This window comes from Paraburkholderia acidisoli (genome assembly GCF_009789675.1).
GTDB classification, from domain to species: Bacteria; Pseudomonadota; Gammaproteobacteria; order Burkholderiales; family Burkholderiaceae; genus Paraburkholderia; species Paraburkholderia acidisoli.
The window spans coordinates 1,089,571-1,320,256 of record NZ_CP046913.1 but is presented as its reverse complement, the minus strand read 5'-3'; the positions used below and the strand labels follow the sequence as shown (position 1 = coordinate 1,320,256).

Here is a 230,686-nt window from a genome sequence, read left to right as displayed (position 1 = left end):
CGAACCTGCTGGCGATCCTCGGCATCTTCGGCGGCAATCGTAACTAAAGCTTGCGCCGGGCGCCGAACGCCAACCCGGCGTTCAGCGCACGCCCCAAAGCAAAAAGCCCATGACCTGCGTCATGGGTTTTTTTTCGTCCGCCGATCGGGCACGCGGTGCGCGTGGCGCTCAGAGCAGGATCCAGTCGAAACCGTCTTCCTGCGTCGCCACCGCGATTTCCGTGATCGCATTGCCGAGCACGCCGGCCATCGCCTCGCGCGCGAGTTCGGGCGTGTTGTTCTGCTGGCTCAGATGCGCAGCCACCAGATGCCGCAGCTTCGTACGATCGAGCCCTTCGAGAATGTCCGCCGCCGCGCCGTTGTTCAGATGCCCGTGCGAACCGCCGATACGCGCCTTGAGCGACGGCGGATAGCGGCTCGCCGCCAGCATCGCCAGATCGTGATTGCATTCGAGCACGAGCGCGTCGCAGCCGCCCAGCACGGTGCCGATGTGGGGCGTGGATTCGCCGACGTCGGTCAGCACGCCCAGCCGGCTCGCGCCGTCGCTGAACACGTACTGCAAGGGCTCGCGGGCGTCGTGCGGCACGGTGTACGGCAGCACGCCCAACGCACCGATTTCCACCGTTTCGTCGCCCCACAGCACGTGGAGATCGACGCCGGCGTCGTCGGCGCCCACGGCTTGCGCCGTGCCCCAGCTCATATAGAGCGGAATGGACCAGCGGCGCGCCAGCGTGAGCGCGCTGCCGATGTGGTCGCTATGTTCGTGGGTGATGAGAATCGCGCTGAGGGAGTCGGCGGCGAGACCCGCGCGCGCGAGGCGCCGCTCGACTTCCTTCGCTGAGAAACCGCAGTCGAGCAGCACGCGCGTGAGCGTCGCGCCGCCGTCTGCTTCTACGACCAGTGCGTTGCCTTCGCTGCCGCTGCCGAGGCTCGCGAATCGCACGGCGTTAGTTCAACTGCGCGTGGAGCGCCGAAACGATACGCTGCGCGTCCGACGACGTGTCGATCTGACCGTTCTGGTTGACCACCGCCACCTGCGTCTGCGCATTGCTCGTCGAACGCACCGCGACGAGGAATTCCGGGCCCTGCTCGTTGGTCGCCTTCTTCGGGTTGTAGAAGAGCTTGCCGAGCAGGCCGTCGCCCTTCAGTTCCTTCATCGAGTCGGCGTAACGCACGTAGTAGATGCCCTTCTGGCGATCGCGGTTGTCGACCGTGAAGTTGGTGCGATCGAGCGCGAGACCGACACGCAGCCAGGCGGTATCGAACGCTTCCGGCAGATCGAGCGTCGTGCCGTCCGGACCCGCGGCGACCTTGGCGGCCGACGACGACGGACGGGCGTCCGTCAGCAGTTGCTTCGACTGCGCGTCGGTCAGGCCGAACTTCTGCATGATCTTCGAGAGGAACGCGGCTTCGAGCGCCGGGTCGCGCGGACGCTCGACCCACTTCGAACCGGTCTTGTCCTGGCCCGTGAGCACTTCTTCCATCGCGCTATGCGTGACGGAGATGTCGGTCTGGCCGTCCGGGCCGCGCGAAACCAGCGTGCGGAAGCGGTCGCGCGTACCCGACGAGTACGCGAAGTCGATCACGCGGCCAATCGTGCGGCGGAACCAGTCGTCCGGAATGTTGGCGCGGTTTTCGGCCCAGTTCGTCGTCATGATGCCGGTTTCCGGCGAGTCGGTCGCGAGCGTGAAGCCGTTGCTCGTCCAGAATTCCTGGAGTTGCGGCCAGACGTCGGCGGGCACGCGGCCGTCGATCACGAGCCAGCGGCGGTCGCCGTCACGCTCGACGTGCATACCGAGCGGATCTTGCGTGTTCGGCACGCCCAGCGTGGCGTTGCCGGCGGCCGTGACGGTGCGCTGCGTGGCGCCGCCGAGCGTGGCCGTGGGCGGCGGCGCGACATACTTCTGGTCGCCGGGCGCCGACGACAGATCCTGCGGCACCGCGAGCGGCGGCGCGCTCGGCGTGTCCTTGTAGTTGACGCGATCCGACGCGAACATGTCGTTCAGCGACTCGCAGCCTGCGAGCGAGCCAAGTGCGAGCGCCAGCACCGCCATGCGGGTTGCGTGGAGGGAAAGAGCGGAACGTTTCATGTGGACCTTCGTGATACGGGAACGCTAAGCCTAGATCTGCCAGAAGTCTGTCGGTGGTCTGTCAGCGGTTGGGCGATGGCGGCAGCGGTTAAAAAAACGGACGGCGGCTGAAGGATCAGCCCGCCAAACCGGCTTCGCGCAGCGCGGCGCGCACCACGTCGTGATAGCGCGCGTCGAGCGGCGTCAGCGGCAAACGAATGCCACCCTCGATGCGGCCGAGTTCCTGCAGCGCCCACTTCACCGGAATCGGGTTCGATTCGATGAACAGGTTCTTGTGGAGCGCGAGCAGCTTGAGATGGATCTCGCGCGCCGTTTTCGCGTCGCCTGCGAGCGCCGCCTTGCAGAGGTCGCTCATCTGGCGCGGCGCGACGTTCGCGGTCACCGAAATATTGCCGTGGCCGCCGAGCAGCATGAGCGCGATCGCGGTGGGATCGTCGCCGCTGAAGATCTTGAAGCCTTCCGGCGCGTGCTTGATGAGGTGCGCGGCGCGGTCGATGTTGCCCGTGGCTTCCTTCACGCCCACGATGCCCGGCACGCCCGCGAGACGCAGGATGGTCTCGTTGGTCATATCGGCGACTGTGCGGCCCGGCACGTTGTACAGAATCACGGGCAGGTCCACGTCTTCCGCGATTTTCGCGAAATGACGGTACATGCCTTCCTGGGTCGGCTTGTTGTAATAGGGCACGACCTGCAGGGACGCCTGCGCGCCCACGCTCTTCGCGTGCTTCGTGAGTTCGATGGCTTCCGCCGTGGAATTGCCGCCCGCACCGGCGATGATCGGCAAACGGCCCGCGGCCTGCTCCACCGCGGTCTTCACCATCAGGATGTGTTCTTCGACGTCGAGCGTGGCGGACTCGCCGCTCGTGCCGACCACGACGATCGCATCCGTCCCTTCCGCGACGTGCCAGTCGATCAGTTTGCGAAATGCCGGCAGATCGAGACTGCCGTCTTCGTGCATGGGGGTGACGATCGCGGGAATACTGCCGCGCAGCGTGATGCCGTCCTGAGTGCCGTTAGCCATGAAACGCCAGAAAATGAGTCGGTTAAACCGCGATTGTAGCGGATTAGCCGGTCAGATCGTAACGCGCCAGGGGTAGGACCTGAGTACCCGTTACGTTACCGGCTCTTTCGCCGCCGCCTTCGGTCAATTTTTCCCGGACCGCGCAGATGCGCTGAATATACGCCTCACGCGGTTGCGGGAGAAATCCGTCCTGATAGGCAATCACGCGCAGCGCGGGCGTACAGACCGCCAGCAATTCGCCGGGCGCCAGCAAGAACGCCGGATTCGACGGTTTGCCCACGCTTTCGTTGCCTTGCGCGAAGGTTTCGTAGATGAGCACGCCGCCGGGCGCGAGCGCGTCGATCAGGCGCGGCATGAGCGGCCGATGCAGATAATTCGTGACGACGACGGCCGCGAATCGCGCATCGGCGGCGAGCGGCCAGGGCGCGCCTTCCAGATCGCATTCGAGCGGCGCGATGTTCGGCACTTCGCGCAAGCTCGCCAGCGCGGCCACGTCGCGATCGAGCGCCGCCACCGGATGCCCGCGCTCCGCCAGCCAGCGCGCGTGGCGCCCCGAACCGCACGCGACGTCGAGCACCGTGCCGCCGGGCGCGATCAGGTGCGCCCAGCGGCGCACCCATTTCGACGGCTCGGCCATGCCGGCATGCGTGGACGTCGTCATGCGTTCGGTCATGCGCGATCAGTTGTACGAAAGGCCCATCGCCTCGCGCACGTCGCGCATGGTTTCGGTCGCGTACTTGCGTGCGCGATCGCAACCGTCCGCAACGATCGCGCGCAGCAGCGACGGATCGTCCATGTACTTCTGCGCGCGTTCGAGCATCGGCTGCTGTTCGCGCAGGATGCCTTCGATGACCGGCTGCTTGCATTCCAGACAGCCGATGCCCGCCGAGCGGCAGCCCTTCTGCACCCACTCGTGCGTCTGTTCGTCGGTGTAGACCTGATGCAACTGCCACACCGGGCACTTGTCCGGGTCGCCCGGATCGGTGCGGCGCACGCGCGCCGGGTCGGTCGGCATCGTGCGGACCTTCTTTTCGATCGATTGCGCGTCTTCGCGCAGCGCGATCGTGTTGCCGTACGACTTCGACATCTTCTGGCCGTCGAGACCCGGCATGCGCGACGCTTCCGTCAGGAGCACCTGCGGCTCCGGCAGGATGATCTTGCGCGAGCCTTCGAGATAGCCGAACAGGCGCTCGCGGTCGCTCATCGACAGGCTTTGCGACTCCGACAACATCGCGCGCGCCTGTTCGAGCGCCTCGTCGTTACCTTCCTGCTGATACGCGTTGCGCAGCTCGTGATAGAGCTTCGAGCGCTTGCCGCCGAGCTTCTTCGCGGCTTCGTTGGCCTTTTCCTCGAAGCCCGGTTCGCGGCCGTACATGTAGTTGAAGCGGCGCGCCATTTCGCGCGCCATTTCCACGTGCGGCACCTGATCTTCGCCAACCGGCACGAGCGAGGCGCGGTACAGCAGAATGTCCGCCGCCATCAGCACGGGGTAGCCGAGGAAGCCGTAGGTGCCGAGGTCCTTGTCGCGCAGCTTCTCGATCTGCTCCTTGTACGTGGGCACGCGCTCGAGCCAACTGAGCGGCGTGCTCATACCGAGCAGGAGCGCGAGTTCGGCGTGTTCGGGCACGCGACTCTGGATGAACAGCGTGGCCTGGTTCGGGTCGATGCCCGACGCGAGCCAGTCGATCAGCACGTCCCAGACGTTCTTCTCGATGACATCCGGCGTTTCGTAGTGCGTGGTGAGCGCATGCCAGTCGACCACGCAGAAGAAGCACGGATACTCGGATTGCAGGCGCACCCAGTTTTTCAGCACGCCGTGATAGTGGCCGAGGTGCAGCGACCCGGTGGGCCGCATGCCGGAGAAGATACGGTCTGGGAACATGATGTTATGGAAAGAGCGACTTATGAAAAAAGCGACACAAGGGGGGTGAGAATGGCCGTCACCGCGTCGTAACCTAGACTCACGAGCGGACGCAGCCAGAATCGCGTGAAGACCCCCGTCATGAGCAGGACCATCACGATGATGAAACCATAGGGCTCGAGACGCGACAGCGCAATGCTGGCGCGGGTGGGCAGCAGCGCCGCGAGCACGCGGCCGCCGTCGAGCGGCGGCAACGGAAAGAGGTTCAGCACGCCCAGCACGAGATTCACGCCCACGCCAGCCGCGGCCATGCGCGTGAAGAACGGTTCGTCGATGCCGAGCACCGCCAGCGCCACGCCGAACACGCCCCACACGAGCGCCTGCACGAAGTTGCAGGCCGGGCCCGCCGCCGCGACCCACAGCGTGCCCCAGCGCGGATCGCGCAGGTTGCCGAAGGCGATCGGCACGGGCTTCGCATAGCCGAACACGAACGCGCCGCTGGTCAGGAAATAGAGCACGAGCGGCATCGCGATCGTGCCGATCGGGTCGATATGGCGCATCGGGTTGAAGGACACGCGGCCGAGCACATAGGCCGTGTTGTCACCGAGCAGGCGCGCAACGTAACCGTGCGCGGCTTCGTGCAACGTGATCGCGAAGATCACGGGCAACGCGTAGACGACGATCGTCTGAATGAGATTGGCTTCCATGGCGGGGGCTATTGTATCAATGCGCTACCGGTATTTCGCCCGCGCGCTGTTTCACGGCGCCGCGCGGCGCCTGATTGCGGTTCGGCCGCCGGATCTGCGGCGCGGTGCTTCATGCTTCTTCCGCGGTCAAACCGAACGGCGCCAGCGCGCCCCGCCCCGCGCGCACGAGCACCGGCTCCTCGCCCGTGAGGTCGATGACCGTCGACGGTTCGCACGGGCACGCGCCGCCGTCGATCACGAGATCGACCTGTTTTTCGAGGCGTTCGCGAATCTCCTCGGGGTCGTTGAGCGGTTCGGTGTCGGGCGGCAGGATCAGCGTGGAGGCGAGCAGCGGCTCGCCCAGTTCTTCGAGTATCGCGAGCGGGATCGGATGGCCCGGCACGCGCAGCCCGATCGTCTTGCGCGACGGATGCGAGAGGCGGCGCGGCACTTCCTTGGTCGCGACCAGCACGAACACATACGGCCCCGGCGTCACCGACTTGATGAGCCGGTACTGGCGATTGTCGACCATCGCGAAGTTCGCGAGTTCGGACAGGTCGCGCACCATCAGCGAAAGCAGCGCCTTTTCGTCGAGCCCGCGAATGCGGCGCAAACGCTCGGCGGCGCTTTTATCGTCGATGCGCGCGGCGAGTGCATAGCTCGAATCGGTCGGCAGCGCGATCACGCCGCCGTCGCGAACGATCTCGACGGCCTGTTTGACGAGGCGCGGTTGCGGGTTGTCGGGGTGAAGCCGAAAGAACTGGGACATGGCAGTAATCAGCTGACGAATGGGTACGAACGGTGCGAATGAGCGCGAGCGGTGCGAAGCGCGATGCGAAACGGTACGACGCACGACAACCGGACGGGAAACCGGACAAAACGCGGGACGAAAAGCGCGAGACGCATGCGAACCGGGACGAATGCTCCGCGCCCGGCGCGATCCAGGACGATACGCGAACATCGCAAACGGCGTGCGCCGTATCAACGTCGAAATCGGCAACCTGCAAACGCGTGCGAGAGGTACGACGGCGAGCGATAACGGCCGGCGAAGGTCAAACCCGCGCGCGGCCTACAGCCATCGCTCCCAAACGGGCTTGAGATCGGACGGCAGCGGCGGCAACGTGCCCGGCGCGATGCTGTCCGGGCCCGGCGCGTGGAAGTCCGAGCCGCGCGACGCCTCGAAGCCGAAGCGGCGCGCGACGGCCGCGTACTCGCCGTACTGGTCGGGCGTGTGGCTGCCCGTGACGACTTCGATGGCCTTGCCGCCGAGGTCGATGAATTCGCCGAAGAACGTGTCGAATTCGAGTTGCGTGTAGGCGTAGCGGCCCGGATGCGCGACGATCGCCTCGCCGCCCGCGGTTTTGATCCACGAGATCGCGTCCGCGAGCTTGGCCCAGCGGTGCGAGATGTAGCCCGCCTTGCCGTCGCCGAGCCAGCGGGAAAACGCGTCCTGCGTGTCTTTCGCGCGGCCCGACTCCACCAGAAAGCGCGCGAAGTGCGTGCGCGAGATCAGGTCGGGGTTCGAGACGTACTCGAGCGCGCCCGTGTAGGCGTCGGGAATGCCGAGTTCCTCGAGACGTTCGCCGATCGCTTCCGCGCGGGCGGCGCGGCCATTGCGCGTGCGCGCCAGACCGTCGGCGAGCGCCGCGCAGTCGGGATCGACGTTGAGGCCGACGATGTGCACCGTGCGCGACGCCCACGTGACCGAAATCTCGACGCCGCTCACGTAGCGCATGCCGAGCGCCTCGGCGGTCGCGCGCGCTTCGCGCTGGCCGCCCAGTTCGTCGTGATCGGTGAGCGCCCACAGCCCCACCCCGCCCTGTTTCGCGAGCTGCGCGACGGCAGCCGGCGCGAGCTGGCCGTCGGAGATGGTGGAATGGCAGTGGAGATCGGCGTTCATTGCGGGCGTCTGGGAAGTAAGCGTCCATTTTACTGCAACGCGGCGCGGCCGTTTGACCGGGCCGAGCCCGCCGCCCCACGTCCCGCGTGCGGAAGTCAGGCGCAGAACGCCTCGATCAACTGCGCGATTTCCTCGGGCTGATCGTGATGCACCATGTGCCCCGCGCCTTCGACCACGCGCTCGCGCCAGTCGGGGAACGCCTCGAAGCGCCGCTTGAACTCGCCGACAGGCACCGCGCCCGCCAGCCGCGCGAGCGTTTCCGAGCCGGCCGCCTCCACGTGCAGCACTTTCGCGCGCACCTGCGACCAGATCGCCATGACCTCGTCGGCCTGATAGAGCAAGGGTCCGCGCATCTTGTGCGCGGGATCGGCGAGCAGCACATAACCGCCCTCTGCCGCCGGTTTCGACCAATGCCCGGCGAGAAAGCGCGCACGCGGTTCGATCAGGCGCGGATTGGTCTTCACGAGGCGCGCGGCGACGGCTTCGAGCGACAGATACGGGCGCAACTGCGGCGGCGAACGCAGTTCGTCGAGCCAGCCGGCCACGCGGCGCGGCGCCTGCTGGGCCGTGGTCGCGGGCATGCCGAAGCCTTCGAGATCGACCACCCGGCGCACCCGCTCGGGCCGCACGCCCGCGTAGAGACACACGATATTCGCGCCGAGACTGTGGCCGACGAGATCGACTTCGCCCTCGGGCGCGTAATGCGCGAGCAGCGCGTCGAGATCGGCGAGATAGTCGTGGAACAGGTAGTGGCTCGCGCGCCCTTGCGCGACGGGCCAGTCGGAGAGCCCGAAGCCGCGCAGATCGGGGGCGATCACCTGCCAGCGGTCGCCGAGCGCATCGACGACGAACTGAAACGACGCCGCCACGTCCATCCAGCCGTGCAGCATGAAGAGCGCGGGGGCATCGGGCGCGCCCCAGCGGCGCACGTGCACACGGACGCCGTTGACGTCGACGAATTCGGATCGGGAAAGGTTCATGTGCGCTGCCGCAAAAAAGAATGATCGTTCGATTATAGGAGCAAGTGACGGCCGATGCGCGGCGAATCGCGACGATGCGCAGCGGGATTGGCCGATTCGTGCCGATTCGTGCCGATTAAGTAGCGATGGCGTGGCGACCGGCCGACGGCATGTTCATAAGCGCATGCGCCCGCGGCGACTCGACGCGCCACGCAACTCAGCGCTCAGCGCGATCTTCCGACGGCGCCCCCGCTGCCTTTGCCTCTGCCGCGTCCTGCGCGGCGAGCGCGCTCAACTCCGCTTCGTCGAAGCCCGCCGAACGGCGCGCCTCGAAGTTGAATGGCCCGCGCAGGCGCGGCGCGTGGTACTGCTCGGCGAGCGCGAGCCACGTGGCGTGCGGGTCCACGCCACGCGCATCGCACAGATGGCGGAACCAGTGATTGCCGATGCGCACGTGCCCCACTTCGTCGCGCAGGATGATGTCGAGAATCGCCGCCGAGGCGTTATCGCCGGCCTGCTCGAGGCGCGCGCGGATTGGCGGCGAGGCGTCGAGCCCGCGCGCTTCGAGCACGCGCGGCACGAGCGCCATGCGGGCGAGCACGTCGGCGCTGGTGCGCTCGCACATCTCCCAGAGGCCGTTGTGCGCCGGAAAATCGCCGTAAGCCTGGCCATAGTCGGCGAGGCGCGCGACCAGCAGCGAAAAGTGATACGCCTCCTCCGCCGCGACCTTGAGCCAGTCGGCGTAAAAGGCGTCGGGCATGCCGGGAAAGCGCCAGACCGCGTCGAGCGCGAGATTGATCGCGTTGAACTCGATATGCGCGAGCGCGTGCAGCAGCACGACACGCCCTTGCGGCGTGCTCATGGCGCGGCGCTTCAACTCGCGCGGCTCGACCAGCGGCGGACGCGCCGGGCGCCCCGGCAGCCCTTCGGGCGCGGCCAGGGCGCGCGCGGGCTGCCAGTCCGGCGCGGCATGCTGGGCGAGCGCGTACAACGCGCGCACGGCCTCGGCCTTGGCGCGCGGGTCCTGCTCGCGCAGGGCGTCGAGCGCGGCGGCGCGCCAGCCGGAGGCGGGGGAAACCGCGGGAGAGACGGCGACTGGTGTCGCTTGAGGAACCGGAATCATCGGGACATCGTCGGAAAAAAGCGCAATGGCCAGGCCGCTGCGTGCGTTGGCACCCGGCGAACCAGGCAGGCAACCGTTTACAATACGCGATTCACCTGCTGCACGGGGCCGCGCTCGCCGGGCACGCCCGCGACTTCGGAGCTTCGGGCACCGTGCAGCAGCCGCCCTCGCAGGAACCATCCGCAGGACAAGGAGACGCAATACCGTGGCCATCTACAAGCTTGGCGAAGCTGCCCCGACCATTCACGAAAGCGTGTTCGTCGCCGACAGCGCGACCATCATCGGCAAGGTCGAACTGGCCGAGGAATCGAGCGTCTGGTTCGGCGCGACGCTGCGCGGCGACAACGAGCCGATCCGCATCGGCGCGCGCAGCAATGTCCAGGAAGGCGCGGTTTTGCACACCGACCCCGGCTGCCCGCTCACGGTCGAGGAAAACGTCACGATCGGCCACCAGGCCATGCTGCACGGCTGCACCGTCAAGGCGGGCGCGCTGATCGGGATTCAGGCGGTGGTCTTGAATGGCGCGGTGATCGGCCGCAACTGTCTGGTTGGCGCGGGCGCGGTGGTCACCGAAGGCAAGGTGTTCCCCGACAACTCGCTGATTCTCGGCGCGCCGGCCAAGGTCGTGCGCGAGCTGACCGAGGCCGACATCGCCAATCTCAAACGCAATGCCGACGGTTATGCGGAACGTCGCGAATATTTCAAGGCGCAGCTCGTGCGCATCGGTTGATCGGTTCCGGGGCCTGAAGCCCTCGCCGAAAGCCGCGCGGGCCGCGCCGCCAGGATCGAAATGAAGGAAAAGATTGTGAACGACCAGCTGCAAAAATTCATGTTCAGCGCCGCGCCGGTGCGCGGCGAGATCGTCTCGCTCACCGACACGTGGCAGGAAGTGCTCACGCGCCGCCAGTATCCGCTACCCGTGCGGCAGGTGCTTGGCGAGATGATGGCCGCGTGCTCGCTGCTGTCCGCGAACCTCAAGTTCGACGGCACGCTGATCATGCAGATCTTCGGCGACGGCCCGGTCAGGATGCTGGTCGTGCAGTGCGGCTCGGATCTGTCGATGCGCGGGACCGCGCGGCTCGCAGAGGAATACACGGGCGACAACCCGCTCGCGATCGCCGACGACCTGAACTTCGCCGAGCTCGTGAACCCGAGCGGCAACGGCCGCTGCGTGATCACGCTCGACCCGGCGAGCAAGCAGCCCGGTCAGCAGCCGTATCAGGGCATCGTGCCGCTCAACGGCGAGGACGGCCCGCTCAAGTCGATCGCGGCGGTGCTCGAGCATTACATGCATCACTCCGAACAACTCGACACGCGCATGTGGCTTGCCGCGAACGACGAGCGCGCGGTCGGCATGCTGCTGCAAAAGCTGCCCGGCGACGGCGGTATCGTGCCGCATCAAGGCGAACACGACACCGACACGTGGGAACGCGTGTGCACGCTCGGCGGCACCCTCACGCGCGAGGAAATGCTCGAACAGGATTCGGCCACGCTGTTCCGCCGTCTGTTCTGGCAAGAGAACGTGCGCCACTTCGATCCGGCCACGCCGCGCTTCCAGTGCACGTGCTCGCGCGAGAAGGTCGGCGCGATGCTCAAGATGCTCGGCCGCGACGAAGTCGACAGCGTGATCGAGGAACGCGGTCACGTGGAAATTCACTGCGACTACTGCAATCAGCGCTACGAATTCGACCCGGTCGATGTGGCGCAACTTTTCGCGGCGAACGCGCTCTCAGAAGGTGTCAGCCCGGCGCAGGAACGGCGTCACTGAGTTGGAGCACTGAGTTGCGTCACTCGTACGCGCCGCTCGGGAAGGCGCCTGCCGGGCACACAACGATCGCGCTACGAGGGAGAACAAGATGAAACCCAACCAATGTCACGCCATCGCCTCGCGCGAACGCGCGCCGCGCACGGCCTCGTGGCATGCCGCGGCGCGCGGCGCGGGCGTGCTGGTGGCTGCCGTGTTCGTCGCGGGTTGCACGATGGACCCGCCGGGTCCGTCACCCATCTACAGCCGCCTGCCGCCCAACCAGCCGGGCGCGGCCACCACCGCCACGGCGCCCGCGCTCACGCCCGAACAACGCGCGCGCTATGACGCGATCGACCGTCAGGTGCTCGCCGATCAAGACCAGGCCATCGCCACCGAGGCCGCCGCGCAGGCGTGGTCGCGCGCCTATGCGCCGCCCGTGACCGTGTACGGCGGCTATTCCAGCGGCGGCTGGGGCAGCGGCTGGGGCACGGGCGTCGGTTACGGCTATCCCGGTTGGGGTTGGGGCTGGTAAGGACGTTTCGCCATCAGGCGCGAGGCGTGCCGATTCTGGCGCGGAAAACAAAAAAGCGCGGCTCGCTGCCGCGCTTTTTTCATGGTCGATGCGAAACCCGCGCTCTCGCGGTCGCACCGGACGTTCAGCCCGCCTTCTTCTTCGTTTCCTTGCCGTGCCCGTGCTTCTTCTCCGGCACGCGCGACACCGGGTTCGGCACCACGCGCACCGGCGCCGCCGACATCTCGCCGCGCGTCGACGTGTTCGACGATACGCTCGGCGCGGGTGCCGGCTGGTTCGGCGAAACGAACTGCACGAACACCTCGCCGTCCTTCACCATGCCCATCTCGTAGCGCGCGCGTTCTTCGACGGCCGAGGTGCCGTTCTGCAAATCCTGCACCTCGCCCGCGATGCGCTCGTTACGCAGCTTTTCGTCGTCGTTCTGCTTTTGCTGCTGCGCGAGCTGCTGTTGCAGTTCGTGCACGCGCAGCCAACCCCCATGGCCCCACCAGAGCGGATACTGGATCAGCACGAGCAGGATGATCAGGACGACAGTGACAAGCCGCATGAAAGGTGCCGGATAAATACACGCCGCCCTGCGCTAAAACGCAGGGCGGCGGTGAACAAGAACGAAGTGGGACAGCAAGGCTGCTGCCGGCGTCGGATCCGCTTAACGGAGGTTATAGAACGCCGACTTGCCCGGATAGCTGGCGATATCACCGAGGTCTTCCTCGATACGCAGCAGCTGGTTGTACTTCGAGATGCGGTCGCTGCGCGAGAGCGAACCGGTCTTGATCTGACCGGCGTTCAGGCCGACGGCGATGTCCGCGATCGTCGAGTCTTCGGTTTCGCCCGAGCGGTGCGAGATCACGGCCGTGTAGCCCGCGCGCTTGGCCATTTCGATGGCGGCGAAGGTTTCCGTCAGCGTGCCGATCTGGTTGATCTTGATGAGGATCGAGTTGGCGATGCCCTTCTCGATGCCTTCCTTCAGGATGCGCGTGTTGGTGACGAACAGGTCGTCGCCCACGAGCTGGATCTTCTTGCCGAGTTTTTCCGTGAGCAGCTTCCAGCCGGCCCAGTCCGACTCGTGCATGCCGTCTTCGATCGAGACGATCGGGAACTTGTCGCACAGCGTCGCGAGGTAGTCGGCGAATTCCGACGACGACAGTTGCAGGCCTTCGCCCGCGAGCTGGTACTTGCCGTCGTGGTAGAACTCGCTCGCCGCGCAGTCGAGCGCGAGCAGCACGTCTTCACCGGCGCGATAGCCGGCTTTCTCGATGGCTTGCAGGATCGTCGAAAGGCATTCGTCGTTGCTGCCGAAGTTCGGCGCGAAACCGCCTTCGTCGCCCACGGCCGTGCTCATGCCGCGATCCGAGAGGATCTTCTTGAGCGCGTGGAAAATTTCCGCGCCGCAACGCAGCGCTTCGCGGAACGTCGGCTGGCTCACCGGCACGATCATGAATTCCTGGATGTCCAGGCTGTTGTTCGCGTGCGCGCCGCCGTTGACGATGTTCATCATCGGCACGGGCAGTTGCATCGCGCCCGAACCGCCGAAGTAGCGGTACAGCGGCAGGCCGGCTTCTTCAGCGGCGGCCTTCGCGACGGCCATCGAGACGGCCAGCATCGCGTTCGCGCCGAGACGCGACTTGTTGTCGGTGCCGTCGAGCTCGAGCAGGGTCTTGTCGAGGAAGGCTTGTTCCGACGCGTCGAGGCCCATGATCGCCTCGGAGATTTCGGTGTTGATGTGCTCGACGGCTTTGAGCACGCCCTTGCCGTTGTAGCGGCCGGCTTCGCCGTCGCGCAGTTCGATCGCTTCGCGCGAGCCCGTGGACGCGCCCGACGGCACGGCCGCGCGGCCCATCGTGCCCGACTCGAGCAGCACGTCGCATTCGACGGTGGGATTGCCGCGCGAATCCAGGATCTCGCGACCGATGATATCTACGATTGCACTCATGGTTTCCTCAGGAAATGACAGTAATTCTTGCGCGACCGGCGCCGCCTGCCCTGCTGCCCGCCTCGCCCCTTGTCCGGCGCTGAGCGGCCGGTCACGCGCGGGCTGAGATGTCGTCGCCTGCAACGCGTGGCGCGCAGGGAACGGAAAGCGCGGTCGTCGGGTTCATGTCGCAGCGCGCCGGGCTGCCGTTCGACGGCTACCCACGCGCTGCCACGCTGCCTTCTACATCATGCGCGGCGTGCAAGTCATGGTACGCACGGGACGATGCCGCTTCGTGACATCGGTGCGCGTGACGCGCGGACTTGCCCGGGAGTTGCCCACCACCGCGCGGCTCCTCCATCGCGCCGCCCGTGCAACCGAAGCGGCGCGTACTGCATGGGTACTACCCAGGGTACAACCAGGATGACAGCTTCAGTTGAAGTCGTTCTCGAGGAACGGCGTGCGCTTGACCGCCTGGTCGAGCGTCACGAGCGTTTCGAGCAGATCCGCCATGCGGCCGAGCGGCACCGCGTTCGGACCGTCGGATTTCGCTTCCGCGGGGTTCGGGTGCGTCTCCATGAAGAGACCCGAAACGCCCGTGGCCACGGCCGCGCGCGCGAGCACCGGCACGAATTCGCGCTGGCCGCCCGAGCTGGTGCCCTGCCCGCCCGGCAACTGCACCGAGTGGGTCGCGTCGAACACGACCGGCGCGGCGGTCTCGCGCATGATGGCGAGCGAGCGCATGTCCGAAACCAGGTTGTTGTAGCCGAACGAGACGCCGCGCTCGCACGCCATGAAGCGGTCTTCGGAAAGACCCGCTTCACGCGCCGCGTTGCGCGCCTTGTCGATCACATTCTTCATGTCGTGCGGCGCGAGGAACTGGCCTTTCTTGATGTTCACCGGCTTGCCCGAACGCGCGCAAGCGTGGATGAAGTCGGTCTGACGGCACAGGAACGCGGGCGTTTGCAGCACGTCCACAACCGCCGCGACCGGTTCGATCTCTTCTTCCGTGTGCACGTCGGTGAGCACGGGCAGGCCGAGCTGACGCTTCACTTCCGAAAGAATGCGCAGACCTTCGTCCATGCCCGGACCGCGGAACGACTTGCCGCTCGAACGGTTCGCCTTGTCGAACGACGACTTGTAGATGAACGGAATGCCGAGCTTCGACGTGATCTCTTTGAGACGGCCGGCGACGTCGATCGTCATTTGCTCCGACTCGACGACGCAGGTGCCCGCGATCAGGAAGAACGGCTTGTCGAGACCAATCTCGAAACCGCACAGGTTCATGCTTTCTCCTCGGCGCGCGACTGCTGGTGCGCGAGCGCCGCTTCGACATACGCCTTGAAGAGCGGATGGCCGTCACGCGGCGTGGACGTGAATTCCGGGTGGAACTGCACGCCGACGAACCACGGGTGCATCTCGCGCGGCAGTTCCATCATTTCCGGCAGGTCTTCGCTCGGGGTACGGGCGCTGATGATAAGGCCGCCCGCTTCGAGCTTGGGCACGTAGCCGTTATTGACTTCATAACGGTGACGGTGACGCTCGTTCACATCCTTGCCGTAGATTTCCGATGCGAGCGTGCCGGGCTTGATCGGGCAGCGCTGCGAACCGAGCCGCATCGTGCCGCCGAGGTCCGAATCTTCGCTGCGCTTTTCGACCTTGCCTTCGCGGTCGGCCCATTCGGTGATGAGCGCGACCACGCGGTCGGGCGTGTCCGGATCGAATTCCGTGCTGTTCGCGTGCTTCAGGCCCACCACGTCGCGCGCGAATTCGATCACCGCGAGCTGCATGCCGAGGCAGATGCCGAGATACGGCACCTTCGCTTCGCGAGCGTACTGGATGGCCTTGATCTTGCCTTCGGTGCCGCGACGGCCGAAACCGCCCGGCACGAGAATCGCGTCGAGATGCTTGAGGCTGTCCACGCCCTGTTCGTCGATCTGCTCCGAATCGAGATACTCGATGTTGACCTTGGTCGACGTCTTGATCGACGCATGGCGCAGCGCTTCGATGAGCGACTTGTACGACTCGGTCAGGTCGACGTACTTGCCGACCATGCCGATGGTGACTTCGTGCTCCGGATGCTCGAGCTTCTCGACCATTTGCGACCACACGGTCAGGTCGGCCGGCTTGGCGGAGAGCTTCAGCTCGTCGCAGACGATCGAGTCGAGACCCTGATCGTGCAGCATTTGCGGAATCTTGTAGATGCTGTCGGCGTCCCACACCGAAATGACGGCGTCTTCGGGGACGTTCGAGAACATCGAGATCTTGGCGCGCTCGTCGTCGGGAATGCGACGGTCGGCGCGGCACAGCAGCACGTTCGGATAGATACCGATTTCGCGCAGCTTCTGCACGCTGTGCTGCGTGGGCTTGGTCTTGAGTTCGCCCGCCGTGGCGATGAACGGCACCAGCGTGAGGTGCACGAAGCACGCGCTGTTGCGGCCGAGGCGCAGGCTCATCTGACGCGCGGCTTCGAGGAACGGCAGCGATTCGATGTCACCCACCGTACCGCCCACTTCGACGATCGCCACGTCGGGCTCGCCGCAGGTGGCCGAGGCCGCGCCACGCTCGACGAACGCCTGGATTTCGTTCGTGATGTGCGGAATGACCTGCACGGTCTTGCCCAGATAGTCGCCGCGGCGTTCCTTGCGGATCACCGATTCGTAGATCTGGCCCGTGGTGAAGTTGTTGGCCTTGCGCATCTTCGTGGAGATGAAGCGCTCATAGTGGCCGAGGTCGAGGTCGGTTTCCGCTCCGTCTTCCGTTACGAACACTTCGCCGTGTTGAAACGGGCTCATCGTGCCGGGGTCGACGTTGATGTAGGGATCGAGCTTGAGGAGGGTGACTTTGAGACCGCGCGATTCGAGGATCGCGGCGAGGGAGGCGGCGGCAATACCCTTGCCGAGGGAGGAAACTACGCCGCCGGTGACGAAAACATATTTGGTCATCGCTGAATGCTCGCGGGAAAAACGGATTATACCTGAAAGCAAGGGCTAACCCTGAATTTTGCTCGCGCGTTGCGCGAGGTGCGATGGCGCTTGACTTCGGTCCTGCGATACCGGCAGGAGGCGCTCATCGAGCCGCGTGGCGGCGGCTCGCAGCGCGTGCGGGGCGGGCGATCCGGTCACGCTCGAGCCGCCCTTCTGGCCCGATGCCGGCCAGACGCTGGCCAGACGAATGACGCGACGGGATAGCGAGATTCGGAGCGATCAACGGGCGCCGCGCTCAGGCGCCGTTTTCCATTGCGTAAAGCAGGCGTTGCACGGCGCGCGCGGTGTCGATGGGCCGCTCCATCGGATAGAGATGGCTGCCTTCCATCCACTCGAAACGCTCGCCCGCGATCCGCCGCGTGGCGTCGAGACCGACCTGACGCACTTCGCGCGAGCGCGTGCCCGCGATGAAGCTCACCGGCACCGGCGCCCCGTGCACGAGACGCGCGCCCAACGTGTGCGGCAACGTGCGATAGATCTGATATTCGATCTGCCGATCGAACGCGAGCGTGCGCGTGCCGTCGGGCGAAGTTTGCGGCATGCCGAAGTCGATATAGTCGGACAACACGCGCTCGTCCCAGCGCGCGAACGCGGGCTTCGAGTGAAAGTGGCGCCATGCCTCGTCGCGGCTCGACCAGCTCGTGCGGCGCTTGCGCGTGGCGGCGGCCGGCGAGAGCCGTTCGTCCAGCCCAGTCCATTGCGTCATGCGCAGCAGGCTGCTGCGCCAGCCCGCGATCACGGGCGAGTCGAGCATCACCACGCCCCGCACCCATTGCGGCTTCCTGAGCGCCGCCATCAGCGAAAGATAGCCGCCGAGCGAATGCCCGACGAGCCACACCGGTTCTTCATAGCGGCGGCCGATATCGTCGATGAGCTGTTCGACCAGATGCGGCCAGTCGCGCGTGACCGGGAAGCGCGCGTCGTGCCCGATGCGCTCGATATGGCGCAGCTCGTAGGTGTCGCCGAGTTCCGCGAAGAAGGTCCGGTACGTGGACGCCGGAAAGCCGTTCGCGTGCGAGAAGTGAATGACGTTTTTCAAGGGCGCGCTGTCTCTCTGTTTTTGCGTTGTGTTTTTCGCGTTGGGCGGGGGCGTGAGCTTTTTCTCTGCCGATGCCGCGAGTCGATCACCGCCGTGCCACACGTTAATCGACATCAATCCGCATCAATTGACGTCGGGCGCGCGCGGATCCATCCAGTAGCGCCGCGCGTGCTCGCGAAAGCGTTCCACGCCGATCGCTCCCGCCCGCGCCTCGATACGCACGGCGCCATCCGTGTCGCTGCGCGCCAGCACGATGTGGCGCGCGGCATAACGCGCGTACACGCCCGGATTCGGGTGATGAAATCGATTGAGGAAGCCTACCTGAAATACGGCGACCAGCGGCCAAACGGAATCGAGGAACGGTTCAGTCGACGAGGTGCGGCTGCCGTGGTGCGGCACGATTAGGACCTGCGCGCGCAGCCGTTCGGGTGCGCGCGCGAGCAGCGTGCGCTCGACGTTCGCTTCGATGTCGGCGGCGATCAGCGCCGTGACGGGTTCGCCTGCCGGTTCGCCTGCGGGTTCGTCACCGCGCGCGTCCGGCCCATCCGGCAATTCCGCCGCGCTCGTCACGCGCAGCACGCAGCAATGCCCGTTCGGCTTGCCCGCGAGCGGTCCCGGATCGGGCCAGAGCACCTCGAAACCCACGCCGTCCCATTGCCAGCGCTGCCCCGCCGCGCATTGCACGCGCCGCGCGCCCTGCTCTTGCGCCTTCGCCCACAACGGATGGGCACGCGCGATGCCCGCCACAAAGGTGTCCACGCGAATCGCATCGAGCACGGCCGGCGCGCCGCCCGAATGATCGGAGTCGTCGTGGCTGATCATCAGCGTGTCGAGCCGTTGCACGCCATGCGCCTGCAAATACGGCACGACGATGCGCTCGCCCGCGTGGGTGGACTCGGGACCGGGTCCCGCGTCGAACAGCAGCGTGTGGTGCGCCGTCTCGACCAGCACCGAGGTGCCCTGCCCGATGTCGAGCGCCGTGAGCCGGAACGCGCCCGGCGGCGGGCCGCCCGGCGCGGGGATCACGAGCGGAAGCCATGTGAAAGGGGCGAGCCAGCGCAGCGGCCAGCCGCGCGGCGCGAGCAACCAGGCCACGCCCACCGCCGCGCAGACGAGCGGCCACGCGCCCGGTTGCGGCAAGCGCAGCACGGCGCCCGGCAGGTCGGCGAAGGCGCCGAGCGCCTGCATCATCACGCTGATGAAACGATGCGCGGCGTGCAGCGCGTACGCGTCGAGCGGCGCGGGCAAGGCGGCGCTCGTCAGGACCGTGGGCGTGACGAGCATGCTCACCCACGGAATCGCGAAGGCGTTCGCGAATGGGCCGATCAGCGGAATCTGGCCGAACCAGTACGCCGTGAGCGGGGCGAGCGCGACGGTCACGGCCCATTGGACGCGGGCGCTGTCCGCCACGCGCGCGCGCCAGCGTTGCGCACCGGCGCGCCAACCACCGCGGGGCGCGAAGACCGCGCGCAATCGTTCACGCAGGCCGCGCGGTTCGCGCACTGCCCGGGAAACGGACGCCGTGGCGTCGTCCTTGTCGCGCATCGGGTTCGCGAAGTCCTCGTCCGGCATCCGGTCGGGCGCGTCGCGACGGACGCGCGGCACGCCCGTCGCCGCATAGAGGATCGCCGCGACGGCGCCGAACGAGAGCCAGAAACCGGCGGCCGTGACCGCCCACGGATCGCGCAGCAGCACGAGCCCGAGCGCCCACGCGAGAATGGTCGCGCGATCGATCGCGCGACCCGCGAACAGCGCGAGCGCCGCCACCGCCAGCATGCCGAGCGCGCGCTGCACCGGCACGTTGAATCCCGCCAGCGCCGCGTAGAGCGCCGCCGCGACGAGCGCGCCCGCGAGCGCGACCCGTTGCGCCGGGAGGAACAGCGGCGCGGGCACGCCGCGCCAGCGCGCACGCCGCCAGAGTGCGCCCGCGGCCCAGCCCGCGAGTCCCGCGACGAAGGCCAGATGCAGCCCGGAAATCGCCACCAGATGACTCGTGCCCGTGTTGCGCATGAGCCGCCAGTCCGCGTCGCTCACGGCGTCCTGCGCGCCCGTGGCGAGCGCGATCACGATGCCGCGATGCGGCGCCTGCCCCAGCACCGCGTCGATCCGCGCCCGCAGCGCCGCGCGCCGCCGTTCGATGCGCACGCCGAAGCCGCCCGCATCGGGGGCGAGTCGCGTGGCGTGTTGGGGATCGCTGATGTAACCGGTCGCGCGCACCCCACGCGCGAGCAGCGCGGCTTCGCTGTCGCGCAAACCGAAATTGCCGTTGCCGTGCGGCCGCTTGAGCCGCACCGTCAAGCGCCAGCGCGCGCCGGGCACGAGCGGCGGCAACGGCGCGTCGCGCGGCACCCACGACAACTGGATTAAATGCGGCAAAGGCGTTGCCGCACCGCGACCGCCCCACGATTCGACGTGAAAGAGAAAGCTCGCGCCGCCTTCGGCGTCGTTCTTACCATCGTTCTTACTGTAGGCAGGCAGGCTTGCGATATAGCCCGTGACATCGACATCGCGCGTTTGCCACGCAACCGGCAGCGCTTCGGCGAGACGGATCTCGGCGCGCCAGGCGGCATAGCCGAAACCCGCGCAGGCGGCCGCGAGCCAGACCGCCGCCCAGCCGCTCGCGACACGCCAACGCGCGCCGCTGGCTTTGAAACGCGTGGAGAGATTCGCAGCGGTATCGGCGGCTACGTCGTCGGAGCCATCGCCGCGATCGTCGAGCAACGCGCCGCGCAATGCAAGCGCGGCCCACGCCATCGCCAGCACGCCGGCGAAGCCCAGCGCCAGCCAACAACGCCAGCCCGGCAACGCCGCCTGTTGCTGCAACACGATCACGCCCAGCGCAAACCCGCACCACACCGCCCGCATTCCGCCTCCTTCGCATGAGGCAGCACTGCACCGCCTTGTCGACGATTATGCGGAGGAAAGCGCCAGCCGCGGCAGCGCGGCCGCAGCGTTAGCCGTTGTGCCAAGGGCGAGTTCCTCGGGCCTCAAGCCGCGCAAGCCCGCGAGCACGGCGCCGATGCGCGGCACCTGATCCGGCGTATTGCGCTCGCGATAAAGCCAGGACGGCGCGATGTCGGGCGCGTCGGTTTCCATCACGATCGCCTCGAGCGGCAGTTGCTCGGCGAGACGACGGATCTGCAGCGAGCGCTCGAAGGTCGTGTTGCCGCCGAAACCCAGATGCATGCCGTGCTCGATGAACGCGCGCGCCTGCTGAAAGCTGCCGTTGAACGCGTGCGCGATGCCGGTCTTCACGCCGTTGCGGCGCAAGCCCGCGAGCACGCGATCCTGCGACTTGCGCACGTGACAAATGGCAGGCAGATCGAACTCGCGCGCGAGCCGCAATTGGGCTTCGTAGAAGTGCTCTTGACGTGCCGCGTCGAGGCCCGGCACGAAATAGTCGAGGCCGATTTCGCCGATGCCGATGAAGCGCGGGTCGTCGAGACTCGCCGCGATTTCCGCGCGCAGCACGTCAATGTCCTCGTCGCGGGCGTGCGGCGTGTAGAGCGGATGAATGCCGAGCGCGTACACGGCGCCCGTGGTGCGATGCGCGAGCGCACGCACGGTCGCGAAGTTCTCGCGCGCCACGGCCGGAATCACGATGCGCGACACGCCTGCCGCCAGCGCCGCAGCCGCGACCGCGTCGCGGTCCGCGTCGAATTCGCCGGCGTCGAGATGACAGTGCGTGTCGATCCACATGATTCGCGTGGCCTCGTCGAGCGTCCTCAGTCCTGCGCCTGGAACGGCACGACCGGCTCTTCATGCACCGTGCCGTCGCGCAAACGCACGATACGGTCGCAGCGCGCCGCGAGTTCGGTGTCGTGCGTGACGATCACGAAGCTCGTTTCGAACTGGTCGGAGAGTTCGAGCATCAGGTTGAAGACGTTGTCGGCGGTGCTGCCGTCGAGATTGCCCGTGGGTTCGTCGGCGAGCACGCAGGCCGGCTTCGTCACGAGCGCGCGCGCAATGGCCACGCGCTGACGCTCGCCGCCCGACAATTCGCCCGGACGGTGCCGCGCGCGATGCGCAAGACCCACGCGATCGAGAATGGCGAGCGCTTCCGCGCGCGCCGCTTCCTGCGGCATGCGGCGAATGCGCAGCGGCATCGCCACGTTGTCGAGCGCCGAGAATTCCGGCAGCAAATGATGGAACTGGTAGACGAAGCCCAGCGCGCGGTTGCGCAGGTCGTTGCGCTCGCGCTCGGAGAGTTCGGTGAACGGCTTGCCGAGCAGCGAGACCTTGCCCGCGCCGGGTTCGTCGAGACCGCCCAGCACGTGCAGCAACGTGCTCTTGCCCGAGCCCGACGCGCCCACGATAGCGAGTTTCTCGCCGCGCTTCACCTTGAGTTCGGTGTCGTGCAGCACCTGCACGGAGAGCGTGCCCTGGCCGAAGACCTTGGAGATGCCGTGCGCTTCGAGCACGTAAGGATGATCGCTGGACATAAGCTGATTCGATTGACGGTCATTCATAACGCAGCGCCTCCGCCGGACGCACCTTGGCCGCGCGCCAGCTCGGATACAGCGTGGCGAGCGCGGACAGCACGAAGGCGATCAGGCCGATACGGATCACGTCGCCGGGCACGAGTTCGGAAGGCAGCTCGCTGATGAAGTAGACCGAAGGCGGCAGGAACTGCACGCCGAGCAGGTGTTCGATCATCGGCACGAGCCACGGAATGCTCCACGCGATCAGGCAGCCGAGCGCGACGCCGATCGCCGTGCCCACGAAGCCGATCGTCACGCCCTGCACCACGAAGATCTTCATGATCGAGCCGGGCTGCGCGCCGAGCGTGCGCAGGATCGCGATGTCGGCCTGCTTGTTGGTGACAGTCATCACCAGCGACGAAACCAGGTTGAACGCCGCGACCGCGATGATGAGCGTGAGGATGATGAACATCATGCGCTTTTCGATCTGCACGGCCGAGAACCAGGTCTTGTTCTGCTGCGTCCAGTCGCGAATATAGAGGTCGCCCGAGAGCGTGTGCACGAGTTGCCGCGCCACGGCGGGCGCCTTCTGCATGTCCTTGAGCCGCAAGCGCACGCCGCTCGGCGCGCCGAGCCGGTACAGCACTTCGGCGTCGCGGATGTTGGTGAGCGCGAGCGTGCTGTCGTACTCGTAATGGCCCGATTCGAACACACCCACCACGGTGAACTGCTTCAGGCGCGGCAACATGCCGGCCGGCGTGATCGAGCCTTCGGGCGCGACCAGCGTGACCTTGTCGCCCACCGTCACACCGAGATTGATGGCGAGGTCGCCACCGAGCACGATGCCGAAGCTGCCCGGCGTGAGATTGTTGAGGCTGCCCGCCTTCATCTCCTTGCCGATGTCCGACACCTGCGGCTCTTCCGAGGGCTCGACGCCGCGCAACTGCACGCCGTTCACGCTGTCGCCGCGCGTGAGCAGCGCCTGGGCGTCCACGTAGGGTGCCGCGCCGATCACCTCGGGGTTGGTCTTGGCTTCCTTCGCGGTGAGCTGCCAGTCGGGCATGGTGCCCGTGGGCGAGAAAACTTCGATGTGCGCGAGCACCGAGAGCATGCGGTCGCGCACATCGCGCTGGAAGCCGTTCATCACCGAGAGCACGACGATCAGCGCCGCGACGCCGAGCGCGATGCCCGACATCGAGATGAGCGCGATGAACGAGATGAAACCGTTGCCGGTCGTGCGCTTGCCGGCGCGCGTGTAGCGCCAGCCTATCTGCCATTCGTAGGGAAGTTTCAAGCGAATCCTTTATGCGTCTTCGTGGCGGCCCGGCGGCCCGGCGCTCCGGCGGTCCGGCGGTCCGGCGCTGCTCGCGCTAACTGTCTGCGCTCACTGCGCGATTGGCGTGTGTCGCAGGGCGGCGCCGGGTGCGAACTGCGGCGTCGCCTGAGCGAATATCGTGCCGGGTCCGGTGTCGATCAAGCGCGAAGTTTGCCACACTGTCGGCGCTAGACGGACTTTCGCACGGTTTTCCGTGTTCCGCCGGGGTCTCGCGGGCGTGCCGTCGGGCGCGCCGGTTGGCCGCAGGTGGTGCGTCGATACTGCGCGCCGCCCGTCGCGGCAGCGGCGCGCCCTACGCTTCGAGCGGGATGACGCCGACAAAGTGCCCGTCCGCGCGCGGCTCCGGTCACGCCGCCGCGGCTGAATCACCTCGACCCGCGCGCCGCGGACCGCGCCCGCGAGCCACGTGCGCCGAAGTACAATGCGCTCCATGCCCGCCGACCGACTTCATCTTCTCGTCCCCTTCGCCTTGCCGCCCGCGGCCATCGCCTCCACGGCGCTTTCGGGCCTCGACTATCCGGCCCTCGCGAAACTCGCGGCGCGCGCCACGCTCGGCGAACAGGTGATCGGCGAAGACTTCCAGCGCACGCTGCCGCACGAGCGCTGGGTCGCCCGGCAGTTCGGCGTGCTGGCGGCCAGCGCCGGTGCGAACGCCGCCGGGGCCGCGCCGGACGAAGCGCCGCTCGCGCCCTACATGCTGCTCGCCGACGGCGGCGCGCCCGGCGACGCCACGTGGGCCTGCATCCAGCCCGTGCACGTGCGCATCGCGCATGACCATCTCGTGCTGATCGATCCGGCCGCGCTCGAACTCACCGATAGCGACGCCGCCACGCTCTACGAGGTGGCCCGGCCGCTGATCGAAGAACTGGGCGTGCGCATCGTCGCGCCCGCGCCGCAGCGCTGGTATGTCTCGAGCGAGCAGTTCGGCACGCTCGCGGGCGCGTCGCCGTTGCGCGCAAGCGGGCGCAACATCGAAATCTGGCTGCCGCACGAAGCGCAGTCGGGCCAGCGCTCGCGCCCGTGGATGAAGGTGCAGAACGAGGTGCAGATGGCCTGGTTCGAGCATGCCGTGAACGAAGCGCGCGAGGCGCGCGGCTTGCCCGCCGTCAACTCGATCTGGTTTCACGCCCAGGGCGCGTTGCGCGCCGTCGCGAGCCCGTTCGCCCGGGTGCGCTCGGACGCCGCCGCCACGCGCGGCCTCGCGCTCGCCGCGAAAGCCGAGGTCGGCCCCGCGCCCGCCACGTTCCAGGCGTTCGCCAACGCCGCCACGACCACGGCGGGCGCCGCCCTCGTCGAACTCGATCCGTTTTCGGCCGCGTTCATCCAGCAGGACTGGGGCCGCTGGAACGCGGCCTTCGCGCAGCTCGAGCAGGACTGGTTCTCGCCCGCGCTCGCGGCGCTCGAAGCGGGCGCGCTCGGCGCGCTCGATCTCACGCTATGCGGCGACACGGGCTCGGTCACGCTGTCCGTCACGCGCGGCGATCTGCGCAAGTTCTGGCGCCGCCGCCCGTTCGCGTCGCTGTTCATCGAATAAGCCCATCCGCATGACTTCTCTCTTAAGCCGTTCAGCATGACCCGAATCGTCACCCGCGCCTGCTCCCCCGCCGACACCGAAGCGCTCGTGCGCCACGGCCTGCATCCCGTGCTCGCCCGCCTGTACGCCTCGCGCGGCGTCTGCGAACCGGTCGAAATCGAAACCGGCCTCGCCCGCCTGATCCCGCCCGCGAGCATGAAGGGACTCGAAGACGCCGCCGTGCTGCTCGCCGACGCCCTCGAAGCGGACTGCCGCATGCTGGTGGTCGCCGACTACGACTGCGACGGCGCGACCGCCTGCGCCGTGGCCGTGCGCGGCCTGCGCATGTTCGGCGCGCAGATCGACTATCTCGTGCCCAACCGCTTCGAGTACGGCTACGGCCTCACGCCCGAAATCGTCGCGCTCGCCGCGCAGCGCAAAGGCGGGCCGCCCGACGTGCTGATCACCGTCGATAACGGCATCGCCAGCGTGGAAGGCGTCGAAGCCGCCAACGAACTCGGCATCGAAGTGCTCGTGACCGACCACCACCTGCCCGGCGACACGCTGCCCGACGCGCGCGCCATCGTCAATCCGAACCAGCCGGGCTGCGAGTTCCCGAGCAAGTGCATCGCGGGCGTGGGCGTGATGTTCTACACGCTGCTCGCGCTGCGCGCCGAGTTGCGCCAGCGCGGCGCGTTCGCCGACGGCAAGCCCGAACCGCGCCTGGACGGCCTGCTCGACCTGGTCGCGCTCGGCACCGTGGCCGACGTCGTGAAGCTCGACGGCAATAACCGCGTGCTCGTCGCGCAAGGCTTGCAGCGCATTCGTAACGGCCGCATGCAACCGGGTATCGCCGCGCTGTTTCGCGCCGCGGCGCGCGAGGCGAAAAGCGCGTCGGGATTCGATCTCGGCTTCGCGCTCGGGCCGCGCCTGAACGCGGCAGGCCGGCTCTCGGACATGTCGCTCGGGATCGAATGCCTGACCACCGACGACGTGGGCCGCGCGTGGGAACTCGCGCAGCAGCTCGACGGCATGAACCGCGAGCGCCGCGAAATCGAGGCGGGCATGCAGCAGCAGGCGCTGGCCGATCTCGCCGATGTCGACCCGCAAGGCAAGGCCACGCTCACGCTCTTCAACGAAGGCTGGCATCAGGGCGTGATCGGGATCGTCGCGGGACGGCTCAAGGAACGCTTCCATCGCCCCTCCTTCACGTTCGCGCCCGCCGACGACGACGGCGAACTCGTGAAAGGCTCGGGCCGCTCGATCCCCGGTTTCCATCTGCGCGACGCCGTCGACCTGATCTCGAAGCGCGAGCCGGGTCTCATCCACAAGTTCGGCGGCCACGCCATGGCCGCGGGCATGACGATCGCCGCCGCCGACGTGCCGCGCTTCGCCGAAGCCTTCGAGCGCGTGGGCCGCGAGTGGCTCACCGAAGAAGCGCTCGCCCGCACCGTGGAAACCGACGGCGATCTCGAAGACGCCTATTTCACGCCCGATTTCGTCGAAATGCTCGACGCGGCCGTGTGGGGCCAGGGCTTCCCGGCGCCGGTGTTCGCGGGCGAATTCGAGGTGGCCTCGCAGGCGCTCGTCAAGGACAAACACCTGAAACTCCAACTGCTGCGCGGCCGCCAGCGCTTCAACGCGATCTGGTTCAATCACACCGAGTCGCTGCCGCAGCACACCACCATCGCGTACCGCCTCGTGCGCGACACGTGGAACGGCGTGTCGCGCGTGCAGCTCGTCGTGGAGCACGCGGCGCTCTGAGCGCGCGCGTCGTGCGCCGGCACACGCGGCGCGCGATCCGGCGCGGCGCGGCGTCAGGACGGCCGTCGCACCCTTCAGGCGGGGCCGATCGGCTATAATTGCGTGTTTTACACGCCGGATCACGACACAAATGGAAGCGGAACGTCTCAACGCGATCGAAGCCCTTTTGGCGGACCTGCGCTCACGCGCGGGCGAGCTACGGGGGTATCTTTGACTACGACGTAAAAGCCCGACGGCTCGTCGAAGTCAACAGCGAACTCGAAGACCCTAACGTCTGGAACGACTCCAAACACGCCCAGGGTCTCGGCAAGGAAAAGAAGCTGCTCGAAGGCGTCGTGCACGTGCTCGACGGCATCGAGAACGACACGCGCGACACCCTGGATCTCTTCGAGATGGCGCGCGAGGAAGGCGACGAAGACACGCTCGTCTCCATCGAAGCCGACGCCCAGGAGATCGAGAAGCGCGTCGCCGACGTCGAATTCCGCCGCATGTTCGCGAATCCGGCCGACCCGAACAACGCGTTCATCGACATCCAGGCGGGCGCGGGCGGCACCGAGGCCTGCGACTGGGCGTCGATGCTGCTGCGCCAGTACGTGCGCTACTGCGAGCGCAAGGGCTTCAAGACCGAAGTGCTCGAAGAGTCCGAAGGCGACGTGGCCGGCATCAAGAGCGCGACCATCAAGGTCGAAGGCGAATACGCCTACGGCTTCCTGCGCACGGAAACCGGCATTCACCGCCTCGTGCGCAAGTCGCCGTTCGACTCGTCGGGTGGCCGCCACACGTCGTTCTCGTCGGTGTTCGTGTATCCGGAAATCGACGACTCGTTCGAGATCGAGGTCAACCCCGCCGATCTGCGTATCGACACGTACCGCGCTTCGGGCGCGGGCGGTCAGCACATCAACAAGACCGACTCCGCCGTGCGTATCACGCACGTGCCGTCGGGCATCGTCGTGCAGTGCCAGAACGACCGCTCGCAGCACCGCAACCGCGCCGAAGCCATGGCCATGCTGAAGTCGCGCCTGTACGAAGCCGAAATGCGCAAGCGCCAGTCGGAACAGGACAAGCTCGAAGCGGGCAAGTCGGACGTGGGCTGGGGTCACCAGATCCGCTCCTACGTGCTCGACAACAGCCGCATCAAGGACTTGCGCACCAACGTCGAAATCAGCAACACGAAGGCCGTGCTCGACGGCGATCTCGACGCGTTCATCAGCGCGAGTCTGAAGCAAGGCGTGTAACGCCACCCGGGCGGCCGCGCGCCGCCCGCTTCCGCGCGTGTCCCGGCCCATTGCGGCGAGACCGCGCGGCAACCGAAGTCCGCATTCCGCGCGCACCGCGCGCCGCGCCCGCCTCGCTTCGTCTGGCTCTGCTCCACCCGCCAGGAAGCCGCCGGCCGCGATCCAACCCGCGAAACAAGAACACCGAGCCATCATGACCGAATCGACCCAGCCGAACGCGCCCAGCACCGCGCCCGAGATCGACGACAACCAGATCATCGCCGAGCGCCGCGAAAAGCTGCGCGCGCTGCGCGAGGCAGGCGTCGCGTATCCGAACGACTTCCGCCCGACGCACCACGCCGCCGACCTGCAACGCGACTACGCCGAGACCGACAAGGACGCGCTCGAAGCGAAGCCGCTCGAAGTCGCCATTGCCGGCCGCATGATGCTCAAGCGCGTGATGGGCAAGGCGAGCTTCGCCACGGTGCGCGACGGCTCGGGCCAGATCCAGTTCTTCATCACGCCCGCCGACGCGGGCGAGACGACCTACGACGCGTTCAAGAAGTGGGACCTGGGCGACATCGTCGCCGCGAAGGGCGTGCTGTTTCGCACCAACAAGGGCGAACTGTCGGTGCGCGTGACCGAACTGCGCCTGCTCTCGAAGGCGCTGCGCCCGCTGCCGGACAAGTTCCACGGTCTCGCCGACCAGGAAACGCGTTATCGCCAGCGCTACGTCGACCTGATCGTCACGCCCGAAGCGCGCAAGACCTTCCAGGCGCGCACGGCCGCGATCTCCTCCGTGCGCCGCTTCATGTCGGACGCGAACTTCATGGAAGTCGAAACGCCGATGCTGCACCCCATTCCGGGCGGCGCGGCGGCCAAGCCGTTCGTCACGCATCACAACGCGCTCGACATGCAGATGTACATGCGCATCGCGCCCGAGCTGTATCTCAAGCGCCTGATCGTCGGCGGCTTCGAGCGCGTGTTCGAAATCAACCGGAATTTCCGTAACGAAGGCGTGTCGCCGCGTCACAATCCGGAATTCACGATGATGGAGTTCTACGCCGCGTACACCGATTACGCCTGGCTCATGGACTTCACCGAGCAACTGATCCGCCAGGCCGCCATCGACGCGAGCGGCAGCGCCGTGCTCACGTATCAGGGCCGCGAACTCGATCTGTCGAAGCCGTTCCATCGCCTGACGATCGTCCAGGCCATCCAGAAGTACGCGCCGCAGTACACGACCGAGCAACTCGCCGATGCCGCGTTCCTGCGCACCGAGCTGAAGAAGTTCGGCGTGGACGCGAACCAGCCGCAGTTCCTCAACGCGGGCGTGGGCTCGCTGCAACTCGCCCTCTTCGAGGAAACCGCCGAGTCGCAACTGTGGGAGCCGACCTACATCATCGATTACCCGGTCGAAGTCTCGCCGCTCGCGCGCGCGTCGGACACGGCGCCCGGTATTACCGAGCGCTTCGAGCTGTTCATCACGGGCCGCGAGATCGCCAACGGCTTCTCGGAGTTGAACGATCCGGAAGATCAGGCCGCGCGCTTCAAGAAGCAGGTCGAGCAAAAAGACGCCGGCGACGAAGAAGCGATGTTCTACGACGCCGACTATATTCGCGCGCTCGAATACGGCATGCCCCCGACGGGCGGCTGCGGTATCGGCATCGACCGTCTGATCATGCTGCTCACCGACAGCGCAAGCATCCGCGACGTGATTCTCTTCCCGCATCTGCGTCGCGAAGACTAAGCTTCACGCCCTGCGCGAGATCGTTCGCGCGATGAAAAAGGCGCATGCGGCCCCGGCCCATGCGCCTTTTTTGCGTCTGGGCGATCCGCTTTGCGTGCACAGAAAGTTAGCGAATTTGTAACGTTCGGTAAAAGCTGCCGGTGTGCGACGCGCGCCAAACGGGTACGCGGATTGCGACAGCGTGGAAAACCGCGCCGTGCAATGCTGCGCAACGATCAAGCTCTTTTTCGCGGCGACGGTGGCCGGCGCAAGGTTACATCTTGAAACGCCGGGGAATCCGGATTGGCTCACACTCGATCCCACCCAAGTGCCAACTCTGCAAAAGACGGAGCTTGTTATGAACACACCTGAAACCACGCAAAAACGTCGTCTTCATCCGCTCATCGCCACGGCGGCGGGCGCCGTTATCGTCGCGAGTCTGGCTGCCACCGCGGCGATCACCGGCGTCTTCCCGCACGCTTCGAGCCAGTCGGAGCAAACCGCGCAAGTGCAAACCGGCCAGACAATGGCCGGTGCGAGCACGCCGGGCGGCGTCGTCGATTCGACGCAACCGAACGCCTCGGCGCAACCGTACACGCAGAACGCACCCGCGCAACCGACGGCCGCCCAGGCCGCCGCCGCGCAACAATACGCTCAGCAGCAACAGCAACAGCAACAACAGCAGCCGCCTGCGCAACAGCAGCAGTACGCGCAGGAACCGCAACCGCAGCAGGCCGCGTGCAGCACGTGCGGCACGGTGGTCGCGGTCTCGGCGGTCAAGCATGAAGGTCACGGTACCGGGATCGGCGCGGTGGGCGGCGCGGTGGCCGGCGGCGTAGTGGGCAACCAGTTCGGCGGCGGCGGCGGCCGCACCGCTATGACGCTGCTCGGCGCGCTCGGCGGCGGTCTGGCCGGCAACTCGGTCGAAAAGCACCTGCGCAGCACCACGAGTTACTCGGTGCGCGTGCATATGGAGAATGGCAAGACGCGTTATTTCACCTATCGTGAACCGCCGCCGTTCCAGCAAGGCCAGCACGTGCGGATCGAGAACGGTACGCTCGTAGCGGCCTGATTGATTCGACCGAAGCCCTGCCCCACGGCATGGTGAAAAGAAAAAAGGCGATTCGCAGTCAAGCGAATCGCCTTTTTCACGTCCGGCGCGCGAACTCGTATGAAGTTGGCGCGCAGCGGCAATTCAGGGGATCAATACTCCGCTTCGGAGATCCACGCCGCCTGAATCGCTTCGAGGATCTTCTCGTTCGAACGATCGGGCGCGTCGTCGAAACCTTCCAGTTCCGTGATCCAGCGATGCAGATCGGTGAAGCGCACGTATTGCGGATCGACCTCCGGATGGGTGTCGGTCAAGGCGATCGCGATGTCCTGCGTATCCGTCCATTTCATGGCTGCGCGCTCCTCTCAGTGGCTCAGTGGTTTTCCTTCGCGTGGTTGATCGAGTAACGCGGAATCTCGACCACCAGATCGTCGTTCTCGGGCACGAGGGCCTGGCACGACAGCCGCGACGTGGGCTCGAGGCCCCACGCCTTGTCCAGCAGATCGTCTTCGTCTTCTTCCGAAGGCGTGAGCGCATTGAAGCCCTCGCGCACGATCACGTGACAGGTCGTGCAGGCGCACGACTTTTCGCAAGCGTGCTCGATTTCGATGCCGTGTTCCAGCAGCGCATCGCACACGCTCTCACCCGGCTTGGCGTCGATGACCGCGCCTTCGGGGCACAGTTCGACATGGGGCAGCACCACGATTTGAGGCATTGTGATTTCCGTATCCAATAACTTTCATACCGGGCGCATGCCCCGCCGGTGGCGGCGGCATGCGCTCCATTCTACTGGCGTCGCGCGCTTTGCTGCATCGGGAAAGCACGCACGTGCTTGCCGGCTCCAGCCACGCTCGCGACGCGTCATCCGGTGGCGCGTGGTATCGCGCTCTGCTACTGCTCGAGCGCGCACGCAACCGGCATCAGCCGATTTCGTCGAGCTTCTTGCCCGCGAGCGCGCGCTTGATGCCCTTGTCCATGCGGCGCGCGGCGAACTCGTCGGTGCCTTCGGAAAGGGTCTTGGTCGCGGCTTCGATCGCTTCCGTGTCTTCGCTTTGCGCGACCTTCGCCAGTTCGGCAAGCAGCGTTTCGAGTTGCGCGCGTTCGGTGTCGTCGAGCAGTTCGCCGTCGGCGGCGAACGCGGCCTGAGTCGCTTCGATCAGGCGCTGCGCTTCCACCTGCGCCTCGCGCAACGCGCGCGCGCGCATGTCGACTTCGGCGGTCTTGAAGCTGTCTTCGAGCATGCGCGCGACGTCGTCGTCGGCAAGACCATACGACGGCTTCACGACCACGGAGGCTTCCACGCCCGACAACTGCTCGCGCGCGAAGACGGACAGCAGCCCGTCGGCGTCGACCTGATACGTCACGCGGATACGCGCCGCGCCCGCGGCCATCGGCGGAATGCCGCGCAGCTCGAAACGCGCCAGCGAGCGGCAGTCGGCGACGAGTTCGCGCTCGCCCTGCACCACGTGGATCGCCATGGCCGTCTGGCCGTCCTTGAAGGTCGTGAAGTCCTGCGCACGCGCCACGGGAATGGTCGAATTGCGCGGGATGATCTTCTCGACGAGGCCGCCCATGGTTTCCACGCCAAGCGACAGCGGGATCACGTCGAGCAGCAGCCAGTCGTCTTCGCCGCCGCGGTTGCCCGCCAGCAGATCGGCCTGGATCGCCGCGCCGAGCGCGACCACCTGGTCGGGGTCCAGATTCGTGAGCGGCGCCTGGCCGAAGAACTGTTCCACCGCGCGGCGCACCACGGGCATGCGCGTCGCGCCGCCCACCAGCACCACGCCCTTCACTTCCTTCGCGGTGACCTTCGCGTCGCGCAGCGCCTTTTTCGTGGGCGTGAGCGTGCGCTGCACGAGCGCTTGCGTGAGCGCCTCGAAACGCGATTCGTCGAGCGTGAGCGCGATCGGCGCGCCGTTCGAGAGCGTCACCTCGATACGCGCTTGCGGCGCCGAGGAAAGCGCTTCCTTCGCGTCGCGGGCGTGATCGAGCAACAGGCGCACGTCTTCGGGCGCGAGCGCCGCGCGCGCGAGGTTCGCCTGCTCGAGCACGTAGTCGAACACCGCGTGGTCGAAGTCGTCGCCGCCGAGCGCCGAGTCGCCGCCCGCCGCGAGCACTTCGAACACGCCCTTCGTGAGCTTCAGAATCGACAGGTCGAACGTGCCGCCGCCGAGGTCGTAGACCGCGTAGAGGCCTTCGGCGCCGTTGTCGAGGCCGTAGGCGATCGCGGCCGCCGTGGGCTCGTTCAACAGACGCAGCACGTTGAGACCGGCAAGGCGCGCGGCGTCCTTGGTCGCCTGGCGCTGCGCTTCGTCGAAATAAGCCGGCACCGTGATGACCGCACCGACGAGATCGTCGCCGAGCGTGTCTTCCGCGCGGTAACGCAGCGTGGCGAGAATTTCGGCCGAGACTTCGACCGGGCTTTTCACGCCGTCGATCGTCTGGATCTGCACCATGCCCGGCGCATCGACGAAAACGTAGGGCGCGTTGGCCGCCCCTTCCACTTCCGCCTTGCCGCGACCCATGAAGCGCTTGACCGAGACGATCGTGTTACGCGGGTCGGTGGCCGCTTCCGCCTTCGCCGCGCGGCCGATGCGCCGGCCGCCGTTCGCGAGATAGCGCACGACCGAGGGCAGCAGCACGTCGCCGTTTTCGTCGGGCAGCACGTCGGGCACGCCGTTGCGCACCGCGGCGACCAGCGAATTCGTGGTGCCGAGGTCGATGCCGACCGCGAGTCGCCGCTGATGCGGCGCCGGCGCCATGCCGGGTTCGGAAATTTGCAGTAAGGCCATCTGTCTGATCTGCTTGTTAACTGTGGGCGTTGCGCCCGTAACCACGGTATCGACGGATCCATTCCAGGCGTGAACCCGCCTTGCGTATCAGCCTTCGAGGCGCTCGATCTGCGTGTCGATGTCGCTCGCCACGCGCTCGATGAACATGAGCTGGCGCACGGCTTCCGCCGCGGGCTGGTTCGAGCCGCTGCCGAGCAGCGCCGCGAGCTTCGTGAAGCGCACGCGCTCGTCGTCGCGCAACTCGTTCGCCAGCGCGTCGAGCGCATCGACGTTCTTCGCGCCCACGGCATCTTCGATCGACTCGCGCCACTCCATCTGCTGCATGAGGAACGCCGGTTCCATCGCCGTATTGTTTTCGGCGCCGACGTCGATGCCGCGCAGATGCAGCAGATACTTCGCGCGCTTGAGCGGATCGCGCAGCGTCTGATACGCCTCGTTCGTGCGCGTCGCCCATTGCATCGCGATGCGCTTTTGCGCGTCGCCAGCCGCCGCGAAGCGGTCCGGGTGCACCTGCGCCTGCACGGTGCGATACGCGTGATCGAGCGCATTGGCGTCGACCTCGAACTGCTCGGGCAGGCCGAACAGCACGAAATGGCTGTCGGACAGCGAACCGGACGGCGCGGCGGGCGTGGAAGGCGTGCTCATGGAATGAATGGGGTCTCGGGGACTTCCGTTAGCCCGTCTTGCGGGGCCATCAAAATCAAAAAGGCGGCACAGGCCGCCTTTTCACCGCTCAACGCGGGATCAAACGCGGAAGGACTCGCCGCAGCCGCACTCGTCCTTCACATTCGGGTTGTTGAAGCGGAAGCCTTCGTTCAGGCCTTCGCGCACGAAGTCGAGCTGCGTGCCGTCGATATACGCGAGGCTCTTCGGGTCCACCACGACCTTCACGCCGTGGCTCTCGAACACGTTGTCCTCGGGCGCGAGGTCATCGACGTACTCGAGCTTGTACGCGAGGCCCGAGCAGCCCGTCGTGCGCACGCCAAGGCGCAGACCCACGCCCTTGCCGCGACGGACCAGGTACTTCTGCACGTGCTGTGCCGCTTTTTCAGTCAACGTAATTGCCATAGCGTCTTCGCCGCGCTCCGCCGCCCGAGACGGGCACTCGCCCGTATCTCGCGCCGCGGCGCAACCCTGCTGCATCCCAAATCGTTAATCCCGCGGCACCGCCTCTAAGCGGCGCCGTCCTACGCAAGTTCGTCTCGAACCGCGTTCGAGTTAAACCGCGTCGGCCTTCGCTTCCGTCGTGTGACGCTGACGATAGTCGGCGACCGCTGCCTTGATCGCGTCTTCCGCGAGGATCGAGCAGTGGATCTTCACCGGCGGCAGCGCCAGTTCTTCGGCGATCTGCGTGTTCTTGATGTCGAGCGCCTGATCGAGCGTCTTGCCCTTGACCCATTCGGTCACGAGCGAGCTCGACGCGATGGCCGAACCGCAACCGTAGGTCTTGAACTTCGCGTCTTCAATCACGCCGTCCGCGCCCACGCGAATCTGCAGCTTCATCACGTCGCCGCAGGCCGGTGCGCCGACCATGCCGGTGCCAACGGTGTCGTCGTCCTTCGAGAACGAACCGACGTTACGCGGGTTTTCGTAGTGGTCCAGAACCTTGTCGCTATATGCCATGATCACACTCCTTCAATTCGTGGCCGCGCTGCACTGCATTGGCGCTGCGGCCGGGTCGATGTTCGCTGCGTTTGCTGCTTACGTCCGTCGCTGCGCGGGGCTTAGTGCGCCGCCCACTGGATGGTCGACAGGTCGATACCGTCCTGATGCATCTCCCACAGCGGCGACAGTTCGCGCAGCTTGGCGATCTTCGTCTTCAGCAGGTTGATGACGTAATCCACGTCCTGCTCCGTCGTGAAACGGCCCACCGTGAAGCGGATCGAGCTGTGCGCCAGTTCGTCGTTGCGGCCGAGCGCGCGCAGCACGTACGACGGTTCCAGCGAAGCCGACGTACACGCCGAACCCGACGACACCGCCACGTCCTTCACCGCCATGATCAGCGACTCGCCCTCGACGAAGTTGAAGCTGATGTTCAGGTTGTGCGGCACGCGCTTTTCCATGTCGCCGTTCACGTAGGTCTCTTCGATTTCCGAGAGGCCCTTGAGCAGACGGTCGCGCAGCATGCGCACGCGCTCGTTTTCCGTGGCCATTTCTTCACGGGCGATACGGAACGCCTCGCCCATGCCGACGATCTGGTGCGTGGCCAGCGTGCCCGAACGCATACCGCGCTCGTGACCGCCGCCGTGCATCTGCGCTTCGATCCGCACACGCGGCTTGCGACGCACGTACAGCGCGCCGATGCCCTTCGGACCATAGGTCTTGTGCGCCGAGAACGACATCAGGTCGACCTTGAGCTTTTGCAGGTCGATGGGCGCCTTGCCCGTCGATTGCGCGGCGTCGACGTGAAACACGATGCCCTTCTCGCGGCAGATTTCACCGATCGTCTCGATGTCCTGAATCACGCCGATCTCGTTGTTCACGTGCATGACGGAAACGAGGATCGTGTCCGGGCGGATCGCCGCCTTGAACGCTTCGAGGTCGATCAGACCGTCGTCCTTCACGTTCAGATACGTGACTTCGTAGCCTTCGCGCTCGAGCTCGCGGCAGGTATCGAGCACGGCCTTGTGCTCGGTCTTCACCGTGATGATGTGCTTGCCCTTGCTCTTGTAGAAGTGCGCCGCACCCTTGATCGCGAGGTTGTCTGATTCGGTCGCGCCGGAGGTCCAGATGATTTCGCGCGGATCGGCGTTGACGAGCGCCGCGACGTTCTCGCGCGCTTCCTCGACGGCACGTTCCGCGTCCCAGCCGTAGGCGTGGCTGCGCGACGCCGGATTGCCGAACTGCTCGCGCAGATACGGAATCATCTTGTCCACCACGCGCGGGTCGACGGGCGTCGTCGCGCTGTAATCCATGTAAATGGGCAGGTGGGGAATGTCGTTATTCATCTATCGCTCCGAAAATCTGTGTGCTGCGCTGTACTGTGTCTTGTGCGTCTGCCGCGGCTCGCCGGCCCCTGCCCGTTCTTACGAACTCGCCATGTTGAAGATCGAGTTCGGCCCGAGCGGCACCGGGCGAACCGGCTCGACCGCGGGCGACTCGGCGCGGCGATCGCGCAGGACGGTGGGCGCTGCGCCTTCGCGGGCACGCTGCTTGTCCACCAGATCCTTGAGCGACACCGAGTCGAGGTACTCGACCATCTTCTGGTTCAACGTCGACCAGAGCTCGTGCGTCATGCAGTGACCGTCGTGCTGCTTGGTGCCTTCGCAGGCGCCCTTGCCGCCGCACTGCGTGGCGTCCAGCGGCTCGTCCACGGCGATGATGATGTCCGCCACCGTGACGTCCTCGGCGCGACGCGCGAGGTTATAGCCGCCGCCCGGCCCGCGGACCGATTCGACGATTTCATGACGGCGCAGCTTGCCGAACAGTTGTTCGAGGTACGACAGCGAAATATGCTGGCGCTGGCTGATACCCGCAAGCGTCACCGGGCCCTGCTCCTGGCGCAGGGCCAGGTCGATCATCGCCGTAACGGCGAAACGGCCTTTCGTGGTGAGTCTCATGATGTAGGGGAACCGCAATTCTCGACAATTTTCGTCAAGTATAAATACATGACTAGTTTAGTCAAGTATCCGCGCCGCGAACCGGGTTATTAGGCAGCCTGCGAATAGCAAAAATGACGCAAAACGCTCCTGTCCGGCTGGAACGCTCACGCCCTTTATTTCGAAAACGACATCACCCCAATAATTGGGGTCGCAACGCGGCGAGCAACCCGGCGCACGCCGCCTCACATTGATCGAGTACCGCCTCGAAGCCTTCGGCGCCTCCGAAATACGGATCGACGACCACTCGGCCGGCCGTTTCGGGCGCGAATTCCATCAGCAGCCGAATCTTGTCGCGCTCCGCGGCAGGCGCCACCGCGTGCAACGCCGTGACATTGGCGTCGTCCATCGCAACGATCAGATCGAAGCGGCGAAAGTCGTCGGCGTTGATCTGACGCGCACGCAGAGATGCGAGGTCGTAACCGCGCTGGCCGCCTGCGCGCTGGGCGCGTTCGTCGGGCGCTTCACCCACGTGCCAGTTGCCCGTGCCCGCCGAATCGACCGAGACCTGCGTGCTCAAGCCTGCTTCGTCGACGAGACGACGCATCACGGCCTCCGCCGTGGGCGAGCGGCAGATGTTGCCGAGACAAACGAAGCAGACGGAAACCTTTTTCATCGATGCACAACGAAAAACGGACTGGAGCGCGCGAAGGCCAATCTCAAATTATACAAAGGGAGCGATGAGCGCGCTTGGCTGCCAATCCGTGCTGGCTACCGAACGGTCGCGATCCGGCCGCGGTTTTACTGGGTTACTGGGTTCGCGACCCGCGGTGCCATCGGCAAACGCTCCTGACGGCATGACTGCGCCGCCGCTCCACCGCTACTTATTAGATGGCGTTCGACTGCGGCAAGCGAGCGACGACGCCATTCATCGCTTTGACAGGCGTTTGACCTTCGCTGCCGACAAGGCCGTACGACACCGCGCGGGCCAGTTCGGCCGTGAGTTGATCGGCGGCGAGCGGCATTTGCTGCTCGGCCGTATTCCACGCATGCACCCATGCGATTGCCGCGAGCGGCACGATCAGCGCCAGCGGCCAGTACACCGTTATTTTCTTTTTCATGATGCGACTCTCTCGACTGTAGAGCGACGTGTATGGACACACTATCGCCAGTCAGAATGATATAGAGAGTCGCAATCAGGAAAAACCCGCCCTGAACGAACACACTGTTGTCTCAGATTAAACAGTGCGCGGATTTTCCTGGACGCGAGCGTGGCGCTAGCCCATCCCGCGGTTACGCGCGGTGGCGTCGAGGTGAGTTTGCCGCGCTGCATACAACTCGCGGAACGTGCGCCCAACCGGCGCCGGCATGTCGCGACCTTCGGTCCAGCCGCGCGCGAACGGCAATTTGCGAATGACGCGCCCCTGCCGCCCCATGCGTTCGAGCACGCGCACGCCGAGTTTGGTCAACAAGGCGTAGGCGGTGGGATGCAGCGCGAACCAGCCCCACGCCGCCAGCGCCGCACGTTCGCGCCACGGCCGCAGATGGCGCTCCACCTGCTTCTCGCGCAGCTTGCGCAGCAGGTCGGACAGCGGGATGCCGACCGGGCAGACGCTGTTGCATTCGCCGCAGAGCGTGGCCGCTTGCGGCAGGTCGAGCGTTTTTTCGAGCCCGACGTAACTCGGCGTGAGCACCGAGCCCATCGGCCCCGGATACACCCAGCCGTATGCGTGGCCACCGACCTTCTGATACACGGGACAGTGATTCATGCACGCGCCACACCGGATGCAGCGCAGCATGTCCTGGAATTCGCCGCCGATCAGACCGGTGCGTCCGCCATCCACGAGCACGACGTACATATGCTCGGGGCCGTCCTGATCCTCGGCGCCGCGCGGACCGGTCAGCATCGAAAAATAGTTGGACGTAGCCTGCCCCGTGGCCGATCGCGGCAACAGACGCATGGCCGTGGCGAGATCCTCCAGCGTGGGCAGCACTTTTTCGATGCCGGTGACCGCCACATGCACGCGCGGCATGACCGTGCACATGCCTTCGTTGCCCTCGTTCGTGACCAGCACGACCGAGCCCGTTTCCGCGACGAGGAAGTTGCCGCCCGTCACGCCCATGTCCGCCGAAAGGAAATGCGGCCGCAAGACTTCGCGCGCCTCGCGCGTCATGTCGGGGATTTCGGTCAGGCGCGGCTTGGCGTGGGTTTTCGCGAACAGATCGGCGATCTCGTCTTTGTCCTTGTGGACGACGGGCGCGATGATGTGGCTCGGCGGCTCGTTGTCGTTGATCTGGAGGATGTATTCGCCCAGATCCGTCTCGATCGACTGCACGCCCATTTCCGCGAGCACGGTATTGAGCTTCATCTCCTCGGAGACCATCGACTTGGTCTTGATGACCTTGCGCACGTCGTGCTTGCGCGCGATGTCACCGACGAGCTTCGCGGCGTCGCGCGCGCTTTCGGCATAGAGCACCGTCACGCCGCGCCGCGTGGCCTCGGTCTCGAACTGCTCGAGCCACACGTCGAGATTGTCGAGCGCGCGATTGCGGCGCGCCTTGAGCGCCGCGCGCGTGGCCGGAAAGTCGATGGCGTGAATGGCCTCGGCCCGCGCCGAAACGAACTTGGTCGAGAGCTTCTTGAGGTTGTGCTGCAAACGCTCGTCGGCGAGTTTCTGGCCGGCGCGCGCCTTGAACTGCATCGATTGGACTTGCATGGCTTGAGCGAGTTGGGCGAGTTCGTGGCAGGTTCGTGCGAGGGGTATCGATTGGCGCAGCGACGGTTCAGACGTCGCCCGCTAGCACCTGCGCGATGTGGAAGACGCGCGTGGCGGTGTCGCCGGTGCGCCGCAGGCGGCCTTCGATATTCAGCATGCAGCCGAGGTCGCCGAGCACGACGGTGCCGGTTCCGCTCGCCTGCACGTTCACGCATTTCTCGTCGGCGATGGCGGTGGAGATCGCGCCGTACTTCACCGCGAACGTGCCGCCAAAGCCGCAGCAATGCTCGCAGTCCTTCATCTCCTGCACTTCGATGCCGCGTTGCGCAAGCAGCGCGCGCGGCTGCGCCTTCACGCCGAGTTCGCGCAGCCCCGAGCACGAGTCGTGATACGTGACCGGACCGTTGAAGTCGCCGGCCGGCAAGCTGACCTTCGCGACGTTCACGAGGAAATCGGTCAACTCGTACACACGCTCGCGCAGCTTGCCGTAACGCGCCATGAGTTCGGGGTCGTCGCGAAACAGGTCGCCGTAGTGCACGCGAATCATGCCGCCGCACGACCCCGACGGCACCACGACGTAGTCGAATTGCTCGAATTCGCGCAGCGTCTTTTCGGCCAGGTCGCGCGCGAGCGGACGCTCGCCGGAGTTGTAGGCCGGCTGCCCGCAGCACGTCTGGGCCGGCGGCACGACGACGTCATAGCCCGCCTCTTCGAGCAACTTCAGCGTCGAAAAGCCAATCTCGGGGCGCATCGTGTCGATCAGGCACGTGACGAACAAACCGACTCGCATGGGGACTCCTTGTAAAAACCGTGCCCGATTATCCGCTGTTTCGCCGTGACCTCCAACGCGGGTCTGCCCCGTTCGACCGGCTCGACCGCGCGTTTCAGTCATGCCGCAGTGCAGCGCCGGGACCCGACCGAGCGCTTTCTTTTTTCACAATACGATATACAATGGGTTTCCGCCTCACGCGTCCAACGAATCTGAACCCATGAGCGACATCCATCCAGAGCCGAAGACCTCGATCCAGGTGATCGAGCGCATGATGCGCCTGCTGGACGCGCTCGCCGATCACAGCGACCCCGTCAGCCTCAAGGAATTGGCGCAGCGCACCGAACTGCACCCTTCCACCGCGCACCGTATCCTCAACGACATGGTGAGTTGCCGCCTGGTCGATCGCTCCGACCCCGGCACTTACCGGCTCGGCATGCGCCTGCTCGAACTCGGCAATCTCGTCAAAGCACGGCTTTCGGTTCGCGATGCCGCGCTCACGCCCATGCGCGAACTCCACCGCCTGACCGGCCAAACCGTCAATCTTTCGGTGCGCCAGGGCGACGAGATCGTATATATCGAGCGCGCTTATTCGGAGCGCTCGGGCATGCAGGTGGTACGCGCCATTGGCGGCCGGGCACCGCTGCATCTGACTTCGGTCGGCAAGCTCTTTCTCGCCGCCGACGAAGCGAATCGCGTGCGCGCCTACGCCACACGAACCGGTCTTTCCGGCCATACGCGCAACAGCATTACGGATCTCACGCGCCTCGAACGCGAACTCGCGCACGTGCGCCAGCAATATTGCGCGCGCGACAACGAGGAACTCGAACTGGGCGTGCGCTGCATCGCAGCCGGCATTTACGACGATACCGGCAAGCTCGTGGCAGGTCTTTCGCTTTCCGCGCCCGCCGACCGCTTGCAGGATTCATGGCTCAATCAGCTCAGCAAAACGGCGCTCACGATTTCCGAGTCGCTCGGCTATCACGCCGAACCTGCCGAAGGCATCGTGCAACCGGCTTAGCCCCTGGCGCAATCTCATTCACGCAGTCACAAAGTCACAACGCGCGGAGCTTCGTCTCCGCTTTTTTTATGGGCCACGTGCCTCCCGGCACGGCTTTGCTTGCGGCGAATCAGGCGAGCAGCGCTTCGAGCTTGCCGTTGATCTTCGCGTCGATGTCGCGCGCGCCTCTCGCGAGATTCACCTGCTTCGCCGTACGCGCTATATCAAGCAAAGCCGTGTCGATGCTGTAGCCGTCGCGGCCTTTCAGCCATGCGAGTATGTCGCTCAAATGCCAGAGCGACGGATTGCCCTCGTGAACCGGCTGAGGAAACTCCGCCACGTGCCCGAGCATCAGCTTGCGCAGATTCTGGCGCGACATACCCGTGAGATCCGCCGCGTCGGTCAGGCCGACGAAGTCGGGCGCGGCTTCCACGAGTTGCGCCGTAGGCACCGCCTGCTTCACGTCGTGCAGCGCCGAATACACCGCGGCCCAGGCGCTCGTGCCTTCGCGAGCGAACGTCAACGCAATGCGCCCCGGCACGCCCACGCCGATCGTGGCGTCGTCGCAGCCGGCTTCGGCCAGGCGCTCCACGAGCGCCTCGTGGTCGGCATCTTCCGGCGCGAGCTGGTATTTGAGAGTGAATACATAGTCCATGCGTTACTCCGGCGCTTCAGCGGCCTTAGGAGCGGCCCGGGAAGCGGCCACTGCGTTGATACGGTGCGCGGTGCAGTTCTCGACCACGCGCTTGAGCACCCACGCGTGATGACCGGCATTGCGCGGCGTGCTCCAGATACTCATGATGCAGAACTCTCCGCAACGACACGCGGCTTCGTTGTACGGGCAGTACAGCCTTCCCCACGCATGGCCGCTGCCTTTGGCTGGCCGAACGAGCCAGCCGTTTTGTTCGGCCCAGACCAGTGCGGCCTCGACCTCTTTCTTCGGATGCGTTCGTCTCATCGACAGACCCAGTGTAGGTAGCGCAATTGAGGTTGTCAATTGACAACCATCAAGGCGAAGCTTCGTTACGCGCCGTCGCGAACATTGCCGTTGCGCGACGCGACCAGACACCGGGCGATATTGCAGGGACATCGAGCCAGGACACAGTCAGCCGATCGGCGTAAGACGCATCCCAAAAGCAAAACGCCCCGCAGTTGCGGGGCGTTGCAGCGTCGTTGCCGAAACCGGCACAACGAAAGCGTGAGGCGCGCGGCTCAGGTGCCCGCGCCGCCCGCGTCTGCGCTCGTGATACGCGGCTGCTGGTCCGCGCCGCCGTTGTCGAGCCACGTGCGCACACGCGTTGCGTCGGCGAAACGCGAGTACTTGCCGCTCGAATCGAGCAGCACCATGATCACCGGGCGGTTGTGGATCGTGGTCTGCATGACGAGGCATTCACCGGCTTCGTTGATGAAGCCCGTCTTCTGCAGGCCGATGTCCCACGACGGATTGCGGATCAGCGCGTTCGTGCTGTTGTAGGCGAGATTGCGCTTGCCCGTGTACACGTCGTAGCTGTGATCGGTCGAGAACTGGCGGATCATCGGATATTGATACGCCGCGTTCACCATCTTCACGAGGTCACGCGCGCTCGAAACGTTGTGGCTCGTGAGACCCGTGGAATTCTCGAAATGCGTGTCGGTCATGCCGAGCTGCTTCGCCTTCGCGTTCATCGCCGCGATGAACGCCGGACGGCCGCCCGGGTAGTAACGCGAGAGCGCCGCCGCCGCGCGGTTTTCCGAAGCCATCAGCGCGATGTGCAGCATGTCTTCACGCGACAGCACCGAACCCACCGAAAGGCGCGAGCCCGTGTTCTTCTCGTAGTCGCGGTCTTCGTCCGTGACTTCGATCTGCTCCGTGAGCGGTTCCTTCGAATCGAGCACGACCATGGCGGTCATGAGCTTCGAGATCGAGGCGATCGGCACCACGGCGCGCGAGTTCTTGTCGAACAGCGGCTCGAGCGAATTCTGGTCGACCACGTAGGCCACGCCAGAACGCAGCATCAACGTGTCCGGCGTTTCATGCAGGCCGAAAGCCTGACCGACGGTCGGCTGACGCGGCTCGAACGCCACGCGGCGCACCGCCGTGTGATGGCGGCCGTTCATGGTGTAGGAAACGCGATGCTTCTTCGCGACCGGGCGTGCATCGTCGTCTTTGGCGGCGACGGTGCGGGCAGCGCCTTTTCGGGCGGCCTTGGCCTCGGAAGCGCTAGCCTTCGCAACTTTTTTGGTGGCCTTCTTCGCTTTGGCCGTCTTGGCCGTAGCGGTTTGCGACGCAGCAAATGCGCCTTCGGGCACCACAAATGTCGCACTGATTGCCACGGACACAGCGACCGACAGCGCGGTGCTGACGACCGACGTCGGCATCAGTTTGAACGACAGGAGCTTGTCGAATTTCATTGGTGTTCTTGATGGAGCGGCGGGATCGTTCGCCAAGTGTAGTAAAACCACGAAAATTTCGCAAATTGAAGCACTTATCGGCGCTCATTAAACCGAAGTCTGACCTTCGATTGAGCAAGCCAATGTACTTCCCGCATTTGATGGAGACAGACAATCGAAAAGTCGAGTCCCCTACTGCGACGCCGCTAACCGCCAACTCATGCAATGCGCGTAGCGCCTTTGCTTGTTTACGGCTTTCGTCGTACAGAACTTGAAGTGAGGGGAAATACCGGTGCGATTGTCCGATCGCCAGTGCCGCCGTGCCGCGCGACGCGCGTTCGACAGCTTTGGATCCTTAACGTTCCATGTAGGAATCTGGTAGACGCGCTCAGGGAAATCCTGCACACATCTTCGTTCGATCCAGCGCGCATCTTGCCAGAAGCCGCGCTGGCGTGCTTGAGCGGGGTACAGTCGGCTGGGATCCGACAGGCTGTCGGCCCCATCCGCCAAGCCTCTGGCGCGATTGTCGCGGTTATGAGATGCGCGAAGCATAAGTGTTTGTTTAATAATAAATTATCGACATTGTGCAACGCATCAAAATTCCTTGACTTTCTCGCCTGGCATCCTAAAATCGAGGTCAATGTTGCGACGCACAAAGCACGCACAGAGCACCCGCGCCTTGCCACCTACTCCAGGCGACCCACGAAGGCCGCCAACCATCCAGGAGCGTAAACATGAGTCTGCTGACCCCTGAGCAATTCGCCGCCGCCCAGAAAGCCAACCTCGAAACGCTGTTCGGTCTCACGAGCAAGGCGTTCGAAGGTGTGGAAAAACTCGTCGAGTTGAATCTTCAGGCCGTCCGCTCGAATCTGGCGGAATCGCAGGAACACGCCCAGCGCGCGCTGTCGGTGAAGGACGCGCAGGAATTGCTGGCGCTGCAATCGAGCTACGCCCAACCGCTGACGGAAAAGCTGCTGTCGTACGGCCGTCACGTGTACGAAATCACCTCGGCCACGCAAGCCGAGTTCGCCAAGGTTGCCGAAGCGCATTACGAAGAGCAGAACCGCAAGGTGCAGTCGCTCGTCGACAACGTCGCGAAGAACGCGCCGGCCGGTTCGGAAACCGCGGTTGCCGTGATCAAGTCGGCGATCAACGCCGCGAACACGACGTACGAAACGGTTCACAAGGCCACCAAGCAAGCCGTGGAAATGGCCGAAAGCAACTTCAACGCCGCCACGGCCGCCGCCAGCAAGGCCGCCGCGCAAGCGTCGCGCTCGGCCGCCGCTTCGGCCGCTGCTGCGAAGAAGCCGGTCTAAGCTGTTCCCTGGCCGCATCAAGTTGCAAACGGAGCGCGTTGAAATCACCACGCGTTCCGCGCCGGATCTGACGCTCCGGCGGGCCGTTCGAAGTCACGGTTCGGCACGCCGCTTGCCCGGTCACCGGTGACCGGGAATTTTTTTGAGCGCGGGCACGCGGCGCATTCTGCATCGCCCAAACACAAACGGCGCACTCCTCGCGGAGCGCGCCGTTTTTCATGCGCGCGCCTTTCAGCACGCGGCAAGGTTGATTACTTCTTCTTTTGCGGCGGCAGGTCCGTGCAGACGCCTTCGTACAGCTCGGCGGCCATCCCCACCGATTCGCCCAGCGTCGGGTGCGGGTGAATCGTCTTGCCGATGTCGGTCGCGTCCGCGCCCATCTCGACCGCGAGGCACACTTCGCTGATCAGATCGCCGGCGTTCAGACCCACAATGCCGCCGCCGATCACGCGATGCGTCTCTTCGTCGAAGATCAGCTTGGTGAAGCCTTCGTCGCGGCCGTTCGCGATCGCGCGGCCCGAAGCGGCCCACGGGAACACGGCCTTGCCGTACTTGATGCCTTCGGCCTTGCACTGCTCTTCGGTCTTGCCGGCCCAGGCCACTTCCGGATCGGTGTAGGCCACCGAGGGAATCTGCAGCGCGTCGAAGTAGGCCTTCTCGCCATGCGCCGCTTCCGCCGCCACGTGGCCTTCGTGCACGGCCTTGTGCGCGAGCATCGGCTGACCGACCACATCACCGATCGCGAAGATGTGCGGCACGTTGGTACGCAGTTGCTTGTCGACTTCGATGAAGCCGCGATCCGTGACCGCCACGCCCGCTTTATCGGCACCGATCTTCTTGCCGTTGGGCGAGCGGCCCACGGCGACCAGCACGAGGTCGTAGCGCTGCGGTTCGGCCGGGGCCTTCTCGCCTTCGAACGTGACGTAGATGCCGTCGTCCTTCGCTTCCGCCTTCGTCGTCTTGGTCTTGAGCATGACGTTCGCGAAGCGCTTCGCGTTGAACTTCTCCCAGACCTTCACGAGATCGCGGTCCGCGCCGGCCATCAGGCCGTCGAGCATTTCGACCACGTCGATCTGCGCGCCGAGCGTGGAGTAGACCGTGGCCATTTCCAGACCGATGATGCCGCCGCCGATCACGAGCATCTTCTGCGGCAGTTGACGCAGTTCGAGCGCGCCCGTCGAGTCGATCACGCGCGGATCTTCCGGCATGAACGGCAGCTTCACAGCCTGCGAACCCGCGGCGATGATCGCCTGCTTGAACTTGACGATCTTCTTGCCGTTCTCGCCCGCCACTTCCATGTGGTGCGGATCGAGGAACGAACCCACGCCCGTGACCACTTCGACCTTGCGCGCCTTGGCCATGCCGGCGAGACCGCCGGTGAGCTTCTTGACGACGCCCGACTTGAAGTCGCGCAGCTTGTCGAGGTCGATCTGCGGCTTGCCGAACGAGATGCCGTGCGATTCGAGCGCGGCGGCTTCGTCGATCACGAGCGCCGTGTGCAGCAGCGCCTTCGACGGAATGCAGCCCACGTTCAGACACACGCCGCCGAGCGTCGAATAACGCTCGACCAGCACGGTCTTCATGCCGAGGTCGGCGCTGCGGAACGCCGCCGAATAGCCGCCGGGGCCCGCGCCGAGCACGAGCATGTCGCACTCGACGTCGGCGTTGCCGCTGAAGCTGCCGGCCTGCGGCGCAGGTGCGGCGGCCTTCGGTGCTTCGACAGCCTTCGGTGCTTCCGCAGCCTCGGGCGCTTCCGCCTTCGGAGCCGGCGCGGCCGCGCCTTCCGACACCTCGACGATCGCGACCACGGTGCCTTGCGACGCCTTGTCGCCGGCCTTGATCTTCACTTCCTTCACGGTGCCCGCGACTTCGCTGGGCACTTCCATCGTGGCCTTGTCCGACTCGAGCGAGAGCAGCGACTGCTCCTTCTCGATCACGTCGCCCGGCTTGATGTTGACTTCGATGACGTCGATGTCCTTGAAGTCGCCGATGTCCGGCACTTTCACTTCGACGAGACTCATGGTGTCCCCTTCTGGATGACCGGCCGCGCCCGCCGCGGCGCGCACGTCAGCGACGTGCGGCGCGGCGGCGCGTGCCGGTCAAAGCGGTTTTACAGAATCACGCGGCGGAAATCGCCGAGGATCGAGCCGAGGTAGGCGTTGAAGCGCGCGGCAGCGGCGCCGTCGATCACGCGGTGGTCGTACGACAGCGACAGCGGCAGCGTGAGGCGCGGCACGAACTGCTTGCCGTCCCACACGGGCTTCATGGCGCTCTTCGAGAGGCCGAGGATCGCCACTTCCGGCGCGTTGATGATCGGCGTGAAATGCGTGCCGCCGATCCCGCCGAGCGACGAGATCGAGAAGCAGCCGCCTTGCATCTGGTCCGGCTTGAGCTTGCCTTCGCGCGCGAGCTTCGACAGCTCCGTCATTTCCCTGGCGATGTCGACGAGACCCTTCTTGTCCGCGTCGCGGATCACCGGAACGACGAGACCGTTCGGCGTGTCGGCGGCAAAACCGATGTGGAAGTACTGCTTGAAGACGAGATTGTCGCCGTCGAGGCTCGCGTTGAACGCCGGGAACTTCTTCAGCGCGGCAACCACGGCCTTGATGACGAACGCCAGCATCGTGAACTTCACGCCCGCCTTCTCGTTTTCCTTGTTCAGCTGCACGCGCAGCGCTTCGAGGTCGGTGATGTCCGCTTCGTCGTTGTTCGTGACGTGCGGGATCATGACCCAGTTGCGATGCAGGTTCGCGCCCGAGATCTTCTTGATGCGCGAGAGCGGCTGCGTGTCGATCGGGCCGAACTTCGTGAAGTCGACCTTCGGCCACGGCAGCAGGTTCAGACCCGCGCCGCCAGCGGCCGGTGCCGCGGCCGCGCCCGCCGGTGCGGCGAGCTGACCCGTCATCACGCCCTTGACGAACGCCGTGACGTCGTCCTGCGTAATGCGACCCTTCGGACCCGTGCCGGTGACACGCGCGACATCCACGCCCAGATCGCGGGCGAACTTGCGCACCGAAGGCGAAGCGTGGCTCGGACGGCGTGCGCCGCCTTCGCCGGCCGGAATCGCCGGTGCCTGCGCGAGCGCCGAAGGCGCGGCGGGAGCCGGCTTGGCCGGCGCGGCCGGGGCGTCCGACGGCTGTTCGGCCGGCGCCTTCGCAGCCGGAGCGGCGGCCGCAGGCGCGGCGCCTTCCGCTTCGACGACGACGATTTCCGTGCCTTCCGAGACGTTGTCGCCGACCTTGACCTTGATTTCCTTGACGACGCCGGCCACCGGGCTCGGCACGTCCATCGTGGCCTTGTCCGACTCGAGCGTGACGAGCGACTGCTCCTTCTCCACGCGGTCGCCGACCTTCACGTTGACTTCGATGACGGGCACGTCTTTGTAGTCGCCGATATCCGGGACCTTGACGCTCTGCGCGCCGCCGCTCGCGGCGGGGGCGGCAGCCGGCGCGGGCGCCGCCGCTTGCGCGGGCGCGGCAGCCGGTGCGGCCTTCTCTTCCTTCGCGGCCGGTGCGGCGGCCGGCGCAGCGGCGCCGCCTTCCAGCACGAGGACGAGCACGCCTTCCGAGACGTTGTCGCCGACCTTGACCTTCACTTCCTTGACCGTGCCCGACGCGGGGCTCGGCACGTCCATCGTCGCCTTATCGGATTCCAGCGTGATGAGGGACTGTTCTTTTTCGACGGTATCGCCCGCCTTCACCAGCACCTCGATCACAGGGATGTCCTTGTAATCGCCGATGTCCGGCACCTTGACTTCGATCGCTTGACTCATTGTTTTGTCTCCGGGGCCGCATACGACGCGCCTCCCCGCTTCGGGGAGGCGCGCATGCCATGCACAGGGGGTGATGGGTTAGACGGTCATCGGGTTGGGTTTCGACGGATCGAGGTTGTACTTGGCGATGGCTTCACCCACCACCTTGCGCTCGATCTTGCCTTCGTCCGCGAGCGCGTTGAGCGCCGCAACCGTCGTCCAGTAACGATCGACTTCGAAGAAGTGACGCAGCTTTTCACGCGTGTCCGAACGGCCGAAACCGTCGGTGCCGAGGACCACGAACTTGCGCGGCACGAGGCCACGGATCTGGTCGACGAGCGCGCGCACGTAGTCGGTCGAGGCGATGACCGGACCTTCCGTGCCCTTGAGCAGCTTCTCGACGTGCGATTCGCGGCGCGGCTCGCTCGGGTGCAGCAGGTTCCAGCGCTCGATTTCGTGGCCTTCGCGGGCCAGTTCCGTGAAGCTCGGCACGCTCCAGAGGTCGGCTTCGACGCCCCAGTCGTTCTTGAGCAGGTCGGCGGCGGCGATCACTTCGTTGAAGATCGTGCCGGCGCCCAGCAGTTGAACGCGCGGGCCCTTGGCCTTGGCGTCGCCCTTGCGGAACGCGTACATGCCCTTGATGATGTCGGCCGCGACGTGCTCGCCCTGCGGAATCGCCGGGTGCTCGTAGTTCTCGTTCATCACCGTGAGGTAATAGAACACGTCTTCCTGGTCTTGCACCATGCGGCGCAGACCGTCCTGCATGATGACGGCGAGTTCGTAACCGAACGTCGGGTCGTAGCTCACGCAGTTCGGCACCGAGGCCGCCCACAGGAGCGAGTGGCCGTCTTCGTGCTGCAGACCTTCGCCGTTCAGCGTCGTACGGCCGGCCGTGCCGCCCAGCAGGAAGCCGCGCGAGCGCATGTCGCCGGCGGCCCACACGAGGTCGCCGATACGCTGCATGCCGAACATCGAATAGAAGATGTAGAACGGGATCATCGTCTCGCCGTGCGTCGAGTACGACGTGGCGGCTGCGATCCAGTCCGACATGCCGCCGGCTTCGTTGATGCCTTCCTGCAGGATCTGACCGGTTTCCGATTCCTTGTAGAACATCAGCTGGTCGGAATCTTCCGGCACGTACTTCTGGCCTTGCTGATTCCAGATACCGATCTGGCGGAACAGACCTTCCATGCCGAAGGTACGCGACTCGTCCGGCACGATCGGCACGACGCGCTTGCCGAGCGCCTTGTCCTTCAACAGGATGTTGAGGATCCGCACGAACGCCATGGTCGTGGAAATCTCGCGGCCTTCGCCCGTGCCCTTGAGCAGCGGCTCGAACACCTCGAGCGCCGGCACCGGCAGCGACTCCGCCTTCTGGCGGCGCGCGGGCAGGTAACCGCCGAGGTCCATGCGCTTCTGGCGCATGTATTCGAGTTCCTTCGAGCCTTCTTCGAACGTGAGGTACGGCACGTCGACGATCTGCTCGTCCGTGATCGGCAGACGGAACTGGTCGCGGAACTTCTTGAGCTGATCCACCTGCATCTTCTTCTGCTGGTGGGTGATGTTCATGGCCTGGCCGGCTTCGCCCATGCCATAGCCCTTGATCGTCTTCGCGAGAATGACGGTCGGCTGGCCCTTCGAGTTGGTCGCTTCCTGGAACGCCGCGTAGATCTTGTGCGGGTCGTGGCCGCCGCGGTTCAGATTCCAGATGTCGTCGTCGGACCAGTCGGCGACCAGCGCCTTCAGTTCCGGCGTGTTGAAGAAGTGCTCGCGCACGTAGGCGCCCGACTCCGACTTGTACGTCTGGTATTCGCCGTCGACCACTTCCATCATCCGGCGCATCAGCGCGCCCGACTTGTCGCGTGCGAACAGGGCGTCCCAGCGGCTGCCCCAGATGACCTTGATGACGTTCCAGCCGGCGCCGCGGAACTCGCTTTCGAGTTCCTGGATGATCTTGCCGTTACCGCGCACCGGGCCGTCGAGACGCTGCAGGTTGCAGTTGATGACGAACACGAGGTTGTCCAGACGCTCGCGGCCGGCCATGCCGATCGCGCCGAGCGATTCCGGTTCGTCGGTTTCGCCGTCGCCGAGGAAGGCCCAGACCTTGCGGCCTTCGGTCTTCACGATGCCGCGCGCCTGCATGTACTTCATGAAGCGCGCCTGATAGATCGCCATGATCGGGCCGAGGCCCATCGAGACGGTCGGGAATTGCCAGAAGTCCGGCATCAGCCACGGATGCGGATACGACGAGATGCCCTCGCCGCCCACTTCCTGACGGAAGTTGTCGAGCTGCTTCTCGGTCAGGCGGCCGAGCAGGAACGCGCGCGAGTAGACGCCCGGCGACGAGTGGCCCTGCACGAACACGAGGTCGCCGCCATGCTCGGCGGAGGGCGCGTGCCAGAAGTGGTTGTAGCCGACGTCATAGAGCGTGGCCGCCGACGCGAACGAAGCAATGTGGCCGCCGACGTTGGTGTGCTTGCCCGCGCGCAGGACCATGGCCATGGCGTTCCAGCGCGTGTACGAGCGAATGCGGTGTTCGATGTCCTGGTCGCCGGGGTTTCTGGCCTGATTGGCGACGGGGATCGTGTTGATGTACGGCGTGTTCGCCGAGAACGGCAGATGCTCGCCATGCACACGGGCGAACTCGATCTGCTTCTCGATCAGGTAGTGGGCGCGGTCGGGGCCGACCGTCGAAATGACGCCGTCGAGCGCCTCGAGCCATTCGGCGGTTTCCTGAGGATCCTCGTCCTTGTCGGCGGCAACGTACTTGAGGACTTCGTCGGGTACAGCGGACATGCTCGTCTCCTGGATGTAGGGGAACGCTGTTGATCGGACCATGCGGGCGGCGGCGCTCAGGGCGCAACCTTGGCCGACCGCAGCAGCTTCGGGCGATTGTAATGACCCCCCTTGGCATCGCGCAACAAAATTTTCGAATAGCGAGATGCGATTTTATAATGTGAAAAATTGCTGCAGTGCACGCTGAATAGTTCGCGCCGCTTGCGCGATAACGGCCAGTTTGCGCCGGTTTATCGGCGATTTACTGCTTTTTTCGCGGCTTTTCCGTGTCTGACGCTGAGCTACAATCCTTGCCATGTTGACCGAACGGCTTTTCGCACGCTCGGCGAGGCCCCCCGGAACGCCGGGCGAGTCGTCGCCGTCCCGCTGGCACCACGGACCCTGGTGGTCGAACTCCTATTTGCTGACGCCGCTCCTGTCGATCCTGGTGTTCCTGGTCGTCATGAGCCTGATCCTGTGGAGCCTGAACCGCCGCGAACAGCAGCAGCAGGAAGACACGCTCTACCGCAACGTCGCGTGGGCCCAGCAGCAGATCCGCCTTTCCATGACGGGCGCGCAAGAGCAGCTCCAGGCGCTCTCGCGCGACCTCGTGGCCGGCCACAACGACCCGCAATATTTCCAGACGTCCACCACGGACATCATGCAGGGTCACCCCGAGATCCTGTATCTGAACTGGTACACGAGCCAGGATCAGCCGCGCTGGCCCAACACGGCCATGCCGATGTTCGGCCAGCGGCTCGCCAAGCCCAACGACGAGCAGATGGACGACGCCGTGAAGGCCGCCTTCGCGGAAGCCCGCTCGACGCGCCGCCAGGTCTATTCGCCGCTCATTTACGACGACGTCGGCAACGGCTACATCACCTTGCAGACGCCTGTATACCGCGACCGCGAATTTCTCGGCTCGATCGCGGCCGTGTTCTCGGTCGAAGGCATCCTGAAGCACGACATCCCGCCCGAGCTGTCGGCCAAGTACAAGATTTCGATTCTCGACGCGAACAACCGCGAGCTGTCCACCACCTCCACACGGCCGCGCCTGCCGCGCGACGTCTACTACGACCTGCCGCTCGACCCGCCGGGCCAGGGCGTCTCGGTGCGCGTGTATTCGTATCCGCAGATGACCAACTTCACGAACAACACGCTCGTGTGGCTGGTCGCGGGGCTCTCGTGCTTCGTGCTGTGGAGCCTGTGGAGTTTGTGGAAGCACACGCGCCAGCGCTTCGAGGCGCAGCAGGCGCTCTACGCCGAGGCGTTCTTCCGCCGGGCGATGGAAAATTCGGTCCTGATCGGCATGCGCGTGCTGGACATGCACGGCCGCATCACGCACGTGAACCCGGCCTTCTGCCGCATGACCGGCTGGGACGAGGCCGATCTGGTCGGCAAGACCGCGCCGTTCCCGTACTGGCCGCGCGACGCCTACCCGGAAATGCAGCGCCAGCTCGACATGACGCTGCGCGGCAAGGCGCCCTCCTCGGGCTTCGAGCTGCGCGTGCGCCGCAAGGACGCCTCGCAGTTCCACGCGCGGCTCTACGTTTCGCCGCTCATCGACAGTTCGGGCCGCCAGACCGGCTGGATGTCGTCGATGACCGACATCACGGAGCCCAAGCGCGCGCGTGAGGAACTCGCCGCGGCGCACGAACGCTTCACCACGGTGCTCGAAAGCCTCGACGCCGCCGTGTCCGTGCTCGCCGCCGACGAAGCCGAGCTGCTGTTCGCCAACCGCTACTATCGCCATCTGTTCGGCATTCGCCCGGACGGCCATCTGGAACTCGCGGGCGGCGGCGGCTTCGACTCGGCGAGCGCCTCGTCGGACTCCATCGACATGGTCGACGCCTTCGCGGGCCTGCCCGCCGCCGCGCTCACGGAAAGCACGGCGGACGCGCAGGAAATCTACGTCGAAAGCATTCAGAAGTGGTTCGAAGTGCGCCGCCAGTACATTCAGTGGGTGGACGGCCATCTCGCGCAGATGCAGATCGCGACCGACATCACCACGCGCAAGCAAGCGCAGGAACTGGCGCGCCAGCAGGACGAGAAGCTGCAGTTCACGAGCCGCCTGATGACGATGGGCGAAATGGCCTCGTCGCTGGCGCACGAACTGAACCAGCCGCTCGCCGCGATCAACAACTACGCGTCGGGCACGGTGGCGCTGGTGAAATCGGGCCGCGGCGCGCCTGAAAACCTGCTCCCCGCGCTCGAAAAAACCGCGCAGCAGGCCGTGCGCGCCGGCATGATCATCAAGCGCATCCGCGAATTCGTGAAGCGCTCCGAACCCAAGCGCCAGGCCGCGCGTGTCGCCGACATCGTGGCCGACGCGGTGGGCCTCGCCGAGATCGAAGCGCGCAAGCGCCGCATCCGCATCGTGACCGACATGCGCTCGCGCCTGCCCGTGATCTACGTCGATCCGGTGCTGATCGAGCAGGTGCTCGTCAATCTGCTCAAGAACGCCGCCGAAGCCATGGCCGAGGCGCGCCCGAATCTGGCCGATGCGGCCGTCGATCCGGTCATCCGCGTGATCGTGAAGCGCGACGGCGGCAACGTGTGCATCAGCGTGGTCGATCAGGGCCCGGGCGTGGACGAAGCCACGGCCGAGCGCCTGTTCGAGCCGTTTTACAGCACCAAGTCGGACGGCATGGGCATGGGCCTGAACATCTGCCGCTCCATCATCGAATCGCATCGAGGACGTCTCTGGGTGGTCAACAACGTCGAAGCCGACGGCCACATCAGCGGCGCCACGTTCCATTGCAGTCTGCCGATCGGCGAATCGGACACGCCTTCGCGCTCGTCCGCCGAGTCGACCCCACAAACCGTTACGGGAGAGCCATGAACAGCCCAGTCACCACCCAGGAAACCGTCTTTGTCGTTGATGATGACGAGGCCGTACGAGACTCGCTGCGTTGGCTCCTCGAAGCGAACGGCTACCGCGTGCAGTGCTTTGTCAGCGCGGAGGAGTTCCTCGAGGGTTACCAGCCGGCGCAACAGGCCGGGCAGATCGCCTGCCTGATTCTGGACGTGCGCATGTCGGGCATGAGCGGCCTCGAACTGCAGGAGCGCCTGCTCGCCGAAAACGCTTCGCTGCCGACCATCTTCGTGACGGGCCACGGCGACGTGCCGATGGCGGTCTCGACGATGAAGAAAGGCGCGATGGACTTCATCGAAAAGCCGTTCGACGAAGCCGAACTGCGCAAGCTCGTCGAACGCATGCTCGACAAGGCGCGCAACGAAAGCAGCAACGTGCAGCAGCAGCGCGCGGCCGCCGAGCGCCTCGGCAAGCTCACGGCGCGCGAACACCAGGTGCTCGAACGCATCATCGCGGGCCGCCTGAACAAGCAGATCGCCGACGATCTCGGCATCAGCATCAAGACGGTGGAGGCGCACCGCGCCAACATCATGGAAAAGCTCAACGTCAACACGGTCGCCGACCTGCTGCGTCTCGCGCTCTCCAACAAGCCGCAACAGGCGCAGCAGCAATAAGCCGCGCCTTGCGTTCGCGCGCCCTGCACGGCGCGCGAACGACGGAGGCGGCGCGTGGCCTTCGTGCGCGCGCCGCTTCGGTGTCCGGTTCCCTTTCTCCGCTTCAAATCCCTGCTTCAAATCCCCGCTTCAAATCCTTGCTTCATCCCCCTTCCGCGCGTCCGTTCGTTCCCGTTTTTCGCTTTACCCGCATCTCAGACGCGTCTCACACGCGTCTCACACGCTTTCCGCACGCGTGACCGACCGATCGCAGCCGCTTCACACCCCCTTCCCCTTCGCGCAAAAGCCCTTGCGCCGCGCGGGTATAATGTCGGCCTTCGCGACGGCGTCTCGTCCCGAGCGCGCCGAGCCTCGCCATCGCCCGCATTCGTCTTCCACTCTCGATCTCGACCGACCATGACTGCCACCCTCATCGACGGCCTCGCCCTCTCAAAGAAACTGCGCGCCGACGTCGCCACGCGCGCCGCCGCCCTCACCGCACGCGGCCATCAGCCGGGCCTCGCGGTCGTGCTGGTCGGCGACAACCCGGCGAGCGAGGTCTACGTGCGCAACAAGATCAAGGCGTGCGAGGACAACGGCCTGCATTCTTCGTACGACCGCTATCCCGCGACGCTCTCCGAAGCCGATCTGCTCGCGCGCATCGACGCCCTGAACAACGATCCGAAGATCCACGGCATCCTCGTGCAACTGCCGCTGCCGAAGCACATCGACAGCCACAAGGTGATCGAGGCGATCGCGCCCGAGAAGGACGTGGACGGTTTTCACGTGGCCAACGCGGGCGCGCTCATGACGGGCCAGCCGCTGTTCCGCCCGTGCACGCCCTACGGCGTCATGAAGATGTTCGAGGAGTACCAGATCCCGCTCGAGGGCGCGAACGCCGTGGTGATCGGCCGCTCGAACATCGTCGGCAAGCCAATGGCGCTGCTGCTGCTCGAAAAGGGCGCCACGGTCACCATTTGCCACAGCAAGACGCGCGACCTCGCGAAGCACACGCGCGACGCGGACATCGTGGTGGCCGCCGTCGGCAAGCGCAACGTGCTGACGGCCGACATGGTCAAGCCGGGCGTGACGGTGATCGACGTGGGCATGAACCGCGACGACAACGGCAAACTCTGCGGCGACGTCGATTTCGCGGGCCTGCAGAATGTGGCCGGCTACATCACGCCGGTGCCGGGCGGCGTGGGTCCGATGACCATCACCATGCTGCTCGTGAACACGATCGAAGCCGCCGAGCGCGCCGCGAACGCGGCCTGAGCACGCCAGGCGCCATCGCGTCACGCATCTTGAAGCACCGCCGGAAGCGGCCCCTTCGCGGGCCGCTTTTTCTTTGCGGGCGCCGTTTCGCCACGCGCGCGCGACATCTGTTAATTTGCTCGGATGACCTGGCGGCGCGTCGCGGCCACGCGCGATGCAACCCGCGCTTGGAATCCGCACTTCCGCCCCAATAACCGTTCTATCGACACAGACCCGGCGCGCGCGCCGCCGCGCCGCCGCTACCCGACTCAACCGCGACAGACAGGAACAGGACGCATCATGGCTACTTCGAATTCCGACAATCCGCTCCTCGACTTCAGCGGCCTGCCGCGCTTCGGCGAGATTCGCCCCGAGCACGTCACGCCCGCACTCGACGTGCTGCTCGCGAACGCCAAAGGCGCCGTCGAGCGCGCTGCCGCGCCCATCACGCCCGCGCAATGGGACGACGTGGTCGAGCCGGTCGAGCGCGTGACCGAGCCGCTTTCGCGCGCCTGGGGCGTGATCGGCCATCTGAACGCCGTCGCCGACACGCCGGAACTGCGCGCCGTGTATGGCGAAAACCTGCCGCGCGTGACCGAATTCTGGTCGAGCGTCGGCCAGAATCTCGAGCTGTTCAAGAAGTACAAGGCCATCACCAGTCACAACTCGTTCGAACTGCTTTCGGGCGAGCGCAAGAAGATTCTCGACAACGCCGTGCGCGATTTTCGCCTCTCCGGCGCGGAACTGCCCGAAGACCAGAAGCCGCGTTTCGCCGAGTTGCAGGAACGCCAGGCCGCGCTCTCGAAGGCCTTCTCCGACCACGTGCTCGACGCCACCAACGGCTACGCGTTATACGCCACGAGCGAGGCCGAACTCGCGGGCCTGCCCGAAGACGTGATCGCCGGCGCGCGTGAAGCCGCCGAACGCGAGAACAAGGAAGGCTACAAGTTCACGCTGCACTTCCCTTCGTATTTCCCGGTGCTCCAGTATTCGGAAAACCGTGCGATGCGCGAGACGATGTATCGCGCCTATGTCACGCGCGCCTCGGAACTCGGGGCCGTGTACGGCGGCGGCAAGGCCGAATGGGACAACACGGCTATCGTCGAGGAACAGCTGAAGCTGCGCGCCGAAGAAGCGAAGATGCTCGGCTACAACAACTTCGCCGAAGTCTCCCTCACGCCGAAGATGGCCGAGTCGCCCGCGCAGGTCATGAGCTTTCTCGAAGACCTCGCCACGCGCGCGCGTCCGCATGCCGAGAAAGACTGGGAGGAACTGCGCGAATTCGCCGCGAGCGAGCTGGGCCTCACGCAAATGGAACCGTGGGACGTGGCCTTCGCGGCCGAGCGTCTGCGCCAGAACCGCTACTCGTTCTCCGAGAACGAAGTGAAGCAGTACTTCCCGGAAGACTTCGTGCTCAAGGGCCTCTTCAAGGTCACGGAAACACTGTTCGGCGTGCGTATTCGCGACGACAACGCGCCGGTCTGGAACGATAGCGTGCGCTTCTTCCGCGTCGAGAACACCGACGGCACCCTCGTCGCCCAGTTCTATCTCGACCTCTACGCGCGCGAAGGCAAGCGCGGCGGCGCGTGGATGGACGACGCCCGGTCGCGCCGCAAGCTCGACGCCAACGGCGTGCAAACACCGGTCGCGTATCTCACCTGCAACTTCTCCGCGCCCGTGGGCGGCCGCCCGGCCTGCTTCACGCACGACGAAGTCATCACGCTGTTCCACGAGTTCGGCCACGGTCTGCATCACATGCTCACGCGCGTCGACGAACTCTCGGTGTCGGGCATCAACGGCGTGGAATGGGACGCGGTCGAACTGCCCTCGCAGTTCATGGAGAACTTCTGCTGGGAGTGGGACGTGCTCACGGAAATGACCTCGCACGTGGAAACCGCCAAGCCGCTGCCGCGCGAACTGTTCGACAAGATGCTGGCCGCGAAGAACTTCCAGAGCGGTCTGGGCACGCTGCGCCAGATCGTGTTCTCAATGTTCGACATGGCGCTGCACGTCGACTTCGACGCCTCGCAGGGCAAGACCGTGAACGAGCTGGCGCGCGAGATGAACGAGCGTTATCACGTGATTCCGCAAGCGGCGTTCTCGCGTTGGCCGAACACGTTCAGCCACATCTTCGCGGGCGGCTACGCGGCGGGCTACTACAGCTACAAGTGGGCCGAAGTGCTTTCCGCCGACGCTTACGCGGCCTTCGAAGAAGCCGCCCAGGCCGCGAAATCGAGCGTCCTCGACGCGGCCACGGGCACGCGCTACCGCAAGGAGATTCTCGAAGTGGGCGGCAGCCGGCCGGCCATGGAATCGTTCAAGGCGTTCCGCGGCCGCGAGCCCAGCATCGACGCGCTGCTGCGTCACAACGGCATGGAACAGCCGCCCGCGCAGCACTAAGCGCTGGCTGTTTGAATCGCCCGAGCATCGCCCAGGCGTCTCGCCGATGAAAACCGCGCACTCCGGTGCGCGGTTTTTTATTGCGCGCGAGCCTCAGCGATGCAGCTTGAAATCGACGCTCCCGGGCCGCCCTTCGAGCGCGAGCGACGCGCGCTGCGCCGGTTGCCGGCTCACGATCTTGCCACGGCTCACCACGGCAAGGCGCGCGGCGCGCAAACGAATCGCCTCGATGGGATCGCGCGCGTCCAGCACGACGAGATTCGCGGCGCAGCCCGGCGCGATGCCATAGCCTTCGAGGCCGAGAATGCTCGCGGGATTGACTGTCACCGCGTCGAAGCAGGCGCGCGAAGCGTCCACGCCCGTCATCTGCGCGACGTGCAGGCCCATGTGGGCGACTTCGAGCATGTCGCCGGAGCCGAAGCTGTACCACGGGTCCATCACGCAGTCGTGGCCGAACGCGACCGTCACGCCCGCCGCCATCAACTCGGGCACGCGCGTCATGCCGCGCCGCTTCGGATAGGTATCGGCGCGACCTTGCAGCGTGATGTTGATGAGCGGATTCGCGATCGCCGCCACCCCCGACTCGCGCATCAGCGGAATCAGCTTGCTCACGTAATAGTTGTCCATCGAATGCATGGACGTGAGATGCGAACCGGTGACGCGGCCCAGCAAACCGAGCCGGTGCGTTTCGGCCGCGAGCGTTTCGATATGACGCGAGAGCGGATCGTCGGATTCGTCGCAATGCATGTCCACGCGCAAGCCCTTCTTCGCGGCGAATTCGCAGAGCAGGCGCACCGACGCCGCGCCCTCGGCCATGCTGCGCTCGAAGTGCGGAATGCCACCCACCACCTCCACGCCCAGCGCGATCGCGCGTTTGAGATTGTCGAACGCGCCGGGACTGCGCAGCACCCCGTCCTGCGGAAACGCCACGAGTTGCAGATCGAGATACGGCGCGACGCGGCGCTTCACTTCGAGCAGCGCCTCGACCGCGAGCAGGCGCGGATCGCAGACATCGACATGCGAACGAATCGCGAGCAGCCCGCGCGCGACGGCCCAGTCGCAGTACTGAAGCGCGCGCTCGACCAGCGCTTCCTGCGTGAGATCCGGCTTCAGTTCGCCCCACAGCGCAATGCCCTCGAGCAGCGTGCCCGACGCGTTCACGCGCGGCAGGCCGTACGACAGCGTGGCGTCCATGTGGAAATGCGCGTCGACGAAGGGCGCGCTCACGAGTGCGCCAGCCGCGTCGATTTCCTCGCGCGCCGTGGCCGTGAGATGCGCTTCGATCGCCGCGATGCGCCCCGCCGCGATGCCGATATCGACCGTGGCGTGCCCGGCGGGATGCGCATGCGCGAGCACGGCGTGGCGAATGATGAGATCCATCTGCGGCTCCTTGATCGTGTGGGCTTCTACCGGCGATTCTATCGGCGCCAGAAATGCGGCACCGTTTTCGAGGCAACTGTCCGCCACGCGACCCACGACCGTATCGCGGCCGCGCGCGGCGACTGTACCGGTACGGCACGCGCGACGCGCCTATACTCGTGCGCTAACCTGCGAACTTTCGCACTATCGAAGCGAGGCGTTGCAATGAAAACGATCGGCGTGATCGGCGGCATGAGTTGGGAATCGTCGGCCGAGTATTACCGGCTGCTGAACCGCTACGCGAAAGCCCGGCTAGGCGGCCACCACAACGCGCGCAGCCTGATGGCAACGGTGGATTTCGCCGAAGTCGAAGCGCTCCAGCGCGCGGGCGACTGGGACGCGCTCGGCGCGCAGATGGCGCAGGCCGCGCAACATCTCGAGCGCGGCGGCGCGGACATCGTGCTGCTCGCGACCAACACGATGCACCGCGTGTGCGGCGCGATCGAAGCGACGATCGGCGTGCCCTTCCTCCACATCGCCGATCCAACCGGACGCGCGCTGCGCGCCGCCGGCGTCACGCGCGCGGGGCTGCTGGGCACGCGCTACACGATGGAGCAGGACTTCTACGTGGGGCGGTTGCGCGACGTGCACGGCATCGAAGCGATCGTGCCCGACGACGCGGGCCGCGCGGACGTGCATCGCATCATTTACGACGAGCTGTGCCACGGCAAGGTGGCCGAGGAATCGCGGCGCGTGTATCAGCGCGTGATCGACGATCTCAAGGCGCGGGGAGCGCAGGCGGTGATTCTCGGGTGCACGGAGATCACGCTGCTGATCGGCAAGGAGGATTCGGCGCTGCCCGTGTTCGACACGACCGCGCTGCATGCCCAGGCGGCGGTGGATTGGGCGATTGGGGCTACTTGATCACTCTGCTGTGCGGAATCACGCGGGGATCGTCGCACAGGGACGCGCAACTTCCTTGGCAGATCGGGGTAAGTTCGACCACAACTTGCTGAATATCGACGCGACCATCGGCATGCTTTACAACCATCGCGTCCGTGAAAGTCTTCTTGTCGATCAAGATATTTTCGTTCTTGATCCCGAGCTGGTTCAAGTAGGCTTTCACCGTGTTTGCTCGCTCTTCCTTGAGTCGATCGAGATTACGCTCTTTCACATAAGCGCCCGCGATAACCACGGCCTGAATTCGCACGTCGGGCCATTGTCTCGCCTCCAGGACGGCATTGGCGATAGCGACTCTGTCCGCATTGGCCAGTTCAACCGTATTGAACGGGAATTGCACATCGGCTTCTTCACTGATCGTACAAGCACAAGCTGCAGCGGGGAAAACACCTGACAATGCCGATACTACAACAAGAGCGATAAATCGAATATTTCCATTCAAATTCATTGGATCACGATCCTGTCGAAGGTTGCAATGTAGCCCGTTAGGCTATCTGCGTTACGAATCGCCCGGTCGGGATTTTGCATCGCAAAAATTCGCATACCCATTTCGGTATCGCCGTAAGCAATATCTTCTGAATTAAATGTATCGGTATAGTGAGTACACTCGTGAATCAAAACTTTTACCTTTGCCGCATGAAACAGTTCGCCGAGTGAATCACTACAAAATTTCGAGTATATTGCAATAACCCGATTCGCGGAGTCGGGTTTGCAGACTCCCGCATGATTCGAGCCATTGTCCGGCACGACAGCGCATGTCAGGTTTCTGTTTAGCCCACTATCCCAGCGGACTATCTTTTCTGGCACCAACTCCTGCACGGCGGCTAGCAACCGCGGTAGCCCTCCAGCCAAAATTCCCCGAATTTCCTGGTCCGCACGACCGAAGTAAATTTTCGCACGAGTCTGTTCGCCGATATCCCACCGGGAAAACGCAACTATGCGATCTTTTATCAGGGAAATCGCTGCGTCCCGTGCTCGCACCACAGCTTCAGTGAATTGCCGATTGGACATATTCGGACAAATCGGCGTAGTGTTAATGACGACGTCGACACAGGAGTCACTATCGGTATTTGTGCATGCGGCATCGTGCACGGTCACCCATTCGGAATTCTCATTCATCTTCCGCCCTCTGATTCACGCGCAATCGACCAGTCGTTGAACGCCTGGAACGCGATGCCCAGATTTGCGCAGTAGAGACACCGCCTGTTTACGCGAACGATCATTTTTGAAGTAACACATCGAGCCGAAGATCTCGACGCCCTTCTGTGGCAATACGTTGCGTGCGTCCGTTTGCATCGGTCGTTCCAACCGCCACGATATTTACGCCTGCGTACACGCGATAACGGACGTTGCGAAGTACGACACCGTTATCATCGATGAGCCTGAATTGCTCGTTGTAGACAGCATTGACCGCGTGTGAGCCTGATTTACCGTCCGCGCCGCTGTTCACCGTCTCGTCAAGCCCAAACTCATGCCACGCACTGTCTTGCGATGCGAGACATAAGGGCGGTGGACTACAGCGGCAAAGGCAGATATCGCCGTCTAGCGCCTGCTGCCTTCCCGTCATCGTCGCATTGCGATGCGGGCCTTTCGCGCCAATCACTCCCCTGGAATGGCAAGCGGGACACCAGATTCCTGCTCCGATAAAAGTAATAGGCGTACCGTGATGCGTGCAATTGTCGATACCTTCGAGCACGTGGCCATCCGCCGTGGTTTTGTCTCCCGCCCTCAGCAAATACCGCCTCAAGAGACACACTCGAGTGGTTTTGACTTTTCGAACATTTCATCGCCCTTCCGCAAGTGATCGGGAGGGTCATACTCGCGCGGTACCTGAGTCGAGCGATATCGGAGCGGTCTGAATTCTGCAGGTAAAGACGAGCGCTCAATTCGCTACGCATTGGGGCGCATTGCTAGCTCGAACGCGGCTCCATAGCGGTACGCTGACCGCGCACGAATAAAGGCAGAAGGAGGATTGGCGTTCGAGGTAGAACGCTGTGAACAAAGGACACCGGACAGAAAACAAAAAACCCGCTCAAGGCGGGCTTTAGTTTCAGGACATAACGAATCGCCCTGATGTTTCCAACGGATAGCTCTTGGTTGCGGGGGTAGGATTTGAACCTACGACCTTCGGGTTATGAGCCCGACGAGCTGCCAGACTGCTCCACCCCGCGTCCGTCAGAGAAAAGAATTATAGGGTGTATCGAGCGTTCCGTCAAACATCTTTTTCACACGGCTGAAATATCGTTCGCCGCGGCGCATTTTTGCTCGCTTGCACAGCCGCGCGATTCTTCAGGATAACCAGGCAATCCTAGGCATCCGGCGACGCATCCGACACCAGCGGCCCCACCTCCGCGGCCCACGCCAGCCACGACTCCTGCGTGCGTATGCCCGCCTTGAGAATCGCGTACTGCAACGCTTGCCCGCGAGACAGCACCGCCGCGCCAAAATCGCGCTGCTCGATCTCCCGATACACCGCCAGCCGCGCGCGATTCTCGCGGACGAGCCGCGCCAGTTGTTCGGCAAGCCCCAGCGGCCCGATGACCGCATCCGCGCGCAGCTTGAGCAGAAACACATTGCGCTCGTTCGGCCCGAGCGGCGTCTCGCGCACCCAGCGCGCCACTTCGTCGCGTCCCACTGGCAGCACGGCGTACACCTTCTTGCGCGACGCGGCGGCGTCGTCCATCACCGAAACCCAACCGGCCGCCACCATCCGGCCCAGTTCGCGATAGATCTGCTGATGCGTCGCCTGCCAGAAATAGCCGATCGCGCGATCGAAGCGGCGCGCGAGGTCGTAGCCCGACGAGGGCTTTTCCAGCAAGGCGATGAGGATGGCGTGCGGCGTCGACATGCGGCGATTCTAAACCACGCCAGAACCGATACCGCCCCGCTTACCCTCCGCCACGCCGAGTCGGCCCACTATGCAACCAGTTGCATAGCGACGACGCCTTTGCTATTTTTCATAGCAGACAAGACACACGACGGCGGTCCCACCATGCCGTTGCCTCAACCAAGGAGATACGCATGTCCCTGCCCGCCGTGCTGCGCCGCGGCCTGTCGATTCCGGTCGTCGGCTCGCCGCTCTTCATCATTTCCAACCCCGATCTCGTGATCGCCCAGTGCAAGGCCGGCGTGATCGGCTCGTTTCCGGCGCTCAACGCACGGCCCGAAGCCTTGCTCGGCGAATGGCTCGACCGCATCACGACCGAACTCGCCGAGCACGACGCGAAGCACCCCGACAAACCCGCCGCGCCGTTCGCCGTCAACCAGATCGTGCACAAGTCGAACGATCGTCTCGAGCACGATCTCGGCGTCTGCGCGCAGTACAAGGTGCCCATCGTCATCACGTCGCTGGGCGCGCGCGAAGAGGTCAATCGCGCCGTTCACGCGTGGGGCGGTATCGTGCTGCACGACATCATCAACAACACGTTTGCGAAGAAGGCCATCGACAAGGGCGCGGACGGCCTGATCGCCGTCGCCGCTGGCGCGGGCGGCCACGCGGGCACGCTCTCGCCGTTCGCGCTCATTCACGAGATCCGCGAATGGTTCGACGGCCCGCTGCTGCTCTCCGGCGCGATCGGCAACGGCAACGCGATCCTCGCGGCGCAGGCGGCGGGCGCGGACCTCGCGTATGTCGGCTCGGCATTCATCGCCACGCACGAAGCGAACGCCGCCGACACCTACAAGCAGATGATCGTGGATGGCAGCGCGGGCGATATCGTCTATTCGAATCTCTTCACGGGCGTGCACGGCAACTATCTGCGCGCGAGCATCGTGGCCAGTGGCCTCGACCCGGACGCGCTGCCGCACGCCGATCCTTCGACGATGAATTTCGGCTCCACCCGCGTGAAGCCGTGGAAGGACATCTGGGGTTCGGGCCAGGGCATCGGCGCGGTGAAGGACATCGTGCCGGCGGCGGAACGGGTTGCGCGTTTGCAGCGCGAATACGAAGCGGCGCGGGCGCGGCTCGGCGTGGCCTCGTCAGCGTTGCCGGTGGAAACCACGGCGGGCTGACGCGCGACCTGAAGCGGACGCCCATGCTCGCGCGCCCGCTTCTTTTCCGGCATCGCCGCGTGGTAGCGCGTTTCGCGTAGCGCGCGCCGAAGCAAGCGATAATGACGCGTTTCGCGCACGCTGCCCCGTCACACGTGCGCGCCCGCATCTCTCGCCTTTCGCGCGACACCACGCTATCGAGCCTCACATGAAAATCGCCACCTGGAACGTCAACTCCCTCAAGGTCCGTTTGCAGCACGTCATCGACTGGCTGAACAGCAGTCAGGTGGACGTGCTCTGCCTTCAGGAACTCAAGCTGACCGACGATAAATTCCCGCGCGCCGAACTCGAAGCGCACGGTTATCGCGCGTGGTTCGCGGGCCAGAAGACGTATAACGGCGTGGGTATTCTCGTGCGCGAAGGCGCGTTCGTGGACGAAGCAACGGTCGTGCGCAACATTCCCGGCTTCGAAGATCCGCAGCAGCGCGTGATCGCCGTCACCGTCGGCGACACGCGCGTGGTGAGCGCGTACTTCCCCAACGGCCAGGCGCCGGGCACGGAAAAATTCGCCTACAAATTGCAGTGGCTCGACGCGATGCATGACTGGCTCGCGCAGGAAATGCAGCGCTATCCGAAGCTCGCCCTGCTCGGCGACTACAACATCGCGCCCGAAGACCGCGACGTGCACGACCCGAAAGCGTGGGAAGGCCAGAACCTCGTTTCGCCCGAAGAACGCGCGCAATTCGAGCGTCTCATCGCGCTCGGTTTCGTCGACGCGTTCCGCCAGTTCGAACAGCCCGAAAAGCTGTTCACGTGGTGGGACTACCGCATGTTCGCGTTCCGGCGCAACGCGGGTCTGCGTATCGACCATATCCTGCTCTCGCCCGCGCTCGCGCCCGATCTCGTGTCGTGCGAAGTCGACAAGGCGCCCCGCAAGTGGGAGCAGCCTTCCGATCACACGCCCGTGATCGCCGATATCAAAACGCCCGCCTGAGCGGGCGCACGCGGCAGGCGCAAGCGGGCGCGTGGAACCGGCGTCACCACGTGCCCGCGAGCGTCGTCCACAGGAAGCGATAAACGAGCGCGTCGTACTGCGCGCGTTCGAGCGAATCGCTGCCCGGCCCGTGACCGCCGTCGGTGTTCTCCAGATACCAGACGTTGGCGTGGCCCTGCTGTTCCATGCGCGCGACCATCTTGCGCGCGTGCGCGGGATGCACGCGGTCGTCGCTGGTCGACGTCGTGAAGAGCGACGGCGGATACGCCACGCCCGCCTGCACGCGCTGATACGGCGAGTACGCCGCGAGCGCGCGCGCTTCCTCGGCGTCTTCCGGGTCGCCGTATTCGTCGATCCACGATGCGCCCGCGTGCAGCAGCGTGTAGCGCTGCATGTCGAGCAGCGGCACTTCGCACACCACGGCGCCGAACAATTCGGGCCGCTGCACCATGCACGCGCCCACCAGCAGGCCGCCGTTGCTGCCGCCCTTGATGCCGAGTTGCGCGGCGCTCGTAAAGCCGTCCGCGGCCAGCCGCTCCGCCACGGCGATGAAGTCGTCGAACGAACGCTGGCGATGCTCGCGCTGCGCCTCCACGTGCCACGCCGTGCCGTACTCGCCGCCGCCGCGAATATGCGCGATCGCGACGATGCCGCCCTGCTCCAGCCAGCCGATACCCGAGCCCACGAGATACTGCGGCGTGAGCGCGATCGCGAAGCCGCCATAGCCCGTGAGCAGACACGGCGACGCCTTGCGCGTGCCCGCTTCGATCGCGGCCTTCGCGCCGATCACCGTGAACGGCACGCGCGTGCCGTCCGCCGAGCGCGCGTGCGCGCGGATCACGGTGAGCGGTCCCGCGTCGAACTGCGTCGGCCAGCGGTCGAGCAATTCCCACTGCTGGAGATCGCTCTGCGCGAGATCGGCGAGCCAGTACTCCGGCGGCAGCAGGTAATCGTCGACATCGACGAACACTTCGTCGTCGAGCGTGTCTTCCACGGGCGACACGTCCACCTGCGAACTCGCGCGCGCGGGAAAGAGCCGCGATTGCCACTGCCACGCGCCATCGGCGAATTGCGGCTGCCACAGCATCGTGCGGCTTTCCACGTCGTCGAGCCACGAGACGATCAAGACGTTTTTCGTATTGGTCCAGTCGCACGCCGACGTCACGGGCGTGGGCGTGAACAGCGTCGTGAATGTGCGATCGCCGGCGAGGAATGCGTCCTCGCGAATCGCCAGCAGCGAGCCGCCCGCATAGGTTTGCTGCGAAACGGTCCAGTCGATGGTCCAGTCGAGCCGCGGTTCGAGCAGGAGCCAGCCATGCCATGCGCCCACGGCCACGTGCGAGGGCACGTCGTACGGCTGCCACGCGCCGTTCGGATCGAGACGATAGGTATAGGAGTCGAAAAAGTCGACGCTGCGCACGATGTCGTGGCGCTGTTCGACCGGATCGTAGTCGCCTTCCACGCTGATATCGTCGAACTCGCCGCTGAACACCACGGGCGCGTCGGCGAGCCGCGTGCCGCGGGTCCAGCGGCGCACCTCGCGCGGATACCCCGAGCGCGTGAGCATCTTCTTGCCGGCCTTGCCGCCCGCATCCCAGCCCACGTAGACGGTATCGCGGTCGATCCACGAGACGATGTGCTTGCCTTCCTTCGCGATCGCGAAGCCGTCGCCGATGAATTCGCGGCGCGTGAGATCGAACTCGCGTACGACCACGGCGTCGGCGCCGCCATCGGAGAGCTGGATCAGCGCGCGGTCACCATCGGGATACAGAATGTCGATGCCCGCGCACACCCACGGCATGCCTTCCTGCTTGCCGAGCGCGTCGAAGTCGATGAGTGTTTCCCACTGCGGCCGGTGCGCGCGCCAGTCGTCCCACAGCGTGCGGCGCCACAGGCCCTTAGGGTTGTCCTCGTCTTCCCAGAGGTCGTAGGCCCATTCGCGCCAACGGCTCGGAATCACGGGCCGCTCGCGCGGCAAATACGCTTGCGCGAGACGCTTTTCGAGCGCCTCGAAGCGCGCGCCGCCCTGCCATGCGGCACGCGTACGCGCGTTCTGCGCCTCGACCCACGCCATCGCGGCGGGATCGTCGAGCACTTCGAGGGAAAGGAACGGATCGGCCTCGGCGGGCCAGGGGGAAGTCACGGGCATGATCGATCGTCGACAGAAGAACAACGTCGATTATGCCTTGTACGCGCCCGGCACCTCGAACCGCGCTTTGCGCGCAAGCTCGCTCGATGCCGGGGTTCGCGACGCGGCCGGGCGCGCCCCGCTTGCGAGGAGCGCCGCCCGAGCCGTCGCGCTCATTCCAGGTTGAGTTCCTGGATCTTGCGCGTGATGGTGTTACGGCCGATGCCGAGACGCTCCGCCGCCTCGACCTTGCGGCCGCGCGTGAAGTCGAGCGCTTCGCGAATCACGGCGGCCTCGAAGCGGCGCGAGAGTTCGTCCATGACGTCGGCGCTGTTCTCGCGCAGCAGCCGCGCGACTTCGGTGCGCAGGCCGCTTTCCCACACGCTCAGCGCGCCCGCCACGCCGTTGCCGGCCTGCGCCGCACCGAAGGCCGCCGCCCCCGCGATCACGCCGCCCGCCGCGCTCACGCCCGGCGGCACGCCCAGCCCGCCGTTGACGCCCGCCGTCACGCCCGCGAGCGGCACGACGCCGTTTGCGGCCGACGATTCGATCAGCGTGGCGGCCTCGCCGACCGCCGCGTGCGCAGGCACGAGATCGGGCGGCAGGTCCTTGATCTCGATGGTCTGCGCGGGCGCCATCACCGTGAGCCAGTTCGCGAGATTTTCGAGCTGACGCACGTTGCCCGGAAACGGCAGCGACGACATGTACACGAGCGCTTCGTCCGACACGCGCTTGGGCTCCACACCCAACTCGCGCGCGCTCTTTTGCAGGAAGTGACGCGTGAGCAGCGGAATGTCCTCGCTGCGTTCGCGCAACGCGGGCAAACGCAGCCGGATCACGTTGAGACGGTGATACAAGTCCTCGCGGAACAAGCCCTGACGCACGCGCGTTTCGAGGTTCTGGTGCGTGGCCGCGATCACGCGCACGTTCGAGCGCAGCGGGTTGTGACCGCCCACGCGATAGAACTGCCCGTCGGAGAGCACGCGCAGCAGGCGCGTTTGCAGATCGAACGGCATGTCGCCGATTTCGTCGAGAAACAATGTGCCGTTCTCGGCTTGCTCGAAGCGGCCTTGACGCATGGCCTGCGCGCCCGTGAACGCGCCGCGCTCGTGACCGAACAGTTCGGATTCCAGAAGATCCTTCGGAATGGCCGCGGTGTTCAGCGCGATGAACGGACCGTTCGCGCGTGGGCTATGTCGGTGCAAAGCGCGCGCGACAAGCTCCTTTCCGGTGCCCGACTCGCCCGTGATGAGCACGGTGGCAGCCGAATGCGAGAGCCGTCCGATGGCGCGGAACATGTCCTGCATCGCGGGCGCCTGCCCCAGCATCTCGGGCGTTTCGGCGGGACGCTCGTCCCACTGCTGCTCGCCGCGCATGCTTTCGTCCACGGCGCGGCGAATCAGCTCGACGGCTTTATCGACGTCGAACGGCTTGGCGAGGTACTCGAACGCGCCGCCCTGAAACGCGGCCACGGCGCTGTCGAGGTCGGAGAACGCCGTCATGATGATGACGGGCAAACCCGGCACGCGTTCGCGCACGGTCTGCAACAGCTCGAGGCCCGAACCGCCCGGCATGCGGATGTCCGAGACGAGCACCTGCGGGCTGTCGTGATCGAGTGCGCTCGCGGCCTCCCGCACGTTCGAAAAGCTGCGGGTGGCGAAGTTTTCGCGGGCGAGTGCTTTTTCGAGCACCCAGCGAATCGATTGGTCGTCGTCTACTATCCAGATCGGCTTCATAAGATCGGTCGAAGTCCTGGTGGCGTGCGTATCGGTAATTCGAAATCAGCTTCAGCCGTCTAACGGCAACAAGATCTGAAACTCGGTTTGGCCCGGCCGGCTATCCACTTCGATCAAACCGTCGTGCTGCTGCACGAAGGTCTGCGCGAGCGTGAGACCGAGACCGCTGCCGTCCTCGCGTCCGGAGACGAGCGGATAGAAGATGCGGTCGCGGATCTCCTCGGGAATGCCGGGTCCGTTGTCCGTGATATGCAAGTCCAATGCCAGCTTGCACAGGCGTTTTGAAATCGTGACCTTGCGCGCGACACGCGTGCGCAATTCGATGCGCGCGTCGCCTTGCGAAATCCGCTCGCGCAAGGCCTGCGCCGCGTTGCGCACGATGTTGAGCAGCGCCTGAATCAGCTGCTCCTTGTCGCCACGCAGATCGGGCACGCTCACGTCGTAGTCGCGCTCGATCGTGAGGCCGCGCGGAAACTCCGCGAGAATCACGGCGCGCACGCGCTCGCAAACCTCGTGGATGTTCACGTCGCCGACGATATGCGGATGCCGGTGCGGCTCCAGCAAGCGGTCGACAAGCGTTTGCAGGCGGTCGGATTCCTTGATGACGACCTGCGTGTACTCGCGCAGCTCGTCGCGTTCGCGCGCGCCCAGCTCGAATTCGAGCAGCTGCGCCGCACCGCGAATGCCGCCGAGCGGGTTCTTGATCTCGTGGGCGAGATTGCGGATCAGATGCTTGTTCACGGCCGTGAGGTCGTGAATGCGCTCCTCGCGGTCGCTACGCAAATGACGCTCGTTCTCGAAGAGTTCGAGCAGCACGTAGTCGGGTGCGGCCTCGAGAAAGCCGACGATCGCGTGCACGTTGAGCGGCTCGCGTCCCGGCCGCTCCAGCGACGCGTCGAGGCGCGTGGCATGAAAGCGGTGCTCGGCGATCGAGGCGATCGTCGAGAGCAGTTCGTCGGCGTTGGTGAAGAGATCGGACCACGCCATCTGCGCGAGTTGCCGGCGCGAGAGTTCGAGCATCGCCTCGGCGGAAGGATTCGCGAAGGCAACGCGCAGCGTGCGCTTGTCGAGCACGAGCACGACGGTCGGCAGCGCCTCGAAGCCGGGCAGCAAGCCCGAGTCGACGAGCGGCGCATGGTCCGAAAGCGGTTCCGCCTGGCCTTTACGAGCCTTGATCAGATTCTTGAGCACCATGTGTCTGGCCAGCTGCCCGGAGGCGCGCCGGCTTCGGTTCGGGTCGTGGAAATCGTGCCGGCGCGAAGGTCCGGCGCGGCGCAACGAAAAAGGGACGGCACCGCCGTCCCTTCGAGACCTTCGTCACAGCATCGTGCGAATCGAACCGGCGCTTCGCTGCCTCGTTGCAAAGGCGAGCCGCGAAGCGCCATCGCCAATTACAGCGAGTAGTACAGTTCGAATTCGACCGGGTGCGTCGTCATGCGAACGCGTTGCAGTTCGCTTTCCTTCAGCGCCAGGTACGCGTCGATCATGCCGTCCGTGAACACGCCACCGCGCGTCAGGAACTCGCGATCCTTGTCGAGTGCTTCGAGTGCCTGGTCGAGGCCCGCGCACACGGTCGGGATCTTTGCATCTTCTTCCGGCGGCAGGTCGTACAGGTTCTTGTCCGCGGCTTCGCCCGGATGGATCTTGTTCTGCACGCCGTCGAGACCCGCCATCATCAGCGCCGAGAAGCACAGGTACGGATTCGCGAGCGGATCCGGGAAGCGCGTTTCGATACGGCGGCCCTTCGGGTTGGACACGTGCGGAATACGGATCGATGCCGAACGGTTGCGTGCCGAGTAGGCCAGCTTGACCGGCGCTTCGAAGTGCGGCACGAGACGCTTGTACGAGTTCGTACCCGGGTTCGTGATGGCGTTCAGCGCGCGAGCGTGCTTGATGATGCCGCCGATGTAGAACAGCGCGAATTCCGACAGGCCGGCGTAGCCGTTGCCCGCGAACAGATTCTGGCCGTCCTTCCAGATCGACTGGTGAACGTGCATGCCCGAACCGTTGTCGCCCACGATCGGCTTCGGCATGAACGTGGCCGTCTTGCCATACGTGTGCGCGACGTTATGGACGATGTACTTCAGTTGCTGCGTCCAGTCGGCGCGCTGCACGAGCGTCGAGAACTTCGTGCCGATTTCGTTCTGGCCTTGGCCCGCGACTTCGTGGTGGTGCACTTCGACCGGAATGCCGATCTGTTCGAGCAACAGACACATTTCCGAACGGATGTCCTGGAACGTGTCGACCGGCGCGACCGGGAAGTAGCCGCCCTTCGTGCCCGGGCGGTGGCCCGTGTTGCCGCCTTCGAATTCCTTGCCCGACGACCACGGGGCTTCTTCCGAGCCAATCTTGACGAACGTGCCCGATTGGTCCGTGTTCCACTGGACCGAGTCGAAAATGAAGAATTCGGGTTCCGGACCGAAGAAGGCGGTGTCGCCGAGGCCCGTGCTCTTCAGGTAGGCTTCCGCGCGCTTCGCGAGCGAGCGCGGATCGCGTTCGTAGCCCTTGCCGTCCGACGGCTCGACCACGTCGCAGGTCAGGACGAGCGTCGATTCTTCGTAGAACGGGTCGATGAAGGCGGTGTTCGCGTCCGGCACGAGCAACATGTCCGAGGCTTCGATGCCCTTCCAGCCGGCGATCGACGAACCGTCAAACGCATGGCCCGACTCGAACTTGTCCTCGTCGAATGCCGACAGCGGCACCGAGACGTGCTGCTCCTTGCCGCGCGTGTCGGTGAAGCGGAAATCGACAAACTTGACGTCTTCGTCCTTGACGAGTTGCATGACGTCGGCCACGGATTTACTCATTACCTTTCTCCTGATTAATGATTTCGGCGAATGCTGCCGCCGTCCCAATCCTTGCGAATCGATCGCGACTACTAAAGCAGCTTCCGTGCCATGCATGCGCCAAGCTGGCGCAAAATCGTTTCGCGACACGCACTTAAACTCGAAAGTCGTGCGTCTCGCGAGGATGGTGCCGCCAGCATGGCGGGTGGCTAGCACCAAAAACGTGCAATCCCGGGTTTGGCGCGCGCCTAAAGCTCGATTATGGTGCATTCGAGCGACTCTGCACCACTGCGATGCATTCGTACTACGCGACGTTGCCCGGGTCGCAGACCGCTAGGGTAGACCCGGCCGCACATCGCGCGCCAGCCCCGCGCGCTAGAATATTCGTTTGGTTCAATGCTTCAGTGCGAAAGAGGAGATCCGCCGTCATGAGTACGCTCGAACAGTTGTACGCCCAGGCCGACAAGCGCCGCGTCGAGAACCAGTTGCCTTACGCGGGCGCGCTGTCGCCCGCCGAGGCGTTCGAACTGCTCCAGCTCGACCCGCGCACGCGTCTCGTCGACGTACGGACGCGCGCGGAACTCGACTGGGTCGGCCGCCCTGTGATCGGCGACGGCCAGTATGCGCATGTCGAGTGGACGCGCTACCCGGGCGGCGTGCCCAACGCCGACTTCCTCGCCCAGCTCAAGACCGCCGTCGAACCCGACGCGCCCGTGCTGTTCCTGTGCCGCAGCGCCGCGCGCTCCAAGCTCGCCGCCGTCGAAGCCGCCAAGGCGGGCTTCACGCACGCCTACGATCTGCTCGAAGGCTTCGAGGGCGACAAGGACGGCCAGGGCCACCGCAAGACCGTCACGGGCTGGTGCTTCCGCGGCCTGCCCTGGATCGGCGCCTGACCTACCGGAACGTTTGCAGAGCATCGGGCGACTTTGAGCGCCGCGTGTGACATCGCGATGATGTGCCTTGCGCGGTGCATCGTCGTGCGCGGTATCGTCGCCAGGCGTCAGCGTCAGCCGGCCCGCGTTATCGAACGACGCTCTGCGCGCTCGAGCACCCTCAAGCGCCCTCGCGCTTCCCGTTGCCGCTGGCCGGCGGCTCCACCACATCGCCGCCCAGTTCGTGCACGCCTTCGCGTAGCTTCACGAAGGCGGCCGCCACGGCTTCGGGCTCGCCCTTCACGCCCAGATCGATATGCCGGCGCGCGTAGATGCCGCCGCGCTCCGCGTCGCCCACGCTCGGCAGGCTGAACACGCGCACGCCCGCGAAATCGCGCTCGATCCGCTCCATCAGCGGCGTGAGCGTGGACTCGGGCAACTCGAACACGAGCAGCGACTTCTCCGCATGCGGCGTCTGGTGGTGCAGATGCGCGTACTTCGTGTCCAGCACCCACTCGATCATGGGCCACGCCATCACCGGAAAGCCCGGCACGAAATGGTGCTCGCGAATCGAAAAGCCCGGAATCTTGTTGTAACCGTTGGGGATGATTTCGCAGCCTTGCGGGAACGTGCCCATTTGAAAGCGATGCAGGTTTTCGGGCGAGTCGAAGTCCACGGGCGCGTCGCCGGTATGCATGTCGCGGATCCGCTCGCTGATCGCCGCCTTCGCCTCGGGATGCAGCGCGAGCGGCACGCCCAGCGCCGCCGCCGCGCACTGGCGCGTGTGGTCGTCCGGCGTCGCGCCGATGCCGCCCGTGGAGAACACGATGTCACCCGAAGCGAACGAACGGCGCAAGGTTTCGGTGATGCGCGCGGGGTCGTCGCCCACGTACTGCGCCCACTCGAGCGTGAGGCCGCGCGCGCCGAGCAGTTCGATGACCTTCGGCAAATGCTTGTCGGTGCGGCGCCCCGAAAGAATCTCGTCGCCGATGATGATGACGCCAAATGCCATGTCTCGCCTCGCTGGAATGTCGTAGTCGTTGAAGAATCAGTGTTCGATACGGGCCACGCTCACGTCGCGTGCTTGCTGGATCTCGCTCGCGCGCATGCGTTGCAGCGCGCGCAGACAGTAGTGTCCGAACCAGAGCGCCGTGAACACCAGAATGAATGCATAGATCCAGATCGTCACCGCGGCGAACACCGGGAAAAACAGCAGCAGCCACGCGGAGACGACCCAGATCGCCGAAGGCAGCGAACTGAGCAAGCCGCTCGCCACGCCGATCACGAGTAGCGGCAGACGGTGGCGGCGCACCAGTTCGCGGCGCTCCGCGAGGCTCGCGTGCAGCGCGAGCGCGTCGTAGGTCATCACGCGATACGTGAGCCAGCCCCACAGCAGCGGCGGGATCAGCGCGAAGAACGGCGGAATTAGCCAGAGCGGCAACGTCACCACCATCACGATCAGGCACACGAGCGTCGTCACGAGCGAATAGCCGACGCTGCCGTACCAGCTGCCGCCGCGGCGCTCTTCGAGCATCGCGTACTGGCGTTTCGAAAGATGGCGGATCACGCGCGGCATCGCGATCGCGACGATCAGCAGCAGCACGGTGATGACGATGAGCGGAATCGTCAGAATGATGACGAGAAACGGCGCGATGGTGGCACGCAGCCAGCCAAAGCCGAACGCGTCGAACAGATGGTAGAGCCACGCCATCGACGACCATTGCGCGAGCGCGCCGCGCACGAGATCGAGCAGCGGCTGCCAGAACACGTAGAGCACACCGCCCCACAGCGCCGCCGCGACCAGAAACGGCACGAGCGTGAGGAACAGCATGGCGGGATGGAACACGCTCGCGAGCGCGCGTCCGAACGAGCGCAGCAGATCATTCATGCGGGCGGAATTCGGCGTAAGAACGGAGAAAAGACACGATGTCGGCGACGAGGGACGTAGTGGGACGGCCTGCGTGGAGTTGCCGTGAGGACGGCCAGTGCGACAGCATAAACCACGGCGGCCCTGGCGAGTAAGTCGGGCGGCTTTCCCGCCCTGGTTCGCGCGAATGCGCGTGGGCGGCGGCCTAGCCGGTCGTGACGTCGTCGCGGGCGTTGCGGTTGGCGTTGTCGCCGCCGTTACCGCCAGCGTTACCACGAAGCACGCCGCGGGAAGGATGGCCGGCAACGGCGGCGCGCGCCCGCTCGTCTGGCCGCTGCAAGCGCCGCGCGATGCGCGCGAACGCGTAGCCGTGCTGCGCCCAGAAGCCTTCGCCGTACTGCGCGCCTTCGAGCTGGTCGCGGATACCGGTGGGCTCGATCGCGCGGTCGAACGACGCGCTGCCGAACAGCATGTCCCACCACGGGAACAGCACGCCGAAGTTGCACCCGTAAGCCGTGCCTTCATGACCGTAGCCGATAGCGTGATGCCGCCGGTGAAAGCGCGGGCTCACGACGAGCCGCTCGCCGAGCCAGCCGAAATGCGCGCGGATGTTGGCATGCTGCACGCTCTGCACGAAATTCGTGAGCGCGACGGCCACCACGAACTGCGCGGGCGGCACGCCGATCGCGAGCGCGATGACGGCGAACATGCACGACTGCATCAGCACGTCGAGCAGATGATTGCGGTTATCGCACCAGAGCGACATCTTGCGCTGGCTGTGATGCACGGCGTGCAGTTCCCACCAGATGCCGAACCGATGCGAGAACCGGTGGTACCAGTAGCCCGCGAAGTCGAGTACCACCACATAGATCGCGAACGCGACCAGCGGCTCGGTGGTCACGCCGGGCCAGAGATTGTCGATGTCGAGCGTCTTGACGCCGAGCAGGCGCAGCGCGCTTTGCGCGCGGTCGAAGAACGGCTGGAGCGTGAAGAAGAACAGCAGGTTGAGAATGCCGAGCCGCGTGACCCAGGTATAGACCGCGTCCACGCCCACGCCCTTGCGATCGCGCCATTGTTCCGCCGGCGCAAGCGCTTCGAGCGGACGCAGCAGCGCATACATCGCCACCACTTCCAGCACGCCGACGATCACCCAGTAGAGCGCGTCGTACGTGTCTTCGTCCACGTCCATCCAGCCAAGCTGGAACAGCAGCGGCTGGATGCCGTTCACGTACAGGAGCGTTTGCAGCCACGACACGAAGTCGTCGGCGTGGGTCGCGAGCAGGTGAAGAAACGAGGACATCGCGCGAAAACTCAAACGAACATCAAAGGAACATCAAAGGAACATCGGGCGACCGTCACGCGCCGTTCGGCGACGCGACCGGCGCGCGGTCGTGGAAGTAGATGCCGTGCGGCGAGCGGCCCACGGCGATCGTCTTGACGAGCTTCCTGGTTTGCATGTCGATCAGGCCAATATGCTTCGCGAAGCGGAAGGTCACCCACAAATAGCGCTTGTCGGCGGTGAGTTCCATGTCGTCGGGTCCGGGCATCAGACCGCTGATCTCGCCCGTCTTTTCGAGCGTTTCTTCGTCGATGATGCTGATGACGTTCGACACGCGGCTCGACACCAGCACGTGCCGGCCGTCCACGAGCGAGCGGAAGTTGTGCGCGGCCTTGCCGACCTGGATCGTCTTGACGATCTTCTGGTTGCGCCAGTCCACCACGGCCACGTAGTCGGCGCCCGTCATGCCGACCAGCAGGTACTTGTCGCCGGGCGTGAGCCACAGACCCGCGGGCGCGGGACCGACCTTCATCTTCCAGAGCACTTTTTGCGTGGGCAGGTCGACGGCGGCAATTTCGCCCGATACCTGCAGCGAGACGAACACGACGCGGCTGTCGTTCGTGAACGCGAGATGGCTCGGCATGGCCGAAAGCGGCATGCGCTTCGCCAGCGTGATGTTGCTGCCGCCCGCGTAGTTGTAGATGTCGAGGCGATCCAGACGCAGGCCCGTGGTCACGAACCACTTGTGGTCGGGCGAAAAACCGAGCTGATACGGGTCTTCGATGTTTTCGACCCAGCGCTGCGGCTTGCCCGTTCTCGGGTCGACGAACAGCAGGTTGTTCGAGACCGAGTTCGCCACGATCAGCGAGCTGTTGTCGGGCGTGGGAAAGAGGTGATGCGGTTCCTTGCCGGTGGGCACGGTGCCGACCACTTCGTACGTTTTATCGTCGATGAGGCTCAGCGTGGCTTCGCCCGAATTGAGCACGATGATGTTGTTCGCGTGCGCAGCAGGCGACGCGAACGACGCCAGCGCGGCAAACGTGGTGCAGGCAAGAGCGAAAACGGCAGCGCGGCTGAAAAGGATCTTGGACATGGAGAATCGTTCCGGAGCAGATTCGCAATTGTAGAACGTCTACCTTCGTGCAAGGTTGACGTAACGCCGCTGAAATGAAAAGGGCGCCGGTTTTGTGGCCCGGCGCCCCGCTTTTCGAACAAATGTTATGTCCCGCTTATGCGGGCCTCGCGAAAATTCGCGCGTTCAGCGCTGCATCGACTCCCACACCTTGTGCAGCCGCTTCACCGAAACCGGCATCGGCGTACGCAGTTCCTGCGCGAAGAGCGAGATGCGCAACTCTTCGAGCAGCCAGCGAAACTCCGACAAGCGCGCATCGAACACGCCGCCGCGCTGCGAGAGCGCCCGCTGATACTGCTGCGCGAGCGGCAGCAGTTCGGCCGCCTGACGCGCGTCGCGGGCGGGATCGGCGCGCAGCTTGTCGATGCGCAGCGCGATGCCCTTCAGGTAGCGCGGGAAATGCACGAGCTGCGCATACGGCGTGGCGAGCACGAAGCGCTTGCCGATCAGCGCATCGAGTTGCGCCTGCATGTCGGCGGCGGGCGCGCCGAACGCCTTGGCGGCCACGAGCTTCTTCGCCACCGAGGCGTATTCGGCCAGAATCTGCCCTACCAGTCGCGCGATTTCCTGCGCGAGCAGCGAAAGCCGCGCGCGCCCTTCGTCCTTGCGCGCGTGGAAGCTCGCGTCGTCGTCGGGCAGCGGGTCTTGCAGGCACGCGCGATCGAGCGCCAGTTCGACGAGCTGATCGCGCAATTCTTCCTGCGTCGCGCGCGCCATGAACTGCATGGCCATTTCGCGCAGGCCCGGCAAGCTCCTCTCCAGGTAGCGGATCGGCTCGCGCAACTGCAACGCGAACAACCGGCGCAAACCCGCGCGATGAATGCGCGCCGCTTCCTCCGGCGAGTCGAACACTTCCACGTCGCAATGCGAACCGCGATCGACGAGCGCCGGATAGCCGTAGAGCGTCTGACCGCCGCGGCGGATTTCGAGCAGCTCCGGCAGTTTGCCGAAGTTCCATGTAGTGAGGTTTTCGTAGAGCGCGGTGTTGGTGCTCGCCGCATTCGCGGCTTGCGCAGCTTCGCTCGCCGTGGGCGTGTGCGGTGCCTGGCCTCTCTTCGACGCGCTCTCGTTTTGCGCGGCGCCACCTGTCGATGCCGATGCCGCCCCGCCCTGCGCATGCGTTTCCAGCGCCGCCAGCGCGGTCGCGCTCGCGAGTTTCTGGAATTGCTGCTGCGCCTGCGCGCCCAGTTCCGAGCGCAACTGCGCGAGATTGCGGCCCATCGCGAGCTGACGCCCGTGCTCGTCGACGACCTTGAAGTTCATGAACAGATGCGCCGGCAGCGTTTCGAGCTTGAAGTCGGCGGTCTTGAGCACGATCTGCTTCTGCTCGCGCACATCGGCAATCAACGCTTCGAGCAAACCGCCCGCGCCGAAACGCTCGCCACCCGCGCGTTCGGCAAAACCCGCCGCATACTCCGGCAGCGGCACGCAATGGCGGCGCAGCTTCTGCGGCAGCGACTTCAGCAGCAGTTGCGCCTTCTCCTTGAGCATGCCCGGCACGAGCCATTCGCAGCGGCGCGCGTCGACCTGATTGAGCGCGTAGAGCGGCACCGCGAGCGTCACGCCGTCACGCGGCGAGCCCGGCTCGAAGTGATACGTGAGCGCCATTGCCGCGCCCGACATCGTCATGCGCTTCGGGAACAGATCCGTGGTGACGCCCGCCGCTTCGTGCCGCATCAGGTCGTCGCGCGAGAGATACAGCAGGCGCAGCTTGTCTTCGGGCTGGCCGCTCTTGCGCACTTCGTCGCGATACCAGCGCTCGAACGACGCGCCCGAATACATGCCCTCGGGAATCGCCTGATCGTAGAAGCCGTAAATCAGCTCGTCGTCGACCAGCACGTCCTGGCGGCGCGACTTGTGCTCGAGCTGCTCGATGTCGGCGAGCAGCTTGCGGTTGTGCGCGAAGAACGCGAGCTTCGTGTCGAACTCGCCCTCCACGAACGCGCCGCGGATGAACAACTCGCGGGCGCGCGCCGGGTCCTGTTTGCCGAACGCCACGCGCCGGCGCTGATACACCGGCAAGCCGTACAGCACGCCGCGCTCGAACGCGCTGACCTGCGCCGCGCGTTTCTCCCAATGCGGCTCCGAAAGCGACGTGCGCAGCAAATGCGCGCCCACTTTTTCGAGCCACTCGGGTTCGATCTTCGCGATACAGCGCGCGTAGAGCCGGCTCGTTTCCACGAGTTCGGCGGCCACGACCCAGCGCCCCGCTTTCTTCACGAGCGCCGAACCGGGCCACAGGTGAAACTTGATGCCGCGCGCGCCGAGATAATGCGGTTCGTCGTCGGCTTTGAGGCCGATATTGCCGAGCAAACCCGTGAGCAGCGCGTGGTGAATCTGCTCGTAAGTCGCGTCGGATTCGTTGATGCGCCAGCCGTGCTCGCGCACCACCGTGAGCAGTTGCGAATGCACGTCGCGCCACTCGCGCAGGCGCAAGTGCGAGAGGAAATTCGCGCGGCACGCGTCCACGAGCTGCTTGTTCGACTTCTTGTGCGCGACCGCGTCCTCGAACCACGCCCAGATCTTGAGCCACTGGAGAAACTCGGAGCGCTCGTCGGCGAAGCGGCGATGCGCCTGGTCGGCCTGCTCCTGCGCCTCGATCGGCCGGTCGCGCGGGTCCTGCACCGAAAGCGCGCTCGCGATGATCAGCACTTCGCGCAGCGCCTGCTGGTCGCGCGCGCCCAGAATCATGCGGCCCACGCGCGGATCGAGCGGCAGGCGCGCGAGTTCGCGGCCGAGCGGCGTGAGGGCGTTGTCGTCGTCGACGGCACCGAGTTCGTTGAGCAGCTGATACCCGTCGGCGATGGCGCGGCCCGGCGGCGGCTCGATGAACGGGAACGTTTCGATCGCCGTGAGATGCAGCGACTTCATGCGCAGAATCACGGCGGCGAGCGACGAGCGCAGGATTTCCGGATCGGAAAACCGCGGCCGCGCGACGAAATCCATCTCTTCATAGAGGCGGATGCAGATCCCGTCGGCGACCCGGCCGCAGCGGCCCGCGCGCTGGTTCGCCGCGGCCTGCGAAATCGACTCGATCTGCAGCTGCTCGACCTTGTTGCGATACGAATAGCGCTTCACGCGCGCGAGGCCGGTGTCGACCACGTAGCGAATGCCGGGCACCGTGAGCGACGTTTCGGCCACGTTGGTCGCGAGCACGATGCGGCGCGCGTTCGACGGCTTGAACACGCGCTCCTGCTCCTGCGCGGAGAGCCGCGCGAACAGCGGCAGGATTTCCGTATGCGGCGGATGGTGCTTGCGCAGTGCCTCGGCCGCGTCGCGAATCTCGCGCTCGCCGGGCAGGAACACCAGCACGTCGCCGGAACCTTCGCGGCAGAGTTCGTCCACCGCGTCGACGATCGCTTCCATCAAGTCGCGATCGCTGTCGCGTTGCGACTTCCTGCCCTCGCGCGGCGCCGTGCCCTGCGCGTTCTTCACCGCCGGGCTGTCTTCCTGCACGGGGCGATAGCGCACCTCGACCGGATACAGCCGCCCGCTCACCTCGATCACGGGCGCGGGTTTTTCGTCGCTACCGAAATGGCGCGCGAAGCGGTCCGCGTCGATGGTCGCCGAGGTCACGATCAGCTTGAGATCGGGCCGGCGCGGCAGGATCTCCTTCAGGTAGCCGAGCAGGAAGTCGATGTTGAGGCTGCGCTCGTGCGCCTCGTCGATGATGATCGTGTCGTAGGCCTTGAGCAGCGGATCGGTTTGCGTCTCCGCGAGCAGAATGCCGTCGGTCATGAGCTTGACCGAGGCGCCCGGCGAGAGATTGTCGTTGAAACGCACCTTGTAGCCGACCACTTCGCCGAACGGTGTCTTCAACTCCTCCGCGATGCGGCGCGCCGTGGCCGACGCCGCGATCCGGCGCGGCTGCGTATGGCCGATCAAGCCGGTGCCGCCCGCGCCAATGCCGCGACCGAGCGCGAGCGCGATCTTCGGCAATTGCGTGGTCTTGCCCGAGCCGGTTTCGCCACTGACGATCACCACCTGGTTCTGCGCGATCGCGCGCGCGATTTCCTCGCGGCGGCCGGAGACCGGCAGCGCTTCGGGGAACGTCACGGGCGGAATCGGGTTCGGCGTGACGGGCGCGCGCGGCGCGCGTTCGCGGCGTGGTTCGCGCGTTTCGCGCGGCGCGGCGTACCCGGCTTCGGGCCGTTGGGTGCGGGTTTCGCGGGGTTCGCGGGGTTCGCGGGTTTCGCGGGTTTCGCGGGTTTCGCGGGTTTCGCGGGGTTCGCGGGGTTCGCGGGGTTCGCGGGGTTCGCGGACGGCTCGTGCACCGTCGCCGTCGCGCGTGGCCTCGTTCGCGGCACGCGGCACCGACTCGCCTTGCGGTTTCGCGGCGCGCGGCGCGTTACCCGCATCGCGCGGTCGGTCTTGCGGCTGGCTTCGTGCTTCGCTGCGTGCTTCGCTGCGTGATTCGCCGCGTGATTCGCTATGGGCTTCGCCTTGCTGCGCGCGCGGCGCGGCGCGGCGCGGCGATTCCGTGCGTTCAGGGCGCGGCGCTCGCGAGTCACGCGAGTCACGCGAATCGTGCGACTTGGGCTCACGGCTCGAGTGCGAATCACTCGACGCATCGGCGGTGTGCCGCGTACGCGGCTGGGCAGGCTGCCCTTTGCCGGGCGTCGCCGTTGCCTCGTGCGTGCGGGCCGGTGTGCCGGTTCGCGTCCCGCCTTGGGCCACGTCGCGAGTCGGCGCCGGCTGCGCCGGGCGAGTTTCGGTTTTCGGCGAGGCGTGCGCAGTCGCGGCTCGAGGCGCCTGCGCCTTAACCGGCGACGATCGCGGCGCAACGGCCGGCGCTTCTTCACGCGTCACCTCGCGCCGGGCCGCGTCACTCGCGTCACGCGGCGCCTGCACCGGCCGATGCGCCGCGCCCCCGCGATCCGCTGCTTGCGGCGCACCCGCGCTCGCCTTCGGTTCGGGCTTCGCCTCCGGCGTCCGCGTCGCGGCGGGCGTCTCGCCAGGCGCCGCTTTGCCGCGCTTGTCCTGCACGCGCGCGCCGCCCAGCGCGCCGCTGCCCATCAGCGCGGCGAGCCGGTCGGTGGACGCGAGCTTCTGTCCGTCGCCGTACTTCTGCGACGCACGCTTTTCCTGCGCGCCGCCGTGCGCCGCGTCTTTGCCTTCCGGGGTGTTGCTGCCCTGCGCCGAGGCAGGTCTTTTGGGTACATTCGACATGGGGGCGCATTATAATCCCGGGCATGAATTCCCAAACCGACCTCGTCCCCGCTCCCGCCGGCGCGCCGGCTCCGTCCAACGCCGCGGAATCCGTTTCCCAGCACGACGCGCAGCATGCGCAATTCGTCGACTGGATGCGATCGGTCGCGCCCTACATTCATGCGTTCCAGGGCAAGACGTTCGTCGTCGGTTTCGGCGGCGAAGTGGTGCATCAGAACCTGCTTAACGCGCTCGTCGCCGACATCGCGCTGCTGCAGGCCATGGGCATCCAGATCGTGCTCGTGCACGGCTCGCGTCCTCAGGTCGAGGAGCAGATGAGCCTGCACGGCGTCGAGTCCGAGTTCTCGCACGGCATGCGCATCACCAATGCCCGCGCGCTCGAATCGGCGAAGGAAGCCGCCGGCGAAGTGCGTCTCGACATCGAGGCCGCGATCAGCCAGGGTCTGCCGAACACGCCCATGGCGCACGCGCACATCAGCGTGGTGTCGGGCAACTTCGTCACCGCGCGCCCGGTCGGCATTCTCGACGGCGTCGACTTCCAGCACACGGGCGTCGTGCGCAAGATCGACGCTGACTCCATCCGCCATTCGCTCGCGAGCCGCAAGCTCGTGCTGCTCTCGCCGCTCGGCTTCTCGCCCACGGGCGAGGCGTTCAATCTGTCGATGGAAGACGTGGCGTCGGCCGCCGCCATCGCGCTGCGCGCCGACAAGATCGTGTTCCTCACGGAAACGCAGGGTCTCATCAACGAAGAAAACGAGCTGATCCGCGAAATGTCGCTCGACGACGCCTACAAGCTGCAGGAAAGCGGCACCGTGCTCGGCGACGCGGGTTTCTATCTGAAGCACTCGATTCGCGCCTGCCGCGGCGGCGTGGGCCGCGCGCACATCATTCCGTATTCGCTCGACGGCGGCCTGCTGCTCGAACTGTTCCTGCACGACGGCGTGGGCACCATGATCTCGTACGAGAATCTGGAGAGCCTGCGCGAAGCCACGCCCGACGACGTCGGCGGCATTCTCACACTGATCGAGCCGCTCGAAACCGACGGCACGCTCGTGCGGCGCGGGCGTCACCAGATCGAACGCGACATCGACCATTTCTCGGTGATCGAGCACGATGGCGTGCTGTTCGGCTGCGCGGCGCTGTACGCGTATTCGCAGGAGCGTATCGGCGAAATGGCGTGCCTCACGGTCTCGCCCGAAGCGCAAGGTTCCGGCGACGGCGAACGCCTCCTGCGCCGCATCGAGCAGCGCGCCCGCGCGCGCGGCCTCACGCGCATTTTCGTGCTCACCACGCGCACGGAGCACTGGTTCCTCAAGCGCGGCTTCGTGAAGGCCAACGTGGACGACCTGCCCGAAGACCGCCGCCGTCTCTACAACTGGCAGCGCAAGTCGCTCGTGCTGATGAAGCAGCTGTGAGCGCCGCGCCCTAACCCACACAAAATCCCATAACCCCCGCTATGGGACGGCAGCCGGCGCGCGAGCGCCCACTGCCGTCGACACAGGAGAAGCACAGCATGGCCCGTATGATCCAATGCGCGAAGCTCGGCAAGGAAGCCGAAGGTCTCGATTTCCCGCCGCTGCCGGGCGAACTCGGCAAGCGCATCTATGAAAGCGTGTCGAAGGAAGCCTGGCAGGGCTGGCTCAAGCAGCAGACCATGCTCATCAACGAAAACCGTCTGAACATGGCCGACCCGCGCGCACGCCAGTACCTCATGAAGCAAACGGAGAAGTACTTCTTCGGCGAAGGCGCCGACCAGGCAACGGGTTTCGTGCCGCCGACGGAAGGCTGAACGCCAGCGAGAGGCGAGGAGATCCTCCCCCCAATCCTGTCGACGTAAAAACCGACTGCAAAAACCGCGCCGTGTGCGCGGTTTTTTTTGCCCCGCGCGCCGGTTTCCAGGCGCCGGAAACGGTTCCATCGAATCGCCGCGATCCCCCGCCAGGCAAGGCCTGGCGCGATCCTCCCGCACCCCGGAGATGGCCCGGTTTGCACGATCTTACGTTATCGTGCTATCATAACGCTTCGTTCAACAGGCATTAGCCATCAATTGCATCCGGTTCGGCGCCCCAAAACGCCTTCCAGCCGAGTGCGCATAACACAGAAGGAACGCTCCGCCACGCGGTGCTTCTTTTTCGTTTCAGCGGCGCTGCTTTATCAGGTACCTGGCACCTCTTGCCGGTCCGGCGTCTACCGTGCCCTGCCCCCCGAACCGGCCACGCAGGCACAACGTTAATTACAACTCGTCCCGAGTGTCGTTTCGCGACACTTCAGCAATGCTTTCGCGCGCCAGGTTTGCGGCCGAGGCTCGTGCAACGTTTGTCCGTTGCGCCAACCCGCCCGCCTTTGCCGCGCGAAATGTCGCCGCTATCGCGAAACGGCACTCTCCGGCAACTGTGGCGAGCTTCGGGGCTCGTCGCTGTCATTGGAGAATTTGACCTTGACTGCGTCCACTTCCGGTACTTCGGCCTCCGCTGCGCGCGGCGCGGCTTCGACCGACCTTTCCCTCGACGACATCACCATCGTCGACAACACGCTGCTCAAACGCGCTGTCGGCGCCATGGCGCTCGGTAACGCCATGGAATGGTTCGACTTCGGCGTGTACAGCTACATCGCCGTCACGCTCGGCCAGGTGTTCTTTCCGTCGAGCAGCCCGTCCGCGCAGCTGATCGCCACCTTTGGCACGTTCGCGGCGGCGTTCCTCGTGCGCCCGATCGGCGGCATGGTGTTCGGCCCGCTCGGCGACCGTATCGGCCGCCAGCGCGTGCTCGCGATGACGATGATCATGATGGCGTGCGGCACCTTCGCCATCGGCCTGATCCCGTCGTACAAGTCGATCGGCATTGCCGCGCCCGTGCTGCTGCTCGCGGCGCGCCTGATCCAGGGCTTCTCGACCGGCGGCGAGTACGGCGGCGCGGCGACCTTCATCGCCGAATTCGCCACCGACAAGCGCCGCGGTTTCATGGGCAGCTTCCTCGAGTTCGGCACGCTGATCGGCTATGTGTTCGGCGCGGGCTCGGTCGCGGTGCTGACCGCCGTGCTCTCGCACGACGCCCTGCTCGACTGGGGCTGGCGCGTGCCGTTCCTCGTGGCGGGTCCGCTGGGTCTCGTCGGCCTCTTCATCCGCATGAAGCTCGAGGAAACGCCCGCGTTCAAGCGCGAAGCCGAGTTGCGCGAAGCCGAAGAACATGCGCGCCCGAAGCTCACGGTCGGCACGCTGCTCACGCAGCATCTGCGTCCGTTCCTGCTGTGCGTGGGTCTCGTGCTGATCTTCAACGTGACCGACTACATGGCGCTCTCGTATCTGCCGAGCTATCTGTCGGCCACGCTGCACTTCAACGAAACGCACGGTCTCTTCCTCGTGCTCGCCGTGATGGTGCTGATGATGCCGATGACGCTCGCGTTCGGCCGCCTGTCCGACGCCATCGGCCGCAAGCCGGTGATGCTCGCGGGCTGCGTGGGTCTGATCGTGCTGTCGATTCCGTCGCTCACGCTCATTCAAACGGGCGCGCTCGTGCCGGTGTTCCTCGGCCTGCTGATCCTGGGCGCGCTGCTCTCGTGCTTCACGGGCGTGATGCCCTCGGCGCTGCCCGCGCTGTTCCCGACCGCGATCCGCTACGGTGCGCTCGCCATTGGCTTCAACGTGTCGGTCTCGCTGTTCGGCGGCACGACGCCGCTGGTGGCCGCGTGGCTCGTCGACCACACGCAGAATCTGATGATGCCCGCGTACTACCTGATGGGCGCGGCCGTGATCGGCATCGTCTCGGTGCTGGCGCTGCATGAAACGGCGCGTCGTCCGCTGCCGGGTTCGGGGCCGAGCGTGAGCACGAAGGCCGAAGCGCATGCGGTATTGCGCGGCGTGCGTCTTGCCCGCGAACTCGACGACGAATACGCGACCGCCAACGCCGTGCGTGCTTGATGGATGACACGCGATAGCGCGAGATAGCGCGAGACAGCGCGTTCGCAGGATTCGCGCAAGAAAAAGGCCAGCTTCGTGCTGGCCTTTTCCTATTTCTGCCGATGAAACCCGCGATGCATTCAGTCGATCAGATTCGCGTGCTCGATCGCGAACTCGCCGTTGGCCTCGATGGTGAGCCTGGCCGCGCTGACCGGCAGCTTGAAGCGGCGCGGCCCCGCGCTACCGGGATTCACGTACACGACGCCCGCGCGCGTCTCCAGCGCAGGCTTGTGCGAATGCCCGCTCACCACGATCGCCACGCGCCCCGCCGCAAGGTCTGCGAGATCGCCAGGCAAGTCGCGCAACTCGTGCACCACGGCCAACCGCACGCCGTTCACCTCGAACGTGGCGAGCAGCGGCAACGCTTCGGCCCAGGCGCCCTGATCGTTGTTGCCGCGCACGACCGTGAGCGGCGCGACGGCGGCGAGCGTGTCGAGCACCGCCTGCTCGCAGATGTCGCCCGCGTGAACGATCGCGTCGCTGCCCGCCACGAAGGCGAGCAATTCGGGGCGCACGAGGTTGTGCGTGTCCGACACGAGCGCGATGCGCTGCGGGCGTCTGGAACTCGATTTCATGCCTGGGCGCCCAGATACACGGCCAGCCACACGGTGGGCACGGCCGGATCCGTCCACGACACGCGGTGGCGGCAATGGGCGGGAATGTGCACGTAGTCGCCCGGCACGAGGCGACGCGACTGCCCCGCGGTATCGGCGGTATCGGCAAACTCGAGCGTCGCTGCGCCGGCGAGCAGCACCACCCATTCCTCGCGCGCGTCGTCGTACCAGAAGCCGGGCGGGCTCGCCTGCCCCGTCGACACGATGCGCTCGATCAGCACGCCCTCGCGCTCGACGAGCGGATCGAAGCGTTCTTCAGGCGCGTCGTGCACGAGGCCTGCGTAGAGATTGCCGTTCGCTGCGGTTGCCATTGCTGTTGCCATTGCTGTCATGGCTCGGTGATGTGAAGCAGGCTTGCCTCGATTTAATCAGGATCGCTTACTTGAGCGGCTTGAGCCCGTCGAGCAAGGTGGGCACGAGTTCGCTCACGGTCGGATGCACGTGCATCGCGTATTGCAGCGTCGTATAGGGCGCGCCGGCCGTCATCGTGTCGATGAAGGTATGTATCGCCTCGTCGCCTTCAATGCCGTAGATCGCCGCGCCGAGGATGCGCTTCGTGTTCGCATCCACGAGCGCTTTCATGAAGCCGTCCGTTTCGCCGCGCTCGCGCGCCCGGCCCACGCGCGACATCGGCATCGTCGCGATCAGTGCGGGCGTGCCGCGTTCGCGCACTTCGCGCTCGCTGAGGCCCACGCGCGCGAGCGGCGGATCGACGAACACAGCGTAAGCGGGAATGCGCGTGTCGGCGCTGCGCGGGATACCGTTGAAGCCGCCGTCCAGCAGGTTGGCCGCGACGATCTGGAAGTCGTCGTAGGACGTGTGCGTGAACGCGCCGCGACCGTTCACGTCGCCGATCGCCCAGATGCCTTCCACGCGCGTGCGCAACTGACCGTCCACGGGAATGTGACCGTGCGCGTCGCGTTCGATACCGGCGGCCTCGAGCCCGAGGTCGTCGGTGTTCGGCACGCGGCCCGTGGCGAACAGCAGATGCGAGACCTCGAGCGCGCCGTCGTCCAGCGCGATGCGCACGCCCGCTTTGCCGTCGAGCGGCGCGACGCCGCGCGGTTCGGCACCCAGGCGGAACACCACGCCTTCGCGCGCGAGCACCTCCTGCACGGCGCGCGCAATATCGTCGTCCTCGCGCGCGAGCACGCGGTTGCCGCGCACGAGCACCGTCACGCGCGCCCCGAAGCGGCGGAACATCTGCGCGAATTCGAGCGCGACGTAACTGCCGCCGACGATCGCGAGATGGTCCGGCACCTGCTCCAGTTCGAGCAGCGTGGAGTTGGTGTCGTAACGAATGGTGTCGAGGCCGGGAATCGACGGAATCTGCGCGCGCGTGCCCGTGTTGACGAAGATTTCGGGTGCTTCGAGGTCGAGCGTGGCGCCGTCGCTCGCGCTCACGCGCACGCTATGCGCGCCCGTGAAGCGCCCGTGGCCCTGAAATACGCTCACGTTCTTCGCGGTGCGCAGCCAGCGCTCGACGCCGTTGCGCGACTCGCCGATGATCCGCTCCTTGCGCGCCTTCACGAAGGCGAGATCGACGCGCACGTCGTTCGCCGTGGCATCGCGAGCAGACGCGCCGATCTGCACCCCGAACTCCGCCGCCCGGCGCGCGACATGCGCAACCCGCGCGCACGCCACATAGGATTTGGTGGGCGTGCAACCCACGTTCACGCAGGTGCCGCCGAACAGCGCGCGCTCGATGATCGCCGTCTTGCGTCCGCTCGCGCCGAGGCGCACCGCGAGCGGCGGTCCGCTCTGGCCCGTGCCAATCACGATGGCGTCGAATCGCTGTGCCATGCCGCTCTCCTGTGCGTGTGCGGGACTGCGCGCCTTCGCCGTTGCGGCGAGGCTCGCGCCATCTTACGCGCGCGGGCGGCGTGCCGCGCGCAACGCGTCGCATTGAACAAACGATAAAGAAACGATCAACAAACGATCAACGAGCAATCAACAAGCCGTCGAACGCGCCAACGCCGCTCGCCCGCACGAAAAGAGCCGCCTCGCATCACGAGGCGGCTCACAGGGTGACGTCGCAACAGCAAACGGGCGGATGCCGCTGCACGTCAGGGGGATCGTCGAACGCAGCGCGTTACCGCGCGCGAGCAGCAATACATTCGGTAGGGTTTTGGGGGGGGGCGAGCGAGAGTCAGCGTGCGTTCAATGCACGCAATCCGTGGCGGCGCATTCGCCCTGGCCCGCGTTCCACAGCGTGCGCGAACGCGTCAATGCCGCACGCGCGCCGCGTGTGGCCATCATCAGCCCGACTTGACCCATGTTGAAGTCGAGCGACACCATCAACTGCATCAGGTCCACCATCGGCAGAACCAGCGCTGGTTGATACAACTGTCGTTCGATAAAGGATTTCATGACCCGCTCCCACTGCGTGCCCGCGTCGCAGCGACACGGGCTCTTTCGATGGATGTGATTCTAGGGAGACGGGACGCAACGATAAATGGGCTATCGGCGAAGTCACTTGTCGCGATTCACAAACAATCGCACGCCATGGCACGAGGCGGGACCGCTCTATCGACGCGATCGATTTCGACAATCGCCGGGTGTATCGGCACAAGGCGTCGGCACAAGGCGTCACCAGGCGATGGCGCGCCAGCCCGGCACGCCAGCGCTCGGACGCAATGGCTCACTCGAGCGGCGTGGCGATGAACTCGGGCAGCGCCTCGGCACGCGCCGAAAGCGCCGCGATTGCCGGATACCGCGCGGCATCCACGCTGCCCGGCAGCATGTGCTGCATGAAGCGCCACGCCACGGCCGCGGTGATGTCGGCCTGCGTGATACGGCCCGCGCACAGCCAGCCGTCGCGGCCCGCAACGAGCGTATCGAGCACGCCCCACGCCGCGTGCATCTGCGCGTGCACGCGCTCGAACCAGGGCTCGTGCTGACGCTCGGCCGGGCGTAGCGCACGCTCGTAGACCTGCTGCACGGTCTTTTCCGTGGCGGCCAGCGCGAAACCGGTCACGCGCAACGCGTAGGTGCGCTCGAGCGTTTCCTCGGGCATGAGCCGCTGCGCGGCGGGCACCTTGCGATCGAGGTAGTCGAGAATCAAGGTCGAGTCGATGAGCTGGGTGCCGTCGCTGTCGATGAACGTCGGGGCCTTCACGACGGGATTGATGCGGGCGAATTCATCGTAGCCGCCGAACACCGAAATGCTGCGGTGTTCGAACTCGAAGCCGAGCACGTGCAGCGAAATCGCGACACGCCGCACGTAAGGGGAATCCATCATGCCGATCAGCTGCATAGGTCACCTCGCAAATTGGGGAGCGGGCGTCGATCTTGCGGGATTGCCATCGGCTTGACAAGCAGCGCCCGGGTTCAGGTTTGCAGCGGACTCTTAAAAGCGTGGCGCGTAGAAATGCGCGTGATTGGCTTCGTCGATCAAACAGGGGCGTACAAGAGCGTTTGCGAACGTTCTGACGGTGCATCCCGCTACGCCAATGCCCTGAAAACTGCGCGTTTTCGCGCAGCGACCGTGTGCCGCGCGCGCAAAAAAAGGCTGGCGACTACAGTCGTTAATTGACGTCTCACCTGATGCGTCGCGCCATTGTTGCGACGCAATGCCTGACGGATTTTCGTGGGGCCGCAACACGGCGCCGCGCTCCACAAGGCGCAGAAGTTCCGCGGGCATGAACAGGATGCCGAAACATCTCGCGGAGTGCATAAAACAAGTGGTTTTACGCGCCGCATGTGTTGCACTGCATCGCCGGGAAACTCCTGGATTCGGACGTCGATCGACTGGGATAGTCTCAATACAAAGGAGACGAAATCATGAGACAAGCATTCAATGTCGGTGTCTGTATCGTCCTCGCACTTCTCCTCGCGAACCGCGCGTTCACACGCGTGCAAGCTCACGAGGCCGGGTCGCTCACCTGCGCGCAAGGTTCCGCGCTCGTGAAAGCCAAAGCGCTACTGCATGGCTTCGGCGAACACGGCGCCAGCGCACAGGGCGAGAGCTTCCTTTCGTCCTGCCTCGTGTCCGGCCAGGGTCAGGTCGGCGACGTGATCGCCCACGACTAAGGTCGTTCAGCGCGTTCTTGTCGTTCGCAAGGCGGCACGCTGCCGGAGGTGGCGTGCGCGTTATCGCCCTGAAGGGTCGCGCAACGCTCGTGAGCCTTGTGAAACGTGGCGCCCGCCAAGGGTTTGAGTTCGGTCGCACCTGATTCTCGAACTGATCTCGCCCCGATAATCGGCGTACGCCCCTTCGGCGCGCTTTCTCCGCGCGCCGTCTCGTTGCATGCGCGACACTCCGCTTGCCAGAATCCCGTTTCTACCGTCGCTCTTGCGGGCTTTTTGCCTGCCTGACGGCGCGTGCGCTCCGCTTTCTTTCGGGTTGCCAATGTCACGCTTTGGCGGCGAGAATGCTCGCGGACCACGGAGAATCTATGAAAGGACACATCCTCCTGCTTGGAGTCAGCATGCTGGCAGCCTGCACGTCGGTGACCGGCATCAATTCGAGACAGGATGGTCATCTCACCGTCACGAGCCGCGCGCGCTGGGACCTCGTTTCATGGAATCGCGTCCGCTCCGCTGGCGTGAGCGAAGCGCAGTCGTACTGCCGCAAGCAACAGAAGCAGATGCATGCCGTGGCCGTTCACAGCACCGGCGTACGCGGCATGACGACACAGACAGTAGAAGTAATCTTCGACTGCATCTGAAATTATTTCCCGCCATTACGACTTCTTTCCGCTCCGTAAGCGGTCACTTCTTCCGCACGCCCCGCCAGCCGGGCTTTTCCGGCCGTTCCCCGCACCGCCAGGTCCTTGATTATCTTGCGATAACGCAACACTATGTTGTCGTTCTCCCTGATACCCAATTCACATAGCCGGGTTACACTGACGAAACATTTTGTTACGTATTGACCTGGTGCGCATCATGTTGACCGCTTTCTTCATTGCCTGCCCCTTCGCAATCGCAGCCTTGTTCGGTTTCGCCAAGCTGATCAATCCGCACACCGGTCGAATCGGCACGCGCTGATCGCTTTCCGTTTCCCTGAACGTCCGGCAGGTTCGCCGGAGCGCGCTCTTTGCCGCGCCGGCCGTCTCGATCGCGCATTTGGCCAGCGCGCCAAACGTTGCCGTCCTTCGTTTTCTCCTTCCCGATCGCCCTTTTCCGCGTGTGTCTTTGCGTGACGAGCCGGGCATTCGCGCGCCCATGAAAAAACCCGCGAAGCGTGACGCTGTCGCGGGTTTGCGCAATCCAGACAATGAAACGCACGAAGCCAGCTTCGCCGATTCACTGAACAACAATGGTGCCGGGGACCGGGCTCGAACCGGCAGGCCGTGAGGCGGCGGATTTTCGTCACACTACGCCTTTCGACGCCGCGTCGCAGCTGCGAGGCTCGCAGGTGACGCGTTCGTGCGCTGGACTATGCCTTCGCCGTTGCCGCTCGCCGCGTTGTACACGCCGCGCGCCGCCTTAGGCGCCCCCCGTCTAGTCTCTACACCTTCCACGCCGCCGCTGTGCGCGACGGCGGGCTTGGCTCGGCGTTGCCTCGGGTTCGACTTGCGCGCCGTGTCGCAAGCCCCAGGGGTTTCGCCGAATTTGAGGGGTTCTGCACCGGCCGTTTCCGGTCGGGCACTCAATATTTTAAGTCCGCTATGTTTACCAATTTCATCACCCCGGCAGGGCGGACGCGATTCTACCATTGCGCACCGCACAGCCAAAGGCCGCGCCACGCGCCGCGTCATCGCGCGGTCATATGCAGTTCCGATAATCCCTGCATCGAAAACGTTTACAACGACGCCGGGGCCGCACACGCATGACGCCAACCATCAAGGATGTCGCCGCACACGCGGGCTTCTCGATCGCCACCGTCTCGCGGGCGATCAACGCGCCGCACACCGTCAATCCGGTCACGCTCGCGCGCGTGCGCGAAGCCATCGACGCGCTCAAGTTCCGCCCCAACCCGCTCGGCCGCCAGTTGCGCGGCGAACGCTCGCGCCTTATCGGCGTGGTGCTGCCCACGCTCGCTAATCCGGTGTTCGCCGAATGTCTGCAGGGTATTGACGATCTCGCTTCGGCGCAGGGCTTTCGTCTCATGCTGATGACGACGCAATACGACGCCGACCGCGAGCGCCATGCGATCGAAACGTTGCGCGCGCAACGGGTGGAAGGCCTGATCCTGACGGTCGCCGACGCGGATACGCATCCGCTGCTCGACGAACTCGACGCCGACGGCCCGCTTTACGTGCTCATGCACAACGACACGAAGCGCCGCCCCTCGGTGTCCGCCGACAACCACCAAGCCGCCTACGACGGCGTGCGCATGCTGATCGCGCATGGCCACCGGCGCATTCTCATGCTGGCCGGCACGCTCGCGGCCTCCGACCGTGCGCGTCAGCGTCACGCCGGTTACGCGCTCGCGATGCAGCAGGCGGGCCTCACGCCCGCGCCCGCGCTGGAAATCGACTTCAACGCCGAAGAACTCGCGCCTGCCGTGCTCGCGCATCTGACCCACGGCCCGCAGCGCCCGACCGCCCTCTTCTGCAGCAACGATCTGCTCGCGATGGTGGTGATGCGCGGCCTGCGCCGTGCGCGCATGCGCGTGCCGCAAGACATGTCGATACTCGGCTTCGACGGCCTCGCCGTGAGCGAACTGCTCGCGCCGCCGCTCGCGAGCATCGGCACGCCCAACGCGGAAATCGGCCGGGCCGCGTGGCAGCGGTTGATGGCGCGCATCGGCGGACATTACGTGGGACCGCTCGCGCACACGCTGCCGCACGATCTGCGCATGGGCGGTACCGTCGCGGCGATCGCGCATGCGCCGCTCGCCGCGCACGGGCGCGACGCGCAGAACGCGGGCAGCGAAACGAGTGGCGGGATGCGTGGCGGATCGAGCGGCAAGGCAGGCGGCCGCAACGTCGACCTCGCCTGAGCGCGCGCCCGCATCGTTCGCATGAGCCGCCTCGACACGTTCGACACGTTCAGCCCACGCCTCCCGTTTCGCTGCGCCTCCGCTTTATCGGCCTGACGACGTACCCAAGCCACGACCGGGCGACCTCACGACGCCGCCCGCCATGCCCCTAACAAGCAGAACGCTTTTCATCCGACCTGGAGACCTGCCGTGATTCGCCGACTCGCCTTCGCCGGCCCGCTCTCGCTGACCCTGCGTGCGTTCGCCGCGCCCGCGCTGCGCGCCGCCAGCGCCGCCGCCCTCGTCGTTGGCAGCTTCGCCGCGCTCCTCGCGCCCGGCAGCGCGCACGCCGACGCCACCGCGATCTGCTACAACTGCCCGCCCGAATGGGCCGACTGGGCCGCGCAGATCAAGGCGATCCAGCAAAAGACCGGCATTCGCGTGCCGTTCGACAACAAGAACTCCGGTCAGGCCATCGCGCAACTGATGGCCGAACAAAAAAGCCCGGTCGCCGATGTCGTGTATCTCGGCGTCTCGTCGGCGTTCCAGGCGAAGGACAAAGGCGTGATCGCGCCGTACAAGCCCGCGCACTGGGACGACATTCCCGCCAACGAGAAGGACCCGCAAGGCTACTGGTTCGCGATCCACTCGGGCACGCTCGGCTTTTTCGTCAACAAGGACGCGCTCGACGGCAAGCCCGTGCCGCGCTCGTGGGCCGACCTGCTCAAGCCCGAGTACAAAGGCATGATCGGCTACCTCGATCCGTCCAGCGCCTTCGTGGGCTATGCAGGCGCCGTGGCCGTGAATCTCGCGCTCGGCGGCACGCTCGACAACTTCCAGCCGGGCCTCGACTGGTTCAGCAAGCTCAAGGCCAACCAGCCGATCGTGCCGAAGCAGACCGCCTATGCGCGCGTGCTCTCGGGCGAAATTCCGATCCTGCTCGACTACGACTTCGACGCCTATCGCGCGAAGTACAAGGACGGCGCGAACGTCGAATTCGTGATTCCGAAGGAAGGCACGATTTCCGTGCCCTACGTGATGAGCCTCGTGAAGAACGCCCCGCACGCCGACAACGGCAAGAAAGTGCTCGATTTCGTGCTCTCCGACGAAGGCCAGAAGCTGTGGGCCAACGCGTATCTGCGCCCGGTGCGCGCGAACACGCTCTCGCCCGAGGCCGCCGCGAAGTTCCTGCCCGCGAGCGAATACGCGCGCGCCAAGCCGGTGGATTTCGGCAAGATGGCCGCGCAGCAACAGCGCTTCGGCGAGCGCTATCTGCAGATCATGCACTGAGCCGTGTTCGCTTCATCGCCCCATCATTTGCCCGATTCATGCACGACCTGACTTTTCCGTTGCGCTGGCGCGTGGCGCTACTCGCGCCCGCGCTCGCCGTGTTTCTCGCCTTCTGGCTGCTGCCGATGGTCACGCTCGTGCAGGTCAGCGCCGACGGCCATTTCCTCGACACGTATCGCGCCCTCCTCACCAACGGCCGCTACATGCGAAGCCTCGTGGCAACCGTCGCGCTGTCGGCGGCCGTGACCGCTGCGACGCTCGTGATCTCGACTATCTGCGGCCTGCTGCTCGCGCGCCGCGCCTTCCCCGGACGCCGCACGCTGCTCGCGCTGCTCACGTTTCCGCTCGCGTTTCCGGGCGTGGTGGTCGGCTTCATGGTCATCATGCTCGCCGGGCGCCAAGGCTTGATCGGCGCGCTCGCGCTGCGCTTCACGGGCGAGCGCTGGGTGTTCGCGTATTCGATGGCGGGCCTCTTCATCGGCTATCTGTACTTTTCGATTCCGCGCGTGATCGTCACGGTGATGGCGGTCGCGGGCCAGCTCGACGCCTCGCTCGAAGAAGCCGCGCGCTCGCTCGGCGCCTCGCCGTGGCGCGTGTTTCGCGACGTGGTGCTGCCCGCGCTCACGCCGGGACTCGTCGCCGCGGGCGCAATCTGCTTCGCGACGGCGATGGGCGCGTTCGGCACCGCCTTCACGCTCGCCACCGACATCGACGTCTTGCCGATGACGATCTACACCGAGTTCACGCTCAACGCGAACATGGTGACGGCGGCCGGTCTCTCGATCGTGCTCGGCGTGGTGACGTGGGCCGTGCTCACGCTCGCGCGCAGCGTGACGGGCTCGGCCGTCGCGGCCACCGCATGAAGTCGCCCATGAAGTCGCCCCTGCATTCGCTGCCCGCTTCCACGCGCTCGCACAACGACGACGCACCCGGCGCGCAACGCACGCCGCGCCGTTTCGCGGTGCCCACCGCCCGCACGTGGATCGCGTGCGGCCAGTGGCTCGTCACGCTCGCCACCTGCGCGTTCCTGATCGTGCCCGTGGTGATGTCGATCGTCGCCGGGCTCACGGTCAACTATTTTCGCGGCGTGGCGAGCGGTCTCACGCTGCGCTGGCTCGACGAAGTCTGGACGCAATATCACGCGAGCGTGTTCCTCTCGCTCGAAGTGGCCGCCGCGACGCTCGCCGTCACCCTGCTCACCGGCGTGCCAGCGGGCTATGCGCTCGCGCGCAGCAAGACGCGTCTGTCGCGCGTGATCGAAGAACTGCTCGTGCTGCCGGTCGCGCTGCCGGGCCTCGCTTCGGCGCTCGCGCTGCTCGTGGTCTACGGCGGCTTCTCCGCGTTTCGCATGAGCGTGGCGTTCATCGTGGTCGGCCACGTGGTGTTCACGCTGCCGTTCATGGTGCGGCCCGTCGCGGCCGTGTGCTCGCAAGCGGATCTGCGCACGCTCGAAGAAGGCGCCGCGAGCCTCGGCGCGAGCTTCTGGCAGCGCTTCGTGACGATCGTGCTGCCCAACGCGCGGCCCGGCATCGTGGCGGGCGCGCTCGCCGTGCTCACGCTCTCGATCGGCGAATTCAACCTCACGTGGATGCTGCACACGCCCGACACGAAAACGCTGCCCGTGGGTCTCGCCGACACCTACGCCTCGCTGCGGCTCGAAGTGGGCAGCGCGTACACGATCCTGTTCTTCCTGATGACCATGCCGCTGCTCGTGGCAATGCAATGGCTCGGCGTGGACGTGCCCGGCGTGGCGGGAAAGCAGCACAAGCGGCAGAAACCGAAGGACACCGTATGAAACTCGAATCGATCCCGATCACGCTCACGCGCTGCGCCAAGACCTTTCACGGAGCGCGCGTGCTCGAAGCGCTCGATCTGACGATCGGCGCGGGAGAAACGCTGGTGCTGCTCGGCCCCTCGGGCTGCGGCAAGACCACCACGCTGCGCATCATCGCCGGTCTGGAGATGCCCGACGCGCACGGCCGGGTGGCGTTCGGCGACGAAGACGTGACCGCGCTGCCCATCGAACGCCGCAAGGTCGGCATGGTGTTCCAGAACTACGCGTTGTTTCCAAACCTCGACGTGCGCGGCAACATCGGCTACGGCCTCAAGATCCAGCGCGTGCCCGCCGCCGAGGCGCGGGCCCGCGTGGACGAACTGCTCGCGATGATGCGCCTCGAAGCGCACGCCGCGAAGCCCATCAGCCAGCTGTCGGGCGGCCAGCGGCAGCGCGTGGCGCTGGCCCGCGCGCTCGCGCCGCGTCCGCGCGTGCTGCTGCTCGACGAACCGCTCACCGCGCTCGACGCGCGCCTGCGCGACACCTTGCGCGCCGAGATGAACACGCTCCTGCGCGAACTGGGCGTGACGACCGTGTACGTCACGCACGATCAGGCCGAGGCGATGGAACTGGGCGACCGCATCGTCGTCATGAGCGCGGGCCGCATCGAGCAGATCGGCACGCCGCGCGAGATCTACTACCAGCCCGCGAGCCGCGCCGTCGCGCAGTTCATCGGCACGCTCAACCGGCTCGCCGGAGAATGGCAGGACGGCATGCTGCGCACGAGCGGCGGCGCAATACGTGTAGAGCGTGCGGCCAGCGCGACGCATGCGGCAAGCACCAACCCATCGGGCGCGGCGGAGCTGTTCTTCCGCCCCGAAGACGCCACGCTCGCCGATCCCGCCGTCGCGCCCTTGCGCGGCGTGATCGAACAGGCCACGTTTCTCGGCGAGCGCACGCGCCTCACGATCGGCGGTGCGGCACCCGATGCGCTTTTCGTCGATGTCGCGGGCCGGATCGAACTGGCTCGCGGCACGCCTGTCGGTATCGCGATCGCCCCGGAAGCATTGATCGCGCTCGCGTAATTTCTACACAGTGGAGAATTCCATGTTGCTCGTCCAGATCAGCGACCTGCACATCAAGCAACCCGGCGCGCTCGCCTACCGTCGCGTCGATACGGCGGCGAGCCTCGCGCGCACCATCGCGCGCCTGAACGCCCTCGCGCCGCGCCCCGACGCCGTGCTGATGACCGGCGATCTCGTCGACCGCGGCACGGTCGAGGAGTATCGACATCTGAAAACCTTGCTCGACACGCTCGAGATTCCCTACTGGCTGCTGATCGGCAATCACGACGCGCGCGAGCCGCTGCGCGAAGTCTTCGCCGATCGCCCCGAACTGCGCGAAGGCGGCGACTTCATTCAGTACGCCGTCGACCTCGGGCCGCTGCGCGTGATCGCGCTCGATTCGATGCAGCCGGGCCAGAGCGCCGGCACGCTCTGCGAGGCGCGTCTCGCGTGGCTCGCAGAGCAGCTCGACGCCGCGCGCGAGTTGCCCGTGATCGTCGCGCTTCATCATCCGCCGTTCGATTGCGGCATCGCGCACATGGACGCGATTCGTCTCGAGCCGCGCGCCGCCGAGCAACTCGAAGCGCTGATCGCGCGCCACCCGAACGTGGAGCGCGTGCTGTGCGGCCACGTGCACCGGCCGATGTTCGTGCGCTTCGGCGGCACCATTGCCGCGGCCGTGCCCGCGCCCGCGCACCAGGTCACGCTCGATCTGGCGCCCGACGCGCCTTCGACCTTCACGCTCGAACCGGCCGCTTACGCGATCCATCGCTACGAGGCGCGCGGCGGGCTCGTCACGCACCACGGCTACGTGGACGCGTTCGACGGTCCTTACCCGTTTCACGATATGTCCGGCGAACTGATCGCCTGATTCCCGCTTCCCGTACCCCGCACCCGGTCGCGGCGGCGGCGCGCGCCTGCGCGCCGCGCCGCCAGCGCCATCAGCACGATTGCGCGCGCTCCGGTATGATCGGCACGCTCCAAGCCAGCCGACGCATGCCGGGCGCCGCCCGCCTCACATCATGTCCCACACCGATTCCGCAACCGCCGGCGAGAGCCGCTCGTTGCGCGGCCTTTTGCTCCTGCTCGCGACCATCGCGGGCGTGACGGTCGCGAACATTTATTTCAACCAGCCGCTGCTCGACGATTTTCGTCAAAGCTTTCCGTCCGGGGCCGCGTGGATCGGCGCGGTGCCCGCGGCAACGCAACTCGGTTACGCGCTCGGCATGCTGCTGCTCGCCCCGCTCGGCGACCGCTACGACCGCCGCCGCATCATCCTGCTGCAGATCGCGCTCGTGTGCGTCGCGCTGCTCGTCGCGGCCACGGCGCCCACGCTCGTCGTGCTGATCGCCGCAAGTCTCGCCATCGGCGTGCTGGCCACCATCGCGCAACAGGCCGTGCCGTTCGCCGCCGAACTCGCGCCGCCCGAAGGCCGCGGCCATGCGGTCGGCACCGTCATGAGCGGCCTGCTGCTCGGCATCCTGCTCGCGCGCACGGCGGCCGGTTTCATCGGCCAGTACTTCGGCTGGCGCGCGGTGTTCGGCGCGTCGATCGTCGCGCTGCTCGTGCTCGCCGTCGTCATCGTCAAAAAGCTGCCGAAAAGCCAGCCGACCTCGACGCTCGGCTACGGCAAGCTGATCGGCTCGATGTGGCATCTCGCGGTCGAGCTGAAAGGCCTGCGCGAAGCGTCGGCAACGGGCGCCTGTCTGTTCGCGGCATTCAGCCTGTTCTGGCCGGTGCTCACGTTCCTGCTCGCGGGCGAGCCATTCCATTTCGGTCCGCAGGCCGCCGGGCTGTTCGGCATCGTGGGCGCAGCGGGCGCGCTGGCCGCGCCGTGGGCCGGCCGTTCCGCCGACAAGCGCGGGCCGCGCGCCGTCATCACGCTCTCGCTCGCGTTGCTCGCGCTGGCGTTCGTGATCTTCGCGTTTTCGGGGAAAAGTCTCGTCGGTCTCGTGATCGGCGTGATCGTGCTCGACGTGGGCGTGCAGGCCGCGCAGATCTCGAACCAGTCGCGCATTTACGCCCTGCGGCCCGAGGCGCGCAGCCGCGTGAATACGGTCTACATGGTCTGCTATTTCATTGGCGGCGCGACGGGCTCGGCCGTGGGCGCGATCACGTGGCACGCGTTCGGCTGGGTGGGCGCGTGCGTCGCGGGCCTGGCCTTCACGGCGCTCGCGGGCTGGATCCACTATGCAACGCGCCCGCGCGAAGGCGCGGGCGCTCAGGCTTCGTCGGCGCAATAAACGCCTGCGGGCTTGATCTGGCGATGCGCGCCGGGCGACCGGCGCGTCTCTCGCTCGACGTCTTCCGCTTATTTGTCGAGCAGGTCGCTCATGTCGTCGGCGTGTTCTTCTTCCACCGCCAGAATCTCTTCGAAGATACGGCGCGTGGTCGTGTCGCCTTCGCCGAGATACTGGATGATCGAGCGATAGCTCTCAATGGCGATGCGCTCGGCGATCAGGTTCTCGCGGATCATGTCTTCGAGATTCTTGCCTTCCTTGTATTCGGAATGCGAGCGTTCCACGAGGTGCGCCGGCGAGAAGTCGGGCTCGCCGCCGAGCTGGACGATACGCGCCGCGAGCATGTCGGCGTGCTGTTGTTCTTCGTTCGCGTGCTCGAGAAATTCTTGCGCCACCGCTTCGGACTCAATGCCCTTCGCCATGAAATAGTGGCGCTTGTAGCGCAGCACGCACACGAGTTCCGTGGCGAGCGAATCGTTGAGCAGCTTCAGCACGGTCTTGCGATCCGCACCGTAGTTTTCGGTGACGGGGCCTTGCTCGAGATTGCGGCGCGCTTCCTCGCGCACGCGCTTGAGGTTGAATTCATACGAAGCGTGGGTAGTAGTCGACATCTCACTCTCCTTCGAACGTTGGTGCCTTGTGGGTTGGCGTTGGCGTGAATCCGGTCAATCTGGCCACAACTCGCCGTCCGCACTCGCGCATACCGTGCAAAAGCTGCACATGGCTGCACGTAATGCGGCGCGCCGGTTTGCATCGTTGATGGGCAGGCGCGTGGCGGTCGGGATTCGATCCGCGAACGTACTGCAAGCTCGCCCGCACACCGACAAAACCCGACGGGACCGCTTCACGCCGACATTCGCCTAGCGCAAACGCCGCTCCCGAGCCGGTTTTTCGCGCCGGAAACGGGTCGGCGGCACCCTGAAAAAAGTACCGAATCTTTCAGGCACGCCCCGTGCGCAAGGAGAGTTCCCTAGACACCGTGGAGGATCTCCTCATGAAGCGCCTGATTGCACTCTTTCTCGTTACCGCATCGATCGCTGGCCTGGCCGCCTGCAATACGATTGCGGGCGCCGGCGAGGACGTTTCCGCTGGCGGCCACGCCGTCACGAACTCCGCCGAAAAGGCGAAGTAATCGGGCTGACGACGGTGTTGGCGCCGGTGGGCCCGTGCACGCCGTTGTAATGTGCGTATCGAGGACGAAAACCGGCTGGATGTGAACGAAGTCTGCGAACGGCCGCGCCGCGAATCCATCGCGGCGCGGCCGTGCGTTTATTGGCGGGAGTAGAAGGCTGTTCGAGGCTGCCCGCGTGATCGCGATGCGTTGGCCGGCGAGGGCGCCAAAGCGACACCCACGCCGGTAATCAAGCGGCGCGGCGCCGGTCGTCGAAGATGAACGACAAGCCGACACTGCCCAAAATCAGCACGGTCGCGATGACCGTGGCATGCGTGATCGGCTCGCCGAGGAATAGCGCGCCCAGCGCGACGGCCACAACCGGATTCACGTACATGCAGCTGCTCGCCACGAGCGGGCTCGTATGGCGAATGAGATAGCCATACGCGACATACGCGGCCATCGTGCCGATCAACATGAGGTAGAGAAACGCGGCCACGGGCAAAAAATGCAGCTCGCCCATACGCTCACCGCTGACCCACGCGACGAGCGTCGAAATCGCGCCGCCCAGGCCGATCTGCAAGGCCGTGGCGATGAACAGATCCTTCGGCAGCGCGAGCCGCCCGGCCAGATGCGCGCCCACCGCCCAGAACAGCGCGCCGCACAGAATCGCGAGACAGCCGCCCGGCGTACCCGAGGCGCCCCCGCCGCGACTCAGGATCGCAATGCCCACGAGCCCGAGCGCGATCGCGCCCCACTCGGCTTTCGCGACGCGGCGCCCCGAGAGCGCGGCGATCAACGTGGCGAACAGCGGCACCGTGGCGACCATCACGGCCGCCGTACCCGTGCCTACGGTACGCATGCCGTACGCGAGCATGCCACTCGACAAGCCCACCAGCATCGTGCCGACCACGCCCGCGTTGCGCACCTCGACGAGCGTTGGCATCACAGGCCGCCGGCGCAGCGCGAACACGAACAAACCGATGCCCGCGAGCAGGTTGCGCAGGCCCGAGAGCAGCAGCGGCGGAAACGATTCGAGCGCCACGTGCACGCCCAGATAGGTCGAGCCCCAGACGAAATAGACGACGGCCAGCGCCAGCGCGACCTGACCGCCGCGCGTTTGCGGCAGCCGCAGCGAGCGCGCGAAGCGCCATAGCGCCGTGGCGAAGCGCAGCGCGCCAGCAGCAAGCGTGCGCGTGGTGGAGCGAAGCGGCGTCGTCATGACGCGAAACCGGGAAGACGGATGGCGCGCGGACATCCCGGCGTGAGTGCGGCGGCGGGACGAGTGAAGCTCGACGACATGGTGCGGAGGCGAAAAAGGCGCTGAGGACGCGGGAGACGCTGAAGAAAACGGAGCATGAAACGATGACTACGCGCGACCCGAAAAGTGCCTGCGATAGTGATGCAGACTCCTTCACACCGACTCGTTGAGACAAGTTCGTTCAGACCGATCCAGGCCCTGCGCGCCACGCATTATGCAGCATCGCATGGCGTTGCGGCCGCTTTCGAAAGGCTTTATGCGCAACAGTTGCAGGCGCGCAAAACGCGGTCGCTCCGCAGCCTGGACGGCGTGCTGTTTTCTTCTGTCGACAGGAAAAAATCGCGCGGGCTCCGATCTTGCGCTAGCTTATCGAGATCGTGCTAGCATCAACAATTCTTTCGATTCACTTTCATATTTTTACGGGCCGAGCCTGACCGTTATGGTCGGCTCGGCCCAAAATCGTCTCCATGCACACGTTAGCTTCACGCCCCGATTCCGCCCTGCCGCCGTGCGCTTCGCACGGTGCGCTGGCGCGCGCGCGCGGCGTAACGTCGTGCAAGCCGCCTGGCGGCCCGCTTCATAGCCCGCCTGGCAAATCGCGTGGGTACGCCGTCCCAGCCGTCGCGCGACATCCTTTCGCGAACCCGGCTGCGCACTTCCGCCATTCGCCCACGACCCCGCGCGCCCCGCTCCACGCCGCCCGGCGTCCGCACTGAACGCTTCCTTCGCTGCACCGGAGCCGTTTCGTCGGGCTCCGGGCCGATCCATCACGTCTCGTTAGCCGCGCTGTGCCGCCGCTGAAACTCGAACCGCACCATCGATCCCGATAACCCGATCGATACACCGCTCCGCTCGCCGGAAGGAGAACCGCCATGTCGTCCCGAAAAATCCGCTACCTCACCGAACTCGATCTCGCGCGCCTCGAAAAAAGCGCCGCGGAACCCGGCGCCGCCGCGCGCCAAACCATGCTCGACGAATTCCTGGAACGCGCCGAGATCGTCGAGCCGCGCGATGTCGGCGCGAACATCGTCACGATGAACTCGCAGGTCACGCTCGTGAACGATCAGGGCGAGCCGTTCACCTACACGGTCGTGTATCCGCAAGGCGCGAATGTCGAGCAAGGCCGCCTCAACGTGTTTTCGCCCGCGGGCCTCGCGCTGCTGGGCGCCAAACGCGGCGACACGGTGCGCTTCATGCCGCCGAGCGGCGCGGTGGAAACGCTCAAGATCGAGCGCATCCTGTTCCAGCCCGAAGCCGCCGACGACTTCTCGCTGTAAGCGCCCGCGAGCCATGCCGGGCACACGGCGCGCGCAAAGGCACTTGCCAGATCGTCGCAGCGCGGTGTATCGTCTGGCCTTGCTTACGCGGGGGTCCTGCGTCATGCGCCGCACTGAACGAAAGTCGTGCAGCGTATTGCGCGGGTGAGAAATACCCTTTGAACCTGATCTGGATAATGCCAGCGCAGGGAAGCGTCCGGACTTCGCAGCCTCATTCGCACGTCATCCTTCATCGCGAAGTCCGTCCACGTTCCGTCTCGTCTCCTGCTAAGCCTCGTTCCCACTTTGCTTTGCATGGAGAGACAGGCATGAACGCCAACCCCAAATTCATTTCCGCCAACGCGCACGTCGACGAAGCCGCCATCGCGCCGCTGCCCAATTCGCGCAAGATCTACGTGAGCGGCTCGCAGCCCGACATCCGCGTGCCCATGCGCGAGATCACGCAATCGGACACGCCCACGGGCTTCGGCGGCGAGAAGAATCCGCCGATCTACGTCTACGATACGTCGGGCCCGTACACGGACCCGGAAGCGCAGATCGACATTCGCGCGGGTCTGCCCGCAGTGCGTCAGGCGTGGATCGAAAAGCGCGGCGACACCGAAGCGCTGCCGGGCCTCTCCTCCGACTACGGCCGCGAGCGCGCCGCCGACCCGGCCACGGCCGAGTTGCGTTTCCCCGGCCTGCATCGCACGCCGCGCCGCGCGCAACGCGGCAAGAACGTCACGCAGATGCACTACGCGCGTCAGGGCATCATCACGCCCGAGATGGAATACATCGCGATTCGCGAGAACCAGCGCCGCGCCGAATACCTCGAAAGCCTCAAGACCAGCGGCCCGAACGGCGCGAAGCTCGCCGCCATGATGGGCCGCCAGCATCCGGGCCAGGCGTTCGGCGCCGCGGCCTTCGGCAAGGATGCGCTCAAGGAAATCACGCCCGAATTCGTGCGCGAGGAAGTCGCGCGCGGCCGCGCGATCATTCCTGCGAACATCAACCACCCGGAAAGCGAGCCGATGATCATCGGCCGCAACTTCCTCGTGAAGATCAACGCGAACATCGGCAATTCGGCGGTGACGTCGTCGATCGGCGAGGAAGTCGACAAGATGACGTGGGCGATCCGCTGGGGCGGCGACACCGTCATGGATCTCTCCACCGGCAAGCACATCCACGAAACGCGCGAGTGGATCCTGCGCAACTCGCCGGTGCCGATCGGCACGGTGCCGATCTATCAGGCGCTCGAAAAGGTCAACGGCAAGGCCGAAGACCTCACGTGGGAAATGTTCCGCGACACGCTCATCGAACAGGCCGAGCAAGGCGTGGACTACTTCACGATCCACGCGGGCGTGCGCCTGCAATACGTGCCGCTCACGGCCAACCGCATGACCGGCATCGTGTCGCGCGGCGGTTCGATCATGGCCAAGTGGTGCCTCGCCCATCACAAGGAATCCTTCATTTACGAGCATTTCGAAGAGATCTGCGAAATCATGAAGGAATACGACGTGAGCTTTTCGCTGGGCGACGGCCTGCGCCCCGGCTCGATCTACGACGCCAACGACGAAGCGCAACTCGGCGAACTGAAGACGCTCGGCGAACTCACGCAGATCGCGTGGAAGCACGACGTGCAGGTGATGATCGAAGGCCCGGGCCACGTGCCGATGCAGCTCATCAAGGAGAACATGGACCTGCAACTGGAATGGTGCGACGAAGCGCCGTTCTACACGCTCGGACCGCTCACCACCGACATCGCGCCGGGCTACGACCACATCACCTCGGGTATCGGCGCGGCCATGATCGGCTGGTTCGGCACCGCGATGCTCTGCTATGTCACGCCGAAGGAACACCTGGGCTTGCCGAACAAGGACGACGTGAAGGAAGGCATCATCACGTACAAGCTCGCGGCGCACGCGGCCGATCTGGCCAAGGGTCATCCGGGCGCGCAGGTGCGCGACAACGCGCTCTCGAAGGCGCGTTTCGAGTTCCGCTGGGAAGACCAGTTCAACATCGGTCTCGATCCGGACAAGGCGCGCGAGTTTCACGACGAGACGCTGCCGAAGGACTCGGCCAAGGTCGCGCACTTCTGCTCGATGTGCGGCCCGCACTTCTGCTCGATGAAGATCACGCAGGACGTGCGCGACTTCGCGGCGAAGCAAGGCATGAGCGACGCCGAAGCGCTCAAGAAGGGCATGGAAGTGAAGGCGGTCGAGTTCGTGAAGCAAGGCGCCGAGATTTATCAGCGTCAATAAAGGCGCAGTCATCGCGTCGATCAGCGGCCGCACGGCGATGCCCGTGCGGCCGCCCGCGTGCTGATACATTTTTTAACGACTCCGACAACTCGCTGACAAGCGCATACACCCGGATACCGGTCGTTTGCCTACGATGCGTGTATTGGAGGTGCGACGTGTGCATACGCCCATGACGCACTGCACATAACTTCTCGGAGTCGGACAATGAAAACCCTCGCACGTGCACGCACTTTGGTTACGGCGGCGTCGATCGTCGCCGTGCTGGGCAGTCTTTCGGCTTGCGACAACATGTCGAGACGCGACCGCGATACCGCGATCGGCGCCGGTGTGGGTGGTGTCGCGGGCGCGGCGATCGGCGGCAGCGCGCTGTCGACGGTGGGCGGCGCGGCCGTCGGCGGCATTATCGGCAACCAGGTCGGCAAGTAAAACCTGCGCATCAGGAAAAACAGCGCGATGTAGATTCGTGCGCGATCTACATCGCGTTGGCGTCGCGTTGGCCGTATGTGCGTCTCGCGCGGCCGCGGTCCCGCGGTCCATTTTCTGGCGCGGCGTTCAGTGCGTCGCGCTGAAACAATCCTGCTGAAACAATCCGTTAACGAGCTGTTCTCGAACGGCAACCCATCGCGAACACTTCGGGCGTAAGCTCATCCGGTTACGTGCAGCAACGCCGGGGAGTTCGCCATGAAGCCGTCCAGACTATCGTTGATCGCCCTCGCGGGTGCCACGCTCGCACTCTCGGGCTGCTATTACTACACCCCGTACGGCTACTCGCCCTATCCCTATTACTACGGCGCCACGGTGCCCGCCTCGGGCACGCAGCAGGCAACCGCCGTTGCGCGCACCGCGAATCCGAATCCGGCGCCCGCCGCCGTTCCCGACGCCCAATATCCGGGACCGCTCTACTCCACCCAGCCCGTCGCGCTCGCCGTGCCCGCGTACTCCGCGTGGCCGGGCTACTACCCTGCTGCTTACCCCGCTGCTTACCCTTACCCAGCTTACCCCGCTTACGGCGCCTGGCCCGCTTATGGCTACGGCTACGGTTATGGCTGGGGCGCGCCCGCTATTTCGTTCGGCTTCGGCTACTGGAGCGGCGGCGGCCATTGGGGCGGCGGTGGCGGGCACTGGGGCGGTGGCGGCGGGCACGGCGGCGGCGGACACTGGCATTGATGCGCATACGCGCAACGTGGGACCGGCGCCTCCGTTCGTGAAGGCGCCCGCAGGCACATCCCGAAACGGTGCCGGACCGTAGTTTCCCTCCCTTGACGCCTCCCTCACGTTTCCTATTCTCGAAAGGGCTTCGGGGATTTGAAGCACAGCCTTAATACGCTGACGACGTGCCCCGGCGCGCGCGCTCACTCGCCGCGCCGATTCGAACCAGCACAAAGGAGACGTCATGTTCCACCAGCTGTTGACTCCCATCGGCAATTCGCTGCTGTTTTCCTTCCTCGTGGCCGTGCTGCCCATCCTGACGGTGCTCGCGATGCTGGGCTGGGCGCGCCGCCCCGCGTGGCAGGCGTCGCTCGCGGGTCTCGTAGTGGGCTTGCTCGTGGCGGTGCTCGGCTGGCAATTCCCCGTGGGGCTCGCGATCGATTCGGTGCTCGCGGGCGCCGTGTTCGCGCTGTGGCCGGTCATGTGGATCGTCGTCACGGCCATCCTGCTCTACAACATCGCGCTGCGCTCGGGCCGTTTCGCCGCGTTCCGCATGTGGCTGCTCGACAATCTGCCGAACGACCGGCGCATCGTGCTCGTGGTGATCGGCTTTTCGTTCGGCGCGCTGTTCGAAGGCATCTCGGGTTTCGGCACGCCGATCGCCATCACGAGCTCGCTGCTCATCATGCTCGGCTTCCCCACGCTCGAAGCGCTCACCTTCACGCTGATCTTCAACACGGCGCCGGTGGCGTTCGGCGCGCTGGGCGTGCCGATCACCGTGCTCGGCGCCGTCACCCACCTGCCCGCCGACTTGCTCGCGCAAATGGTCGGCCGCCAGTTGCCGTTCTTCGCGCTGCTGCTGCCGTTCTACGTGATCGCCATCTACGCGGGCGTGGGCGGCATGCTGCGCATCTGGCCCGTGCTGCTGGTTTCGGGCGGCAGCTTCGCGATCACGCAGTTCCTCACCGCGAACTACATCAACTACAGCCTCACGGATGTGCTCTCTTCGCTGGTCTCGCTGATCCTCACGATCCTGTTCCTGCGCGTCTGGAAGCCCGCGCCCGATGCCCGCTTCGCGATCAAGGTCGATCGCGCGAGCGAGGTGCGCGGCAGCGTGACGGGCGCGCAAGGCTGGTATCCGTGGATCATCGTGGCGGCCGTGGTGATCGTCTGGACGGTCGCCAAGGTGTTCACGATCGGCGACGTCAAAGTGCCGTGGCCCGGCCTCGACAAGGCTGTCTTCATCACGCTCTACAAGACGCCGTACGGCGCGATCTGGGACTTCCAGCCGCTCGCGACGGGCACGGCCATTCTGGTCGCGGCCATCATCACCGCGTTCGTGGTGCGCCTGAAACCCGCCGAGTTCGTCGCGGCCATCGGCGACACGTGGGTGCAAACGCGCATCGCCATCCTCACGGTCGCGACCATCGTCGGGCTGGCGTTCCTCATGAACTATTCGGGGCTCACGTACACGCTCGGGCTCGGCGTGGCCTCGGTGGGCGCGTTCTTCCCGCTGGTCTCCGCGTTCCTCGGCTGGGTGGCCGTGTTCCTCTCGGGCAGCGACACCTCGGGCAACGCGCTGTTCGGCAATCTGCAGGTCGTGGCCGCGCAGCAGCTCAACCTCAATCCCGTGCTGATGGCGGCCACCAACTCGTCGGGCGGCGTGATGGGCAAGATGATCTCGCCGCAGAACATCGCCACGGGCGTCGCCACCACCGAACTCAAGGGCCAGGAAGGCCACGTGTTCGCCAAGACCTTCAAGCATTCGATCCTGCTGACGGTGCTGCTCGGCATACTCGTGTGGCTGCAGCAGAACGTGCTGACGTGGATGATTCCGCATTGAAGGCCGCCGCGAGCGCGATTGGCGGCGGCCAAGAAAAAAGCCCGCGAAATGCGGGCTTTTTTTATCGAACGCCGATATGGGTGACCGGCGATCCAGCGCTTGACGCTCAGTGCAGTTCGTCGACCACGAGGCTCATGATCTCGCGTGCCGGGCGCGACGAATCGACCTGACCGTTGTCGTCGATGATCGCGACACGCGTCTGGTTCTCCGTCACCGCGCGCACGTTGACCTTGTACTGCTTCGCGACCTTTTCCTTGCGGCCGTGGAAGATCTGGTTCCAGAAGCCCTGCTCGGCCGACGTCATGTCCTTCGGGTCGACGTAGCGCACGTAGTAAATGCCCTTCGTGCGGTCGCTGTCGTCCACGGTGAAATTGCCGCGGTCGAGCGCGATGCCCACGCGCACCCAGGCGCGGTCGTACGGCTCGCCGAGCGTGAGTTCGGTGGACGAGTACTGACCCGAGGTGCCTTCCGAACCGCCCGACTGCTGACCCACGGCCGCGACGTTTTGCGCGGCGATGGACGCGGCGGCGGCGTCGGGCACCTTCTTCGGGTTGGCCTTGGCGTCGGCTTCGGCCGCGATCTGCGCGTCGGGCACGCCCGGCTTCGCACGCGAGAGCGTGACCATCAGGCGCTTGAGGTATTCGGCTTCGAGACCCGGATCGTTGGGCTTCGGCACCCACTTGCTGGTGTCGTTGTTGGTGCCCGACAACTGCTCGCTCAGCCCCTTCTGGCTGATGAACACGTAAGTGCCGCCCGTGGGCGACGTTTCGAGGCGCGTGCGGTACTTGTTGCGCTCGGCGGTCACGTACGAATTGCCCGTGGCCCACGAGAGCGTATTGCGGATGATGCCGTCGCTGATCTTCGGATGGGTTTCGTTCCAGTCCGTTTCCATCACGCCCTTGTCGCGCTGGTCGACGACGAGCAGGAAGCCTTGCTCCTGCCAGAAGCGGCGCACCTGCGCCCAGACCTGGTCGGGCGTGCGGTTGTCGATGACAAGCCAGCTTTCCGTGCCGTCACGCTGAAGATGCATGCCCGGCAATTGCGGCAGCACCGACGTCTGGTCGGACGGCGGCGCGTCGGCCTGGGTCTGCTTCAGGGACGACAGCGACGTTTCCCCGCCTTGCGGCGCGAGCGTGCGCTGGTCCGACGTTTCGTCGAGCATGTTCGGCGGCACGGCCAGCGAAGCCTGCTTCGCCTTGGCGTCACTACGGTAATCGATCTTGCCCGGCGTCGGCGAGCTGCAGCCGGCGACCAGCCCGCCTGCCATCAGGAGCGCGACCGCGCGCGTGGCAAGACGTTGATGAAAATCACTCATGTTTCGGGTAATCCCTCGGCTACGCCACGGCCACCTTCCGTGGATCAATCAGCCATTTTACCGGGCTAGCGGCCTGCTGTGCAAAATCCGCAATACTCGCGCGTTTCGCGGCATGACAGGCAACGCGGCGCGCAGGGGTTTTCATCGTCGTGAAAAACCGCGGACACGGGGCGGAAACACGGCCGAAACACCGGCGTCACGCGCACGCCGCGCCAACGTCACACCTACGCCGTTTTCACACCTCATCGACGTAACGTTCTTCAACAATTGTCGCGGGTTTCGCCGCATGCGCTAATCGAAACTTTCTTCTTATGGATCAAAGCGATACGGCACATCCTTGCCGTATCGCCAGTTTGCGCTGCGCCGCCCTGTCAGCGTGAGTGCCTTGCCGAATTCGACCCGGTGCTACTTTTCCCCGCGAAATCTCAAAAAAAGCGGTTCACACACAGCAGCACCGGAGAGCGTCATGAAAACTTGCAGCCTCGCGCAGGCGGGCCGGGCCGTGGCCCGCGCCTGCACGCTCGGCGGCCTGGCTTGCCTGAGCCTCGCCGCCGCCCTTCCCAGCGCCCAAGCCGCGCTCGGCGGCGCGCCGACCCTGCCCGCCGGCGCGACTTCGCGCACGCTCGCGAACGGCACGGCGCATGTAGTCGGTTATGTCGATGCCGCGGGCACGAGCGTCAACGAATACGTCGCGAACGCCAGCGGGACCGTGGTCGCCTATACGTGGGCAGGCCCGGCGCGGCCGAATCTCGATGCGCTGCTCGGCGCCTATGCCGCCGACTGGCGCAGCGCCGCCGCGGCCTTGCACGCGGCCGATCGTGACGATCTGCACGCCGCGCGCGTGGTGGGCGCTCACGTCGTAGTGGAAACCGGCGGTCACATGCGCGGCTACGTAGGGCGCGCGTGGCTGCCCGACGCGCTGCCGGTGGGAATGGGCGAAGGAGATGTGCAATGAGCGCCCGCTCGCGTTCCACATGTTCCGTGCACGCGGTGCTTGCGGCTCGGGCGTTCAGGGCGATCACGACAACCCGGCCGCTTCGCTCCGCCTTCGCGCGCCGCTTCGCCTGCCTGCTGTGCGCCGCGCTCGCGGCCTGCGGCGGCGGCAGTAGCGGCTCGAACGCGAGCGGCGCCGCCACGCCCGCGAGCGCCCCCGTCACCGCCAGCGCGCCCACGGCCGCGAGCACACCGGCCACGCCTCCGGTCACGACGACCGGCGCCGTCACGCCATCGACGACCCCCAACGTGATGCCCGTCTCGGTGGCCGCGACGCCCACGCTCACGCGCAACATGCTGATGGCCAGCGTGACGGTGTGCGTGCCCGGCACCGCGACCTGCGCGACCGTCGACAACGTGCAGGTCGACACGGGCTCCCAGGGCCTGCGCCTGCTCGCTTCGGCGTTGCCCACGGGCTTCGCGCTGCCCGCCGTGCCGGCCGGTTCGGGCGGCGCGCCCGCAGGCGCGTGCGCGGCGTTCGGCACCGGCTACACGTGGGGCGCCGTGCGCAGCGCCGACGTCAAGCTCGCGGGCGAGACGGCCGCCGCCTTGCCGATCCAGCTGATCGCGGACCCGGCCGTGGCCGCCGCGCCCTCGGGCTGCGCAGGCCTCGGTCTCGCGATGACGAGCGCGACCACGCTGCGTGCGAACGGCATCCTGGGCGTCGGGCCGTTCAGCGCCGATTGCGGCGCGGCCTGCGTGAACGCCGCGCTCAGTTCGTGGTATTACGCGTGCCCCGCCGGCGCTTGCACACCGAGCGCGCAGCCGCTCGCGCAACAGATCAGCAATCCCGTGGCCGCGTTCGCCACCGACAACAACGGCGTGGTGATCGACCTGCCCGCGATTCCGGACAGCGGCGCGTCCTCGGTCGCGGGCCAGCTCATCTTCGGTATCGGCTCGCAGGCCAACAACGCGCTCGGCGGCGCGACCGTGCTGCGCGCGAACAGCGTGACGGGCTACGTGCGCACGACGACCTCGGACGGCTCCGTGTACTCGCGCAGCTATCTCGACAGCGGCTCGAACGCGCTCTACTTCAATAGCTCGACGCTCACGCGCTGCGGCTTCTGGTATTGCCCGGCCACGCCCACGAGCCTCGCCGCCACGATCCTCGGTATCGACGACGCGAGCGCCACCATCAATGTCGCCGTGACCAGTTCGCAAACGCTGTTCGGCAGCGGCAACTGGGCCTTCGACAATCTCGCGGGCTACAACGCGAGCGCGTTCGGCTGGGGCTTGCCGTTCTTCTTCGGCAGACGCGTCTTCACGGCGATCGAGGCGCAGGCCACGCCCGCCGGCAACGGCCCGTATTTCGCGTTCTGACCGGCGCGCGCGGCCGCACCGTGCCGCGCAGAAACACCGAAGGCCTCTCGCGAGGCCTTCTTTTCTGGCTCACGCCAGGGCAATGTCGATACGGCGGCGTTAGCGTGCTGCCACGCGCGAACGCGTCATTCGTCGTCGCTATCGGCGTTGGGGTCGGGCGTGGTCTTCGCGAGCTTGTCCGGCGCGAGCCAGCGGAACGACACGATGTTCCCCGCGTCGCCGAACGTGCATTCCGCGGCCGTTGGCGTGCGCTTCGCCTTGCCGATACCGAGCTTTTGCGCGATCACGCCGACCGGTGTCGTCGGTTTCGCATCCGAGGCCGAATCGGCGCCATCGGTCGAATTCGCCGAATGGGTCGTGGGCACGCCCGTGAAGCCCGGCAGTCCCGTTGCGGGCTGCGAGAGGGTCGAGTCCTCCGCCGCGCGGCGCGCGCCGCTGTGGGCCGACACGCTCGACGCCCCCGATGCGGCCGAGGCCGCTTCCGCGCCCGAAGCGCCCGAAGCGCCAGATGCGGCGTCGGCGAACGGCGTGCCTTCGAGGCTGCCTTCGACCACGACGCGCGCGCCGCGATACGTGGTGGCGCGATGCGAGACCGCGAAGTCGTTCACCGGCATCGCGGCGAGCCGGTTGCGCATTTCCTCTTCGCACGCATTCATGTTGCGATATTGCGCCGCGCATCCCGCGAGCAGGGTCGTGGCGGCCGCGAGCGCGGCGAGGCAGGCATTGCGTTTGTTCATCGCTCTTCCGGTTTTCAGGCTGCGGCAATTGTAGCGTAAGGGCCGGGCAATCCCTGAGCCGGGCTTCGTCACCCACGAGCGCGCGCGTTGGTGACAGCGCAGGCCTGCTATCATCGCGGCTGTATATCCATACAGTGCCGCGCGTGCTTCCCGATTCTCCCGATCCGTTCTATTACCTCGCGAACTTCGAGCGCGCGCTCGCGTGGCTCGACGCGCGCTGCGCCGACCTGTTCGACGCCGAGGAACGCCGTTTCGCCGCCGCGTTCCCGCGCCTGCCGCGCCCCGCCCGCGCGCTGTTCGTACGCATGCTGATGCGCAAGGGCCCGCAGTTTCGCGCGAGCCGGCTCGATTACGCGGAGATCGGCTGCCCGCGCGCGGCGGCGGCGCCGCTCGTCGCCGCTGGATGGCTCGAGGGCGCGCCGGCGCTCGACTTCGCCGCCCTCGCCGCGCTCGTCACGAAGGCCGAATTGCAGGCGCTCGCGGCGCACGCGGGCGTGGCCTGCGAAGCGCGCGCCACGCGGGCGGCCACGCTCGAGGCACTGCGCGCGCATTTCGTCGACGGAGAGAATGCGCCCGTGGCGCGCGGCTGGCACACGTGGTTTCCCGCTTCGCCCGACACCGTGCTGCGGTTCGCGGCCGCGCCGCTCTGCGAGCGCTTGCGCCTCATGTTCTTCGGCAATCTGCATCAGGACTGGAGCGAGTTCGTGCTCGCCGATCTCGGCGTCTTCCGCTACGAGACGGTCGCGTTCGACGCCGCCTCGCGCGCGTTTCAGCGTCGCGACGACGTGGACGCCTGGCTCGCGCTGCGCGATTGCCGCGAAGCGCTCGACGCGGCGCTGCAAAGCGCGAGCGCGAACGCGGCAAGCAGCGCCGATCCAGGCGCCAACCTGAGCACCAACCTGAGCACCAACCTGAGCACCAACCAGAGCGCGGACCTGAGCGCGGGAACGAGCGCAAACCCAAGCCCACGCCCCGATTTCGTCACGCCGATCGAAACCGCGCTCGCCACGCTCGATGCGCTCGCGCCGCGCACGCACGCGAACCCGTGGCTGCGCCAGCGCCACGACAAGCTGCGCCACGCCGCGGGTCTCGCCGCCGAGCGCGTGCGCGAACCGGCACTCGCGTGGCGCGCCTATCTCGACAGCAGTCATCCCGAATCGCGTTACCGGCGCGTGCGCGTGCTCGAACAGCTCGATCGCCGCGACGACGCGCTGGCGCTCGCGCGCCGTATCGCCGAAGCGCCCATCAACGAAGAAGAAGCGCAACGCGCGGCGCGCACGCTCGGCCGTCTCTCGCGCGCGCCCGTTCGCGCCCGGCGGGCGGCCATGGCCGCGGCGAACTTCGCGCAGGCGGAACTCGTGCTGGCGCATGCGCCCGCCGTGCGTGTCGAGGAAGCCGCGCGCCTCGCGCTCGCCACGCCCGAGGCGCCCGTGTTTTACGTGGAGAACACGCTCATCAACGCGCTGTTCGGTCTGCTCTGCTGGCCCGCGTTGTTCGCGCCGCTGCCGGGCGCGTTCTTCCACCCGTTCCAGCGCGGTCCCGCCGACCTGAACGCCGCCGACTTCGCCGCGCGCCGCGCCGCCCAGTTCGACGCCTGTCTCGCCGAACTCGACAGCGGCGCGTATCGCGAATCCATCCTGCAACGTTATGTCGACAAGGCCGGCATCCAGTCGCCGTTCGTGGCGTGGGGCGCGCTGAACGACACGCTGCTCGCGCTCGCGCTCGACTGCTTTCCGGCGGCGCATGTGCGCAAGTGGTGCGAGCGCCTGCTGCGCGAGCCGCTCGCGAATCGCTCGGGCTGGCCCGATCTCGTGCGCTTCTGGCCCGCCGAACGCCGCTACGAGCTGATCGAGGTGAAAGGCCCGGGCGATCGTCTGCAGGACAACCAGCGGCGCTGGCTCGCGTACTGCGCCGCGCACGGCATGCCCGTTTCGGTGTTGCAGGTGCGCTGGCCCTTGCCTGCCGAAGCCCGCGCCGAACCGGCGAACGCGCTCGCGTCATGAGCTACACCGTCGCCGTGCGCACGCTCTGCGAATTCACCGCGAAACGCGGCGACCTGGACTTGCGCTTCACGCCCTCGCCCGACGCGAGCGAAGGCCGCGCGGGACATGCCGCGATCGCCGCGCGCCGCCCCGCAGGCTACGAAACGGAGATCGCGCTCGCGGGCACTTACTCGAGCACGAGCGCCGCCGACGCAACCGCAACGCTCACCGTGCGCGGCCGCGCCGACGGCTACGATCCCGCGCGGCGGCGGCTCGAAGAGTTCAAGACCTATCGCGGCGATCTCGACGCCATGCGCGAGAATCAGCGTGCCCTGCACTGGGCGCAATTGCGCGTGTACGGGGCGCTGCTCTGCGAGAAACTCGCGCTCGATTCGCTCGAACTCGCGCTCGTGTACTACGAGATCGGCTCGGGGCGCGAAACCGCGCTCGTCGAGCACGCCAGCGCGGCCGAACTGCGTGCCGCGTTCGAGGCGCAATGCGCGCGCTTCGTCGCGTGGGCCGCGCAGGAAAGCGCGCATCGCGCGGCACGCGACGCGGCACTCGGTGCGCTGCAATTGCCGCATGCCACGTTCCGGCACGGCCAGCGCGATCTCGCCGAAGCCGTCTGGCGCGCGGCCACGCAGGGCCGCTGTCTGCTCGCGCAAGCGCCTACCGGCATCGGCAAAACCATCGGCACACTGTTCCCGCAACTGAAGGCCTGCGCGCGCGGCGGCATCGACAAGATGCTGTTTCTCAGCGCCAAAAGCTCGGGGCGGCAACTCGCGCTCGATGCGCTCGAGACACTCGCGAGCGCATCGACCACGCCGTCAATGCCCGTTTTGCCGCTGCGCGTGCTCGAACTCGTCGCGCGCGACAAGGCCTGCGAGCATCCCGAAGCCGCGTGTCACGGCGAATCCTGTCCGCTCGCGCGCGGCTTCTACGACCGCTTGCCCGCCGCGCGCGCGGCCGCGCTCGAACGTACGCGGCTCGACCGCGCGACGCTGCGCGAAGTCGCGGCCGAACATCGCGTCTGCCCGTATTACCTCGGTCAGGAACTCGCGCGCTGGAGCGACCTGATCGTCGGCGATTACAACTACTACTTCGACGTGAGCGCGATGCTGTTCATGCTCGGCGCGCACAACGCGTGGCGCGCGAGCGTGCTCGTCGACGAGGCGCACAATCTGCCCGAACGCGCCCGCGCGATGTACTCGGCCGAACTCGTGCAAACGCGCATCGACGCCCTGCGCGGCAACGCGAGCACGCCGGTCAAACGCGCGCTCACGCGCCTGCAGAAGCACTGGAACGCCCAGAACGCCGTGACGCCCGGCGCGTGGCGTGCGAGCGACGCGCTGCCCGATGCGCTGATCGCCGCGCTCGGCGACGTGACCGGCGCGATCGGGGATCAACTCGCGGAAGCGTCGCTCGCGCGCGATCCCGAACTGGAGCGCTTCTATTTCGACGCGCTGCATTTCACGCGTATCGCCGAACGCTTCGGCGCGCATTCGCTGTTCGACATCACGCCGCTCCCCGCACGTTCGATCCGTTCGACCCAGCGCGCGCGCACCACGCTCGCGATCCGCAACATCGTGCCCGCCGACGCACTGCGCGCGCGCATCGCGGCCGCGCATAGCATCACGCTATTCTCGGCCACGCTCTCGCCCACGCACTACTACACCGACATGCTCGGCCTGCCCACGAACACGGTGAGCATCGACATCGGCACGCCGTTTCGCGCCGAGCAACTGCACGTGCGCATCGCGCGGCACATTTCCACACGCTACAAGGATCGCGCGCGCTCGCTCGAGGCGCTCGTCACGCGCGTGGCCGCGCAATATGCCGAGCGTCCCGGCAACTACCTGTGTTTCTTCAGCAGCTACGACTATCTGCAGCAAGCCGCCGAGGCGTTCGCCGCAAGGCACCCGCATATCCAGGTCTGGCTGCAGTCGCGCACCATGGACGAAGCCGGCCAGCACGCGTTCGTCGCGCGCTTCGCCGAAGACGGCTGCGGCATCGGCTTCGCGGTGCTGGGCGGCGCGTTCGGCGAAGGCATCGACTTGCCGGGCACGCGGTTGATCGGCACGTTCATCGCCACGCTCGGCATGCCGCAGGTGAACGCGCTGAACGAAGCCATGCGCGAGCGCATGGACGCGCTCTACGGCTCGGGCTTCGACTACACCTACCTCATCCCGGGCTTGCGCAAGGTCGTGCAGGCGGCCGGGCGCGTGATCCGCACCGAGACCGATCGTGGCGTGGTGCACCTGCTCGACGATCGTTTCGCCCAGGCCGACGTGCGCGCGTTGCTGCCCGCCTGGTGGCACATCGACGCGAATTGATTCGCTATCCTGAGCAGATCCCGTCAAACAAAAAAAACGGCTGACGCATCAGCCGTTTTTCTTCAATACGCTCAAGCCGATTTCGACTTGCCCGCGCCCTTGCCGTTCTTCTTCGAAGGCGGCGGCGGTGGCGGATCGCCTTCGGCGTCGTCGGCGGCCAGCTCGGGCGCGACTTCGTTCACGTCCGGTTTATCGCCCTTCTTCGCCTTCTTCGCGGGCTTCGCTTCCTTCACGTCGGGCGGCACCGCAATCTTGCTGATGGTGGTTTCGTCGTTCGCCTTGTCGTAGCCGATCTCGACGGTATCGCCCGTTTGCAGCGCGTCGCCGAGTATTTCCTTCGCGAGTCGCGTTTCCACTTCCTGACGCACCTGGCGCTTGAGTTCGCGCGCGCCGAACTCGGGCTGATACCCCGCCTCGACGAGATGCTCGACCAGCGAATCGCTCATCTTCAGCGTGATGCCCTGCGCGGCCGCCGTGCGCTTCACGCGCTCGAGCTGGATCTCGACGATCGAGCGGATGTTCTCCCGCGAGAGCGCATGGAACACGATGATCTCGTCGATACGGTTGAGGAACTCGGGCCGGAAATGGCCTTTGAGCACCTTCATCAACTCGGCGCGCAACGCCTTGTCGTCGAGCCGGTCCTTCTCCGGCTGCTCCAGGTTGTTCATGATGATCGACGCGCCCAGATTGCTCGTGGCGATCAGGATGGTATTGCTGAAATCGACCACGCGGCCCTTGCCGTCGGTGAGGCGGCCGTCGTCGAAGACTTGCAGCAGCACGTTGTACACGTCGGCGTGCGCCTTCTCGATCTCGTCGAGCAGAATCACGCTGTACGGGCGGCGGCGCACGCGCTCGGTGAGCTGGCCGCCTTCGTCGTAGCCCACGTAGCCCGGCGGCGCGCCGATCAGCCGCGCGACCGTGTGGCGCTCCATGTATTCGCTCATGTCGATACGGATGATCGCCTGCTCGTCGCCGAACACGGTTTCCGCCAACGCCTTCGCGAGTTCGGTCTTGCCCACGCCCGTCGGCCCGAGGAACAGGAAGGTCGCGATCGGCCGGTTCGCCTGGCCGAGCCCGGCGCGCGAGAGCCGCACGGCATCGCTCACGGCGGTCACCGCGTCGTCCTGGCCCACCACGCGATCGCGCAGCGTCTCTTCCATCTTGAGCAGCTTCTGGCGCTCTTCCTGCGTGAGATCGGCCACGGGAATACCGGTGAGCCGCGAGACCACTTCGGCGATCGACGCCACCGTGACTTCGAGCGTTTCGGAGCCGGTCTTGCGCTGCCACGCCTCGGTGAGTTCGTCGAGCTTCGCCTGCTTCTCGTTGATGCGCGCCTCGAAGCCCTTCGCCTCGTCGTAGCGCTTGCGCGAGGAGGCATAGTCCTGCTCGCGCTTGAGTTGCACGATCTCGGCTTCGAGTTCCTGGATGTCGGCGGGCCGCGAGGTCGCGCCGATGCGCACGCGCGCCGCCGCCTGATCGATCAGATCGATCGCCTTGTCGGGCAAAAACCGCGACGTGATGTAGCGATCCGACAACTCGGCGGCGGCCACGAACGCGTCGTCGGCGAAGGTCACCTGGTGGTGCGCTTCGAGCTTGTCGCGCAAGCCGCGCAGAATCACGATGGTCTGCTCGACGGTCGGTTCGGGCACCAGCACGGGCTGGAAGCGCCGTTCGAGCGCGGCGTCTTTCTCGATGTACTTCTGGTATTCGTTGAGCGTGGTCGCGCCAATGAGACTCAGCTCGCCGCGCGCGAGCGCCGGCTTGAGCACGTTCGCGATGTCGAGGCCGCCTTCGCCGCCGCCCTGACCCGCGCCCACGATCGTGTGCAATTCGTCGATGAAGAGAATCAGCTCGTCATGGCGCGCCGTGACTTCGTCGATCAACTGCTTCGCACGCTCCTCGAATTCGCCGCGATACTTCGCGCCCGCGACCATCGAGTTGATGTTCACTTCCACGAGCCGTTTGCCGCGCAAGACTTCGGGCACGTCGCCGTTGACGATGCGCTGCGCGAGCCCTTCGACGATGGCCGTCTTGCCCACGCCTGGTTCGCCGATCAGCACCGGATTGTTCTTCTTGCGACGCGCGAGCACTTCGATCGTACTTTCGATTTCCTGGGCGCGGCCCAGCACCGGATCGAGCTTGCCCTGGCGCGCCATGGCCGTGAGATCGCGGCCGAACTTGTCGAGCGTGGGCGTGCCGGTGGGCGTGTCCACGCGGCCGTCCTCGGCGCCCTTGCCCACCACTTTCACGACTTTCTGGCGCAGCGCCTCGGGCGTCACGCCGTACTTCTTCAGCAGGCCGCCCGCAATGCTGTCCGGCACCGAGGCAAGCCCGATCAGCAAATGCTCCGGCCCGACATACGAATGCCCGAGGTCGCGCGAGGCCTGAAACGCAAACTGAAACGCTTTCTTCAGCCGCGGCGAGATCGTCATCTTGTCGATGGGCGCGTCGGGCGACGCCGTGCCTTTTTGCGCATGTTGATCGATGTAACCCGTGATGTCCTGCGGCGACAATTTCAATTCTTTCAGGAGTGCTGCGCAGACGTCGGTTTCGGCCAGCACATAGAGCAGATGCTCCGTGTCGAGTTCGGTACGCTGCAATTCGTGCGCTTTTTCCGCGGCGCGCTGCAGGATTTCGAGCGTCTGCTCGCTGAAAGCATCGGTGGCGTCGACGGACTCGCGCGGCACTTCGGCGGAGAAGCCGGAGTCTTCATCGTCCATGCCCTCGCCGCCCGCGCCGTTGCCGAAGAAGCGCGACAGCCCGCTGCCGCCGAGCAGCGAGTCGAACGGATTGAGCATGCTTTGGTGACGCATCAATTGACGGTAGTCGTAGTCGCAGATCGACATCGACTTGCGCTGACCGTTTTGCACCACGGTCACGCGCGCGACGGCGGGCCGGGTGTGACAGATTTCGCAGAGGGTGGGCATGATCGGCTCGTCTCCGGACGGGAGCGCGCGAGCGAGACCGGGCGCGTTTGGCATGCTTCGAGTGCATGCGCCCGCCGGCCGGCTGTGCGCACTTCGGCGCAACGCGGCGGTTGCGCGACTCAAGGACATGAAGCGAAAAGCGGCGGCGCGTGCGGACATTCACGCACATCTGACGCATCACACAGGCACACGCGAGGCCGCGGCTGACTGACGAAAACCCTGCGGGCGGCACGTGTCTCGCGCGCTTCGCGAACGACTTGCCCTGCATGGGTAAAAAGATTGTGGCAGGAATCGCGCGCGCTCGCATCGAGCGTGCAACGCTGCGCGGTGCTATTTCATCAGCGTGAATCGTCAGAAGAAAAAGGGCGAAACGGGGCATGCCGCGTTTCGCCCTCGAAGGCGCGCAGCGCGCGCGAGGAGACCACCCTGAATGTGACCGCCGTGCGTCAAGTCATCACGGGAAAGCGAGCGCCATGCACGCGCGTCGCGCTGGCAGAAAGGCACGAGGGATCGAGATCGCACGGCGCGTGTTTGCAATCGTCGAGACAGCCATCGCGTGGTGCCGGCTGGCGCCTCAAACGCCGCTCGCGAACACCGGATCGAGTGCGCGATAAAGCGCGCGGAACGTCGGCCGGCGCGCGTCGCGATACCACGCATGACGCGCCGCGTCGGGTTCGCGTATCGCGATCACGGGCGGCTGCGGGCAGACCGCTTCGAGCGATGCGCCCGGCTCCACCGCGAGATGCGCGAGCCGCGCCGCACCGAGCGCCGGACCGACCTCCCCGCCCGCGCGCAACGTGAGCGCGCGGCCGCTGATATCGGCGAGCATCTGCGTCCACCATGCGCTGCGCGAGCCGCCGCCGATCACGGTGATGGTGTCGGGCACGAGCCCGGCCGCATGCAGGGCGTCCATGCCGTCGAGCAGCGCGAAACCCACGCCTTCGAGCGTGGCGTTGGCGAGATCGGCGCGTGAGGTTTCCGGCGTCATGCCGTAGAACACGCCCTTCGCGTTGACGTTGTTGTGCGGCGTACGCTCGCCGGTGAGATACGGCAGGAACCACGGACGTCGCGCGTCGAGTTCCGCACTCGTGTGCGCTTCGGCGTCGGCGAGCATGGCGGCCACGTTGTCGTAATGCGTGAGGCGCGCGGTGAAGTCGAGGCAACTTGCCGCGTTGAGCATCACCGACATCAGATGCCACGTGTTGGGCAGCGCGTGACAGAAGCTGTGCACCGCCGAATCGGGGTTGGCGAGAAAGCCGTCGGAGACCGCGAAGTACACGCCCGAGGTACCGAGCGAGAGCATGGCGTCGCCGGGACGCACGATCCCCACGCCCACCGCGCCCGCCGCATTGTCGCCGCCGCCCGCCACCACGGGAATCTCGCGCAAGCCGAATTGACGCGCGAGTTCGGGCCGCAGTTTGCCGGTGATTTCGTTGCCTTCGAACACGGCGGGCATTTGCGCGCGCGTGAGCCCGCACGCGGCCAGCAGCGCGTCGCTATAGTCGCGCTTCGCAATGTCGAGCCACAGCGTGCCCGCGGCGTCAGAGGGATCGGTGGCGAACACGCCGGTGAGCAGCCAGCGCAAATAGTCCTTCGGCAGCAGCACCTGCGCGATGCGCGCAAAAATCTCCGGCTCGTGTTTGCGCACCCACAGCAGCTTGGGCGCGGTGAAACCCGGCATGGCCAGATTGCCGGCCACGGCGTGCAGTTCCGGCGCGGCACGTTCGAGTTCGAGACATTCGGTGTCCGAACGACCGTCGTTCCAGAGGATCGCGGGTCGCAGCACTTCGCCTTGCGCGTCGAGCAGCGTGGCGCCATGCATCTGCCCTGTCAGGCCGAGCGCCTCGATCTGCGCGGGGTCGATGCCGCGCGACCGCGCTTCGTCGAGCAAGGCGCGCAGCGCCGTCTGCGTGGCCGTCCACCAGTCCTGCGGCGCCTGCTCCGACCAGCGCGGCTGCGGCCGGCTCACGGTGAGCGGCGCGCTCGCGCTGCCCAGCACGTCGCCCGCACGATCGAGCAACACGGCTTTCACGCCCGAGGTGCCGAGGTCGATACCAATGTACATGTCTGCGTTCCCTCTCTTCATGATGCGTCTCGCGGCACGCGCCATGGCTCGCGCGCCGCGTCGCTGCCGTTATGTCATGCCGGCCGTTGACCGTAAATCGCCTGATTCACGACGTTTTCGAGCCGTTCCTGCTGGCCGCTCACGTGCTGCGGATTCACGCCGTGCGCCATGGCATCGGCCGCCAGCGACGAGAGCGAATAGCCGCCCGCGAGAATCTTGCGCCCGAACTCCGTGTCCCAGCCCGCGTAACGCTGTTGCCGGAATTGCTCGAGGCGGTCGTTCTCCACCAGAACGGCCGCGCGTTCGAGCGCCAGCGCGAGGATGTCGATCGCGCCCACGTGGCCGTAGAACAGATCTTCGGGATCGACACTCTGGCGGCGCACTTTCGCGTCGAAGTTCATGCCACCCGTGCTGAAGCCGCCGTGGCGCAGGATTTCGTAGAACGCGAGCGTGAGCTCCTCGACGCTGTTCGGAAACTGGTCGGTATCCCAGCCGTTTTGCGGATCGCCGCGATTGGCGTCGACGCTGCCAAAAATGCCGAGCGCAAATGCCGTGGCAATCTCGTGATGGAACGAGTGACCGGCGAGCGTCGCGTGATTGGCTTCGATGTTCACGCGAATTTCGTTTTGCAGTCCGTATTGCGTGAGAAAGCCGTGCACCGTGGCCACATCGTAATCGTATTGATGCTTGGTCGGCTCCTGCGGCTTCGGCTCGATCAAGAGCGTGCCCTTGAAGCCGGTGCGATGCTTGTGATCGATCACCATCGACAGAAAACGCGCGAACTGATCGCGCTCGCGCTTGAGGTCGGTATTGAGCAGCGTGTCGTAGCCTTCGCGGCCGCCCCACAGCACGTAGTTGTCGCCGCCGAGCTTGTGCGTGGCGTCGAGCGCGTGGCACACCTGGGTGGCCGCATAGGCGAACACCTCCGGATTCGGGCTCGTGGCCGCACCGCCCGCGTAGCGCGGATTCGAGAACAGGTTCGCCGTGCCCCACAGCAACTTCACGCCGCTCGCCTGCTGGCGCTCGCCGAGATAGTCGACCATGCGCGCGAAGTTTTCCGTGTAGTCCTTCAGGTCTTTGCCCTCGGGCGCGACGTCGGTGTCGTGGAACGTGTAGTAAGGCGTGCCCAGCTTCGTGAAGAATTCGAACGCGGCGTCGGCTTTCTGGCGCGCGCGCTCCATGGCGTCGCCGGGCTGCTGCCACGGCCGGTGAAACGTGCCGTGACCGAAGATGTCCACGCCAGGCCATACGAACGAATGCCAATAGCACACCGCAATCCGCAGATGCTCTTCGAGCGTCTTGCCGAGTACGTTCTTCGTGCGGTCGTAGTGATGGTACGCAAGCGGATTGTCCGACTGCGGGCCCTCGTAGCGAATGGCGGGAATGGATTCGAAGTACGACATGGTGTCTCCTGTGTCGGCTGCGGATAGCGGCTGCGCTGATGTCTTTCAGCTTTCAGGCGTTCAGGCGTTCGCCCTTGCGGCGCTGGCTCACCCATGGCGTGTTGCGGCGCAGCGGGACACGCCGGTCTGGGTCACCTCATACTGCCCGCGCGTGCGCCGGCCCGGCAATTACGAAATTGCGCGACCGCGTTCATGTTTCCTGCCGAATCCGCGCCGGGCGCGCCCGCGAGAGCCCGCGCGTTTCATTGTCGGCCTAGAATAGCCGGACGCCCGAAACCCTGCGCCCACGGCGCGCACGAACCGGAGAGACTGCGGCGGCACGCACGCCATGCCGCCGATCACGCCATGAACCGCGCCCACGTTCCGCCTTCGTTCGCCGCTGCCCCGCCCTCCGCTCCTGCGCCGCGGCCGCATCGCATCGCGTTGCTGTTCAACGCGAACAAGGTGTACGACCGCGAGATCATCGCCGGGATCGGCCACTATCTGCGCTCCACGCGCGTGGCGTGGGACCTCTTTCTCGAAGACGATTTCCGTTGCCGGCTCGCGGGAATCGAGCGATTCGAAGGCGACGGCATCATCGCCGACTTCGACGATCCCGCCGTGGCCGAAGCGTTGCGCGATTGCCCGCTGCCCGTGGTGGCCGTGGGGTCGTCGTTCGAAGACGAGGCGCACTATCCGCGCGATGTGCCGTATATCGCCACCGACAACCGCAAGCTCGTCTCGCTCGCCTGCACGCATTTGATCGGCGCGGGTCTGCCGCAACTCGCGATGTACAGCCTGCCGGTGGCGCAGGAGAACCGCTGGGCGCAGGAGCGCGAACTCGCCTTCGCCGCGATCGCGCACGCGGAAGGCATGGCCGCGCCCGTCTATCGCGGTCTCGCGACGAGCGCGTCGGTCTGGAATCAGGCCGTCGAGCAACTGGGCGACTGGCTGCACGCGCTGCCCAAGCCCGTGGGCGTGATCGCCGTCACCGACGCGCGGGCGCGCCACCTTCTACAAGCCTGTCTGATTCACGGCATCGCGGTGCCGGAGCAGGTGGCGATCATCGGCATCGACAACGACCCGCTCACCCGCACGCTCACGCGCATTCCGCTGTCTTCCGTGATTCAGGGCACCGAGGAGATGGGCAAGACCGCCGCGCATCTGCTGCACCGGATGCTGCGCGGTGCACGTTTTCCGGGACAACGCATTCGGGTGCCGCCCGTGGGCATCAGCGTGCTCGAATCGACCCGGCACGAACCGCTGGCGAGCCCGCACGTCATGCGCGCGCGCCACTTCATCCGCCAGTACGCCTGCCAGGGGATCAAGACCGAACAGGTCGCCGATTACGTGGGCGTGTCGCGCTCGTCGCTGGAAGACTATTTCCGGCGTGAACTCCAATGCACGGTCCACCAGGCCATCCTGCGCCACAAGCTCGACGCGGCGAAAGCGCTGCTCGCGCGCCGTGACGCGTCCAGTGCCGAAGTGGCAATCCGCTGCGGGTTCACGTCGCTTCAGTACATGTATGCCGTGTTCCGGCGTGAACTCGATTGCACGCCGCGCGAATATCAGGACCGCGCGGGCGCGCCGCCTGCGCCTGATGTCACCGCGAGCGCATGCATCGATGCATCGTCGCGATAACGACCCCGTTCTCATGCACCTCAATGCCGGCTTCGGCCGCCCAGGACTTCACCCACTTAACGTCTCATGAACCGTCTTGCTCATCCGTCTTCCGAACCGTGGGGCGCCCTGCCCGGCGGCGACGCCGTCCGGCTCTACACACTGCGCAACGCGCAGGGCATGAAAGTGTCGATCAGCGATCTCGGTGCCACGCTCGTCTCGTGGATCGCGCCCGACCGCGCGGGCCGCCTCGCGGAGGTGCTGCTCGGCCACGACACGCCCGCCGCCTACCTCTCGGCCACGACCTACATGGGCGGCCTGATCGGGCGCTGGGCGAACCGCATCGCGGGCGGCCGCTTCACGCTCGACGGCATCGATCATGCACTCGATCGCAATGAGAACGGCAATTTGCTGCATGGCGGTGCAAACGGTTTCAACCGCCAGCTTTGGCAGGTGGAAGAAGATCGCGGCGCCCTGCTGCTCAGGCTCGAGTCACCGGAAGGCGACGGCGGCTTTCCGGGCAACGTGAGCGTGCAGGTGCGCTACACGCTCGATGACGACGGCACGCTCACGATCGATTACGAAGGCGTCACCGACGCGCCCACGCCGCTCAATCTCACAAGCCATGGCTACTTCAACCTGACCGGCGAGCCGGGCTCCGATATCCGCGGTCACGTCCTCACGCTCGACGCCGACGCCTACCTCGAAATCGATCCGCAGATGATTCCCGAGCGCATCGCCGACGTCTCCGGCAGCGCCTTCGACTTTCGCCACGGCGCACCGCTCGGCGCGCGGCTCGACTGGCCGAACGCGCAGCTCGAACGCGCGCGCGGCTTCGATCATTGCTACGTGCTGCGCGCGCCGGACACGACGCCCGGCACACTGCTCGCCGCGGCGGGCCGCTGGCCCGTGCGCACGGTCGCGCGCGTCTACGAACCGGCCAGCGGACGCGAGCTCGCGGTGGCCACCGACCAGCGCGGCTTGCAGTTGTACACGGGGAATTACCTCGAAGGGCAGCCGGGACGCCACGGCGCGCCCTGCGTGCGCCATGCGGGCTTGTGCCTCGAAGCGGGCGGCTTTCCGAATCAGATCAACATGGAAACGCCCGCGCGCGAAGAAGTGGTGCTGCGACCCGGCAAAACCTATCGCCAGGTCACGCAGTATCAGTTGAGCGTGCTGAACTGAAGTTCAGGCGGGCACGCAATGCAGAGGCTGAGTGCAGATCCTGCAGCGGACTGCACTATCTGCACTATTTGGCCGCTTACGCGTATTGATACACGCCGCGGCCCGTCTTGCGGCCCAGTTGACCCGCCGCGACCATTTCGCGCAGCAGCGGACAGGCACGATATTTCGAGTCGCCGAAGTCTTTGAGAAACACGTCCATCACCGAAAGACATACGTCGAGACCGATCAGGTCCGCGAGCGCGAGCGGCCCGATCGGATGATTCGCGCCGAGCTTCATGCCCGCGTCGATTTCCTCGGCGCTCGCCACACCTTCCGCGAGCACGAAAAACGCCTCGTTGATCATCGGCACGAGAATGCGGTTCACGACGAAGCCCGGCGCATTCTTTACGGCGATCGGCGTCTTGTCGAGGCGCGTCGCCAGCTCGCGCACGTCCTGAGCGACCTCGGCGCGCGTCTGCAAGCCGCTGATCACTTCGACGAGCGGCATCATCGGCACCGGGTTGAAGAAGTGCATGCCGATGAAGCGCGACGGATCCGCCAGCGTGGTGGCGAGCGCCGTGATCGAAATCGACGAGGTATTCGAGGCGATGATCGCGTCGGGCCGCGCCGCCGCTTCGATCTGCTTGAGGATGCGCGCCTTCAGCTCGACGTTTTCCGTGGCCGCTTCGATCACGAGATCCGCGGCCGCGAGACGCTGGTAATCGGTCGTGGTCTCGATACGGCCGAGCGCCGCGTCGCGCGCGCCGGCTTCGAGCTTGCCCTTCGAGACCAGCCGCTCGAGGCTGTGCGTGAGCGTCGCCACGCCCTTTTGCAACGCCGCCTCGTTCACGTCGATCATGAGCGCCTTGAGCCCCGCCACCGCCACGGCCTGGGCAATGCCGTTGCCCATCGTGCCCGCGCCTACGATCCCTACTGTTTCGATTGCCATGCCTGCTCCTCGCTCCTTGTCCGCGACGCCGGCGTGCCGCGTGTATGAAAGTGCCGGTCATGCAGTGCCGCGCACGACGACGCGTGGTGCACTGCATCAAAGTTCACAGTGTAGCGGGTTGCGCGAAGGGAGCCCAACCCGTATGGCGGCGAGCGTAGGCAAGATAGTGCGAGTGCAGGCGGCCGAAGCCGCGACGGCACCCGATTGCACGCGCTGCACCATCGTGCAGGTGCAGCGTTCAGCCGCCGAGACGGCCGTATTCGACGGAACTGCGTGTGAAAAAGAGTTCGAGCCCGCTCGCGCCGAGCGTCACGAGCAGGGCGTCGATCGCGGCTTCGTCGGCGACGATCAGCACCACGGCGGGTTCGTCGGCGAGATCGAAGAAGTGGGCGGCGTGTAGCTTGCCGTGCGCGTCGAGGCCTTCATAGCCTTCCAGCACCGTGACGCCGACCACGCCTTGGGCTTTCGCGGCTTCGAGTATCCACGCAACCGCCGATTGATGGCCTTTCTTCTGCTTGCGGCGGGTGTAGAGCGTGAGTTGACTGCCTGCGGCCATGGGACCTCCCATGCGGTTCGGTCATGCCGCGCGACGGGCGGCATGCCAAAAATACTAGCACGCTGCCCGCCGCATTCCGTCGCGTCAGAAGTTGTACTGGACGTAGATTTCGCTGAAGTTCAAGCCCGGGTTCGGCTTCTTGATGTCGGCGTTGGAGATGTGCTGGAAGCGAAAGCCCGCTTGATAATTCTGGTGCTCGCCGAACTGCGCGCCCACGCCCACCATGTCGGCGAACTGGAACGACGAAGACATCGTGCGAAACGGCGTCTGGCGCACGTGCGAGAGCAGGCGCACGCCAATACCGGCTTCGAAGAACGGGCGGAACCATCCGGCGTCCTTGATGAAGCGGAATACCGGCGTCGCGCCGAATTCCCACGTGTTCGGGTAGATCGCGTTGGGATCGTCGAGCTTCCAGTACGCGACATGCGCTTCGCCGACCACGGTGAAGTGGAAGCCGCCGACGTGCCACCACTGCAGACCCGGATCCCAGACCAGACCCAGATCGAGCTTCTTGACGTCGTTGTCCGCCACGCCCGGCCCGAGTTGAATGCCCCATGTGTCCGCGTGCGCACTGGCCGCACCGAACGCGCACAGGGCGCCGAGCGCGCCGCGCACGAGATGAGCCCGCAAGACCGATTTTCTTTGTGTCATGTAAATCCCCGAGACGATGACCCGGCATGAAACGACAAGGGCAACGGCGCCGTGCGCAAGGACGACCGTGGCGGGCATGCCGTCGCGCGGCCCCTGCAACGTTCGCGGCCGCCATGCCTCACATCAATTTGCTGATTCGCGTGCGATGGCCGTAGACCACTGCCGGCTATCCCACGCGGGGCTCAAAACTACCGCTTGCTCCACCGCGAATAAAGTGTCAACGATGCAATGGATCGTCAACACAATTGCATCGGTTCGCGAAGGAGCAATTTCCGTGCGCCAGGCACAAACATCGACGCACGCTTTTCACGCCATTGCGCAAATACGAAAACGCACCGCATAAAGGAACGTCCATCGATGCAACGTTCACAAATCTTGCGCTCATGATCGAAACCGGAGTGTAGCCGCGAAATAACGAATGCGCTTGTTAAACCGGCATTCGTTCATCGGCCGCAAACGCCCGCCCCACGGGCTTCCTGACTGATGGCTTTCAACGCGAACCGCTAGCGCGAATTACGCTGCGCGCGGATACGAACGCGCTGAGTTCAACGGAAGAATCGCGAGATTGAATGCCGCCGCGCTTAGTCTTTTTCCGGCGAATTGCCGAAGCGGTGCAAGGCGATTAGCGGGAATCGAAGAACAATCAGAAAAAGCATGGCCGATAAAAACGCCGCGGCATGAGTCGGTTGGCGTCACCGTTACGTGACATCGCGCCCGAAAATCGTGGCTTCGCTACGTGCTTTTCCATGGCGCGATGCCATGGTCAACGCAAACACGGGTATTCCCGAAGTCAACCGTTCGCTGTACCCAAATTGAGGACAGCGCGCCCCCAGTGCGCTCGCATAATCCGCGGGCAATGTGAATCGCGGCGCATCCCATCATCACAACATCGCCGCAGTCGCGTGCGTTCGCGCGTACGTGCTTCGGAGGAGACACCATGAAATCCATGCCGCAACGGCGCGTCGACAGCGCGCCGCCCTCGCCGCTTCAACATCGAACGGCCGACGCCACCGAAGCCGTCACGCGCAAGGTCTCGCGCCATCTGCTCGGCTTTCTGTTTTTGCTGTTCGTCGTGTCGTTTCTCGACCGCATCAACATCGGCTTCGCGGGACTGACGATGATGAAAGACCTCGGTCTTTCGAGCACGCAGTTCGGCCTCGCGAGCACGCTGTTTTATATCGCCTATATCGCGTGCGGCATTCCCGCCAATCTCGTGCTCGCCCGTGTGGGCGCGCGGCGCTGGATCGGCTGCATCATGATCGCGTGGGGTCTCGCCTCCACGGCAACGATGTTCGCGACCAACGCGACCACGCTTTACTGGCTGCGCATGCTGGTGGGCGTGACGGAAGCCGGCTTTCTGCCCGGCATGCTGCTCTATCTCACGTGCTGGTTTCCGCCCGCGTGGCGCGCACGCGCCAATGCGCTCTTCATGATCGCGATGCCCGTGACGGCCGCGTTCGGCTCCGCCATTTCGGGCTACATTCTCAAGCTCGACGGGCACGCCGGGCTCGCGGGCTGGCAATGGCTGTTCGTGCTCGAGGGCATGCCGGCCGCGTTGCTCGGCGGCGTCGCGTTTTTCTATCTCGACGACTCGCCGCGCGCCGCGCGCTGGTTGAGCGCCGATGAAAAGCGCACGCTCGAAGCCGCGCTCGACGCGATTCCCGCCGATACCGCGAGCGCGATGCCCGTGCAAGACGCGAAGGCGGCCGATGCGGTCGCGCCCACGCTCTGGCAGCAATTGCGCTCGCCCGTGGTCCTGCGCTTCGCGGCGGCGTACTTCTGCCTCGTCAACACGCTCGCGATGGTCGCGGTATGGGCGCCGCTCATCGTCAAAGGCTTCAGCGCGGGCGCGAGCAACGTGACGGTGGGATTGATCGCGACGATTCCGCAACTCGTCACCATCGTCGCGATGATCGTGTGGGGACGCCGCTCGGATCGCCGGCAGGAACGCAAATGGCACCTCGCCATGCCGATGCTGTTGTCAGGCGCGGGCTGCGTGCTCAGCGCGCAGGCCGGCGCGCCGCTCGTGCAACTGCTTGGCGTGTGTCTCGCATCGGCGGGCTCGTACACGGCGATGTCGATTTTCTGGACCGTGCCCGATCAGGCCTTCACGCCGCAGGCGCGCGCCGTCGGCATCGCGGTCATCAACGCGATCGGCAATATCAGTTCGGCGGCGAACCCGCTCGTGGTGGGCTGGCTCAAGGACATGACGCACAGCTACAGCGCGGGGCTCGTGTATTCGGCGGCGCTGCTCGTGCTGGGTGCGGGGATCGTGACGACGTTGCCGCTGGGCACGTCGAATCGCGAGAAGAAAGCCAGCGTCGCAACGCGCGTGGCGGCGTGACGGAGCGAACGGGGAAAGGAAGACGAATCGAGCGTACAACTCGAAGACCGCGCCTGACCGGGCGGAACGAAGCACGCGCGCACGCGCCGTTGTGGCGACGGCGCGCGGCCGGGATCAGCGTTCCGCGCCCGCACCGCTACGGCGCGTGCCGAAGCCCGGCAGACGCTTGATGAAGCCGGTCGCGAGCGCGGTGCCGATCAAGATGGCCACGCACGCCTCCACCATGCCGACCGATACGCCCTCGCCCAGAAACAGCGCGCCCCACAGAATGCCGAACACGGGAATCACGAACGTGACGGTGATCGCGCGCGCCGGGCCGATCGACGCGATCAGGCGGAAGAACAACAGATAAGCCACGCCCGTGCACGCGACGCCCAGCGAAAGCACGGCGGCCCAGGCGTGCAGCGAAACGGGCGCCGCCGGCCACGTGGCGACGGCGAACGGCGCGAGCACGATCGTCGCGGCGCTCATGGTGCCGGCCGCGACCGTGAGCGGATCGACGCCGGTCAGATGGCGCTTCGTGTAGCTCGCGGCCACGCCGTAGAGCGCCGCCGCCACGAGCGCGGCCAACGCGGCGAGCGCCGCCGAGGTGGTGGACGCGCCGTTGCCGGCGCGCGTGGCGATCTGGTCCCACACGAGCGCGAGCACGCCCGCGAAACCGATCACGAGTCCGACAATGCGCGGGCCGCTCAAACGATCCTTGAGCCACACGTAGGCAACCACGGCGCCCCACAGCGGCGTGGTCGCGTTGATCACCGAGGTCACTCCCGCCGAGAGCGTGAGTTCGGCCCACGCGAACAGGCAGAACGGCGCCGCCGAGTTGAGAATGCCGACGATGAGCAGCGGCCAGGCGCGCGCGCGCAACGTGCCGAGCGCCTCGCGCGCGGGACGTCGCGAGAACAGCACGATCAGCAGAAACGCCGCGCCGATACCGACGCGCAACGCCATCAACGGCGCCACGCCGAAATCGGTCACGCCGACACGGATAAACAGAAACGATCCGCCCCACAGGGCGGCGAGGAAAACCAGTTGCGCGAGTTCGATCGGATTCATTTGGAGGGTGCTCTTGAGCGTTCGCGGGCTTGGGCGGTGAGAGTCGGAGAATCGGGCGCGTGGACGTCGCTTGCGCCGCGAACGCGGATGTACCGGTATCGTAAGGTGTGCGACGCGGGCCGTATAACGAAGGATTCTCACCGATATGTGAGAAAAATTAACAGCCGGTTCTTGCGCAGTCATTGGGGAACCGCCAAGGCCCGCGTGGAGCTGCCTGCGCGCCGCTCGCTTAAATCGTGCGGATTTTTATCGATGTGTTTAAGACGATGCTGGACACGGCGGCGCCACGCCTGTTCGTTAGCGGCAACACCGCAGGCAACTGTTGGCGGACACCTTATATATTCCGCCTCCATTTATAATCGCCGAAAAGCGGCAGGCATTATCAAATGGCATCGAATCGAAAAAAATTCAGTCATGTCGCCCAGGAAAAATATACCTGACACGCAATTCGCATAAGAAAATCAGCATTAAATTCCGGCCCAATTGTTCTGAAACTTTTCACTGGATGATTCGTATGTTGTTTCGTAGAATCCCGCTCACGCGCGGGGGCGCGACGGCCAGGAAGAAGAGATCGCATGGGCGCACAGAACATAATCGGGGCAATAAACAATGGTTTGTCGCAAAGCAACCGCCTTCTCAAACTGGATAATCCACTGGGCGATAATCTCCTTCTGCCCCAGCGGGTCATCGGTTATTCGCAAATAGGACGTCATTTCGAGTTCACGGCAGATCTTGTATCGGCGTCCGACTCCATCGAACTGAAAACGCTGATAGCCCAATCGGTAACGCTGTGGATTCAGCAAAACGATCAATCCTTTCTGCCTCATCACGGCTACGTGCATACGGCTCGCCGCCTTGGCGCCGATAGCGGTCTTACGAGCTACCAGATCGTCTTCGCATCGTGGTTGCACTTTTTGCGCTTTCGTTCGGATGCGCGAATCTGGCAAGACGCGCCCGCCGACCAGATCCTGACCGATGTCTTCAACATGCACCCGCAGGCTCAAGGCGCATTTCGCTTTGCCCTGAGCAAACCGCTGCCGTCGCGCTCGTTCTGCGTGCAATTCGAGGACGACTGGAATTTCGTCCACCGGATCATGGAATGCGAGGGAATCTTCGGCTACTTCGAGCAGGCGAGCGACGGCAAGTCGCACACGCTCGTGATCACCGACCACCTTGATGCGTGTCCCCCGCTCTCCCCCCAGACCATCGAGTTTTATCGCGCGGGAGCCGGCAGCGAAGCCAACGCGCTGGTGCAATGGGCGGGCACGCGAACACTGCAAAGCACGTCGCTCGCGACCCGCACCTTCGACTACAAATTGCCGGCTTCGCCTGCGAATCCGAAGGGCACGCACGTTCCCACTCTCCCGACCCAAGGCGCGCTCCCCCCGCAAAACGAAGTCTACGAATACACCGGCGCCTACACCTATGGCGACCAGGACCGTGGCGATCGCCTGTCGAAAATCCGCATGGAGGAATGGGAGTCACGGGCCAAGCGCTATGTCGGCGCCGCAGGCGTGCGATCCGTGGATGCCGGCCGTTGGTTCGAGTTGGACAATCACCCCGGGCACGCGACGGACAACGCCCAGAACCGGCAGTTCGTCGTTATCAAGGCCGCGTGGTTCATCGAAAACAACCTGCCCGTTTCTCACCAGACCGCGGATTTTCCACATAGCCTGAAGAGCACGCTGGCGAGAATCGAGTCGCACCACGCCGCCGGGCGGTTGAAGATACGGCACGACGACGGCAACGAAGGCTTCTTCCTCGTCGAGATCGAAGCACAACGCAAGAGCATGCCTTACCGCAGTCCGCTCGAGCACCACAAGCCCGCGATGAACCTGCAGTCGGCGATCGTTGTGGGCCCCGCAAACGAAGAGGTGTATACCGACGCGTTGAACCGGATCAAGGTGCGATTCCACTGGGATCGACTCAACGACGGCGATGAAAAAGCTTCGTGCTGGGTACGCGTTGCCATGTCCGATACGGGCGGCGGCTACGGCAGCGTGCATGTACCGAGAATCGGCGAAGAGGTTCTCATCAGCTGGGCAGATGGCGATTGCGATCGCCCCCTCGTCACCGGCAAGGTCTACAACAGCGCGACGAAGCCCAACTGGCACTCCAACGGCCTGCTGTCCGGCTACCGCTCGAGGGAATATCAGGGCAGCGGCTTTAACCAGATGGTGATGGATGACGCCACGGGTCAAAACCGGGTGCAGTTCTCCTCGTCGAGCACGCGCGCCCAGCTGCATTTGGGGTATCTGATCGAGCATAGCGGCAACACGAGAGGCAACTACCTGGGAAGCGGCTTCGACCTCAGATCCGATGCGTATGGCGCCGTGCGTGCGGGCAGAGGGCTGTATATCTCGACCTGGACGGCGACGAGCCAGCAAATGGATGTCCAGGAAGCGCATTCGCAACTGACGAATTCGGCGAGCGTGCTGGGAGCGCTGTCCGAGGCAAGCACGACGCACCACGCCGAAAGTCTCAACGACGGCCACGCTGCGCTAACGTCGTTCACGGCAGCGACGCAGCAAGACGTTTCAGGTTCGACCTCGCCGGGCCGAACGGCGGGCGGTGGAACGGGTAACGCCAACGCGTTCGGAGAGCCGGTCATGCTACTGGCCAGCCCGGCCGGCATTGCCCTGTCGACGCAGCAATCGGTGCATCTCGCCGCCCATGCCCAGGCCAATCTCGTCAGCGGACAGAACACGCATCTCGCCACCAGCAAGTCGTTGATCGCGAGCGTCAGAGAAAAGCTCAGTCTGTTTGCCCAGAGCGCCGGGATGAAATTTTTTGCCGCCAAAGGCAAGGTTGAACTTCGTGCGCACTCGGACAATATCGAACTGACGGCCCAGAAGACCGTGAAGGTGATATCCGCAACGGAGCAGATCGAAGCAGCGGCGAAACAGGAAATTTTGCTGACTTCCGGCGGTGCGTACATACGCATCAAAAACGGCAATATCGAGATTCACGCGCCCGGCCAGATCGATATCAAAGGCGCGCTGCATTCGTTCGCCGGACCGACCGGGCTGAAACAAGCGCTCCCGGTACTGCCGGTATCGGCGACATCGCAAATGTTCAGTCAGCGCGTCGATGTCAAACCCCTTCTGGGCGAGGAATTCGCGATCCCGTTCGAGAACATTCCTTATGCGTTCAAGGACGAAAACGGCAATGTCGTCAACAGCGGACGTCTCGACGCCGATGGCTTGACTGACCGCGTGTTCACCCCTGGCGACACGAATCTCAAGCTCTACGTCGGCGACGATCCGTGGCGAGTGTTCGTCGACTCGCAACACGGCGCAGAACACGACGACGCTCCATCCGCCTAAAGGAAACGAAGCATGGCCATCGACTCCCAAAACGCCCTCGCGCCTTCGGACACCGACGAAGGCGGTGTACAGACTTACGCGATCGGGGACATGAGCGCGCCCACGGCAACGCCCCTCGAAACGACCGCCGCACCAGCAGAAGCACCGGTCTCGCCTACGGCCCCCTCCACCGACGAGGCGGCCAACGCGGCCACGGACGATGCATCGGCTACCAACAACGCAGCGACCACGCCGGCCCCGGACGCGAACGGACTCGCGCCCGGGACGACTCCGTCGACGCCGGCACCGGCAACCTCCGACGACAACACGCCGCCCAAAACCGACTGCCGGTTTATCGGCTTGGACGGCAGCCCGATAAGCGGACTGATTTACCGCCTGGAGTCGGACAGCACGACGATCGACGGCACGACCGACGGCGACGGCAATACGACCGCAATCACCACGTTTGCCGTGGGCGCCAACTGCCTCGTGCTGGTCAAGAAAGACGACGGCGAGTACAAGCAGATCGCCAGCTTTACGGTGCCGAGCGTCGACAGCACGATTACGTTGATGAGCCCGAGCGTCTTGCTCAAGACTGCCACGCAACCGCATGGCGGCGCCGAGGACGACGTTTACAAGGAACCGCCCGCCAATGCCCCGGGCAACTCCGGCACGACCGAAGCCCATCCTGCTTATGCCGACAGCGGAAGCGCAACGGGAAGCGGAGCAACGGACCAAGGAAACGATCCCGCGAGTACGGCCAGTTCATCGAGTGCGGCCTCGCCCACCGTGAACAACGGTACGACGGAAACCGACATGGCGGGCGCGACCGCCGGCACTGACTCAACCCGTAGTGCGACTAGCAACGCGGCCAGCGGAGCAGCCGGTAGCGCGGCTGCGCAGACCGCGAATATTCCCGCGACTCCCGCGACTCCCGCGGTAGCCGCGGCGCCCGTGGTCAGCGCCGCCAGCACGAAAACGCTTCCTCCGACGAAAACCGCACCGGCCGCCCGGCCCGCGACCGCAAGCAAAACATCGACGGGGACCCCGTCGACGAAACCGAAAGGCGGTACGGGCAAGACGCCTGCCGCACCGGTCGTCGCGACGAAACGCGACGCGGTCGGGCATCCGCAAGCGCAACCGCAGGAGACGTGGAGCGACTGGGCCGGTCACAAAATCAATGCGGCATGGCATTTCATTGAGGACTGGATGAGCGTCGGCACGAATCCGGTTACCGGGAAGCCGGCGGGCGCGAATTCGGCTAACGGCTCGACCAAACCCGCGGCGGCGCGACCCGCCAACACGGTCGACCCCGCGGCGGTTGCCCGAAAGACCAGTGATCTGGCCGAAGAGCAGACGATGCATACCATGCCGTCGTCCTCGACCGTCGTGAATCTCAAGCAGATCGCCGACGGCACCATCAAGTATGGCTCGAAGCCCACCAAGGAATCGAAGGGCCAATGCTATATGTTCGTGAAGATCGCGCTCTGGAAGATCAACGCGATCCAGTTCCTTCGAGACAAGCACGGCAAATACGAAGGCGCGGGCGGCAGCTATGCGAAAGTCGCCGGGGCGTTTCTGGAATCGCAGGGATTCAAGAACGTCACGAGCGAACTTCCGGATGCGCGCTGGGCGCTCCCCGGCGACGTCATCGTTTATCACGTCGCTGGCGACACGCAGACCGCGGACGGAAAAGGCCAACCCGGGCATATCGACATCCGGACTTATCACTACTACGTCAGCGATTTCAAGCGTAATTACCTGTGCGTGGGCGGACGCAATCCCGATGGCACCCGGCATTTCTACGAGCCGATCGGCATTTATCGCAAAGCGGGATTCAGCGATCCGCTGGCGCTCGCACGCATGAAAGCGTTCCTGAAAATCATCCGGAGTCGCGAAGCGAAGACGTTTTTCGAACTGGGCGGAGACGCGAAGACTTACTACGCGTCGCAAGGCGTGTATTCGCTTTCGGGCGGCATCAAGGATTTATCGACCTATCCTCCGGGCGCGCATCATCAGGGCGCGTATCAGATGACCAAGGCGGTATGGACAGCCGGGCAAGCAGCGGGAGCAGGCGCGTTGCCTGCCGACTTTCAACCCGCCACGCAAGACCGCTACGCGGTGTTTTTGATGGAAGGCCGTCCGGGGCGTTTTGATCCGAAGACCCAACAGCCCCAGCCCACGGCGCTCGGGTACGTGCGAACCGGCGAAGTCGAAAAGGCCGTTGGCCTGCTACGCAGCGAATGGGCCTCCATGCCAGGCACGAGCCAGGATCAGGGTTACACGATGGCGCAGCTAAAATCCGACTTTGATAAGTACGTTAAGGAGTTCAGCAATTGAGAATGCGTGTCCCGTATCTGACCGCCATCGCGCTATTGATAGGTTGTACGACGGTGGTTGCGCAACCGCCGCCGCTCTCGTCCGCCGATCACGAGCAGATCGACGCGACCGTTAAACAGTTTTACGCGCTGTCCCACCCGGACGCGTCATGCATGTTCAGCAAAATCGATCGCAACGGGCATCCGGTCGATTCGCGAGTTCGTAACCGGGCGTTCCGCGAGGAAGCCTATACGCGGACTTTCAAGCCGCTCTTCTCGCGATCGCTCTTTGCCGCCATGCACACTTCGTGCGTGGGCGACGCCACGGCCACCGGCATGCTGGACGCCCGGCTATGGGATTCGGAGATCGATACCGACCCGTCTGGCTACGGCAACGATGTTCGCCTGAAGATCACGCAACCCGTGAGAATTCTTCAGGCGAGCCCTTCGCGTATCCGACTTCGGGTCGACTGGGCTGAGATCACCAAGCCCAACGCCGCCTACTACGGCATTGGGCGCACCGACCTGATTCTCGTGAAGGAGTCGGGCACCTGGTTGATCGACGACGCTTACGCTTTTGGCGCAGCGAGTGGCGCGCCAAAACAGTTCGACATGCCGATCGAAGACTTCGACGACATGCCCGGAATCGTCCACCTTCGCCAGGAGCCGTCCTAGCGATCCGCTCGAGACCAGGTTCAACAAGCGTGCGTGACCGGCACGCTTGAGCAGACGCCAGAAATGGAAAACGGGTTACAGACTTTCATCTGTAACCCGTTGATTTTCCTGGTCGGGGCGAGAGGATTTGAACCTCCGACCACCTGCACCCCATGCAGGTACGCTACCAGGCTGCGCTACGCCCCGAGAGCTAGAAAGTATAACAGACACTTTCTCTAATTAGAACCACCTCACAGCGAATTCCTTAACATCCCAAGCTTCGCCTTATCGGCATCAGCTTCCCAGCAGATCGATCACGTGCAGCAGTTCTTTGCGCAACTGATCGACATCAACAAGTGCCGTCGTGCCTTCCCCACTCGCCACCGCTTCCGCTTCAGACTGCGCCGCTTCCTCGACCATCGCACCGTGCGAATCGAGCCGGTTGCGCGCACCGTTGATCGTGAAGCCCTGCTCGTAAAGCAGTTCGCGAATACGGCGAATCAGCAAGACCTCGTGATGCTGGTAGTAGCGACGGTTACCGCGCCGCTTGACCGGCTTCAACTGCGTGAACTCCTGCTCCCAATAACGCAGCACATGGGGCTTCACGCCGCACAGTTCGCTCACTTCGCCGATGGTGAAGTAGCGTTTGGCGGGAATGGAAGGCAAGACGACCTTTTCGATTGTCGATGTCATCGCCGGGTTGCCGTCGTGGTGGTTGCGCGTTGAGGCGTTGCCGCCTGGGTCTTTGAAGTCCGCGAGTGCCGCTCAAGCCGCTGGTCCGTCGCACGCTCGCCGCATTGCCACCGGCGCGAGCGCGCACGCTCAGCGCATCAACGCGGGAAGCTTGCTTCCGCGCCGCTTTCGACCAGCGCTTTCAGCTTCTGGCTCGCGTGAAACGTGACGACGCGCCGCGCGGCAATAGGAATCGCCTCGCCCGTCTTCGGATTGCGGCCAGGGCGTTGCGGCTTGTCGCGCAACTGGAAGTTGCCGAAGCCGGACAGCTTCACGCTGTCGCCGCTTTCGAGCGCGTCGCGAATCACTTCGAAGAAGGCTTCGACCATGTCCTTCGCTTCGCGCTTGTTGAGGCCGACGTTGTCGAACAGCAGCTCGGCGAGTTCGGCTTTGGTCAGCGTGGGCGTGTCGTTCGTGGCGCTTGCCGACGAGGCAGGGATGTCGCGAATCATGGCGCTACGCTGTGCCGCGAGAAGGGCTTCGAAATCACTCGAGTTCATTTCGTTCATCTATCTATGAAATGGCGCGTTTCCGGCTGCTCGCTTCGTGTGCACGGTAACGTGCACGCTCGCAAACCGGAAACCAATGTCGGTACGTGATGAGCCGGGGAGCTTATCCGCGCAGCCGGGCGCCAAACACTCGAGCCAGGCGATCCACCAGGGACTTGATGGCCGTATCGACCGTTTCGTCCTGAAGGGTTCCGCCAGTATCTTGCAGGGTCACCCGGAAGGCAAGGCTTTTCTCGTCCGCGCCAAGTCCGGAAGTATTTGATTTTGCACGAAATTCATCGAAAAGCGCAACCCTCTGCACAATCCGTGCGGGCTCGTCCTGCATGCCCTTGCGGAACTCGTCGAGGAGTGCTTGCACTTCGATCTTCTGATCGACCACCAGTGCGATATCGCGTCGCACCGGCGGGAATTTCGACACGTCGGAAGGCGTCGGCAGTTCGCGCGCCATCAATGCGTCGGCTTCGACTTCGAACAGAATGGGCGCGTGCGGCAGATCGTATTTCTGCATCCAGCGCGGATGCAGCTCGCCGATCCAGCCCACGGCGCGGCCGTCCACTTCCACGCGCGCGCTGCGTCCCGGATGCAAGGCGGGATGCTCCGCCTTCACGAAACGCGGCGTTTTCGTGGCGCCAAGTCCTGCGAACAGCGCTTCGAGATCGCCCTTCATGTCGAAGAAGTCCACGCCGCGCGTTTGCGCGCCCCACTGCTCGTCGAGCGCGGGACCGTACGCGAGCGCGCCGATCATCTTCGGTTGCGCGAACCCCTCCACCGTCATCTCACCCGCCTTGATCGCGGGATCGTGCAGGAACACGCGGCCCGCTTCGAACACGCGCACGCGATCCGCGCGGCGGTTGAGGTTGTGGCGCAGCACGTTGATGAGGCTGCCGAAAAGCGTCGTGCGCATCACCGAGAGCTGGCTCGCGATCGGGTTCAGCAGCTTGACCGGGTTCGCGTTGCCCGCGAAATCCTGCTCCCACTCGGCATCGACGAAACTGAAGTTGATGGTTTCGGCGTAGTCGCGCGCAGCCAGCGCGTGACGGATCGTGTGGATCGAGCGGCGCGTTTCGTTGGTCGCACGCATTTCGCTGCGCGCCACCGGCGGCAGCGCCGGAATCTTTTCGACACCGTAGATACGCGCGACTTCTTCGATCAAATCTTCTTCGATCTCGATGTCGAAGCGATACGGCGGCGGCGTCACGCTGAACGACTCGTCACCCGCCTCGTCCGCGCTACGTTCGAACGTGAGGCCGAGGCGTGTGAAAATCTGCGCGATCTCGTCGGCGCCGATCTTCACGCCGATAATGCGGTTCGCGCGCGCCACGCGCATCTTCACCGCCGCGCGTTGCGGCACGTTCACCGTTTGATCGTCGATCGGGCCAGCCGCGCCGCCACAGATATCGAGAATCAGCTGCGTGATGCGTTCGATGTGCTCGACGGTCGTCGACCAGTCCACACCGCGCTCGAAACGATGACCCGCATCGGTCGAGAAGTTGTAGCGGCGCGAGCGGCCGCGAATCGCATCGGGCCACCAGAAGGCGGCTTCGAGATAGATGTTGGCGGTGTCGAGCGTGACGGCCGTGCTGTCGCCGCCCATGATGCCCGCGAGGCTTTCGATCTCGCGGTCGTCGGCGATCACACCCACGGTTTCATCCACTTCGACGGTGTTGCCGTTGAGCAGCTTGAGCGTTTCGCCCTTCTTGCCCCAGCGCACGTCCATCGAACCGTGGATCTTGTCGAGATCGAACACGTGCGACGGGCGGCCCAGTTCGAGCATCACGTAGTTCGAGATGTCGACGAGCGCGGAGATGCTGCGCTGGCCCGAGCGCTCCAGACGCTCGACCATCCACAGCGGCGTCTTCGCGCGCGCGTTCACGCCGCGAATCACGCGGCCCGAGAAACGACCGCACAGGTCCGGCGCCGAGATCTTGACGGGCAGTTTCTCGTCGAGCTTCACTTCGACTGCGGGGAACACCGGCGCTTGCAGCGGCGCGCCCGTGATCGCGGCGGTTTCGCGCGCGACGCCGTACACCGAAAGGCAGTCGGCCTTGTTCGGCGTGAGCTTGATTTCGAAGATGGTGTCGTCGAGGTTGAGCGCCTCGCGAATGTCCTGACCGACCGGCGTGTTCTCCGGCAGGATCATCAGGCCGCTGTGGTCTTCGGAGAGCTTGAGTTCGCGCGCCGAGCACAACATGCCCTGGCTTTCCACGCCACGCAGCTTGGAGAGCTTGATCGCGAACGGCTTGCCGCCTTCTTCCGCGGGCGGCAGTTCGGCGCCGACGAGCGCGACGGGCACGACGATGCCGGGCGCGACATTGGGCGCGCCGCACACGATCTGCAGCGTCGCGCCGGTGCCGGCATCGACCTGACAGACGTTGAGCTTGTCCGCGTCCGGATGCTTCACGACTTCGAGCACGCGGCCAACGACGATCTTCGTGGTCGGCGGCGCGGCCGGGCTCAGGCCTTCGACTTCGAGGCCGGCCATGGTGAGCGCGTGGGCCAGTTCATCGGTCGTGAGCTTCGGATCGACAAAGCTTCTCAGCCAGGATTCGGGGAATAGCATGGGTTTTACGTTCCAGACAGATTGTGACCGTCGCGAAGGCGGGTTCTCGCGCACTCGTTGAAGTGCCGCGTCCGCCTCGCGCGCTGCTAACTCGTGCGCGGCTCGTTCAGGCGAACTGGCGCAGGAAGCGCAGATCGCCTTCGAAGAACAGGCGCAAGTCCTGCACGCCATAGCGCAGCATCGTGAGGCGCTCGAGGCCGCTGCCGAACGCGAAGCCGATATAGCGCTCCGGGTCGAGGCCCATGTTGCGGATCACGGTCGGATGCACCTGACCCGAGCCCGAAATTTCGAGCCACTTGCCCGCGTTCTTGCCGTGCTCGAACATCATGTCGATTTCCGCCGACGGTTCCGTGAACGGGAAATACGACGGACGGAAGCGCACCTGAATGTCGTCGCGCTCGAAGAACTTCTTGAGGAAGTCGGTGTAGACGCCCTTCAGATCGGCAAAGCTGATGTTCTCTTCGATCCACAGGCCTTCGACCTGGTTGAACATCGGCGAATGCGTGGCGTCGCTGTCCACGCGATACGTGCGGCCCGGCACGATCACCTTGATGGGCGGCGTGTGCGTGCGCGCGTAGCGCACCTGCATCGGGCTCGTGTGCGTGCGCAGCAGCAACTGACGGCCGTCGGCGTCCTTGCCGTCCACGTAGAACGTGTCCTGCATGGAGCGCGCCGGATGGTTTTCCGGGCTGTTGAGCGAGGTGAAGTTGTACCAGTCGGTTTCGATCTCGGGACCGTCGGCCACGTCGAAGCCGATCGAGCCGAAGATCTGCTCCACGCGCTCCCACGTCTGCATCACGGGATGCAGGCTGCCCGTGCCGGTGCCGCGGCCCGGCAGCGTGACGTCGATCGCCTCGGCGGCGAGGCGCTGGTTCAGGAGCGCGTCGGCGAGCGCCTGGCGGCGCGCGTTGAGCGCGGCCTCGACCTGCTGCTTGACGGCGTTGATGCGCGCGCCTTCGGTCTTGCGCGTTTCCGGGTCGAGCTTGCCGAGGCCCTTGAGCAACTCGGTCAGCGCGCCGGATTTGCCGAGAAAGCGGGCCTTTTCGTTTTCGAGCGTGTTGACGTCGGAGGCGGAAGCGAAGGCGTGTTGCGCGTCGGCGACAATCTGGTCCAGATCCATTGATCCCATCTTTTCAGCGTCAGAGTGTGAGACTTGAGCAGCGATGCGCTTCACGGTCGGTCATGGCGAAACGCGGCCATGACAGCGCGAACGCAACGGCGTGAGGCAGTGCGAGCAGCGGCGCGGGAAGCGTCATTACCAACAAAAACGGGGCTCGGTGAGGAGCCCCGTTTTTGTTGCAGCATCACCGAAACAACCGGAATGTTTGCTGCAACGACCCTGCGCAATATCCGATCCGGTTACCCGAACCGGTTACCGACTTAGGCAGCGACGGCGGCCTTCACCTGCTTGACGATCGCAGCAAATGCAGGCTTGTCGAACACGGCCATGTCAGCCAGGACCTTACGGTCGAGTTCGATCGAGGCCTTCTTCAGACCGTTGATGAACACGCTGTAGGTCATGTCGTGCTGACGCACCGCTGCATTGATACGCGTGATCCACAGTGCGCGGAACACACGCTTCTTGTTGCGGCGATCGCGATAGGCGTACTGGCCTGCGCGCATGACCGCCTGCTTGGCGATGCGATAGACGTTATTGCGACGGCCGCGGTAACCCTTGGCCAGGTTGATGATCTTCTTGTGGCGGGCCCGTGCGGTAACCCCACGTTTGACTCGAGGCATGTTTCGCTCCTATGAGTGTCGGTTGAGGATTACGCGAACGGCAGCATTGCGCGCACGGAGTTCAGATCGGAATCATGAACGGCCGTTGCACCACGCAGATGACGCTTGTTCTTGGTGGTCTTCTTCGTCAGGATGTGACGCTTGAAGGCTTGACCGCGCTTGACGGTACCGCCCGGACGAACCACGAAGCGCTTCGCAGCGCTCTTCTTGGTCTTCATCTTCGGCATGACAGACAACTCCATTATTTGATGGACATGGGTGTGCGGTTGGCGCCGTGTTCTCACACCTTGCCGGGACTCCGCCCTTCGAAACCCACTCCACTTGTTTTGGCGACTGGCTGCTCTAAAAAGACAAGCTCGCCGCCGCTTTCAGGAAAAACGCCCGTTTGCCGCACTGTTCGTGCGACGCGCGGGCGCCGTTCCGGAACCTGCTTGCACCCCGGTCGCGCGCTCGATGGCGCTGCGGACAAGGCGCTTGAAACTGCTCAATACTTTCGAAACCGTCGCGCGGACTGCCGCGCAACGCGCTTCTTACTTCTTCTTCTTCGGCGAGAGCACCATGATCATCTGGCGCCCTTCCATTTTCGGCATCTGCTCGACCTGACCGACTTCTTCGAGGTCGGTGCGCAGACGCTCGAGCATGCGCATGCCGATTTCCTGGTGAGCCATTTCGCGGCCGCGGAAACGCAACGTGATCTTCGTCTTGTCGCCTTCATCGAGGAAGCGGATGAGGTTGCGCAGCTTGACGTTGTAATCGCCGTCATCGGTACCCGGGCGGAATTTGACTTCCTTGACCTGGATGACCTTCTGCTTCAACTTGGCTTCGTGCTGCTTCTTCGATTCCTGGTACTTGAACTTGCCGTAGTCCATCAGGCGGCACACCGGGGGCACCGCCTGCGGGGCAATTTCAACCAGATCGACGTCTTGCTGTTCCGACATGCGGAACGCATCAGCCAGCTTTACGATACCGAGCGGCTCGTTCTCGATTCCGACGAGACGCACCTCGGGTGCAGTGATTTCACCGTTGATGCGATGCGACTTATCCGTAGCGATGTTACGTTTCCTCTAAAAATTAAAAAAACGAGCCGCGCTGCCAGGTGGCTTACTTGAACGTCTTGACGTCCTGCGCCAGACGCTCAGCGAATGCGTCGAGGGGCATAACACCCAGATCGACGCCGCCACGGGCACGCACGGCTACCGTTTGTGCTTCACGCTCCTTGTCGCCAACGACAAGCAGGTACGGGACCTTCTCAAGCGTGTGCTCACGTATTTTATAGCTAATTTTCTCGTTGCGCAAATCAGCCGACACTCTAACCCCTTGTTTTTGCAACGATTGGGCCAGATTTGCCGCGTATTCGGCCTGACTTTCCGCAATATTCATCACAACAACCTGCTCCGGAGCGAGCCACGAGGGCATTGCGCCGGCATGGTGTTCGATCAGAATGCCGAGGAAACGCTCCATCGAACCGAGGATGGCGCGGTGCAACATGATCGGGCGGCGGCGGCTGTTGTCTTCGCTCACGTACTCGGCGCCAAGACGCTCCGGCAGCACCATGTCGAGCTGCAGCGTGCCGCACTGCCACGAACGGCCGAGCGCGTCCTTGATGTGGTACTCGACCTTCGGACCGTAGAACGCACCCTCGCCCGGCAGTTCTTCCCATTGCACGCCGCAGGCCGTCAGCGCGTCGCGCAGGCCTTGTTCGGCGCGATCCCACGTTTCGTCCGTGCCGGCACGCGAATCGGGGCGCAGCGACAGCTTGATGTCGATGTGATCGAACCCGAAATCCTTGTAGACGCTCATCGCCAGCGTGTTGAAGGCGATCGACTCGCTGATGAACTGCTCTTCCGTACAGAAGATGTGCGCGTCGTCCTGAACGAAACCGCGCACGCGCATCAGGCCGTGCAGCGCACCCGAGGCCTCGTTGCGATGGCACGAGCCGAATTCCGCGTAACGCAGCGGCAGGTCGCGATACGAGCGCAGACCGTGATTGAACACCTGCACGTGGCCGGGGCAATTCATCGGCTTGATCGCGTAGTCGCGCTTTTCCGACTCCGTCGTGAACATATTTTCACGATAGTTCTGCCAGTGACCCGACGCTTCCCAGAGCGAGCGGTCCATGATCATCGGCGTCTTGATTTCGTCGTAGCCGACTTCGCGCAGACGGCCGCGCATGTATTGCTCGACCTGCTGCCAGAGCGTCCAGCCCTTCGGGTGCCAGAACACCATGCCCGGCGATTCGTCCTGCATGTGGAACAGGTCGAGCTGCTTGCCGAGCTTGCGGTGGTCGCGCTTCTCCGCCTCTTCGAGGTTATGGAGATACAGCTCCTGGTCTTCCTTCTTCGTCCAGGCCGTGCCGTAGATGCGCTGCAACTGCTCGTTCTTCGCGTCGCCGCGCCAGTACGCGCCCGCGACCTTCATCAGCTTGAAGATCTTGAGCTTGCCCGTGGACGGCACGTGCGGGCCGCGGCACAGGTCCGTGAAACCGCCGTGCGAATACAGCTTGATCTCTTCCGCGCCGGGAATCGATTCGATGATCTCGGCCTTGTACTTCTCGCCGATGCTCTTGAAGTAGTCCACCGCCTCGCCGCGCGAGACGACCCGGCGCGTGACCGGCTCGTCTTTCTTCGAGAGCTCCAGCATGCGCTTTTCGATCTTTTCCAGATCTTCGGGCGTGAAGGGACGGTTATAGGCGAAGTCGTAATAGAAGCCGTTGTCGATGACCGGCCCGATGGTGACCTGCGCTTCCGGATACAACTCCTTCACCGCGTACGCCAGCAAGTGCGCCGTGGAGTGACGGATGATGTCGAGGCCGTCAGCGTCTTTGTCCGTGACGATGGCGAGCGCTGCGTCGCGATCGATCAGCGTCGACGTGTCGACCAGTTCGCCGTCGAGCTTGCCGCCCAGCGCCGCCTTGGCGAGGCCGGGACCGATCGAGGCCGCCACTTCGGCGACCGTGACGGGATGATCGTACTGTCGAACCGAACCGTCGGGCAGACGTATCGCAACCATGCTTTTCTCCAAAAGTGCCCTGAGGACACATCGAATGTTCTGTGAGGACGACCCGCCGTAAAACCTCGCGGCGAAAAAAAATGCGGCCCCGCTTTCGAGGGGCCGCATTCACTTTTCAAACCTTGCTGCAGGGGCGAAAGAGGTCCTCGACTAGCGTCGTTCCGAAGTGGTTTCGGTAAACGTTCGCGGTGTCATAACCGTATCGCCGTAAATTCGCCTTGCGGCGTTTCCTGCTTTTGAAGCCCCGACAAACCAGCCTGCCAGAACTTCGATTTTCGTTGGTAGGCTCGATTGGACTCGAACCAACGACCCCCACCATGTCAAGGTGGTGCTCTAACCAGCTGAGCTACGAGCCTGAAGAAAAAAGAGTATGACGGATATTCAAGCGCTTGGCAAGCATTTTTTGCACCGCCGCATAGCCCTGGCCAGATCATGGCGAATCTGGAACCAATCGAGCGGCATGCCTAGCCCCGGCGCGAAGCCTCCATGACGCCCGTGACCTCGCCGAGCAACGTGCAGGCACGCTGGATCTGCGCCGAATTCGACACCTCGACCGTGAATTGCATGAATGCCGCATTGCGCCGCGACTGGGTTTTCACGCCAATCACGTTCATCTTCTCCCGCGCGAACACTTCGGAAATGTCGCGCAGCAAGCCTTGGCGGTCCGTGGCCTCGATCGAAATATCGACGGGATACACCGACTGACCGCGCCCGCCCATCACGTCCGCCGACCACGTGGTGTGCAGCACGCGCTCGGGCGAACGGCGCGCCATGCGCACGAACGTGGGACAGTCGCTGCGATGGATCGACATGCCTTTGCCGCGCGTGACGAACCCGCTGATCCCGTCGGGCGGCGCCGGGCGGCAACAGCGCGCGAGCTGCGTGAGCAGCGCGTCCACGCCCACCACCAGCACGCCCGAAGAACCGCCGTGCGCGACGTTCGCGCCACTCGCGCGCTTCGTGATCTGCTCGGGCGTTTCCTCCTCGGGCTCGGCAACGGGCGCGTCGTGCAACGCGTGCTCTACGTTGCGCAGACTGAACTCTTCCTTGCCGACCACGCTGAACAGATCGTCCGGCGTCTTGAAACCGAGCTTCGCCGCGAGCTGATCGAGACTGACCGAGGTGCGCCCTTCGCGTTGCAACGTTTTTTCGACCATCGCGCGGCCGTTGGCGATGTTCTCCTGCGCCTCGATCGCGTTGAACCAAGCGCGCACCTTCTGCCGCGCACGCGGGCTGTGCAGATAGCCGAGCTGCGGATTGAGCCAGTCGCGCGACGGGCCGCCCTCCTTGATCGCGACGATTTCCACCGTCTGGCCGTTACGCAGCTGCGTGTTGAGCGGCACCATCGCGCCGTCCACGCGTGCGCCGCGGCACCGATGGCCCAGCTCGCTATGCAGGTGATAAGCGAAGTCGAGCGGCGTCGCGCCTTGCGGTAAGGCGATCACGCGCGCCTGCGGCGTGAGCACATAGATGTGGTCGTCGTCGAGCGTGGCCTGGCGCAGTTGCTCCCACGGCTGCGGGCCGTCGGAGACGTCGTCCTTCCACGCTAGCAATTGGCGCAGCCACGCGATCTTCTCGTCGTAGGTGCTGCTCGCGCTGAACTGGCCGCCATAGCCCTTCGCGCCCGCTTCCTTGTAACGCCAGTGCGCGGCCACGCCGTATTCCGCGAACTGATGCATTTCCTGCGTGCGGATCTGCACTTCGAACGCGCGGCCGTCGTCGCCGACCACGACCGTGTGCAGCGAGCGATAGCCATTGGGCTTGGGCCGCGAAATATAGTCGTCGAATTCGCGCGGCACCGGCTGCCAGAGGTTGTGCACGATGCCGAGCACCGTGTAGCAATCCTTGATATCCGGCACGATCACGCGAAACGCGCGCACGTCGTACAGCTCGGAAAAGTCGATGTCCTTGCCACGCATCTTCTTCCAGATGCTGTAGATGTGCTTGGGCCGCCCGCTCACTTCGGCTTCGATATGCGCGGCCGCCAGCTCGCTTTGCAGCCGCGCGATCGCTTCCGCCACGTAGCTCTCGCGCTCGACGCGTTTCTCGTCGAGCAGCTTCGCGATGCGCTTGTAGGTGACGGGCTCCTCGAAGCGGAACGCGAGATCTTCGAGTTCCCACTTCAGTTGCCAGATACCGAGCCGGTTCGCGAGCGGCGCGTAGATTTCGAGCGTTTCGCGCGCGATCTCGGGCGCGGGCGTGACTTTCGCGGCCGCGTAATAGCGTAGCGACTGCAGACGCGAGGCGAGGCGGATCAGCACCACGCGAATGTCCTGCGCGAACGCGAGCAGCATCTTGCGCAGCGATTCCACCTGGGCACGGCGAGCGGCCTGCGCTTCGCGGCTTTCACGGCCGGTTTCCAGCGTGGACTGCTGGGCTGCGCGCAGACTCACGCCGCCAAGGCGCAACAGCTTGCGCACGTCGAGCACGAGCCGCGCGACCTCCGCGCCGAAACGCGCCTCGATCGTCGCCTCCGGGTTCTCCAGATGCGGCGCCAGATTGAAGAGCGCCGCGGCCAGCACGGCCGACGGATCGACGTTGAGTTGGCCCACCAGCAGCGCCGTCCCCCGCGCGTGCTCGACGAGCGGCTCGCCCGTGGAGAGGCGCGCGTCGCCCGCGTGCTCGCGCACGAACGCCAGCGCGTCGTCGAGCGACGGCAGCGCGGCAAGGTCGGCGGGGGCTTCGACCGGCAAAGGCGAAGCGGAAGGTACGGTATCGCTGCTCATGAGACCATGCCCGCCGGCACGCCGGTCGGGCGACAACAAAAACGGAGGGGACAGCGCATCGGAACGATCACGCTGTGCGCTGGCCGCGCATTCCAATGCGCTTCGGTGCGCTTAATCGCGCTGCGCGGCCACCACGACGATTTCAATCAGGCATTCGGGATTCGCCAGCTTGGCTTCGACCGTCGCGCGCGGCGGCGTCGCGCCTTGCGCAACCCACTTGTCCCACTCGGCGTTCATGCCGGGGAAATCCTTCATCTCGGCGATATAGATCTGCACCGACAGCAGCAGCGACTTGTCGCTGTTCGCTTCGCCGAGCAACCGGTCGATATGGCCGAGCACTTCGCGCGTCTGGCCCGCGATGTCCTGATTCGTGTCTTCGGCGATCTGGCCGGCGAGATACACGGTGCCGTTGTGAATCGCGGTTTCCGAGAGACGCGGACCGACGTGGTGACGAATGACTGCCATGGGAATTCCTGTTCAGAAATTGGACGATTCGGGATGCGCACCCGCATAGGCATGACGCATGAATATGCCGGCGAATCTCATATTATGACCCGGCCGATGCCTTCACGTCGAAGAAACGGCGCCCGATCGCGATCTGGTCGTCGGCGAGAAATGCCGGCGCGTGCCCCACGTTGGGGATCTCGACGCCCGAGACATCGCGCCCCGTCTCGACCATCTTCGCAACCGTTTCGCGTGACAGGAGATCGGACAGCGCGCCGCGCACGACCAGCACCGGACCCTGAAACGCCGCGAGCGAGCGCCACAGAAACTTCTCGCCCTCCTCGTTCTGTTCGGGCGTGATCGCCTTGAACGGTTCCGCAATACGCGGATCGTAGCGGTAGCGCCACTGTCCTTCGACCTCTTGCAGCAGCGGCGTATTGATCTCGCGCCATTCCTCGGCGCTGAGCGGGCCGAACGAAGCGGCGAGCAGCGCGGCATTGTCGACGCCGTCCTGCAGCGTGGCGAAGCGCTCGTCGCGGCCCACGTACTGGCCGATGCGCTCGAGCGACGCCGGCTCGATATGCGGCCCAATGTCGTTGAGCAGCATGCGGCGGATGGGCGTGCCGGGCAGGCCGCCCAGCGCCATGCCGATCAAACCGCCCATAGACGTGCCGAACCAGTCCACCTGCTCGACGTTAAGGCGCGCGATCAGCGTGACCATGTCGGCCACGTACTGCGCGACGCCATAGCCGCGCGGGTCGGCGAGCCACGACGAAAGACCGCGGCCCGCGACGTCAGGACACACCACACGATAGTTGTCGGCCATTGCCGCGGCAAAGCGGTCGAAATCGCGTCCCGAGCGCGTGAGCCCGTGTACGCAGACGAGCACGCGCGGGTTCGTGGGATCGCCCCATTCCGTGTACGCGATGCGATGCAATCCCGAAGGGCTCAGGCATTGCACGTCGTGCTGGCGCGGCGTGGCGGTGGTATCGGTCATCGCAAGATCCTCGCTGAAAAGGCGCTTCAAGATGTCCGACCGATTGTAACGGGCTTTGTTGCGCGGCATGGGCCGCAAGCGCGCTCGCGCAACGCCCCGCGACACGCCCGGAGCCGCGCCGGGCCCCGGTTCACGCCGCATGCACCTGGCCAACCGGCATAGCCCGTCTGGCCGACGTTTCAAGCGCGGGCCAGCGCGCCACAATGCGACATCCCCAAACGAAAACGGGCGAGACCGAAGTCCCGCCCGCCTGGATCATGCCAATGCCGCTGTTGCTATCGCTACTGCTACCGCCAATGCGTGTGCGTTCAGCTCACCGCGCTCACGTCGAGCGGCGCGCCCGTCTTCGCCTTGATTTCGTCGGCGGTCACGCCCGGCGCGAGTTCGGTCACCTTGAGGCCCGCGTCGCTCACTTCGATCACGCCAAGGTCGGTGATGATCAGGTCGACCACGCCCACGCCGGTCAGCGGCAACGTGCAGGCCTCGAGAATCTTGTGCTGGTCGCCCTTGGCAACGTGCTCCATGAGCACGACCACGCGCTTGACGCCGGCCACGAGGTCCATCGCGCCGCCCATGCCCTTGATCATCTTGCCGGGGATCATCCAGTTCGCCAGATCGCCCTTCTCGCTCACCTGCATCGCGCCGAGGATCGCGAGGTTGATGTGGCCGCCGCGGATCATCGCGAACGAATCCGCCGAAGAGAAGATCGACGAGCCCGGCAGCGTCGTCACGGTCTGCTTGCCGGCGTTGATCATGTCGGCATCCACTTGCTCTTCGGTCGGGAACGGGCCGATACCGAGCAGGCCGTTTTCCGATTGCAGCCAGACTTCCACGCCTTCGGGCACATGGTTGGCCACCAGCGTGGGCAGACCGATGCCGAGATTCACGTAGAAGCCGTCCTGCAGTTCCTTCGCCGCGCGCGCGGCCATTTCATCACGATTCCATGCCATGGTCGGTCTCCCTGTTCAGTTGCTCGCGGTGCGCACGGTGCGTTGCTCGATGCGCTTTTCCGGCTGCGCGTTGAGCACGATGCGCTGCACGAAAATGCCCGGCGTGTGAACCGAATCCGGATCGAGTTCGCCGTTCTCGACGATCTCCTCGACCTCGACCACGGTGATCTTGCCCGCCATCGCGCACATCGGGTTGAAGTTGCGCGCCGTGCGGCGATAAACCAGGTTGCCCGACTTGTCGGCCTTCCATGCCTTCACGAGCGCGACGTCGGCCGTGAGCGAATGCTCGAGCACGTAGTGGTTCTCGCCGAACTGGCGCGTTTCCTTGCCCTCGGCGATCAGCGTGCCGAAGCCCGTGTTCGTGAAGAATGCCGGAATGCCGGCGCCGCCCGCGCGCAGCTTTTCGGCGAGCGTGCCTTGCGGCGTGAATTCGAGTTCGAGTTCGCCCGAAAGATACTGGCGCTCGAATTCCTTGTTCTCGCCCACGTAGGACGAGATCATTTTCTTGATCTGGCGCGTTTCCAGCAGCAGGCCGAGGCCGAAGCCGTCCACGCCCGCGTTGTTGCTGATGCAGGTAATGCCCTTCACGCCCGAGTCGCGCAATGCGCCGATCAGCGCTTCGGGAATGCCGCACAGCCCGAAACCGCCTACCGCGAATGTCTGTCCGTCCTTGACGATGCCCTCGAGCGCGGCAGCCGCGCTTTTGTAGACCTTGTTCATCAGTGTGTCCCTTCCTCGAATGGAAATCTGCCGGTCTGGCCGATCCTGGTTGGCGCGCGGACGTCGAGCGCGTCCGGAAGCCTCATTCTAGTCATGCGCCGGCGGCGTTGCCGTGAAGGCGGCAACCCTGGCGGGCCCTGCGCACGGAGCGGCAAACGCTCACGCGCGCGCGGCGTCGATGGGGACAAAGCGTACGCTGGCAGCGGCTTGCGGCACAATACGCAAAACTACATAAAGCAATACCCGCACCGACCGCCATGGCCGCTCCTAAACCCGCCGCACGCTCCGCCCTCGACTACCAGACCGCGTTTCATCTCGCGCCCATCGGGCTCGTGCTGGCTCGCGAGCGCATCATCGAGGACTGCAACGAGCAGGTCGCCGCCATCTTCCGCTGCACGCGCGAGTCGATCATCGGGCAATCGTTCCAGGTGCTTTATCCGTCCGCGGACGAATTCGAGCGCATCGGCGCGCGTATTCCGCCCATCATGACGGCGCAAGGCAGTTACGCCGACGACCGCATCATGAAACGCGCCGACGGTGATCTGTTCTGGTGCCATGTCACGGGCCGCTCGCTCGACCGCACCGCGCCGCACGCGGCGGGCGTCTGGACCTTCGAGGACCTGAGCGCCACGCGCCGCGTGGCCGTCGAACTCACGCCGCGCGAACGCGAGATTGCCGCGCAACTCGTCACGGGCAAGACCAGCAAGCAGATCGGGCGCATTCTGGACATCAGTTCGCGCACGGTGGACGTGTACCGCGCGCGGCTCATGCGCAAGTACGACACGGGGAACGCGACCGAGTTGCTGCAGCGGCTGCTCGGGCAATAGCGGCTAAAAAAAGCGGCAAAAACAGCGGCAAAAAATAACGGCTGAATCGTCGTCCGGCAGTTGCAGCAGCGGGCAAGCGGCCGCGCACTCAGCCGATGCGATCCGCCTTCACGAGACCCGCGCTCTCGAGCGTCGCGCGCAGCGTGTCGGGAATCGGCACCGACTTGCCCGCCGCATAGTCGATCCACACGCAACGGGCGTTGCCGCGCGCGTAGAGCGTGTCGGGCTCGTCGGCACGGCGCAGTTCGAAACCGGTGTCGAAGCTGCTGCGGCCGGGCTGCCCCACCGTCATCGTGCAGACGATGTCGCCCGGATAGTGCAATTGCTTGAGGAATTCCATCGACGCGTTGACGATCACCGGCCCTTGCCCGCTGCCGCTTTCGGACGCCACGCCCAGATGCTCGAACCAGGAGATCCGCACCTGTTCCATGTAGCGGAAGTAGACCGTGTTGTTCACGTGGCCGAACGCGTCCATGTCGCCCCAGCGGATCGGCATGGTCATTTCGAATACTGGATGGTAATCACTCATTGCACTGCGACTTCTCGTCGATGCGGTTTAACGAATGCCGGCGGCGGAATCAGGCTAAATCAGGCGAGCCCGAAGCCGTCGTCGGCGGTGATGATCGAGCCGTTCATGAACGCCGACTCGTCGGCGGCGAGCAGCAACAGCAAGCCGTCGAGGTCCGCGGGCGTGCCCACGCGGTGGCGCGGCATCATGGCCATGAGCTTTTGCCCCTGCTCCGTGGACCAGTGATGATGGTTGATCTCGGTGTCGATGTAGCCCGGGCAGATCGCGTTCACGTTGATGCCGTGGCGGCCCCATTCGAGCGCCATCGCCTTCGTCATGTGCACGACGGCCGCCTTGCTGATCGCGTAGAGCCCGATTTGCGGCAACACGCGCAGCCCCGCCATCGAGGCGATATTGATGATGCGATACGCCGGTTTCGAACCGCCGTTGCCGCGCATGATCATGCGCTTGGCCACTTCCTGCGCCACGAAAAACGCGCCGCGCGTGTTGGTGTCGAACACGTATTCGAAGTCGGCGGGGGTGACGTCCGCGAGCTTTTGCGTGGTCGAGACGCCCGAGTTGTTTACGAGGATGTCGATCGTGCCCGCCTCGGTTTCGGCGTGCGCGACCGCCGAGCGAATGCTTTGATAATCGGTCACGTCGAGCGAAACGACGTGCGCCGCGCCGCCGTCGGCTTCGATCTCAGCGCGCAACTCCTTCAGTCGCTCCACCCGACGGCTCGCCAGCACCACCTTCGCGCCCGCCTGCGAGAGCACCTGCGCGAAGCGCTTGCCGAGCCCGCTCGACGCTCCCGTGATCAGCGCGACCTTGCCTTCCAGATTGATCGAACGGCCCATTTCCGGTTCCTGTTCAGTAGTCAAAAAGCGCCAGACCGCGGCGTGACAGCCAAGCGAAATTAAGCGGCATAGAATAGCACGATCGTGCGAATATACGCCGGTTGGGTTGCGACATGGGAGACGTTCCCCGACAATACGAACCCGAAAAAAGCATTCTAATAGCAAGAGGAGCTTTGATGACCCCCGCAAGTCTCTTGGAGCAATACGGTCCCCGCGAGTCGATGGAATACGACGTGGTGATCGTCGGTGGCGGCCCGGCCGGGCTCTCCGCGGCGATCCGCCTGAAGCAACGGGCGGCAGAACAAGGCGTCGAGATCGGCGTGTGCGTGCTCGAGAAGGGCTCGGAAATCGGGGCGCATATCCTCTCGGGCGCGGTCATGGACCCGCGCGCCATCACCGAACTCTTCCCCGACTGGAAGGAACAAGGCGCGCCGCTGAACGTGCCCGTGGCCGAGGACAAGTTCCTGTTTCTCTCCGAAACGGGCGCGAAGGCCGTGCCGAACTGGGCGCTGCCCGACAACTTCAAGAACCACGGCAACTACGTGATCAGCCTCGCGAACGTCACGCGCTGGCTCGGTCAGCAGGCTGAGGCGCTGGGCGTGGAGATATTCCCGGGCTTTCCGGCCGCCGAAATTCTCTTCGACGAGAACGGCGCGGTGAAAGGCGTCGCCACCGGCAACATGGGCGTGGGCAAGGACGGCGAACCCACGGAGAATTTCCAGCTCGGCATGGAACTGCACGCGAAATACACGCTGTTCTGCGAAGGCGCGCGCGGGCATCTGGGTCGCCAGCTCAACGAAAAGCTCAAGCTCGACCGCGACGCCGATCCGCAGGTCTACGGCATCGGCATCAAGGAACTGTGGGAAATCGATCCTTCGAAGCACCAGCCGGGCCTCGTGATCCACACGGCCGGCTGGCCGCTCGAAAGCGATACCTACGGCGGCTCGTTCCTGTATCACATCGACAATAACCAGGTGATGGTGGGTTTTGTCGTGGGCCTCGCGTACCAGAATCCGTATCTCTCGCCGTTCGAGGAATTCCAGCGCTACAAGACGCACCCGGAAATCCGCAAGTATCTCGAAGGCGGCAAGCGCGTCTCGTACGGCGCGCGCGCGATCACGGCGGGCGGCCTGATGTCGCTGCCCAAGCTCGTGTTCAAGGGCGGCGCACTCGTTGGCGACGACGCGGGCTTCCTCAACGTCTCGCGCATCAAGGGTTCGCACGCGGCGATCAAGACCGGCATGCTCGCCGCCGACGCCGCGTTCGACGCCGTGCAGGCGGGGCGTCAGCAGGACGAACTCGCGGCGTATCCCGAAGCATTCAAGCAGTCGTGGCTCTACACCGAGCTGTACAAGGCGCGCAATTTCAAGCAGTGGATGGGCAAGGGCCTGTACCTCGGCACGCTGATGGTGGGCATCGAGCAGAAGCTCATGGGCGGCAACGTGCCGTGGACGCTGCATCACCAGCATCGCGACAACGAGATGCTGAAACCCGCGTCGCAGTGCAAGCCGATCGAGTATCCGAAACCCGACGGCAAGCTCACGTTCGACCGGCTTTCTTCGGTGTTCATCTCGAACACGAATCACGAAGAGAACCAGCCCGCACACTTGACGCTGAAAGACGCGAAGATTCCCGTCGATGTGAACCTGCGCACGTACGCGGGTCCCGAGGCGCGCTTCTGCCCGGCGGCGGTGTACGAGTTCGTGAAGAACGACGACGGCAGCGATCGCCTGCAGATCAACGCGCAGAACTGCGTGCACTGCAAGACCTGTGACATCAAGGACCCGACGCAGAATATCGTGTGGGTCACGCCGGAAGGCGGCGGTGGGCCGAACTATCCGAACATGTAAGCGCGCACCGGTAAGCGCCGTTCGGAAGTCGAGATGAAAAAGCCGCTTCGGTTGAGAGACCGGAGCGGCTTTTTTGCATTGGTGCGCCGTCTGTTCGACGCGGGAAACGGCCGCGGCCTTATTCGTCGCTGGCCGCGATCTTCGGCGTGGCCACGACCACGTCGCCGTTCTGCGCGCGGTGACGCAACGCGTGATCGATCAGCACGAGCGCGAGCATGGCTTCGGCGATCGGCGTGGCGCGAATGCCCACGCACGGATCGTGGCGGCCGAACGTCTCGACCGTGGCGGGCGCGCCCGACTTGTCGATCGAGCGGCGCGGCGTGCGAATGCTCGAAGTGGGCTTGATCGCGACCGAGACGGTGATGTCCTGGCCCGTCGAAATGCCGCCGAGCACGCCACCCGCGTGATTGCCGTGGAAACCGTTGGGCGTGAGTTCGTCGCCATGCACCGAGCCGCGCTGCGCCACGCTCGCGAAGCCCGCGCCGATCTCGACGCCCTTCACCGCGTTGATGCCCATCATCGCGTGCGCGATATCGGCGTCGAGGCGGTCGAACAGCGGCTCGCCCCAGCCCACGGGCACGCCGCTCGCCACCACGTTCACGCGCGCGCCGATCGAGTCGCCATCCTTCCGCAATGCGTCCATGTAGTCTTCGAGCTGCGGCACGACTTCGGCGTTGGGCACGAAGAACGGATTCTCGTGCACGTGCTCCCAGCTCACGAACGGCACGTCGATCTCGCCGAGCGAACGCATGTAGCCGCGCACTTCCACGCCGAAGCGTTCGCGCAACCACTTCTTCGCCACCGCGCCCGCCGCGACCGTGGGTGCCGTGAGGCGCGCCGACGAGCGGCCGCCGCCGCGATAGTCGCGAATGCCGTACTTCTGCCAGTAGGTGTAATCGGCGTGACCGGGGCGGAAGGTTTCGACGATGTTGCCGTAGTCCTTGCTGCGCTGGTCGGTGTTGCGGATCAGGAGCGCGATGGGCGTGCCGGTTGTCTTGCCCTCGAACACGCCCGAGAGAATCTCGACCTGATCCGCTTCCTGGCGCTGCGTGACGTGACGCGAGGTGCCGGGGCGACGGCGATCGAGATCGATCTGGATGTCGGCTTCGGTGAGCGACAGTCCCGGCGGGCAACCGTCGATGACGCAGCCGATGGCCGGCCCGTGGGATTCGCCGAAAGTGGTGACGGTGAAAAGCGTACCGAGCGTGTTGCCGGACATGGCGGTCGTCCAAAGTGAATCGGGGAATCCGACATTATGCCAGCCTGCGCGGTCTCACGCCCGACCGGCTGGTCGGGCAAAGCCGCACCACACGTGGGTTTGCGTTCGCCAGACCGCCGCACCGCGCACGTTGATGCCGATGCCTACGCCATCGGCCGCGCGACGCTCGGCGCCCTCTCGGGATCCCCTCAGCGACGCGCCCCGCGCAACTCCGCCACCGTTTGCTGCAAACGTTCGAGCGTGGCATCGGCGGCGGGAATCGGCTCACCCACCGCCAGCGTCAGCCGGCTCGTGAGGCCGCGCCGCACCGGCCGCTCCTGCCCCGAAGCCGCGTGACGCGAAAACGCGCTGCCCCACAATCCGCGCAACGCCATGGGAATCACGGGCACGGATGCGCGCGCGAGAATCTCCGACACGCCGTGGCGAAACGGATTCATGTCGCCCGTGCGCGTGAGCTTGCCTTCGGGAAAGATGCAAACGAGATCGCCTTCGGCCAGCGCGGCCGCGCAGGCTTCGTACGCCGCGGCAAGCGCCTTGGGGTCTTCGTGCGCGGGCGCGATCGGGATTGCCTTCGCATGCCGGAACACCCAGCCGAAGAACGGCGTACGGAAGATGCGGTGATCCATCACGAAGCGGATCGGCCGCGGGCTCTCGGCCATGATGACGATGGCATCGACGAAACTCACGTGATTGCAGACCAGCACCGCGCCACCTTCGGCGGGAATGCGCTCCGTATGCACGAGACGCACGCGATACACCGTATGCACGAGCAGCCAAGCGATGAAACGCAGCAGAAACTCGGGCACGAGCGCGTAAATGTAGGCCGCGACCACGATATTGAGCAGCGCCGTTGTGAGGAAAATGCCCGGAATGCCGACGCCCGCCGAGGTCAGCGCCATCGCCATCAGCGAAGACACGATCATGAACAGCGAGTTGAGGATGTTGTTCGCGGCGATGATGCGCGCGCGATGGCTCGGCGCGCTGCGACTCTGGATCAGCGCATAGAGCGGCACGCTGTAGAAGCCGCCGAACATGGCGAGCAGGAACAGGTCCGCGAGCACGCGCCAGTGCGCGGCCGCGCCCAGGAACTCGCCCACCGAAAGCAGATGCGGCGCGCGCGGCAAGCCATGGCTCGCGAAGAACAGGTCGATGCCGAACACGCTCATGCCGAGCGAGCCGAGCGGCACCAGCCCGATTTCGATACGCCGCCGCGACAGCCGTTCGCACAGCAGCGAACCCAGGCCGATGCCGAGCGAGAACATCGCGAGCAGCACGGTCACGACGTCGGCGTTGGCGGACATCACGTCCTTGGCGAAATTGAAGAACGACGAGAGAAACGTCGCGCCCACGAACCACAGCCACGAAATGCCGAGCAGGCTCAGAAACACGGTGCGATTGCCGCGCGCGAGACGCAGGTTGCGCCAGGTTTCCGAGAACGGATTCCAGTTGATGCGCAAGCCCGGCTGCGAGGGCTCGCACGGCGGCACGAACGCCGAGGCCACCCGCCCCGCCAGCGCGATCGCGATGCACATGCCGCCGAGCCACCAGGCGCCGGGCGGCGTGCCCGCCGAAACCGCGTCGTTCGCACCGATTCCCGCCGCCACGCCGCCCACGATCGTGCCAATGAGGATCGCGACGAACGTGCCCATTTCGACGAGCCCGTTGCCGCCCACCAGTTCCTCGGGCGCGAGCCGCTGGGGCAGATAGGCGTACTTCACCGGCCCGAACACGGTGGAATGCACGCCCATGAGGAAAGTGCATGCGTAGAGCAGCGGCGCGCTGTGCAGCCAGAAACCGGCCGCGCCGATCAGCATCACCACGATCTCGAAGGTCTTGACCCAGCGCGTGAGCGTGGCCTTGTCGAACTTGTCGGCGACCTGGCCCGAGGTTGCCGAAAACAGCACGAACGGCACGATGAAGATCGCCGAGATCAGAAACGCGACGGTTTTCGGATCGACGCCGGAGAAGCGCGCGGCCTGATACGTGACGAGCGACGTAAAACCGATCTTGAAGACGTTGTCGTTCATCGCCCCGAGAAACTGGGTCCAGAAAAACGGGGCGAAACGGCGTTCGCGCAACAGCGCGAATTGCGAAGCAGGCTCGCGGGCGGCGTGGGCTGGCGCGGCGCGTTCCTCGGCGTGGGTTTCGGGCGCGGCGGGCATCGGTCTATCGCTCATCGGTGAAAAGGAAGTGACGAAAGCGGAACAAAACGGCAGGAAACGACAGGCCCCAGACGCGAAAAAGCGCGCCTGGCGCGCGCTTTTTCCGCTGGTCCGAAACGGGGAAGCTGGCTCAGCCCGTGGATTCCTGCTCTTCCGGCCAGTCGCGGATATAGGCCTTGAGCAGCTTGTTCTCGAAACCCTGCGCCTCCACCACGGCTTTGGCGACGTCGTAGAACGAGATCACGCCCATGAGCGAGCGGCTTTCCATGACCGGCAGATAGCGCACGTGATGTTCGAGCATCATGCGGCGCACTTCGTCCACCTCGGTTTCCGGCGTGCAGGTGATGGGGTGATCGTCCATGACCTTGCGGATGGTCGTGGTACCCACGCTGCCGCCGTTCGCGCGCAGCGTGACGATGACCTCGCGAAACGTGAGCATGCCCACGAGGTCGCCGTATTCCATGACCACGAGCGAACCGATGTCGCGCTCGGCCATGGTGTTGACGGCGTCGTGCAGCGAGGTTTCAGGCGTTACGGTATAGAGCGTGTTGCCCTTGACCTTGAGAATGTCGCTTACGCGCATGATGAGGCTCCTGTCGTGACGTTCGCCGGCGTGGCGGGCCCGCTTGCGGGGTTCGAGATGCCTGGATCTGCCGATGAACGCCGAAATGCCGCGAGTAATGGGGGGATGTTGCAAAGGGGGGATGTTGCAAAGATACCTACCTGTTTTCGATCCTAGCGGAAAGAGCCTCAAAAGGAAAGTCGCGCAACGCTCGCGCAAGCCCGCAGAGTGCCCGTGGCGCGGGGTTCCGCGCGTTTTTACCGCGACGGAAATGGTCCTCTATTGGGCTCTTCGGAACTGGCGATCCTGGCCGGATGGCCAGTTTTTCATCGGCAGGCATCCGTCCCGAAAAACCCCTGGATCGCGCGTCTGCGTCCGGCCGCCGGTGTAGGATGGCCAACACCCTGAACCCTGCGCCGGTTCGCGCCGGCCGAGCCGCCCGATGTCCTCGACGCCCGACACCCGTTTCGACACGCTCGCGCTGCATGCCGGCGCCGCGCCCGACCCCGCCACCGGCGCCCGCGCGACGCCGATCTACCTCACCACCTCGTTCTCGTTTCGCGACACCGACCACGCCGCCGCGCTCTTCAACATGGAGCGCGCGGGTCACGTGTATTCGCGCATTTCGAACCCGACCGTGGCCGTGTTCGAGGAACGCGTGGCCGCGCTCGAAGGCGGCGCGGGCGCGATCGGCACGGCCAGCGGCCAGGCGGCCCTGCATCTCGCCATCGCCACGCTGATGGGCGCGGGCTCGCACATCGTCGCGTCGAGCGCGCTCTATGGCGGCTCGCACAATCTGCTGCACTACACGCTGCGCCGCTTCGGCATCGAGACGACCTTCGTGAAGCCCGGCGATCTCGCGGCGTGGCGCGCGGCGCTGCGGCCCAATACGCGCCTGCTGTTCGGCGAAACGCTCGGCAATCCGGGGCTCGACGTGCTCGATATCGAAGCCGTGAGCGAGATCGCGCATGCGCACGGCGTGCCGCTGCTCGTCGACTCGACCTTCACGACGCCGTATCTGCTGCGCCCGTTCGAGCATGGCGCCGATCTCGTCTATCACTCGGCCACGAAATTCCTCGGCGGCCACGGCAACACGATCGGCGGCGTGCTCGTGGATGGCGGCCGCTTCGACTTCGACGCGTCCGGCCGCTTCCCCGAACTCACCGAGCCCTACGCGGGCTTTCACGACATGGTGTTCAGCGAGGAAAGCACGGTCGCGCCCTTCCTGCTGCGCGCGCGCCGCGAAGGCCTGCGCGACTTTGGCGCCTGCCTGCACCCGCAGGCGGCGTGGCAGCTGCTGCAAGGCATCGAGACGCTGCCGCTGCGCATGGAGCGGCATGTGGCGAACGCGCGCCGTATCGTCGAATTTCTGGTGACGCACGAGACCGTGGAGTCGGTCGCGTGGCCCGAGTTGCCGGAACATCCCGACTACGCGCTCGCCCAGCGTCTGCTGCCGCGCGGCGCGGGCGCCGTGTTCAGTTTCAACCTGCGCGGCGGACGCACCGCGGGCAAACGCTTCATCGAATCGCTCACGCTGTTCTCGCATCTCGCCAACGTGGGCGACGCCCGCTCGCTCGTGATCCACCCGGCCTCCACCACGCATTTCCGCATGGACGCGGCCGCGCTCGCCGCCGCCGGCATTGCCGAGGGCACGATCCGGCTGTCGATCGGCCTCGAAGATCCCGCCGATCTCGTCGACGACCTCAAGCGCGCGCTCAAGGCTTCGCAAAAAAACAGCGCGAAGGAGGCGTCATGATCGTCGACGTCGCCGGCCGTCCGGCCTATGTCTATACCGCCGCGCACGCGATCGATGCGGCGTTGCCGTTCGCCGTGTTCGTGCACGGCGCACAGCACGACCACAGCGTGTGGGGATTGCAGTCGCGCTACTTCGCGAATCACGGCTACAACGTGCTGGCCGTCGACTTGCCCGGCCACTCGCGCAGCGCGGGACCGGCGCTCACGAGCATCGGCGCGCTGGCCGACTGGCTCGCGGCGTTGCTCGACGCGTTGCAGGCGCCGCGCGCGTTCGTCGCGGGCCACAGCATGGGCTCGCTCGTCGCGCTCGAATTCGCGGCGCGCCACCCCGAACGCGCCCAGGCGCTGGCGCTGCTGGCCACGGCGTTCCCGATGACGGTCTCGCCCGCGTTGCTCGAAGCCGCGCGCGAACGCGAACCCGAGGCCATCGCGCTCGTCAACGCCTGGTCGCATTCCACGCTTGCGGCGAAACCCTCGAGCCCCGGCCCCGGTTTCTGGCTGCGTGGCGTGAACCAGCGGTTGATGGAACGCGTGGCCGCGCGCGGCGCGCCGCAGTTGTTCCATGCCGATTTCGCGGCCTGCAACGCTTACGCCGATGGCCTCGCGAGCGCGGCCAGGGTGCGCTGCCCCGTGCGCCTGATCGTGGGCAAACGCGACGCGATGACGCCGCCGCGCGCGGCCCGCGCCCTCGCCGATGCGCTCGCGCAGGCGGGCACGCGCGTGGAAACCATCACGCTCGATGCGGGCCACGCGCTCATGACCGAGCAACCCGACGCGACGCTCGACGCGCTCTACGCCTTTGCCATGCAACACGCGCGGCGCCAAGAAAACGATTGAGATTGCGGTGCGAGCGTCCTATGACGTTAGGCCGAGTTGCACGGTCGTTCGGATCGCAAGAAAATGGCGTCTAGTGCAGCAATCAACGCGTCCTGCGCCGCGCGCAGAAGGGAGGGAGCGATGCATCCGGCCACTCACGAGCAGTTTTCGAGCTTCGCGCAGTTTTATCCGTTCTATCTGAGCGAGCACACCAACCTGATGTCGCGGCGGCTGCATTTCATCGGCTCGCTCGGCGTGATTGGCTGCGTGGCCATGGCCATCGCCACCGGCGACTGGCTCTGGCTGCCCGCCGCCGTGGTCTGCGGCTACGGCTTCGCGTGGGTCGGGCACTTCGCGTTCGAAAAGAACCGTCCGGCCACGTTCCGGCACCCCATCTACAGCTTGATGGGCGACTGGGTCATGTTCGCGGATATCTGTCGCGGGAAGCTCTCGCTGTAGGGCGCGGCGCGCAGGTGTGGCACGCGCTGGCCGCGCACCGGCCGTACCTCTCCCGAGTATGTCGCTTGGCGTGCTGCTTTGGAGTACGACGCTTGCCGTGCGGCCTTCTCGCGATACGGGCAAGGCGCGCAATAGGCAGGCAAGAAACCGCGCGATGTCTGCGCGCCGCGCTGCACGCCGCGTTATGCCGCCGGATGCGGCAACGCGGGCGGCGCGCCGTCCGCGAGCGCGAGTTCGCGCCGCGCTTCGAGCAGCGAAGTCAGCGAAACGGAAAGCTTGTCGTTGCTGAGCGCGTTGAGCAGCATGGGCGCGTCGATGGCGCTCGACTTGAGCTGGTAGGCGAGTTCCTCGCGGTCGATCACGAAACGGTCGAAAAGGCGTGCGACCGAAATGCGCGCCGGGTTGCCGATCAGCAGGAAATACGGCTTGGCGCCGGCGTTTTCCACCCGCGCCACGAGCTGGTCTTCCTCCAGGCCGTGGATCAGACGGATGACCGTCGCGAGATCGCGCCGCAGCGTTTGCGCCAGTTGCTCGGCAGTGAGACCGGGTTCGCCCACTTCGCGCGTGTCGGAGAGACTCGCGAGCAGTTCGAGCGCGTCGAGCAGATCGCTGCCGGGAAAACGCGGACGGTCGAAGCGGCCCGTGCGGATTTCGGGCAGCGCAGAGGTCACCATCGCACCCACCAGCGTGATGAACCAGCTGAGATACATCCACAGCAGAAACAGCGGCGCCGCCGCGAAGGCGCCGTACACGGCGGTATACGTGGGAATACGCCGCACGTAATAGCCGAAACCGCGCTTGGCCAGCTCGAAGGCAATGGCCGCGCCAATCCCGCCCACGAGCGCGTCGCGCCACTGCACGCGCGTGTTCGGCAGATACATGTAGAGAATCGTGAACGCGAAGGCCGTGAGCGGCAGCGTCGCGCCCATCAGCATCCAGTCGATCACGCCCGAGACGTGCTGCTCGGTGGCGATCGCGACCGAGCGCGTGAACACATACGACGAGATCGAGAGACTCACGCCGATCAAGATCGGCCCGAGCGTGAGAATCGCCCAGTACACGAGCACGCGTTGCGCGAACGGACGTGCCTTGCGCACGCGCCAGATCACGTTGAAGGCAGACTCGACCGTCATCATCGTCATGACCGAGGTGACGAACAGCACGATCATCCCCATCGTCGTGAGGCCTTTGGCCTTCGAGGCGAACTGGTTCAGGTACAGGAAAATCTGGCTGTTGATCTGCGCGGGCATCAGGTGGTCGGCGAGAAAGCCCTGCAGCGAAGCCTGAAACGAAGCAAAGATCGGGAACGCCGTGAAGAGCGCGAACGCGACGGTGGCGAGCGGCACGAGCGAGAGCAGCGTCGTGAACGTGAGGCTGCCCGCGACCTGCGGAATACGGTCTTCGCGGCTGCGCCGCGCCGCGAAACGCGCAAGCCGTTTCACGATGTCCAGATCGATCCGAACCCTCGACATCACATCCATTCGCCTGCCTTCCTCGCTGCTTTCATTGCCATTTTCTTCGCGCTCGCACGGGGAGCGAAACGTGAACAATTCGTGATCGATTCGTGTCGGCTTCGCACGATGCGCGCCGCGCGCAGGCGTGGTTCGAGCTTCGTGCTGCACGCGCCGTGACCTTGCTACACCCGCTGGCTAAGGCTGCGCCGGTATGCCCGCGCCGGTACGCCCGCGCCGGTATGCCCGCGCCCGCCGCGAAACCCAACCCCTATAATATCCCGTCCACCGACGAGGCCCGATGAAACCGATCCTGGTACTCTATTACAGCCGCCACGGCGCCACGCGCGAACTCGCGCGTGCGATCGCGCAAGGCATCGACAGCGTCTCCGGCGCCGAAGCGCGCGTGCGTACCGTGCCGCCCGTCTCCGCCGTTTGCGAAGCCACCGAACCCGACATTCCCACCGACGGCCCGCCCTACGTCGAGTTGCGCGACCTCGAGGAATGCGCGGGTCTCGCGCTCGGCTCGCCCACCCGCTTCGGCAACATGGCCGCGCCGCTCAAATACTTTCTCGACGGCACCACGCCGCAATGGCTCGCGGGCGCGCTCGCCGGCAAACCGGGCTGCGTTTTCACGTCCACCGGTAGCCTGCACGGCGGCCAGGAAAGCACGCTCCTCTCGATGATGCTGCCGCTGCTCCATCACGGCATGCTGCTCGTCGGCATTCCCTATACCGAGAGCGCGCTCTCCACGACCGACGGCGGCGGCACGCCCTATGGCGCCTCCCATCACGCGCGCGCCGACGCGCGCGGCCACGGCCTTTCCGCCGACGAAAAAGCGCTCGCCAGCGCGCTGGGCGCCCGCCTCGCACGCGCGGCGCTCGGACTCGCGCAAGGCGAGCGGGCGTGAAAGCGCGAATGGGCGAGCAAGCGAACGCGCGGGCGAAAGATGCGGCCCAAGGCGGCAGTAGTGCCACCCCGGCCGATACCGAAACACCCGTCGTCGCGCCCGCCGAAAGCCACGCCGCGCCCAACGTGCAGGCTCGCCGCGGCGCCGCGCTCGGCGCATTCGCCATGCTCGCCGCGCTCACGCTGCTGTGCCTCGCGTGGGAGTGGCGGCTCGCACCGCTGCGTCCCGGCGGCAGCGCGCTCGTGCTCAAGGCACTGCCGCTCGCCGTCGCGCTGCCCGGCGTGCTGCGGCGGCGCCTCTATACGCTGCAATGGGCGTCGATGCTGGTGCTGCTCTACTTCGCCGAAGGTATCGTGCGCGGCATGACCGATCCCGCACCGGCCAACCGGCTCGGCTGGCTCGAAGTCGCCCTGTCGCTCGGCTTCTTCGCCTGCGCGCTCATTTACGTCGCGCCTTACAAACGCGCGGCGCGGCGCGCGAAACGCGAGGCCGGGTAAGCGGGACGAATGGCGGCCGGCCGTCAGGGTTCGATCGGCGCCGCACACTCGCCTCAGTGACCCGTGCAATCGGGCGCCCATATCCAGTCCGCACGCCAGAACGCCCACGCAATGCCCGCTCCCGCGCCACCACGGGCCGCACGGCCAGACGCGATCTTGCCGCGGCGCATCGGCACGACGCCGGCGGTACATCGGCAAGACACCTTCCGCCCGCGCCCGCACCGTTGCCCGCCCGATCCGCGCGAGCGCGGCGCCCGTGTCAAACTATCCGTTTGCGCCTGCCCGCGCATCGCGCCTTATCCGCCTTATCCGCCCCATCCGCCCGAAGACGCACCAGACAACGCGCACGCCCCGCGTGCCCCCAAGAGACACCATGACCGACCGCCAAGCCTTTCTCGACGCCTGCGCCTCCGCCATCGGCGCGCAGCACGTGCTCACCGACGCCCACGACACCGCGCCGTTCCTCGCCGACTGGCGCCGCCGCTATCAAGGCGCCGCGTTCGCCGTGCTGAGCCCCGCCGACACGCAGCAGGTCGCAGCCCTCGTGAAGCTCGCGCACGAACATCGCGTCGCGCTGGTGCCGCAAGGCGGCAACACCGGTCTCGCGGGCGGCGCCACGCCCGACGAAACCGGCGCGCAGGCGGTGCTGAGCCTGCGGCGCCTGAACCGCGTGCGCGAGATCGACGCGCACAACAACACCATCACCGTCGAAGCGGGCGTGATCCTCGCCGAAGTGCAGGCCCGCGCGAAAGACGCCGGGCGCCTGTTCCCGCTCTCGCTCGCGGCCGAAGGCAGCTGCACCATCGGCGGCAATCTCTCGACCAACGCGGGCGGCACTGGCGTGCTGCGCTACGGCAATACGCGCGAGCTGTGCCTCGGCCTCGAAGTGGTCACGCCGCAGGGCGAGGTGTGGGACGGTCTGCGCGGCTTGCGCAAGGACAACACCGGCTACGATCTGCGCGATCTCTTCATCGGTGCGGAAGGCACGCTCGGCGTCATCACGGCGGCCGTGATGAAACTGCATCCGCAGCCGGCGGCGCGCGTCACGGCACTCGCGGCGCTGGGTTCCGCGCACGCCGCGCTCGACTTCCTGGCGCTCGCGCAACGCTATGCGGGCCCGCTGCTCACCGGTTTCGAGCTGATGTCCGACTTCTGCATGCAGCTGGTCGGGCGGCATTTTCCGCAGCTGCGCTACCCGTTCGCGGGCCGTCACGCGCAGGTCGTGCTGCTCGAACTGTCCGATAACGAAAGCGAGGAACACGCGCGCGCCCTCTTCGAACGGCTCATGGAAGACGCGCTCGAACAAGGTCTGGTGGAAGACGCCGTGGTTGCCGAAAGCCTCGCGCAATCGCAGGCGTTCTGGAATATCCGCGAGCACATTCCGCTCGCCCAGGCGCAGGAAGGCTTGAACATCAAGCACGATATCGGCGTGCCGATCTCGCGCATCGGCCATTTCATCGAGGAAACCGATGCCGAAATCGCGCGGACCGTACCGGGCGCGCGCATGGTCACGTTCGGCCATCTCGGCGACGGCAATCTGCACTACAACGTGCAGGCGCCCGAAGGCGGCGACCCGAAGCAGTTTCTCGCCGATAACGAAAAGACGCTCAATCGCATCGTCTACGACAGCGTGGACCGTCATCGCGGCACGATCAGCGCCGAGCACGGTCTCGGGCAGTTGAAGATCGACGAAAACGCGCATTACAAGAGCGAAGTCGAACTCGCGCTGATGCGGGCGATCAAGACCGCGCTCGATCCGCTCGACCTGATGAACCCGGGCAAAGTGGTGCGCTGACCGCGCGACGTGCAGCCTGAGCCCATGAGCCGAACGCTCGACGGAGGAACCTCATCGTGACGACGATACGCGTGCTGTCCGACCTGCATCTGGAGCAGGACGAGCCCGACACGATCCCGCATGCCGAGGCCGACCTCGTCGTGCTCGCGGGCGACATCCACAATCACGGGCTCGGTTTGCGCTGGGCCGCCGAAACCTTTGGCGGCGCCCTCGACGCGCCGTTGCCCGTGATCTACGTGCCCGGCAACCACGAGTACTACGACGGCGAATTCGGCGCACTCGAAGCGGCCATGCGCGACGCGGCCGCCACGCTCGCCCACGTGCACTATCTCAACGACGATGTTTATGTCGACCCGGTCGGCCGTTACCGCGTGCTCGGCACGACGTTATGGGCCGACTTCACGCTGTTCGGCGCCGACGCTACCGCGCGTGAAACGGCCATCGCCGCCTCGCAACGAGCGATGCTCGATTTTCGCGGCGCGATCCAGGTGTCGTGGCCCTCGGGGCCGCAAGCCGGCGCGCGCGATTTCACGCCCGCCGATTCGATCGCGCTCTACGAGCGTTCGCGGGCGTGGCTGGAAACGGAATTGAGGAGGCCCTTCGCGGGCAAGACGATCGTGGTCACACATCACGCGCCGCATCGGCATAGTCTGGCCGAGCGTTATGCCAGCGATCCGGTTTCGGCGGGATTCGTCAACGACCTCGCTACGCTCGTGCGGCCGCCCGTCGCGCTGTGGGTGCACGGGCACACGCACACGGGCTTCGACTACACGGTGCATGGCACGCGCGTGGTGTGCAACCCGCGCGGCTATCGTGATCGCCGCACGGGCGCGCCGGAGAATCCGGCGTTCGCGTGGGATAAGACGGTGGAGATCTGAGCGACGCCGCGAGTGCGGCGTCCAGGCTGCGCTTCAGTGCATCCGCGCGTCGTCGCGGCGTACGCGCAATGTGGCGGGCTGCAGCTGCGCGCGGCGCATGCGCAAGAGATCGCGCGAAGCCGCGATGCCGATCAGGCCCATCATCACGGCGATGCCGATCATCAGATGCGTATCCATGGTGTTTCCGGTAGCGAAGAAAGTTGCGTTGAACAGTTCCGCTACCTTATCAAGCCGCCGCGCCGCCGGACGTAAGCAAGTGTTGCGATCTGCGCCAGCTGTAACAGCCTGTCACAGCCGCGCCGATTTCGACCGTGCGCACGCCGCGCGCAGCCAATGCCAACGTCACTTGCGCGCGAACTGGCGCAGCTCGTTCTGATCCTTGGCCAGCGTCGAAGGCAGATTTTCGCGCAGCAGTTCCACCCACGTGCGGATCTTCGCGTCGAGATACTGGCGCGACGGATACAGCGCATAGACGTTCATTTCCTGCGACTTGTACTCCGGCAGGATCCACACGAGTTCGCCGCTGCGCAGCCCGCTGATGGCCGAGTAGATCGGCAGCAGACCCACGCCCATGCCCTCGCGCACCGCCACCGCCCCCGCTTCCGCGACGTTCACCTGAAACGTGGCCGGACCGAGGTCGATGGTCATCTCGCCTTCGGGGCCCGCGAACTGCCATTGCGCGCTCGGGAACACCGGCGTGACCAGTTGCAGGCAGGTGTGATTCGCGAGATCGGCGGGCGTTTGCGGCACGCCGCGCCGCTCGAGATAAGCGGGCGAGGCGCACGCGATGCTGAACGCACTCGCGATGCGCTGCGAAACGAAACCCGAATCGGGCAGGTCGGTGGCGAGCACGAGCGCCACGTCGTAGCCCTCGTCGAGCAGGTCGGGCATGCGCTGCGCCAGCGTGAGTTCCACGTGCACTTCCGGATACAGCTGCTGATACTGGCCCACCGCCGGCACCACGTAGTGCTGGCCGAAGCTCGTCATGGCGTGAACCTTGAGCTTGCCCGAGGGACGCGCATGCGCGTCGCCGGCCTCGGCTTCCGCCTGATCGACATACGCGAGGATCTGCTCGCAACGCTGCAGGTAGCGCTCGCCCGCCTCGGTCAGCGCGATCCGGCGCGTCGTGCGATTGAGCAGCCGCGTGCGCAGATGCGCCTCGAGGTCGGAAACCGCGCGCGATGCATAGGCCGTGGTCGTGTTCAGGTGCTGCGCCGCGCCCGTGAAGCTGCCGGCTTCCACGACCCGGACGAATACACGCATGTTTTGAAGCGTATCCATACCAATCCTCTCTCAGACGGGACGCATTGTTGCATATCTCGTAAGACCAATTATCTCACATATCGTAAAAATGCCTTGCATCCTTACCGGTTATTCATTAATCCCGCAAAAAATATAATGCGTCACATCAATCTACGCTACGAAAAGGAGTAAATCGTGCAGTCTCCGGTACCGAAAGGACTCGCCGCGCTCTCGGTTCTTACGTTCTCGTTGATAATCGCGGGCTGCGCCAGTACCGGAAACATTGCTCCCGAAGCCACGCGCACGGACGCCGCGCAACTCGACGCCGGCTCGGCCATCCGCGCCGCGAACGCCGACGCGCAATGGCCCGCCAGCGACTGGTGGCGCGCCTACGGCGACCCGCAACTGAACGCCTGGATCGACGCCGCCGTGGCCGGCAACCCGTCGCTGGCCGCCGCCCAGGCGCGCGTGCGCGAAGCGCGGGCCATGGTGGGCGTGGCACAGGCCGGCTTGCTGCCGCAGATCAACGGCAACATGTCGATCCAGCGCCAGCACTGGGCCGACAACATCTATTACGGTCCGGGCTCGCTCGCCGGTTCGAACTCGTGGAACAACACGGGCACGCTCGGCCTCTCGTATCACCTCGACCTTTGGGGCAGCGACAAGAACACCGCCGAGCGCGCGCTCGACGTCTCGCACGCCACGGCCGCCGACGCGCGCGCCGCGCAGCTCGAACTCGAAGTGAACGTCACGCGCGCCTACATCGACATGTCGATGAACTACGCGCTGCTCGACATCGCCAGACAAACGCTCGGCCAGCAGCAGAAAGTGCTGGCGCTCGCGCAAAAGCGCCTCGCGCACGGCATCGGCACGCAGCTCGAAGTGAGCCAGGCGCAAACGCCGCTGCCCGAATACGAGCGTCAGATCGACGTGCTCGAAGAAAGCATCGCGCTCGGCAAGAACCAGCTCGCGGCGCTCGCGGGTAAAGGCCCGGGCGCGGGCGAATCGATCCAGCGCCCGGCGCTCTCGCTCGCGGCGCCCGCGGGTCTGCCTTCGGCGCTGCCCGCCGAGCTGATCGGCCATCGACCCGACATCGTCGCGGCGCGCTGGACCGTGGCGGCGCAGGCACGCGGCATCGACGTCGCGAAGGCCGAGTTCTATCCGAACGTGAATCTGCTCGCGTCGATGGGCGGTTACGCGGCCGCCGGCCCGCTGTTCCAGTTCCTCAAGTCGATGAGCGGCAGCTATACGGCCGGTCCCGCGCTCTCGCTGCCGATCTTCGACGGCGGCCGCCTGCGCGCGCAACTCGGCGCGCAATCGGCGGAATACGACATCGCCGTCCAGCAATACAACCAGACGATCGTGAGCGCGCTCAAGGAGATCGCCGATCAGGTCGTGCGCATGCGCTCGCTCGCGACCCAGCAGGACGACGCGCGCCGCTCGGTGGAGGCCGCGCAACGCAACTACGATCTCGCGCAGCGCGGCTTCCAGCGCGGCCTGACCGACTACGTGAACGTGCTGATCGCGCAGACGCAGCTGTTGCAGGCGCAACAAGGCGTCGCGCACGTGCAGGCCGAACGTCTCGCCGCGCACGCCACGCTGGTCGCGGCGCTCGGCGGCGGCGCGCTCGACGCGAGCGCCGATCCCTCGGCGAACGGCCCGGGCGACGCCGAGCAACTGCCCGCGCACGGCAAGAAAACGCGCGCCGTGCCGCTCATGCCCGCCGCCTTGCTCGCGCCGAAAACGCCGGTGAATGCATCGGCGAGCCCGTCGATAAGCCCGTCGGCGAGCACGCCGGCCAACGGCGCGGCGCAATAAGGAAAGCGACGATGTCGACGTCTCCCTCGCCTTCCGCCCCGCGCAGCGCGCAAAGCGTGTACGCCGCGCTCGCCGACTGGGCGCGCACCGACGGCCTCGTGTGGATCTATCTCTTCAAGGCCATCGCCGCGGCGCTGCTCGCGCTCGGCATCGCCATGAAGCTCGATCTGCCCCAGCCGCGCACGGCCATGACCACGGTCTTCATCGTCATGCAGCCCCAAAGCGGCTCCGTGTTCGCGAAGAGCTTCTACCGGCTGTGCGGCACCTTCGTCGGGCTCGTCGTGATGCTCGCGCTGATCGGCCTGTTCGCGCAGCAGCCCGAGCTCTTCATCGTCGCGACGGCGCTGTGGGTGGGAATCTGCACGGCGGGCGCCGCGCGCAACCGCAACTTCCGCTCGTACGGCTTCGTGCTCGCGGGCTACACGGCGGCGCTGATCGGCATTCCGGCTTCGCAACATCCCGACGGCGCATTTCTCTCGGCGACCACGCGCGTGTGCGAAATCTCGCTCGGCGTGCTCGCCTCGGGCTTCGTGAGCGCCGTGGTGTTTCCGCAATACACGGCGGCGCTGCTGCGCACGACGGTGCGCCGGCGCTTTTCGGCGTTCGTCGATTACGTCTCGGCGGCGCTCGCGGGCCGTATCGACCGGTCGCAGATCGAAGCCACCAACGCGCGCTTCGTGGCCGATGTCGTGGGTCTCGAAGCGAGCCGCAGCACGGCCGTGTTCGAATCGCACGACGCGCGCATGCGCTCCGGCCGTCTCGCGCGCCTGAACACCGAGTTCATGACCGCGTCCACGCGCTTTCACGCGCTGCATCAGCTGATGAACCGGCTGCGCACGGAAGGCTCCATGGCCACCGTCGACGCGCTGGAACCGTACTTTCGCGAGATCGCGCCGCTCTTCGTCAAGGCCGGCGAGCCCGTGCTCACCGCCAGCGACGCCGCGCACGTCGCGCAGCAACTCGCCGACTATCGCGCGACGCTGCCCAAACGCGTGCGCGAAACGCGCGCGGCGCTCGAAGCCGCCGCGACACCGGACCACGCCGCGCGCCTGCTCGACTTCGACACGGCGACGGAGCTTTTCTACCGCTTCGTCCACGAGATGACGGAGTACGCGCAAACCTACGCGTCGCTCGCCGTCGACACGCATGCGCGTGAAAAGTGGCTCGAGCGCTACGTGCCGAAAACCAACCTGATCGCTGCGGGCGTCGCGGGGGCGCGCGCGGCGATCGTCATGACGCTGCTCGGCGCGTTCTGGATCGCCACTGCGTGGCCGAGCGGCACGAACCTCGTGCTCAACGCCGCCGCGACCTGCGCGCTCGCTTCGGCTTCGCCGCAGCCCGCGCGCATGGCGAGCCAGATGGCCGTGGGCACCGCCCTCGCCTCGCTGGTCGGCATGCTGGTCACGTTCGGCGTGTTTCCGCATATCGACGGCTTCGCGATGCTGTGCGTCGCGCTCGCGCCCGCGCTCGCGTTCGGCGTGTTCCTCACGACCCGCCCGAAGTACATGGGCGTGGGCATGGGCTACTGCATCTTCCTGTGCTTCCTCGCGGGCCCGGACAACCTCGTGCAGTACAACCCGAGCGGCTATATCAACGACGCGCTCGCGCTGGTCGCGTCGATGATCGTCTCGGCCGCCGCCTTCGCCGTGTTCCTGCCGCCTTCCACGCCGTGGCTGCGCCGCCGCCTGCTCGCCGACCTGCGCCGCGCCGCCGTGCACGCGTGCCGCTCGCGCCTCGCGGGCTTGCGCAACCGCTTCGAAAGCGGCACGCGCGACCTCGTGTTCCAGCTCAACGCGCTCGCGGGCAAGGACGAGTCGCAACGCCGCGACTCGCTGCGCTGGCTGTTCGCGACGCTCGAAGTGGGCAACGCCGCGCTGGATTTGCGGCACGAACTCGCAACGCTGCCCGCGCAGCCGCAGTACGCCGCCGGCACGGCCTGGCGCGCGGCCATCGACGCGGCGCTCCAGGCCGTGAGCGTCCTCTTCGACCGGCCCGCCGCCGCGCGCTACGAACGCGCGCTCGCCGCCACCGACGCGGCCATCGCGGCCAGCGCGCGCGTGCTGCAAGGCCTTTTTCATGCCGATGGCGCGCACGACGCGGCCACGCCGCCGCGCGAGGAGCGCCACCAGTTGCAGCGCATCCAGAGCCATCTGCATTTCATCCGCACGGCGCTCATCGACCCGCAATCGCCGCTCGCGGCGCAGGCAGCCGATGCCGCCGGCAAGCAAGGAGTCCGTCATGCCTCGTGACGTCGCGTTTCTCGACGCCTATATCCCGGCGATCGTGCTGCTGTTCGTTCTGGGCGCGGCGCTCACCTGGTTGCTCGACTCGGTGCTGGCCAGAACGGGCCTCTACCGCGTCGTCTGGCATCCCTCCCTCTTTCGCGTGAGTCTGCTCGTGGTCGTGTGCTGCGCGCTGGCTCTCTATGTTTATCGCTGAACATCATGACTATCCGTAACCTCATCGGCTTCATCGCGACGGCCCTCATCTTCGTCGTCGCCATTCTGATCGGGCGCGTGCTGTGGGTGCACTACATGGACGAGCCCTGGACCCGCGACGGCCGCGTGCGCGCCGACGTGGTCAACATCGCCCCCGACGTTTCCGGCGCCGTGGTCGACTTGCCCGTGCGCGACAACCAGTTCGTGCACAAGGGCGATCTGCTGATGCAGATCGATCCGTCGCATTACCAGATTGCCGTGGAGCAGGCGCAAGCCGCCGTGGCCGCGCGCAAGGCCGAGCTGACGATGCGTCTCGACGACGCGAAGCGCCGCGCCGACATGGACAGCGAAGTGGTGTCGCAGGAAAACCGCGAAAACGCCTCGCACACGGCGAATTCGGCGCAGGCGCAATACCAGCAGGCGATCGCCGCGCTCGACGCCGCGAAGCTCAACCTCGACCGCACGCGCGTGATCTCGCCCGTGGACGGCTACGTGACCAATCTGCAGGTGTTCAAGGGCGATTACGCGACGGGTGGCCAGGCCAAGCTCGCCGTGGTGGACAGCCATTCGTTCTGGGTCTACGGCTACTTCGAGGAAACCAAGCTGCCGCACGTGAAGATCGGCGACAAGGCCGACATCAAGCTGATGAGCGGCGGCACGCTCGAAGGTCACGTGGAAAGCATTTCGCGCGGCATCTACGACCGCGACAATCCGCAAAGCAAGGAACTGCTCGCCGACGTGAACCCCACGTTCAACTGGGTGCGCCTCGCGCAGCGCGTGCCGGTGCGCATTCACATCGACAAGGTCCCCGACGACATGATTCTCTCGGCGGGCACGACCTGCACGGTGGTGGTGAAAACGGGCACCTAACCGTTTTGTCGAGATGCAGAAAAGCGCAAAGGCCAGGCAGCGATGTCTGGCCTTTGCGTTTGATGCGCGACACCTGGCCTGACACCTGCGCGCGACGCTGCTGGAGGCGCAAAAGGCGCATTTGTCAGGCCCATCGGACAATGCACCGACAGCCGAATCACCACTCATGCAAAGCTCATGGCCTAAACTCGCTCAATCGCATCTCAATTGATATCGCTCAAATCAACGCGCGCGCATGTCTAGGAATATTCTTATTCCAATGATTTGTTGTTGAACGCCGTGATCTCCCGTACCTTTCGATTCGCTCATTCCAGCCGCCTCCCTAGCTCGGCGCGCGACTTCGTCCGTCAGACGTTAGCCGGCTTTGCGCGCCGTCCGGCGGACCCGGCGGAGCGCGTCGTGGTGCTGGGGCTCGGCAACGCGCAATGGGGCGACGCGGGCGCGGGCATGCGGGCGCTCGCGCGTCTGCAGGCGCGCTGGCGCTTTCCGCAGCAGGTCGAATTCGTCGAAGGCGGCACGCGCGGGCGCGCGCTCGTGCCGCTGCTGCAGGCCACGCAGCGCATGCTGGTGCTGAGCGCCGTCGAAATGGGCGACCCACCGGGCACGCTGCGCGTCTTCACGGGCGACGCCGCCGCCGAGCGGCTCTACGTGCACCTGCCGAAGCGCCCCGGCATGGGTTTCGCCGACGCGCTCGCGTGTGCGCAACTCTCGGGGCAGGTGCCGCGCGACCTCGTGCTGATCGGCATCCAGCCGCAGCGTAACGATCATTTCGGCGCGCGGCTCTCCGTGGCGGTCGAGGGCCGGCTCGATCAGGCCGTCGATACCGCGCGTCACTGGCTCCAGCGCTGGCGCATCGAGCCGCTGGCGCCCGTGCCCGCCGGCGCCGCCCGTACCGGCTCGACCGGCTCGCCCGCCTGATCCCGCCGCGCCGGCCGCGCCCGGCGCCCGTAGTGGACAACCCGCGTTGCCCGCGCGCGCTGCGCTGCACTATCCTCGAAATCCGGCGTCAGATCGCGCCGCGCAACGACCGCCCGCGCGGCCCCCGACCGAGAGGAAGCCCGTCATGTCCTACCGCGACTTTCATCGCGAGTCGATCGCGAATCCCACAGACTTCTGGCGCCGCGAGGCCGCGCGCATCCACTGGGAAACGCCGTTCGAGAGCGTGCTCGACCGCTCGAATCCGCCGTTCGCGCGCTGGTTTTCGGGCGGACGCACCAATCTGTGCTTCAACGCCGTGGATCGCCATCTGGCCGCGCGCGCGCAGCAGAACGCGCTGGTCTACGTATCGACGGAAACCGGCATCGAGCGGCGCTACACCTACGCGGACCTGCACGCCGAGGTGAACCGCATGGCGGCCGTAATGCGCTCGCTCGGCGTGCAGCGCGGCGACCGCGTGCTGATCTATCTGCCGATGATTCCCGAAGCCGTGTTCGCGATGCTCGCGAGCGCGCGCCTCGGCGCGATCCACTCGGTCGTGTTCGGCGGCTTCGCGGCGCCGAGCCTCGCCGCCCGTATCGACGACGCGAAGCCCGCGCTGATCGTGACCGCCGACGCGGGCGCGCGCGGCGGCCGCGTGATCGACTACACGCCGCTCGTGGACGAAGCCATGGCGCGCGCGCAGCATCAGACGCCGCACGTGCTGCTGATCGACCGCCAGCTCGCGCCCGAGCGGCTCAACGCGCCCTATCTGGTCGACTACGAACCGTTGCGCGAGCAACATTACGACGCGCACATTCCCTGCGAGTGGCTCGAATCGAACGCGCCGTCCTACGTGCTCTACACCTCGGGCACGACGGGCAAGCCCAAGGGCGTGCAGCGCGACGTGGGCGGCTACGCGGTGGCGCTCGCCGCTTCGATGGAATACATCTTCGAAGGCCGCGCCGGCGACACCCTGTTCACGGCGTCCGATATCGGCTGGGTGGTCGGGCACAGCTACATCATCTATGCGCCGCTGCTCGCGGGCATGACCACCGTGATGTACGAAGGCACGCCGATCCGCCCCGACGGCGGCGTGTGGTGGCGCCTCGTCGAGCAGCATCGCATCAACCTGATGTTCACGGCGCCCACGGCCATTCGCGTGCTCAAGAAGCAGGACCCGGCGCTGCTGCGCGCCGCCGATCTGTCGAGCCTGCGCACGCTATTTCTCGCGGGCGAGCCGCTCGACGAACCCACGGCCGTGTGGATCTCGGACGCGCTCGGCAAACCCGTCGTCGACAATTACTGGCAGACGGAAACCGGCTGGCCGATGCTCGCGATCCAGGGCGGCGTGGACAAGCTGCCGCAAAAGCTCGGCTCGCCCGGCGTGCCCTGCTACGGCTACGACCTCGTGCTGCGCAACGAGCACACGGGCGAGCCCTGCGCGAGCGGCGAAAAAGGCGTCATCACGCTCGGCTATCCGCTGCCGCCGGGCTGCATGCAGACGGTTTGGGGCGACGACGCGCGCTTCGTCAAAACGTATTGGGAAAGCGTGCCCGGCCAGCAGGTCTATTCGACGTTCGACTGGGGCGTGCAGGACGCCGAAGGCTACGTGACGATCCTCGGCCGCACCGACGACGTCATCAACGTCGCGGGCCACCGGCTCGGCACGCGCGAGATCGAAGAAGCGATCTCGTCGCACGCGGCGGTCGCGGAAGTGGCCGTGGTGGGCGTGAACGACGCGGTGAAGGGTCAGGCGGCCTATGCGTTCGTCGTGTTGCGCGACGCCGGTGCGGCCGGGAGCCCGCGCGCGGCCACCCAACTCGCGGCCGAACTCACGGCCACCGTCGACCGGCAACTGGGCGCGATCGGCCGGCCCGCGCGCGTGCATTTCGTTTCGATGCTGCCCAAGACGCGCTCGGGCAAGCTGTTGCGCCGCGCGATCGCGGCACTCGCGGAAGGCCGCGAACCCGGCGACCTGCCGACTATCGAAGACGCGGCGGCGCTGGAGCAGATTCGCGAGGCGGTGGCGGCGCAGAACGGCGCCTAATTGCGCGCGCGGCGGCGAACCGCGCGCGCCGTCGCCCGGAAAAACTCAGGAAGCCGGCGCACCGCCCACGGCTCGCGAAGCGCCGTGCGCTTCGGCATCGATTTCGTCGACGGGCGCGCGCGACGGCAGCGCCGCCACCGCCAGCGCGGCCACCAGCGCCGTGGCCGCGAACGCCATGAAGTTCCACGCGAGATCCGCGCCGATGCTCGCGATATAGCCGCCCAGCAGCGGGCCGCACATCGCCCCGAACCGCGCGAAGCTGAGCGCCCAGCCCGTGGCCGCGCCGCGCGCGTGCGCCGGGTAGAAATGCGTGAGGTGGCCCGTGAGAATCAGCGAGGCCGAAATACTGCCGATACCCGCGAGCGCCACCAGCAGATAGCTCACCACGAGCGGATTCTTCGTCATCAGCGCGGCGATGCCGAGCGCGCCCACGGCATAGGCGAGCGCGACCGTCGCGCGCACGCCGAAGCGGTCGGCGATCTTGCCGAGCACCACGCCGCCGAACGCCGAGGTCAAGCTGAACACGAACAGGAACGCGAGACTCGAACCGAGGTCGTAGCCCTTCTTGCGCATGATCATCGGCAGCCAGGTGTTGAGGCCGTAGACGAGCAACATGCCGCAAAAGAGCGCGATCCAGAAACACACGGTCGCGCGCAGGCGCCGCTTCGCGAAGATCGCCGCGACCACTTCGCGCAGGCTCGCGCGCTCGTGCGCCGCCGCGCCCGCGCGCGGCACGAGCGCGCCGGTGATACCGAGCCGCGCCGCCAGCGTTTGCGCTTCGGTCATGCGGCCGCCCGCCACCAGATAGTCGAGCGATTCGGGCAGCGCGCGCGCCATCGGCCACAGTGCGAGCACCGGCAACGCGCCCACGGCCATCACGCCGCGCCAGCCCCACGCGGGCAAGAGCGCCATCGCCACGAGCGCCGCGCACAGAATGCCGAGCGAGTAGCCCGAGTACATCATCCCGTAGTTGAAACTGCGCCGCGCCTCGGGCGAATATTCAATGGTGAGCGCCGCGGCAACCGGAATCACGCCGCCGAGCCCCACGCCGCCGAGCAGGCGGCACAGGCCGAACCAGAACGGCGTGGGCGCGAGCGCGGCACCCGCCATCGTCAGCGAAAACAGCGCCACGCAGCCGAGCAGCATGCGCCGCCGCCCGAGCAGATCGCCGAGCGTGCCGACGATCAGGCCGCCGAGAAACATGCCCGCGAGCGCGTAACTGCCGAGCGCGCCGAGTTGCATGGGCGTGAGCAGCCAGTGGCGGTCGGCGGCGAGCGCGGGCAGCACCGCGCCGATACTGCCGACGTCGTAACCTTCGAACAGGACGGAAATGCCGCAGACGAGCAGCACGGCGCGCGTCGTGCGCGCGGGAATGGAGCGGGCTTCGGACATGGGGCGGCGCGGCGCGAAAAAGGGTGACGGTTCGCAGAACACCGTGCCGCCGCCGACCGTGAATTCAGTGTCGATTCAACGTCGATGGCAACCCGGCACAGACCAGATTACTTGAGACATAAATAAATTCACAGTCATTGTTAACCCGCGCGATGGAGCGCCGCGCGGGCAACGCCGGCAGACGCCAGCACACACCAGCCGCTCAACGGTACGACGCCAGAAAGCGCTTGAGAATCCCCGTCGAGTAGGTGCCCGCGATATCGGTGAGGAACGACGAGAACGAGGCGCTCGCGTGTTCGTCGGCGGTATCGGAGATCGTGCGCACGATCGCGCAGGGCACGCCGTACTCGTAGCAGACCTGGGCGATCGCGGCGCCCTCCATTTCCACGGCCAGCGCGTCCGGCAGCAGCGCGCGCAGCACACCCACGGCCGCCGCGCTCGCGACGAACTGGTCGCCGCTGATCACGAGCCCGCGGTGCACCCGCGGCGCGACGCTCGCGAGACGCGGCAGCGCACCGCCGAATTGCGCGGCGAGCGCGGCGCCCTCCTCGGCGACGAAGCGTTCGGCGGCGGTGGCCAGCGCCTGCGCGAGCGCGCGGTCGGCGTCGAAGCGCGCGCGCCCGAGCAGCGGAATCTCGTGACGCGGGAAAATCGGCTCGCAGTTCATGTCGTGCTGGAGCAGCGTCTCGCCCACCACCACGTCGCCCACATGCACGTTTTCGCCCACGCCGCCCGCCACGCCCGTGAACACGATGGCCTGCACGTCGAAGGCATGGATCAGCGCGCTCGCCGTGGCGGCCGCCGCGACCTTGCCCACGCGCGCGAGCGTCACGACGCACGGCGCGCCGTGTACCGTGCCGAGGTGATAGTCGCGGCGCCCGAAGGTGCGCGTGACCACGCCCGATTCGGCCTGCATGGCCGCGATCAGGTCGCCGAGTTCCTGCGGCAGCGCGGCGAGCACGCCGAGCGGCCGAACGGCCGCGCCGCCCGCTTGAGTCGAAAGAGTCATCGTCGAGAAAAAGGTGCGGGGTTATTCAACGGCTTGCAGCTTGGCGACCGCGAGCGCGAGCCACTTTTCGCCGTGGCGCTTGAAGCGGACCTGCGCCTTGGCGTCGGTGCCGCTGCCTTCCAGCGCCGTGATCGTGCCCTCGCCGAACTTCGTGTGGAACACGCCCTGGCCCACGCGGAAGCCCGTTTCGGCGGCGCGCTGCGCGTTCGCGAAGGCGGGCGCCGGGGTCTTGTCGGCGATATAGGCGTCGCGGTCGCGCGAGCCGCCGCTTCCACCGCCGCCGCCGCCATTGCCACCGTTGCCGCCGCGGCCGAACCAGTCGCGGCCCCAGCCGGCGTTGTCCGCCCGGCCGCCCCAGCGCGCGCCCGCCTCGACCTTGGGCGTGAGCCACTTGAGCGACTCCTGCGGCAGTTCGTCGAAGAAGCGCGAGCGCACGTTGTAGCGCGTCTGGCCGTGCAGCAGGCGGCTTTGCGCGAACGAGATATAGAGCCGCTCCTTCGCGCGCGTGATCGCCACGTACATCAGGCGGCGCTCTTCCTCGAGACCGTCGGCTTCCATCGCGCTGTTCTCGTGCGGGAACAGGCCTTCCTCGAGACCGGTGATGAACACCGCCGTGAATTCGAGGCCCTTCGCCGCGTGCACGGTCATCAGTTGCACGGCGTCCTGGCCCGCCTGCGCCTGGTTGTCGCCGGCTTCCAGCGACGCGTGCGAGAGGAAGCCCGCGAGCGGCGTCATGAAGTCGGGGTTCTGCGCCGGGTCGGTGATCTCGGCCGCGTCGAGCACTTCGATCTCGCCGTCCTGCGAAACGATCTCGGGCAGCGCGCTCGCGCCCGGCCGCAGCGGAATCGAGCGCGCGGGCGTGTCGAGCCCGTAGCCCGCTTCGCTCACGAACGCCGTGGCCGCGTTCACGAGTTCCTGCAAGTTTTCCAGCCGGTCCTGGCCTTCGCGCTCGGTCTGATAGAACTCCGCGAGACCGCTCGTGCGCACCGTGTATTCGACGGCTTCGGGCAGGCTCATCTGCGCGGTTTCCGCGCGCATCTTCGCGACGAGATTCGCGAACGAGCCGAGACTCGAACCGGCCTTGCCCGTGACGTAGGGAATGGCCGCGGCCATCGAACAGTTGTAGAGCCGCGCCGCGTCGGCCAGTTGCTCGATCGAGCGCGCGCCAATGCCGCGGGTGGGGAAATTCACCACGCGCGCGAACGCCGTGTCGTCGTTGGGATTGTCGATGAGGCGCAGATACGCGAGCGCATGCTTCACCTCCTGGCGCTCGAAGAAGCGCAGGCCGCCGTACACCTTGTACGGCACGCCCGCGTTCACGAGCGTGTGTTCGATCGTGCGCGACTGCGCGTTGCTGCGGTAGAGAATGGCGATCTCGTTGCGCGCCAGGCCCTGGTTGATGAGCGCGCGAATTTCTTCGACGATCCAGCCCGCCTCCTGCGAATCCGTCGCCGATTCGTACACGCGCACGGGCTCGCCGTGGCCCGCGTCCGTGCGCAGGTTCTTGCCGAGACGCCGCGAGTTGTGCGCGATCAGATGATTCGCCGCATCGAGAATATGGCCGTGCGAGCGGTAATTCTGTTCGAGCTTGATCATGTGCTTCACGCGGAACTCGTTCTCGAAGTCGCGCATGTTGCCCACGTTCGCGCCGCGGAACGCGTAGATCGACTGGTCGTCGTCGCCCACCGCGAAGATCGCGTTGCCCGGCCCCGCGAGCAGCTTGAGCCACGCGTACTGGAGCTTGTTGGTGTCCTGGAACTCGTCCACGAGGATGTCGCGAAAGCGCGCCTGATAGTGCGCGCGCAGCGGCGCGTTGTAGGCGAGCAGTTCGTAGCAGCGCAGCAGCAGCTCGGCGAAATCGACCACGCCTTCGCGCTGGCATTGCTGGTCGTAGGCTTCGTACAGCTCGACGAACTTGCGGTTGAAGTCGTCGGTCACGTCGACGTCTTTCGGCCGCAGGCCCTGCTCCTTCGCGTTATTGATGAAGTACTGCAGGTTCTTCGGCGGATATTTTTCGTCGTCGATGTTCAGGCCCTTCATCAGACGCTTGATGGCCGAAAGCTGGTCGGCCGTATCGAGAATCTGGAAGGTCTGCGGCAGTCCCGCGTCGCGGTAATGCGCGCGTAGCATGCGGTTGCAGAGCCCGTGGAAGGTGCCGATCCACATGCCGCGCGTGTCGATCGGCATCATGGCTTGCAGACGGCTCATCATTTCGCGCGCGGCCTTGTTCGTGAAGGTCACGGCGAGGATCGTCATGGGCGAGGCGAGACCCTGCTGGATCAGCCAGGCGATGCGCGTGATGAGCACGCGCGTCTTGCCGCTGCCCGCCCCCGCCAGGATGAGCGCCGGCTCGTTGGGCAAAGTCACGGCGGCGTGTTGTTCGGGGTTCAGATTCGCGAGCAGTTCGGGCATGGGGCGAAAAAAGGGACGTGGCGCTGGCGTTACGCGGCGCGCTCCGCCGCGACGGGCGGCATCAGGCGAACCGCGCGAACGCGCCGATGAATGGCAGACCGCCATTATAAGTGCGGCCGCCCACGCCGGTCGCCCACGCCGGTCTTGTGCGCGCCGTACCCGGCGGCGCGTCGGCGCGGCAAGCGCTTGCCCTTATAATCGAACGTTTCACGCATCTTTTTTCGGCAGATTCCACCCATGAGCGACAGCACGCTAGCGAAAAGCTTCGAGCCCCAGACGATCGAGGCCCAATGGGGCCCCGAGTGGGAGCGTCGTGGCTACGCCGCGCCGACCTTCGAGCCCGGCAGCAAGAACTTCTCGATCCAGTTGCCGCCGCCCAACGTCACCGGCACGCTGCACATGGGGCACGCGTTCAACCAGACGATCATGGACGGCCTCACGCGCTATCACCGCATGCTCGGCGAGAACACGCTGTGGGTGCCGGGCACCGACCACGCGGGCATCGCCACGCAGATCGTGGTCGAACGCCAGCTCGACGCGCAGAAGATCTCGCGCCACGACCTCGGCCGCGAGAAGTTCGTCGAACGCGTGTGGGAATGGAAGCAGAAGTCGGGCTCGACCATCACGGGTCAGGTGCGCCGTCTGGGCGCGTCGATCGACTGGTCGCGCGAGTACTTCACGATGGACGACAAGATGTCGGCCGCCGTGCGCGACGTGTTCGTGCGCCTCTACGAACAGGGCCTGATCTATCGCGGCAAGCGCCTCGTGAACTGGGACCCGGTGCTGCTCACGGCCGTCTCCGACCTCGAAGTGGTCAGCGAGGAAGAAAGCGGCAATCTGTGGCACCTGCGCTATCCACTGGCCGACGGCTCCGGCCATCTCACGGTCGCGACCACGCGCCCCGAGACCATGCTCGGCGACACCGCCGTGATGGTGCACCCGGAAGACGAACGCTACGCGCACCTCATCGGCAAGATGGTCAAGCTGCCGCTCACGGAGCGCGAGATCCCCATCATCGCCGACGACTACGTGGACCGCGAGTTCGGCACCGGCGTGGTGAAGGTCACGCCCGCGCACGACTTCAACGACTATCAGGTGGGCCTGCGTCACAGCCTGCCGATGATCGAGATCCTCACGCTCGACGCGAAGATCAACGCGAACGCGCCCGAGAAGTATCGCGGGCTCGACCGCTTCGAGGCGCGCAAGCAGGTGGTCGCCGACTTCGAGGCGCTCGGCCTGCTCGACTCGGTGCAGCCGCACAAGCTGATGGTGCCGCGCGGCGACCGCACGGGCGTCGTGATCGAGCCGATGCTGACCGACCAGTGGTTTGTCGCCATGAGCAAGCCGGCGCCGGAGGGCACGTTCAACCCGGGCAAGTCGATCACGGAAACGGCGCTCGACGTGGTGCGCAACGGCCAGATCAAGTTCGTGCCGGAAAACTGGACCACCACGTATTACCAGTGGCTCGAAAACATCCAGGACTGGTGCATCTCGCGGCAGCTCTGGTGGGGTCACCAGATTCCCGCGTGGTACGGCGACAACGGCGAAATCTTCGTCGCGAAGAACGAGGAAGACGCGCGCGCCAAGGCCGCGGCGGCCGGTTACACGGGCGCGCTCAAGCGCGACGAGGACGTGCTCGACACGTGGTTCTCGTCGGCGCTCGTGCCCTTCTCGTCGCTCGGCTGGCCGGAGGAAACGCCGGAACTGAAGCACTTCCTGCCCTCTTCGGTGCTCGTGAGCGGCTTCGACATCATCTTCTTCTGGGTCGCGCGCATGGTCATGATGACCACGCACTTCACGGGCAAGGTGCCGTTCGAAACGGTGTACATGCACGGTCTCGTGCGCGACGCCGAGGGCCAGAAGATGTCGAAGAGCAAGGGCAACACGCTCGACCCGATCGATATCGTCGACGGCATCGACCTCGAAACGCTGGTCGCCAAGCGCACCACGGGTCTCATGAACCCGAAGCAGGCGGCCACCATCGAGAAGAAGACGCGCAAGGAATTCCCGGACGGCATTCCCGCGTTCGGCACCGACGCGCTGCGCTTCACGATGGCCTCCATGGCCACGCTCGGCCGCAACATCAATTTCGACCTCGCGCGCTGCGAAGGCTATCGCAACTTCTGCAACAAGCTCTGGAACGCCACGCGTTTCGTGCTGATGAACTGCGAAGGCCACGACTGCGGCTTCGGCAAGCCGGGCGACTGCCAACCCGGCGACTGCGGCCCGGGCGGCTACACGGACTTCTCGCAAGCCGACCGCTGGATCGTCTCGCTCCTGCAGCGCGTGGAAGCCGAAGTCGCGAAGGGCTTCGCCGACTATCGCTTCGACAATGTGGCGAATGCCCTATACAAGTTCGTCTGGGACGAATACTGTGACTGGTATCTGGAACTGGCGAAGGTACAGATCCAGACGGGTACGCCCGAACAGCAACGCGCGACGCGCCGCACGCTGCTGCGCGTGCTGGAAACGGTGCTGCGACTCGCGCATCCGGTGATTCCGTTCATCACCGAAGCGCTCTGGCAGAAGGTCGCGCCGCTCACCGACGCGTACCCGGCAGACAAGGCGGAAGGCGAAGCGTCGATCATGACGCAGCGTTATCCGCAGGCCGAGCAGAAGAAGATCGACGAGTCCGCGGAGCAATGGGCCGCCGACCTGAAGGCCGTGATCGACGCGTGCCGCAACCTGCGTGGCGAAATGAACCTGTCGCCCGCGACCAAGGTGCCGCTGCTGGTCACGGGCAACGCCGAACGTCTCGCGAGCTTCGCGCCGTATGCGCAGGCGCTGGCGCGACTTTCGGAAGTGCAGATCATCGCCGACGAAGCCACGCTCGACGCCGCGTCGGCGGGCGCGCCAGTTGCTATCGTGGGTACGGACAAGCTCGTGCTCAAGGTGGAAATCGACGTTGCCGCCGAACGCGAGCGCCTGTCCAGGGAAATCGCACGACTCGGCAACGAGGTGACGAAGTGCAATGCGAAGCTGGGCAACGAGAGCTTCGTCGCCAAGGCACCGCCCGCAGTCGTTGAGCAAGAGCAGAAAAGACTGGCAGAATACCAGGCGACGCTGGAGAAGCTGACCGCGCAACTCGCGCGGCTGCCGGCCTGAAGACGCCATTCGGTAAATGAGGCTGTAGCGTGTGGCGCCGTGAGAGCGGCGTCACGTAAGCACCAGGACAGGGACTAAAGACATGCTAAAAGTGACAAAAGCGGTATTTCCGGTGGCGGGTCTCGGCACGCGCTTCCTTCCGGCCACGAAAGCGAGCCCGAAGGAAATGCTGCCTGTCGTCGACAAGCCGCTGATCCAGTACGCCGTCGAAGAAGCCGTGGCCGCTGGCATCACCGAAATGATCTTCGTGACGGGCCGCAGCAAGCGCGCGATCGAGGACCATTTCGACAAGTCGTACGAGATCGAAGCCGAACTGGAAGCGCGCGGCAAGGCCAAGCTGCTCGAACTGGTGCGCAACATCAAGCCGAACAACGTGGACTGCTTCTACGTGCGCCAGCCCGAAGCGCTCGGTCTGGGTCACGCCGTGCTGTGCGCGGAAAAGCTCGTGGGCGACAACCCGTTCGCCGTGATTCTCGCGGACGACTTGCTCTACGGCACGCCGCCCGTCATGCAGCAGATGGTCGAGGTGTTCGACCACTATCACAGCTCGGTGCTCGGCGTGGAAGAAATCCCGCCCTCGGAAACGCGCTCGTACGGCATCGTCGACGGCAAGGAATGGGAAGACTCGATCGTCAAGCTCTCGGGCATCGTCGAAAAGCCGGCACCTGAAGTCGCGCCGTCGAATCTCGGTGTGGTGGGCCGTTACGTGCTCAAGCCGCGCATTTTCGATCACCTGCGTTCGATCAAGCCCGGCGCGGGCGGCGAACTGCAACTCACGGACGCGATCCAGTCGCTGCTCGCCGACGAGCAGGTGCTCGCCTACAAGTATCACGGCACGCGTTTCGACTGCGGCAGCAAGCTCGGTTACCTCAAGGCGACCGTGGAATTCGCGCTGCGCCACCCGGAAGTGGCGGGCGAGTTCGGCGAGTATCTGCGCACGCGCAATCCGGTGCTCGAAGGCTAAATTTTTAGTTGTCGCTTGCCGATGAAAAAGCCCGCGTTCTCGCGGGCTTTTTTCTTGGCGGCACGTTTCCGGGCGTTAGTGCGCCAAACCGGCCTGGCGTAACCACGTGATCAACGCTTCGGCGTCGCGGCGGTGGTCGGTGGCAAAACCGATCACGCCATCCGGGCGGATGGCGAACAGCGCGCCCTCGCCCTCGCCCTTGCGCGCCAGCCAGGCCGCGCCCGCATGGCCGCGCGAATCCACGAGCGTGCGCAGCCCGCCTTCCTCGGTCGACTCGCCCGCCGCCAGCACGCGCAGCGCGTGTACGCCCCCCGCGCTCCCGCTGGCTGCCGCAAGCCCGGCGTCGAGCAGCGCCTCCCAGCCCGCGCCAAACGCCAGCAGCGTCGCGTACGGCCCGCGCAGCAGGTCGAACAGCCGCCATGAGCGGCCCGCGCGATCGAGCAGCGCGGTCGCGTCCGGCGCGCGATCGCCCGCGCGCAACGCGCCTGCGGGCGCGGCGCGGCGCTCATGCGAGAGCGGCGACTCGCGATAGCGGATGCCCAGTTGCGTGGTGTCCTCGCTGCGCGCGACGAGGCCTTCGGTTTTCGGCGAGAGCGTCGTGGCGACCAGCCGCGTCGAGAGATCGAGCACCTCGCGCGCGACCGGCAAGCGCTCGGCCTCGTAGCTGTCGAGCAGCGCGGCCGGCGCGCCCCGCTCGACCGCCGCGAGCTTCCAGCCGAGATTGAACGCGTCCTGAATGCCGGTGTTCATGCCCTGCCCGCCGGCAGGCGTGTGCACGTGCGCCGCGTCCCCCGCCACGAGCAGACGCCCGGCGCGGTAACGCTCGACCATGCGCACGTTCGCGCGCCACAGCGAAGTCCACGTGGGCTGCGAGAGGCGGATGTCGCTGCGGCCCGTGTAGCGCTCCACCAGCGGCTGGAAACTCGCCAGCGTGGGCGCCTCGGCAGAATCGAGCGGCGCGTTCGGCCCAATGCCGATCTGCACCTGAAACGCCTCGCTGCCCGCGAGCGGCGCCATCGCCAGAAAACCGCCGCCCTCGGGGCGCCACACGTGCCAATGCTCACGGTCGATGCCCTCGACTTGCAGGTCGCCCACCAGCATGCGCATGTCCTCGTGCGTTTCGCCGAGAAAACCGAGCCCGGCCAAACGCCGCACGGTGCTGCGGCCGCCGTCGCAGCCCACGAGCCAGGTGGCCTCGATTTCGTCGATGGTGTCCGCGCGCCGCAGCCGTGCGCGCACGACGTGCCCGTTCTCCGCGGCATCGACGAGCGCCGTGCCGTATTCGACCTCGCCGCCCAGCGCTTCCAGGCGCGCGCGCAACGCGGCCTCCGTGCGCCACTGCGGGATCAGCACCGGCGCGGGCCACGGCACGTCGGGGCGGCTTTCCGGCACGGGGCGCGGCACATCGCGGAATTCGCCATTCGCGCCGTGCTGGCGAAACGGCAAGCCGATCAAACCGCCCGCGACGATCTCCTCGACGCACCCCAGCCGGTCGAACACCTCGAGCGTGCGCGGTTGCACGCCCTTCGCGCGCGACCCGGCGAACGGGCCCGCGGCGGCGTCGATCAGGCGAAACGCCACGCCCCGCACGGCCAGCTCGCAGGCGAGCGTCAAACCCGTGGGACCGGCCCCGACAATCAGCACGACGGACATGGTTGTCGCTCCTTTTACGATCGGAAAATGACCGCGCGGCAATGACAGCGGCCGCGCACGTTCAATCGTGCTTCGACATCACGGTCTTGTCGGGGCCCACGACCAGCAGCACTTCGGCCTGCTGCGCGCCCACCGAGCGGATGCGATGCGGAATGCGCGCGTTGAAGTGCACCGAGTCGCCCACGGCCAGCGTCACCTTGTGGTCGGCAAAGTCGATCTCGACCTTGCCGCGATGCACGAACAGAAACTCCTCGCCCTCGTGCTCCTTGAACTCCGAAGCCGCGAACTCCGCGGGCGGCGTGATCATGAACGGCACGAGCCCCGCGTGCGCGCCGCGCGGCGAGAGGATCTCGTATTTCGGCTGGCTGCCGTCGCCTTCCTCGCCCACCGTCACGCGGTCCGCCACGCGCACCACCGCGACCGGCTCCTCGCCCTGGGCGACCGAAAACAACTGGTTCACGTCCACGTTGAGCGCGCCGGCGATCTTCATCGCCGTGGCAATGGACGGCGTGTTCAAGCCCCGCTCGACCTTCGACAAGTAGCTCTTGGTCAGCTCCGCGCGGTCCGCGAGTTCCTGCAGGCTCAGGCCGATCTGCTTGCGCAGCATTTTCAAACGAATTGCGAGCACCGCTCTTTCCCCAAATTTTCCCGGATTTTTCTCGAACCGAATCGATACGAAATGACACAACGTGTCATATACTACACAACGTTACCTGCCTTGTCCGGCAGGACATCACTCCGATTGACTATCCGCAAGGAGGCTCGTCATGGCCGACACGCTACACCTCACGAAGTCCGAGATCGTCGCCCGATCCACGCAACAGATGAACCAGCAGCTTCACGAACAGACCTGGACGCCGCGCCAGAAGCTGGCGCTCACCTGCCGGATTCTATTCGATGGGGGTCACGACTCGGGGCTGGCCGGGCAGATCACCTGCCGCACCGAAGACCGCGACACGTTCTACACGCAGCCGTTCGGGCGTGGCTTCGACGAGATCACGCACGGCAATCTGCTGCGCGTCGATCACGACCTCAAGCTGCTCGACGGCAAGGGCATGCCGAACCCGGCGAACCGCTTCCATACGTGGGTGTATCGCGCGCGGCCCGAGGTCAACTGCATCATCCACACACATCCGCTGCATGTTTCCGCGCTCTCGATGCTCGAAGTGCCGCTCGTGGTCTCCCATATGGACATGACTCCGCTCTACGACGACTGCGCGTTCCTGGAGAAGTGGCCCGGCATTCCGGTGGGCAACGAAGAAGGCGAGATCATCTCCACGGCGCTCGGCGACAAGCGCGCGATTCTGCTCGCGCACCACGGCATGCTCGTCACGGGCAAGACCGTCGAGGAAGCGTGCCTGCTCGCGCTGCTGATGGAACGCGCCGCGCAACTGCAATTGACGGCGATGCAGGCTGGCACGATCCAGCCGATCCCTCCCGCGCTCGCGAACGAAGCGCACGACTGGACTTCCACGGCCAAGCGCCACGCCGTCACGTTCGACTACTACGCGCGCCGCGCGCTGCGCCGCCACCCCGATTGCCTCGATTAATTTCAATCCAGAAACGTAGCATGCCTAACCCGTTCAATTTACCCGGAACCGCCATGTCGCAACCCCAGTTCGCAGGCATCATCGCCTACCCGATCACCCCCTTCAACGCCGACGACTCGCTCGACCTGCCCGCGCTGCGCGCCGGCATCGACCGCCTGATCGCCGACGGCGTGCACGCGATCGCCCCGCTCGGCAGCACGGGCGAAAGCGCGTATCTCAGCGAAGACGAATGGACCGCCGCCGCGGAAGCCTCGATCCGGCACGTGGCGAAACGCGTGCCAGTGGTGGTCGGCATTTCCGATCTGACCACGCGCAATGCCGTTCGCCGCGCGCAATTCGCGGAGCAAGCGGGCGCCGACGCGGTCATGGTGCTGCCCATCTCGTACTGGAAGCTCTCCGAGCAGGAAATCTTCGACCACTACGCCGCGATCGCCCAGGCGATCAGCACGCCGATCATGGTCTACAACAACCCGGCCACGAGCGGCATCGACATGAGTCCGCAGTTCATCGCGCGGCTCGTGCGCGAGATCGACAACGTCACCATGGTCAAGGAAAGCACGGGCGACATTCAGCGCATGCACCAATTGCGCGAACTCTCGAACGGCGAGATTCCGTTCTACAACGGCAGCAATCCGCTCGCGCTCGAAGCCTTCTGCGCGGGCGCGACGGGCTGGTGCACGGCCGCGCCCTGCCTGATCGCCGACCTCACGCTCGCGCTGTACCGCGCGACCCAGGCGGGCGCGCTGAGCGAGGCGCGCGAGCTGTTCTACAAGCAGTTGCCGGTGCTGAACTTCATCCTGAAGGGCGGTCTGCCGACCACGGTCAAGGCCGGTCTCAAGCTGCAAGGGCATGACGTGGGCGCGCCGCGCCGGCCGCTCCAGCCGCTTTCCGCCGAACAGACCGAGCGGTTGCGCGCGTTGCTGAAGGCCGTCGCGTAACGGCGCCGCGAGCGCGAGCGCCGTGCAGGCGCTCGCGCTCGATCGTGCTCTATCGCCCTCGATCGCGTTCAATCGCCCTGACTGGCGAGCCACTCGCGCGGCGACATGCCGACCTTGGCCGCGAACGCGCGCGAGAGCGCCGAAGGATTCGCATAGCCGAGCGCTTCGGCGAGCTGCTTGATGGGCCGGCCTTCGCGCAGGCGGCTTTGCGCGAGCGCGATGCGCCAGCCCGCGAGGTAGTCGGCGGGTGTCTGGCCGACGATGTCGCGGAACGTGTTGGCGAACGCGGTGCGCGACATGCCTGCGCAGTCCGCCATGCGTTCAAGTGTCCACGCGTGGCCGGGGCCGTCGTGCATGGCAACGAGCGCACGCGCGAGACGCGGCTCCGAAAGTCCGGTGATGAGGCCGGGCTGCACGCCCGCTTCGTGCGGATGATCGAGCAGCCAGCGCAGCAACTGGATCACCACAACTTCGAACAGGCGGTCGGCGAGCAGGCGCTGCCCGCAACGCACGCGCTCGGTTTCCGCGAACAGCAGCTCCAGCGCCTGCTCGAGACCGGCGACGCGCGCGAGCGGCAACGCGATCACGGGCGGCAACGCACGCGCCAACGGGTTGTCGGCGCCGCCGTCGAACAGCAGCCGCGCGCAGGTGAAATCAGCGCCGTCAGCAGGCGGGTTGTGAAAGCGATGCGTGAACGGTCGAGGATAGAACAGCAGCGCGGGCTCGTCGAAACGCATGCGCTTCGGCACGCCCTGCGCACCCGGCACGCCGCGCCCGTCTTTCGCGACGGGATGACTCACTTCGAGGCGCCCGCGCCGCAGCACATGCAGATAACCGTAGCCTTCGCCAGCGTCGAAATGACTCAGTCCGCACAGCGTACCCGAGTAATGCAACTGCGCCTGAACGCGAAAGCGCTCGAGCAAACCGGACAGACGATCGAGGGGAGCGGGTGTCGACATGGTACGAATCGATATGTTTATCGGACTTATTGATCCCAATCATACAACTAACGCCAGCATACTGTCTCCCGACGGCTGCCTGCCGTCGCTTCGGAACCCTAACCATCAAGGATCGTCGATATGTCCCGCGTCTCTCTCGAAGTCAACCACGCCCCCGCCGCCAGCCAGCCCGTGCTCACGCAGATCCAGCAGGCCTTTGGCACGACGCCCAACATGTTCAAAGCCGTAGCGAACTCGCCGGCCGCGCTCAAGAGCATGTGGGCCGCGTTCGGCGCGCTCGGTCAGGGCACGCTTGGCGCGAAGCTCGGCGAGCAGATCGCCGTGGCCATTGCCAACCGCAATCGCTGCGAGTACTGCCTGGCCGCCCACACGGTGCTCGGCCAGAAAGCCGGCGCGACGGCGGACGACATGGCGGCCGCGCAAGTGGGCGCATCGGCCGATGCCCGCACCGCCGCCGCGCTCACGTTCGCGCTCGCCGTGGTCGAACAGCGTGCGCAACTCGCCGATACCGACGTGAGCGCGCTGCGCGAAGCCGGCTTCGACGACCAGCAGATCGTCGAAATCATGGCGCACGTCGCGCTGAACCTCTTCACCAACTACATCAACGTCGCGCTCGACGTGCCGGTGGATTTCCCCAAGGTGGCACTCAAGTGAGCGCGTGCGGGCCGCTGCGAATCGGGGCCGCGCGCTGCCACCGGAGCGGCCCGCACGCCACGGACCGGCGGAGGTCACGTCGCGAGCGGCGTGTCTTTCGCGCAAGGATAGTGATTCATGAACGCCGATAACGCCCACCCGAACACCGTCACGCGGCACGACCAGCACGGCCGCTGGCCGCAGGCGGCATCGATCGACGACTTCCGCCGCAATCTCGCAACGGTTCAGGCCCGGATCGAGGCGGCGTGCGCGCGCGTGGGTCGCGACTCGCGCGACGTGCGGCTCTTGCCCGTGAGCAAGACGAAGCCCGAGGCGAGCTTGCGGCTCGCCTATGCCGCGGGTTGCCGCATGCTGGGCGAAAACCGGCCTCAGGAAGCGCATCGCAAGTGGGAAGCGCTCGGCGATCTGACCGATCTGCGCTGGTCCGTGATCGGGCATCTGCAGACCAACAAGGCGAAGCTCGTCGCGCAGTGCGCAGCGGAATTTCAGGCGCTGGACAGCCTGCGCGTAGCCGAGGCGCTGGAGCGCCGCCTGCAGACCGAGGGCCGCGCACTCGACGTGTTCGTGCAGGTCAACACGTCCGGCGAGGCCAGCAAATACGGTCTCGCGCCCGGCGACGTCGCGGCCTTTCTGCGCGCGTTGAGCGCGTTTCCGGCGCTGCGCGTGCGCGGGCTCATGACACTCGCCATGCTGTCCGCCGACAGCGCGCGCGTCCGCCAATGCTTCGTACGCCTGCGCGAATTGCGCGAGCGCTTGCGCAACGAGGCGCCGGCGGGCATCACGCTCGATGAACTGTCGATGGGTATGTCCGGCGACTACGAGATCGCCATCGAGGAAGGCGCCACGGTCGTGCGCGTCGGTCAGGCGATCTTCGGCGCGCGCAGCACGCCGGACAGCGCGTACTGGCCCGTGGCGCACGACGCGCCGATCTGAGCGAGCGGGACACGCAATAAAAAAGGGCCCGCGAGTCACGCGGGCCCTTTCATGGCTTGAGGCGACGTTCAGCGGCGGCGCATCAGAAACACGAATACCTTGTCTTCATGCGTGCTTTCGACGATCTCGTTGCCGGTCTGTTTCGCGAACGCGGCGAAATCGCGCTGCGAGCCGGGATCGGTCGCGAGCACCTTGAGTATCTGGCCGCTTTCCATGTCGGCGAGCGCCTTCTTGGCGCGCAGGATCGGCAGCGGGCAGTTCAGCCCGCGCGCATCCACTTCCTTGTGAACCTGAATTTGCATCGGGGTTGGATCCTTCGGTGAGCCGCCGTGACGGCCGCGCGTGCACGAAGCAGGCGGCGCAGGCGATAACAGCGATTTTACCGCAGGCGCGGCCGCGGTTCAGCGCCGCAGTTCAGCCCCTCGGTTCAGCCCCTCGGTTCAGCCCCTCGGTTCGGCGCCGCAGTTCAGCTCAATCCCCGCTCGCCGCCGGAAAGCGCGCTTCCCGGGCCCGCGCTCCGTCGTTCGCCACCGCTTTCGCTACAGCAACACCGCCGAGCCCGTGTGCAGCGACGCCCGCAGCGCCTCGCCGATGCGCGTCGCTTCCAGCGCGTCTTCGAGCGTCGCGCCCTGGCCTTCGGCGCCACCGCTCCCGCCCTCGCGCGCCCGCACCGCCGCGACGAACGCCTGCGCCTCGACCAGAAACGCCTCTTCGAAGCGATCGAAGAAGGTCGGCGTGCATTCGCTGCGCACGCCGGTGGCGTCGTACACCTCGACGCGATTCGCGCGCGGCAAGCGCCCGATCGTGAGCGCGCCCGCCGTGCCGATCACTTCGCTCGACGTATCGTTGCCGTGCGCCATCGTGCGCGACGCGTAGAACATCGCGAGCTTGCCGCCTTCGAATTCGCAGATGGCCACGCCATTGTCGACGTCGCCGAATTCACGCAAGCCCTCGTGCAGCGCGATCGCGCCCGCCGCGAACACGCGCGTCGCGCGCGGCTTGCCGAGCAGCCAGCGCGCCACGTCGATATCGTGCACCGTGCAGTCGAGAAAGATGCCGCCCGAGGTGGGCGCGAAGCGCACGAAAAAAACCATCGGGGTCGTTGAGATCGCTGGTTTGCGAGCGCACCAGAAACGGCTTGCCGATGGCGCCCGCGCGCACTTTGGCGAACGCGTCCTGATAACTGGGATCGAAGCGCCGCATGAAGCCGATCGTGACCTGCCGGTCCGCATGATCGCGCGCCACGCTCACCACGCGCTCGCATTCGGCCACGTCGAGCGAGAGCGGCTTTTCGCAGAACACGTGCTTGCCCGCTTCGAGCGCCGCGAGAATCTGTTGCGCGTGCAACGAAGACGGCGTGACGAGCCACAGCGCGTCGAGCGACGTATCGGCAAGGAGATCGGCGTAATCGCCATACAGCGTTGCGGCGGGCAACGCCTCGCGCGCCCACGCGAGGTCGTCGTCGAGCGGACTGCACGCCGCCGCGAGCGTCGCGCCCGGCACGCGATACGCGAGATTGAGCGCGTGGCGCCGCCCCAGCCGGCCGAGCCCGGCCACCCCCACGCGCAACGGCCGCGTGCGATCGATCGTCTGCATGATTCGTCTCCTTCGTCGTTGTTGTGGCGCGCGGGCGGGAACGCGCCAGTCGGCGCCGCGCGCCTCGATGAGCGCGCCCGGGCCTCACGCGCCCAGCGTCACCACGCGCCCTTCGCGCCACGAGAGCGCCGCCGCTTCGGCGAGTTCGAGCGCCTTCAGACCGTCGGCGACCGTGGTGCGCACGGGCACGCCTTGCGTGACGACCTCGTGGAAATGCGCCATCTCGCGCGCATAGGCCGCGCGATAGCGTTCGAGAAAGAACGCCTCGGGCACGTCCTGCGCCACCGCCGTTTTCGACCACGCGACCACTTCGGTGGGCTTCACGTTGCCCGCCTGCAGCATGCCCTCGCTGCCGAGAACCTCGAAGCGCTGGTCGTAGCCGTAGGCCGCGCGCCGCGCCGTGTTGATCTGGCACAGGCGCCCGCGTTTCGTGCGGATCGTCACCGCCGTCGAGTCGATATCGCCCGCCTCGGCGATGGCGGGATCGGAGAGGCAACTGCCCGTGGCATGCACGGTGAGCGCTTCGTCGTCGAGAATCCAGCGGAAGATGTCGAAGTCGTGGATCAGCATGTCCTTGAAGATGCCGCCCGAGTGCCTGATGTACTCGACCGGCGGCGCGCCCGGATCGCGGCTCGTCACGATCAGCATTTCCGGCGTGCCGATCTCGCCCGCGTCGAGCCGCGTCTTGAGCGCCGCGAAGGTCGGGTCGTAACGGCGCTGGAAGCCGATCATGCACACCACGCCCGCGCGCTGGACCGCTTCGGCGCACGCGCGCGCGCGTTCTACCGTGAGATCGACGGGCTTCTCGCAGAACACGTGCTTGCCCGCGGCCGCCGCTTTCATGATCAGTTCGGCGTGCGTGTCGGTGCTGGAGCAGATCACGGTGGCGCCAATGGCCGCGTCGCCGAACGCGCCGTCGACATCGGCCACTTGCGCGCCGTGCTGCGCGGCGAGCGCGGCCGCCGCCTCGCGGTTCACGTCGACCACGTATTTGAGCCGCACGCCAGGCTGGCGCGCGAGGTTCGCCGCATGAATGCGCCCGATGCGCCCCGCGCCGAATACCGCGACGTCGATCGTCCCGCCCGCTGCCGCCTTGCCCGCAACCTCAGTCATCGTATCCTCCAGTGTCGGTCGATTCTTCCACGTTGAGTTCGAGCCGGTACGCGAGCGCGATGAAGAGCGCCTGGCACAGGCAGAAAGTGCTCGTGAGCGAGCGGAACGCAAATGCGCTGCCCTCTTTCACGTAGAGCTGCGCGCTCGCGTGGCGCGCGAGCGGCGAAAGCTGGCTGTCGGTGATCACGATGGTTTTGGCGTGATGTTCCTGGGCGACGCGCAGGCAGTACTGCGTTTCCTTGCCGTAGGGCGCGAAGCTGATGGCGATCACCACGTCGCCTTTCTTCACGCTGCGAATCTGCTCGTGGTACATGCCGCCGAGCCCGGAGACGAGATGCACGCGCTTGCGCGTGTGCTGGAGCGCGTAGACGATATAGCTCGCCACCGGAAACGAGCGGCGCACGCCGATCACGTAGATGTTGTCGGCGGCTTCGAGCATCTGCACGGCGGCGTCGAATTGCGCGCCGTCGAGCCCCGCCTCGAGTTCGTCGAGCCCGCTGCGGCACGCGCCGATGAATTCGCGCGCGACCGCGCCGCCCATGTCGGGACTCGCCTCTTTCGTGTTGATGAGTTCGCGAATGCGCTGCTGATAGCTCGTGGCCGAATTGCCCTGCGCGCCATACGCCTGCCGGAACACCGCCTGCAGATCGGAAAAGCCCGAAAAGCCGAAGCGCTGCGCGAAGCGCACCACCGCCGAGGGATGCACGCCGCAACTCGCGGCGATATCGCTCGTGCGGTCCATCATCACGCTCGCGCGGTGCTGCTCGATATAGGTCGCGACGCTCTTCAACTGCCGCGGCAGCGCCTCGTAATCCTGCGCGACGCGCTGCATCAATTCGTCCACGCCCGCGAGGGCTTCGCTCGTTTCATCCGCCATGGCTGCTGTTCTCCGGGGCTTGCCGCGCTGCCGCAAACCCTTGCTGGGCCTGCCTTCCAAAGCAAGCCGACCGAGCCGATTATAGGCAGCGCCGCTCATGAATGGAACAGATTTTCCATTTTTATTCGTCATGAAATTTTCATTGCAAGCGCGCCGCCGTTGTCCTACTCTTGTTCGTGAGCGCGATGGCAAGCGCAGCAGGACACGACTGCCCACGGCTTCGACGCTCATCCCAAGAACGAACGACAGACCGAGAAAGGTGGAGACAATGACGCAACGCAAGGGCAAGACCCTGCTCCGCAAGTTGGCCGCGGCAATCGCGCTGACTGCGGGACTGGGCGCACTCGGCGGACTGGCTGCACAACCGGCGCGCGCCGCCGACGCGCATTTCGTGCTGATCAGCCACGCGCCGGATTCCGACTCCTGGTGGAACACCATCAAGAACGCGATCAAGCAGGCCGACGAGGACTTCAACGTCGAGACCGACTATCGCAATCCGCCCAACGGCGACATCGCCGACATGGCGCGCCTGATCGAACAGGCCGCCGCGCGCAACTACGACGGCGTCATCACCACCATCGCCGACTTCGACGTGCTGAAAAGCTCCATCGCCAAGGTGACGGAGAAGAAGATTCCGCTCGTGACGATCAACTCGGGCACGGAGGAGCAGAGCGCGCAGCTCGGCGCGATCATGCACGTTGGGCAGCCCGAATACGTGGCGGGCCACGCGGCCGGCGAAAAGGCCAAGGCAGCGGGCGTGAAGTCGTTCCTGTGCGTGAACCACATCGCGACCAATACGGTTTCGTTCGATCGCTGCCGCGGTTTCGCCGACGCCATCGGCGTGAACTACAAGACCTCGACGATCGACTCGGGCCAGGACCCGACCGAAATCCAGTCGAAGGTGAGCGCCTACCTGCGCAATCATCCGAACACGGGCGCGATCCTCACGCTCGGTCCGGTGCCGGCGGCGGCCACGCTCAAGGCCGTGCAGCAGATGGGCCTCGCGGGCAAGATCTACTTCTGCACGTTCGACTTCTCCGACGACATCGCCAAGGCGATTCGCGCGGGCACGATCCAGTTCGCGATCGATCAGCAGCCGTATTTGCAGGGCTACATTCCCGTGGCCGTGCTCGCGATCGTGAAGAAGGAGCACACCACCGATCCCGCGAAGATTCGCCAGATTCTCGAAGCGAATCCGAAGTTCAAGCAGCGCCTCGAAACCTACGGCCTGCAACCGTCGTACGGGCCGAAGAACATTCGCTCGGGCCCGGGTTTCATCACGAAGGACAACCTCGACAAGGTCGTGAAGTACGCGGGTCAGTACCGCTGATTCCGTTCGCCTTTCCTCGTCAGACCCGCGCGGCGCAGGCTCGCATCGCCCGATGCAGCATCGCTTTTCGCCAGCTTCGCCGCGCGTCATTCACCGGTTCGTGTGCGCCATGCCTCGCATAGCGGGGCGCAGCACGCGCGCCGGTCATGGAGACATAGTCATGGGTGTAGCCGGCAAACCGCTTCCTTCTCACGCGCATTCTCACGCCCAGGACCCGGACCCGGGCGCAGCGCAAACCAGCGCGACGCCCGCCGCGGCCGCGCCCGGCGACGAGCGCGTGCGCCGCGAGTCGTGGTTCGGCCATCTGCTCGGCCGCCCCGAATTCGCGGCCATTTCGGGCGCCGTGCTGGTGTTCGCCGTGTTCGCGATCGGCGCGGGCGGCTCGGGCATGTTCGATCTCGACGGCGTGATGAACTGGTCGCAGGTCGCCGCTTATTTAGGCATCCTTGCCGTTGGCGCGTGCCTCCTGATGATCGCGGGCGAGTTCGATCTGTCGATCGGGTCGATGATCGGCTTCGCGGGCATGATGGTCGCCATTCCCACCATGTACTTCCACTGGCCGATCGCGCTTTCGATCCTGTTCGCGTTCGCGGGCTGTATCGCGCTGGGCGCGCTCAACGGCTATCTGGTGATGCGCACGCGCCTGCCCTCGTTCATCGTGACGCTGGCGTTCCTGTTCATCCTGCGCGGCCTCACGCTCGCGCTCTCGATCATGTTCGCGGACCGCACGATCGTCTCCGGCGTGGGCGACGTCGCCAAGGCCGACTACGTGACGAACCTGCTCTTCCACGGCACCGCGTTCAAAGGCCTGTTCGTGGCGCTCGCGCATCTCGGCATCGGCAAGATGCTCGACAACGGTCAGCCGCTCGTGCCGGGCGTACCCAAGGTGATCCTGTGGTGGTTCGCGCTGGTGGCGGTCGGCGCATTCGTGCTCGCGAAAACGCGCTACGGCAACTGGATTCTCGCCGTGGGCGGCGATTCGAACGCCGCGAAGAACGTGGGCGTGCCGGTCAAGCGCGTGAAGATCTCGCTCTTCATGCTGACGGCGTTCTGCTCGTGCCTGTTCGCCGTGCTGCAGGTGTGCGACATCGGCTCGGCCGCCGCGGACCGCGGCTTGCAGAAGGAGTTCGAGGCGATCATCGCCGCGGTGATCGGCGGCACGCTGCTCACGGGCGGCTACGGCTCCGTGATCGGCGCGGCGTTCGGCGCGCTGATCTTCGGCGTGGTGCAGATCGGCATCACCTATACGAACATCGATTCGGACTGGTTCCGCGTGTTCCTCGGCATGATGCTGCTGATCGCCGTGCTGTTCAATCACTACGTGCGCCGCCGCGTCGCGCAGTCGTAACCGCCACCATTTAATCGGGAGTCCGACATGTCCGACACCACGAACACGGCGCCCTCCGCGTCCGGCGACACGATCCTCGCGCTCGAAGACGTGAGCAAATACTTCGGCAAAGTCATCGCGCTCAACGGCGTGACGCTACGCCTCAAACGCGGCGAGGTGCATTGCCTGCTCGGCGACAACGGCGCGGGCAAGTCCACGCTCATCAAGACGCTCGCGGGCGTGCACGCGCCCACCACGGGCCAGTATTTCGTCGACGGCAAACCGGTGCATTTCGAGTCGCCGAAAGACGCGCTCGATCTCGGCATCGCCACCGTGTATCAGGATCTCGCGCTCGTGCCGCTGCTCTCGGTCGCGCGCAACTTCTTCATGGGCCGCGAGCCGCAGAAGAAGCTATTCGGTTTCATCAACGTGATGGATCTCGACGCGAGCGCAAGCATCGCCAAGACCAAGCTCTCCGAAATGGGCATCCTCGTGCGCGACCCGCATCAGGCGATCGGCACGATGTCGGGCGGCGAGCGCCAGTGCCTCGCCATCGCGCGCGCGATTCATTTCGGCGCGCGCGTGCTGATTCTCGACGAACCCACGGCCGCGCTCGGCGTGAAGCAAAGCTTCAACGTGCTCAAGCTGATTCATGCGGCGCGCGCGAAAGGTATCTCCGTGATCTTCATCACGCACAACGTGCATCACGCGTATCCCATCGGCGACTCGTTCACGCTGCTCAATCGCGGCCGCTCGCTCGGCACCTATACGAAGGACACGATCAGCAAGAACGAAGTGCTCGACATGATGGCGGGCGGCGCGGAAATGCAGAAGATGATCGCCGAACTCGACGGCGCGACCATCTGAGACCACGCCATGACCACGATTGCAACGCATTCACGAGGAACGCCCATGGCCGCATCGGATAACGAAACGCCCCCCTCTGGCGCGTCGAACGCGGCGCAAAGCCGCTTCGCCGCCGGCCGCAGCCGCGACGTGGTATGCCTCGGAAGGCTCGGTGTCGATCTCTACGCGCAACAGGTGGGCGCGCGGCTCGAAGACGTCTCGACCTTCGCGAAATATCTGGGCGGCTCCTCGGCGAACATCGCGTTCGGCTGCGCGCGGTTGGGCCTGCGCTCGGCCATGCTCACGCGCGTGGGCGACGACCACATGGGCCGCTTCCTCGTGGAAACGCTCGCGAAGGAAGGCTGCGATACGAGCCACGTGCGCGTGGATCACGAACGGCTCACGGCGCTCGTGCTGCTCGGCATCAAGGACCGCGACACGTTTCCGCTCATCTTCTACCGCGAGCATTGCGCCGACATGGCCGTGGACGCGCGCGACTTCGACGAAGCCTTCATTGCCTCGTCCAGGGCGCTGCTGATTACCGGCACGCATTTTTCGACCGAGCACGTGAACCGCACGAGTCTCGTCGCGCTCGATTACGCGCGCCGCAACAACGTACGCACGGTGCTCGACATCGACTACCGGCCGGTGCTGTGGGGACTCACGGGCAAGGCCGACGGCGAGACGCGCTTTGTCGCGAGCGAAGGCGTGAGCGCGCATTTGCAGCGCATCCTGCCTTTCTTCGATCTCGTGATCGGCACCGAGGAAGAGTTCCGCATTGCGGGCGGCAAGGAAGCGCTCGCCGACGCCTTGCGCCGCGTGCGCGAAGTGACCGGCGCCACGCTGCTGGTCAAGCGCGGGCCGCTCGGCTGCCAGATCATCGAAGGCGCGGTGCCCGACTCGCTCGACGCGCTGCCCATGCAACGCGGCGTGGAAGTCGAGGTGCTCAACGTGCTCGGCGCGGGCGACGCGTTCGCGGCGGGCTTTCTCTCAGGCTGGCTGCGCGACGCGCCGCTCGACGCGTGCGCGCGTGCCGCCAACGCATGCGGCGCGCTGGTGGTCTCGCGTCACGGTTGCGCGCCCGCGATGCCCACGCCCGCCGAACTCGACTACTTCCTGCGCGAAGCCGCCGCCGACCCGGAGCGCATGCGCCGCCCCGACCGCGACGCCACGCTCGCGCGCCTGCATCGCGTCACGCCCGCGCGCACGCCGCGCGACGAAGTGCTTGGCTTCGCGTTCGATCATCGCAATCCGCTGTTCGAACTCGCGCAGCAAACCGGCGCGGACGAAGCGCGCATCGCGCAACTCAAGCAGTTGTTCGTGGATGCGGTCGCGCAGACCGAACACGCGCTCGGCTTGCAGGGCCGCATCGGCGTATTGATCGACGATCGTTACGGGCAAGACGCGCTCAACGCGGCGAGCGGGCGCGGCTGGTGGATCGGCCGGCCCGTCGAATTGCCGGGCTCGGTGCCGCTCGTGTTCGATCACGGCCGCTCGATCGGCACGACGCTCGCTTCGTGGCCCATCGAACACACCGTGAAATGTCTCGTGCAGTTTCATCCCGACGAACCCGTCGAGCAGCGCCTCGAACAAGAGGCGCAATTGCGCGCGCTCTACGACGCGACGCAAGCGAGCGGTCACGAGTTGCTGCTCGAAGTGATTCCGCCGAAGCGGGACGGCGTGCCAAACGCGCCCGACACGGTGTATCGCGCGATCAAGCGGCTCTACAACATCGGCCTCTACCCCGAGTGGTGGAAGCTCGAGCCGATGGACGCCGCGCAATGGCAGGCGATCGACGCGCTGATCGCCGAACGCGACCCGTATTGCCGCGGCGTGGTACTGCTCGGGCTCGCCGCGCCCATCGACCAGCTCGCCGAGAGTTTTCGCGCGGCGGCGGCCTCGCAAACCTGCCGCGGCTTCACCGTGGGCCGCTCGATCTTCTACGAGCCGAGCCGCGCGTGGCTCGCCCAGGAAATCGACGATGACGAAGCGATCGCGCGCGCGCGTCGGGCATTCGAAACGCTGATCGCGGCATGGCGCGCGGCGCGCGCCGAACGCGGCCATGCCACGATCGATGCCGGCGAAAAACCGCAGGAGAAAGCGGCATGAATCAACGCATCGCACCCATGGCGGGCACCGGGCAGGACCATGGCGCACAGGCCGCCACCGTGCGCCTCACGGCGGCGCAGGCGCTCGTGCGCTATCTCGCCGCGCAGCGCGTCGCGAGCGAAGACGGCTCGGGGCGCACGGAGCCGCTGTTCGGCGGCGTGTTCGCGATCTTCGGCCACGGCAACGTGGCGGGCATCGGCGAGGCGCTCTATCAGCATCGGCACGAATTGCCCACGCTGCGCGCACACAACGAGCAGGCAATGGCGCACAGCGCGATCGCCTATGCGAAGGCGCATTTCCGCCGCCGCATGATGGCGGTGACCACCTCGATCGGACCGGGCGCGACGAACCTCGTCACGGCCGCCGCGCTCGCGCACGTGAACCGCCTGCCCGTGCTGCTGCTGCCCGGCGACATCTTCGTGTCGCGCGAACCCGATCCGGTCTTGCAGCAACTCGAAGATACGCACGACGGCAACGTGTCAGTGAACGATGCGCTCAAGCCGGTGTCGCGTTACTTCGACCGCATCGTGCATCCCGCGCAGTTGCTCACGGCGCTGCCGCGCGCGCTGCGCGTGCTCACCGACGCCGCGCTGTGCGGCCCCGTCACGCTCGCGCTGCCGCAGGACGTACAGGCGATGGCGTGGGACTTCCCGGCGAGTTTCTTCACGCCGCGCCTCGTGACGTTCCATGCGCCCGCACCCGTGGCCGCCGAACTCGACGCCGCGCTCACGCAGTTGCAGCGCGCGAAGCGGCCGTTGATCGTCGCGGGCGGTGGCGTGCTCTATGCGCGCGCCACGCCCGCGCTCAAGGCGCTCGCCACGGCGCGCGGCATTCCGGTGGCCGAAACCCAGGCGGGCAAGGGTTCGCTCGCGTGGGACGACCCGCTCAACGTGGGCGCGATCGGCGTGACGGGTTCGCCCGCGGCCAATGCGCTCGCGCGCGACGCCGACTGCGTGCTCGCCGTGGGCACGCGCCTGCAGGACTTCACCACGGGTTCGAATTCGCTGTTCGCGCAGGCGCACGTGATCGGCGTGAACGCCAACGGCTTCGACGCGCTCAAGCACAACGGGCTCGCCGTGCAGGCCGATGCGCGCCTCACGCTCGCGGCGCTCGACGGCGAACTCGCCGCGTGGTGCGCCGACGCCAACTGGACCGCCCGCGCCCGACGTCTCGCCGACGACTGGCGCGCGAGCGTCGCGCAGCTCACGCAGGCGCAGGCGGCGCCAGCCGCGCGCAGCGGCCTGCCCTACGACGCCGACGTGATCGGTGCCGTGCAACGTTCGGCCAATCGTTCGGATACCGAAGATATTGTCGTGTGCGCGGCCGGCACGCTGCCCGCCGAGTTGCACAAGCTCTGGCGCGCGGGACAGCCGGGCGCGTATCACGTCGAATACGGCTATTCGTGCATGGGTTACGAGATCGCGGGCGGACTCGGCGCCAAGCTCGCGCGCCCCGAGCGCGAAGTGATCGTGATGGTCGGCGACGGCAGCTATCTGATGATGAACAGCGAGATCGCGACCTCGGTGATGCTGGGCGCGAAACTCATTGTCGTCGTGCTCGACAATCGCGGCTATGGCTGCATCAACCGCCTCCAACAAGCTTGCGGCGGCGCGCCGTTCAACAATCTGTTCGAGGATTGCGCGCAAGGGCCGCTCGGCGCACCGCGTATCGACTTCGCCTCGCATGCGCGCTCGCTCGGCGCGCAGGCCGAGCACGTGGCCAACATCACGGAACTCGAGGCGGCGCTGCAACGCGCACGCGCAGCGTCACGCACGTATCTCATCAGCATCGACACCGACCCCGCGCGCACGACCGAGGAAGGCGGCTGGTGGTGGGAAGTCGCGGTGCCCGAAGTTTCGCCGCGCGCGAATGTGCGCGAGGCGCGCGAACGCTACGACGCGCAGGTCGCGGCGCGAGGCGGCCGCGCGCCGCACGAAACGACGCACGCCGCCCCGGCGACGCCATCATCCGAACGCAGCGAAGACGAACCCGGCCACGAGGAGCGCACATGAGCGCATTTGACGTACGTATCGGCATCAATCCGCTGTCGTGGATGAACGACGACCTGCCTTCGCTGGGCGGCGAAACGCCGCTTTCCACGGCGCTCAGCGAAGGCCGCGAGATCGGCTACGAAGGCTTCGAGCTGGGCAACAAATTTCCGCGCGAGCCGCAGGCGCTCAAGGCACTGCTCGCGCAATACGCGCTTTCGCTCGTCTCCGGCTGGTATTCCGGCCAACTCGCGAAACGCAGCGTGGAGGAGGAAATCGCCGCTGTCGATCGCCACCTCGACCTGCTCGCGCAGAACGGTGCGACCGTGATGGTCTACGGCGAAGTCGCCGATTCGATCCAGGGCGCGCCGCGCCCGCTCTATCAGCGGCCACGTTTTTTCAGCGACAAACAGTGGGACGAGTACGCGGCGCGCGTAGACGCGTTCGCGCGTTATACGCTCTCGCGCGGCGTGCGGCTCGCGTATCACCATCACATGGGCGCGTACGTGGAAACGCCCGCCGACGTCGACAAACTCATGGCACGCACGAGCGACGCCGTGGGCCTGCTGTTCGACGCGGGGCACCTCACGTTCGCGGGCGGCGACCCCGTTGCCGAACTCGACAAGCACATCGCGCGCGTCTGCCACGTGCACTGCAAGGACGTGCGCCCCGCCGTCGTCAAGCTCGCGCGCAATCGCAACTGGAGTTTTCTCGACGCGGTGCTCGCGGGCGCATTCACGGTGCCCGGCGACGGCGCCGTGGATTTCCCGGCGATCATCGCGCGGCTCAAGCGGCACGGGTATCGCGGCTGGCTCGTGGTGGAGGCGGAGCAGGACCCGGTGATCGCGCCGTCGTATGCGTATGCGCAGAAGGGCTATCGCACCTTGCGAACGCTCGCCGATGCTACGGATTCCGAATCGAAGGAGGCAGCATGAGTTTGCTCGTGAAAGCCGCGCGCGAAGGCCAGACCATCGCGCGCGTCACGCCGGCCACGGCGGCCTGGCGTTATGTCGGGTTCGCCGCGTACCGGCTCGCGGCCGGAGAGGTCGTCTACGTGCACGAAAGCGATCGCGAAAGCTGCATCGTCGTGCTCGCGGGCGCCGTGGATATCGAGGCCAACGGCGAGCGCTGGTCGAGTCTCGGCTCGCGCGACAGCGTGTTCGAAGACGCCGCGCCCACCGCGCTCTACGTGCCGCCCCGCGTGAAGGCAACCGTGCGCGCCACACGCGACGCCGAAGTGGGCGTGGCGAGTGCGCCCGCCACGGGCACGCTGCCCGTGCGCCTGATCGAGCCCGCGCAAATGAAACGCACGACGCGCGGCAAGCACGCGAATACGCGCTACGTGTGCGATATCCTGCCGCAAACCGAGCCGGCGGAATCGCTGCTGGTGGTGGAGGTGCGCACGCCTTCGGGGCATTCGTCGAGCTACCCGCCGCACAAGCACGACGCCGATCGCTTGCCGCAGGAAAGCGCGCTCGAGGAGACTTACTACCACCGACTCAACCCGCGCCAGGGCTTCGCGTTTCAGCGTGTCTATACCGACGCGCGCGATCTCGACGAAACGCTCGCCGTGGAGGATCACGACGTGGTGATGGTGCCGCGTGGCTATCACCCCGTGGTCGTGCCTTACGGCTACGACTCGTATTATCTGAACGTGATGGCCGGCCCCACGCGCGAATGGCACTTCCATAACGATCCCGCGCATGAGTGGATCGTCGAGCGGGATGCGAAATAATCACGCAAGAACGCATCGGCAATAAAAAACGCCGCGCTCGAAAGACGCGGCGTTTTCGTTGCGGGCACAACGTTATGCGAGACGCTAAGCCAACTGAAACTTCCCCACCAGCCGCTTGAGCACCTTGGCCTGATCGTCGAGCGACTGCGCCGCTGCCGTCGCTTCTTCCACGAGCGCGGCGTTTTGCTGCGTGCCCGCGTCCATCTGCGAGACGGCGCGGCCGATTTCCTCGATGCCCGCGCGCTGCTCGCGCGACGCCGCCGAAATCTCGCCGATGATGTCGCTCACGCGCTTCACCGCCTTGACCACTTCGTTCATGGTCGCGCCCGCGTCCTGCGCGAGCGTCGAGCCGTTTTCCACGCGCTCGACCGAGGCATGAATCAGCGCCTTGATTTCCTTGGCCGCCGCCGCGCTGCGCTGCGCGAGATTGCGCACTTCGGCCGCGACCACCGAGAAGCCGCGCCCTTCCTCGCCCGCGCGCGCCGCTTCCACGGCCGCGTTGAGCGCGAGGATATTGGTCTGGAACGCAATGCCCTCGATCACGCCGATGATGTCCGCGATACTCTTGGCGCTGTCGTTGATCTGCTCCATCGTGGCCACCACGCGGCCCACCACGGAACCGCCCTTCTCCGCGATCTCCGAGGCGTTGCTCGCGAGCGTGCTGGCCTGCTCGGCGTTTTCGGCGTTCAGACGCACGGTCGAGGTGAGTTGCTCCATGCTGCTCGCCGTGCGTTCGAGCGCGACGGCCTGCTGCTCGGTGCGATGCGAGAGATCGAGGTTGCCCGTCGAGATTTCGCTCGACGCCGAGGCAATGGCTTCCGCGCTCGCGGCAATTTCGGCAACGGTGGTCGAGAGGCCTGTTTGCATGTCGCGCAGCGCGCCGATCATGCTCGACGCGTCGCGCGCATGCACCGCCACCGGTTGCGCGAGATCGCCGGCCGCGATGCGCGCGGCGATCGCCTTGGCGTGCGCGGGCTCGCCGCCCAACTGGCGCGCGATGCGCCGCACGACCCATTCGCTCACCACGAACGCGAGCACGAACATCGCCACCGTGGCAACCGCCAGCATCACGAACGACGACTTGAAGATGAACGCGGCCTTCTCCATGGTCGCCTTCGCGGCCGCGCCGCGCTGCACCACGAGATCGTTGACGAGCGTTTCGAGCTTGCCGGTTTCCACCAGCAGCGAGACGTCCTGCGTGCCGACTTGCCAGCTCATCTGCGAAAGATCGAGCGGCTGCTGCTTCACGAGCGTCACGAAGTCATGCAGATGGCCGCTCCACGCGTTGGTCGCATCGGCGAGCTTCTTTTGCAGCGCGAGCGCGTCGCCGCCCTGCTCCTGCGCGTAGGTCTGCAACTGCGTCATTTCGTTGCCGAGCGCGCCGAGATCCTTGTCGATGCCCGCGCCCAACTCGTCGCGCTCGGCGGCGGTGGTCGCCGTCAGCAACTGCTTTTGCGCGCGGCTCGCGCGCAGCACGTGGCCGCGCACTTCCTCGGCGGCGCGCGTGGCGACATAGCCCTGTTCGTAGATCGACTGGGTCGAGCCGTTCAAACGGCTCGCCTGGGTGAGCGAAAACACGCCGATCGCGAGCGTGCCGACGAGCACGAGCGCAAACGCGAGCCGCAGCGTCGCCTTCACCGAAAGCCGCGCGACGTTCTGGCTCGCGGCGGCGCGCCGCGAGTCGTGCTTTCTGTGCGGCGGCGCGTCCGCTGCGCCGCCCGCCGGTTCCTGCGGCACGAATCCCGCGTGCCGGCCGCCTTGCGATACTGCTTTCATTGGGTCTCCCGCTCCTGGTTCGGCGTGTGCGTGTTTCTTGATATGCGTTCCGCCTCAACTCCGGACTACGGCACGCCGCCGCGCAATCTTTAACGCCGCGCAAACGGCTTTGCCGCGTGTTCCGGCCCCGTCGACACGCGCTTCGTGGGCGCACGCCATGGCGGGTTATACACGCTCGGCCGGGCCGCCAAAATTCGCTGCGGCTTTTTCGAGACACTGCTCGACACGGCGCAACCGCGCCTGCGACGGCGCGCCGCGCACGAAATTGGGGCGCGGGTTGCGCGGCGGCAGTGCGAGAAGTGTCCGGTTCTCGACAAAACTTGTCCGTACTATTCGAGCGAGACACATTACACTGCGTGAATCATTCCTATAAACGATCCTTTCTAGCTGCTGCCGCCTTGCACGCTCCGGCCGGCCGCCGCAGACACTTCTGCTGCCCAGACAACATGGAAACCAGTCTCGACAAGCGCGCCATCCCGGGCGCCGCTCCGTCTTCCGCACCCGCCAGCGGCACGGTGCAACGCACCGTCTATTCGGTGCTCGGCGCGATCAGCTTCTCGCATCTGCTCAACGACATGATCCAGTCGCTGATCCTGGCCATCTATCCGATGCTCAAGGACAACTTCGCGCTGTCGTTCACGCAGATCGGCCTCATCACGCTGACCTACCAGATCACCGCCTCGATGCTGCAGCCGCTGGTGGGCGTCTACACGGACAAGCGTCCGCTGCCGTATTCGCTGCCCGTCGGCATGGGCTTCACGCTGTGCGGCCTGCTGCTGATGTCGGTCGCGCCGAGCTTTGGCGTGCTGCTGGTCGCGGCGGCGCTGGTGGGCTGCGGCTCGTCGGTGTTCCACCCGGAGTCGTCGCGCGTCGCGCGCATGGCGTCGGGCGGCAAGCACGGTCTCGCGCAGTCGCTGTTCCAGGTGGGCGGCAACGCGGGCTCGTCGCTCGGGCCGCTGCTCGCCGCGGCGATCATCATTCCGCACGGCCAGCGCAGCATTGCGTGGTTCTCGGCGGCGGCGCTCGTCGGCATGGTCGTGCTCACGCAGATCGGCCGCTGGTACAAGGCGCACCCCGCGCTCAAGAAAAAGCGCGCCGAAGTCCCGCACGTGCAACTCTCGCGCGGCCGCGTGGCGGCGGCGATGAGCGTTCTCGTGCTGCTCGTGTTCTCGAAGTACTTCTACCTCGCGAGCATCAACAGCTACTTCACGTTCTATCTGATCGACCGCTTCCATCTGCCCATTCAGGCCGCGCAGGTGCACCTGTTCGTGTTCCTCGCGGCGGTGGCCGCCGGCACGATCATCGGCGGCCCGGTGGGCGACCGTATCGGCCGTAAATACGTGATCTGGGGCTCGATTCTCGGTGTCACGCCGTTCACGCTGATGCTGCCCTACGCGAACCTGTTCTGGACCAGCGTGCTCACCATCATCATCGGCGTGGTGCTCGCCTCGGCGTTTTCGGCGATCCTCGTCTACGCGCAGGAACTGATTCCGGGCAAGGTGGGCATGGTCGCGGGCCTGTTCTTCGGCTTCGCGTTCGGCCTCGGCGGCATCGGCGCGGCGGTGCTCGGCCAGCTTGCCGACGCCACCAGCATCACGTTCGTCTACAAGGTCTGCTCGTTCCTGCCGCTGATCGGCATCCTCACGGTGTTCCTGCCCGACGTCGAGGGCAAGAAGGCCAAAAAGGCCGCGGCCTGAGATTTGCGCGGGTTCGACGCGAATCCGCGACGCACGACCCACCAGACGGCCGGATGCCTGCGAAGGCGCCGGCCGTCTGGTTTTTCAGGCAGGTAATGGGCGAGGACGACGATGACCGCGCGCACGACGCCGCTTCAGCAAGCCATCGCGCAGCAAACGCAACACGCGCTCGCGTGCGGCGCGCTGCATCCGATCGAAACCGCGCACACCTTCATCGACGATGGCGGGGTCCGCTTCGCGGTGCGCGTGGCCGCCAATCTCGCGCGCAAGGACGCCGCCAGGCTCACGCCGCGCACGCAGCCGCCGCGCGATCCGTTTCTGCCCTACGAGCCCGACCTGTTCGTCGCCGACCTCTCGCCCACGCACGTCGCGCTGCTCAACAAGTTCAACGTGCTGCCGCATCACCTGCTGATCGTCACGCGCGCGTTCGTGGCGCAGGAGACGCTGCTTGATCGCGCCGATTTCACCGCGCTCGTGACGGCGCTGCGCGAGATCGACGGACTCGGTTTCTACAACGGCGGCGCCGTCGCGGGCGCGAGCCAGGCGCACAAGCATCTGCAGATCGTGCCGATGCCGCTCGACGGCGGCGACGGCGGTTCGCGCGTGTGCGTACCGCTCGAAACGCTGTTCGATAGCGCGACGACGACAGCCGATGAGATAGCCGACGAGATAGCCGATGGCGTGATGACCATTCCCGCGCTGCCGTTTCGTCACGCGTTCGCGCGCGTCGATCTCGACGATCGAACGCAGCCCGCGGAACAGGCCGCGCAACGCGCGCTGCATGGCTATCGCGCGTTGCTCGCGGCGGCGGGCGTACCCATCGTCGAGACGCAGGGCGTGCCGCAGCAAGGCGCGCCGTACAACCTGCTCGTCACGCGCCGCTGGATGCTGGCCGTGCCGCGCGCGACGGAACACGTGGCCGGCATCTCGGTGAATTCGCTCGGTTTCGCGGGGTCGTTCTTCGTGCGCGACGCGGCACAACTCGACACGCTCGCGCAGGTTCGGCCGATGACGGCGCTCGCACGCGTGAGTTTGCCGCGCTGATCAGGCGCCAATCACGCAACAATCACGCACCAATCACACGTCGATCACGCGCCAATCACACGTCGATCGCACGTGAATCACGCACCCGTAACGCACCCGTCACGCGCGGCATCGGTCAACCTGTGACCCGCGCTCAACCGATGCCGAGCCATTCGCGCACGACGTCCTCGCGTTGCGCGAGCGCGCCCGGCGTGCCGTCGAACACGATGCGCCCGTGGCCCATTACCGCGACGCGATCGGCGAGCGCGGGCGCGAGCGCGAGCCGCTGCTCGATCAGCAACACCGCGACGCCGCGGGCACGCAACGCCGCCAGACCGTCGCCCACGCGCGCGGCCATTTGCTGCGACAAGCCTTCCGTCGGTTCATCGACGATCAGCAGGTCGGGCGCGCCCACCAGCGCCCGCGCCAGCGCGAGCATCTGCTGCTCGCCGCCGGACAGCACACCGGCGCGCGCGGCGCGGCGCCCGGCGAGCACGGGAAACAGCTCGCGCGCCTCGTCGATCGAAAAGCGGCCCGCGCACGCGGCCAGACCGAGGCGCAGGTTTTCGTCGACGGTCAGCGTCGGGAAGACGTCGCGCTGCTCGGCCACGTAACCCAAACCGCGGCGCGCGATCTCGAACGTGCGCAGCGGCGCAAGGTCGGCGCCCGCGAAGCGCCGCACGCCCTCGGCGCGCACCATCGACATGAGCGCCTTCGCCAGCGTCGAACGGCCCGAGCCGTTGCGCCCCGCGAGCGCGACCACCTCGCCCGCCCGCACGTGCAGGTCGACACCGTGCAGCACCTGGCTCGCGCCGTACCACGCGCGCAGATCGCGCACTTCGAGCAGCGCGGTCATGGCGTGAAGCCTCCTGCGCCGTCGCGCTCGATGTTGTGCCCGATATTGCCCGCGAAGTTGCCTGCGAAATTGCCCGCGAAGTTGCCTAAATACGCCTCGCGCACGGCGGCATCGGCGCGAATTTCGGCGGGCGTGCCGGTGGCGATCACGCGGCCCTGCACCAGCACCGAGACCCGATCGGCGAGACCGAACACCGCGTCCATGTCGTGCTCGATCAAAAGCAGCGTCTTGCCCGCCGTGGTCGCGCGGATCAGGTCGATGGCGCGGGCGGCCTCGGCGCGGTTCATGCCCGCCGTGGGCTCGTCGAGCAGCAACGTGCGCGCGCCGCCCGCGAGCGCGAGGCCGAGATCGAGCGCGCGCTGCCCGGCGTAACCGAGCGTGCCGGCTTCGCGCTGCGCGGCGCCGGCGAGACCGATGGCGTCGAGCACCTCGTGCGCGCGCGCTTCCACGCGCCGCGAACCGAGCCAGCGCGCGGCAAAACCCGCGCCGCCATGCAGCGAGGCGAGCACGGCGCAGCGTAAATTTTCGATCACGCTCAAACGCGCGAACACGCTGGTGGTCTGGAAGCTGCGCGCGAGGCCGCGACGGCTGCGCGCGGCGGGCGAGAGGCGCGTGACGTCGGCGCCGTCGAGCACGACGCGGCCCGCGCTTGGCCGCCGCTCGCCCGCGATGAGGCTGAAGAGCGTCGACTTGCCCGCGCCGTTCGGGCCGATCAGCGCGTGGCGCTCGCCCGCGCGCACCTCGAGATCGACGCCGCGCAGCACGGCCGTCGCGCCGAAGCGCTTTTCGATGCCGATCAGGCACAGCGCGAGGTTCGCCTGGTTCGTCGACGCGGTCGTCATCGGCGCGCTCATCGCGGCGGCTCCTGCGCGGTGTCGGCATGGGCGCTTTCGGCTTGCGCCGCGGCGCGCGCATAGCGGTTCGCGAGCCAGGCAAGCGCGCCCGCCACCACGATCGCCGCGAACTTGAGCCACGCCGATGCCGCGCGATTCGCCGGATCGCCGTCGTCGATCCCGAAACGCCACGCGTACGCCCATTCGATCGCGATCACGCAGGCGAGCGTCGCGCACGCCGCCGCGAGTGCGCCCGCGAACCACGTCGCGCGACAACGCCGCCAGCCGTCACGCGCGAGCCGCGCGCGCTGTCGCGCCAACCAACCCGCGATGCCGTCCGGCGTCTTCATCACCACGACAACGAAAAAGAGCCCCACGTAGAGCAGCCACGCGCGCGACACGCTGGCCACGCCCACGCTGAACGCGACCCACACCAACGCGCCGAGCGCCGGCCCGAGGAACGACGCCGTACCGCCGGTGACGGTGGCGATCAGCACGGCCGCCGAGCGCATCATGCCGACGCTCTCCGAGGCCGCGAGTTCCACGTTGATGAGCGTGAGCGTGCCCGCGATGCCCGCGAACGCGCTGGCGAGCACGATCATGGTCGCGCGCACGCGTGTGGGCGAAGCACCGAGCGCCGCCGCACGCACGGCGTTGTCGCGCACGGCGTTGGCAAGGCGCGCGTACGGCGTGCGCGAAATGGCGTAGATGGCCGCGCTCGCGAGCACGCACCACGCGACGACGAGCCAGTACGCCTCGCGGTCGGGGCCGAACGTCCAGCCCGCGATGGCGGGCCCACTCGCGCGGTCGATCGACACGCCCGCCTCGCCGCCGAACCAGTCGGGCAGCGCCCACGCCGCGGCGGCCACGAGTTCGCCCACGCCGAGCGTGATCATCGCGAACGCGGTGCCCGCGCGCCGCGCCGCGACGAGCGCGAGCAACACGCCGAACGCCGCCCCGCCCGCGCCGCCCACGAGCGGCAGCAACGGCAAGGGCAGCGCGTGACGGCTGAACAGTTGCGCCGCCGCGAGCGCACCGAGCCCGGCGGGCGCCGCATGGCCGAGCGACAGCAGCCCGGTCTCGCCGAGCAACAGGTGGTACGAGAGCGCGAGAACGATCATTGTCGCGGCTTGCGCGAGCGCGGCGAGCAGCCAGCCTTGCGGCACGTGCGCGGGCGAAAACGCGGCGCTGCACAGCGGCGGCAACACGAGCACCCCGGCGAGCAGCGCCGCGAGCGCGAGCCACGGCGCAAGAGCGGCCCTGCGCGTTCGTCGAGGGGAAGGCGCGTTCGCCGCGCGGCGTGGGTCACGCATGCCGGGGTCCGCGCTCAATCGGCCTCGCCGCGTTCGCCGAACAGGCCGCGCGGGCGCACCGCCAGCATCGCGACGAGCAGCAGATACGGCAGCAGCGGCGCCACTTGCGCGAGCGTGAGCGCTCGCCAGGCATCGCTCATCGGCACGCCGAAGCGCGCGGCGAGATCGCCGAACGTCGCATCGCTGGCCACGGCGAAGGTCTGCAACAGCCCGACCGTGATCGACGCGACGAACGCGCCGCCGAGCGAACCGAGGCCGCCGATCACGACCACCACGAACACGATCGAGCCAACCGATTCGGCCATGCCCGGCTCGACGACGAAGAGCGGCGCGGCCACCGCGCCCGCGAGCGCGGCGAGCGCCGAGCCGAGCGCGAACACCAGCGTCTGCACGCGCGGCACGTCGTGGCCGAGCGCTTCGACGGCGCGCGCGTGCGTGAGCGCCGCGCGCACCACGAGCCCGATTGTCGTGCAACGCAGCAAGGCGTAGAGCCCGACGAGCATGGCCGTGGCCACCATCATCGTGAACGCGCGATACCGCGAGAACGCCGCGCCGCCGATCGTGAAGAGCGGGCCGTCGAGGCTCGCGGGCAAGTTCACGGCGAGCGGCTGCAAGCCCCAGACGAGCTTGACGATCTCGCCCATCGCCCAGGCCGCGCCGAAGGTGAGCAACAGCGCGTTGAGCGGTCCGGCCGGACGCACGCGCCGCAGCAGCGCGCGCTCGAAGCCCGCGCCCGCGAGCCCGGCTGCGAGCGGCGCGGCCGCGAGCGCGCCGCCGAACCCGAGACCGTGCGCGAAGGTCACGCCGAGATAGGCGCCGAGCATGTAGAAGCTCGCATGCGCGAAATTCAGCACGCCCAGCAGGCTGAAGATTAGTGTGAGCCCTGCGGAGAGCATGAACAGCAACAGGCCGTAGCTGAGGCCGTTGAGCGTGTCGATAAGGAAGGTTTGCACGGGCCCGGGCGTGTGCGCGCGCTCAACCGGCCACGACGAGCGGCTCGAGCGCGCGCCGCAGCGCGGCCGGCAACGCCGCGACGGGCCGGCGCGTTACGCGATCGACATACACGTGCACGAAATGGCCCTGCGCGGCGGGCGTGGTTTCGCCTGCGCGGAACAGCCCGACTTCGTAGCGCACGCTCGAAGTGCCGAGACGCACGACGCGCAGCCCCGCTTCCACGCGCTCGGGGAACGTGAGCGGCGCGAAGTAGTTGCACTGCCGTTTCCACCACGAGCCCGATGGTGTCGCCCTGCTCGATGTCGAGCGCGCCCGCGCGAATCAGATACTCGTTCACCACGGTATCGAAGTAGCTGTAGTAGACGACGTTGTTCACGTGGCCGTACACGTCGTTGTCCATCCAGCGCGTGCCGATCGGCAGGAAATGGCGGAAGGCGGCGCGGTCGATCAGGGCGGGTCGGTTCATCGGCGAAATCCTGGGCGGGAAACAGCGCGTGAGCGTGATGAGTCGCTGTGGCGTGGGGTTGGGGCCGCGCGTGGCCGCGGGTCGTGGCGTGCGGCCAGGTTTGGCGGCGCGATGGCCGGCCGCGCTATTGGCCAGGACGCTCGACGAATTCGTACGGCAGGTCGCGCGCGCGCATCCAGTCGGCGAGCGCGTAGCCGGTGCCCGCGCGCCACGGCCGCAACTTCGCCGGTTCCACGAGGCGGTATTCGAGCAATTCGGGCGAGAGCGCGATCGTGCCCGAAGCCTTCACGTGATACGCGATGATCAGCTCGTTCTTGCGGATGAATTCGTACACGCCGACCAATTCCACGCTCTCGGCGCGCAGCGAGGTTTCTTCGAGCACTTCGCGCGCGATGCCCTGTTCCGGCGTTTCGCCGTTTTCGAGGAAGCCCGTGATGAGCGCGAACATGCCCTCGGGCCACGCGGCGTTGCGCGCGAGCACGATGCGCCCTTCGTATTCGACGATCGCGGCGACCACCGGCAGCGGATTGTTCCAGAACACATAGCCGCACGCGAGGTCGGGACAGGCGAGGCGCACGCGGCCGCCTTCGTGGGCGGCGTCGGCGCGCTCGACGAGACGCGAGGCGCAGCGCGGACAAAACTGGTGGTCGGTCATAGGGGGCGGCGTGTTGTGTCGGCGTAATTCGAAATGCGGCAGGAGGCGGCCTGCGCGTTCGTCGTTCGGCGCGACTCGCGCGGGCAAACCGCCATTCTAGTGCCTTGACGCCAAGACCGCCCGCGCGCTATTGCGCGCCGAAAACCATGCCGAAAACCAAACTTCCCGCTGCCTGACAATGGTTGACGATCGGCACGTCCACCGTCTCGAATGGACCGGCGACCAAGCGAACGCCGAACATTCGAGCTGGAACAACAACAGCTTCACCGTCGGCATGCATGACGACTTCCGTTAAGCGGGCGCGGTCGGTGTCAGTACGAAACCGGCCGCAAGACCGGCCGGGAAGCGCGACGACGCGCGGCGCTCAGGACCGCGCCGCTCGCCACACGAGGCCCGCCGCGCCCAGCACGAGCGCGCCGGCGGCCAGCCACAGCGAAGGCGAGAACGAGCCCGTCGAAGCCGCCAGCGGCGCCGCCACGAGCGGCCCGGCGATCTGGCCGATGCCGTACGCCGCCGTCGCATAGCCCATCAGCGCGGCCGCGTGCTCGCCGCGCAACGCCCGCGCCTCGCGCATCGCGAACAGCGTGATTGCCGTGAACGGCAGCCCGATCAGCAGACTCCCGAACGAGAAACCCGCCGCGTTCGGCCAGACAATGCCGAGCGCGATGCCCAGCGCCTGCAACACGTAGCAGCCCGCGAGCATGAGGCGGTTGTCCCAGTGCAGCGGCAGGCGTGCCGCCGAGATCGCGCCCACGATGAGCGCCGCGCCGAACATCGGCCAGAACAGATCGGGCCACGCGGAACCGGGCAGCGCATGCCGCGCGATCACGGGCAGGAAGGTCGCGGTGATGATGTAGCCAAAACCGGGCACCGCGTAGAGCAGGACGAGCCAGACGGCGTCGGCGCGCGAGCCGGGTTCGGAGGGCGATGTCGATGTCGATGTCGATGCGGACGCGCGATGCGCGCTGGCGCTCGCCACTGCCGTTGCGCTCCCGTTGCCGGGCTTCGGCGCGCCTGCCTCGTCGGCGCCGAAGGTTCGCCACACGAGCGCCGCGAGCCCCGCGCCGATCACGCCGAACGCGAGCCAGCCCACCTGCGCGCCGAAGCGTCCCGCCGCGCTCACCCACAGCCCCGTCGCGATAATGCCGAAGCCCGGTCCCGTGTAGATCACGCCACCCCACTCGTTCGCGCCCAGTTGCGCGAGCCGCCGCAAGCCCCATTGCGAGGCGAACACGAAGGCCCACGCGCTGACCGCGCCCGCGGCGAAACGCACGATCGCCCACAGCCAGAACTGCTGCGTGAGTCCCATCGCGAGCGTGAGCACGACCGTGGCCGCCAGCCCGGCGCGCACGATGCGCGCGTGCGGCAGGCGCAGCGCGACGCAACTGACCGCGCCCGCGAAATAGCCCGCGTAGTTCAGCGACGCGAGCCAGCCGCCGCCGCGCAGATCGAGCGCGCCGCCGTGCAGCATCAGCGGCAACAGCGGCGTGAAGGCGAAGCGGCCCACGCCGAGCGCCACGGCGAGCACCGCCATGCAGGCCAGCGCGGCCCGGCGCGCCGGATGGGAATGCGGATGCGGCCCGGCAAGGCGCGCGTCGCGCGAGGCGTAATCGTTCATGAGCGACGTCGAAAAAGAAGCGGCAAAGAGGGAGGCAAACACGCGTCACCCTGCATCGTACGTCGCGCTAACGTTCTCGAAAAATGAATTATGATGAACGAATTCATCCCAAGGAGAGAATCATGGATCTCGCCGCGCTGGCGATCTTCCGGGCGGTCGTCCGCGAAAACGGGGTCACGCGCGCCGCCGCCAAGCTCAACCGCGTGCAGTCGAACGTGACCACGCGCATCAAGCAGCTCGAAGAACAGCTGGGCACGCCGCTGTTCACGCGCGACGGCCGCCGCCTCGTGCTCACGCCCGCGGGCGAAACGCTGCTGCCCTACGCCGAACGCCTGCTCGCGCTCGCCGACGAAGCGCGCCACGCGATCAAGGCGGGCCGGCCCACGGGGCGGCTGCGTCTCGGCACGATGGAAAGCGCCGCGGCGAGCCGTCTGCCCGGCCTGCTCGCGCGCTATCACCAGGCGTGGCCCGACGTCACGCTCGAACTGGAAACCGGCACCACGGGCGGCCTGATCGCGCGGCTGCGCGAGTTCGAGGTGGACGCCGCACTGATCGCCACGCCGCTCGACGGTTTGCCGGACGATGGCGTGTTCGAGCATGTGCCGGTGTTCCGCGAAGAACTGGTGATGCTCACGCCGCGCGGCCACCGGCCGATCCGCCAGCCCGGCGACGTCGCGCTGTCCACGCTCGTGGCGTTCGAGCGCGGCTGCGCTTACCGCAGCTATGTGGAGCGCTGGTATCTCGAACACGGTATTCGCCCGACGCGTGTGCTCGAACTCGGCTCGTACCACGCGATCGTCGCCTGCGTGGCGGCGGGCGCGGGCGTGGCCGTCGCGCCGCGCTCGGTGCTCGACCTGCAACGCAGCAGCGACGACATCGCCATTCATTCGCTCGGCAAGCTCGGCCGGATCGATACGCTGCTCGTATGGCGACGCGGTCATTTCTCGCCCGCGCTCGACGCGTTGAAGCAGGCGTTGCTGGAGCAGGCGCAACGCGAAAGCGCCGTGTCGTCCGCCAGGATCGAGGCGACCCATACGGTCTAAGTGCGCGGTCTAAGTGCGCGGTCTAAGTGCGCTCGAGGAGCCGCGTCCAAACAAAAAGGGCTGCCCGCGGAGGCAGCCCTTTTTCATCGCCGGAATCAACCCGGCGGCACGTGACCGGCAAGCGCTTACAGCTTCGCTTCGACCCAGCCCTTCACGCCCGCGAGCGCGGCCGGCAGATTCGCCGGTTCCGTGCCGCCCGCCTGCGCCATGTCCGGACGGCCACCGCCCTTGCCGCCCACTTGCTGCGCGACGAAGTTGACCAGCTCGCCCGCCTTGACCTTCTTGCTCGCTTCCGCCGTCACGCCCGCGATCAGGCTGACCTTGCCGCCTTCGACGGCCGCCAGCACGATGGCCGCGCTCTTGAGCTTGTCTTTCAGCTTGTCGACGGTTTCGCGCAGCGTCTTCGAATCGGCGCCTTCGAGCGTGGCCGCCAGCACGTGCACGCCGTTGATGTCGATGGCCTGGCCCGCGAGTTCGTCGCCCTGGCTCGACGCCAGCTTCGACTTGAGCGCGCCCAGTTCCTTTTCCAGCGACTTCACCTGGTCCTGCACCTGCGCGATGCGCTGCGTGAGCTCCGAAGGCTGCGCCTTGAGCGCCGCCGCCGCTGCGTTGATGCGCGCGTCGAGGTCCTGCACGAAGCGCACGGCGTTATCGCCCGTGATGGCTTCCACGCGGCGGATGCCGGCCGCGACGCCGCCTTCCATCACGATCTTGAACAGGCCGATGTCGCCGCTGCGCTGCACGTGCGTGCCGCCGCAGAGTTCGCGCGAGAAGCCGAGATCGAGCACGCGCACTTCGTCGCCGTACTTCTCGCCGAACAGCGCCATCGCGCCGCCCTTGACCGCTTCGTCGTACGACATCACGCGCACGATGCCGGGCGCGTTGGCGAGCACTTCCGCGTTGACGATTTCTTCCACGCGACGAATCTGCTCGTCGGTCATGGGCGCGTTGTGCGCGAAGTCGAAACGCGTTTTGTCGGCGTCGACGAGCGAGCCCTTCTGCTGCACGTGCGCGCCCAGCACTTCGCGCAGCGCCTTGTGCATCAAGTGCGTGGCCGAGTGGTTGCGTGCCGTGCGGGCACGGCGCACCGTGTCGATTTCCGCCTTCACCACGTCGCCGACCTTGAGCGTGCCCTGCTCGACCGTGCCGTGATGGCCCGTGACGTCGGCCTGCACCTTGAGCGTGTCGAGCACCGCGAAGCGCACGCTCGCGTTCGCGATCACGCCCTGGTCGCCGACCTGGCCGCCCGATTCCGCGTAGAACGGCGTGTTGTCGAGCACGACCACGGCGTCCTGGCCCGCCTGCGCCTCGTTCACCGAAGCGCCATCGACATAAAGCGCGACGATCTTCGCGTCGTCGAAGGCGATGCCTTCGTAGCCGTGGAACGTGGTCTTCGCGCCCGCGTACTCGAGGCCCTGCGCCATCTTGAACTTGCCGGCCGCGCGCGCCTGGTCGCGCTGACGCGCCATGGCTTCGTCAAAGGCCGCTTCGTCCACGGTCATGTTGCGCTCGCGGCAAACGTCGGCCGTGAGGTCGAGCGGGAAGCCGTAGGTGTCGTGCAGCTTGAACGCGAGTTCGCCGTCGAGCGTTTTCGCGCCCTTGGCGTCGAGCGCCGCGAGTTCGGCTTCGAGAATCGACATGCCGTGCTCGATGGTCTCGAAGAAGCGCTCTTCTTCCTGGCGCAGCACGTCGGTCACGCGCTGTTGTGCCTCGGCGAGTTCGGGGTACGCGGCGCCCATTTCGGCAACGAGGTCCGCGACCAGCTTGTGGAAGAACGAACCCTTCTTGCCGAGCTTGTAGCCGTGGCGGATCGCGCGGCGCACGATGCGGCGCAGCACGTAGCCGCGGCCTTCGTTGCCCGGAATCACGCCGTCGACGATCAGGAACGAGCACGCGCGGATGTGGTCGGCAATGACCTTCAGCGAGTTGTTTTCCAGATCCGCGATGCCGGTTTCGCGCGCGGCGGCCTTGATCAGGTTCTGGAACAGGTCGATCTCGTAGTTGCTGTGCACGTGCTGGAGCACGGCGGCGAGACGCTCGAGGCCCATGCCGGTGTCGACGCTCTGCTTGGGCAACTTCGTCATGTTGCCTTGCGGATCGCGATTGAACTGCATGAACACGAGATTCCAGATCTCGATGAAGCGGTCGCCGTCTTCTTCAGGCGATCCCGGCGGCCCACCCCAGACTTCCGGGCCGTGGTCGTAGAACACTTCCGAGCACGGGCCGCACGGGCCGGTGTCGCCCATGGTCCAGAAGTTGTCCGAGGCGTAACGCGCACCCTTGTTGTCGCCGATGCGGATGATGCGCTCTTTCGGCACGCCGATTTCGTTTTCCCAGATGGCGAACGCTTCGTCGTCTTCCTGGTAGACGGTGACCGTGAGCTTGTCCGCCGGCAGGCCGTAGACCTTGGTCAGCAGTTCCCAGCAATAGTGGATCGCGTCGCGCTTGAAGTAGTCGCCGAACGAGAAGTTGCCGAGCATCTCGAAGAACGTGTGGTGACGCGCGGTATAGCCGACGTTTTCGAGGTCGTTGTGCTTGCCGCCCGCGCGCACGCTGCGCTGCGCGGTCGTGGCGCGCGAGTACGGGCGCTTTTCGGTGCCGAGGAACACGTCCTTGAATTGCACCATGCCCGAGTTCGTGAACAGCAACGTGGGGTCGTTGCCCGGCACGAGACTCGACGAGCGCACGATCGTGTGGCCCTTCGACTCGAAGAATTTGAGAAATTTCTCGCGGATTTCGGCGGCTTTCATGGCGTGCGTTGGGTCCTTCCCGGGGGCGTTCTGTACTGAATCTTTGTGACGGGGCGTGCCGGCCCGCGCTTGACGCCAGGCCGCAAAAACCCCGATGCTGAATCGAACGATTATACGGGATCGCCGCGCGCTCGCGGCGGCGCGGCCGAGGCTGCGTGCACGTATGCGACACGGCGTAAGTTGTGCCAACGGCGCATCGGGCGGCGCCCCGTTCGGCGTCTCATGAAGTTCCGCATAGCGGAACACTGTACCGAAAATTCGCGTTTGCTGGTCGAATCGCTTACCATTGCCCGCATCGGCCGGTTCGCTGCGCGCACTGCCAGCGGCACCGGCCCCGCCAAAGAACGACATGGGAAGACATTGCATGGGCGCACTCAGCCATATCCGCGTACTCGATCTCACCCGCGTGCTCGCCGGGCCGTGGTGCGCGCAAACGCTCGCCGATTTCGGCGCGGACGTCATCAAGATCGAGCGCCCCGGCGCCGGCGACGACACGCGCCACTGGGGGCCGCCCTACCTGAAAACGCCCGACGGCCACGACACCGCCGAAGCGGCCTACTACCTCGCCGCGAACCGCAACAAGCGCTCGGTGACCGTGGACATCGCCACGCCCGAGGGCCAGCGCATCGTGCGCGAACTCGCCGCGCAGAGCGACGTGGTGCTGGAAAACTACAAAGCCGGCCAGCTCAAGAAGTACGGGCTCGACTACGACTCGCTGAAGGCGGTGAAGCCCGACCTCGTCTACTGCTCGGTCACGGGTTTCGGCCAGACCGGCCCGTACGCATCGCGCGCGGGCTACGACTTCATCGTGCAGGGCATGGGCGGCTTCATGAGCATCACGGGCGAGCGCGACGCGCTGCCGGGCGGCGGCCCGCAGAAAGCGGGCGTGGCGATCGCCGACCTGATGACGGGCATGTACGCGACCGTCGCCGTGCTCACCGCGCTCGCGCACCGCGACCGCACGGGCGTTGGCCAATACATCGACATGGCGCTGCTCGACGTGCAGGTGGCGATGCTCGCGAACATGAACTCGAACTATCTCGCGAGCGGCAACCCGCCCGCGCGCTGGGGCAACGCGCATCCGAACATCGTGCCCTATCAGGCGTTTCAGACCCGCGACAGCTGGATCATTCTCGCCATCGGCAACGACGGGCAGTTCCGCAAGTTCGTCGAAGTCGCGGGCCGCCCCGAGCTCGCCGAGGACGAGCGCTTCGCGACCAATCCGCTACGCGTGCGCCACCGCGACACGCTCGTGCCGATCGTGGCCGATCTGATCCGCACGCGCGCCAAGGCCGACTGGATCGGCGCGCTCGAAGCCGCGGGCGTGCCGTGCGGGCCGATCAACGATCTCGGCGAGGTGTTCGAGAACGAGCAGGTCGTGGCGCGCGGCTTGCAGGTGGACGTGCCGCACCCGTCGGGCGGCACGGCGCGGCTCGTGGGCAACCCGATCCGCATGAGCGAGACGCCGCCGCGCGTGGCGAGCCACCCGCCGACGCTCGGCGAGCACACCGAAGCCGTGCTGCGCGACGTGCTCGGTTATGGCGCGGAAGACGTGGCGGCGCTGCGTGGCAAAGGCGTGCTTTGAGCGTGCTTTGAGCGTGCTTTGAGCGGGCTTTGAGCGTGCTTTGAGCGTGCTTTGAGCGGGCTTTGAGCGTGCGTTGAGCGTGCGTTGAGCGTGCGTTGACCGGGCTCGAGCGGATTTCGAGCGGGCTTTGTGTGAGCTTTACGTGGGCCGTCAGCGGCGTCGAGCCCGCCCAGGCCGCGCCTTGACCGCGCGTGACCGCGCCTTGAACGTGCGTTGATCGCCCCTCGCCCGGCGCGCCGTTCAAGCGCGCGACCCGAGCGCCATCAGCCAGTCCATGCCTTGCGGCCAGTCGCCCAGGCCGCTTTCCGCGTTGATATGGCCGCGCGCGCCAATTTCCTCGTAGCGGCTGCCCCATGCGCCGGCGCAACGCCGCGCGAACGCGGTGCCGCCGTAAGGATCGTCGGTGCTCGCGACCACGACGCTCGGGAACGGCAGCGGCGCGAGCGGCACCGGATCGAAACCGCGCGCGTCGCGCGGAAAGCCGGGACCGTGCGGATCGGGCAGCGCCACCAGCAGCGCGCCCGCCACTTTCGCGCGCGCCGCCGCGCTCGCGTGCTGCGCGGCCCAGTGCGCGACAGTCAGGCAGCCGAGGCTGTGCGCCGCCAGCAGGACGCCGTCCGCGCCCTCGCCCGCACCGTCTTCCACCGCTTCGAGCGCGCGCTCCAGCGCCGCGCACCAGCCCTCGCGGTCCGGGTGCATCCAGTCGGGCATCGTCACGCGTGTCACGCTCGCGTACGCCACGTGTGCCGCCTCCCAGCGCGTTTGCCAGTGTCCCGGCCCCGAGTTCATGTAGCCCGGCAGCACCAGCACCCGTGTTGCTTTCATCGTCGAAGTTCTCCTTGTTTTTCGCGGATAACGCGACGCCCGCATGCGTGCCCGAAGCGCCCCACGGCAGCGGGACTGGCACGGCGGGGCGCGTCAGGTAGAATGGAAGGCACCATTTGGCACCATTGGGCGCGCCGGACCGGCAGCCTGCGGATCTTCCCGGCAAGCTGAAAGCGCCCTCGAAACGACTTCCCTTTCGCATGAATACCGAACGTAAAGACGCCGACCGCACGGACGCGCCTGCGGCATCCAATTTCATCCGCAACATCATCGACGACGACAACCAGTCGGGCAAGTGGGCGCAGCGCGTGGAAACGCGCTTCCCGCCGGAGCCGAACGGTTATCTGCACATCGGCCACGCGAAGAGCATCTGCCTGAACTTCGGCGTCGCGAAACGTTACGGCGGCGTGTGCCACCTGCGCTTCGACGACACGAACCCGGAAAAGGAAAGCGTCGAGTACGTCAACTCGATCATCGACGCGGTCACGTGGCTCGGCTTCGAGTGGAAGAAAGACGATCAGGACTACCTGTTCTACGCGAGCGACTACTACGACAAGCTCTACGAATTCGCCGAACTGCTGATCCAGCGCGGCAAGGCGTACGTGGATAGCCAGACGCCGGAAGAGATGCGCGCGAACCGCGGCTCGGCCACGGAAGCCGGTACGAACTCGCCGTTCCGCGATCGTTCGGTCGAGGAAAACCTCGACCTGTTCCGCCGCATGAAGGCGGGCGAGTTCGAGGAAGGCGCGCACGTGCTGCGCGCGAAGATCGACATGGCCTCGCCGAACTTCAACATGCGCGACCCGGTGATCTACCGCATCCGCTTCGCGCATCACTACCGCACGGGCGACACATGGTGCGTGTATCCGATGTACGACTACACGCACTGCATTTCGGACGCGCTGGAAAACATCACGCATTCGCTCTGCACGCTGGAGTTCGAAGATCATCGGCCGCTGTACGACTGGGTGCTCAACGAACTCGCCGACGCCGGCGTGTTCACGCGCCCGCTGCCGCAACAGATCGAATTCTCGCGCCTGAACCTCACGTATGCGATCACGAGCAAGCGCAAGCTGCTGCAACTCGTGAACGAGAACCACGTGGACGGCTGGGACGACCCGCGCATGCCCACCATCGTCGGGGTGCGCCGCCGCGGCTTCACGCCCGAAGCGATCCAGTTGTTCTGCGAGCGCATTGGCGTGACCAAGGTCGATTCGTGGATCGACATGAGCGTGTTCGAAGGCGCGCTGCGTGACGATCTCGACGACAAGGCGCCGCGCGCGACCGCCGTGCTCGACCCGCTCAAGCTGATCGTCGACAACTATCCCGAAGGCCAGTCGGAACTGTGCAGCGCGCCGGTGCATCCGCATCATCCCGAGCGCGGCAACCGCGAATTCACCTTCTCGCGCGAACTGTGGATCGAGCGCGAAGACTTCCAGGAAACGCCGCCCAAGGGCTATTTCCGCCTGTTCCCGGGCAACAAGGTGCGCCTGAAGTACGGCTTCGTGGTGGAATGCACGGGCGCGGAGAAAGACGCCGAAGGCAACATCGTCGCCGTGCACTGCAATTACTTCCCCGACAGCAAGTCGGGCACCGAAGGCTCGAGCAACTACAAGGTCAAGGGCACGATCCAGTTCATCAGCGTCGACAACGCGGTGCCGGCCGAAGTGCGCCTCTACGACCGCCTGTTCCGCGAAGAGCAGCCGGACGCGGGCGGCCGCGACTTCCTCGAGGCGCTGAATCCGGATTCCAAGCGCGTCGTGCAGGCGTTCGTCGAACCGGCCGCGAAACATGCCGCGCCGGAAGACCGCTTCCAGTTCGAGCGCCACGGTTACTTCGTTGCCGATCGCGTGGACTCGAAGCCGGGCCAGCCGGTGTTCAACCGCATCGTCGGTTTGCGCGACAGCTGGGGCAAGTAAGCGCGTTTCGACGCGTTAGCCTCACGGCGGCAGCGCCCAAACAAAAGCCCGCACGGTTCGCCGTGCGGGCTTTTTCATGCTGTGCGCCGATACGCGCAACCTCACAGGCGCCGATGCAGTTCCGCCAGCGACAAGGTGGTCTGAAACAGGCGCGCGAGGCTGCGGCTCGCGTAGTCATCCACGTCGGCGGGTGCGACCCAGCGCCAAGCGTCCATCTCCGGAATCATCACGCCGTCGTGGCGGCGCGGAAACAGCGAGACGCACACACAGCGCGCGAGATCGAGTTCGTCGTCGAGCGCGCGCGCGGCGAACAGATGCAGATCCTTGTCACGCCGATACGCGAAGCGCCCGAGATCGACCAGACGCGCGGCGTCGACCGCGATACCGGTTTCCTCGACCATTTCGCGGCGCGCGCTGTCCTGCTCGGTCTCGCCGGGCTCGCCCTGCCCCTTGGGCACGTCCCAGTGATTCGTGCCCGTCGCATGCGCGAGCAGCACGCGGCCCTCGGGATCGAGCAGCACGATCCCGCACGACACGGTCTTCGCGTTCACCGCGTACTCAATGCGGCTTCTGGAATACCCACGCGCCGCTCGCACCCGTGCGGCAGAAGCGCGGACGCAGCGTCATCGACTGGCCCTTGGCGTTGACCACGACGTCGGTCGTGCGGCAGGTCTTGTCGCCGTCCTTGTCGGTTTTGGTGGGCGTGATGGTGGCGTCGACCTTGACGCTGTTGCGCAGGCCTTCGTTGCTCCACGTGGTGGCTTCGCCGTCGGCCTTGTTCGCCACGGCGTCGCGTACCGCGCGCGTGAGCGAATCGTAGTCGGCCTGCTTCATATAGGACGCGGGCGTGTCGTGCAGAAAACCGAGGTTGGCGGCCTGCGCCGGGTTCATGCCGATCGAGCCGATCGTGACGAGCAGCGCCGCACTCAGGCAGCGCAGGATTCGGGGCGACTTCGACATCGGGCGTTCTCCTTGATGAGGCGATGCGGTGCGTTCGACCGTGCCTGGGGCGCTTTGGCCATCGCGGGCAGCGATCGAAATCAGAGGAAAAAGTCTAACACGCGCCCTTTTTTCCGCCACCGCGCGTGGCCGGCCGTCCTACGCGCTTGCTCTCATTTTCAGACTTTTCCGATAGAGATGCCCGCGCATGAAATCTACTATGCGCCTCTCCCAATCACCCACGCCCTACACACGGCAACAGGATTTCCCACATGACCTTCAACGTCGCGCTCGAAGTATTTGCGGTCATGCTGGCCCTGATCGGCATCGGGCTGATGTCGTTCGTCGCGCACTACGCGCGGCCGCCCGAACTCGACGCCGCCGACGCTTCGAATCTCGCGGTCAGAACCGTCGTCCCCGCCGCGCCACGCCGGGGCGGCGCGAGCCTGAGCGAGGGTGCCTTCACGGTGCTCGTCCTGCTCGCGCTGCTGGCCGTCACCTACCTGCTGATGGTCGGCATCTGAAACCGCGTGGCTAGTGCGCCTGCGCGTGGCTTTGCGCCGGCGGCTGCCAGCCGTCCGTGAGCGTGTCCAGAAACGCGATCACGTCCTTGATCTCCGCGTCGTCGAACACCGGCTTGTCGCCGGGCTTGCGATCGAACGGCGCGTCGGTGTTCAGGTTCGCCCAATACTGGCGCGGCAGGTCGTCGAACTTCTGCACCTTGCCCTTCACCACCGGATAGAACTCGCCCGGATTCGTGTCGCGCCGCGCATAGAAGCGCAGCACTTCGTCGAGCGAATGGTAGATGCCGTTGTGGAAGAAGGCCTTCTTGAGCGCGACGTTACGCAGCGTCGGCGTGCGGAACAGTCCGCAAAACTCGGCGCTGCGATGATCGGTGCGCTCCGGGCCGCATGCGCCGAGATCGTGGAAGCGCTTGTCGCGGTTCACGGCGAGCGCCTGATTGCGCGGCACGCCGATGGCGATCAGGCCGAAGTCGGTGAACTGCGGCACCGTGCCGTCCTTGCCGCGCTGACTGATGTGGCAGCTCGCGCAATTACCCTTGTTCTCGTCGTTGAAGAGCTTGAGGCCGCGCATTTCCGCGGCGGTCAGCGTCGCCTTGCCCGAGAGATACGCGTCGTATTTGCTCGTGTACGGGTAGAACGTGTCCGGCTGCTCTTCGTAGGTTTCGAGCGATTGCAGCACGGCCTCGAAGGTCGCGGCTTCGTTGTCGAACACGTGTTCGCCGAACGCGGCGCGGAATGCCTCGGCATACGGCGCGGCGCGCACGGCGGCCGTGACCTTGGCGGGCGTGCTTGCCATTTCGAACGTGGAGAGCAGCGGAATGCGCGCCTGGTCGCGGCCGCGATCGACACGACCATCCCACGTGAGACCGCCCGTCGGACCGGCGTCGATACTTTCGTCGCCTTCGTCGTCGGAGTCGTGATAGTGGTCGCTGTACGCCGGCACCGATTGCAGGTACTTGAGCGTGGGCACCGCACGCATGCCCTGCCGGTGCATGTCCGTTCCGCCGATCTGCACGTCCAGCGCGTTGGCGGGCGTGAACGCGTGATCGGGGCTATGGCACGACGCGCACGCGAGCTTGCCCGAACCCGAAAGCGACGGGTCGAAGAACATCTGCTTGCCGAGCGCGGTCATGCGTTCGACCTGCGCGTAGACCTGGGCGCGCGTCTGCGGGCCTTGCGCGGGTCCCACCGCCGGCACGGTCGCGGCGACCTTCATTGCTGAGGCGCCTTGCGCTGGGGGCATCTGCTTTTGCGCTTGCGCCGCGGTGTCCTTGACGGCCGCGTTCGAAGCGCCCGATGCCACGCTGGCGCTCGCACGCGTTCCGTTCGTACCGCCATCGCATGCGGCCAGCAGCGCAAGCGCGGCCGTCGCCGCGATCCATCCCGCGCGAAGCCGCAAACCTTCGCGCAAACGTGTCTGTCGATTGTGTGATTGCGCCGAACGGCGCGCCAGGCTGCGCAACATGCTGATCCCCGAACTTGAACGCGGCGCC

The 230,686-nt window shown here is 65.9% G+C and carries 192 protein-coding genes, 3 tRNA genes, 2 pseudogenes and 1 riboswitch (1 of these 198 cut by a window edge); of the genes and pseudogenes, 81 read left to right on the top strand and 116 right to left on the bottom strand.

Annotated elements, in window-relative coordinates; genetic code table 11:
* On the top strand, positions 1-47 hold the final stretch of the coding sequence (locus FAZ98_RS05710) for a Bax inhibitor-1/YccA family protein (protein ID WP_158949585.1). 652 nt of this gene lie to the left of the window's left edge; only the last 47 of its 699 coding nucleotides appear in the window; its start codon lies beyond the left edge, outside the window; its stop codon occupies positions 45-47.
* A 121-nt stretch (positions 48-168) separates the two neighbouring features.
* Here the strand turns inward: FAZ98_RS05710 and FAZ98_RS05705 are convergent, their stop codons facing one another.
* From FAZ98_RS05705 to FAZ98_RS05660, 10 genes are all read right to left on the bottom strand, one after another.
* Positions 169-942, bottom strand: a complete 774-nt coding sequence (locus FAZ98_RS05705; RefSeq protein WP_158949583.1) for an MBL fold metallo-hydrolase — start codon at positions 940-942, stop codon at positions 169-171.
* A 4-nt stretch (positions 943-946) separates the two neighbouring features.
* Positions 947-2,089: an outer membrane protein assembly factor BamC gene (bamC, locus tag FAZ98_RS05700; protein ID WP_158949581.1), complete on the bottom strand. Its 1,143-nt coding sequence runs from the start codon at positions 2,087-2,089 to the stop codon at positions 947-949.
* Positions 2,090-2,204: 115 nt separating this feature from the next.
* Positions 2,205-3,110, bottom strand: a complete 906-nt coding sequence (gene dapA / locus FAZ98_RS05695) for a 4-hydroxy-tetrahydrodipicolinate synthase (RefSeq protein ID WP_158949579.1) — start codon at positions 3,108-3,110, stop codon at positions 2,205-2,207.
* Between the two features lie 43 nt (positions 3,111-3,153).
* Positions 3,154-3,783 (bottom strand): class I SAM-dependent methyltransferase, encoded by a 630-nt coding sequence (locus FAZ98_RS05690; RefSeq protein ID WP_158949577.1) that lies wholly within the window; start codon positions 3,781-3,783, stop codon positions 3,154-3,156.
* A gap of 6 nt (positions 3,784-3,789) precedes the next feature.
* The gene (locus tag FAZ98_RS05685) at positions 3,790-4,992 is read right to left on the bottom strand and encodes a tryptophan--tRNA ligase (RefSeq protein ID WP_158949575.1); all 1,203 of its coding nucleotides are present in this window, start codon (positions 4,990-4,992) and stop codon (positions 3,790-3,792) included.
* Between the two features lie 20 nt (positions 4,993-5,012).
* Positions 5,013-5,678: a site-2 protease family protein gene (locus FAZ98_RS05680; protein ID WP_158949573.1), complete on the bottom strand. Its 666-nt coding sequence runs from the start codon at positions 5,676-5,678 to the stop codon at positions 5,013-5,015.
* 109 nt (positions 5,679-5,787) lie between these two features.
* Complete coding sequence (locus FAZ98_RS05675; RefSeq protein WP_158949571.1) at positions 5,788-6,426, bottom strand: L-threonylcarbamoyladenylate synthase; 639 nt, start codon at positions 6,424-6,426, stop codon at positions 5,788-5,790.
* A 300-nt stretch (positions 6,427-6,726) separates the two neighbouring features.
* Positions 6,727-7,557, bottom strand: a complete 831-nt coding sequence (locus tag FAZ98_RS05670; RefSeq protein ID WP_158949569.1) for a PHP domain-containing protein — start codon at positions 7,555-7,557, stop codon at positions 6,727-6,729.
* A 95-nt stretch (positions 7,558-7,652) separates the two neighbouring features.
* On the bottom strand, positions 7,653-8,537 hold the full coding sequence (locus FAZ98_RS05665) for an alpha/beta fold hydrolase (RefSeq protein WP_158949567.1): 885 nt from the start codon (positions 8,535-8,537) through the stop codon (positions 7,653-7,655).
* 196 nt (positions 8,538-8,733) lie between these two features.
* Positions 8,734-9,639 carry a ferritin-like domain-containing protein gene (locus tag FAZ98_RS05660; RefSeq protein ID WP_158949565.1) on the bottom strand — a complete coding sequence of 302 codons (906 nt, stop codon included), beginning with the start codon at positions 9,637-9,639 and terminating at the stop codon, positions 8,734-8,736.
* Between the two features lie 205 nt (positions 9,640-9,844).
* Between FAZ98_RS05660 and FAZ98_RS05655 the strand changes: the two genes are divergently transcribed.
* From FAZ98_RS05655 to FAZ98_RS05645, 3 genes are all read left to right on the top strand, one after another.
* On the top strand, positions 9,845-10,369 hold the full coding sequence (locus tag FAZ98_RS05655) for a gamma carbonic anhydrase family protein (protein ID WP_158949563.1): 525 nt from the start codon (positions 9,845-9,847) through the stop codon (positions 10,367-10,369).
* 75 nt (positions 10,370-10,444) lie between these two features.
* Positions 10,445-11,407, top strand: coding sequence for an Hsp33 family molecular chaperone HslO (hslO, locus tag FAZ98_RS05650; RefSeq protein WP_158951886.1), 963 nt, complete (start codon positions 10,445-10,447; stop codon positions 11,405-11,407).
* 88 nt (positions 11,408-11,495) lie between these two features.
* Entirely contained in the window at positions 11,496-11,918 is a 423-nt protein-coding gene (locus FAZ98_RS05645; RefSeq protein ID WP_233272671.1) for a hypothetical protein, read from the top strand.
* Between the two features lie 124 nt (positions 11,919-12,042).
* Here FAZ98_RS05645 and ftsB read toward each other — a convergent pair whose 3' ends face one another.
* The 9 genes from ftsB to FAZ98_RS05600 all read right to left on the bottom strand — a co-directional run bounded on the left by ftsB (position 12,043) and on the right by FAZ98_RS05600 (position 23,571).
* Positions 12,043-12,465 carry a cell division protein FtsB gene (gene ftsB, locus FAZ98_RS05640; RefSeq protein ID WP_158949561.1) on the bottom strand — a complete coding sequence of 141 codons (423 nt, stop codon included), beginning with the start codon at positions 12,463-12,465 and terminating at the stop codon, positions 12,043-12,045.
* Positions 12,466-12,567: 102 nt separating this feature from the next.
* On the bottom strand, positions 12,568-13,851 hold the full coding sequence (gene eno, locus FAZ98_RS05635; protein WP_158949559.1) for a phosphopyruvate hydratase: 1,284 nt from the start codon (positions 13,849-13,851) through the stop codon (positions 12,568-12,570).
* 411 nt (positions 13,852-14,262) lie between these two features.
* Positions 14,263-15,117, bottom strand: a complete 855-nt coding sequence (gene kdsA, locus FAZ98_RS05630; protein ID WP_158949557.1) for a 3-deoxy-8-phosphooctulonate synthase — start codon at positions 15,115-15,117, stop codon at positions 14,263-14,265.
* The gene (locus FAZ98_RS05625) at positions 15,114-16,775 is read right to left on the bottom strand and encodes a CTP synthase (protein WP_158949555.1); all 1,662 of its coding nucleotides are present in this window, start codon (positions 16,773-16,775) and stop codon (positions 15,114-15,116) included. Before FAZ98_RS05625 ends, kdsA begins: the two co-directional genes overlap by 4 nt.
* Positions 16,776-17,052: 277 nt before the next feature.
* Positions 17,053-17,856: an alpha/beta fold hydrolase gene (locus FAZ98_RS05620; RefSeq protein ID WP_158949553.1), complete on the bottom strand. Its 804-nt coding sequence runs from the start codon at positions 17,854-17,856 to the stop codon at positions 17,053-17,055.
* 123 nt (positions 17,857-17,979) lie between these two features.
* A complete protein-coding gene (locus FAZ98_RS05615) occupies positions 17,980-20,721 on the bottom strand; it encodes a ComEC/Rec2 family competence protein (protein ID WP_158949551.1) in 2,742 nt (913 codons plus the stop codon).
* A gap of 45 nt (positions 20,722-20,766) precedes the next feature.
* A complete protein-coding gene (locus FAZ98_RS05610) occupies positions 20,767-21,555 on the bottom strand; it encodes a TatD family hydrolase (RefSeq protein WP_158949549.1) in 789 nt (262 codons plus the stop codon).
* Between the two features lie 26 nt (positions 21,556-21,581).
* Positions 21,582-22,325 carry a lipoprotein-releasing ABC transporter ATP-binding protein LolD gene (gene lolD / locus FAZ98_RS05605; protein ID WP_158949547.1) on the bottom strand — a complete coding sequence of 248 codons (744 nt, stop codon included), beginning with the start codon at positions 22,323-22,325 and terminating at the stop codon, positions 21,582-21,584.
* Positions 22,318-23,571 (bottom strand): lipoprotein-releasing ABC transporter permease subunit, encoded by a 1,254-nt coding sequence (locus tag FAZ98_RS05600; protein WP_158949545.1) that lies wholly within the window; start codon positions 23,569-23,571, stop codon positions 22,318-22,320. Before FAZ98_RS05600 ends, lolD begins: the two co-directional genes overlap by 8 nt.
* Before the next feature lie 463 nt (positions 23,572-24,034).
* Between FAZ98_RS05600 and FAZ98_RS05595 the strand changes: the two genes are divergently transcribed.
* The 5 genes from FAZ98_RS05595 to FAZ98_RS05575 all read left to right on the top strand — a co-directional run bounded on the left by FAZ98_RS05595 (position 24,035) and on the right by FAZ98_RS05575 (position 30,905).
* The gene (locus FAZ98_RS05595; protein WP_199272300.1) at positions 24,035-25,147 is read left to right on the top strand and encodes a regulator; all 1,113 of its coding nucleotides are present in this window, start codon (positions 24,035-24,037) and stop codon (positions 25,145-25,147) included.
* A 36-nt stretch (positions 25,148-25,183) separates the two neighbouring features.
* Positions 25,184-26,890 (top strand): single-stranded-DNA-specific exonuclease RecJ, encoded by a 1,707-nt coding sequence (recJ, locus tag FAZ98_RS05590; protein WP_158949541.1) that lies wholly within the window; start codon positions 25,184-25,186, stop codon positions 26,888-26,890.
* Positions 26,891-27,020: 130 nt separating this feature from the next.
* Positions 27,021-28,125, top strand: a protein-coding gene (gene prfB / locus FAZ98_RS05585; RefSeq protein WP_158949539.1) for a peptide chain release factor 2 whose coding sequence is annotated in 2 segments (ribosomal slippage) — positions 27,021-27,101 and positions 27,103-28,125 — 1,104 coding nt in all. Because the reading frame shifts where the segments join, the coding sequence is not laid out codon by codon here.
* Positions 28,126-28,318: 193 nt separating this feature from the next.
* A complete protein-coding gene (gene lysS / locus FAZ98_RS05580) occupies positions 28,319-29,854 on the top strand; it encodes a lysine--tRNA ligase (protein WP_158949537.1) in 1,536 nt (511 codons plus the stop codon).
* Positions 29,855-30,191: 337 nt separating this feature from the next.
* The gene (locus FAZ98_RS05575) at positions 30,192-30,905 is read left to right on the top strand and encodes a glycine zipper 2TM domain-containing protein (protein ID WP_158949535.1); all 714 of its coding nucleotides are present in this window, start codon (positions 30,192-30,194) and stop codon (positions 30,903-30,905) included.
* 131 nt (positions 30,906-31,036) lie between these two features.
* Here the strand turns inward: FAZ98_RS05575 and iscX are convergent, their stop codons facing one another.
* The 12 genes from iscX to FAZ98_RS05515 all read right to left on the bottom strand — a co-directional run bounded on the left by iscX (position 31,037) and on the right by FAZ98_RS05515 (position 40,722).
* Entirely contained in the window at positions 31,037-31,234 is a 198-nt protein-coding gene (gene iscX / locus FAZ98_RS05570) for a Fe-S cluster assembly protein IscX (RefSeq protein ID WP_158949533.1), read from the bottom strand.
* A 23-nt stretch (positions 31,235-31,257) separates the two neighbouring features.
* The gene (fdx, locus tag FAZ98_RS05565) at positions 31,258-31,599 is read right to left on the bottom strand and encodes an ISC system 2Fe-2S type ferredoxin (protein ID WP_158949531.1); all 342 of its coding nucleotides are present in this window, start codon (positions 31,597-31,599) and stop codon (positions 31,258-31,260) included.
* A gap of 205 nt (positions 31,600-31,804) precedes the next feature.
* Positions 31,805-33,676: a Fe-S protein assembly chaperone HscA gene (gene hscA, locus FAZ98_RS05560; RefSeq protein WP_158949529.1), complete on the bottom strand. Its 1,872-nt coding sequence runs from the start codon at positions 33,674-33,676 to the stop codon at positions 31,805-31,807.
* A gap of 87 nt (positions 33,677-33,763) precedes the next feature.
* A complete protein-coding gene (gene hscB, locus FAZ98_RS05555; RefSeq protein WP_158949527.1) occupies positions 33,764-34,321 on the bottom strand; it encodes a Fe-S protein assembly co-chaperone HscB in 558 nt (185 codons plus the stop codon).
* Positions 34,322-34,420: 99 nt separating this feature from the next.
* Positions 34,421-34,744, bottom strand: coding sequence for an iron-sulfur cluster assembly protein IscA (gene iscA, locus FAZ98_RS05550; RefSeq protein ID WP_158949525.1), 324 nt, complete (start codon positions 34,742-34,744; stop codon positions 34,421-34,423).
* A 150-nt stretch (positions 34,745-34,894) separates the two neighbouring features.
* Positions 34,895-35,299: a Fe-S cluster assembly scaffold IscU gene (gene iscU / locus FAZ98_RS05545; RefSeq protein WP_158949523.1), complete on the bottom strand. Its 405-nt coding sequence runs from the start codon at positions 35,297-35,299 to the stop codon at positions 34,895-34,897.
* 101 nt (positions 35,300-35,400) lie between these two features.
* On the bottom strand, positions 35,401-36,624 hold the full coding sequence (locus FAZ98_RS05540) for an IscS subfamily cysteine desulfurase (protein WP_158949521.1): 1,224 nt from the start codon (positions 36,622-36,624) through the stop codon (positions 35,401-35,403).
* 78 nt (positions 36,625-36,702) lie between these two features.
* The gene (iscR, locus tag FAZ98_RS05535) at positions 36,703-37,236 is read right to left on the bottom strand and encodes a Fe-S cluster assembly transcriptional regulator IscR (protein WP_158949519.1); all 534 of its coding nucleotides are present in this window, start codon (positions 37,234-37,236) and stop codon (positions 36,703-36,705) included.
* Positions 37,237-37,408: 172 nt separating this feature from the next.
* Positions 37,409-37,891 carry a low molecular weight protein-tyrosine-phosphatase gene (locus tag FAZ98_RS05530; RefSeq protein WP_158949517.1) on the bottom strand — a complete coding sequence of 161 codons (483 nt, stop codon included), beginning with the start codon at positions 37,889-37,891 and terminating at the stop codon, positions 37,409-37,411.
* Between the two features lie 211 nt (positions 37,892-38,102).
* Positions 38,103-38,336: a hypothetical protein gene (locus FAZ98_RS05525; protein WP_158949515.1), complete on the bottom strand. Its 234-nt coding sequence runs from the start codon at positions 38,334-38,336 to the stop codon at positions 38,103-38,105.
* A gap of 156 nt (positions 38,337-38,492) precedes the next feature.
* The gene (locus FAZ98_RS05520) at positions 38,493-39,932 is read right to left on the bottom strand and encodes a lactate utilization protein B (RefSeq protein ID WP_158949513.1); all 1,440 of its coding nucleotides are present in this window, start codon (positions 39,930-39,932) and stop codon (positions 38,493-38,495) included.
* Between the two features lie 67 nt (positions 39,933-39,999).
* The gene (locus FAZ98_RS05515) at positions 40,000-40,722 is read right to left on the bottom strand and encodes a (Fe-S)-binding protein (protein WP_158949511.1); all 723 of its coding nucleotides are present in this window, start codon (positions 40,720-40,722) and stop codon (positions 40,000-40,002) included.
* 199 nt (positions 40,723-40,921) lie between these two features.
* Between FAZ98_RS05515 and FAZ98_RS05510 the strand changes: the two genes are divergently transcribed.
* On the top strand, positions 40,922-41,722 hold the full coding sequence (locus FAZ98_RS05510; protein ID WP_158949509.1) for an IclR family transcriptional regulator: 801 nt from the start codon (positions 40,922-40,924) through the stop codon (positions 41,720-41,722).
* 109 nt (positions 41,723-41,831) lie between these two features.
* Here the strand turns inward: FAZ98_RS05510 and FAZ98_RS05505 are convergent, their stop codons facing one another.
* The 3 genes from FAZ98_RS05505 to pbpG all read right to left on the bottom strand — a co-directional run bounded on the left by FAZ98_RS05505 (position 41,832) and on the right by pbpG (position 44,092).
* Complete coding sequence (locus tag FAZ98_RS05505; RefSeq protein WP_158949507.1) at positions 41,832-42,356, bottom strand: helix-turn-helix transcriptional regulator; 525 nt, start codon at positions 42,354-42,356, stop codon at positions 41,832-41,834.
* 3 nt (positions 42,357-42,359) lie between these two features.
* Complete coding sequence (locus FAZ98_RS05500; protein ID WP_158949505.1) at positions 42,360-42,659, bottom strand: hypothetical protein; 300 nt, start codon at positions 42,657-42,659, stop codon at positions 42,360-42,362.
* Between the two features lie 254 nt (positions 42,660-42,913).
* Positions 42,914-44,092 carry a D-alanyl-D-alanine endopeptidase gene (gene pbpG / locus FAZ98_RS05495; protein WP_158949503.1) on the bottom strand — a complete coding sequence of 393 codons (1,179 nt, stop codon included), beginning with the start codon at positions 44,090-44,092 and terminating at the stop codon, positions 42,914-42,916.
* Positions 44,093-44,805: 713 nt separating this feature from the next.
* Between pbpG and FAZ98_RS05490 the strand changes: the two genes are divergently transcribed.
* The gene (locus tag FAZ98_RS05490) at positions 44,806-45,387 is read left to right on the top strand and encodes a phasin family protein (protein ID WP_158949501.1); all 582 of its coding nucleotides are present in this window, start codon (positions 44,806-44,808) and stop codon (positions 45,385-45,387) included.
* A 251-nt stretch (positions 45,388-45,638) separates the two neighbouring features.
* On the opposite strand, the gene lpdA is transcribed toward FAZ98_RS05490, so the two are convergent.
* The 3 genes from lpdA to aceE form a co-directional block, all read right to left on the bottom strand.
* Positions 45,639-47,408, bottom strand: a complete 1,770-nt coding sequence (gene lpdA, locus FAZ98_RS05485; protein WP_158949499.1) for a dihydrolipoyl dehydrogenase — start codon at positions 47,406-47,408, stop codon at positions 45,639-45,641.
* A gap of 89 nt (positions 47,409-47,497) precedes the next feature.
* Positions 47,498-49,159, bottom strand: coding sequence for a dihydrolipoyllysine-residue acetyltransferase (aceF, locus tag FAZ98_RS05480; protein ID WP_158949497.1), 1,662 nt, complete (start codon positions 49,157-49,159; stop codon positions 47,498-47,500).
* 78 nt (positions 49,160-49,237) lie between these two features.
* Entirely contained in the window at positions 49,238-51,934 is a 2,697-nt protein-coding gene (aceE, locus tag FAZ98_RS05475; protein ID WP_158949495.1) for a pyruvate dehydrogenase (acetyl-transferring), homodimeric type, read from the bottom strand.
* 295 nt (positions 51,935-52,229) lie between these two features.
* Between aceE and fixL the strand changes: the two genes are divergently transcribed.
* The 4 genes from fixL (at position 52,230) to FAZ98_RS05455 (ending at position 59,035) form a co-directional block, all read left to right on the top strand.
* Positions 52,230-54,755, top strand: a complete 2,526-nt coding sequence (gene fixL, locus FAZ98_RS05470; RefSeq protein ID WP_158949493.1) for an oxygen sensor histidine kinase FixL — start codon at positions 52,230-52,232, stop codon at positions 54,753-54,755.
* Entirely contained in the window at positions 54,752-55,402 is a 651-nt protein-coding gene (gene fixJ, locus FAZ98_RS05465) for an oxygen response regulator transcription factor FixJ (protein ID WP_158949491.1), read from the top strand. The genes fixL and fixJ overlap by 4 nt, the downstream gene beginning before the upstream one ends.
* 396 nt (positions 55,403-55,798) lie before the next feature.
* A complete protein-coding gene (gene folD, locus FAZ98_RS05460; protein ID WP_158949489.1) occupies positions 55,799-56,656 on the top strand; it encodes a bifunctional methylenetetrahydrofolate dehydrogenase/methenyltetrahydrofolate cyclohydrolase FolD in 858 nt (285 codons plus the stop codon).
* Between the two features lie 279 nt (positions 56,657-56,935).
* Entirely contained in the window at positions 56,936-59,035 is a 2,100-nt protein-coding gene (locus FAZ98_RS05455) for a M3 family metallopeptidase (protein WP_158949487.1), read from the top strand.
* A gap of 93 nt (positions 59,036-59,128) precedes the next feature.
* On the opposite strand, the gene FAZ98_RS05450 is transcribed toward FAZ98_RS05455, so the two are convergent.
* Positions 59,129-60,415, bottom strand: a complete 1,287-nt coding sequence (locus tag FAZ98_RS05450; protein WP_158949485.1) for an amidohydrolase family protein — start codon at positions 60,413-60,415, stop codon at positions 59,129-59,131.
* A 204-nt stretch (positions 60,416-60,619) separates the two neighbouring features.
* Here FAZ98_RS05450 and FAZ98_RS05445 point away from each other — a divergent pair, with 204 nt between their 5' ends.
* Complete coding sequence (locus FAZ98_RS05445) at positions 60,620-61,318, top strand: aspartate/glutamate racemase family protein (protein ID WP_158949483.1); 699 nt, start codon at positions 60,620-60,622, stop codon at positions 61,316-61,318.
* Here the strand turns inward: FAZ98_RS05445 and FAZ98_RS05440 are convergent.
* The 5 genes from FAZ98_RS05440 to FAZ98_RS05420 form a co-directional block, all read right to left on the bottom strand.
* A complete protein-coding gene (locus FAZ98_RS05440; RefSeq protein WP_233272670.1) occupies positions 61,311-61,802 on the bottom strand; it encodes an OmpA family protein in 492 nt (163 codons plus the stop codon). The genes FAZ98_RS05445 and FAZ98_RS05440 overlap by 8 nt on opposite strands.
* On the bottom strand, positions 61,799-62,473 hold the full coding sequence (locus tag FAZ98_RS05435; protein WP_158949482.1) for a M35 family metallo-endopeptidase: 675 nt from the start codon (positions 62,471-62,473) through the stop codon (positions 61,799-61,801). Before FAZ98_RS05435 ends, FAZ98_RS05440 begins: the two co-directional genes overlap by 4 nt.
* Before the next feature lie 100 nt (positions 62,474-62,573).
* Positions 62,574-63,050 (bottom strand): PAAR domain-containing protein, encoded by a 477-nt coding sequence (locus FAZ98_RS05430; protein WP_158949481.1) that lies wholly within the window; start codon positions 63,048-63,050, stop codon positions 62,574-62,576.
* A gap of 398 nt (positions 63,051-63,448) precedes the next feature.
* A tRNA-Met gene (locus FAZ98_RS05425) sits at positions 63,449-63,525 on the bottom strand.
* A gap of 137 nt (positions 63,526-63,662) precedes the next feature.
* A complete protein-coding gene (locus FAZ98_RS05420; RefSeq protein WP_158949480.1) occupies positions 63,663-64,202 on the bottom strand; it encodes a PadR family transcriptional regulator in 540 nt (179 codons plus the stop codon).
* 173 nt (positions 64,203-64,375) lie between these two features.
* Between FAZ98_RS05420 and FAZ98_RS05415 the strand changes: the two genes are divergently transcribed.
* Together FAZ98_RS05415 and xth are read left to right on the top strand one after the other, a co-directional pair.
* Complete coding sequence (locus FAZ98_RS05415; protein WP_158949479.1) at positions 64,376-65,365, top strand: NAD(P)H-dependent flavin oxidoreductase; 990 nt, start codon at positions 64,376-64,378, stop codon at positions 65,363-65,365.
* Positions 65,366-65,552: 187 nt separating this feature from the next.
* Positions 65,553-66,338: an exodeoxyribonuclease III gene (xth, locus tag FAZ98_RS05410; protein WP_158949478.1), complete on the top strand. Its 786-nt coding sequence runs from the start codon at positions 65,553-65,555 to the stop codon at positions 66,336-66,338.
* A gap of 43 nt (positions 66,339-66,381) precedes the next feature.
* Here the strand turns inward: xth and FAZ98_RS05405 are convergent, their stop codons facing one another.
* The 4 genes from FAZ98_RS05405 to glnA all read right to left on the bottom strand — a co-directional run bounded on the left by FAZ98_RS05405 (position 66,382) and on the right by glnA (position 73,009).
* The gene (locus tag FAZ98_RS05405) at positions 66,382-68,487 is read right to left on the bottom strand and encodes a prolyl oligopeptidase family serine peptidase (RefSeq protein ID WP_158949477.1); all 2,106 of its coding nucleotides are present in this window, start codon (positions 68,485-68,487) and stop codon (positions 66,382-66,384) included.
* A gap of 152 nt (positions 68,488-68,639) precedes the next feature.
* Positions 68,640-70,202 carry a nitrogen regulation protein NR(I) gene (ntrC, locus tag FAZ98_RS05400; protein WP_158949476.1) on the bottom strand — a complete coding sequence of 521 codons (1,563 nt, stop codon included), beginning with the start codon at positions 70,200-70,202 and terminating at the stop codon, positions 68,640-68,642.
* A gap of 51 nt (positions 70,203-70,253) precedes the next feature.
* Positions 70,254-71,396 carry a nitrogen regulation protein NR(II) gene (gene glnL / locus FAZ98_RS05395; RefSeq protein ID WP_158949475.1) on the bottom strand — a complete coding sequence of 381 codons (1,143 nt, stop codon included), beginning with the start codon at positions 71,394-71,396 and terminating at the stop codon, positions 70,254-70,256.
* Positions 71,397-71,593: 197 nt separating this feature from the next.
* Positions 71,594-73,009: a type I glutamate--ammonia ligase gene (glnA, locus tag FAZ98_RS05390; RefSeq protein ID WP_158949474.1), complete on the bottom strand. Its 1,416-nt coding sequence runs from the start codon at positions 73,007-73,009 to the stop codon at positions 71,594-71,596.
* A gap of 407 nt (positions 73,010-73,416) precedes the next feature.
* Here glnA and FAZ98_RS05385 point away from each other — a divergent pair, with 407 nt between their 5' ends.
* Positions 73,417-73,881, top strand: a complete 465-nt coding sequence (locus FAZ98_RS05385; RefSeq protein ID WP_158949473.1) for a rhodanese-like domain-containing protein — start codon at positions 73,417-73,419, stop codon at positions 73,879-73,881.
* 160 nt (positions 73,882-74,041) lie between these two features.
* Here FAZ98_RS05385 and FAZ98_RS05380 read toward each other — a convergent pair whose 3' ends face one another.
* The 5 genes from FAZ98_RS05380 to hrpA all read right to left on the bottom strand — a co-directional run bounded on the left by FAZ98_RS05380 (position 74,042) and on the right by hrpA (position 82,452).
* Positions 74,042-74,872 carry a competence/damage-inducible protein A gene (locus FAZ98_RS05380; RefSeq protein WP_158949472.1) on the bottom strand — a complete coding sequence of 277 codons (831 nt, stop codon included), beginning with the start codon at positions 74,870-74,872 and terminating at the stop codon, positions 74,042-74,044.
* Between the two features lie 36 nt (positions 74,873-74,908).
* Positions 74,909-75,748, bottom strand: coding sequence for an EI24 domain-containing protein (locus tag FAZ98_RS05375; RefSeq protein ID WP_158949471.1), 840 nt, complete (start codon positions 75,746-75,748; stop codon positions 74,909-74,911).
* Positions 75,749-75,932: 184 nt separating this feature from the next.
* Complete coding sequence (locus tag FAZ98_RS05370; RefSeq protein WP_158949470.1) at positions 75,933-77,027, bottom strand: sterol desaturase family protein; 1,095 nt, start codon at positions 77,025-77,027, stop codon at positions 75,933-75,935.
* 55 nt (positions 77,028-77,082) lie between these two features.
* Positions 77,083-78,099: a YVTN family beta-propeller repeat protein gene (locus FAZ98_RS05365; RefSeq protein ID WP_158949469.1), complete on the bottom strand. Its 1,017-nt coding sequence runs from the start codon at positions 78,097-78,099 to the stop codon at positions 77,083-77,085.
* A gap of 165 nt (positions 78,100-78,264) precedes the next feature.
* On the bottom strand, positions 78,265-82,452 hold the full coding sequence (hrpA, locus tag FAZ98_RS05360) for an ATP-dependent RNA helicase HrpA (protein WP_158951883.1): 4,188 nt from the start codon (positions 82,450-82,452) through the stop codon (positions 78,265-78,267).
* Between the two features lie 878 nt (positions 82,453-83,330).
* On the opposite strand from hrpA, the gene argA reads away from it, so the two are divergent.
* The 3 genes from argA (at position 83,331) to proP (ending at position 87,223) form a co-directional block, all read left to right on the top strand.
* Positions 83,331-84,722: an amino-acid N-acetyltransferase gene (gene argA / locus FAZ98_RS05355; RefSeq protein WP_158949466.1), complete on the top strand. Its 1,392-nt coding sequence runs from the start codon at positions 83,331-83,333 to the stop codon at positions 84,720-84,722.
* 98 nt (positions 84,723-84,820) lie between these two features.
* The gene (locus FAZ98_RS05350; RefSeq protein WP_158949464.1) at positions 84,821-85,096 is read left to right on the top strand and encodes an oxidative damage protection protein; all 276 of its coding nucleotides are present in this window, start codon (positions 84,821-84,823) and stop codon (positions 85,094-85,096) included.
* A gap of 648 nt (positions 85,097-85,744) precedes the next feature.
* Positions 85,745-87,223: a glycine betaine/L-proline transporter ProP gene (proP, locus tag FAZ98_RS05345; protein ID WP_158949462.1), complete on the top strand. Its 1,479-nt coding sequence runs from the start codon at positions 85,745-85,747 to the stop codon at positions 87,221-87,223.
* 119 nt (positions 87,224-87,342) lie between these two features.
* Here the strand turns inward: proP and FAZ98_RS05340 are convergent, their stop codons facing one another.
* From FAZ98_RS05340 to FAZ98_RS05320, 5 genes are all read right to left on the bottom strand, one after another.
* A complete protein-coding gene (locus FAZ98_RS05340; protein WP_158949460.1) occupies positions 87,343-87,837 on the bottom strand; it encodes a metallophosphoesterase family protein in 495 nt (164 codons plus the stop codon).
* Complete coding sequence (locus tag FAZ98_RS05335) at positions 87,834-88,187, bottom strand: cupin domain-containing protein (RefSeq protein ID WP_233272669.1); 354 nt, start codon at positions 88,185-88,187, stop codon at positions 87,834-87,836. Before FAZ98_RS05335 ends, FAZ98_RS05340 begins: the two co-directional genes overlap by 4 nt.
* A gap of 67 nt (positions 88,188-88,254) precedes the next feature.
* The gene (locus tag FAZ98_RS05330) at positions 88,255-89,679 is read right to left on the bottom strand and encodes an FAD-containing oxidoreductase (protein WP_158949456.1); all 1,425 of its coding nucleotides are present in this window, start codon (positions 89,677-89,679) and stop codon (positions 88,255-88,257) included.
* A 357-nt stretch (positions 89,680-90,036) separates the two neighbouring features.
* Complete coding sequence (locus FAZ98_RS05325) at positions 90,037-90,246, bottom strand: hypothetical protein (protein WP_158949454.1); 210 nt, start codon at positions 90,244-90,246, stop codon at positions 90,037-90,039.
* Between the two features lie 271 nt (positions 90,247-90,517).
* Positions 90,518-91,132 carry a glutathione S-transferase family protein gene (locus FAZ98_RS05320; protein WP_158949452.1) on the bottom strand — a complete coding sequence of 205 codons (615 nt, stop codon included), beginning with the start codon at positions 91,130-91,132 and terminating at the stop codon, positions 90,518-90,520.
* A 527-nt stretch (positions 91,133-91,659) separates the two neighbouring features.
* Here FAZ98_RS05320 and FAZ98_RS05315 point away from each other — a divergent pair.
* A complete protein-coding gene (locus tag FAZ98_RS05315) occupies positions 91,660-91,908 on the top strand; it encodes a hypothetical protein (RefSeq protein WP_158949450.1) in 249 nt (82 codons plus the stop codon).
* Positions 91,909-92,273: 365 nt separating this feature from the next.
* The gene (locus tag FAZ98_RS05310) at positions 92,274-92,546 is read left to right on the top strand and encodes a hypothetical protein (protein ID WP_158949448.1); all 273 of its coding nucleotides are present in this window, start codon (positions 92,274-92,276) and stop codon (positions 92,544-92,546) included.
* Positions 92,547-92,739: 193 nt separating this feature from the next.
* Here the strand turns inward: FAZ98_RS05310 and FAZ98_RS05305 are convergent, their stop codons facing one another.
* Complete coding sequence (locus FAZ98_RS05305) at positions 92,740-93,105, bottom strand: hypothetical protein (protein WP_158949446.1); 366 nt, start codon at positions 93,103-93,105, stop codon at positions 92,740-92,742.
* A gap of 544 nt (positions 93,106-93,649) precedes the next feature.
* Here FAZ98_RS05305 and FAZ98_RS05300 point away from each other — a divergent pair.
* From FAZ98_RS05300 to FAZ98_RS05270, 7 genes are all read left to right on the top strand, one after another.
* On the top strand, positions 93,650-94,765 hold the full coding sequence (locus FAZ98_RS05300) for a LacI family DNA-binding transcriptional regulator (protein ID WP_158949444.1): 1,116 nt from the start codon (positions 93,650-93,652) through the stop codon (positions 94,763-94,765).
* Between the two features lie 255 nt (positions 94,766-95,020).
* On the top strand, positions 95,021-96,034 hold the full coding sequence (locus FAZ98_RS05295; RefSeq protein ID WP_233272696.1) for an ABC transporter substrate-binding protein: 1,014 nt from the start codon (positions 95,021-95,023) through the stop codon (positions 96,032-96,034).
* A gap of 38 nt (positions 96,035-96,072) precedes the next feature.
* Positions 96,073-96,897: an ABC transporter permease gene (locus FAZ98_RS05290; RefSeq protein ID WP_158949442.1), complete on the top strand. Its 825-nt coding sequence runs from the start codon at positions 96,073-96,075 to the stop codon at positions 96,895-96,897.
* 8 nt (positions 96,898-96,905) lie between these two features.
* Entirely contained in the window at positions 96,906-97,829 is a 924-nt protein-coding gene (locus FAZ98_RS05285; RefSeq protein WP_407672037.1) for an ABC transporter permease, read from the top strand.
* The gene (locus FAZ98_RS05280) at positions 97,826-98,893 is read left to right on the top strand and encodes an ABC transporter ATP-binding protein (RefSeq protein ID WP_158949440.1); all 1,068 of its coding nucleotides are present in this window, start codon (positions 97,826-97,828) and stop codon (positions 98,891-98,893) included. Before FAZ98_RS05285 ends, FAZ98_RS05280 begins: the two co-directional genes overlap by 4 nt.
* A 22-nt stretch (positions 98,894-98,915) precedes the next feature.
* Positions 98,916-99,743 (top strand): phosphodiesterase, encoded by an 828-nt coding sequence (locus tag FAZ98_RS05275; RefSeq protein WP_158949438.1) that lies wholly within the window; start codon positions 98,916-98,918, stop codon positions 99,741-99,743.
* Positions 99,744-99,894: 151 nt separating this feature from the next.
* Entirely contained in the window at positions 99,895-101,115 is a 1,221-nt protein-coding gene (locus FAZ98_RS05270; protein WP_158949437.1) for an MFS transporter, read from the top strand.
* A 68-nt stretch (positions 101,116-101,183) separates the two neighbouring features.
* Here FAZ98_RS05270 and FAZ98_RS05265 read toward each other — a convergent pair whose 3' ends face one another.
* On the bottom strand, positions 101,184-101,723 hold the full coding sequence (locus FAZ98_RS05265; protein WP_158949435.1) for a ferritin-like domain-containing protein: 540 nt from the start codon (positions 101,721-101,723) through the stop codon (positions 101,184-101,186).
* A 383-nt stretch (positions 101,724-102,106) separates the two neighbouring features.
* On the opposite strand from FAZ98_RS05265, the gene FAZ98_RS05260 reads away from it, so the two are divergent.
* Complete coding sequence (locus tag FAZ98_RS05260; protein WP_158949433.1) at positions 102,107-102,244, top strand: entericidin A/B family lipoprotein; 138 nt, start codon at positions 102,107-102,109, stop codon at positions 102,242-102,244.
* Positions 102,245-102,473: 229 nt separating this feature from the next.
* On the opposite strand, the gene FAZ98_RS05255 is transcribed toward FAZ98_RS05260, so the two are convergent.
* Positions 102,474-103,445: an EamA family transporter gene (locus FAZ98_RS05255; RefSeq protein ID WP_158949431.1), complete on the bottom strand. Its 972-nt coding sequence runs from the start codon at positions 103,443-103,445 to the stop codon at positions 102,474-102,476.
* A gap of 911 nt (positions 103,446-104,356) precedes the next feature.
* Between FAZ98_RS05255 and FAZ98_RS05250 the strand changes: the two genes are divergently transcribed.
* The 5 genes from FAZ98_RS05250 (at position 104,357) to FAZ98_RS05230 (ending at position 109,993) form a co-directional block, all read left to right on the top strand.
* Entirely contained in the window at positions 104,357-104,761 is a 405-nt protein-coding gene (locus FAZ98_RS05250) for a GreA/GreB family elongation factor (protein WP_158949429.1), read from the top strand.
* A gap of 79 nt (positions 104,762-104,840) precedes the next feature.
* Positions 104,841-104,970, top strand: a riboswitch (TPP riboswitch).
* Between the two features lie 99 nt (positions 104,971-105,069).
* A complete protein-coding gene (gene thiC / locus FAZ98_RS05245) occupies positions 105,070-107,001 on the top strand; it encodes a phosphomethylpyrimidine synthase ThiC (RefSeq protein ID WP_158949427.1) in 1,932 nt (643 codons plus the stop codon).
* 204 nt (positions 107,002-107,205) lie between these two features.
* Positions 107,206-107,427 carry a glycine zipper 2TM domain-containing protein gene (locus tag FAZ98_RS05240; protein WP_158949425.1) on the top strand — a complete coding sequence of 74 codons (222 nt, stop codon included), beginning with the start codon at positions 107,206-107,208 and terminating at the stop codon, positions 107,425-107,427.
* 255 nt (positions 107,428-107,682) lie between these two features.
* Positions 107,683-108,168 (top strand): hypothetical protein, encoded by a 486-nt coding sequence (locus FAZ98_RS05235; protein ID WP_158949423.1) that lies wholly within the window; start codon positions 107,683-107,685, stop codon positions 108,166-108,168.
* A 226-nt stretch (positions 108,169-108,394) separates the two neighbouring features.
* Complete coding sequence (locus FAZ98_RS05230; protein WP_158949421.1) at positions 108,395-109,993, top strand: L-lactate permease; 1,599 nt, start codon at positions 108,395-108,397, stop codon at positions 109,991-109,993.
* A gap of 106 nt (positions 109,994-110,099) precedes the next feature.
* On the opposite strand, the gene bamC (FAZ98_RS05225) is transcribed toward FAZ98_RS05230, so the two are convergent.
* Positions 110,100-111,308 carry an outer membrane protein assembly factor BamC gene (gene bamC, locus FAZ98_RS05225; RefSeq protein WP_158949419.1) on the bottom strand — a complete coding sequence of 403 codons (1,209 nt, stop codon included), beginning with the start codon at positions 111,306-111,308 and terminating at the stop codon, positions 110,100-110,102.
* A gap of 466 nt (positions 111,309-111,774) precedes the next feature.
* Between bamC (FAZ98_RS05225) and FAZ98_RS05220 the strand changes: the two genes are divergently transcribed.
* Together FAZ98_RS05220 and FAZ98_RS05215 are read left to right on the top strand one after the other, a co-directional pair.
* A complete protein-coding gene (locus FAZ98_RS05220) occupies positions 111,775-112,263 on the top strand; it encodes a DUF2844 domain-containing protein (protein WP_158949417.1) in 489 nt (162 codons plus the stop codon).
* Entirely contained in the window at positions 112,260-113,621 is a 1,362-nt protein-coding gene (locus tag FAZ98_RS05215; RefSeq protein WP_158949415.1) for a DUF3443 domain-containing protein, read from the top strand. Before FAZ98_RS05220 ends, FAZ98_RS05215 begins: the two co-directional genes overlap by 4 nt.
* 125 nt (positions 113,622-113,746) lie before the next feature.
* Here the strand turns inward: FAZ98_RS05215 and FAZ98_RS05210 are convergent, their stop codons facing one another.
* A complete protein-coding gene (locus FAZ98_RS05210) occupies positions 113,747-114,358 on the bottom strand; it encodes a hypothetical protein (protein WP_158949413.1) in 612 nt (203 codons plus the stop codon).
* Positions 114,359-114,501: 143 nt separating this feature from the next.
* On the opposite strand from FAZ98_RS05210, the gene FAZ98_RS35325 reads away from it, so the two are divergent.
* Entirely contained in the window at positions 114,502-116,361 is a 1,860-nt protein-coding gene (locus tag FAZ98_RS35325) for a VRR-NUC domain-containing protein (protein WP_233272668.1), read from the top strand.
* A complete protein-coding gene (locus FAZ98_RS05200; protein ID WP_158949411.1) occupies positions 116,358-118,673 on the top strand; it encodes an ATP-dependent DNA helicase in 2,316 nt (771 codons plus the stop codon). Before FAZ98_RS35325 ends, FAZ98_RS05200 begins: the two co-directional genes overlap by 4 nt.
* Before the next feature lie 71 nt (positions 118,674-118,744).
* Here FAZ98_RS05200 and FAZ98_RS05195 read toward each other — a convergent pair whose 3' ends face one another.
* From FAZ98_RS05195 to xylA, 3 genes are all read right to left on the bottom strand, one after another.
* Positions 118,745-121,600: an ATP-dependent Clp protease ATP-binding subunit gene (locus tag FAZ98_RS05195; RefSeq protein WP_158949409.1), complete on the bottom strand. Its 2,856-nt coding sequence runs from the start codon at positions 121,598-121,600 to the stop codon at positions 118,745-118,747.
* A gap of 574 nt (positions 121,601-122,174) precedes the next feature.
* Positions 122,175-123,665, bottom strand: coding sequence for a xylulokinase (xylB, locus tag FAZ98_RS05190; protein WP_158949407.1), 1,491 nt, complete (start codon positions 123,663-123,665; stop codon positions 122,175-122,177).
* A 74-nt stretch (positions 123,666-123,739) separates the two neighbouring features.
* Positions 123,740-125,068 (bottom strand): xylose isomerase, encoded by a 1,329-nt coding sequence (gene xylA, locus FAZ98_RS05185; RefSeq protein ID WP_158949405.1) that lies wholly within the window; start codon positions 125,066-125,068, stop codon positions 123,740-123,742.
* Positions 125,069-125,413: 345 nt separating this feature from the next.
* On the opposite strand from xylA, the gene FAZ98_RS05180 reads away from it, so the two are divergent.
* Together FAZ98_RS05180 and FAZ98_RS05175 are read left to right on the top strand one after the other, a co-directional pair.
* Positions 125,414-126,688, top strand: coding sequence for a XylR family transcriptional regulator (locus FAZ98_RS05180; RefSeq protein ID WP_158949403.1), 1,275 nt, complete (start codon positions 125,414-125,416; stop codon positions 126,686-126,688).
* 66 nt (positions 126,689-126,754) lie between these two features.
* Positions 126,755-127,852: an aldose epimerase family protein gene (locus tag FAZ98_RS05175; RefSeq protein ID WP_158949401.1), complete on the top strand. Its 1,098-nt coding sequence runs from the start codon at positions 126,755-126,757 to the stop codon at positions 127,850-127,852.
* Between the two features lie 76 nt (positions 127,853-127,928).
* On the opposite strand, the gene FAZ98_RS05170 is transcribed toward FAZ98_RS05175, so the two are convergent.
* From FAZ98_RS05170 to FAZ98_RS05160, 3 genes are all read right to left on the bottom strand, one after another.
* A complete protein-coding gene (locus FAZ98_RS05170) occupies positions 127,929-128,780 on the bottom strand; it encodes a 3-hydroxybutyryl-CoA dehydrogenase (protein WP_158949399.1) in 852 nt (283 codons plus the stop codon).
* 238 nt (positions 128,781-129,018) lie between these two features.
* Positions 129,019-129,336, bottom strand: a complete 318-nt coding sequence (locus FAZ98_RS05165; RefSeq protein WP_158949397.1) for a DUF190 domain-containing protein — start codon at positions 129,334-129,336, stop codon at positions 129,019-129,021.
* 84 nt (positions 129,337-129,420) lie between these two features.
* Positions 129,421-129,987: an acyloxyacyl hydrolase gene (locus FAZ98_RS05160; protein WP_158949395.1), complete on the bottom strand. Its 567-nt coding sequence runs from the start codon at positions 129,985-129,987 to the stop codon at positions 129,421-129,423.
* Positions 129,988-130,924: 937 nt separating this feature from the next.
* Between FAZ98_RS05160 and FAZ98_RS05155 the strand changes: the two genes are divergently transcribed.
* Positions 130,925-132,331 (top strand): MFS transporter, encoded by a 1,407-nt coding sequence (locus FAZ98_RS05155; protein WP_233272666.1) that lies wholly within the window; start codon positions 130,925-130,927, stop codon positions 132,329-132,331.
* Between the two features lie 114 nt (positions 132,332-132,445).
* Here the strand turns inward: FAZ98_RS05155 and FAZ98_RS05150 are convergent, their stop codons facing one another.
* Positions 132,446-133,384 carry a DMT family transporter gene (locus FAZ98_RS05150; RefSeq protein WP_158949393.1) on the bottom strand — a complete coding sequence of 313 codons (939 nt, stop codon included), beginning with the start codon at positions 133,382-133,384 and terminating at the stop codon, positions 132,446-132,448.
* A 575-nt stretch (positions 133,385-133,959) separates the two neighbouring features.
* Between FAZ98_RS05150 and FAZ98_RS05145 the strand changes: the two genes are divergently transcribed.
* The 3 genes from FAZ98_RS05145 to FAZ98_RS05135 are packed head-to-tail and all read left to right on the top strand — an operon-like array spanning position 133,960 to position 139,682.
* A complete protein-coding gene (locus FAZ98_RS05145; RefSeq protein ID WP_158949391.1) occupies positions 133,960-136,710 on the top strand; it encodes a type VI secretion system Vgr family protein in 2,751 nt (916 codons plus the stop codon).
* A 12-nt stretch (positions 136,711-136,722) separates the two neighbouring features.
* A complete protein-coding gene (locus FAZ98_RS35550) occupies positions 136,723-139,029 on the top strand; it encodes a flagellar hook-length control protein FliK (RefSeq protein ID WP_233272665.1) in 2,307 nt (768 codons plus the stop codon).
* 2 nt (positions 139,030-139,031) lie between these two features.
* The gene (locus tag FAZ98_RS05135; protein ID WP_233272664.1) at positions 139,032-139,682 is read left to right on the top strand and encodes a hypothetical protein; all 651 of its coding nucleotides are present in this window, start codon (positions 139,032-139,034) and stop codon (positions 139,680-139,682) included.
* A 109-nt stretch (positions 139,683-139,791) separates the two neighbouring features.
* Here the strand turns inward: FAZ98_RS05135 and FAZ98_RS05130 are convergent.
* From FAZ98_RS05130 to FAZ98_RS05060, 15 genes are all read right to left on the bottom strand, one after another.
* Positions 139,792-139,868: transfer RNA gene (locus FAZ98_RS05130), tRNA-Pro, on the bottom strand.
* An 87-nt stretch (positions 139,869-139,955) separates the two neighbouring features.
* Entirely contained in the window at positions 139,956-140,354 is a 399-nt protein-coding gene (locus FAZ98_RS05125; RefSeq protein WP_158949389.1) for a MerR family transcriptional regulator, read from the bottom strand.
* 137 nt (positions 140,355-140,491) lie between these two features.
* On the bottom strand, positions 140,492-140,902 hold the full coding sequence (locus FAZ98_RS05120) for an integration host factor subunit alpha (protein ID WP_028204248.1): 411 nt from the start codon (positions 140,900-140,902) through the stop codon (positions 140,492-140,494).
* A gap of 103 nt (positions 140,903-141,005) precedes the next feature.
* Positions 141,006-143,462, bottom strand: a complete 2,457-nt coding sequence (pheT, locus tag FAZ98_RS05115) for a phenylalanine--tRNA ligase subunit beta (RefSeq protein WP_158949388.1) — start codon at positions 143,460-143,462, stop codon at positions 141,006-141,008.
* Between the two features lie 106 nt (positions 143,463-143,568).
* Positions 143,569-144,582: a phenylalanine--tRNA ligase subunit alpha gene (pheS, locus tag FAZ98_RS05110; protein ID WP_199272296.1), complete on the bottom strand. Its 1,014-nt coding sequence runs from the start codon at positions 144,580-144,582 to the stop codon at positions 143,569-143,571.
* Positions 144,583-144,842: 260 nt separating this feature from the next.
* A complete protein-coding gene (rplT, locus tag FAZ98_RS05105) occupies positions 144,843-145,202 on the bottom strand; it encodes a 50S ribosomal protein L20 (protein WP_124153436.1) in 360 nt (119 codons plus the stop codon).
* Between the two features lie 29 nt (positions 145,203-145,231).
* The gene (rpmI, locus tag FAZ98_RS05100) at positions 145,232-145,429 is read right to left on the bottom strand and encodes a 50S ribosomal protein L35 (RefSeq protein ID WP_004191477.1); all 198 of its coding nucleotides are present in this window, start codon (positions 145,427-145,429) and stop codon (positions 145,232-145,234) included.
* 303 nt (positions 145,430-145,732) lie between these two features.
* Complete coding sequence (gene infC, locus FAZ98_RS05095) at positions 145,733-146,254, bottom strand: translation initiation factor IF-3 (RefSeq protein WP_084068824.1); 522 nt, start codon at positions 146,252-146,254, stop codon at positions 145,733-145,735.
* Between the two features lie 49 nt (positions 146,255-146,303).
* The gene (gene thrS, locus FAZ98_RS05090; protein ID WP_158949383.1) at positions 146,304-148,211 is read right to left on the bottom strand and encodes a threonine--tRNA ligase; all 1,908 of its coding nucleotides are present in this window, start codon (positions 148,209-148,211) and stop codon (positions 146,304-146,306) included.
* 279 nt (positions 148,212-148,490) lie between these two features.
* Positions 148,491-148,567, bottom strand: a tRNA-Val gene (locus FAZ98_RS05085).
* Between the two features lie 108 nt (positions 148,568-148,675).
* Positions 148,676-150,937 (bottom strand): RelA/SpoT family protein, encoded by a 2,262-nt coding sequence (locus FAZ98_RS05080; protein ID WP_158949381.1) that lies wholly within the window; start codon positions 150,935-150,937, stop codon positions 148,676-148,678.
* Positions 150,938-151,048: 111 nt separating this feature from the next.
* Positions 151,049-151,402 carry a RidA family protein gene (locus FAZ98_RS05075; RefSeq protein ID WP_158949379.1) on the bottom strand — a complete coding sequence of 118 codons (354 nt, stop codon included), beginning with the start codon at positions 151,400-151,402 and terminating at the stop codon, positions 151,049-151,051.
* A gap of 82 nt (positions 151,403-151,484) precedes the next feature.
* Complete coding sequence (locus tag FAZ98_RS05070; RefSeq protein ID WP_158949377.1) at positions 151,485-152,378, bottom strand: alpha/beta fold hydrolase; 894 nt, start codon at positions 152,376-152,378, stop codon at positions 151,485-151,487.
* 308 nt (positions 152,379-152,686) lie between these two features.
* Positions 152,687-153,328, bottom strand: a complete 642-nt coding sequence (locus tag FAZ98_RS05065; RefSeq protein WP_158949375.1) for a CoA transferase subunit B — start codon at positions 153,326-153,328, stop codon at positions 152,687-152,689.
* 15 nt (positions 153,329-153,343) lie between these two features.
* Positions 153,344-154,048, bottom strand: coding sequence for a CoA transferase subunit A (locus tag FAZ98_RS05060; protein WP_158949373.1), 705 nt, complete (start codon positions 154,046-154,048; stop codon positions 153,344-153,346).
* Between the two features lie 257 nt (positions 154,049-154,305).
* Here FAZ98_RS05060 and FAZ98_RS05055 point away from each other — a divergent pair, with 257 nt between their 5' ends.
* Positions 154,306-154,875 carry a LuxR C-terminal-related transcriptional regulator gene (locus tag FAZ98_RS05055; RefSeq protein ID WP_158949371.1) on the top strand — a complete coding sequence of 190 codons (570 nt, stop codon included), beginning with the start codon at positions 154,306-154,308 and terminating at the stop codon, positions 154,873-154,875.
* Positions 154,876-154,963: 88 nt separating this feature from the next.
* Here FAZ98_RS05055 and FAZ98_RS05050 read toward each other — a convergent pair whose 3' ends face one another.
* Both FAZ98_RS05050 and FAZ98_RS05045 read right to left on the bottom strand, forming a co-directional pair.
* Positions 154,964-155,404, bottom strand: a complete 441-nt coding sequence (locus FAZ98_RS05050; protein ID WP_158949369.1) for an acyl-CoA thioesterase — start codon at positions 155,402-155,404, stop codon at positions 154,964-154,966.
* 59 nt (positions 155,405-155,463) lie between these two features.
* Positions 155,464-156,240 carry an SDR family oxidoreductase gene (locus FAZ98_RS05045; RefSeq protein ID WP_158949367.1) on the bottom strand — a complete coding sequence of 259 codons (777 nt, stop codon included), beginning with the start codon at positions 156,238-156,240 and terminating at the stop codon, positions 155,464-155,466.
* A 176-nt stretch (positions 156,241-156,416) separates the two neighbouring features.
* Between FAZ98_RS05045 and FAZ98_RS05040 the strand changes: the two genes are divergently transcribed.
* Positions 156,417-158,090: an electron transfer flavoprotein-ubiquinone oxidoreductase gene (locus FAZ98_RS05040; protein ID WP_158949365.1), complete on the top strand. Its 1,674-nt coding sequence runs from the start codon at positions 156,417-156,419 to the stop codon at positions 158,088-158,090.
* 118 nt (positions 158,091-158,208) lie between these two features.
* On the opposite strand, the gene aroC is transcribed toward FAZ98_RS05040, so the two are convergent.
* The 3 genes from aroC to FAZ98_RS05025 form a co-directional block, all read right to left on the bottom strand.
* Positions 158,209-159,309 carry a chorismate synthase gene (aroC, locus tag FAZ98_RS05035; protein ID WP_158949363.1) on the bottom strand — a complete coding sequence of 367 codons (1,101 nt, stop codon included), beginning with the start codon at positions 159,307-159,309 and terminating at the stop codon, positions 158,209-158,211.
* Between the two features lie 188 nt (positions 159,310-159,497).
* On the bottom strand, positions 159,498-161,486 hold the full coding sequence (locus FAZ98_RS05030; RefSeq protein ID WP_158949361.1) for an MFS transporter: 1,989 nt from the start codon (positions 161,484-161,486) through the stop codon (positions 159,498-159,500).
* A gap of 115 nt (positions 161,487-161,601) precedes the next feature.
* The gene (locus FAZ98_RS05025) at positions 161,602-162,054 is read right to left on the bottom strand and encodes a CBS domain-containing protein (RefSeq protein ID WP_158949359.1); all 453 of its coding nucleotides are present in this window, start codon (positions 162,052-162,054) and stop codon (positions 161,602-161,604) included.
* A 421-nt stretch (positions 162,055-162,475) separates the two neighbouring features.
* On the opposite strand from FAZ98_RS05025, the gene FAZ98_RS05020 reads away from it, so the two are divergent.
* The 3 genes from FAZ98_RS05020 (at position 162,476) to FAZ98_RS05010 (ending at position 165,063) form a co-directional block, all read left to right on the top strand.
* Entirely contained in the window at positions 162,476-163,789 is a 1,314-nt protein-coding gene (locus FAZ98_RS05020) for an O-acetylhomoserine aminocarboxypropyltransferase (protein ID WP_158949357.1), read from the top strand.
* On the top strand, positions 163,786-164,625 hold the full coding sequence (locus FAZ98_RS05015) for an alpha/beta fold hydrolase (RefSeq protein WP_158949355.1): 840 nt from the start codon (positions 163,786-163,788) through the stop codon (positions 164,623-164,625). Before FAZ98_RS05020 ends, FAZ98_RS05015 begins: the two co-directional genes overlap by 4 nt.
* A gap of 120 nt (positions 164,626-164,745) precedes the next feature.
* The gene (locus FAZ98_RS05010) at positions 164,746-165,063 is read left to right on the top strand and encodes an Mpo1-like protein (protein ID WP_158949353.1); all 318 of its coding nucleotides are present in this window, start codon (positions 164,746-164,748) and stop codon (positions 165,061-165,063) included.
* A 182-nt stretch (positions 165,064-165,245) separates the two neighbouring features.
* Here the strand turns inward: FAZ98_RS05010 and FAZ98_RS05005 are convergent, their stop codons facing one another.
* A complete protein-coding gene (locus FAZ98_RS05005; protein ID WP_158949351.1) occupies positions 165,246-166,535 on the bottom strand; it encodes a YihY family inner membrane protein in 1,290 nt (429 codons plus the stop codon).
* A gap of 280 nt (positions 166,536-166,815) precedes the next feature.
* Here FAZ98_RS05005 and wrbA point away from each other — a divergent pair, with 280 nt between their 5' ends.
* The 4 genes from wrbA (at position 166,816) to FAZ98_RS04985 (ending at position 170,594) form a co-directional block, all read left to right on the top strand.
* Positions 166,816-167,424: an NAD(P)H:quinone oxidoreductase gene (gene wrbA, locus FAZ98_RS05000; RefSeq protein ID WP_158949349.1), complete on the top strand. Its 609-nt coding sequence runs from the start codon at positions 166,816-166,818 to the stop codon at positions 167,422-167,424.
* 164 nt (positions 167,425-167,588) lie between these two features.
* Positions 167,589-167,921, top strand: a complete 333-nt coding sequence (locus FAZ98_RS04995) for a DUF2069 domain-containing protein (RefSeq protein WP_233272695.1) — start codon at positions 167,589-167,591, stop codon at positions 167,919-167,921.
* A gap of 373 nt (positions 167,922-168,294) precedes the next feature.
* Positions 168,295-169,716 carry an FAD-binding oxidoreductase gene (locus tag FAZ98_RS04990; protein WP_158949347.1) on the top strand — a complete coding sequence of 474 codons (1,422 nt, stop codon included), beginning with the start codon at positions 168,295-168,297 and terminating at the stop codon, positions 169,714-169,716.
* 56 nt (positions 169,717-169,772) lie between these two features.
* A complete protein-coding gene (locus FAZ98_RS04985) occupies positions 169,773-170,594 on the top strand; it encodes a metallophosphoesterase (RefSeq protein ID WP_233272663.1) in 822 nt (273 codons plus the stop codon).
* 33 nt (positions 170,595-170,627) lie between these two features.
* On the opposite strand, the gene FAZ98_RS35320 is transcribed toward FAZ98_RS04985, so the two are convergent.
* Together FAZ98_RS35320 and FAZ98_RS04980 are read right to left on the bottom strand one after the other, a co-directional pair.
* Positions 170,628-170,771 (bottom strand): hypothetical protein, encoded by a 144-nt coding sequence (locus FAZ98_RS35320; protein WP_169739136.1) that lies wholly within the window; start codon positions 170,769-170,771, stop codon positions 170,628-170,630.
* A gap of 165 nt (positions 170,772-170,936) precedes the next feature.
* Positions 170,937-171,875 (bottom strand): LysR family transcriptional regulator, encoded by a 939-nt coding sequence (locus FAZ98_RS04980; RefSeq protein ID WP_158949345.1) that lies wholly within the window; start codon positions 171,873-171,875, stop codon positions 170,937-170,939.
* 156 nt (positions 171,876-172,031) lie between these two features.
* On the opposite strand from FAZ98_RS04980, the gene FAZ98_RS04975 reads away from it, so the two are divergent.
* The 6 genes from FAZ98_RS04975 (at position 172,032) to FAZ98_RS04950 (ending at position 179,927) form a co-directional block, all read left to right on the top strand.
* Complete coding sequence (locus tag FAZ98_RS04975; RefSeq protein WP_158949343.1) at positions 172,032-173,654, top strand: efflux transporter outer membrane subunit; 1,623 nt, start codon at positions 172,032-172,034, stop codon at positions 173,652-173,654.
* 11 nt (positions 173,655-173,665) lie between these two features.
* Positions 173,666-175,903 (top strand): FUSC family protein, encoded by a 2,238-nt coding sequence (locus FAZ98_RS04970; protein ID WP_158949341.1) that lies wholly within the window; start codon positions 173,666-173,668, stop codon positions 175,901-175,903.
* Entirely contained in the window at positions 175,893-176,093 is a 201-nt protein-coding gene (locus FAZ98_RS04965; protein ID WP_158949339.1) for a DUF1656 domain-containing protein, read from the top strand. The genes FAZ98_RS04970 and FAZ98_RS04965 overlap by 11 nt, the downstream gene beginning before the upstream one ends.
* 5 nt (positions 176,094-176,098) lie before the next feature.
* Positions 176,099-176,962: an efflux RND transporter periplasmic adaptor subunit gene (locus FAZ98_RS04960; RefSeq protein WP_158949337.1), complete on the top strand. Its 864-nt coding sequence runs from the start codon at positions 176,099-176,101 to the stop codon at positions 176,960-176,962.
* Positions 176,963-177,361: 399 nt separating this feature from the next.
* Positions 177,362-177,880, top strand: a complete 519-nt coding sequence (locus tag FAZ98_RS04955) for a hydrogenase maturation protease (RefSeq protein ID WP_158949335.1) — start codon at positions 177,362-177,364, stop codon at positions 177,878-177,880.
* Positions 177,881-178,025: 145 nt separating this feature from the next.
* Positions 178,026-179,927, top strand: a complete 1,902-nt coding sequence (locus tag FAZ98_RS04950) for a propionate--CoA ligase (RefSeq protein ID WP_158949333.1) — start codon at positions 178,026-178,028, stop codon at positions 179,925-179,927.
* Positions 179,928-179,972: 45 nt separating this feature from the next.
* Here the strand turns inward: FAZ98_RS04950 and FAZ98_RS04945 are convergent, their stop codons facing one another.
* The 3 genes from FAZ98_RS04945 to FAZ98_RS04935 form a co-directional block, all read right to left on the bottom strand.
* Positions 179,973-181,319 (bottom strand): MFS transporter, encoded by a 1,347-nt coding sequence (locus FAZ98_RS04945; RefSeq protein ID WP_158949331.1) that lies wholly within the window; start codon positions 181,317-181,319, stop codon positions 179,973-179,975.
* A gap of 202 nt (positions 181,320-181,521) precedes the next feature.
* Positions 181,522-182,328: a 5'-methylthioadenosine/adenosylhomocysteine nucleosidase gene (locus FAZ98_RS04940; RefSeq protein WP_158949329.1), complete on the bottom strand. Its 807-nt coding sequence runs from the start codon at positions 182,326-182,328 to the stop codon at positions 181,522-181,524.
* A 21-nt stretch (positions 182,329-182,349) separates the two neighbouring features.
* Entirely contained in the window at positions 182,350-184,740 is a 2,391-nt protein-coding gene (locus tag FAZ98_RS04935; RefSeq protein ID WP_158949327.1) for a UvrD-helicase domain-containing protein, read from the bottom strand.
* Positions 184,741-184,977: 237 nt separating this feature from the next.
* On the opposite strand from FAZ98_RS04935, the gene FAZ98_RS04930 reads away from it, so the two are divergent.
* Both FAZ98_RS04930 and galU read left to right on the top strand, forming a co-directional pair.
* Positions 184,978-187,845 carry a valine--tRNA ligase gene (locus FAZ98_RS04930; RefSeq protein WP_158949325.1) on the top strand — a complete coding sequence of 956 codons (2,868 nt, stop codon included), beginning with the start codon at positions 184,978-184,980 and terminating at the stop codon, positions 187,843-187,845.
* Between the two features lie 82 nt (positions 187,846-187,927).
* Positions 187,928-188,809: a UTP--glucose-1-phosphate uridylyltransferase GalU gene (gene galU, locus FAZ98_RS04925; RefSeq protein ID WP_158949323.1), complete on the top strand. Its 882-nt coding sequence runs from the start codon at positions 187,928-187,930 to the stop codon at positions 188,807-188,809.
* A gap of 75 nt (positions 188,810-188,884) precedes the next feature.
* On the opposite strand, the gene FAZ98_RS04920 is transcribed toward galU, so the two are convergent.
* Positions 188,885-190,462 carry an FAD-dependent monooxygenase gene (locus FAZ98_RS04920; RefSeq protein WP_158949321.1) on the bottom strand — a complete coding sequence of 526 codons (1,578 nt, stop codon included), beginning with the start codon at positions 190,460-190,462 and terminating at the stop codon, positions 188,885-188,887.
* Positions 190,463-190,523: 61 nt separating this feature from the next.
* Positions 190,524-191,090: a helix-turn-helix domain-containing protein gene (locus tag FAZ98_RS04915; protein WP_158949319.1), complete on the bottom strand. Its 567-nt coding sequence runs from the start codon at positions 191,088-191,090 to the stop codon at positions 190,524-190,526.
* 139 nt (positions 191,091-191,229) lie between these two features.
* Between FAZ98_RS04915 and FAZ98_RS04910 the strand changes: the two genes are divergently transcribed.
* Both FAZ98_RS04910 and FAZ98_RS04905 read left to right on the top strand, forming a co-directional pair.
* Positions 191,230-192,012 carry an aldolase gene (locus FAZ98_RS04910; RefSeq protein WP_158949317.1) on the top strand — a complete coding sequence of 261 codons (783 nt, stop codon included), beginning with the start codon at positions 191,230-191,232 and terminating at the stop codon, positions 192,010-192,012.
* A 53-nt stretch (positions 192,013-192,065) separates the two neighbouring features.
* The gene (locus tag FAZ98_RS04905) at positions 192,066-192,950 is read left to right on the top strand and encodes a dihydrodipicolinate synthase family protein (protein WP_158949315.1); all 885 of its coding nucleotides are present in this window, start codon (positions 192,066-192,068) and stop codon (positions 192,948-192,950) included.
* A 68-nt stretch (positions 192,951-193,018) separates the two neighbouring features.
* On the opposite strand, the gene FAZ98_RS04900 is transcribed toward FAZ98_RS04905, so the two are convergent.
* Complete coding sequence (locus tag FAZ98_RS04900) at positions 193,019-193,909, bottom strand: AraC family transcriptional regulator (protein ID WP_158949313.1); 891 nt, start codon at positions 193,907-193,909, stop codon at positions 193,019-193,021.
* A 120-nt stretch (positions 193,910-194,029) separates the two neighbouring features.
* On the opposite strand from FAZ98_RS04900, the gene FAZ98_RS04895 reads away from it, so the two are divergent.
* Both FAZ98_RS04895 and FAZ98_RS04890 read left to right on the top strand, forming a co-directional pair.
* On the top strand, positions 194,030-194,563 hold the full coding sequence (locus FAZ98_RS04895; protein ID WP_158949311.1) for a carboxymuconolactone decarboxylase family protein: 534 nt from the start codon (positions 194,030-194,032) through the stop codon (positions 194,561-194,563).
* A 117-nt stretch (positions 194,564-194,680) separates the two neighbouring features.
* Complete coding sequence (locus FAZ98_RS04890; protein WP_158949309.1) at positions 194,681-195,496, top strand: YggS family pyridoxal phosphate-dependent enzyme; 816 nt, start codon at positions 194,681-194,683, stop codon at positions 195,494-195,496.
* 68 nt (positions 195,497-195,564) lie between these two features.
* Here FAZ98_RS04890 and FAZ98_RS04885 read toward each other — a convergent pair whose 3' ends face one another.
* From FAZ98_RS04885 to FAZ98_RS04870, 4 genes and pseudogenes are all read right to left on the bottom strand, one after another.
* The gene (locus tag FAZ98_RS04885; RefSeq protein WP_158951874.1) at positions 195,565-195,792 is read right to left on the bottom strand and encodes a sulfurtransferase TusA family protein; all 228 of its coding nucleotides are present in this window, start codon (positions 195,790-195,792) and stop codon (positions 195,565-195,567) included.
* Positions 195,793-196,035: 243 nt separating this feature from the next.
* Positions 196,036-197,092 (bottom strand): annotated as a pseudogene (locus FAZ98_RS04880) (Gfo/Idh/MocA family oxidoreductase).
* Positions 197,093-197,176: 84 nt separating this feature from the next.
* Positions 197,177-198,205, bottom strand: a complete 1,029-nt coding sequence (iolG, locus tag FAZ98_RS04875; RefSeq protein WP_158949307.1) for an inositol 2-dehydrogenase — start codon at positions 198,203-198,205, stop codon at positions 197,177-197,179.
* Positions 198,198-199,082, bottom strand: a complete 885-nt coding sequence (locus FAZ98_RS04870) for a MurR/RpiR family transcriptional regulator (protein ID WP_158949305.1) — start codon at positions 199,080-199,082, stop codon at positions 198,198-198,200. The genes iolG and FAZ98_RS04870 overlap by 8 nt, the downstream gene beginning before the upstream one ends.
* Before the next feature lie 268 nt (positions 199,083-199,350).
* On the opposite strand from FAZ98_RS04870, the gene FAZ98_RS04865 reads away from it, so the two are divergent.
* From FAZ98_RS04865 to iolB, 7 genes are all read left to right on the top strand, one after another.
* Positions 199,351-200,412 (top strand): sugar ABC transporter substrate-binding protein, encoded by a 1,062-nt coding sequence (locus FAZ98_RS04865; RefSeq protein ID WP_158949303.1) that lies wholly within the window; start codon positions 199,351-199,353, stop codon positions 200,410-200,412.
* Positions 200,413-200,572: 160 nt separating this feature from the next.
* Complete coding sequence (locus tag FAZ98_RS04860; RefSeq protein ID WP_158949301.1) at positions 200,573-201,760, top strand: ABC transporter permease; 1,188 nt, start codon at positions 200,573-200,575, stop codon at positions 201,758-201,760.
* Positions 201,761-201,787: 27 nt separating this feature from the next.
* Complete coding sequence (locus FAZ98_RS04855; RefSeq protein WP_158949299.1) at positions 201,788-202,606, top strand: ATP-binding cassette domain-containing protein; 819 nt, start codon at positions 201,788-201,790, stop codon at positions 202,604-202,606.
* A gap of 45 nt (positions 202,607-202,651) precedes the next feature.
* Entirely contained in the window at positions 202,652-204,694 is a 2,043-nt protein-coding gene (locus tag FAZ98_RS04850) for a bifunctional 5-dehydro-2-deoxygluconokinase/5-dehydro-2-deoxyphosphogluconate aldolase (RefSeq protein ID WP_233272662.1), read from the top strand.
* On the top strand, positions 204,691-206,706 hold the full coding sequence (gene iolD, locus FAZ98_RS04845) for a 3D-(3,5/4)-trihydroxycyclohexane-1,2-dione acylhydrolase (decyclizing) (RefSeq protein ID WP_158949295.1): 2,016 nt from the start codon (positions 204,691-204,693) through the stop codon (positions 206,704-206,706). The genes FAZ98_RS04850 and iolD overlap by 4 nt, the downstream gene beginning before the upstream one ends.
* Positions 206,703-207,617: a myo-inosose-2 dehydratase gene (gene iolE, locus FAZ98_RS04840; RefSeq protein WP_158949293.1), complete on the top strand. Its 915-nt coding sequence runs from the start codon at positions 206,703-206,705 to the stop codon at positions 207,615-207,617. The genes iolD and iolE overlap by 4 nt, the downstream gene beginning before the upstream one ends.
* Positions 207,614-208,417, top strand: coding sequence for a 5-deoxy-glucuronate isomerase (iolB, locus tag FAZ98_RS04835; protein ID WP_158949291.1), 804 nt, complete (start codon positions 207,614-207,616; stop codon positions 208,415-208,417). The genes iolE and iolB overlap by 4 nt, the downstream gene beginning before the upstream one ends.
* Before the next feature lie 84 nt (positions 208,418-208,501).
* On the opposite strand, the gene FAZ98_RS04830 is transcribed toward iolB, so the two are convergent.
* A complete protein-coding gene (locus tag FAZ98_RS04830) occupies positions 208,502-210,193 on the bottom strand; it encodes a methyl-accepting chemotaxis protein (RefSeq protein ID WP_158949289.1) in 1,692 nt (563 codons plus the stop codon).
* Between the two features lie 446 nt (positions 210,194-210,639).
* Between FAZ98_RS04830 and FAZ98_RS04825 the strand changes: the two genes are divergently transcribed.
* Together FAZ98_RS04825 and FAZ98_RS04820 are read left to right on the top strand one after the other, a co-directional pair.
* The gene (locus FAZ98_RS04825) at positions 210,640-211,890 is read left to right on the top strand and encodes an MFS transporter (protein WP_158949287.1); all 1,251 of its coding nucleotides are present in this window, start codon (positions 210,640-210,642) and stop codon (positions 211,888-211,890) included.
* A gap of 111 nt (positions 211,891-212,001) precedes the next feature.
* Positions 212,002-212,934 carry an ATP adenylyltransferase family protein gene (locus FAZ98_RS04820; protein WP_158949285.1) on the top strand — a complete coding sequence of 311 codons (933 nt, stop codon included), beginning with the start codon at positions 212,002-212,004 and terminating at the stop codon, positions 212,932-212,934.
* A gap of 133 nt (positions 212,935-213,067) precedes the next feature.
* On the opposite strand, the gene FAZ98_RS04815 is transcribed toward FAZ98_RS04820, so the two are convergent.
* The 8 genes and pseudogenes from FAZ98_RS04815 to FAZ98_RS04780 form a co-directional block, all read right to left on the bottom strand.
* Positions 213,068-213,769, bottom strand: a complete 702-nt coding sequence (locus tag FAZ98_RS04815) for an ABC transporter ATP-binding protein (protein ID WP_158949283.1) — start codon at positions 213,767-213,769, stop codon at positions 213,068-213,070.
* Entirely contained in the window at positions 213,766-214,623 is an 858-nt protein-coding gene (locus FAZ98_RS04810) for an ABC transporter ATP-binding protein (RefSeq protein ID WP_233272661.1), read from the bottom strand. Before FAZ98_RS04810 ends, FAZ98_RS04815 begins: the two co-directional genes overlap by 4 nt.
* Positions 214,620-215,915 carry a branched-chain amino acid ABC transporter permease gene (locus FAZ98_RS04805; protein WP_158949281.1) on the bottom strand — a complete coding sequence of 432 codons (1,296 nt, stop codon included), beginning with the start codon at positions 215,913-215,915 and terminating at the stop codon, positions 214,620-214,622. Before FAZ98_RS04805 ends, FAZ98_RS04810 begins: the two co-directional genes overlap by 4 nt.
* A gap of 14 nt (positions 215,916-215,929) precedes the next feature.
* Positions 215,930-216,811: a branched-chain amino acid ABC transporter permease gene (locus FAZ98_RS04800; RefSeq protein ID WP_407672051.1), complete on the bottom strand. Its 882-nt coding sequence runs from the start codon at positions 216,809-216,811 to the stop codon at positions 215,930-215,932.
* A gap of 79 nt (positions 216,812-216,890) precedes the next feature.
* Positions 216,891-217,335, bottom strand: a pseudogene (locus tag FAZ98_RS04795) (acyl-CoA thioesterase).
* A 124-nt stretch (positions 217,336-217,459) separates the two neighbouring features.
* The gene (locus tag FAZ98_RS04790; RefSeq protein WP_158949277.1) at positions 217,460-217,990 is read right to left on the bottom strand and encodes an NUDIX domain-containing protein; all 531 of its coding nucleotides are present in this window, start codon (positions 217,988-217,990) and stop codon (positions 217,460-217,462) included.
* A gap of 127 nt (positions 217,991-218,117) precedes the next feature.
* Positions 218,118-218,270 (bottom strand): hypothetical protein, encoded by a 153-nt coding sequence (locus FAZ98_RS04785; RefSeq protein WP_158949275.1) that lies wholly within the window; start codon positions 218,268-218,270, stop codon positions 218,118-218,120.
* Positions 218,271-218,354: 84 nt separating this feature from the next.
* Entirely contained in the window at positions 218,355-219,608 is a 1,254-nt protein-coding gene (locus tag FAZ98_RS04780; RefSeq protein ID WP_158949273.1) for a YbfB/YjiJ family MFS transporter, read from the bottom strand.
* 122 nt (positions 219,609-219,730) lie between these two features.
* Here FAZ98_RS04780 and FAZ98_RS04775 point away from each other — a divergent pair, with 122 nt between their 5' ends.
* Entirely contained in the window at positions 219,731-220,651 is a 921-nt protein-coding gene (locus FAZ98_RS04775; RefSeq protein WP_158949271.1) for a LysR substrate-binding domain-containing protein, read from the top strand.
* Between the two features lie 125 nt (positions 220,652-220,776).
* Here FAZ98_RS04775 and alaS read toward each other — a convergent pair whose 3' ends face one another.
* Complete coding sequence (gene alaS / locus FAZ98_RS04770) at positions 220,777-223,401, bottom strand: alanine--tRNA ligase (protein WP_158949269.1); 2,625 nt, start codon at positions 223,399-223,401, stop codon at positions 220,777-220,779.
* A gap of 364 nt (positions 223,402-223,765) precedes the next feature.
* Here alaS and FAZ98_RS04765 point away from each other — a divergent pair, with 364 nt between their 5' ends.
* Entirely contained in the window at positions 223,766-224,986 is a 1,221-nt protein-coding gene (locus FAZ98_RS04765; RefSeq protein WP_158949267.1) for a CaiB/BaiF CoA transferase family protein, read from the top strand.
* A 240-nt stretch (positions 224,987-225,226) separates the two neighbouring features.
* On the opposite strand, the gene FAZ98_RS04760 is transcribed toward FAZ98_RS04765, so the two are convergent.
* On the bottom strand, positions 225,227-225,811 hold the full coding sequence (locus tag FAZ98_RS04760; RefSeq protein WP_158949265.1) for an RBBP9/YdeN family alpha/beta hydrolase: 585 nt from the start codon (positions 225,809-225,811) through the stop codon (positions 225,227-225,229).
* A 200-nt stretch (positions 225,812-226,011) separates the two neighbouring features.
* Between FAZ98_RS04760 and FAZ98_RS04755 the strand changes: the two genes are divergently transcribed.
* On the top strand, positions 226,012-227,730 hold the full coding sequence (locus tag FAZ98_RS04755; RefSeq protein WP_158949263.1) for a glutamine--tRNA ligase/YqeY domain fusion protein: 1,719 nt from the start codon (positions 226,012-226,014) through the stop codon (positions 227,728-227,730).
* Positions 227,731-227,831: 101 nt separating this feature from the next.
* Here the strand turns inward: FAZ98_RS04755 and FAZ98_RS04750 are convergent, their stop codons facing one another.
* Both FAZ98_RS04750 and FAZ98_RS04745 read right to left on the bottom strand, forming a co-directional pair.
* Entirely contained in the window at positions 227,832-228,281 is a 450-nt protein-coding gene (locus FAZ98_RS04750) for an NUDIX hydrolase (RefSeq protein WP_158949261.1), read from the bottom strand.
* A gap of 7 nt (positions 228,282-228,288) precedes the next feature.
* Positions 228,289-228,690, bottom strand: coding sequence for a hypothetical protein (locus FAZ98_RS04745; protein ID WP_158949259.1), 402 nt, complete (start codon positions 228,688-228,690; stop codon positions 228,289-228,291).
* Positions 228,691-228,941: 251 nt separating this feature from the next.
* On the opposite strand from FAZ98_RS04745, the gene FAZ98_RS04740 reads away from it, so the two are divergent.
* Positions 228,942-229,193, top strand: a complete 252-nt coding sequence (locus tag FAZ98_RS04740; RefSeq protein WP_158949257.1) for a hypothetical protein — start codon at positions 228,942-228,944, stop codon at positions 229,191-229,193.
* Positions 229,194-229,203: 10 nt separating this feature from the next.
* Here FAZ98_RS04740 and FAZ98_RS04735 read toward each other — a convergent pair whose 3' ends face one another.
* On the bottom strand, positions 229,204-230,658 hold the full coding sequence (locus FAZ98_RS04735; protein WP_158949255.1) for a cytochrome-c peroxidase: 1,455 nt from the start codon (positions 230,656-230,658) through the stop codon (positions 229,204-229,206).
* Between the last annotated feature and the right edge of the window lie 28 nt (positions 230,659-230,686).

Coding starts and splice junctions, on each gene's coding strand:
- FAZ98_RS04870 (WP_158949305.1), bottom strand. CDS start 199,082: ATGGCGGATGAAACGAGCGAAGCCCTCGCGGGCGTGGACGAATTGATG.
- galU (WP_158949323.1), top strand. CDS start 187,928: ATGCTAAAAGTGACAAAAGCGGTATTTCCGGTGGCGGGTCTCGGCACG.
- FAZ98_RS04860 (WP_158949301.1), top strand. CDS start 200,573: ATGGGTGTAGCCGGCAAACCGCTTCCTTCTCACGCGCATTCTCACGCC.
- FAZ98_RS05680 (WP_158949573.1), bottom strand. CDS start 5,678: ATGGAAGCCAATCTCATTCAGACGATCGTCGTCTACGCGTTGCCCGTG.
- FAZ98_RS35550 (WP_233272665.1), top strand. CDS start 136,723: ATGGCCATCGACTCCCAAAACGCCCTCGCGCCTTCGGACACCGACGAA.
- iscR (WP_158949519.1), bottom strand. CDS start 37,236: ATGAGACTCACCACGAAAGGCCGTTTCGCCGTTACGGCGATGATCGAC.
- FAZ98_RS05690 (WP_158949577.1), bottom strand. CDS start 3,783: ATGACCGAACGCATGACGACGTCCACGCATGCCGGCATGGCCGAGCCG.
- FAZ98_RS05445 (WP_158949483.1), top strand. CDS start 60,620: ATGAAAACGATCGGCGTGATCGGCGGCATGAGTTGGGAATCGTCGGCC.
- thrS (WP_158949383.1), bottom strand. CDS start 148,211: ATGGTTGCGATACGTCTGCCCGACGGTTCGGTTCGACAGTACGATCAT.
- FAZ98_RS04990 (WP_158949347.1), top strand. CDS start 168,295: ATGACCGACCGCCAAGCCTTTCTCGACGCCTGCGCCTCCGCCATCGGC.
- iolD (WP_158949295.1), top strand. CDS start 204,691: ATGAATCAACGCATCGCACCCATGGCGGGCACCGGGCAGGACCATGGC.
- FAZ98_RS05280 (WP_158949440.1), top strand. CDS start 97,826: ATGAAACTCGAATCGATCCCGATCACGCTCACGCGCTGCGCCAAGACC.
- iscU (WP_158949523.1), bottom strand. CDS start 35,299: ATGGCATATAGCGACAAGGTTCTGGACCACTACGAAAACCCGCGTAAC.
- FAZ98_RS04800 (WP_407672051.1), bottom strand. CDS start 216,811: ATGCTCTCCGCAGGGCTCACACTAATCTTCAGCCTGCTGGGCGTGCTG.
- FAZ98_RS04760 (WP_158949265.1), bottom strand. CDS start 225,811: ATGAAAGCAACACGGGTGCTGGTGCTGCCGGGCTACATGAACTCGGGG.
- lpdA (WP_158949499.1), bottom strand. CDS start 47,408: ATGAGTCTCGTCGAAGTGAAAGTGCCGGACATCGGCGACTTCAAGGAC.
- FAZ98_RS05500 (WP_158949505.1), bottom strand. CDS start 42,659: ATGAGACGAACGCATCCGAAGAAAGAGGTCGAGGCCGCACTGGTCTGG.
- FAZ98_RS04775 (WP_158949271.1), top strand. CDS start 219,731: ATGGATCTCGCCGCGCTGGCGATCTTCCGGGCGGTCGTCCGCGAAAAC.
- aceE (WP_158949495.1), bottom strand. CDS start 51,934: ATGTCCGCTGTACCCGACGAAGTCCTCAAGTACGTTGCCGCCGACAAG.
- FAZ98_RS05515 (WP_158949511.1), bottom strand. CDS start 40,722: ATGCGAGTCGGTTTGTTCGTCACGTGCCTGATCGACACGATGCGCCCC.
- pheT (WP_158949388.1), bottom strand. CDS start 143,462: ATGCTATTCCCCGAATCCTGGCTGAGAAGCTTTGTCGATCCGAAGCTC.
- FAZ98_RS05575 (WP_158949535.1), top strand. CDS start 30,192: ATGAACACACCTGAAACCACGCAAAAACGTCGTCTTCATCCGCTCATC.
- FAZ98_RS05030 (WP_158949361.1), bottom strand. CDS start 161,486: ATGAGCGATAGACCGATGCCCGCCGCGCCCGAAACCCACGCCGAGGAA.
- FAZ98_RS05145 (WP_158949391.1), top strand. CDS start 133,960: ATGGGCGCACAGAACATAATCGGGGCAATAAACAATGGTTTGTCGCAA.
- FAZ98_RS05170 (WP_158949399.1), bottom strand. CDS start 128,780: ATGGCAATCGAAACAGTAGGGATCGTAGGCGCGGGCACGATGGGCAAC.
- FAZ98_RS05325 (WP_158949454.1), bottom strand. CDS start 90,246: ATGAAATCCTTTATCGAACGACAGTTGTATCAACCAGCGCTGGTTCTG.
- FAZ98_RS05375 (WP_158949471.1), bottom strand. CDS start 75,748: ATGAATGATCTGCTGCGCTCGTTCGGACGCGCGCTCGCGAGCGTGTTC.
- alaS (WP_158949269.1), bottom strand. CDS start 223,401: ATGAAAGCCGCCGAAATCCGCGAGAAATTTCTCAAATTCTTCGAGTCG.
- glnA (WP_158949474.1), bottom strand. CDS start 73,009: ATGAGTAAATCCGTGGCCGACGTCATGCAACTCGTCAAGGACGAAGAC.
- FAZ98_RS05240 (WP_158949425.1), top strand. CDS start 107,206: ATGAAAACCCTCGCACGTGCACGCACTTTGGTTACGGCGGCGTCGATC.
- FAZ98_RS05405 (WP_158949477.1), bottom strand. CDS start 68,487: ATGCCCGTGACTTCCCCCTGGCCCGCCGAGGCCGATCCGTTCCTTTCC.
- rpmI (WP_004191477.1), bottom strand. CDS start 145,429: ATGCCGAAGATGAAGACCAAGAAGAGCGCTGCGAAGCGCTTCGTGGTT.
- FAZ98_RS05025 (WP_158949359.1), bottom strand. CDS start 162,054: ATGCGCGTAAGCGACATTCTCAAGGTCAAGGGCAACACGCTCTATACC.
- hscB (WP_158949527.1), bottom strand. CDS start 34,321: ATGAGCACGCCTTCCACGCCCGCCGCGCCGTCCGGTTCGCTGTCCGAC.
- FAZ98_RS05125 (WP_158949389.1), bottom strand. CDS start 140,354: ATGACATCGACAATCGAAAAGGTCGTCTTGCCTTCCATTCCCGCCAAA.
- FAZ98_RS05625 (WP_158949555.1), bottom strand. CDS start 16,775: ATGACCAAATATGTTTTCGTCACCGGCGGCGTAGTTTCCTCCCTCGGC.
- FAZ98_RS05020 (WP_158949357.1), top strand. CDS start 162,476: ATGTCCTCGACGCCCGACACCCGTTTCGACACGCTCGCGCTGCATGCC.
- ntrC (WP_158949476.1), bottom strand. CDS start 70,202: ATGAAGCCGATCTGGATAGTAGACGACGACCAATCGATTCGCTGGGTG.
- FAZ98_RS05505 (WP_158949507.1), bottom strand. CDS start 42,356: ATGGACTATGTATTCACTCTCAAATACCAGCTCGCGCCGGAAGATGCC.
- fixL (WP_158949493.1), top strand. CDS start 52,230: ATGTTGACCGAACGGCTTTTCGCACGCTCGGCGAGGCCCCCCGGAACG.
- FAZ98_RS04745 (WP_158949259.1), bottom strand. CDS start 228,690: ATGTCGAAGTCGCCCCGAATCCTGCGCTGCCTGAGTGCGGCGCTGCTC.
- FAZ98_RS05660 (WP_158949565.1), bottom strand. CDS start 9,639: ATGATTCCGGTTCCTCAAGCGACACCAGTCGCCGTCTCTCCCGCGGTT.
- FAZ98_RS04790 (WP_158949277.1), bottom strand. CDS start 217,990: ATGACCGACCACCAGTTTTGTCCGCGCTGCGCCTCGCGTCTCGTCGAG.
- lolD (WP_158949547.1), bottom strand. CDS start 22,325: ATGAATGACCGTCAATCGAATCAGCTTATGTCCAGCGATCATCCTTAC.
- FAZ98_RS04950 (WP_158949333.1), top strand. CDS start 178,026: ATGTCCTACCGCGACTTTCATCGCGAGTCGATCGCGAATCCCACAGAC.
- FAZ98_RS05180 (WP_158949403.1), top strand. CDS start 125,414: ATGAACCGCGCCCACGTTCCGCCTTCGTTCGCCGCTGCCCCGCCCTCC.
- FAZ98_RS05290 (WP_158949442.1), top strand. CDS start 96,073: ATGCACGACCTGACTTTTCCGTTGCGCTGGCGCGTGGCGCTACTCGCG.
- hscA (WP_158949529.1), bottom strand. CDS start 33,676: ATGGCCTTACTGCAAATTTCCGAACCCGGCATGGCGCCGGCGCCGCAT.
- FAZ98_RS04910 (WP_158949317.1), top strand. CDS start 191,230: ATGGCCGACACGCTACACCTCACGAAGTCCGAGATCGTCGCCCGATCC.
- xylB (WP_158949407.1), bottom strand. CDS start 123,665: ATGTACATTGGTATCGACCTCGGCACCTCGGGCGTGAAAGCCGTGTTG.
- FAZ98_RS05055 (WP_158949371.1), top strand. CDS start 154,306: ATGGCCGCTCCTAAACCCGCCGCACGCTCCGCCCTCGACTACCAGACC.
- FAZ98_RS05155 (WP_233272666.1), top strand. CDS start 130,925: ATGAAATCCATGCCGCAACGGCGCGTCGACAGCGCGCCGCCCTCGCCG.
- FAZ98_RS05340 (WP_158949460.1), bottom strand. CDS start 87,837: ATGAAATCGAGTTCCAGACGCCCGCAGCGCATCGCGCTCGTGTCGGAC.
- FAZ98_RS05220 (WP_158949417.1), top strand. CDS start 111,775: ATGAAAACTTGCAGCCTCGCGCAGGCGGGCCGGGCCGTGGCCCGCGCC.
- FAZ98_RS05615 (WP_158949551.1), bottom strand. CDS start 20,721: ATGCGGGCGGTGTGGTGCGGGTTTGCGCTGGGCGTGATCGTGTTGCAG.
- FAZ98_RS04895 (WP_158949311.1), top strand. CDS start 194,030: ATGTCCCGCGTCTCTCTCGAAGTCAACCACGCCCCCGCCGCCAGCCAG.
- ftsB (WP_158949561.1), bottom strand. CDS start 12,465: ATGCGGCTTGTCACTGTCGTCCTGATCATCCTGCTCGTGCTGATCCAG.
- FAZ98_RS05015 (WP_158949355.1), top strand. CDS start 163,786: ATGATCGTCGACGTCGCCGGCCGTCCGGCCTATGTCTATACCGCCGCG.
- fdx (WP_158949531.1), bottom strand. CDS start 31,599: ATGCCTCAAATCGTGGTGCTGCCCCATGTCGAACTGTGCCCCGAAGGC.
- argA (WP_158949466.1), top strand. CDS start 83,331: ATGAATTCCCAAACCGACCTCGTCCCCGCTCCCGCCGGCGCGCCGGCT.
- xth (WP_158949478.1), top strand. CDS start 65,553: ATGAAAATCGCCACCTGGAACGTCAACTCCCTCAAGGTCCGTTTGCAG.
- FAZ98_RS05250 (WP_158949429.1), top strand. CDS start 104,357: ATGTCGTCCCGAAAAATCCGCTACCTCACCGAACTCGATCTCGCGCGC.
- FAZ98_RS04810 (WP_233272661.1), bottom strand. CDS start 214,623: ATGAGCGCGCCGATGACGACCGCGTCGACGAACCAGGCGAACCTCGCG.
- aroC (WP_158949363.1), bottom strand. CDS start 159,309: ATGTCCGGCAACACGCTCGGTACGCTTTTCACCGTCACCACTTTCGGC.
- FAZ98_RS04755 (WP_158949263.1), top strand. CDS start 226,012: ATGAATACCGAACGTAAAGACGCCGACCGCACGGACGCGCCTGCGGCA.
- FAZ98_RS05165 (WP_158949397.1), bottom strand. CDS start 129,336: ATGGCCGCAGGCAGTCAACTCACGCTCTACACCCGCCGCAAGCAGAAG.
- FAZ98_RS05120 (WP_028204248.1), bottom strand. CDS start 140,902: ATGAACGAAATGAACTCGAGTGATTTCGAAGCCCTTCTCGCGGCACAG.
- iolE (WP_158949293.1), top strand. CDS start 206,703: ATGAGCGCATTTGACGTACGTATCGGCATCAATCCGCTGTCGTGGATG.
- FAZ98_RS05330 (WP_158949456.1), bottom strand. CDS start 89,679: ATGGCACAGCGATTCGACGCCATCGTGATTGGCACGGGCCAGAGCGGA.
- FAZ98_RS04960 (WP_158949337.1), top strand. CDS start 176,099: ATGACTATCCGTAACCTCATCGGCTTCATCGCGACGGCCCTCATCTTC.
- FAZ98_RS04930 (WP_158949325.1), top strand. CDS start 184,978: ATGAGCGACAGCACGCTAGCGAAAAGCTTCGAGCCCCAGACGATCGAG.
- FAZ98_RS05520 (WP_158949513.1), bottom strand. CDS start 39,932: ATGCAAGTCCAATCGATGCAGTTCAAGGCGCGCGCCGGCCAGAAACTC.
- FAZ98_RS05050 (WP_158949369.1), bottom strand. CDS start 155,404: ATGAGTGATTACCATCCAGTATTCGAAATGACCATGCCGATCCGCTGG.
- FAZ98_RS05665 (WP_158949567.1), bottom strand. CDS start 8,537: ATGAACCTTTCCCGATCCGAATTCGTCGACGTCAACGGCGTCCGTGTG.
- FAZ98_RS05310 (WP_158949448.1), top strand. CDS start 92,274: ATGAAAGGACACATCCTCCTGCTTGGAGTCAGCATGCTGGCAGCCTGC.
- eno (WP_158949559.1), bottom strand. CDS start 13,851: ATGAGTGCAATCGTAGATATCATCGGTCGCGAGATCCTGGATTCGCGC.
- FAZ98_RS04820 (WP_158949285.1), top strand. CDS start 212,002: ATGACCGCGCGCACGACGCCGCTTCAGCAAGCCATCGCGCAGCAAACG.
- FAZ98_RS04995 (WP_233272695.1), top strand. CDS start 167,589: ATGCTCGCCGCGCTCACGCTGCTGTGCCTCGCGTGGGAGTGGCGGCTC.
- FAZ98_RS05150 (WP_158949393.1), bottom strand. CDS start 133,384: ATGAATCCGATCGAACTCGCGCAACTGGTTTTCCTCGCCGCCCTGTGG.
- FAZ98_RS04825 (WP_158949287.1), top strand. CDS start 210,640: ATGGAAACCAGTCTCGACAAGCGCGCCATCCCGGGCGCCGCTCCGTCT.
- FAZ98_RS04920 (WP_158949321.1), bottom strand. CDS start 190,462: ATGTCCGTCGTGCTGATTGTCGGGGCCGGTCCCACGGGTTTGACGCTC.
- FAZ98_RS05255 (WP_158949431.1), bottom strand. CDS start 103,445: ATGACGACGCCGCTTCGCTCCACCACGCGCACGCTTGCTGCTGGCGCG.
- FAZ98_RS05160 (WP_158949395.1), bottom strand. CDS start 129,987: ATGACACAAAGAAAATCGGTCTTGCGGGCTCATCTCGTGCGCGGCGCG.
- FAZ98_RS05040 (WP_158949365.1), top strand. CDS start 156,417: ATGACCCCCGCAAGTCTCTTGGAGCAATACGGTCCCCGCGAGTCGATG.
- iscX (WP_158949533.1), bottom strand. CDS start 31,234: ATGAAATGGACGGATACGCAGGACATCGCGATCGCCTTGACCGACACC.
- iolB (WP_158949291.1), top strand. CDS start 207,614: ATGAGTTTGCTCGTGAAAGCCGCGCGCGAAGGCCAGACCATCGCGCGC.
- lysS (WP_158949537.1), top strand. CDS start 28,319: ATGACCGAATCGACCCAGCCGAACGCGCCCAGCACCGCGCCCGAGATC.
- FAZ98_RS04740 (WP_158949257.1), top strand. CDS start 228,942: ATGACCTTCAACGTCGCGCTCGAAGTATTTGCGGTCATGCTGGCCCTG.
- FAZ98_RS05455 (WP_158949487.1), top strand. CDS start 56,936: ATGGCTACTTCGAATTCCGACAATCCGCTCCTCGACTTCAGCGGCCTG.
- FAZ98_RS05010 (WP_158949353.1), top strand. CDS start 164,746: ATGCATCCGGCCACTCACGAGCAGTTTTCGAGCTTCGCGCAGTTTTAT.
- FAZ98_RS05215 (WP_158949415.1), top strand. CDS start 112,260: ATGAGCGCCCGCTCGCGTTCCACATGTTCCGTGCACGCGGTGCTTGCG.
- FAZ98_RS04900 (WP_158949313.1), bottom strand. CDS start 193,909: ATGTCGACACCCGCTCCCCTCGATCGTCTGTCCGGTTTGCTCGAGCGC.
- FAZ98_RS05370 (WP_158949470.1), bottom strand. CDS start 77,027: ATGTCCTCGTTTCTTCACCTGCTCGCGACCCACGCCGACGACTTCGTG.
- FAZ98_RS04970 (WP_158949341.1), top strand. CDS start 173,666: ATGTCGACGTCTCCCTCGCCTTCCGCCCCGCGCAGCGCGCAAAGCGTG.
- FAZ98_RS04865 (WP_158949303.1), top strand. CDS start 199,351: ATGACGCAACGCAAGGGCAAGACCCTGCTCCGCAAGTTGGCCGCGGCA.
- FAZ98_RS05450 (WP_158949485.1), bottom strand. CDS start 60,415: ATGGATCTCATCATTCGCCACGCCGTGCTCGCGCATGCGCATCCCGCC.
- FAZ98_RS05540 (WP_158949521.1), bottom strand. CDS start 36,624: ATGAATAACGACATTCCCCACCTGCCCATTTACATGGATTACAGCGCG.
- iscA (WP_158949525.1), bottom strand. CDS start 34,744: ATGGCAATTACGTTGACTGAAAAAGCGGCACAGCACGTGCAGAAGTAC.
- FAZ98_RS05300 (WP_158949444.1), top strand. CDS start 93,650: ATGACGCCAACCATCAAGGATGTCGCCGCACACGCGGGCTTCTCGATC.
- FAZ98_RS05385 (WP_158949473.1), top strand. CDS start 73,417: ATGAGTACGCTCGAACAGTTGTACGCCCAGGCCGACAAGCGCCGCGTC.
- FAZ98_RS05335 (WP_233272669.1), bottom strand. CDS start 88,187: ATGGCAACCGCAGCGAACGGCAATCTCTACGCAGGCCTCGTGCACGAC.
- FAZ98_RS05135 (WP_233272664.1), top strand. CDS start 139,032: ATGCGTGTCCCGTATCTGACCGCCATCGCGCTATTGATAGGTTGTACG.
- FAZ98_RS04855 (WP_158949299.1), top strand. CDS start 201,788: ATGTCCGACACCACGAACACGGCGCCCTCCGCGTCCGGCGACACGATC.
- FAZ98_RS05490 (WP_158949501.1), top strand. CDS start 44,806: ATGAGTCTGCTGACCCCTGAGCAATTCGCCGCCGCCCAGAAAGCCAAC.
- FAZ98_RS05265 (WP_158949435.1), bottom strand. CDS start 101,723: ATGTCGACTACTACCCACGCTTCGTATGAATTCAACCTCAAGCGCGTG.
- FAZ98_RS04945 (WP_158949331.1), bottom strand. CDS start 181,319: ATGTCCGAAGCCCGCTCCATTCCCGCGCGCACGACGCGCGCCGTGCTG.
- rplT (WP_124153436.1), bottom strand. CDS start 145,202: ATGCCTCGAGTCAAACGTGGGGTTACCGCACGGGCCCGCCACAAGAAG.
- FAZ98_RS04850 (WP_233272662.1), top strand. CDS start 202,652: ATGGCCGCATCGGATAACGAAACGCCCCCCTCTGGCGCGTCGAACGCG.
- FAZ98_RS05685 (WP_158949575.1), bottom strand. CDS start 4,992: ATGTTCCCAGACCGTATCTTCTCCGGCATGCGGCCCACCGGGTCGCTG.
- iolG (WP_158949307.1), bottom strand. CDS start 198,205: ATGACTGAGGTTGCGGGCAAGGCGGCAGCGGGCGGGACGATCGACGTC.
- FAZ98_RS04965 (WP_158949339.1), top strand. CDS start 175,893: ATGCCTCGTGACGTCGCGTTTCTCGACGCCTATATCCCGGCGATCGTG.
- glnL (WP_158949475.1), bottom strand. CDS start 71,396: ATGGTGCTCAAGAATCTGATCAAGGCTCGTAAAGGCCAGGCGGAACCG.
- FAZ98_RS05420 (WP_158949480.1), bottom strand. CDS start 64,202: ATGTCGACGCCGCACGCCATCCTCATCGCCTTGCTGGAAAAGCCCTCG.
- FAZ98_RS05070 (WP_158949377.1), bottom strand. CDS start 152,378: ATGACCGATACCACCGCCACGCCGCGCCAGCACGACGTGCAATGCCTG.
- FAZ98_RS35320 (WP_169739136.1), bottom strand. CDS start 170,771: ATGGATACGCATCTGATGATCGGCATCGCCGTGATGATGGGCCTGATC.
- recJ (WP_158949541.1), top strand. CDS start 25,184: ATGACCCGAATCGTCACCCGCGCCTGCTCCCCCGCCGACACCGAAGCG.
- FAZ98_RS05175 (WP_158949401.1), top strand. CDS start 126,755: ATGAACCGTCTTGCTCATCCGTCTTCCGAACCGTGGGGCGCCCTGCCC.
- FAZ98_RS04805 (WP_158949281.1), bottom strand. CDS start 215,915: ATGCGTGACCCACGCCGCGCGGCGAACGCGCCTTCCCCTCGACGAACG.
- FAZ98_RS05530 (WP_158949517.1), bottom strand. CDS start 37,891: ATGAAAAAGGTTTCCGTCTGCTTCGTTTGTCTCGGCAACATCTGCCGC.
- FAZ98_RS05320 (WP_158949452.1), bottom strand. CDS start 91,132: ATGCAGCTGATCGGCATGATGGATTCCCCTTACGTGCGGCGTGTCGCG.
- dapA (WP_158949579.1), bottom strand. CDS start 3,110: ATGGCTAACGGCACTCAGGACGGCATCACGCTGCGCGGCAGTATTCCC.
- pbpG (WP_158949503.1), bottom strand. CDS start 44,092: ATGAAATTCGACAAGCTCCTGTCGTTCAAACTGATGCCGACGTCGGTC.
- FAZ98_RS05270 (WP_158949437.1), top strand. CDS start 99,895: ATGTCCCACACCGATTCCGCAACCGCCGGCGAGAGCCGCTCGTTGCGC.
- bamC (WP_158949419.1), bottom strand. CDS start 111,308: ATGAGTGATTTTCATCAACGTCTTGCCACGCGCGCGGTCGCGCTCCTG.
- FAZ98_RS05045 (WP_158949367.1), bottom strand. CDS start 156,240: ATGGGCCGTTCGATCAATCTGGAAGGCAAGGTCGCGCTGATCACGGGA.
- FAZ98_RS05195 (WP_158949409.1), bottom strand. CDS start 121,600: ATGCCCACCCTCTGCGAAATCTGTCACACCCGGCCCGCCGTCGCGCGC.
- FAZ98_RS04980 (WP_158949345.1), bottom strand. CDS start 171,875: ATGGATACGCTTCAAAACATGCGTGTATTCGTCCGGGTCGTGGAAGCC.
- FAZ98_RS04935 (WP_158949327.1), bottom strand. CDS start 184,740: ATGCCCGAACTGCTCGCGAATCTGAACCCCGAACAACACGCCGCCGTG.
- FAZ98_RS05525 (WP_158949515.1), bottom strand. CDS start 38,336: ATGAAAAAGAAAATAACGGTGTACTGGCCGCTGGCGCTGATCGTGCCG.
- FAZ98_RS04830 (WP_158949289.1), bottom strand. CDS start 210,193: ATGAAAGCAGTATCGCAAGGCGGCCGGCACGCGGGATTCGTGCCGCAG.
- FAZ98_RS05075 (WP_158949379.1), bottom strand. CDS start 151,402: ATGGCAGTCATTCGTCACCACGTCGGTCCGCGTCTCTCGGAAACCGCG.
- FAZ98_RS05275 (WP_158949438.1), top strand. CDS start 98,916: ATGTTGCTCGTCCAGATCAGCGACCTGCACATCAAGCAACCCGGCGCG.
- FAZ98_RS05415 (WP_158949479.1), top strand. CDS start 64,376: ATGTCCCTGCCCGCCGTGCTGCGCCGCGGCCTGTCGATTCCGGTCGTC.
- FAZ98_RS05285 (WP_407672037.1), top strand. CDS start 96,906: ATGAAGTCGCCCCTGCATTCGCTGCCCGCTTCCACGCGCTCGCACAAC.
- FAZ98_RS05435 (WP_158949482.1), bottom strand. CDS start 62,473: ATGAATGAGAATTCCGAATGGGTGACCGTGCACGATGCCGCATGCACA.
- aceF (WP_158949497.1), bottom strand. CDS start 49,159: ATGAGTCAAGCGATCGAAGTCAAGGTGCCGGACATCGGCGATTACAAG.
- FAZ98_RS05065 (WP_158949375.1), bottom strand. CDS start 153,328: ATGGCATGGAATCGTGATGAAATGGCCGCGCGCGCGGCGAAGGAACTG.
- FAZ98_RS05380 (WP_158949472.1), bottom strand. CDS start 74,872: ATGGCATTTGGCGTCATCATCATCGGCGACGAGATTCTTTCGGGGCGC.
- FAZ98_RS05675 (WP_158949571.1), bottom strand. CDS start 6,426: ATGTCCCAGTTCTTTCGGCTTCACCCCGACAACCCGCAACCGCGCCTC.
- FAZ98_RS05200 (WP_158949411.1), top strand. CDS start 116,358: ATGAGCTACACCGTCGCCGTGCGCACGCTCTGCGAATTCACCGCGAAA.
- FAZ98_RS04905 (WP_158949315.1), top strand. CDS start 192,066: ATGTCGCAACCCCAGTTCGCAGGCATCATCGCCTACCCGATCACCCCC.
- FAZ98_RS04940 (WP_158949329.1), bottom strand. CDS start 182,328: ATGACTCTTTCGACTCAAGCGGGCGGCGCGGCCGTTCGGCCGCTCGGC.
- FAZ98_RS05440 (WP_233272670.1), bottom strand. CDS start 61,802: ATGAATTTGAATGGAAATATTCGATTTATCGCTCTTGTTGTAGTATCG.
- FAZ98_RS04765 (WP_158949267.1), top strand. CDS start 223,766: ATGGGCGCACTCAGCCATATCCGCGTACTCGATCTCACCCGCGTGCTC.
- wrbA (WP_158949349.1), top strand. CDS start 166,816: ATGAAACCGATCCTGGTACTCTATTACAGCCGCCACGGCGCCACGCGC.
- FAZ98_RS05060 (WP_158949373.1), bottom strand. CDS start 154,048: ATGAACAAGGTCTACAAAAGCGCGGCTGCCGCGCTCGAGGGCATCGTC.
- FAZ98_RS04785 (WP_158949275.1), bottom strand. CDS start 218,270: ATGCATGCCGACGGTGAAGCTGTTGTTGTTCCAGCTCGAATGTTCGGC.
- FAZ98_RS04780 (WP_158949273.1), bottom strand. CDS start 219,608: ATGAACGATTACGCCTCGCGCGACGCGCGCCTTGCCGGGCCGCATCCG.
- bamC (WP_158949581.1), bottom strand. CDS start 2,089: ATGAAACGTTCCGCTCTTTCCCTCCACGCAACCCGCATGGCGGTGCTG.
- FAZ98_RS05365 (WP_158949469.1), bottom strand. CDS start 78,099: ATGTCCAAGATCCTTTTCAGCCGCGCTGCCGTTTTCGCTCTTGCCTGC.
- FAZ98_RS05005 (WP_158949351.1), bottom strand. CDS start 166,535: ATGTCGAGGGTTCGGATCGATCTGGACATCGTGAAACGGCTTGCGCGT.
- FAZ98_RS05350 (WP_158949464.1), top strand. CDS start 84,821: ATGGCCCGTATGATCCAATGCGCGAAGCTCGGCAAGGAAGCCGAAGGT.
- FAZ98_RS05080 (WP_158949381.1), bottom strand. CDS start 150,937: ATGAGCAGCGATACCGTACCTTCCGCTTCGCCTTTGCCGGTCGAAGCC.
- FAZ98_RS05610 (WP_158949549.1), bottom strand. CDS start 21,555: ATGTGGATCGACACGCACTGTCATCTCGACGCCGGCGAATTCGACGCG.
- fixJ (WP_158949491.1), top strand. CDS start 54,752: ATGAACAGCCCAGTCACCACCCAGGAAACCGTCTTTGTCGTTGATGAT.
- FAZ98_RS04890 (WP_158949309.1), top strand. CDS start 194,681: ATGAACGCCGATAACGCCCACCCGAACACCGTCACGCGGCACGACCAG.
- FAZ98_RS05210 (WP_158949413.1), bottom strand. CDS start 114,358: ATGAACAAACGCAATGCCTGCCTCGCCGCGCTCGCGGCCGCCACGACC.
- FAZ98_RS05315 (WP_158949450.1), top strand. CDS start 91,660: ATGAGACAAGCATTCAATGTCGGTGTCTGTATCGTCCTCGCACTTCTC.
- FAZ98_RS05645 (WP_233272671.1), top strand. CDS start 11,496: ATGAAACCCAACCAATGTCACGCCATCGCCTCGCGCGAACGCGCGCCG.
- FAZ98_RS05230 (WP_158949421.1), top strand. CDS start 108,395: ATGTTCCACCAGCTGTTGACTCCCATCGGCAATTCGCTGCTGTTTTCC.
- pheS (WP_199272296.1), bottom strand. CDS start 144,582: ATGGATCTGGACCAGATTGTCGCCGACGCGCAACACGCCTTCGCTTCC.
- folD (WP_158949489.1), top strand. CDS start 55,799: ATGACTGCCACCCTCATCGACGGCCTCGCCCTCTCAAAGAAACTGCGC.
- FAZ98_RS05260 (WP_158949433.1), top strand. CDS start 102,107: ATGAAGCGCCTGATTGCACTCTTTCTCGTTACCGCATCGATCGCTGGC.
- FAZ98_RS04735 (WP_158949255.1), bottom strand. CDS start 230,658: ATGTTGCGCAGCCTGGCGCGCCGTTCGGCGCAATCACACAATCGACAG.
- FAZ98_RS05670 (WP_158949569.1), bottom strand. CDS start 7,557: ATGAACGCCGATCTCCACTGCCATTCCACCATCTCCGACGGCCAGCTC.
- FAZ98_RS05235 (WP_158949423.1), top strand. CDS start 107,683: ATGAAGCCGTCCAGACTATCGTTGATCGCCCTCGCGGGTGCCACGCTC.
- FAZ98_RS05595 (WP_199272300.1), top strand. CDS start 24,035: ATGCGCTCCATGCCCGCCGACCGACTTCATCTTCTCGTCCCCTTCGCC.
- FAZ98_RS05510 (WP_158949509.1), top strand. CDS start 40,922: ATGAGCGACATCCATCCAGAGCCGAAGACCTCGATCCAGGTGATCGAG.
- xylA (WP_158949405.1), bottom strand. CDS start 125,068: ATGTCGTACTTCGAATCCATTCCCGCCATTCGCTACGAGGGCCCGCAG.
- thiC (WP_158949427.1), top strand. CDS start 105,070: ATGAACGCCAACCCCAAATTCATTTCCGCCAACGCGCACGTCGACGAA.
- FAZ98_RS04815 (WP_158949283.1), bottom strand. CDS start 213,769: ATGACCGCGCTGCTCGAAGTGCGCGATCTGCGCGCGTGGTACGGCGCG.
- kdsA (WP_158949557.1), bottom strand. CDS start 15,117: ATGAACCTGTGCGGTTTCGAGATTGGTCTCGACAAGCCGTTCTTCCTG.